The organism is Ferruginibacter profundus (genome assembly GCF_054783275.1).
Genome location: NZ_BAAGQW010000003.1, coordinates 618,083 through 848,768, shown reverse-complemented (window position 1 = coordinate 848,768; position 230,686 = coordinate 618,083). Strand labels below are relative to the sequence as shown.

202 protein-coding genes and 1 tRNA gene (2 of these 203 cut by a window edge) are annotated in these 230,686 nt (G+C 38.9%); 95 read left to right on the top strand and 108 right to left on the bottom strand.

The features are described from left to right. The 3 genes from rpmH to yidD form a co-directional block, all read left to right on the top strand. Positions 1-71 carry the 3' end of a 50S ribosomal protein L34 gene (rpmH, locus tag ACYVM0_RS23370; RefSeq protein ID WP_430987998.1) on the top strand. The gene continues 97 nt to the left of window position 1, outside the view, so only the last 71 of its 168 coding nucleotides appear in the window; its start codon lies beyond the left edge, outside the window; the stop codon is at positions 69-71. Positions 72-150: 79 nt separating this feature from the next. Then, a complete protein-coding gene (gene rnpA, locus ACYVM0_RS23365) occupies positions 151-600 on the top strand; it encodes a ribonuclease P protein component (RefSeq protein ID WP_460561214.1) in 450 nt (149 codons plus the stop codon). Further along, entirely contained in the window at positions 575-805 is a 231-nt protein-coding gene (gene yidD, locus ACYVM0_RS23360; RefSeq protein ID WP_430987996.1) for a membrane protein insertion efficiency factor YidD, read from the top strand. Before rnpA ends, yidD begins: the two co-directional genes overlap by 26 nt. 44 nt (positions 806-849) lie before the next feature. Here yidD and ACYVM0_RS23355 read toward each other — a convergent pair whose 3' ends face one another. Then, a complete protein-coding gene (locus tag ACYVM0_RS23355; protein WP_460561211.1) occupies positions 850-1,431 on the bottom strand; it encodes an LPXTG cell wall anchor domain-containing protein in 582 nt (193 codons plus the stop codon). Positions 1,432-1,580: 149 nt separating this feature from the next. Continuing rightward, positions 1,581-2,180 (bottom strand): superoxide dismutase, encoded by a 600-nt coding sequence (locus ACYVM0_RS23350; protein WP_460561209.1) that lies wholly within the window; start codon positions 2,178-2,180, stop codon positions 1,581-1,583. A 76-nt stretch (positions 2,181-2,256) separates the two neighbouring features. Here ACYVM0_RS23350 and ACYVM0_RS23345 point away from each other — a divergent pair, with 76 nt between their 5' ends. Further along, on the top strand, positions 2,257-2,646 hold the full coding sequence (locus ACYVM0_RS23345) for a T9SS type A sorting domain-containing protein (RefSeq protein WP_460561207.1): 390 nt from the start codon (positions 2,257-2,259) through the stop codon (positions 2,644-2,646). A gap of 1 nt (position 2,647) precedes the next feature. Here ACYVM0_RS23345 and ACYVM0_RS23340 read toward each other — a convergent pair whose 3' ends face one another. After that, on the bottom strand, positions 2,648-3,106 hold the full coding sequence (locus ACYVM0_RS23340) for a nucleoside deaminase (protein ID WP_460561205.1): 459 nt from the start codon (positions 3,104-3,106) through the stop codon (positions 2,648-2,650). 81 nt (positions 3,107-3,187) lie between these two features. On the opposite strand from ACYVM0_RS23340, the gene ACYVM0_RS23335 reads away from it, so the two are divergent. From ACYVM0_RS23335 to ACYVM0_RS23315, 5 genes are all read left to right on the top strand, one after another. Beyond that, the gene (locus tag ACYVM0_RS23335) at positions 3,188-4,561 is read left to right on the top strand and encodes an aldehyde dehydrogenase (RefSeq protein ID WP_460561203.1); all 1,374 of its coding nucleotides are present in this window, start codon (positions 3,188-3,190) and stop codon (positions 4,559-4,561) included. Positions 4,562-4,668: 107 nt separating this feature from the next. Next, positions 4,669-5,319, top strand: coding sequence for a hypothetical protein (locus tag ACYVM0_RS23330; RefSeq protein WP_460561200.1), 651 nt, complete (start codon positions 4,669-4,671; stop codon positions 5,317-5,319). Further along, entirely contained in the window at positions 5,316-5,990 is a 675-nt protein-coding gene (locus ACYVM0_RS23325) for a glutathione peroxidase (RefSeq protein WP_460561198.1), read from the top strand. Before ACYVM0_RS23330 ends, ACYVM0_RS23325 begins: the two co-directional genes overlap by 4 nt. Positions 5,991-6,050: 60 nt before the next feature. Further along, on the top strand, positions 6,051-6,566 hold the full coding sequence (locus tag ACYVM0_RS23320) for a hypothetical protein (protein WP_460561196.1): 516 nt from the start codon (positions 6,051-6,053) through the stop codon (positions 6,564-6,566). A gap of 2 nt (positions 6,567-6,568) precedes the next feature. Further along, entirely contained in the window at positions 6,569-6,802 is a 234-nt protein-coding gene (locus tag ACYVM0_RS23315) for a CBU_0592 family membrane protein (RefSeq protein ID WP_460561194.1), read from the top strand. Between the two features lie 3 nt (positions 6,803-6,805). Here ACYVM0_RS23315 and dusB read toward each other — a convergent pair whose 3' ends face one another. Further along, the gene (gene dusB / locus ACYVM0_RS23310) at positions 6,806-7,849 is read right to left on the bottom strand and encodes a tRNA dihydrouridine synthase (RefSeq protein ID WP_460561192.1); all 1,044 of its coding nucleotides are present in this window, start codon (positions 7,847-7,849) and stop codon (positions 6,806-6,808) included. An 87-nt stretch (positions 7,850-7,936) separates the two neighbouring features. Between dusB and ACYVM0_RS23305 the strand changes: the two genes are divergently transcribed. The 4 genes from ACYVM0_RS23305 (at position 7,937) to ACYVM0_RS23290 (ending at position 10,665) form a co-directional block, all read left to right on the top strand. Further along, entirely contained in the window at positions 7,937-8,944 is a 1,008-nt protein-coding gene (locus ACYVM0_RS23305) for a CPBP family intramembrane glutamic endopeptidase (RefSeq protein WP_460561190.1), read from the top strand. Positions 8,945-8,949: 5 nt separating this feature from the next. After that, on the top strand, positions 8,950-9,666 hold the full coding sequence (locus ACYVM0_RS23300) for a phosphatidate cytidylyltransferase (RefSeq protein ID WP_460561188.1): 717 nt from the start codon (positions 8,950-8,952) through the stop codon (positions 9,664-9,666). A 96-nt stretch (positions 9,667-9,762) separates the two neighbouring features. Next, positions 9,763-10,419: a phosphatidylserine decarboxylase gene (locus tag ACYVM0_RS23295; RefSeq protein WP_460561186.1), complete on the top strand. Its 657-nt coding sequence runs from the start codon at positions 9,763-9,765 to the stop codon at positions 10,417-10,419. Positions 10,420-10,491: 72 nt separating this feature from the next. After that, the gene (locus tag ACYVM0_RS23290) at positions 10,492-10,665 is read left to right on the top strand and encodes a hypothetical protein (protein WP_460561184.1); all 174 of its coding nucleotides are present in this window, start codon (positions 10,492-10,494) and stop codon (positions 10,663-10,665) included. Between the two features lie 75 nt (positions 10,666-10,740). On the opposite strand, the gene ACYVM0_RS23285 is transcribed toward ACYVM0_RS23290, so the two are convergent. Next, positions 10,741-11,436 (bottom strand): HAD family hydrolase, encoded by a 696-nt coding sequence (locus ACYVM0_RS23285; RefSeq protein ID WP_460561182.1) that lies wholly within the window; start codon positions 11,434-11,436, stop codon positions 10,741-10,743. 62 nt (positions 11,437-11,498) lie between these two features. On the opposite strand from ACYVM0_RS23285, the gene ACYVM0_RS23280 reads away from it, so the two are divergent. Together ACYVM0_RS23280 and ACYVM0_RS23275 are read left to right on the top strand one after the other, a co-directional pair. After that, entirely contained in the window at positions 11,499-12,194 is a 696-nt protein-coding gene (locus tag ACYVM0_RS23280) for an SDR family NAD(P)-dependent oxidoreductase (RefSeq protein ID WP_460561180.1), read from the top strand. A 175-nt stretch (positions 12,195-12,369) separates the two neighbouring features. Beyond that, positions 12,370-14,268 (top strand): BatD family protein, encoded by a 1,899-nt coding sequence (locus ACYVM0_RS23275; RefSeq protein ID WP_460561178.1) that lies wholly within the window; start codon positions 12,370-12,372, stop codon positions 14,266-14,268. Here the strand turns inward: ACYVM0_RS23275 and ACYVM0_RS23270 are convergent. The 21 genes from ACYVM0_RS23270 to ACYVM0_RS23170 form a co-directional block, all read right to left on the bottom strand. After that, complete coding sequence (locus ACYVM0_RS23270) at positions 14,265-14,969, bottom strand: response regulator transcription factor (protein WP_460561176.1); 705 nt, start codon at positions 14,967-14,969, stop codon at positions 14,265-14,267. The genes ACYVM0_RS23275 and ACYVM0_RS23270 overlap by 4 nt on opposite strands. A 3-nt stretch (positions 14,970-14,972) precedes the next feature. Next, positions 14,973-15,959 (bottom strand): sensor histidine kinase, encoded by a 987-nt coding sequence (locus ACYVM0_RS23265; RefSeq protein WP_460561174.1) that lies wholly within the window; start codon positions 15,957-15,959, stop codon positions 14,973-14,975. Between the two features lie 1,020 nt (positions 15,960-16,979). Further along, on the bottom strand, positions 16,980-17,858 hold the full coding sequence (locus ACYVM0_RS23260) for a diacylglycerol kinase catalytic domain-containing protein (protein ID WP_460561172.1): 879 nt from the start codon (positions 17,856-17,858) through the stop codon (positions 16,980-16,982). Between the two features lie 82 nt (positions 17,859-17,940). Next, positions 17,941-19,290, bottom strand: a complete 1,350-nt coding sequence (locus tag ACYVM0_RS23255; protein WP_460561170.1) for a BamA/TamA family outer membrane protein — start codon at positions 19,288-19,290, stop codon at positions 17,941-17,943. A 187-nt stretch (positions 19,291-19,477) separates the two neighbouring features. Beyond that, positions 19,478-20,140, bottom strand: a complete 663-nt coding sequence (locus ACYVM0_RS23250) for a CBS domain-containing protein (RefSeq protein ID WP_460561168.1) — start codon at positions 20,138-20,140, stop codon at positions 19,478-19,480. Between the two features lie 82 nt (positions 20,141-20,222). Next, positions 20,223-20,999: an alpha/beta fold hydrolase gene (locus ACYVM0_RS23245; RefSeq protein WP_460561166.1), complete on the bottom strand. Its 777-nt coding sequence runs from the start codon at positions 20,997-20,999 to the stop codon at positions 20,223-20,225. Between the two features lie 77 nt (positions 21,000-21,076). Beyond that, complete coding sequence (locus ACYVM0_RS23240) at positions 21,077-21,613, bottom strand: CvpA family protein (protein ID WP_460561164.1); 537 nt, start codon at positions 21,611-21,613, stop codon at positions 21,077-21,079. Between the two features lie 96 nt (positions 21,614-21,709). Then, positions 21,710-22,162: a GatB/YqeY domain-containing protein gene (locus ACYVM0_RS23235; RefSeq protein ID WP_460561162.1), complete on the bottom strand. Its 453-nt coding sequence runs from the start codon at positions 22,160-22,162 to the stop codon at positions 21,710-21,712. A 132-nt stretch (positions 22,163-22,294) separates the two neighbouring features. Next, positions 22,295-22,639 carry a gliding motility protein GldC gene (gldC, locus tag ACYVM0_RS23230; RefSeq protein ID WP_430987967.1) on the bottom strand — a complete coding sequence of 115 codons (345 nt, stop codon included), beginning with the start codon at positions 22,637-22,639 and terminating at the stop codon, positions 22,295-22,297. A gap of 106 nt (positions 22,640-22,745) precedes the next feature. Beyond that, the gene (locus ACYVM0_RS23225; RefSeq protein WP_460561160.1) at positions 22,746-23,864 is read right to left on the bottom strand and encodes a glycosyltransferase family 4 protein; all 1,119 of its coding nucleotides are present in this window, start codon (positions 23,862-23,864) and stop codon (positions 22,746-22,748) included. Positions 23,865-24,063: 199 nt separating this feature from the next. Continuing rightward, the gene (locus tag ACYVM0_RS23220; RefSeq protein WP_460561158.1) at positions 24,064-25,350 is read right to left on the bottom strand and encodes a hemolysin family protein; all 1,287 of its coding nucleotides are present in this window, start codon (positions 25,348-25,350) and stop codon (positions 24,064-24,066) included. 45 nt (positions 25,351-25,395) lie between these two features. Continuing rightward, entirely contained in the window at positions 25,396-25,974 is a 579-nt protein-coding gene (gene gmk / locus ACYVM0_RS23215) for a guanylate kinase (protein ID WP_460561156.1), read from the bottom strand. Between the two features lie 22 nt (positions 25,975-25,996). After that, on the bottom strand, positions 25,997-26,422 hold the full coding sequence (locus ACYVM0_RS23210) for a hypothetical protein (protein ID WP_460561154.1): 426 nt from the start codon (positions 26,420-26,422) through the stop codon (positions 25,997-25,999). Positions 26,423-26,454: 32 nt separating this feature from the next. Next, positions 26,455-27,021 (bottom strand): hypothetical protein, encoded by a 567-nt coding sequence (locus ACYVM0_RS23205; RefSeq protein WP_460561152.1) that lies wholly within the window; start codon positions 27,019-27,021, stop codon positions 26,455-26,457. Positions 27,022-27,038: 17 nt separating this feature from the next. Further along, a complete protein-coding gene (murA, locus tag ACYVM0_RS23200) occupies positions 27,039-28,343 on the bottom strand; it encodes a UDP-N-acetylglucosamine 1-carboxyvinyltransferase (protein WP_460561150.1) in 1,305 nt (434 codons plus the stop codon). A 303-nt stretch (positions 28,344-28,646) separates the two neighbouring features. Beyond that, the gene (locus ACYVM0_RS23195; protein ID WP_460561148.1) at positions 28,647-29,282 is read right to left on the bottom strand and encodes a hypothetical protein; all 636 of its coding nucleotides are present in this window, start codon (positions 29,280-29,282) and stop codon (positions 28,647-28,649) included. A gap of 188 nt (positions 29,283-29,470) precedes the next feature. Further along, positions 29,471-30,226, bottom strand: a complete 756-nt coding sequence (locus ACYVM0_RS23190; protein WP_430987961.1) for a DUF4290 domain-containing protein — start codon at positions 30,224-30,226, stop codon at positions 29,471-29,473. Positions 30,227-30,271: 45 nt separating this feature from the next. Then, positions 30,272-30,703 carry a VanZ family protein gene (locus tag ACYVM0_RS23185; protein WP_460561146.1) on the bottom strand — a complete coding sequence of 144 codons (432 nt, stop codon included), beginning with the start codon at positions 30,701-30,703 and terminating at the stop codon, positions 30,272-30,274. Positions 30,704-30,711: 8 nt separating this feature from the next. Further along, positions 30,712-31,089, bottom strand: a complete 378-nt coding sequence (gene gcvH / locus ACYVM0_RS23180; RefSeq protein WP_460561144.1) for a glycine cleavage system protein H — start codon at positions 31,087-31,089, stop codon at positions 30,712-30,714. Between the two features lie 178 nt (positions 31,090-31,267). Continuing rightward, positions 31,268-32,002, bottom strand: coding sequence for a peptidylprolyl isomerase (locus tag ACYVM0_RS23175; RefSeq protein ID WP_460561142.1), 735 nt, complete (start codon positions 32,000-32,002; stop codon positions 31,268-31,270). 7 nt (positions 32,003-32,009) lie between these two features. Next, a complete protein-coding gene (locus ACYVM0_RS23170) occupies positions 32,010-32,363 on the bottom strand; it encodes a hypothetical protein (protein ID WP_430987957.1) in 354 nt (117 codons plus the stop codon). A gap of 186 nt (positions 32,364-32,549) precedes the next feature. On the opposite strand from ACYVM0_RS23170, the gene serS reads away from it, so the two are divergent. Further along, positions 32,550-33,821 carry a serine--tRNA ligase gene (serS, locus tag ACYVM0_RS23165; protein WP_460561140.1) on the top strand — a complete coding sequence of 424 codons (1,272 nt, stop codon included), beginning with the start codon at positions 32,550-32,552 and terminating at the stop codon, positions 33,819-33,821. A gap of 82 nt (positions 33,822-33,903) precedes the next feature. Continuing rightward, positions 33,904-34,320 carry a hypothetical protein gene (locus tag ACYVM0_RS23160; RefSeq protein WP_460561138.1) on the top strand — a complete coding sequence of 139 codons (417 nt, stop codon included), beginning with the start codon at positions 33,904-33,906 and terminating at the stop codon, positions 34,318-34,320. Position 34,321: 1 nt separating this feature from the next. Here ACYVM0_RS23160 and ACYVM0_RS23155 read toward each other — a convergent pair whose 3' ends face one another. After that, positions 34,322-35,374 carry an alkane 1-monooxygenase gene (locus ACYVM0_RS23155; RefSeq protein WP_460561136.1) on the bottom strand — a complete coding sequence of 351 codons (1,053 nt, stop codon included), beginning with the start codon at positions 35,372-35,374 and terminating at the stop codon, positions 34,322-34,324. 155 nt (positions 35,375-35,529) lie between these two features. Between ACYVM0_RS23155 and ACYVM0_RS23150 the strand changes: the two genes are divergently transcribed. Together ACYVM0_RS23150 and ACYVM0_RS23145 are read left to right on the top strand one after the other, a co-directional pair. Further along, the gene (locus ACYVM0_RS23150; protein WP_460561134.1) at positions 35,530-36,978 is read left to right on the top strand and encodes a DUF1800 domain-containing protein; all 1,449 of its coding nucleotides are present in this window, start codon (positions 35,530-35,532) and stop codon (positions 36,976-36,978) included. A gap of 117 nt (positions 36,979-37,095) precedes the next feature. Beyond that, positions 37,096-38,289, top strand: a complete 1,194-nt coding sequence (locus tag ACYVM0_RS23145) for a DUF1501 domain-containing protein (protein WP_460561132.1) — start codon at positions 37,096-37,098, stop codon at positions 38,287-38,289. A 68-nt stretch (positions 38,290-38,357) separates the two neighbouring features. Here ACYVM0_RS23145 and ACYVM0_RS23140 read toward each other — a convergent pair whose 3' ends face one another. Next, complete coding sequence (locus tag ACYVM0_RS23140) at positions 38,358-40,382, bottom strand: OPT family oligopeptide transporter (protein WP_460561130.1); 2,025 nt, start codon at positions 40,380-40,382, stop codon at positions 38,358-38,360. A gap of 77 nt (positions 40,383-40,459) precedes the next feature. Continuing rightward, the gene (locus tag ACYVM0_RS23135; RefSeq protein ID WP_460561127.1) at positions 40,460-42,109 is read right to left on the bottom strand and encodes a peptide MFS transporter; all 1,650 of its coding nucleotides are present in this window, start codon (positions 42,107-42,109) and stop codon (positions 40,460-40,462) included. Between the two features lie 213 nt (positions 42,110-42,322). Here ACYVM0_RS23135 and purD point away from each other — a divergent pair, with 213 nt between their 5' ends. From purD to ACYVM0_RS23100, 7 genes are all read left to right on the top strand, one after another. Beyond that, positions 42,323-43,603 (top strand): phosphoribosylamine--glycine ligase, encoded by a 1,281-nt coding sequence (gene purD, locus ACYVM0_RS23130; RefSeq protein WP_460561125.1) that lies wholly within the window; start codon positions 42,323-42,325, stop codon positions 43,601-43,603. Positions 43,604-43,824: 221 nt separating this feature from the next. Next, on the top strand, positions 43,825-44,850 hold the full coding sequence (locus ACYVM0_RS23125) for a rod shape-determining protein (RefSeq protein ID WP_430987948.1): 1,026 nt from the start codon (positions 43,825-43,827) through the stop codon (positions 44,848-44,850). A gap of 133 nt (positions 44,851-44,983) precedes the next feature. Beyond that, positions 44,984-45,847: a rod shape-determining protein MreC gene (mreC, locus tag ACYVM0_RS23120; protein ID WP_460561123.1), complete on the top strand. Its 864-nt coding sequence runs from the start codon at positions 44,984-44,986 to the stop codon at positions 45,845-45,847. Positions 45,848-45,866: 19 nt separating this feature from the next. Then, positions 45,867-46,403 (top strand): rod shape-determining protein MreD, encoded by a 537-nt coding sequence (locus ACYVM0_RS23115; RefSeq protein WP_460561121.1) that lies wholly within the window; start codon positions 45,867-45,869, stop codon positions 46,401-46,403. A gap of 121 nt (positions 46,404-46,524) precedes the next feature. After that, positions 46,525-48,615: a peptidoglycan D,D-transpeptidase FtsI family protein gene (locus ACYVM0_RS23110; RefSeq protein WP_460561119.1), complete on the top strand. Its 2,091-nt coding sequence runs from the start codon at positions 46,525-46,527 to the stop codon at positions 48,613-48,615. A 63-nt stretch (positions 48,616-48,678) separates the two neighbouring features. Then, complete coding sequence (gene rodA, locus ACYVM0_RS23105) at positions 48,679-50,055, top strand: putative peptidoglycan glycosyltransferase FtsW/RodA (protein WP_460561117.1); 1,377 nt, start codon at positions 48,679-48,681, stop codon at positions 50,053-50,055. 9 nt (positions 50,056-50,064) lie between these two features. Then, positions 50,065-50,808, top strand: coding sequence for an MBL fold metallo-hydrolase (locus tag ACYVM0_RS23100; protein ID WP_460561115.1), 744 nt, complete (start codon positions 50,065-50,067; stop codon positions 50,806-50,808). A 117-nt stretch (positions 50,809-50,925) separates the two neighbouring features. On the opposite strand, the gene atpH is transcribed toward ACYVM0_RS23100, so the two are convergent. From atpH to ACYVM0_RS23070, 6 genes are all read right to left on the bottom strand, one after another. Then, on the bottom strand, positions 50,926-51,489 hold the full coding sequence (atpH, locus tag ACYVM0_RS23095) for a F0F1 ATP synthase subunit delta (protein ID WP_460561113.1): 564 nt from the start codon (positions 51,487-51,489) through the stop codon (positions 50,926-50,928). Positions 51,490-51,568: 79 nt separating this feature from the next. Further along, a complete protein-coding gene (gene atpF, locus ACYVM0_RS23090) occupies positions 51,569-52,063 on the bottom strand; it encodes an ATP synthase subunit B family protein (protein WP_460561111.1) in 495 nt (164 codons plus the stop codon). A gap of 198 nt (positions 52,064-52,261) precedes the next feature. After that, the gene (atpE, locus tag ACYVM0_RS23085; RefSeq protein ID WP_460561109.1) at positions 52,262-52,501 is read right to left on the bottom strand and encodes an ATP synthase F0 subunit C; all 240 of its coding nucleotides are present in this window, start codon (positions 52,499-52,501) and stop codon (positions 52,262-52,264) included. Positions 52,502-52,534: 33 nt separating this feature from the next. After that, on the bottom strand, positions 52,535-53,641 hold the full coding sequence (gene atpB, locus ACYVM0_RS23080; protein ID WP_460561107.1) for a FoF1 ATP synthase subunit a: 1,107 nt from the start codon (positions 53,639-53,641) through the stop codon (positions 52,535-52,537). Between the two features lie 74 nt (positions 53,642-53,715). Beyond that, the gene (locus ACYVM0_RS23075; RefSeq protein ID WP_460561105.1) at positions 53,716-55,530 is read right to left on the bottom strand and encodes an ABC transporter ATP-binding protein; all 1,815 of its coding nucleotides are present in this window, start codon (positions 55,528-55,530) and stop codon (positions 53,716-53,718) included. Positions 55,531-55,671: 141 nt separating this feature from the next. Beyond that, positions 55,672-57,885, bottom strand: a complete 2,214-nt coding sequence (locus ACYVM0_RS23070) for a hypothetical protein (protein ID WP_460561103.1) — start codon at positions 57,883-57,885, stop codon at positions 55,672-55,674. Between the two features lie 141 nt (positions 57,886-58,026). Here ACYVM0_RS23070 and ACYVM0_RS23065 point away from each other — a divergent pair, with 141 nt between their 5' ends. Both ACYVM0_RS23065 and ACYVM0_RS23060 read left to right on the top strand, forming a co-directional pair. Further along, the gene (locus tag ACYVM0_RS23065; RefSeq protein ID WP_430987934.1) at positions 58,027-58,701 is read left to right on the top strand and encodes a response regulator transcription factor; all 675 of its coding nucleotides are present in this window, start codon (positions 58,027-58,029) and stop codon (positions 58,699-58,701) included. Between the two features lie 78 nt (positions 58,702-58,779). Further along, positions 58,780-59,871: a sensor histidine kinase gene (locus tag ACYVM0_RS23060; protein WP_460561101.1), complete on the top strand. Its 1,092-nt coding sequence runs from the start codon at positions 58,780-58,782 to the stop codon at positions 59,869-59,871. On the opposite strand, the gene ACYVM0_RS23055 is transcribed toward ACYVM0_RS23060, so the two are convergent. The 7 genes from ACYVM0_RS23055 to ACYVM0_RS23025 form a co-directional block, all read right to left on the bottom strand. Next, a complete protein-coding gene (locus ACYVM0_RS23055; RefSeq protein WP_460561099.1) occupies positions 59,868-61,232 on the bottom strand; it encodes a histidine phosphatase family protein in 1,365 nt (454 codons plus the stop codon). The genes ACYVM0_RS23060 and ACYVM0_RS23055 overlap by 4 nt on opposite strands. A gap of 34 nt (positions 61,233-61,266) precedes the next feature. Further along, on the bottom strand, positions 61,267-62,706 hold the full coding sequence (locus tag ACYVM0_RS23050; RefSeq protein ID WP_460561097.1) for a hypothetical protein: 1,440 nt from the start codon (positions 62,704-62,706) through the stop codon (positions 61,267-61,269). A gap of 40 nt (positions 62,707-62,746) precedes the next feature. After that, the gene (locus tag ACYVM0_RS23045) at positions 62,747-65,578 is read right to left on the bottom strand and encodes a TonB-dependent receptor (RefSeq protein ID WP_460561095.1); all 2,832 of its coding nucleotides are present in this window, start codon (positions 65,576-65,578) and stop codon (positions 62,747-62,749) included. 266 nt (positions 65,579-65,844) lie between these two features. After that, positions 65,845-67,335 (bottom strand): calcineurin-like phosphoesterase C-terminal domain-containing protein, encoded by a 1,491-nt coding sequence (locus tag ACYVM0_RS23040; protein ID WP_460561093.1) that lies wholly within the window; start codon positions 67,333-67,335, stop codon positions 65,845-65,847. A gap of 43 nt (positions 67,336-67,378) precedes the next feature. Then, positions 67,379-68,905: a DUF5689 domain-containing protein gene (locus tag ACYVM0_RS23035; RefSeq protein WP_460561091.1), complete on the bottom strand. Its 1,527-nt coding sequence runs from the start codon at positions 68,903-68,905 to the stop codon at positions 67,379-67,381. A 41-nt stretch (positions 68,906-68,946) separates the two neighbouring features. Next, positions 68,947-70,494: a RagB/SusD family nutrient uptake outer membrane protein gene (locus tag ACYVM0_RS23030; RefSeq protein WP_460561089.1), complete on the bottom strand. Its 1,548-nt coding sequence runs from the start codon at positions 70,492-70,494 to the stop codon at positions 68,947-68,949. A gap of 12 nt (positions 70,495-70,506) precedes the next feature. Beyond that, entirely contained in the window at positions 70,507-73,713 is a 3,207-nt protein-coding gene (locus ACYVM0_RS23025; RefSeq protein WP_460561087.1) for a SusC/RagA family TonB-linked outer membrane protein, read from the bottom strand. Positions 73,714-74,103: 390 nt separating this feature from the next. On the opposite strand from ACYVM0_RS23025, the gene ACYVM0_RS23020 reads away from it, so the two are divergent. Genes ACYVM0_RS23020 through ACYVM0_RS23010 form a run of 3 tightly spaced genes read left to right on the top strand, consistent with a single transcriptional unit; the run spans position 74,104 to position 77,440 of the window. Beyond that, positions 74,104-74,955 carry a UDP-2,3-diacylglucosamine diphosphatase gene (locus ACYVM0_RS23020; RefSeq protein ID WP_460561085.1) on the top strand — a complete coding sequence of 284 codons (852 nt, stop codon included), beginning with the start codon at positions 74,104-74,106 and terminating at the stop codon, positions 74,953-74,955. Next, positions 74,955-76,043, top strand: coding sequence for a glycosyltransferase family protein (locus ACYVM0_RS23015; RefSeq protein WP_460561083.1), 1,089 nt, complete (start codon positions 74,955-74,957; stop codon positions 76,041-76,043). The genes ACYVM0_RS23020 and ACYVM0_RS23015 overlap by 1 nt, the downstream gene beginning before the upstream one ends. A 5-nt stretch (positions 76,044-76,048) precedes the next feature. Next, complete coding sequence (locus ACYVM0_RS23010) at positions 76,049-77,440, top strand: glycoside hydrolase family 1 protein (protein WP_460561081.1); 1,392 nt, start codon at positions 76,049-76,051, stop codon at positions 77,438-77,440. Between the two features lie 127 nt (positions 77,441-77,567). Here ACYVM0_RS23010 and ACYVM0_RS23005 read toward each other — a convergent pair whose 3' ends face one another. From ACYVM0_RS23005 to ACYVM0_RS22995, 3 genes are read right to left on the bottom strand one after another with little or no spacing between them, the layout of a single operon-like run. Next, complete coding sequence (locus ACYVM0_RS23005) at positions 77,568-79,109, bottom strand: ArnT family glycosyltransferase (protein WP_460561079.1); 1,542 nt, start codon at positions 79,107-79,109, stop codon at positions 77,568-77,570. Positions 79,110-79,114: 5 nt separating this feature from the next. Next, positions 79,115-79,498 (bottom strand): GtrA family protein, encoded by a 384-nt coding sequence (locus ACYVM0_RS23000; RefSeq protein ID WP_460561077.1) that lies wholly within the window; start codon positions 79,496-79,498, stop codon positions 79,115-79,117. After that, positions 79,495-80,187 carry a phosphatase PAP2 family protein gene (locus tag ACYVM0_RS22995; protein ID WP_460561075.1) on the bottom strand — a complete coding sequence of 231 codons (693 nt, stop codon included), beginning with the start codon at positions 80,185-80,187 and terminating at the stop codon, positions 79,495-79,497. Before ACYVM0_RS22995 ends, ACYVM0_RS23000 begins: the two co-directional genes overlap by 4 nt. Before the next feature lie 165 nt (positions 80,188-80,352). On the opposite strand from ACYVM0_RS22995, the gene ACYVM0_RS22990 reads away from it, so the two are divergent. Next, positions 80,353-80,523, top strand: a complete 171-nt coding sequence (locus ACYVM0_RS22990; RefSeq protein ID WP_460561073.1) for a FeoB-associated Cys-rich membrane protein — start codon at positions 80,353-80,355, stop codon at positions 80,521-80,523. Positions 80,524-80,653: 130 nt separating this feature from the next. Beyond that, positions 80,654-80,917 (top strand): hypothetical protein, encoded by a 264-nt coding sequence (locus ACYVM0_RS22985; protein ID WP_460561071.1) that lies wholly within the window; start codon positions 80,654-80,656, stop codon positions 80,915-80,917. 32 nt (positions 80,918-80,949) lie between these two features. Here the strand turns inward: ACYVM0_RS22985 and ACYVM0_RS22980 are convergent, their stop codons facing one another. The 6 genes from ACYVM0_RS22980 to ACYVM0_RS22955 all read right to left on the bottom strand — a co-directional run bounded on the left by ACYVM0_RS22980 (position 80,950) and on the right by ACYVM0_RS22955 (position 88,231). After that, entirely contained in the window at positions 80,950-81,285 is a 336-nt protein-coding gene (locus ACYVM0_RS22980) for a hypothetical protein (protein WP_460561069.1), read from the bottom strand. Positions 81,286-81,395: 110 nt separating this feature from the next. Beyond that, complete coding sequence (locus ACYVM0_RS22975; RefSeq protein WP_460561067.1) at positions 81,396-82,496, bottom strand: hypothetical protein; 1,101 nt, start codon at positions 82,494-82,496, stop codon at positions 81,396-81,398. A 76-nt stretch (positions 82,497-82,572) separates the two neighbouring features. Continuing rightward, on the bottom strand, positions 82,573-83,064 hold the full coding sequence (locus ACYVM0_RS22970) for a hypothetical protein (protein WP_460561065.1): 492 nt from the start codon (positions 83,062-83,064) through the stop codon (positions 82,573-82,575). A gap of 327 nt (positions 83,065-83,391) precedes the next feature. Further along, positions 83,392-83,895 (bottom strand): toxin-antitoxin system YwqK family antitoxin, encoded by a 504-nt coding sequence (locus tag ACYVM0_RS22965; protein ID WP_460561063.1) that lies wholly within the window; start codon positions 83,893-83,895, stop codon positions 83,392-83,394. 74 nt (positions 83,896-83,969) lie between these two features. Next, positions 83,970-85,427 (bottom strand): hypothetical protein, encoded by a 1,458-nt coding sequence (locus tag ACYVM0_RS22960; RefSeq protein ID WP_460561061.1) that lies wholly within the window; start codon positions 85,425-85,427, stop codon positions 83,970-83,972. Positions 85,428-85,453: 26 nt separating this feature from the next. Next, positions 85,454-88,231 carry a TonB-dependent receptor gene (locus tag ACYVM0_RS22955; RefSeq protein WP_460561060.1) on the bottom strand — a complete coding sequence of 926 codons (2,778 nt, stop codon included), beginning with the start codon at positions 88,229-88,231 and terminating at the stop codon, positions 85,454-85,456. Between the two features lie 136 nt (positions 88,232-88,367). On the opposite strand from ACYVM0_RS22955, the gene ACYVM0_RS22950 reads away from it, so the two are divergent. Continuing rightward, complete coding sequence (locus ACYVM0_RS22950; protein WP_460561058.1) at positions 88,368-88,688, top strand: cupin domain-containing protein; 321 nt, start codon at positions 88,368-88,370, stop codon at positions 88,686-88,688. A gap of 157 nt (positions 88,689-88,845) precedes the next feature. Here the strand turns inward: ACYVM0_RS22950 and cydB are convergent, their stop codons facing one another. The 10 genes from cydB to ACYVM0_RS22900 form a co-directional block, all read right to left on the bottom strand. Then, complete coding sequence (gene cydB / locus ACYVM0_RS22945; RefSeq protein WP_460561056.1) at positions 88,846-89,880, bottom strand: cytochrome d ubiquinol oxidase subunit II; 1,035 nt, start codon at positions 89,878-89,880, stop codon at positions 88,846-88,848. A 449-nt stretch (positions 89,881-90,329) separates the two neighbouring features. Continuing rightward, entirely contained in the window at positions 90,330-91,718 is a 1,389-nt protein-coding gene (locus tag ACYVM0_RS22940) for a cytochrome ubiquinol oxidase subunit I (RefSeq protein WP_460561054.1), read from the bottom strand. 163 nt (positions 91,719-91,881) lie between these two features. Further along, on the bottom strand, positions 91,882-93,024 hold the full coding sequence (locus tag ACYVM0_RS22935; RefSeq protein WP_460561052.1) for a TIGR03364 family FAD-dependent oxidoreductase: 1,143 nt from the start codon (positions 93,022-93,024) through the stop codon (positions 91,882-91,884). Next, positions 93,000-94,313, bottom strand: coding sequence for a DUF5690 family protein (locus tag ACYVM0_RS22930; protein WP_460561050.1), 1,314 nt, complete (start codon positions 94,311-94,313; stop codon positions 93,000-93,002). Before ACYVM0_RS22930 ends, ACYVM0_RS22935 begins: the two co-directional genes overlap by 25 nt. 8 nt (positions 94,314-94,321) lie before the next feature. Next, entirely contained in the window at positions 94,322-94,990 is a 669-nt protein-coding gene (locus ACYVM0_RS22925) for a phosphonatase-like hydrolase (protein WP_460561048.1), read from the bottom strand. A 12-nt stretch (positions 94,991-95,002) separates the two neighbouring features. Continuing rightward, entirely contained in the window at positions 95,003-95,590 is a 588-nt protein-coding gene (locus ACYVM0_RS22920) for an HD domain-containing protein (RefSeq protein ID WP_460561046.1), read from the bottom strand. 4 nt (positions 95,591-95,594) lie between these two features. Further along, entirely contained in the window at positions 95,595-96,680 is a 1,086-nt protein-coding gene (locus ACYVM0_RS22915; RefSeq protein ID WP_460561044.1) for an alkaline phosphatase family protein, read from the bottom strand. An 80-nt stretch (positions 96,681-96,760) separates the two neighbouring features. Further along, entirely contained in the window at positions 96,761-98,317 is a 1,557-nt protein-coding gene (locus tag ACYVM0_RS22910) for a RagB/SusD family nutrient uptake outer membrane protein (protein WP_460561042.1), read from the bottom strand. A 20-nt stretch (positions 98,318-98,337) separates the two neighbouring features. Beyond that, a complete protein-coding gene (locus ACYVM0_RS22905) occupies positions 98,338-101,571 on the bottom strand; it encodes a SusC/RagA family TonB-linked outer membrane protein (protein WP_460561040.1) in 3,234 nt (1,077 codons plus the stop codon). A gap of 422 nt (positions 101,572-101,993) precedes the next feature. After that, positions 101,994-103,301: a porin gene (locus tag ACYVM0_RS22900; protein ID WP_460561038.1), complete on the bottom strand. Its 1,308-nt coding sequence runs from the start codon at positions 103,299-103,301 to the stop codon at positions 101,994-101,996. Positions 103,302-103,425: 124 nt separating this feature from the next. Here ACYVM0_RS22900 and ACYVM0_RS22895 point away from each other — a divergent pair, with 124 nt between their 5' ends. The 9 genes from ACYVM0_RS22895 (at position 103,426) to ACYVM0_RS22855 (ending at position 115,617) form a co-directional block, all read left to right on the top strand. Beyond that, positions 103,426-104,076 (top strand): DUF47 domain-containing protein, encoded by a 651-nt coding sequence (locus tag ACYVM0_RS22895; RefSeq protein WP_460561036.1) that lies wholly within the window; start codon positions 103,426-103,428, stop codon positions 104,074-104,076. A 66-nt stretch (positions 104,077-104,142) separates the two neighbouring features. Continuing rightward, positions 104,143-105,855, top strand: coding sequence for an inorganic phosphate transporter (locus tag ACYVM0_RS22890; RefSeq protein ID WP_460561034.1), 1,713 nt, complete (start codon positions 104,143-104,145; stop codon positions 105,853-105,855). A 68-nt stretch (positions 105,856-105,923) separates the two neighbouring features. Then, positions 105,924-106,979 (top strand): NAD-dependent epimerase/dehydratase family protein, encoded by a 1,056-nt coding sequence (gene galE, locus ACYVM0_RS22885; RefSeq protein ID WP_460561032.1) that lies wholly within the window; start codon positions 105,924-105,926, stop codon positions 106,977-106,979. Positions 106,980-107,064: 85 nt separating this feature from the next. Further along, positions 107,065-107,823, top strand: a complete 759-nt coding sequence (locus ACYVM0_RS22880; protein ID WP_460561030.1) for a polysaccharide deacetylase family protein — start codon at positions 107,065-107,067, stop codon at positions 107,821-107,823. Between the two features lie 126 nt (positions 107,824-107,949). Continuing rightward, on the top strand, positions 107,950-108,903 hold the full coding sequence (locus tag ACYVM0_RS22875; RefSeq protein ID WP_460561028.1) for a transketolase family protein: 954 nt from the start codon (positions 107,950-107,952) through the stop codon (positions 108,901-108,903). 110 nt (positions 108,904-109,013) lie between these two features. Next, positions 109,014-109,565 (top strand): RNA polymerase sigma factor, encoded by a 552-nt coding sequence (locus tag ACYVM0_RS22870; protein WP_460561026.1) that lies wholly within the window; start codon positions 109,014-109,016, stop codon positions 109,563-109,565. Between the two features lie 33 nt (positions 109,566-109,598). Next, positions 109,599-110,504 carry a hypothetical protein gene (locus tag ACYVM0_RS22865; RefSeq protein WP_460561024.1) on the top strand — a complete coding sequence of 302 codons (906 nt, stop codon included), beginning with the start codon at positions 109,599-109,601 and terminating at the stop codon, positions 110,502-110,504. Between the two features lie 10 nt (positions 110,505-110,514). Beyond that, a complete protein-coding gene (locus ACYVM0_RS22860; protein ID WP_460561022.1) occupies positions 110,515-110,937 on the top strand; it encodes a hypothetical protein in 423 nt (140 codons plus the stop codon). Between the two features lie 318 nt (positions 110,938-111,255). Then, positions 111,256-115,617, top strand: a complete 4,362-nt coding sequence (locus ACYVM0_RS22855) for a beta propeller repeat protein (protein WP_460561020.1) — start codon at positions 111,256-111,258, stop codon at positions 115,615-115,617. A gap of 242 nt (positions 115,618-115,859) precedes the next feature. On the opposite strand, the gene atpA is transcribed toward ACYVM0_RS22855, so the two are convergent. Then, a complete protein-coding gene (atpA, locus tag ACYVM0_RS22850; RefSeq protein WP_460561018.1) occupies positions 115,860-117,437 on the bottom strand; it encodes a F0F1 ATP synthase subunit alpha in 1,578 nt (525 codons plus the stop codon). A 967-nt stretch (positions 117,438-118,404) separates the two neighbouring features. Between atpA and ACYVM0_RS22845 the strand changes: the two genes are divergently transcribed. The 10 genes from ACYVM0_RS22845 to ACYVM0_RS22800 all read left to right on the top strand — a co-directional run bounded on the left by ACYVM0_RS22845 (position 118,405) and on the right by ACYVM0_RS22800 (position 134,063). Next, complete coding sequence (locus ACYVM0_RS22845; protein ID WP_460561016.1) at positions 118,405-125,391, top strand: M36 family metallopeptidase; 6,987 nt, start codon at positions 118,405-118,407, stop codon at positions 125,389-125,391. 136 nt (positions 125,392-125,527) lie between these two features. Then, positions 125,528-126,223, top strand: a complete 696-nt coding sequence (locus tag ACYVM0_RS22840; protein ID WP_460561014.1) for a zinc metallopeptidase — start codon at positions 125,528-125,530, stop codon at positions 126,221-126,223. Positions 126,224-126,291: 68 nt separating this feature from the next. Further along, positions 126,292-126,987 (top strand): ClpP family protease, encoded by a 696-nt coding sequence (locus ACYVM0_RS22835; RefSeq protein ID WP_460561012.1) that lies wholly within the window; start codon positions 126,292-126,294, stop codon positions 126,985-126,987. 80 nt (positions 126,988-127,067) lie between these two features. Continuing rightward, positions 127,068-127,691, top strand: a complete 624-nt coding sequence (locus ACYVM0_RS22830; protein ID WP_460561010.1) for a ClpP family protease — start codon at positions 127,068-127,070, stop codon at positions 127,689-127,691. 117 nt (positions 127,692-127,808) lie between these two features. Then, positions 127,809-128,897, top strand: a complete 1,089-nt coding sequence (locus ACYVM0_RS22825) for a hypothetical protein (protein WP_460561007.1) — start codon at positions 127,809-127,811, stop codon at positions 128,895-128,897. 217 nt (positions 128,898-129,114) lie between these two features. Next, complete coding sequence (gene clpX, locus ACYVM0_RS22820; protein ID WP_460561005.1) at positions 129,115-130,356, top strand: ATP-dependent Clp protease ATP-binding subunit ClpX; 1,242 nt, start codon at positions 129,115-129,117, stop codon at positions 130,354-130,356. A 35-nt stretch (positions 130,357-130,391) separates the two neighbouring features. Beyond that, complete coding sequence (locus ACYVM0_RS22815) at positions 130,392-130,904, top strand: hypothetical protein (RefSeq protein ID WP_460561003.1); 513 nt, start codon at positions 130,392-130,394, stop codon at positions 130,902-130,904. Positions 130,905-130,990: 86 nt separating this feature from the next. Next, the gene (locus ACYVM0_RS22810; protein WP_460561001.1) at positions 130,991-132,253 is read left to right on the top strand and encodes an adenylosuccinate synthase; all 1,263 of its coding nucleotides are present in this window, start codon (positions 130,991-130,993) and stop codon (positions 132,251-132,253) included. Between the two features lie 82 nt (positions 132,254-132,335). Beyond that, complete coding sequence (locus ACYVM0_RS22805) at positions 132,336-132,761, top strand: hypothetical protein (protein WP_460560999.1); 426 nt, start codon at positions 132,336-132,338, stop codon at positions 132,759-132,761. Positions 132,762-132,779: 18 nt separating this feature from the next. Then, the gene (locus ACYVM0_RS22800) at positions 132,780-134,063 is read left to right on the top strand and encodes an anthranilate synthase component I family protein (protein ID WP_460560997.1); all 1,284 of its coding nucleotides are present in this window, start codon (positions 132,780-132,782) and stop codon (positions 134,061-134,063) included. Here ACYVM0_RS22800 and ACYVM0_RS22795 read toward each other — a convergent pair whose 3' ends face one another. From ACYVM0_RS22795 to ACYVM0_RS22770, 6 genes are all read right to left on the bottom strand, one after another. Beyond that, complete coding sequence (locus ACYVM0_RS22795; protein WP_460560995.1) at positions 134,064-135,263, bottom strand: lytic transglycosylase domain-containing protein; 1,200 nt, start codon at positions 135,261-135,263, stop codon at positions 134,064-134,066. Continuing rightward, on the bottom strand, positions 135,263-136,720 hold the full coding sequence (gene gatA, locus ACYVM0_RS22790; RefSeq protein ID WP_460560993.1) for an amidase: 1,458 nt from the start codon (positions 136,718-136,720) through the stop codon (positions 135,263-135,265). The genes ACYVM0_RS22795 and gatA overlap by 1 nt, the downstream gene beginning before the upstream one ends. Positions 136,721-136,837: 117 nt before the next feature. After that, entirely contained in the window at positions 136,838-137,104 is a 267-nt protein-coding gene (locus tag ACYVM0_RS22785; protein WP_430987871.1) for a Sec-independent protein translocase subunit TatA/TatB, read from the bottom strand. A 412-nt stretch (positions 137,105-137,516) separates the two neighbouring features. Then, a complete protein-coding gene (rplS, locus tag ACYVM0_RS22780) occupies positions 137,517-137,876 on the bottom strand; it encodes a 50S ribosomal protein L19 (protein WP_460560991.1) in 360 nt (119 codons plus the stop codon). Between the two features lie 187 nt (positions 137,877-138,063). After that, positions 138,064-139,629: a ribonuclease Y gene (gene rny, locus ACYVM0_RS22775; RefSeq protein WP_460560989.1), complete on the bottom strand. Its 1,566-nt coding sequence runs from the start codon at positions 139,627-139,629 to the stop codon at positions 138,064-138,066. Between the two features lie 164 nt (positions 139,630-139,793). Next, positions 139,794-140,075, bottom strand: coding sequence for a cell division protein ZapA (locus ACYVM0_RS22770; protein WP_460560987.1), 282 nt, complete (start codon positions 140,073-140,075; stop codon positions 139,794-139,796). 168 nt (positions 140,076-140,243) lie between these two features. On the opposite strand from ACYVM0_RS22770, the gene ACYVM0_RS22765 reads away from it, so the two are divergent. Further along, positions 140,244-140,498, top strand: a complete 255-nt coding sequence (locus tag ACYVM0_RS22765; protein ID WP_460560985.1) for a hypothetical protein — start codon at positions 140,244-140,246, stop codon at positions 140,496-140,498. 1 nt (position 140,499) lies between these two features. Here the strand turns inward: ACYVM0_RS22765 and ACYVM0_RS22760 are convergent, their stop codons facing one another. Then, positions 140,500-140,787 (bottom strand): hypothetical protein, encoded by a 288-nt coding sequence (locus ACYVM0_RS22760; protein ID WP_460560983.1) that lies wholly within the window; start codon positions 140,785-140,787, stop codon positions 140,500-140,502. Positions 140,788-140,877: 90 nt separating this feature from the next. Further along, a complete protein-coding gene (pheT, locus tag ACYVM0_RS22755) occupies positions 140,878-143,304 on the bottom strand; it encodes a phenylalanine--tRNA ligase subunit beta (protein WP_460560981.1) in 2,427 nt (808 codons plus the stop codon). Positions 143,305-143,675: 371 nt separating this feature from the next. Between pheT and dnaB the strand changes: the two genes are divergently transcribed. Continuing rightward, on the top strand, positions 143,676-145,259 hold the full coding sequence (gene dnaB, locus ACYVM0_RS22750; protein WP_460560979.1) for a replicative DNA helicase: 1,584 nt from the start codon (positions 143,676-143,678) through the stop codon (positions 145,257-145,259). Positions 145,260-145,423: 164 nt separating this feature from the next. Continuing rightward, positions 145,424-146,134 (top strand): RsmE family RNA methyltransferase, encoded by a 711-nt coding sequence (locus ACYVM0_RS22745; RefSeq protein ID WP_460560977.1) that lies wholly within the window; start codon positions 145,424-145,426, stop codon positions 146,132-146,134. On the opposite strand, the gene ACYVM0_RS22740 is transcribed toward ACYVM0_RS22745, so the two are convergent. Both ACYVM0_RS22740 and ACYVM0_RS22735 read right to left on the bottom strand, forming a co-directional pair. Then, positions 146,129-146,920 carry a TerC family protein gene (locus tag ACYVM0_RS22740; protein WP_460560975.1) on the bottom strand — a complete coding sequence of 264 codons (792 nt, stop codon included), beginning with the start codon at positions 146,918-146,920 and terminating at the stop codon, positions 146,129-146,131. The genes ACYVM0_RS22745 and ACYVM0_RS22740 overlap by 6 nt on opposite strands. Positions 146,921-146,930: 10 nt before the next feature. Then, on the bottom strand, positions 146,931-147,995 hold the full coding sequence (locus ACYVM0_RS22735; RefSeq protein WP_460560973.1) for a dihydroorotate dehydrogenase: 1,065 nt from the start codon (positions 147,993-147,995) through the stop codon (positions 146,931-146,933). Between the two features lie 144 nt (positions 147,996-148,139). Between ACYVM0_RS22735 and ACYVM0_RS22730 the strand changes: the two genes are divergently transcribed. Next, positions 148,140-149,354: an acetyl-CoA C-acetyltransferase gene (locus ACYVM0_RS22730; RefSeq protein WP_460560972.1), complete on the top strand. Its 1,215-nt coding sequence runs from the start codon at positions 148,140-148,142 to the stop codon at positions 149,352-149,354. Here the strand turns inward: ACYVM0_RS22730 and ACYVM0_RS22725 are convergent. The 3 genes from ACYVM0_RS22725 to ACYVM0_RS22715 form a co-directional block, all read right to left on the bottom strand. Beyond that, positions 149,335-149,940, bottom strand: a complete 606-nt coding sequence (locus tag ACYVM0_RS22725; protein WP_460560970.1) for a matrixin family metalloprotease — start codon at positions 149,938-149,940, stop codon at positions 149,335-149,337. The two genes, ACYVM0_RS22730 and ACYVM0_RS22725, sit on opposite strands and share 20 nt — an antisense overlap. Positions 149,941-149,992: 52 nt before the next feature. Next, positions 149,993-151,132 (bottom strand): acyl-CoA dehydrogenase family protein, encoded by a 1,140-nt coding sequence (locus tag ACYVM0_RS22720; protein ID WP_460560968.1) that lies wholly within the window; start codon positions 151,130-151,132, stop codon positions 149,993-149,995. Between the two features lie 61 nt (positions 151,133-151,193). Next, positions 151,194-152,144: a ComEA family DNA-binding protein gene (locus ACYVM0_RS22715; protein WP_460560966.1), complete on the bottom strand. Its 951-nt coding sequence runs from the start codon at positions 152,142-152,144 to the stop codon at positions 151,194-151,196. Between the two features lie 291 nt (positions 152,145-152,435). Between ACYVM0_RS22715 and ACYVM0_RS22710 the strand changes: the two genes are divergently transcribed. The 3 genes from ACYVM0_RS22710 to ACYVM0_RS22700 all read left to right on the top strand — a co-directional run bounded on the left by ACYVM0_RS22710 (position 152,436) and on the right by ACYVM0_RS22700 (position 154,382). Beyond that, positions 152,436-153,038: a bacteriocin fulvocin C-related protein gene (locus ACYVM0_RS22710; protein WP_460560964.1), complete on the top strand. Its 603-nt coding sequence runs from the start codon at positions 152,436-152,438 to the stop codon at positions 153,036-153,038. Between the two features lie 85 nt (positions 153,039-153,123). Next, positions 153,124-154,002, top strand: a complete 879-nt coding sequence (locus tag ACYVM0_RS22705) for a TlpA family protein disulfide reductase (RefSeq protein ID WP_460560962.1) — start codon at positions 153,124-153,126, stop codon at positions 154,000-154,002. Continuing rightward, the gene (locus ACYVM0_RS22700; protein WP_460560960.1) at positions 153,987-154,382 is read left to right on the top strand and encodes a DUF1573 domain-containing protein; all 396 of its coding nucleotides are present in this window, start codon (positions 153,987-153,989) and stop codon (positions 154,380-154,382) included. Before ACYVM0_RS22705 ends, ACYVM0_RS22700 begins: the two co-directional genes overlap by 16 nt. On the opposite strand, the gene ACYVM0_RS22695 is transcribed toward ACYVM0_RS22700, so the two are convergent. The 3 genes from ACYVM0_RS22695 to porX form a co-directional block, all read right to left on the bottom strand. Further along, entirely contained in the window at positions 154,379-155,155 is a 777-nt protein-coding gene (locus ACYVM0_RS22695; RefSeq protein WP_460560958.1) for an MBL fold metallo-hydrolase, read from the bottom strand. The genes ACYVM0_RS22700 and ACYVM0_RS22695 overlap by 4 nt on opposite strands. A 133-nt stretch (positions 155,156-155,288) precedes the next feature. Next, the gene (locus ACYVM0_RS22690) at positions 155,289-155,558 is read right to left on the bottom strand and encodes a hypothetical protein (RefSeq protein WP_460560956.1); all 270 of its coding nucleotides are present in this window, start codon (positions 155,556-155,558) and stop codon (positions 155,289-155,291) included. A 173-nt stretch (positions 155,559-155,731) separates the two neighbouring features. Then, positions 155,732-157,288: a T9SS response regulator signal transducer PorX gene (gene porX / locus ACYVM0_RS22685; RefSeq protein WP_460560954.1), complete on the bottom strand. Its 1,557-nt coding sequence runs from the start codon at positions 157,286-157,288 to the stop codon at positions 155,732-155,734. A 207-nt stretch (positions 157,289-157,495) separates the two neighbouring features. Between porX and ACYVM0_RS22680 the strand changes: the two genes are divergently transcribed. The 6 genes from ACYVM0_RS22680 to ACYVM0_RS22655 all read left to right on the top strand — a co-directional run bounded on the left by ACYVM0_RS22680 (position 157,496) and on the right by ACYVM0_RS22655 (position 165,630). Then, the gene (locus tag ACYVM0_RS22680) at positions 157,496-158,677 is read left to right on the top strand and encodes an HD domain-containing protein (RefSeq protein ID WP_460560952.1); all 1,182 of its coding nucleotides are present in this window, start codon (positions 157,496-157,498) and stop codon (positions 158,675-158,677) included. 76 nt (positions 158,678-158,753) lie between these two features. Beyond that, positions 158,754-159,803, top strand: a complete 1,050-nt coding sequence (gene lpxD / locus ACYVM0_RS22675) for a UDP-3-O-(3-hydroxymyristoyl)glucosamine N-acyltransferase (RefSeq protein ID WP_460560950.1) — start codon at positions 158,754-158,756, stop codon at positions 159,801-159,803. Positions 159,804-159,945: 142 nt separating this feature from the next. Continuing rightward, complete coding sequence (locus tag ACYVM0_RS22670) at positions 159,946-162,426, top strand: peptidase associated and DUF5686 domain-containing protein (RefSeq protein ID WP_460560948.1); 2,481 nt, start codon at positions 159,946-159,948, stop codon at positions 162,424-162,426. Positions 162,427-162,540: 114 nt separating this feature from the next. Next, positions 162,541-163,947, top strand: a complete 1,407-nt coding sequence (locus tag ACYVM0_RS22665) for a bifunctional UDP-3-O-[3-hydroxymyristoyl] N-acetylglucosamine deacetylase/3-hydroxyacyl-ACP dehydratase (RefSeq protein WP_460560946.1) — start codon at positions 162,541-162,543, stop codon at positions 163,945-163,947. 103 nt (positions 163,948-164,050) lie between these two features. Then, positions 164,051-164,848: an acyl-ACP--UDP-N-acetylglucosamine O-acyltransferase gene (gene lpxA / locus ACYVM0_RS22660; protein WP_430987845.1), complete on the top strand. Its 798-nt coding sequence runs from the start codon at positions 164,051-164,053 to the stop codon at positions 164,846-164,848. 161 nt (positions 164,849-165,009) lie between these two features. Continuing rightward, positions 165,010-165,630, top strand: coding sequence for an ABC transporter ATP-binding protein (locus ACYVM0_RS22655; protein WP_460560944.1), 621 nt, complete (start codon positions 165,010-165,012; stop codon positions 165,628-165,630). Between the two features lie 4 nt (positions 165,631-165,634). Here ACYVM0_RS22655 and ACYVM0_RS22650 read toward each other — a convergent pair whose 3' ends face one another. The 3 genes from ACYVM0_RS22650 to tsaE all read right to left on the bottom strand — a co-directional run bounded on the left by ACYVM0_RS22650 (position 165,635) and on the right by tsaE (position 167,784). After that, positions 165,635-166,027: a hypothetical protein gene (locus ACYVM0_RS22650; protein ID WP_460560942.1), complete on the bottom strand. Its 393-nt coding sequence runs from the start codon at positions 166,025-166,027 to the stop codon at positions 165,635-165,637. Between the two features lie 3 nt (positions 166,028-166,030). After that, positions 166,031-167,245 carry an alanine dehydrogenase gene (locus ACYVM0_RS22645; protein ID WP_430987842.1) on the bottom strand — a complete coding sequence of 405 codons (1,215 nt, stop codon included), beginning with the start codon at positions 167,243-167,245 and terminating at the stop codon, positions 166,031-166,033. Between the two features lie 122 nt (positions 167,246-167,367). Next, positions 167,368-167,784, bottom strand: a complete 417-nt coding sequence (gene tsaE / locus ACYVM0_RS22640; RefSeq protein ID WP_460560940.1) for a tRNA (adenosine(37)-N6)-threonylcarbamoyltransferase complex ATPase subunit type 1 TsaE — start codon at positions 167,782-167,784, stop codon at positions 167,368-167,370. A 62-nt stretch (positions 167,785-167,846) separates the two neighbouring features. On the opposite strand from tsaE, the gene ACYVM0_RS22635 reads away from it, so the two are divergent. After that, positions 167,847-169,964 (top strand): heavy metal translocating P-type ATPase, encoded by a 2,118-nt coding sequence (locus tag ACYVM0_RS22635; RefSeq protein ID WP_460560938.1) that lies wholly within the window; start codon positions 167,847-167,849, stop codon positions 169,962-169,964. Between the two features lie 22 nt (positions 169,965-169,986). Beyond that, on the top strand, positions 169,987-171,912 hold the full coding sequence (locus ACYVM0_RS22630) for a RecQ family ATP-dependent DNA helicase (RefSeq protein ID WP_460560936.1): 1,926 nt from the start codon (positions 169,987-169,989) through the stop codon (positions 171,910-171,912). Positions 171,913-172,190: 278 nt separating this feature from the next. Here ACYVM0_RS22630 and ACYVM0_RS22625 read toward each other — a convergent pair whose 3' ends face one another. Both ACYVM0_RS22625 and ACYVM0_RS22620 read right to left on the bottom strand, forming a co-directional pair. Further along, positions 172,191-174,113: an LTA synthase family protein gene (locus ACYVM0_RS22625; protein ID WP_460560934.1), complete on the bottom strand. Its 1,923-nt coding sequence runs from the start codon at positions 174,111-174,113 to the stop codon at positions 172,191-172,193. Positions 174,114-174,211: 98 nt separating this feature from the next. Next, positions 174,212-175,768: a P-loop NTPase family protein gene (locus ACYVM0_RS22620; RefSeq protein WP_460560932.1), complete on the bottom strand. Its 1,557-nt coding sequence runs from the start codon at positions 175,766-175,768 to the stop codon at positions 174,212-174,214. Positions 175,769-175,850: 82 nt separating this feature from the next. Between ACYVM0_RS22620 and ACYVM0_RS22615 the strand changes: the two genes are divergently transcribed. Next, the gene (locus ACYVM0_RS22615) at positions 175,851-176,798 is read left to right on the top strand and encodes a cytochrome-c peroxidase (protein ID WP_460560930.1); all 948 of its coding nucleotides are present in this window, start codon (positions 175,851-175,853) and stop codon (positions 176,796-176,798) included. 142 nt (positions 176,799-176,940) lie between these two features. Then, a complete protein-coding gene (locus ACYVM0_RS22610; RefSeq protein ID WP_460560928.1) occupies positions 176,941-177,639 on the top strand; it encodes a response regulator transcription factor in 699 nt (232 codons plus the stop codon). Between the two features lie 60 nt (positions 177,640-177,699). Here the strand turns inward: ACYVM0_RS22610 and ruvB are convergent, their stop codons facing one another. After that, positions 177,700-178,719, bottom strand: coding sequence for a Holliday junction branch migration DNA helicase RuvB (gene ruvB / locus ACYVM0_RS22605; RefSeq protein WP_460560926.1), 1,020 nt, complete (start codon positions 178,717-178,719; stop codon positions 177,700-177,702). A gap of 182 nt (positions 178,720-178,901) precedes the next feature. On the opposite strand from ruvB, the gene ACYVM0_RS22600 reads away from it, so the two are divergent. The 3 genes from ACYVM0_RS22600 to ACYVM0_RS22590 are packed head-to-tail and all read left to right on the top strand — an operon-like array spanning position 178,902 to position 180,954. After that, positions 178,902-179,327 carry a MarR family winged helix-turn-helix transcriptional regulator gene (locus ACYVM0_RS22600; RefSeq protein WP_460560924.1) on the top strand — a complete coding sequence of 142 codons (426 nt, stop codon included), beginning with the start codon at positions 178,902-178,904 and terminating at the stop codon, positions 179,325-179,327. Between the two features lie 58 nt (positions 179,328-179,385). After that, positions 179,386-180,276, top strand: a complete 891-nt coding sequence (locus tag ACYVM0_RS22595; protein WP_460560922.1) for a Rossmann-fold NAD(P)-binding domain-containing protein — start codon at positions 179,386-179,388, stop codon at positions 180,274-180,276. 30 nt (positions 180,277-180,306) lie between these two features. After that, on the top strand, positions 180,307-180,954 hold the full coding sequence (locus ACYVM0_RS22590) for an NADPH-dependent F420 reductase (protein ID WP_460560920.1): 648 nt from the start codon (positions 180,307-180,309) through the stop codon (positions 180,952-180,954). Between the two features lie 57 nt (positions 180,955-181,011). Here the strand turns inward: ACYVM0_RS22590 and ACYVM0_RS22585 are convergent, their stop codons facing one another. Beyond that, complete coding sequence (locus ACYVM0_RS22585) at positions 181,012-181,356, bottom strand: hypothetical protein (protein WP_460560918.1); 345 nt, start codon at positions 181,354-181,356, stop codon at positions 181,012-181,014. Positions 181,357-181,447: 91 nt separating this feature from the next. After that, positions 181,448-183,691: a RelA/SpoT family protein gene (locus ACYVM0_RS22580; protein WP_460560916.1), complete on the bottom strand. Its 2,244-nt coding sequence runs from the start codon at positions 183,689-183,691 to the stop codon at positions 181,448-181,450. Between the two features lie 1,036 nt (positions 183,692-184,727). Here ACYVM0_RS22580 and ACYVM0_RS22575 point away from each other — a divergent pair. From ACYVM0_RS22575 to ACYVM0_RS22560, 4 genes are all read left to right on the top strand, one after another. After that, a tRNA-Leu gene (locus ACYVM0_RS22575) sits at positions 184,728-184,809 on the top strand. A gap of 97 nt (positions 184,810-184,906) precedes the next feature. After that, a complete protein-coding gene (tig, locus tag ACYVM0_RS22570) occupies positions 184,907-186,274 on the top strand; it encodes a trigger factor (protein ID WP_460560914.1) in 1,368 nt (455 codons plus the stop codon). A 120-nt stretch (positions 186,275-186,394) separates the two neighbouring features. Next, positions 186,395-186,685: a hypothetical protein gene (locus ACYVM0_RS22565; RefSeq protein WP_460560912.1), complete on the top strand. Its 291-nt coding sequence runs from the start codon at positions 186,395-186,397 to the stop codon at positions 186,683-186,685. 113 nt (positions 186,686-186,798) lie between these two features. After that, a complete protein-coding gene (locus ACYVM0_RS22560) occupies positions 186,799-187,398 on the top strand; it encodes a Crp/Fnr family transcriptional regulator (RefSeq protein ID WP_460560910.1) in 600 nt (199 codons plus the stop codon). A gap of 4 nt (positions 187,399-187,402) precedes the next feature. On the opposite strand, the gene ACYVM0_RS22555 is transcribed toward ACYVM0_RS22560, so the two are convergent. After that, the gene (locus tag ACYVM0_RS22555; protein ID WP_460560908.1) at positions 187,403-187,762 is read right to left on the bottom strand and encodes a DUF4260 domain-containing protein; all 360 of its coding nucleotides are present in this window, start codon (positions 187,760-187,762) and stop codon (positions 187,403-187,405) included. A 192-nt stretch (positions 187,763-187,954) separates the two neighbouring features. Here ACYVM0_RS22555 and ACYVM0_RS22550 point away from each other — a divergent pair, with 192 nt between their 5' ends. Continuing rightward, positions 187,955-189,337, top strand: a complete 1,383-nt coding sequence (locus ACYVM0_RS22550; RefSeq protein ID WP_460560906.1) for a hypothetical protein — start codon at positions 187,955-187,957, stop codon at positions 189,335-189,337. A 53-nt stretch (positions 189,338-189,390) separates the two neighbouring features. Here ACYVM0_RS22550 and ACYVM0_RS22545 read toward each other — a convergent pair whose 3' ends face one another. The 8 genes from ACYVM0_RS22545 to ACYVM0_RS22510 all read right to left on the bottom strand — a co-directional run bounded on the left by ACYVM0_RS22545 (position 189,391) and on the right by ACYVM0_RS22510 (position 202,938). After that, the gene (locus tag ACYVM0_RS22545; RefSeq protein WP_460560904.1) at positions 189,391-191,790 is read right to left on the bottom strand and encodes a GAF domain-containing protein; all 2,400 of its coding nucleotides are present in this window, start codon (positions 191,788-191,790) and stop codon (positions 189,391-189,393) included. A gap of 4 nt (positions 191,791-191,794) precedes the next feature. Next, positions 191,795-195,418, bottom strand: coding sequence for a BamA/TamA family outer membrane protein (locus ACYVM0_RS22540; RefSeq protein ID WP_460560902.1), 3,624 nt, complete (start codon positions 195,416-195,418; stop codon positions 191,795-191,797). Continuing rightward, positions 195,415-196,248 carry an SdiA-regulated domain-containing protein gene (locus ACYVM0_RS22535; protein ID WP_460560900.1) on the bottom strand — a complete coding sequence of 278 codons (834 nt, stop codon included), beginning with the start codon at positions 196,246-196,248 and terminating at the stop codon, positions 195,415-195,417. The genes ACYVM0_RS22540 and ACYVM0_RS22535 overlap by 4 nt, the downstream gene beginning before the upstream one ends. Positions 196,249-196,251: 3 nt before the next feature. Continuing rightward, a complete protein-coding gene (gene ppk1 / locus ACYVM0_RS22530) occupies positions 196,252-198,267 on the bottom strand; it encodes a polyphosphate kinase (protein WP_460560898.1) in 2,016 nt (671 codons plus the stop codon). A 19-nt stretch (positions 198,268-198,286) separates the two neighbouring features. Beyond that, the gene (locus ACYVM0_RS22525) at positions 198,287-199,468 is read right to left on the bottom strand and encodes a Pycsar system effector family protein (RefSeq protein WP_460560896.1); all 1,182 of its coding nucleotides are present in this window, start codon (positions 199,466-199,468) and stop codon (positions 198,287-198,289) included. 422 nt (positions 199,469-199,890) lie between these two features. Continuing rightward, positions 199,891-201,441, bottom strand: coding sequence for an Rne/Rng family ribonuclease (locus ACYVM0_RS22520; RefSeq protein WP_430987821.1), 1,551 nt, complete (start codon positions 201,439-201,441; stop codon positions 199,891-199,893). Positions 201,442-201,729: 288 nt separating this feature from the next. Beyond that, complete coding sequence (locus ACYVM0_RS22515) at positions 201,730-202,584, bottom strand: tetratricopeptide repeat protein (RefSeq protein ID WP_460560893.1); 855 nt, start codon at positions 202,582-202,584, stop codon at positions 201,730-201,732. A 27-nt stretch (positions 202,585-202,611) separates the two neighbouring features. Continuing rightward, positions 202,612-202,938 carry an HU family DNA-binding protein gene (locus ACYVM0_RS22510; RefSeq protein ID WP_430987819.1) on the bottom strand — a complete coding sequence of 109 codons (327 nt, stop codon included), beginning with the start codon at positions 202,936-202,938 and terminating at the stop codon, positions 202,612-202,614. Positions 202,939-203,145: 207 nt separating this feature from the next. On the opposite strand from ACYVM0_RS22510, the gene mutY reads away from it, so the two are divergent. The 11 genes from mutY (at position 203,146) to ACYVM0_RS22455 (ending at position 215,891) form a co-directional block, all read left to right on the top strand. Next, positions 203,146-204,225 carry an A/G-specific adenine glycosylase gene (gene mutY, locus ACYVM0_RS22505; protein ID WP_460560891.1) on the top strand — a complete coding sequence of 360 codons (1,080 nt, stop codon included), beginning with the start codon at positions 203,146-203,148 and terminating at the stop codon, positions 204,223-204,225. A gap of 39 nt (positions 204,226-204,264) precedes the next feature. After that, positions 204,265-204,699 carry a single-stranded DNA-binding protein gene (locus tag ACYVM0_RS22500; RefSeq protein WP_460560889.1) on the top strand — a complete coding sequence of 145 codons (435 nt, stop codon included), beginning with the start codon at positions 204,265-204,267 and terminating at the stop codon, positions 204,697-204,699. A gap of 78 nt (positions 204,700-204,777) precedes the next feature. Continuing rightward, positions 204,778-206,121 (top strand): gliding motility-associated protein GldE, encoded by a 1,344-nt coding sequence (gene gldE, locus ACYVM0_RS22495; protein WP_460560887.1) that lies wholly within the window; start codon positions 204,778-204,780, stop codon positions 206,119-206,121. Further along, complete coding sequence (gene gldD / locus ACYVM0_RS22490) at positions 206,121-206,885, top strand: gliding motility lipoprotein GldD (RefSeq protein WP_460560885.1); 765 nt, start codon at positions 206,121-206,123, stop codon at positions 206,883-206,885. The genes gldE and gldD overlap by 1 nt, the downstream gene beginning before the upstream one ends. Positions 206,886-206,973: 88 nt before the next feature. Next, a complete protein-coding gene (locus tag ACYVM0_RS22485; RefSeq protein WP_460560883.1) occupies positions 206,974-207,564 on the top strand; it encodes a DUF3109 family protein in 591 nt (196 codons plus the stop codon). A gap of 24 nt (positions 207,565-207,588) precedes the next feature. After that, positions 207,589-208,431, top strand: coding sequence for a class D beta-lactamase (gene blaOXA / locus ACYVM0_RS22480; protein WP_460560881.1), 843 nt, complete (start codon positions 207,589-207,591; stop codon positions 208,429-208,431). An 82-nt stretch (positions 208,432-208,513) separates the two neighbouring features. Beyond that, a complete protein-coding gene (locus tag ACYVM0_RS22475) occupies positions 208,514-210,190 on the top strand; it encodes a vWA domain-containing protein (protein WP_460560879.1) in 1,677 nt (558 codons plus the stop codon). 109 nt (positions 210,191-210,299) lie between these two features. After that, positions 210,300-212,282: a (E)-4-hydroxy-3-methylbut-2-enyl-diphosphate synthase gene (gene ispG / locus ACYVM0_RS22470; protein ID WP_460560877.1), complete on the top strand. Its 1,983-nt coding sequence runs from the start codon at positions 210,300-210,302 to the stop codon at positions 212,280-212,282. 43 nt (positions 212,283-212,325) lie between these two features. After that, positions 212,326-213,924 carry an L-aspartate oxidase gene (gene nadB / locus ACYVM0_RS22465; RefSeq protein WP_460560875.1) on the top strand — a complete coding sequence of 533 codons (1,599 nt, stop codon included), beginning with the start codon at positions 212,326-212,328 and terminating at the stop codon, positions 213,922-213,924. Positions 213,925-213,974: 50 nt separating this feature from the next. Further along, positions 213,975-214,856: a lysophospholipid acyltransferase family protein gene (locus ACYVM0_RS22460; protein ID WP_460560873.1), complete on the top strand. Its 882-nt coding sequence runs from the start codon at positions 213,975-213,977 to the stop codon at positions 214,854-214,856. A gap of 99 nt (positions 214,857-214,955) precedes the next feature. Beyond that, a complete protein-coding gene (locus ACYVM0_RS22455; RefSeq protein ID WP_460560870.1) occupies positions 214,956-215,891 on the top strand; it encodes a lysophospholipid acyltransferase family protein in 936 nt (311 codons plus the stop codon). Here ACYVM0_RS22455 and ACYVM0_RS22450 read toward each other — a convergent pair. The 4 genes from ACYVM0_RS22450 to ACYVM0_RS22435 all read right to left on the bottom strand — a co-directional run bounded on the left by ACYVM0_RS22450 (position 215,857) and on the right by ACYVM0_RS22435 (position 219,097). Then, positions 215,857-217,260 (bottom strand): MBL fold metallo-hydrolase, encoded by a 1,404-nt coding sequence (locus ACYVM0_RS22450; RefSeq protein WP_460560868.1) that lies wholly within the window; start codon positions 217,258-217,260, stop codon positions 215,857-215,859. The two genes, ACYVM0_RS22455 and ACYVM0_RS22450, sit on opposite strands and share 35 nt — an antisense overlap. 74 nt (positions 217,261-217,334) lie before the next feature. Then, a complete protein-coding gene (locus ACYVM0_RS22445; protein ID WP_430987803.1) occupies positions 217,335-217,688 on the bottom strand; it encodes an ArsR/SmtB family transcription factor in 354 nt (117 codons plus the stop codon). 126 nt (positions 217,689-217,814) lie between these two features. Then, on the bottom strand, positions 217,815-218,486 hold the full coding sequence (gene tsaB / locus ACYVM0_RS22440; protein WP_460560866.1) for a tRNA threonylcarbamoyladenosine biosynthesis protein TsaB: 672 nt from the start codon (positions 218,484-218,486) through the stop codon (positions 217,815-217,817). After that, positions 218,486-219,097: a 3-hydroxyacyl-CoA dehydrogenase family protein gene (locus ACYVM0_RS22435; RefSeq protein WP_460560864.1), complete on the bottom strand. Its 612-nt coding sequence runs from the start codon at positions 219,095-219,097 to the stop codon at positions 218,486-218,488. Before ACYVM0_RS22435 ends, tsaB begins: the two co-directional genes overlap by 1 nt. A gap of 69 nt (positions 219,098-219,166) precedes the next feature. Here ACYVM0_RS22435 and ACYVM0_RS22430 point away from each other — a divergent pair, with 69 nt between their 5' ends. Beyond that, positions 219,167-219,547, top strand: a complete 381-nt coding sequence (locus tag ACYVM0_RS22430) for a RidA family protein (protein WP_430987800.1) — start codon at positions 219,167-219,169, stop codon at positions 219,545-219,547. 184 nt (positions 219,548-219,731) lie between these two features. On the opposite strand, the gene ACYVM0_RS22425 is transcribed toward ACYVM0_RS22430, so the two are convergent. Continuing rightward, positions 219,732-220,241 (bottom strand): hypothetical protein, encoded by a 510-nt coding sequence (locus ACYVM0_RS22425; RefSeq protein WP_460560861.1) that lies wholly within the window; start codon positions 220,239-220,241, stop codon positions 219,732-219,734. A 45-nt stretch (positions 220,242-220,286) separates the two neighbouring features. Here ACYVM0_RS22425 and ACYVM0_RS22420 point away from each other — a divergent pair, with 45 nt between their 5' ends. The 3 genes from ACYVM0_RS22420 to ACYVM0_RS22410 all read left to right on the top strand — a co-directional run bounded on the left by ACYVM0_RS22420 (position 220,287) and on the right by ACYVM0_RS22410 (position 222,386). Continuing rightward, positions 220,287-221,219, top strand: coding sequence for a Rossmann-fold NAD(P)-binding domain-containing protein (locus ACYVM0_RS22420; protein ID WP_460560859.1), 933 nt, complete (start codon positions 220,287-220,289; stop codon positions 221,217-221,219). Between the two features lie 84 nt (positions 221,220-221,303). Beyond that, on the top strand, positions 221,304-221,777 hold the full coding sequence (gene greA, locus ACYVM0_RS22415; RefSeq protein WP_460560857.1) for a transcription elongation factor GreA: 474 nt from the start codon (positions 221,304-221,306) through the stop codon (positions 221,775-221,777). 219 nt (positions 221,778-221,996) lie between these two features. Continuing rightward, positions 221,997-222,386, top strand: a complete 390-nt coding sequence (locus ACYVM0_RS22410; protein ID WP_460560855.1) for an HIT family protein — start codon at positions 221,997-221,999, stop codon at positions 222,384-222,386. A gap of 102 nt (positions 222,387-222,488) precedes the next feature. On the opposite strand, the gene ACYVM0_RS22405 is transcribed toward ACYVM0_RS22410, so the two are convergent. From ACYVM0_RS22405 to ruvC, 3 genes are all read right to left on the bottom strand, one after another. After that, the gene (locus ACYVM0_RS22405; RefSeq protein WP_460560853.1) at positions 222,489-223,175 is read right to left on the bottom strand and encodes a response regulator transcription factor; all 687 of its coding nucleotides are present in this window, start codon (positions 223,173-223,175) and stop codon (positions 222,489-222,491) included. A 9-nt stretch (positions 223,176-223,184) separates the two neighbouring features. Next, complete coding sequence (locus ACYVM0_RS22400) at positions 223,185-224,456, bottom strand: sensor histidine kinase (protein ID WP_460560851.1); 1,272 nt, start codon at positions 224,454-224,456, stop codon at positions 223,185-223,187. A gap of 170 nt (positions 224,457-224,626) precedes the next feature. Continuing rightward, complete coding sequence (ruvC, locus tag ACYVM0_RS22395) at positions 224,627-225,199, bottom strand: crossover junction endodeoxyribonuclease RuvC (RefSeq protein ID WP_460560849.1); 573 nt, start codon at positions 225,197-225,199, stop codon at positions 224,627-224,629. A 43-nt stretch (positions 225,200-225,242) separates the two neighbouring features. Between ruvC and ACYVM0_RS22390 the strand changes: the two genes are divergently transcribed. Together ACYVM0_RS22390 and ACYVM0_RS22385 are read left to right on the top strand one after the other, a co-directional pair. Next, positions 225,243-226,223: a lysylphosphatidylglycerol synthase domain-containing protein gene (locus ACYVM0_RS22390; RefSeq protein WP_460560847.1), complete on the top strand. Its 981-nt coding sequence runs from the start codon at positions 225,243-225,245 to the stop codon at positions 226,221-226,223. Continuing rightward, positions 226,220-227,017, top strand: a complete 798-nt coding sequence (locus tag ACYVM0_RS22385; RefSeq protein ID WP_460560845.1) for a DUF3108 domain-containing protein — start codon at positions 226,220-226,222, stop codon at positions 227,015-227,017. Before ACYVM0_RS22390 ends, ACYVM0_RS22385 begins: the two co-directional genes overlap by 4 nt. A gap of 87 nt (positions 227,018-227,104) precedes the next feature. On the opposite strand, the gene ACYVM0_RS22380 is transcribed toward ACYVM0_RS22385, so the two are convergent. From ACYVM0_RS22380 to ACYVM0_RS22360, 5 genes are all read right to left on the bottom strand, one after another. Further along, a complete protein-coding gene (locus tag ACYVM0_RS22380; RefSeq protein WP_460560843.1) occupies positions 227,105-227,995 on the bottom strand; it encodes an MBL fold metallo-hydrolase in 891 nt (296 codons plus the stop codon). A gap of 9 nt (positions 227,996-228,004) precedes the next feature. Continuing rightward, on the bottom strand, positions 228,005-229,291 hold the full coding sequence (locus ACYVM0_RS22375; protein WP_460560841.1) for an MFS transporter: 1,287 nt from the start codon (positions 229,289-229,291) through the stop codon (positions 228,005-228,007). Between the two features lie 59 nt (positions 229,292-229,350). Continuing rightward, on the bottom strand, positions 229,351-230,157 hold the full coding sequence (locus tag ACYVM0_RS22370; RefSeq protein WP_460560839.1) for an undecaprenyl-diphosphate phosphatase: 807 nt from the start codon (positions 230,155-230,157) through the stop codon (positions 229,351-229,353). 75 nt (positions 230,158-230,232) lie between these two features. Further along, on the bottom strand, positions 230,233-230,493 hold the full coding sequence (locus ACYVM0_RS22365) for a DUF3098 domain-containing protein (RefSeq protein ID WP_460560837.1): 261 nt from the start codon (positions 230,491-230,493) through the stop codon (positions 230,233-230,235). Positions 230,494-230,515: 22 nt separating this feature from the next. Next, positions 230,516-230,686: the final stretch of a cell division protein FtsX gene (locus tag ACYVM0_RS22360; RefSeq protein WP_460560835.1), read on the bottom strand. The gene runs 708 nt beyond the window's last position; 171 of the gene's 879 nt are visible here — the last part of the coding sequence; its start codon lies beyond the right edge, outside the window; the stop codon is at positions 230,516-230,518.

The window sequence follows — 230,686 nt, the reverse complement described above, 5'->3', positions numbered from 1 at the left end:
TTTTAGCAAGCCGCAGAAAGAAAGGACGCCATAAACTTACCGTTTCCAGCGAACGTGGTGATAAAAAATAAGATAACGGGTTCTGTATAAGAATCCGGCTAAAATAAATTAGTCCCCCGATTTATCGGGGGACTTTTTAATTTTGAATAATTGGAACAACAACAACGATACACTTTAGGTAAAAGGGATAAACTTAAAAGCGCTAAAGCTATTGAGCAATTATTCAAAGAAGGGAAGTCGTTTTCCCTATTTCCATTCAGGGTTTTGTACCTGGAGGCTCCTGCTTCCAGTCTTTTACAACCATCTAAAAATCACACGGAAGCCCGAGCATCCGTGCTACAAACCGCTTTCAGCGTCAGCAAAAAATATTTTAAAAAAGCTGTTGACAGAAACCGTATTAAAAGATTAATGAGAGAAGCCTGGCGCCTGCAGAAAAATGGTTTGGCCAATACAGTAAATAAAGGAAGTAAAGATTTAAAAGTATTTATAATTTACACCGGTAACGAACTACCGGAATATAATGTGGTTTCTGAAAAAACAGCAGCAGTAATAAAGCGGTTAATAAAAATTTGTAATGAAGCAATTGTTACTAATACTTAGCTTTCCATTTATCGTTCTGATAAAACTATACCAATGGATCATCTCGCCATGGCTGGGTAACAAGTGCCGGTACACGCCTACCTGTTCGCATTATGGTATTGAAGCATTAAAAAAATACGGGCCAGTAAAAGGTCTGTGGTTAACTATTAAAAGAATTTCGAAATGTCATCCATGGGGCGGACATGGCTACGATCCGGTACCCTGAGTTACCTGGAAGCCCTCCCGGGAACGACTTCCATGGACCGGGATCTATATAATCTGCCTTTTTGTTTGTTGTTCTGCCGCCTTCTTCTTTCTTCTCCTCACAAAAAACCATATAAGCCCACCCAGGCCTGCAATACCTGCAACATAAAACAAACTCACTTTTATATAATGATTGCGCTTGTATGCTTTGGCATCAGCCACTAATTGTTTATTTACAATACTATCGGTATTGCCTTCGTGTACAATATCGTTGGCATTAGATAATTCTTTCTGTGTATAGTAAATAGAATCATGCTTTACGCCATTAAGGATAATAACATAATCAGGCGCATAGTAATTATGAAAAAAAATAGTATCTGTAGATTTTTTACTGGCATTATTGATGCCCCAAAATGAATAGGAATAAGGCGCACCATGACTTGCAGCCATATAAAAAGAAGAATCTTCAGTTACCGCATCAGCCTTATCACTCCTTTCCATTGCCCAGTAAAAAGTATAACCCGCAATGCTCTTAACCCCCTGGAAGCTGACTTTACTTTCATACATTTCAGCCTTTCCGGGAGTGTCAGCAAATAAACTGACACAACAAAAAACAGCGGCAATAAACGTAATGATCCTTTTATACATCAGCATAGTTTGATACAAGATATCATAAAACTAAAAAAGCTGCAACATTAGTTACAGCTTTTATTATAAATCAGTAAATAAGGAAAAGAAAATTATTACTGCAATCTACTCCGCAATTAGTTCACGCTTTAGCGGGGCAGAGCGGGCTCTTATGCACCGAACCTTTCAGCTACTTTATTCCAGTTTACCACGTTCCAGAATGCGGCTAAATAATCAGCACGGCGGTTCTGGTATTTTAAGTAGTACGCATGTTCCCAAACATCACAACCTAAGATGGGCGTGCCTTTTACGTCAGCAATTTCCATTAACGGGTTATCCTGGTTAGGAGTAGAAGAAATTTCTAATTTACCATCTTTAACAGTCAGCCATGCCCAACCGCTTCCGAATCTCGTCATACCAGCTGCAGCAAATTTTTCTTTAAAGGCATCAAAGCTTCCAAAAGCAGCGGTGATAGCATCAGCTAATTTTCCTGAAGGTCTACCACCTGCGTTAGGAGCAAGGCTCTCCCAGAAAAAACTGTGGTTCCAATGGCCACCGCCATTGTTGCGAACGGCAGGAGAAATAGAACCGGCGTGCTTTACAAGGTCTTCTAAACTTTTATTTTCATGTTCTGTGCCGGCAATGGCTTTGTTTAAATTATCCACGTAAGCCTGGTGGTGCTTACCGTGATGTATCTGCATAGTGGTGGTGTCGATATGTGGCTCCAGTGCTTCGTGTGCGTAGGGCAGAGCCGGTAATGTAAATGCCATAGATTTAAATTTTTATGATAGTGTTATGAAATATAGACGACAAATTTACGTTATTGGTTTCCGATTCAATTATAAAATGAAAGAAATTGTAATACTACTGGTTACGTTTTTGGGAATTTGTAAAGGCTTTTCACAAAGCCCCGACGGTAGTATTGCGCCCGATAGTGTAAAAATAGCAGCTCAAAAATCAGTTCCGGATTCTCTGCCTGTAAAAGAAAAAGCATCCGTTAAATTATTCCCCAATCCTGCTAAAAACAAGGCAGAGCTTGAAGTACGTGGCTTTGAGGCGGGAGTAATTAAGCTACAAATTGCTGATGTAAATGGTAAATTAATAAGGGACGACCAGCGCTTGCTGGTTAATGGCAATGAAAATATAGTGATCATGTTTGCATTGCAGCCCGGTATTTATTTTATTGTGGTAAAACAAAAAGACCGCTTCGTTAAGAAAAAAATGATCGTTCAATAAGTTATCTTCTTGCCTTAAAAAAAGTCTTCATCAATCCTGCACATTCTACTTTTAAAATACCACCCGTCAATTCAGTCTTCGGATGAAAGGGATTATTCGCCCCGGTAGCTCTTCTGTAACTGTTCTTCTCATCATCAGCCCCGTAAACAATTTTGCCGATCTTACTCCAGTATAAAGCGCCGCTGCACATCAGGCAGGGCTCAAGCGTTACATATAAAGTTGCTTCCGGTAAATACTTGCTGCCTAAAAAATTAAAGGCCGTGGTAAGGGCAAGAATTTCTGCATGCGCCGTACTATCGTTTAATAATTCCACCTGGTTATGGGCCCGGGCAATAATTTTATCCTGCATCACCACAATGGCACCTACGGGTACTTCCCCGGCATCAAAAGCCTTTTGTGCTTCTTTAAGTGCCTGTTGCATGTATTGTTCGTCTGTCATATCCCTGCTGCCCTGGCCCATGAAGGTAACCTGGGCTTTTAAATTTTATAGTAATTACAATTATCCGTTTCTCTTTTCTACCTTGCTGCAAATTTAGTTGTAATGGCAAACATAAATCAACTTTCGGCAATGCGGAGCTATTTTGAAAGCGGTGCTACAAAATCATATGCTTTTCGTAAGGAACAATTACAAAAACTAAGAACCGCTTTATTAAAATATGAGGCCGCATTGCACACCGCATTATATACCGATCTTAAAAAAAGCCCTGAAGAATGCTGGGTTACCGAAACCGGTTTTTTACTGAGCGAAATAAATGCCACACTCAAAAATTTAAAAAAATGGATGACAGATGATTTGGTGAGTACCAATTTACTCAACGTACCATCCACAAGTTTTGTGATGAAAGAACCATTGGGTGTGGTGTTGATCATTGGCCCATGGAATTATCCTTTGCAATTATTATTTACACCACTGGTGGGCGCCATTGCCGCCGGCAATTGCTGTGTATTAAAAGCTTCTGAATTTGCGCCGGCAACCGGTGCGGTGATGCAACAACTGATTGCAGCAACTTTTTCTCCTGAATTTATTTTGTTTACTGAAGGTGATGGAGCAACTGTTATTCCGGAGATGATGAACAACTTTGGTTTTGACCATGTTTTTTATACCGGCAGCACAGCAGTAGGAAAAATAATTTATAAAATGGCAGCAGAAAGATTAGTGCCGGTGACATTGGAACTTGGAGGTAAAAGTCCCTGTGTTGTGGAAAGTGATGCCAATATAAAAGTTGCAGCCAAAAGAATTGCTATGACCAAATACAGCAATGCCGGCCAAATGTGTGTGGCTCCCGATTATGTGCTGGTACATGAAAGTAAAAAACAAGCATTGATTGCGGCATTAAAAACCACCATCGAAAAATTTTTTGGCGATAAAGCTGAAGAGAATTACAACTATGGTAAGATCATTAATGAAAGACAATTTAACAGGCTGGTAAATTATCTGCAACAAGGCAATATTTTGCATGGTGGCAGAACTGATAAAGACAAATTATTTATTGCACCTACAGTGATGGACAACGTAAGCCTGGATGCTGCAATTATGCAGGATGAAATTTTTGGCCCGGTATTGCCCATCATTTCATTCCGTACAAAAGAGGAAGCATTGCAAATAATAGCACAACATAAAAATCCATTGGCGTTTTATATTTTCACTTCCAGTAGTGCAAAAGAAAAAGACTGGCTGAACAGTGTGGCTTTTGGCGGTGGCTGCGTAAACAATGCCAGCTGGCATTTAACCAATCATCACCTGCCGTTTGGCGGCCGGGGATTCAGCGGCACCGGTAGTTACCATGGCAAAAATTCTTTTGACACATTCAGCCATAAAAAAGCGGTGATGAAAACACCCACCTGGTTTGATCCCTCCATAAAGTATCCGCCGTTTAAAGGAAAATTAAAATTGTTTAAATGGGTAGTTAAGTAAAGGATAATTGAAAATGGAGAGAATAGTTACAGCTTTATTTTTTAGGGTGCTTTTTTTTTGCCTGTAGTGAAAAAGGTAAGAAAGCCGGTGACAATATGCCTGCAGCAATGAACGATACATTTGCTTTTTATGGAGAGGAGGATAGTATTCCGCTTCTGCCTGGGTTTGGAGTTGATACGATAAAGTACTATGATAAATCAACTGATTATACAGAAACGCTTATCTGCCCCTATCTAAAAGAGAAAGAGTATAACCAGGTAAATGAAGTTGTAAAAAAGGAAATAAAAAGAAAGGCAGCTCTTTGTTATTTGGATACTACCTACAATGAAGCAACTGATACAAGCAAAGAAGTATTTGGGTTTACTATAGACAATATGCTGCTACAAATGTATAAAAATAGAAACCTGGTAAGTTATGGGTTCTTAAGTATATCTAATGAACCAAATCAAACGAGACCTTTTCGAAAATATTTCTCAGTTAACTATGATACAATTAAGAAGCAATTTATTTACTTCAGCGACTATTTTAAAATTAACAGCTCATCAGATTCCGCTTTTCTTAAATCGCTTATTTACGGAGATGTTGGAAATACTGATTTAAGTTTGTATAGTCTTAACAATGCCATCAACTTTTCATTTAATGATCAGTATGTTTACTTCTATTTTGATATGTTTGGCGAAACAGCAATTCCTATGGGGTTAGTTAAGCAAGTAAAAAGAAAGTATATAGTTCAGTTAATTAATGAAGCGTACAAATGAAAAAACTAAAACGTTTCTTTTTTGTTATACTGGTACTGATTGGCATATTTGCCATTTATGTAGCAATTATAAACCGCAACTCTAAAAATATGACTTACCGACAAAAAGTATTAAAAGCAGTTTACCCGGCATTAATGTGGTTTACTAAACTAACAGGAAAAAATGCCACAGCATTATCCAGCATTAAAGAACCTCCGGTTCCTTTTTATACGCAGCAAGCTATTTTGATTAATGGCGAAACCATTGATTTCGGCAGCTTTAAAGGAAAGAAGGTATTATTGGTAAATACTGCCAGCGATTGCGGTTATACTAATCAATATGATGACCTGCAAAAACTTTACGAAGCGTATAAAGACAAATTAGTGGTGTTGGGTTTTCCTGCCAATGATTTTAAAGAACAGGAAAAAGGAACCGATAAAGAGATCGCTGAATTTTGTAAAGTAAACTTTGGGGTCACATTTCCATTAATGCAAAAAAGTATTGTTGTTAAATCGCCGCAACAGAATCCTGTTTTTCAATGGTTGACCGAAGCATCTAAAAATGGTTGGAACGATAAAGCGCCTACCTGGAATTTTTCTAAATATTTAGTGAACGAAAAAGGCATACTGACGAATTATTTCGATCCTTCTGTATCGCCCTTAAGCGAAGCAGTTACAAAAGCTATTGAATAAATACAATAACTTTGACAACCGCTTTACAAAGCCTGGCGTCTTCTGGTAAAACAACCAACTATGTTTACAACATCGGATATTGAAAAATATTTTAATGGTGAAAAGCAGGAAAGTCTTTTGTTTGTTGCCATTGGCGTAGCAGGTATCATCACAGCCATCATTTTCTTTTTTGTTTGCAAAACTAATTTTTATAAAGGCGCAGCCATTCCTCTGTTACTGATTGGCCTGCTATTGGGCATTGTTGGCTTTTCAGTATATAAAAGAAGTGATAACGACCGCATCAAAAATGTTTATGCGTATGGTATGAACCCTTCCGGGTTGAAGCATAACGAAATACCAAGAATGACTACTGTGATGAAAAATTTTGTGGTATACCGGTATATTGAAATTGCATTGTGTTTGCTGGGCATTATTTTATTTTTCTATTTTAAGGATAATGCAGATAAATTATTCTGGAAAGGTTTTGGTTTAACCTTAGCCATCATGGCTTTACTTGCTTTAACAGCCGATTATTTTGCAGAAAAAAGAGGGGCACTTTATTTTACAGGGTTGCAGTCATTTGCTGAACAACACTAATTATGAGCTACAATGATATTATAGGTACAATAGGTGTGGGCATGATATTGCTGGCATATTTCTGCAATACTTTTAATTGGATCAATGGAAAAAGCAAAATATTTTTTCTATTGAATATTGCAGGTGCAGGATTAGCTTGTTATGCATCATGGCTTATTAATTACTGGCCTTTTGTAATTTTAGAAGGTACCTGGTTTATTGTTTCTGTATTTGGATTATTAAAGACTAATAAATAAGCTCTAAGTAACCGGGCATTTTTCATGATAATTAATTAATTCAATAGGTGTCTTTTCAAATTCATACCCCTGGTATTTTATAGCAATCTCATCCAGTACCGCATCAATTTCTTCAACGGTATCCAATGTCACCAGTTTAAAACGGTAGTCTTTAATACCCGGCATACCTTTTAAATAATTGGTGTAATGCCTGCGCATTTCAAAAATGCCTACTTTAGGGCCCTTCCATTCAAAAGATTTATGCAGGTGTTTTTTACAAACAGCCACCCTGTCTTCAATAGTTGGCGGTGCCTTATGTTCACCGGTTTGTACAAAATGTTTGATCTCATTAAATATCCATGGATAGCCGATAGCAGCACGGCCTATCATAATACCGTCCACACCAAACCGGTTTTTATAATCCAATGCTTTTTCAGGGCTGTCAATATCTCCATTGCCAAAAATGGGAATTTTAATTCTCGGGTTATTTTTTACTTTAGCTATCAATGTCCAGTCAGCTTCGCCCTTATACATCTGTGCCCTTGTACGTCCATGAATGGCTAATGCTTTTATGCCCACATCCTGTAAACGTTCTGCTACTTCTTCAATATTCCTGTTATTATCATCCCAGCCTAATCTTGTTTTTACAGTCACGGGCAGTGTGGTTGATTTTACTACCGCATCAGTTAAACGTACCATCAGGTCAACATCTTTTAATACACCGGCCCCTGCACCTTTCAGTGCCACTTTTTTTACCGGGCACCCAAAATTGATGTCCAATAAATCAGGATTGGTAACATCTACGATTTTTGCAGCCAATGATAAACTGTCTTCATCGCCACCAAAAATTTGTATGCCTACAGGTTTTTCGTAATCAAAAATGTCTAATTTTTTACGGCTTTTTATCGCATCACGTATCAGGCCCTCGCTGCTGATAAATTCGGTGTACATCAGATCGGCCCCATGATCTTTACAAACTGCACGAAAAGGCGGGTCACTCACATCTTCCATTGGCGCCAGCAATAATGGAAAGTCGGGTAAATTAATATGATCTCCTATTTTAATCATCGGTACTTTTCAATTAGGGTATTTCAGTGCCGCTGTGGCAAATCCCCCGTATTTTTGCTGCAAATTTACAACTTATAATTTCAAAGTATGGCGCATATAGCAACAAAGCGGTTTAATTACTGGGGGCAGCTGGGCATATTGCTGGCGTTAACGGGGGGGGGATTAATCATTGGGCAGGCAATCGGGACACTAATCTTCCTGTCAAAAGATCCGACATTTTTAACGAATACAAAAGCTGCGATGGACAAAATGATGGTGCCCGCCAATGCCAACATCCTGAGAATAACGCAGTTAATCGCCGTCATCTTCATGTTTATATTGCCCGCTTTCCTGTATGCAAAAATCTGTCATAAAAAAGCATTGCTGCACCTGGGCATACAAAACAATGTTTACCTGCCCCAGTTAGTGCTGGTTATTGCATTTATGTTTTCTGCACTGCCTTTAGTGGGTGCGTTCAGAGAATTGACCATGAGTCTTCCGCTGGGAGATTATATTCAGCATAAAATTGCGCAATCAAAAGATGAGTACATGAAAAATGTACTGGCCATTGGTGCCATGCATAATGTTGGCGAATACCTGGCCACTTTGTTTATAATGGCTATACTACCCGGCTTTGCCGAAGAGTTATTTTTCAGGGGTGCTTTGCAAAATTTATTCACCCGCTGGTTTAAAGCCCCCGTTGCAGCCATTTTATTAACGGGCTTTGTTTTCAGTGTTATTCATTTTGAATACTCCGATTTTATAGGAAGATTTTTTTTAGGTGTGGTATTAGGCTGGGTGTTTTATTTAACCGGCAACCTGTGGTTGAATATGACGATGCATGCCGCTTTTAATGCTCTTTCTGTAACAGGATTATATATCTCTACAAAGTTGGGAGGAAAAACGGATGCACAGAATATAGAAGATCATTTCAATATTTATCTTACTGCTGGAGCATTAGCAGCGTTTATTGCGTTTGGGTATTTTCTTTATAGCATGAATAAGAAAAGAAACGCAGCAGTACCTGGAAAAGAAATACTATTGCCCGGTTACATCAATCCCCGCAATCCATTTATTGATGAAGTAAACGAGATCGGTAAACAAAATCAAGCATAAATTTTATGGCATTAAATATAGCTACGCTTAAAACCCGTTCTTTAACAGCAGTTGTTTTTGTTGCAGTAATGCTTGCAGGATTGTTGTGGAACTTCTGGAGTTTTTTAATTTTATTTACAATTGTGCATTTTGGGTGCTGGTATGAATTTGTGAAATTAATGAAGAAGATTTATGGCGAAAAATACTTGCCTTATTGTTTAGGAGGGTTGTTCTATATTACCATTCCAATATTGGCATTGCTTAATTTAGGTATAGGAGTTCACAATAAATCAATCGATCAAAGTGGAGCACATTTCGCAATGCCTGCATGGACAAGTATTACATTTTCAACCTTGCTTCCCTGTGCCGTTATTTTCTCAATCTGGATAAATGATACCATGGCCTACATTGTTGGTTCTTTAATCGGCAAAACTCCTTTCTCCAAAATTTCTCCTAAAAAAACATGGGAAGGAACTATTGGCGGCGCTATACTTTGTATTGTTGTAATTGCTACAGCAGCTTACTTTAGTAAATTATTACCTGTTAAAGATGCGGCATTCATCGCCGCAATCTGTGCCATCTTTGGCACCATCGGCGATCTGTTTGAAAGCAAATTGAAACGCATGGCCAATGTAAAAGACAGCGGTGCCATTATGCCCGGTCACGGCGGTTTTTTAGATCGCTTTGACAGCCTGCTATTTGCAGCACCGGCAGTTTGGGTGTATGTAAAATTATTGATGTAATATTTTCTCAGCGCTGCATCGCTAAACTTCTAAACCCCTAAACTTCTAAACCCCTAAACGGCTAAACTCTTTATATTTGCAACTCAATTCAACAAAATGACCATTCACAGAGAAGGATATAAATCCATAGCAATAGGTACTTTAATTTTTGGCGCTATTAACTTTGCAGCACTGTATTTTTTCAGCGCTTCTTTACCGGTTTTATGCTGGATCATATTTTTCGCCACACTTTTTCTATTATTGTTTTTAATTTCTTTTTTCCGCATACCAGCCAGAAAACTTACTGTTGGCGAAAACCTGGTGGTGTCTCCTGCAGATGGCAAAGTAGTGGTGATTGAAGAAATTATTGATGTTGAATATTTTAACACCAAACGCCTGCAGGTATCCGTGTTTATGAGCCCGGCAAATGTACACGTTAACCGCAACCCCATCAGTGGCGAAGTGGTGTATAATCAATACCATAAAGGCAAATATTTAGTGGCCTGGAATCCTAAATCATCTACAGAAAATGAAAGGCATAGCGTGGTGATTAAAAAAGGCGGCACTGAAATACTGGTAAAACAAATTGCCGGCGCTTTGGCCAAACGCATTGTAAACTACCTTCAGGTGGGGCAAAAAGTGGCACAAACGGAAGAAATGGGCTTTATTAAATTCGGCAGCAGGGTAGATCTTCTGTTACCTGTAGGCACCAAAATCAACGTAGAACTGAACCAGGTGGTGCAAGGCGGTGTAACGGTAATTGCCACATTATAATTTTTAACAGTTTCACCTTGGCTGTTTGCCCGATCTGCCCTACATTTACTGTGATTAATCAAATACATAATTATGAAAAAAGTATTCTTATTAGCTACTGCTGCTTTGTTAGTAACAGGTGTTGCTTTGGCAGATAACGGTAAAAAGAAATCAAAAAAATGTGCTAAAGGAAAAACCTGCTGCACAAAATCTACAGCAACTGCTGGTAAATCTTGCTGCAAAGACAAGAAAACAGCCTCTATGTAATTGCTGCTAAAATTATTGCACACCTCTCCGCACCGGGGAGGTTTTTTTATGTGCCCAACTGCCTAAACATCTAAACTAAAATATAGACTCCAGTTCTTTCAAATGATAAATAGTGTAAGTGGGTTGTATATGTGCCGTGGCATTGATATGGTTTACAAAAACAGAATCCATACCGGCATTGATGGCGCCCTGTATATCGGCATCTAAATTATCACCGATCATAATGCTTTCTTGTAAAGCGGCACCCGCTTTATTCATCGCGTAATCAAAAATTTCTTTCTTTGGCTTAAGGCTGTTGCTGGCCTCGGACGTGATCATATGTGTAAAATATTTTGCCAGTCCGCTGTTATTAATTTTACTCCATTGGGTTTTTTCAAAACCATTGGTAATTAAATGCAGTACATATTTTTTATCCAGTAGATAATCCAGTAATTCAGTAGTATGCGGAAAGAGTATTTTTTTTGTAGGTAATAATTCTAAAAACTTACCACTTAATTGCCGGGATAATTCTTCGTTACCAATTTTAAAGTCCAGTAAAGTACGGTACATTCTTTTCCATTTTAAATCATCGGCAGTAATTAAACCATGGTGGTATTTATCCCAGAGAATTTCGTTGTGGTATAAATATTTCCTGTAAAAATCTTCAAAGGGTGCTGCTACGATATTATCCAGGTTAAACAAAGCATACAGGTCAGTAAGTGTGGCTTTTGCATTCGAGTCAAAATCCCAAAGGGTATGGTCCAGGTCGAAAAAAAGGTGTTTATACTTCATTACTGATTGTAGCTTTACGATTGTAGATTTGCAAAGAAAAGCGAAATATTTAATACTTAACCATGAATGTAATAATCACCGGTGCATCAAAAGGAATCGGCAAAGCTATTGCCACCATTTTTGCCGCTAACGGCCACGATCTTTTTTTATGCAGCCGTAACGATGTGGCTTTGTATAAAGCTATGGAAGAATTGCAGACCCGTTTTCCATCAATAACTGTAAAAGCCAAAGCTTTTGATTTAAGCAAACAGGCCAAAGCGTTTGGGCAGTGGATACTGGAACAGGGCATTGAAATAGATGTACTGGTTAATAATGCAGGTTTATTTGAACCGGGCAGCGTATACAATGAACCGGAAGGAACTTTGGAAAGCCAGGTGGAAACGAATGTATACAGTGCTTACCATCTTACCCGGATGGTATTACCGGCCATGATGAAAAGAAAAGCCGGCCATATTTTCAACATTTGTTCCATCGCATCTTTCCAGGCCTATAAAAATGGCGGGGCTTACAGCATCAGCAAATTTGCTATGGATGGCTTTAATAAAAATTTAAGGGAAGAAATGAAGGAGTATGGCATAAAAGTGACCGCAGTATATCCCGGTGCTGTTTTAACAGACAGCTGGGGCAACTATGATAACAGTAATCACCGCATTATGGAAGCTGCTGATGTGGCCAAAATGATCTTTGCTGCATCGCAACTGAGTGCCGGTGCCTGCGTGGAAGAAATTGTAATGCGGCCGCAATTAGGAGATTTGTAAGTACAACCCGGTTTATTACAAAGTATAAAATCAATTGTACTTAATCCGCGAAAATCTGAGTAATCTGTAGCAAAATATAGCAGCGCAGCAGTTATATTAACAGTTTTTTAAAACCATTCATCTTATTCTATAAGGAACAACCGTTTTATATCAGCTAAATTTGTATCCTTTACTTATGCAAGCGTTTTTACAAAAAATAACTTTACTGCTTTTATTCTGTACCGCCAGGTTTGCCGTGGCACAGGTAAAATTTTCTGCCAGCGTTTCTGCACCGCAAATAAGTAAGAATGAAATGGTGCAGGTGAAATTTACTGTTGAAAATGCAAGAGAGGTGGAACAGATCACACCACCTAATTTTAAAAATTTTACTGTAGTTAGTGGTCCCAACCAGGAAAGCGGTATGACGATGGTTAATGGTGACGTAAAGCAATTTATCGCCTTAAGCTATGTGCTGCAACCAAAATCACCCGGTAATTTTAGTATTGGCGCTGCCACTGCAAAGGCAGATGGTAAAGAACTGAGAAGTAATCCCGTTTCAATACAGGTAAGCAACACATTGGCAGCTAATAATTCCGGCGGCAGTAGTTTCAGCTCACCATTTGGTGGTATAGATCCTTTTGCGGATGCTGCACCCGAAGCGCCATTCAGGGACAATATTTTAAAAAAAGGAGAGAACGCCGCAGATAAGGTAAACAAAAACATGTTCATAAAACTGGACCTGGATAAAACCTCCTGCTATGTTGGCGAACCGGTGATTGCTACCTATAAATTATACACCCGCTTAAAAAGTGAAAGTAACCTGGTGAAAAATCCATCCTTTAATGGTTTTTCTGTTATTGATCTGCAGCGGCCTGATAATATGAGTTATAAAAGAGAAAAGGTGAATGGAAGGGAGTATAATGTGTATGTGATCCGCAAGGCACAATTGTATCCATTGCAATCGGGTAAGCTTGATCTTGAGCCTGCAGAAATTGAAAACAATGTGTCGTTTATAAAAGAAGAATATGCCAACAGGCAGAATAATTTAATGAGTGATGTGTTCAGGGAATTTGAAGAAGCTACCATACCTGCAGAGGGAATGGAAAATCATAAGGTAACACTGCAAAGCCAGCCTGCTTTTGTTATGGTAAAAGCATTACCTGAGGCAAATGTGCCGGCTTCATTTAAGGGAGCAGTAGGTAATTTTTCAATTGAAGCCATGCTGGAGAAAAATAACTTTACAACTGATGATGCAGGAAAGTTAAGGATCATTATCAGCGGGCAGGGTAACCTGCAATTGGTGAATAATCCCGAAATACAATGGCCGCAGGGGTTTGAAGCCTTTGAACCATCTGCAACTGATGATTTTTTAAAAACAAGCGTACCGGTAAGTGGCAGAAAAATTATTGATTATTCTTTTACTGTTGAAGCACCGGGCAACTATACGTTACCTGCTGTTAAGTTCAGTTATTTTGATGCAAAGGAAGGGAAATATAAAACTGATTCTACCAAACCAATTTCATTTACGGTTGCAAAAGGCACCGGGAAAAAAGCAGCAACTGTTATTACCGATACCAAATCCGGGGAAGATGGTTTTTTTAATAAATTCATCAGCAACAGGAGATGGGTGATAAGTACTGTGGCAGTATTGATCATCTGCGGATTATTATTCTGGGTAAAACGGGATACTAAAAAAGAAGCCGTAATGGCCGAAGAAAAAGCCAAGGCAGATGCTGTAAAAGCAGCAGAAGAAAAAATAGCGGCCAGCCTGGTTGTAGAAGAAAAAAACTGGCTGGAAAAAGCACATGAATTGTTAGTGGCAGACAGCACTGCATTTTACAATGAATTGAATTTTGCATTAAGGAGTTATCTCTCTAAAAAATTACAATTGCCGGTAGAAACCATTAATAAAAAGAATATTAATGAAGAGCTGGACAAAAAGAATATTGCCGTAGGTACTACTTTACAATTACAGCAACTGATGAATGATATTGAACTGCAGTTGTATACTCCATTTCCGGAAAAAGAAAAAATGCAGGAACTGTATGATAGTACGGCGGCTATTATACAACTGCTGGATACCTATAAAAATTAATCGTCAGTGAATTTATAGCCAATGCCTCTCACCGAATGAAAATACCGGGGATTGCGGCTATCTGCTTCAAAATACTTGCGAAAGTTGAGGATGAAATTATCAATGGTTCTGGTAGTGGGATAAACATTATAACCCCACACTGCCTGCAGAATTTTTTCTCTTGTTACTACTTCGTTTTTATTTTCGATAAGCAGTTTTAAAAGCATCGCTTCTTTTTTTGTAAGCGGGATTTTTTGCTGCGTTTTTGAAAAACCTTCCAGTGCTTTAAAATCAATTTTATTATCACCAAACTGGTATACTTCAGGTAATGGCTCTTTTGAATTCAGGCGTTCACTTTTTTTAATGAGTTTACTTACCCGTAATAAAAGTTCTTCCAGGTTAAAGGGTTTGGTTAAATAATCATCAGCACCTTTTTTAAGGCCCAGTATCCTGTCGGCACTGCTGCTTTTGGCGCTTAATATTAAAATGGGAATATCAGGGTTTTGTAAACGTACAGTTTCGCAAACCGTAAAGCCATCTATTTCGGGCAACATCACATCAAGAATGATAAGGTTAAAGTATTCCTGTTGCACCACTTTCAACGCTTCTGCACCATCGTAAGCACCGGTTACTTCGTACCCGTCTAATTCAAGGTTCAGCTTCAATGCTTCATGAAGATTCTCTTCATCTTCCACCAACAGTATAGAAAATTTTTTATCCAATGTTTAATTTTTTTGAACAGACGACTGTAAGTTAACTGTAAAAATACTTCCTGTGGGAAAATTATCTGTCACAGAAATGTTACCATTATGCTGATGCAAGATTCTTCGGGTGAGGTATAGCCCCAACCCGGTTCCTTTAGCGCCCTTGGTAGCCGCATTACCTATGCGGTAAAATTTATGAAATACTTTTTTCTTCTCCTCATCGGCAATGCCTTTTCCTTCATCTTTTACCTGCAAAATAATATTGTTTTTTTCTTCTGTTACAGTAACTTCTATAGCAGTTTCTTTAGGAGCATATTTAACAGCGTTTTCTACCAGGTTATTTACAGCCATTTGTAATAATAGCTGATCGCCATCAGTAAATATTTCTTTTGTAATGGAAGTAGTAATATTACGTTGCGGATAGCGGGTAATAAAATCCTGTACGCAGTTGGCCACTAAGTCGCTGAAATTAATTTCTTCGTTGCTGATGCGGAAACCACTGGCTTCAATCTGAGAAGATAGCAGCATATTGTTGCACAAAGAATTCATACGGTTGGCTTCCTGTAAAGTGGTTTGGATTAATCGTTGTTGTTGCGATTCTTCCAGTTTTCTTTTTTGTAAAGTTTCCAGGTTAAGTTTGGTTACAGCAATAGGTGTTTTTAATTCATGTGTCAATGCCATCATAAAATTCTGTTGCTCCATACTAAATTGCAATTGCCTTTGTACCGCACGGAATACAAATGCTGCTCCGGCTGCAATCAGTAAAAAAAATGTAACCCCTTCCCCGATGTATTGTGCGGTTTTTCTTTTTTGTATTTGTTGAATATTCTCAACCTGTTGTGTGTATTGTGGGTGAGTACTATTTAATTGCCGCAATTCAAAATTGGTCATTTGTTCATTCTGGCGGTTTAAAGAAATAAACCACCATATTAATGCTGCAATTATATAGGCCAGTAAAAACCAGTAAATAAAAAAGATGTAGCGAATTTTTTTTGTTTTGTTGGGCATAGTAGATTGTAAAGTTAATGCCTAAAAAGGCGAAGGTAAGTTTCAGGAAATAATAAAATTAGCATCTTAACGAACACTTCTTAAGCATTTATTTAAAACCCTGCGATAGCAATTGTCTATATAAAAATAAGGTAAATGTTTTGTATATGGTTGATAATAATTTTACTATGTAGTAATTGTTTTATTGTTATTTGCAACCATTTGGAGTGCATATAAGTCTTTGAGACGACACCAAATCTGGAAACATTTGCTATCAATTTATAATTAATCAAGGCGGGTAAGCTTCATTTTACTCTACACCAGAAATAAAAGCCAGGCCTGACTGGAATGAAGTTGATCAATTTTTAAAAGGGTTTCAAACCTGGGAACAATTAAAAATAAAATTAGGATGCTAAGCATTGACAAAAAATATTCCTTTATTTATGTTTTGTTTTTAATTATTCTTGTCATCTTAGTACATGGACTAACTACATACGCAATAAGTTATTTTGAATACTCTAAGGCTACAATTGAAGAACTTCGAAATAGCTATGTACGAAAACCAGATTTTAAGGAGGATATTTTTTTTTCTATAATAATTGTTATCATTACCCTTTTCTTATACCTGATTATATTTTATAAAATTTCGAAAAATAAAAATACCAGGCTTGTTTTTTTAGGCTTTTTTTGCCTTTGCATCTACTTATTAGTTGTAACGTTTTTTAGGAGTTTTGCTGCAAGGGTAATTGATTTAATAAAAATCAAGTTTGTATTACGTACACTTCTTTTAGGTTGGAGCACTTTTTTTATTCCATATATAATTAGGTCTATAAATGATAGCTCAGATTCAATTCAAGAAAAGAATTGAAAAAAGCCTTTGCTAGGATTTAGCAGCAGGTTGGAGGGTTAAACTTGGATAATGAATCACGAAAATTTTCAGCACTTGCACCACCAGAAGCGATAAGGAACAAGGTTAAAAATGAAGTTGAATAATTGTATAAAATAACCAGATACGGGTATTTTTTGTAAGTAAGCAGTTCATCAATTCCTCACATCCAACCCCCAGCTCAGTTTATTCCGCAACGTTTGTAAAAAATTGTTTTCATTCAGGCGGATAAGGTTGATACCGAATTCTTCTTTTCTTACTGCCAGTTGAATTTCTTTGGTAACAAATTCCCTGCGGCTGTCCAGCGTGCATAAGAAGCCATCTGTGCGGCCTTCCACTTCAAAAGAAATGATATTGTTATCCGGCACTACAATGGGCCTTATGTTCAGGTTATGTGGTGCTACCGGTGTAATTACAAAACTACCACTCTCCGGAAAAACCACAGGCCCGTTACAACTTAACGAATAACCGGTAGAACCTGTAGGTGTGGCCACTATCAAACCATCGGCCCAATAGGTATTTAAAAATTCTCCGTTCAGGTAAGTATGTATCTTGATCATGGATGAAGAATCCTTTTTCAATAAAGTAAATTCATTCAATGCATAAGGTACATCGCCGAATAAAGGCACGTTGGCATCTAAATGCAACATGGTTCTTTTATCAATCACGTAAGTATGATTTACCAATGCTTCTACTGCTACCTGTAATTCTCCTTTGCCAAGGTTGGCTAAAAAGCCTAACCGGCCGTAGTTGATCCCTAAAACCGGGGTGCCTTTATCACGTACCAGTGTTACGGTATCCAGCAAAGTGCCATCGCCGCCAAGACTGATAATACAATCAATAGTTTCATCCAGGTCAGCCGACGAATTGAAAGTGGAGTATTTGGTTTTTAGGTTAACTGCCGAGTAAAAGCTATTAAAAAAATCCTGGAAAAACACAGGCTCCACATCATGCTTTTCCAGCTCATGCAATAAAAGATTGATTTCTTTATGCTGGTTTTCTTCCAGGCCCCTGCTGTAGATTGCTATTTTCATGCCCCTGTTCCGCCGGCAGGCGGAGAATTTTGGTTTAGTTAAAAATAAGAAAGATTTAAGTCTGGTACATTCATAACCAGGATCAAAAGCCCGATTGCGTATGTAAAAATAGTCCCTTTTGGTTTAATTGGTTAAAACTGTATTCAAAGCGCAGGTTTACATCGTAAAAAGTGAGGATATCAATACCAAAACCGCCGGTATACAACAGCGTGTTATTTAAATTGGCGGCAAACTCTTGCTTATTATAAGCATAACCAAGGTCGGCATAGGTTTTTGCAAAAATGGTAAAGGGTATACTTGAAAGTGATTTTAATTTGAATGGAAGTGGTATTTTAAATTCTGCTATTTTCTTTTTTAAAGTAGATTTGATCAATGCTGTTGCAGTGCCATCAATCACAAGGTATTCCAAGCCACGTAAATAATTATCGCCATAGCCCAGCCCTCTCTGGTTAATATATGCCTGGTACAATGGCAATCGTATCTTGCCATTTAGCTGGATACTGCTGTACCATTTTTTACCCAGGTCGTAATATTTATTTAGCCCGGCTTCCACGGTTAAAGCGTTAATACCACCCGTAAAACCCAAGCCTCTTTTTGATATACCAATAAATGCAGTCTTACCTTTTGTGGCATACAACACATTATTTACATGCACATGCTGAAATGTATAAGCCATTTCAAAAACATTGGCCGACGCTTTGCCGGTATTAAAATAATAAGGATTGTTTTTGGGTAATAAAATACTGTCGCTTACAGTTAAGCGGGAGAAACCGGCATTAAAAATATGTTTGTTAAAAAAACCTCTGCGTATAGCATAGCCTGCGGAAACATAAAAAGTACTGCCTACAAATATACTTCGCAGCGAATCGGAAGTGTAAAATAAAAGGCTATCGGTATAAGTTGTTTTATAAGGAATTTCTTTTTTTTGTGAGTAGCCGGCACTCACTACAAAACCTTCTGTAAGTTTGGAATTACTGTAAGGTGCATTATAGCTGAAAGAAAAATCCCTGCTGAAGCCGGTGAGGAAATAGAGTCGCAGCTGGTCTCTTCTGCCGCTTAAATTATAATGCACAAACTTTAATCCGTAGTTCACTCTTTTTAAACTGGCATTATAAGTCTTTATCCATTCATTAAAATTTCTGTCTACAGGTTTAAACTGCGGCACAGGATAAATATACCAACGTTCCCTTACGGTTACGGTTACTGCAACATCGTACGCAGAGAGTACCGCCAGGTCAAATTTTACTTCGGTAAACAAAGTGGTATTGTATACCTGTTGCCGGGCCTGCTCCAGCTCTTTATTTAATGTGGCTATTACAACCGAATCGCCTTTTTGAAATTGTATCTCACGAAGTATGATGTATGCTTTTGTTCTTTTGTTGCCTTTTACAATGATATCTTTTATACAAAGCCTGGCAGAAGAATCCTGCATTGGTTTTACAGCACTGTTGAGAATTGCAGTGTTTTGATTTTGGGATTTTGCAATAAAGAAGGAGAAAAGCAATAGGACACAATTCAATATTTTTTTGTGGCTTAGCATTGCTTCGTTACATCATAATAAAAATGCGATGAGTAAAAATTAATGATTTCGGGGAAATTAAACCAGGCTTGATCAACAACTAAATATCAAGATAGTTCATCAGGTGGCGGTAATTGGTATGTATTTCGTTTTCAAAATTTTCATTGCCAAAATAATAGATCACATCATAATCATATCTTTCAAAAGTAGCTACAATAGAAGCGATCTCTTTTTTATTGGTATGAATAGAAACGGTTAACATACCTGTTTCGGGATGAACAGTAGTATTTAAATGCAGTATCGTAGCATCGTTACTTTCCACAATACGGCTGATCTCTGATATAGCAAACTGGCTGCGTTCCATTTCTAAAACAATGATACCGCCGATTTCATTGGTGCCTGCAAAATTGCCCAACGCTTTTAAAAGGTCGGTATTGGTAATTACTCCTGCTAATTCTCTTTCTTCATTAATAACCGGTACTACAGATGAATCATGCTGGTTACAAAAATTAACTGCAGTCAGAAAATGCTCATTGTCTCTTACTGCAGCATCAATAAATGTTTCCTGCATTAATTCAATAGGCATTTTTTCTTCTTCCGCATCCAGCAGGTCTTCTTCGCTGATCAAGCCCAGGTATTTATCATCTGAAACAACAGGTAAATGCGTAACACGAAAATCATTAATCAACTGTAAGGCTTTACTTACGGTATCCTGCAGTTTAAGGCGGGGAATATTATTATTAATGAGTTCTACGGTTAGCATTGCTGTATTTGTGGTTTGCGCAGGTTTACTAATAAAAGATAACGAACGGCGGTTATGAATATTATACAGACACTAAAATTTGTTAAACTGTTGCAGCAGGAGTTTTTAATTTATTGAGAAAACCATCCAGGATAGTATTGAACTCACCGGGTACTTCCATCATCGGCGCATGGCCGCATTTATCTACAAAGTGTAGTTCGCTGTTAGGGATTAAGCGGTTGAATTCTTTTCCTACAAATGGCGGAGTGATCGTATCATTATTACCCCATATGAGGCAGGTAGGTTGTTTTATTTCCCTTAATTCTTCGCCTAAATTATTACGGATGGCACTTTTTGCCAATGCAATAATCTTGATCACTTTTAATCGGTTATTGGTGATCTCAAAAACTTCATCCACCAGGTCTTCTGTAGCTAATTCAGGGTTATAAAAAGTAAGTTGCGTTTTTTTACGAATATATTCTTTATCGCCACGTTTGGGATAACTATCGCCCATTCCATTTTCAAATAAGCCCGAACTGCCGGTTAAGATCAATGATTTTACTCTTTCGGGATGTTTTAAAACATATACCAGGCCTACATGACCACCGAGCGAATTACCCAATAAATGAATATTATTGTAGTTGCGGTGTTCTATAAAACGGGCCACAAATTTTTGTAAACCACCCACGGAAGTATGCAGCAAATCAAGTTCCAGCAATGGCAGTAATGGTACCACTACTTTATTGGTTTTTCTAAAATGTTCTATCAGGTCGGCAAAGTTACTAAGTGCACCAAATAAACCGTGTAACAGCATCAGCGGCTCACCTTCCCCTTCCTCAATAAATTTAAACTTGCCGTCTTGTTTTATTTCGTAACTCATCGATTAGTTAAATGGTTTTCTGATTGTTAGGTTGTATCAGGAACTGCAAAATACGTTAAATAAGATAAGCTTTAAAATTAATGCTGCATTTTGTTACTGATAGAGCCGAAAAATGTTTCCAGGTCGGTAAACATATCTTTAAAAACAGGAATCACTTTTCCAAAATTATTGATCACTACCGGTCCCCATGGCTGCACAAAACTATAGGTTTGCGAGGCCTGTATGGTTTCGGGTTTTATCAAATGAATATTTTCTGCGTAAAATAAAAAAATACTGAAAATGATAATATATAAAGCCGCATAAAAAACAATGCCGCCAAGGCGATTTACCCAGCCCAGCAAAGCCATCTGAAAAGTTTTTTCAATAAGCTTGCCACCCCAGTTTACCAGCAATACTACTGCAAGAAATACAATGGCAAAAGATAAAAATGGCAGCCACTGGGCAGTAATTTTTGCATTTTTTCCCAGCCAACCTGCTACTATGCTTGAAAATTTTAATGCTGCCGCAAGGCCGATTATAAATGCAACGATAGAAAAAAGTGCAATGATCAACCCTTTTTGATAGCCTTTTATACAGGCCAGTACCATCAGTATAGCAAAAACAATATCAACCATAAAGAGATTTTAGATCGCGGATTTTAGATTGATGATTTTTTTCTGATTACACAGGTTGTAATACATCCGATATCATACATCACAAATCAAAAATCCTTATTTAGCCAGTAATTCTTTTACAATACTACTGATGGTTTTTCCATCAGCCAGGCCGGCTAATTGTTTGCTGGCAACACCCATTACTTTACCCATGTCGGCAGGAGAGGCGGCGCCTGTTTCTGCAATTATTTTTTCAATAGCCGTTTTTATTTCTGCTTCGCTTAATTGTTTGGGCAAAAATTTTTCGATGATCGCCATTTCTTCTTTTTCTTTAGCTGCTAAATCGGCACGGCCCTGCTTTTCAAAAATTTCCAGGCTATCCCTGCGTTGCTTCATCATTTTTTGCAAAAACTTTTGTTCTGTTGCTTCATCAATTTCGCCACCGGCACCGGGCTCAGTTTTGGCTTTTATAATTTCGGCTTTAATAGCCCTTAAGCCACGTAATGTTGCTTCGTCTTTTGCTTTCATGGCTTCTTTCATCTCAGCCATTATTTGTTGTTCTAATGCCATTGTTGGTATCTTTTAAAATTGTTAGTGAATGTATAAGCCTCAAGTTATAAGCTTCAAGGGGTAAGCATGCTGGTTAAACGCTCTTGCTCTCCCTTGCCGCTTTTCCCCTTGCGGCTTCCCCCTTGCATTTATTTACTTGTTCTCTTTTATCTGCGATGCCCTGAATTTTTCAAAGAATGACTTCGCAAACTTTTTCATGTCGTCACTCATTTCCTGTTGTTGCGTGGCTCTTTTAAAACTATCTGCCATACCCATCAGCATCTGGTAATAAAAGTCGGCCATTTCATCCACCATCATGTCTTTGGTCCAAAGATCAATACGTAAGGCCGTTTTATCAGCGCCATCCCAAAATGCCACCGACATTGCTTTTGCTTTTTGAGCCATATCTGCTGCACTGTCGCTGGCCACCCAGCTGATTTGTTCCGGAACTTTATTCGGGTCCAGTAAGATGTCAATTTTTATACTTGATTGATTCATAAATTGTAATAACTGATTTCGTGATTAACTGAGCTTTTTATCGGTTGCAAAGTTAACTGGTTTATGAAAAAGAACAGGCGGGAGTTTTATTGAGCTTGCGCATGGCTTATTTTACACATTTTAATATGGATTGCCAGATGGTGGATGCAGCCGTGGCCCAATTATAAATGTCAACCTGCTGCCTGCCTTTTTCTATTAATTCGTTGCGTTTATTTTCATCTTTAAAAAGCAGCATCATTTTATCAGCAACATCGTTAAAGTCTTTGGGGTTAACGTATACCGCAGCATCGCCGCAAATGTCTTTGATAGCAGCGGAATTACCTGCAATTACAGGTACATCAGTTTTCATGGCTTCTGTTACTGCGCCGGCAAAACTTTCATATATTGACGGATATACCAATGCATACGCTGCTGCGGTGATCTTTGCCATTGTTGCTGCCGGCAGCTGGTCAATAACTTTTGCTTCATTGCGGTATTTAAAACTACCCAGGCTTTTAATTAATTCTTTATCTGTAACTGCTGCTGTTGATGCAATGATCAATTGCATATTACTTTTCTGCCGTTTCTTAAAAAAAGAAAAGGCTTTTAAAAGTGTGATCAGATTTTGTTGCGGATGAATAGGACCGGAGTATAAAAAAAATTCCAGGCCCCCGGCATAGGTTGTTTTAATAACTTCTTTTTCCTGCCAGCTTACCGGTTTAAAATTTTCATTAACGCCCTGGTAGGCCACAGTAATTTTATCGTTTGCTGTTTTGTAGGTGCTTGTAATTTGTTGCTTTAAAAACTGTGATGTGGTAACAATGGTCTTTGCCTTTGCCAAAAATTTTAACGTGTTGTTTTTATAAAAGCGCCCCCGGCTTTTAGTATACAATTCGGGGTGGTGTAAAAAAGATAAGTCATGTACAATTATACATTGCGGCACTTTGGTGCGTAACGAACAATAGCCGCCGGCACTTACAAATACATCTGCTTTATGCCGGCGTAAAATAGAAGGTATTTTATAATTAAGCTGGTATTGAAGTACCAAAGGGCTTTTTGCAGGTGTTGTGGTAATAACGGTACTGATATTTTTTGATGTGATATGCTTTTCATCAAAGTTCTTATCAATAATGTAAATAAAACGATGTTGCGGATATTGTAGCGCTAATTTTGAAAAGCACTCAAAAATAAAATTGCCATCCGAAAAATCTGCTGTTGTAAAACTGGTGTTAACTGCAATAACCATGTAGAATAAAATAAGAGAAGCTTCAACAATAATGTAATTAACCAGGAGGCTGGCTAAAAATAAAATACATAAACTACGTTGTAGTTTATCTTGCCTCTAATGGAACGAATTTTAACTAACGGGCATTATCATTCGTGAAAATCAGAGTCATTAGTGGCAACATTTATTCACAAGGTGGTTTTAAAGAACTGACTAAAAATTATTTCAGCACTTTTACTTTTACCGTTTCAATCCTGGTGTCACTTACATTTAAAATATCAAATTCGTAGTGGCCGAAAATGATCCGGTCTTTTTGTTTGGGGATCGATTCGTTATTCTGAATGATATAACCCGACAATGTTTCCGCACCCTCTTCTTCAGGAAATTCAAGGTGGTATTTTTCGGTGATATAATCCAGTTCTAACCTGCCGCTGAAAATAAATTCATTGGCAGATAATTGTTTTTCTACAAACTCTTCCGTGTCATATTCATCTTTAATGTCACCAAAAATCTCTTCTAAAATATCTTCCATAGTTACAATGCCCGCCGTGCCGCCAAACTCATCAATTACCCAGGCAATACTTTTTCTTTCTTTACTGAATTTATTCATCAGGTCGGTAGCGCTCATACTTTCTGGTACGGTGGGTATAGGCAGTAAGACTTCTTTTACTGTAGCCGGATTTTTAAACAGGTCTAATTGATGAATATAACCGATAATACTATCAATATTATTTTCGTACACTACCAGTTTGCTCAATTGTGTATGAATAAATTTATCTTTTACAGCTTCAATAGAGGTAGTGCTGTCAACACCTTCAATTTCCCTCCTGGGAATAAGGCATTCTCTTAATTTTACTTCACTTAGTGATAAGGCATTTTCAAAAAGTTCTTTATTGATCTCTTTATTATCTTCTTCTTCGTGCCCCTTGCTTTGCTGTAAAAAATGTTCCAGGTCAATTTTACTAAATACTTCTTTTTTCTCGTTCAGTTTTACATCAAACAAATGCTTCAGGGTCCATTCGGCAATATTTACAAAAAAAGCTGCGGTAGAAGAAAGCAACCAGTAAAAAAAACTGGCGATATAACTGATGATACCATTACTTAAGATCTCATTATTTCTGGCTCTGAAAAAAGCCTTGAACATAAACTCTACAAAAAGCAATATCAATGTAGAGAGTACGGTTTCTACAAAGAGCTTTATGTACTTTACATATTCAGATAATGAAGGCGATAATTTTGAAGCGATCCAATCCCATACCGGTGCCAGCATGCCGCCGATCAACAAACCATAAATCACTAAAACCACGTTAAGGCCCACCAGTGTGGTGCCAATAAAACGGGTGGGTTTATCAGAATAAGCACCCCATATTTTGCCACTGGAGGTGCCCTGCTTCCTGTTTAATTCAATAGATAACTTATTAGCAGATACAAATGCTATTTCAATACCCGAGAAAAAGCCGATGAGTATTAAAGCGCCTATAATTGCTATGAGTGCCGTCCAGTCCATAGTATAAAAATAAGGAAGAAAAAACAAATGCCCATCAGGGGCGTTTTAACGCTTATTGATAAAACCGAATATGATCATTTCCGCTTCTATACAGGCTTTTTGCAGGTCGTCATTTACAACGATCTTATTAAAATGATCTTTAAAAGATAATTCGTACGAGGCCTTGTTTACCCTTGCTGCCAGCGATTCGGGAGTTTCGGTGCCCCGGCTTTCTAACCGTTTCTTTAGTTCTTCTACCGAAGGTGGTTCAATAAATAAACTTAAAGTGGTTTCGGGAAATTGCTGCTGCACATGAATAGCGCCTTTTACATCAATATCTAAAACAGGAATTTTATTGTCGTTCCATATCTTTTCCAGCTCCGATTTTAAAGTGCCGTAATATTTTCCTTCGTATACCATTTCCCATTCTACAAATTCGTTGTGCTGTATCTTTTGTTTAAAATCATCTGCACTTATAAAATGATAATCCACACCATTTTTTTCTGTGCCTCTTGCCTGCCTGGTGGCAGCAGAAACAGAAAAAGCCAGTTGTGGAAAATGTTGCATCAGGTGGCGGGTAATAGAAGTTTTACCGGCGCCCGATGGTGCAGTGATGATGATGATTTTGTTTTGATACAGGCCCATGAGCAAATAGAATGGTTTATTATCAATTAGGACTGAAATGCAGAATCAGCGGCACCGTTGTGGCAGTACTGGTTAATGTCATTTCAATATCAGAAATTGATGTGATAGTATAAGTATTAATGGTGTTTTTTGTAAGCGAAGTAAGCGTTAATGTTTTTTCGTCATCAGCAATGGCATAGGTACCCTGTACAGTTATTTTATTGCCAAGGGTAGAACAGAAATAAGTGTTATCATTATTAAAAGTCCAGCTGAGTGTTTTAAGCGCTGCTTCCATTTTTATCGCAACAGCAGAATCTTCTTTGGTAATAAAATGCTTATCCAATGGCGCCAGGTTTTCAACGTTTACACAATCCCATTTTTTTACCAGGTAATTTTTAGTTTTATTCTGGCAGGATAGTAATGCTGTGCAAAACAAACAACAAATAATAAGATAGAAAAGCTTTCTCATTTCAGTAGTCAATAACCTGTTATTCTACGATGTTAATTATTTATAACTTCATTACAAGTGTTATATTCTTCTATCAACTGCAATACTTTTTTTTCTAATAAGATTCCTTTTATTTTTTCTGCTACCTGTTTGCAATCTCCCAGTACTTCTTTTAAAATATCTTTTCTAAAACCCATATTGCCAAATGCTTCTTTTATAATATACAGTTTTTCATTTTCATCTTTTAAGTATATCTCAACATTTGTATTATATCCTGTCCCTGTCCCCATTGAGTATAGCATATAGGCTGATATTTTGCCTTTAACTACACGCTCTAAAAACTCAAAGTGTGATCTGAATATTATAAATTTTACAAAATCTTTTTGTGATCCATTTTTCACGTAGCCATAACCTGTCATGTCTGCATCGGCTATTTCTTGTTTGTTGCCTGTACTGTCTGTTATCTTATATATTTTTTTATCATTAAAAGCAGCTGGTATTTTGAGGATACCTTTTAATGTATCACCATTATTTGTAATAATGTATCCAGGGTTTGTCTTTTGAGCGTACACGATGATTATGTAACAGCTAAAAAGTAAAAAAATAAATAAATGTTTCATATGTACTATTTTAAAATTTAGTTTATTCTTTTAATATCGGCACCCAGTTTAATTAAACGATCATCAATATTCTGGTAGCCCCTGTCAATCTGCTCAATATTCTGAATGGTGCTTTTACCCTGTGCGCTCAATGCCGCAATCAGCAATGCCACACCGGCACGTATATCCGGGCTGCTCATGGTAATGCCACGTAATTTTTGTTCTCTTTCCAGGCCAATTACCACGGCACGGTGAGGGTCGCATAAAATGATCTGTGCCCCCATATCAATCAGTTTATCTACAAAGAACAAACGGCTTTCAAACATTTTCTGGTGAATGAGTACGCTGCCCTTTGCCTGTATGGCAGTTACTAAAACAATACTTAACAGGTCGGGCGTAAAACCAGGCCATGGATGATCGTAAATAGTAAGCACTCCGCCATCCATATACTTTTGTATCTCATACATTTCCTGCGAAGGAATATGAATATCATCACCCTTAAAATGCATTTGTATACCCAACTGCTGAAATTTTTCGGGTATTACTCCTAAATGTTCAATGCCGGCATTTTTAATTGTGATATCACTCTGCGTCATTGCAGCCAGGCCTATAAAACTACCCACTTCAATCATGTCGGGCAACATGCTGTGTGTAGTACCACCTAAGGCATCCACGCCATCTATCGTTAATAAATTACTTCCTACGCCTTTTATTTTTGCACCCATGGCATTCAGCATGCGGCAAAGCTGCTGCAGGTAAGGTTCGCAGGCAGCATTGTAAATGGTAGTAGTACCCTTAGCCAGTACGGCAGCCATTAAAATGTTGGCCGTACCGGTCACGCTGGGTTCATCCAGTTGTAATGAAGTGCCTTTTAACTCCTTTGCTTCCAGGTGAAAAAATCCATCTTCATGATAAGAGAATTGTGCACCTAGTTTTTCAAAACCAATGATATGGGTATCCAATCTTCGGCGGCCGATCTTATCGCCGCCCGGCTTGGGTATATAAGCTTTCTTAAACCTCGATAACATAGGCCCGGCCAGCATTACAGAGCCCCGCAGTTTACCACTTTTTTTATGAAAAGCTTCACTGTGTAAATAATCCACATCCACATTATCAGCCTGGAAGATGCAGGTATCCCTGCTTACCCTGTCTATTGTTACATTCATTTCCCCCAGCAGATCAATCAACAGGTTTACGTCTATTATGTCGGGGATATTTTTAATAGTAACTTTTTCAGCCGTAAGTAATACCGCCGAAATGATCTGCAGCGCTTCGTTCTTTGCACCCTGTGGAGTAATTTCTCCAAAAAGCTTTTTGCCGCCTCTTACTTCAAATGATTGCATAAAAAATTAAATGCCGCTGTAAGTACGGCAGGTTTTGTTTGATAAGCTGTAAAATTGATGATTTTATTTCAATTTATATTTTAAATTATCAAACAATCTTTCGATAAGCCGCCTGTTATCGGTAATTATTTCAGCAGTTCCTTTGGCTTCGAAATGAAAATTAAGGATTGTGACGAAATGAGGGAAAAAGTTATTGCATTGTTTCTGGATGGCTGCAAATGTCATTACTGAAATTTACGCCCTAAAGACATTATTATTTCAAGCTACCTAATTTGGTATTTTTTATAGTGCAATTAAAAGATTTCAATAACTTTCCTCATATCTCACTCTTTCGGCTTTTGCAAATATGGAAGTGAAAATTTCCATCAGGCGCTGACGAAAATCTAGCTTGTAGCTATTTGTTTTTTCATCAAAACTATTAGTAATAGCTATAACAGCAAAGGTTTTAAATTTATTCCTGATCTTAATCTCAAATCCTCCAATATTTTGTACAGAGTTTTTTTTAATAGAAAGGCGAATACTGTCCCCATTATCACATAACCTATTGCTGATAAGATTATTTAATAAACTATCCGGGACTATATTTATTTTCATCCCCAGCAATTGCCAATATGCGTAATTAACAAATTTAAAATATTGCCGGTCGCTTTTTTTTACGAGACTTGGTTGAGCTGTATTAAATAGTATAGAATCTCCAAAAGCTCTCATTGTATAGATGCATCCGATCTTTTCTAACTGAGAATAATATCTTATCTCTATGTCAGCTTTTGATTCTGTAATTGGATATAAAACACTATCGTATCCGGAATTCCAATATTTACCTATTGGCAAGCTATCTGATTTGATAGTCAAACTATCGTATTTACTCCAATCATATTTATGTTGAGCCTGAGCAAAAATTGCATAGAAAATAAGAGATGAAATGAATAGTATTTTCATTTTGCTTTTTATGATAATTGACCAATGCATTAATAATAGTTGTAAGTTTTACTTTGTGGGTTGCATAGGTAATAATGTAAAAGTGCTATCAGTTATTTAGCAAGCGTGATTAAACATAAAGTAATAAAAACCCCGAAACAATCGTTCCGGGGTTTATAAAAATAAATTCTTTTAATTTAGTTTGAGACTTAATACCTCTTCTTAAAATTACGGTTATTATTATTTCTGTTATCTCCGCCGCCGCCCCTGTTATTATTCCTGTTATCGCCACCACCCCTGTTGTTACGGTTATCCCTGCCACCACCATTATTATTGCGGCTGCCAAAGTTTTTGCGGTATTGCTGGCCGCCACGGTTGGTGCCATAATCATCTTCGCTGCGGTTATCGGTACGGTGTTTTACAAACGGGCGGGTGTTGAATTCCAATTCGCCATGTGTAATAGCCGTTAATTCGCTTTGAATATTATCATCATGCACCAGCTCTTTATGCCAGTTGCTGTAGGTTAATTTCATGTAATAGGCAATAGCATTGGCAAAGCCCTGTTTCTTTTCAGGATTCTCTTCCTTTAAAGCTTTATCAATGATCACTTCAATATTCTTACCCAGGTGATTGAACTTAGGGTATTTTTTCGGGTAGGCCAGTACGTCTGGTTTAGCCTTTAAGGTTTCTCTTGTTGGTATGGGGTAAGGGCTCTCCACATCCAGCGTAAAATCGCTGATCAAAAAAAGATGGTCCCATAATTTATGGCGAAAATCTTCCACATTCTTCAAATGCGGATTTAAAAAACCCATCAGTTCAATTACTGCATAGGCATTACGTTGACGCTCTTCCTTATCCTGTATGGTAAGCAAATATTCCACCATTTTTTGAATGTGGCGTCCATATTCTTTCATTATAAGATGGTTACGACCCGTGTTGTATTCCATTTCATCTACATTTAGCATAATACAAATATACTGAGTTAATACCGTTGAACCAAGCAGCAGTGCTTACAGCCCGGTTTTGGGAGTTTTTAAAAAATAACGTTTACAAACCAGCAGGGCCACCAATCCCCCGATACTGTCTGCTAACCAATCGGTAAGGTCGTAGCTTCTGCCCGGGATAAAGAATTTCTGAATCACCTCGGTGGTGTAACCCCAAACCACGGTAACCAGGGCAATTTTAATAAAATAGTGCCATTTGTCTTTTTTAGAAAAGGCGGCAGATTTTCCAATAGGATACATAAAAAGAAAAGCCAGTACTGCAAATATGCCCACATGGATCAGCTTGTCGTAGTCAATTGCTATCATCCAGTTATCAGCCTTGGGCAAATCTTCGCCGGGTATACAAACCAGCGTGAGTACAAGAAAAAACCAGGCAATGCCTGGAATGAATTTTTTTATCCCGATTGACTTAAACGGGGAATTATCAGAACTTGTCATTGTAATTTTTAAGATACCAATGCTGTGTAGGCCTCTGCATTCAACAATGCGTCTACAGCTGCTGCATTATCTACAGTCATTTTTATCATCCAGCCGGCACCATAAGGATCGGTATTTACCAATTCGGGTTGCGCTTCCAGTGCAGGGTTTACTTCTGTTATGGTACCGCTTACAGGCAAGAAAAGATCGCTTACTGTTTTTACAGCTTCTACTGTTCCAAAAACTTCTTCTGCAGCCAGCGCCTTGCCTTTTGAGCTGATATCTACATAAACAATATCTCCCAGCTCGCCCTGGGCAAATTCGGTAATACCAATAGTGGCAACATTACCTTCTAATGAAATCCATTCGTGGTCTTTGGTGTAGCGCAGGTTGGCAGGAAAAGTCATTTTTTATGGGTTGAAATTTTTAGTAATTAATTCGGGTGCAAAATACAGAAAGCTACGCACTAAAAAAAGTTGCAGCTGGCAAGGATGGCTGGTTAAAAGAGTTACGGGTTAATTTTGTTGGTGATTGGTAAAACCAGGTACAACAAAATTAACCCGTAACCCGTAACTTTTTTAACCCTTATTTTAAAAGTTCTATTTTCATCCTGATGTCGGTAATGGGCCTGTCGCCTGGTGCGGTAGGTACGCTGGCAATTTTATCAATCACTTCTATACCCTTCTCCACCTCTCCAAAAACAGTGTAATTCATATCCAGAAACGGAGTGCCGCCAATTGTTTTATAGGCCAAACGTTTTGCAGGTGAAAATTTACTTCCCATTTGGGCTTCCATCATATTCAGTTCGTCGTCACTGTATTTTCGTCCCTGTACCAGATAAAACTGGCAGGCACTGCTGGCTCTTTCAGGATTACCATCTCTTGCAGCAGCCAACACTCCTTTTTTATGAAATAAGGTGGTCCTGAATTCACCGGGAATCCTGGCCATATCGCCACCGCCGCTGCCGAGCATTTCGCCGGGTTGTGCATTTTTGCTTAAAGGATCACCTCCTTGTATCATAAAGTCTCTTATCACACGGTGAAACAGCAGGCTGTCAAAAAAATGTTCGGTCACCAGTTTCACAAAATTGTCCCTGTGTAAAGGGGTGGAGTCGTATAGCCTGATGATCATTTCACCGGAATCGGTCATGAGTTTAACCCTGATGCCCGGAATTTTTTTTAGTACCGGTGGTTTAAACGCAACAGTTTTTTTTACAACAACCGGTTTCTTTTTTACCGGTGCTTTTTTTACCTGGGCTCCGGCAAAGGATACGATAAATGATGCCGCTAAAACAGCAATTACAAGTTTTAATGTCTTCATAAAATGATCAGTCGATAAATTTTTGGTTTTGAAAATACAATAGTATGTGGTCTTTTAAAAAATTTTCCTGCTCTGTCATAATAAAGCCGGGCAGCTCTTTCAGCTGAATAAAATGCGGCCAGTTATCTTCATCGTGGCCCGATAAAGCATAATAACCACTTGCTGATAATACGGTACATACGGCAATATGCATCAGGTCTTGTTTTTGTTCTTTGGTAAACTCCTGTTTACCGGTCCCCAGTTCCTGTATGCCAATTAAAAACAATATGCCATCCATATCGGGCTTTATACCAAACCGCTCTTTTAGTTTGATCCGTAGCTTTAGCCACCTTACCTGTAAATCATCTTTCACATGCTCCATGCCGCAAAGATAATATAAATACAGCCCCTCTGCCGCCTGAAAGGGGAACTAAATGCGGAGCAGATTGATATGAAGATTAATAGCGTAATTGATAATTATTTTAACCAAAAAAATATAATCTTCTACTTCCAGCCCCTAAGGGGATAGGGGTCAAAACCTTACCTTTGCCCAAAATTTTTAAAGAAGATGTTACAGGTAAATTTTATCCGGCAGAATATTGAATTAGTAAAAGAAAGGTTAAGTGTAAAGAATTTCAGCGACCTTACACTTGTAGATAAGGTGGTGGAATTGGATGAACAGGTACGCAGGTTAAAAGTAGAAAGCGAAACCCTGCAGGCTTCGCTAAATGCAGCCAGTAAAGAAATAGGTATGCTGATGGGTAAGGGCGAAAAAGAGCAGGCCGAAACTAAAAGACAGGAAGTTACTTTGCACAAATCCGCTTTGCAAAATTTAGCGCAGCAATTAGCCGAGGCAGAAAAATTATTGCAGGACGAAATTATTAAACTGCCCAACCTGCCGCATATATCTGTACCTAAAGGCAAAACACCAGAGGAAAATGAAGTGGTAAAAGAAGCCGGTACTAAACCAGCGCTTGCAGCAACTGCAGTACCACATTGGGAATTAATAAAGCAATACGACCTGGTAGATTTTGAAACGGGGGCAAAGATTACCGGCAGTGGGTTTCCATTATACAAAGGCAAAGGTGCCAAATTGCAACGGGCATTAATTCAGTATTTTTTAGATTACAATACAGCGGCAGGGTACACAGAATATCTGCCACCATTGATGGTGAATGAAGCAACAGCTTACGGTACCGGCCAGTTGCCTGATAAGGAAGGGCAAATGTATCACGTAACGGCAGATGGATTTTATATGATACCCACCGCCGAAGTGCCGGTAACCAATATTTACAGGGATGAAATTGTAAAAGAAACTGAACTGCCCATAAAAATGACAGCTTACACACCTTGCTTTAGAAGAGAAGCCGGAAGTTTTGGAAGTGATGTAAGGGGATTGAACAGGGTACACCAGTTTGACAAGGTGGAAATAATTCAATTGGTACAACCCGATACCAGTTATGCTGTACACGAAGAAATGGTATTGCATATTGAAAAACTATTACTGTCTTTGCAATTGCCTTATCGTATTTTAAGATTATGCGGCGGCGATATGAGCTTTACCGGTTCTCTCACCTATGATTTTGAAGTGTACAGTGCGGCCCAGCAAAAATGGCTGGAAGTAAGTTCTGTTACCAATTTTGAAACCTTCCAGGCCAACAGGATGAAGATCAGGTATAAAGATGATAGCAATAAAACACAATTAGTACATACTTTAAACGGATCATCTTTGGCATTGCCACGTATAATGGCTGCACTTTTAGAAAATAATCAAACCGAAGCAGGAATTAATTTACCCGAAGTATTGCATAGTTATTTTGGTGCAGCAACAATCCGTTAACAAAATAGCGGGGCTGTTTTGGTATTCATTTATATGAAACTGCCTATATTTATAATTCCTTAAAACGTATAAAAACAGACAGATGAAAAGAACATTTACAGTAATTGCATTAACGGCTTTAGTTTGGGGTTGTGCAAAAAAATCAACGCCCACTGCTTCAACAGGCGGTACTTCTTCAAATTCAGGTAGTGTAGTTAATGCGCCTGCTGCTTCGGCAAAATCAGAAACAGGTGCAACCGGTACTACCCCTGTAGCTGTGGTACCAGCAACCCCGGCCGGCACAAGATCTCCTGCAGAAGGAGCTGCCAAATCACCGGAAATGCTTGGCCAGGCAACCTACAATGCTAAATGCGGCAAATGCCATGGCTTAAAAGTTACAACAGACTATACCGTTGAGCGCTGGATAAGTGTAATGCAGGTAATGGCTCCAAAAGCACGTTTGGATGATACAGAAAAAGAAAACGTACTGGCTTATGTAAAAGCTAATGCAAAAAAATAATCTACACAGTAGTATTTTTCAATTCTTTTATTTTCCGGTTCATAACATAAAACCATACAGGAGGTACCAGGGCAAGAATCATACTGCCCGGGTACCCTGTAGGTAACTGAGGCGCATCATCATGATGTTGCAGCACCTGGTATTTTTTACTGGCCAGGTAATGATGGTCGCTGTGGCGGCTCAATTCAAATAACATCAATCTTCCCATAACGTGGTTGCTGTTCCAGCTATGCCAGGCCATGGTACGTTCATATTTTCCTGTTGCGGTTTCTTTACGTTGCAGCCCGTAATGTTCAATATAATTTACTGTTTCTAAAAGTGCAATGCCAATAACTGCCGCGTTTAAAAAACAGAAAGCAGCCCAGCTTCCAAATACAAAAAAAATTGTAGCCACAAAAGCCAGCTGAATAAAATGTAACTGCAACATTTCATTTTTAAAATTGAAAACGGGCAGGCCTTTTTTTCTCATTTCCTTATTGGCAATTTTCCAGGCAGACAGGTAAGAATAAACAACTGTTCTGCAATAAAAAAAATAGATCGGCTCATTTAAACGGGCACTGGCAGGGTCTTGCGGCGTGGCTACGTTTTTATGATGGCCTTTATTATGTTCAATAAAAAAGTGCATATACAAAGATGTCATTAGTAATGCTTTTGCCAATGCCTGTTCAAATTTATTTACCCTGTGGCCCAGTTCGTGCCCCACATTAATACCAAATGTGCCGCATAGTAAACCCATCGTCCAAACCCTGCCGCCAATTTCCCACCAATGCAAACCGGGTTGATTAATAACAGATAAAAATTTATACAATGCCGCAAATTGCAACAGCACCACCAGGTAAAGCATATAATCGTAAAGGCGGTCTTTTTTTGCCAGCTCCTCTTCAGCGGCGCTCATATTCTTTTCGTCAGGGGTAATAAATAATTCTGTTATAGGTAATATTATCCAGGCATATAATAGAGGGCTCCAGGTAAGCCACCCGTTTTGTGTAAAAGCCAGCCAGGCAAGTGCGTAAATAATGGTAGGGGATAAATATTTAAAAGCCTTTACATTCATATAACAATTATCTGTTGCCAAGTTAATAAAAAGAGTCGGAACTTTAAATAACTGTAAAACGCCGCAGTAATTAATTGGTTAAAAATTAAACCTTCCGTAATTAACCCGGTCTTACTGGCGTTATTCTTGCAGTAGTTTAAACTTACAATCATTTTATGGCAGTTAGTAATCGTTTAAAAAATCAGCATTTACTATGGCGGGCAGGCTTTGGCCCCATGGCCGAAAATGCTGCCAACCTCGATAAGGTATCTCAAAAAGACTTATGGAGATTATTATTAAAAACCTCTGATAAAAAACCGGAGAAGATTGAAGTGGCGCAAAACCTTGTTGATGGTTTATTTAAAGGTATTCAGGATGTTGCCCAGATGCAAAAGCCCGAACTCACTAAAGATCAGCAAAAGCAAATACGGGAACAATCAAGGGAAGATCTTAAAAATTTAAACATCCGCTGGCTGGAGGAAATGATCAATAACGAGGCCCAGCTAAGGGAGAAAATGAGTTTGTTCTGGCATGGCCATTTTGCCTGCCGTGTTATCAACAGTTATTTTCAACAGGAATTACTGCAAACCATCCGGGAAAATGCTTTAGGCAATTTTAAAGATTTGCTGAGGGAAGTGAGCAAAAGCCCGTCGATGCTGCAGTTTTTAAATAACCAGCAAAACCGCAAAAAAAAACCCAACGAAAATTTTGCCCGTGAAGTAATGGAACTATTTACCATGGGCCGTGGCAATTATACCGAAAATGATATTAAAGAAGCTGCAAGGGCTTTTACCGGATGGGGCTTTAATTTAAAAGGCGAATTTGAGTTCAGGAAAAATCAGCATGATGAAGATAGTAAAACAGTGTTAGGTAAAACCGGCAATTTTGATGGCGATGCCGTGCTAGATATTTTATTGGAACAAAAGCAAACGGCAAAGTTCATCACCAAAAAAATATACCGCTACTTTGTAAACGACCAGGCAGATGATAGCAGGATAGAATGGCTGAGCAACAGGTTTTACCAGAATGGTTATGATATAAAAAAACTGATGGAAGATATTTTTACCAGCGAATGGTTTTACGACGAAAAGAATATCGGCACTAAAATAAAATCACCGGTAGAATTGATTGCAGGTATCAGGCGGTTATTGCCGATGGATATGGAGAACGACCAGGCACAACTATTATTTCAGCGGGCATTGGGGCAAATTTTATTTTATCCCCCCAATGTGGCAGGCTGGCCCGGCGGCAAAAACTGGATCGATAGCAGCAGCCTGATGTTGCGCTTACGTATTCCACAGATAATAACCGCTAACGACGTAATGGATATACAACCCAAAACCGATGATGATGTACAGATGGGTATGATGCAGGCGGGTGCCAGAAAATTAAAGGAAGCTGTAAAAGGGGGCACAGCAAAAACAGACTGGTCTTTGGTAAATAAAATTTTTGAAGCTGTACCAAGAGAAAAATTATTACCTAAAATAACCGAGACGGTTTTGCAAACAAAAGGGCATATTCCCGATACTTTACTGGATAAATATTTAAACAGCGAAAGCAGGGAAAATTTTATTAAAAGTGCCATTGTAAACCTGATGTGTACACCGGAATACCAACTGTGTTAAAAAAGCCGCCAGCTTTTAGCTACAAGCTTCAAGCAGCAGCTTTCCAAATAAAATTATTTTTTAATCGCCAAAGACTCTCTCCTGAAGCTTGAGTCTTGTAGCTTGAAACTTTTCACTATGCTGATAAAAAGAAAAGAGTTTCTCCAGGTTGGTTCCTTAGCCACCGCTTCTTTTATGTTGCCTAAATTTTTAAAGGCATTTGAAAAACCAATGATGGTGCCGCCAGGAAATAAAGTGGTAGTGGTTATTCAATTCAGTGGAGGTAATGATGGATTGAATACCGTTATCCCTGTTCGTAATGATCTTTATTATAAAGCAAGGCCAAAGCTGGGCATTGAAAAAGATAAATCATTAATTATTACTGATGAAGTAGGATTGAACCCGGCACTGGAATGTTTTAAGGGATTATATGACGATGGTAGTTTAGGTATATTGAATAGTGTGGGGTATCCTAACCCCGACAGAAGCCATTTCAGAAGTATGGATATATGGCATAGTGCCAGCGCCAGTAATGAATATGTAAATACGGGGTGGATCGGACGCTACCTGGATGCCCAATGCAAAGGCTGCGATAAACCCACACAGGCCATGGAACTGGATGATGTACTCAGCCTTGCACTAAAGGGAGAAAACAGTAAAGGCCTTGCCTTCCAGGATCCGCAGAAATTATACAATACCAGTAATGGTAAATACTTTAAAGATATAAGTGCCAATCACCAGGCTGGAGAAGAAACCATCGACTATTTATATAAGACGATGAGTGAAACCATCAGCAGTGCAGATTATATTTATCAGCAAAGCAAATCGCATCCGACAACTGAAGTTTACCCGGGTACAGAATTAGGCAAAGACCTGAAGACGATCGCATCACTTATTTTTTCTGACATCAACACCAAAGTATATTATGTAAGCCTGGGCAGTTTTGATACGCATGTAAACCAGGAGGGGCAACAAAAAAGATTATTTACAGAATTGAATGATGCTGTAAAAGCATTCACCAATGACCTGAAAAAGAACAATCGTTTTAATGATGTGCTGATGATGACCTTTAGTGAGTTTGGCCGCAGGGTAGGGCAAAATGCCAGCGGAGGCACCGACCATGGTACAGCAAATAATATGTTTTTTATCAGCGGCGGCTTAAAGCAGAAAGGTGTTTTAAATGCAATGCCGGACCTGGCTGATTTAAACGAAGGCGATTTAAAACACAAGATTGATTTTAAAAACGTGTACGCAACGGTATTGAATAAATGGTTAGGTGCAGATGATAAAATGATACTGGGCAAAAAATTTGATTACCTCGATTTTATCTGACATATTAAATCCCTATTAAAAAAGGCTGTTCCAATTGAACAGCCTTTTGTTTTATACCCGAAATATTTCTAAACATCTTCATTTTTCTTTAACGCTGTTTTATACAACATCCAGCCCATTACTGCAAAAAAAAGAACACCCAGCAGGTAATAACCATTTGTACTTAATCCGCCTTTAAGCCCCTCTTCCATACTTATAGTTTTCAAAAATCTGTCACCACCGTCACTACCCGATACAAAAGCAATAATAACCCCGGCAACAGCACCCCCGGCAACAAGCCCGGTGGCAAACAAACTTCCCTTGCCCAGTTCTTCTTCTTCTGGTGTAGAAGTAATATTTTCTTTTTTCTTTTTACGATCCACCAATCCTTTAATAGCACCACCAATAGAAATGGGTAAAGTAGTAGATAAAGGAAGATAAGCACCTACAGCAAAGCTCAATGATTTAATGCCGCATAGTTCCATCACCACTGCCAGGAACACGCCCACAAAAACATACTGCCAGTCTAAATTGTGAGAAAGGATGCCTTTTATTAAAGTAGCCATCAAAGTGGCTTGAGGTGCAGGATATTTTTCTGTACCGATAAGGTGATTAGGCCCGTCTAAATATTTAATGGTAATACCAATAACAATTGAAGAAACAATAGCACCAATGAATAAAGCAATTTGCTGGTTACGTGGTGTGGCACCTACAATATAACCACTCTTAAGATCCTGTGATGTGGCACCTGCATTTGCTGCTGCAATACAGATCATACCACCAACCACCAGCACTAATGGTTCGTATGCTTTACCCGTCCAGCCCACTGCCATAAAAATTAAGCTGGTACCCATTACAGTAGCAATGGTCATACCACTGATAGGATTATTGGAAGAGCCGATCAATCCAACTATTCTTGATGACACGGTAACAAACAATGCTCCGAAGATGATCACCAGCACACCAATTAATAATTTCTGCAAAAAGCTATCACCCGGTACTTGTGGTAAAATTGCAATCAATGCAACAAGTGCCAGGCTACCAATACCCACAACTTTAAGGCTAAGGTCTTTTTCTGTTCTTAAAACAGTACCGGTTTGTTCGCCCGAATTTTTTATAGACCCAAAACTTCCTTTCACTGATTTTACAATGGTAGGTATTGTTTTGATTAATGTAATGATACCGCCTGCTGTAACGGCACCGGCACCAATCTGGCGAATGAATGCATAATAAATAGCTGCAGAGTAATCATTAAAACTATGGGTAGCGGCGTTCCACCCGCCTTTACCACCATCCTTTGTTATATCGGCGAGGTAACCCAATTTGTTTAATTGTATGGCAATAGTATCGGCGGGTACAATTGATGCCAATAGCGGAATTAATACCAGCCAGCTTAAAACACCACCGGCAACAAGCACACCCGAAATACGTGGGCCGATAATATAACCCACACCCATATATTCAGGCGTAATTTCTCCGCTGATCTTTGCAGAGGGAAAAAATTTATTGGCCTGCTTTGTAATAAATACCGGCGTTTCTGCCACTATATGTAATATCTTTTGCAGTATGGCATAACCAAAAGCAACACCCAATCCCCAGAAAGCGGTCTTTGCAAAATCGCCGCCTTTTTCACCGGCTTTTAAAACATCGCCGCAGGCGGTACCTTCAGGGTAAGGTAAGGTATCGTGTTCATTAACGATCAATGCTTTTCTTAAAGGCACCATTAACAGAGTACCCAGCATACCACCCACGATGGCTAAAATTAAAATGGTGAGATAATTAAAATAAGAAGCACTGTCGGGTGAAGAAAGAAATAAAAAGCCCGGCAATGTAAATGCCACACCCGATGCTATACTTTCACCGGCACTGCCGGTGGTTTGTATGATATTATTTTCAAGAATGGTGGTCTTAAAAAATTTACGGCCCAATGTAATGGCAATTACTGCAATGGGTATAGAAGCAGAAACGGTAAGGCCTGCTTTTAAAGCCAGGTAAACGGTGGCAGCACCGAATATCACACCAAATAAGCAACCTAAAAGAATTGACTTTGCCGTCAGTTCTTTCATGATTGTTTGGGGTGATACAAAAGGTTGAAATAGTTTTTTCTCAGACATAATCAGTTATAGTTTGAAAAGTAAGTTAAATAAAAAAGGCGATACGGATTGTATCGCCTGGTATTGAAGAAAATATTTTATGCAGAACCGGTTTTATCTTTTACGATTTTATCCAGAGATTTTACCCTGCTGAAAATTAATAAACCACCAAGAATAGCTGCTACTGCAATAATACCAAAGAAAATTCTTTTATCAGTAATATTATCCCACGAGCTGGCCATGATACCGGCAACCTTACCACCCAACGAAGTGGAAATGAACCATCCCCCCATCATTAATGCAGTAAGTCGTGGGGGAGCCAGTTTAGATACAAATGATAAGCCTATCGGGCTCAAACATATCTCACTCACAGTAAATACGCCATAGGTAAGAAAGAGCCAGAAGGAACTTGTTTTATATTGATAGATACTTGGCACCGACATTACTGCAAATACCATTACTAAGGCGCTTACGCCTGATATAACCAATGCCCATGCAAATTTACTGGCTGTGCTTACCGGCTTACCACGCCGCGATCGCCATGCAAAGAATAGTATTAATAATGGTGTGAATGCAACAATAAAGAAAGGATTAATAGATTGGAACAACTCTGTATTACCCACTTTGGCAACACCGCTTGGCGGCCATTTATCTTTTGGCATGTTTGCAAAATAAGGATCAGGCCCCATGGTTTTTATCGCATGTCCGGAATCGTCCGTTACAATACGCATGTACTTATCCATACTGTCTACTTGTTGCGGCTTAGATTCCAGCGTTTGTAGAGTGTACACTGCATCTGCTGGTTTTTCCATGAATTGCGGAATAGAACGGTCTGTATGTGATTCTGCCCAGATAGTTAAGCCGGTTGAATTTTGGTTATAGATGGTCCAGAAGATCACCGAAACAGCAAATACAAATAATAACGCACCAATTCCCTTTTTATCATCCCCTTTTTCTTTTCTCCACAGGCTGATAAAGAATACAATTACCGGCATACAGGCAAAGATGAAAGCATCTGCGGAATCACTGCCAAAAATATTACCAGGCATAAACCATCCGATTATTGCAAAAATGATCATTGGTAGAAACACAGTTCCCAATATTTTGGAAGTGGGCATGTCGCCTTCCTGCATTGGCCTTTTAACATCATAAGTTTTGATGTGCTTTAAACTAAAAGCCAAAACAATTAACCCGATGATCAAACCTACTCCTGCTGCAGAAAATGCAGCCTGCCAGCCAATTTTATTGCGAAGAATAGCCGCAATAAAATTGCAGAAGAATGCCCCAATATTAATTCCCATGTAGAAAATGTTGTACGCATTATCTTTTAATGGACGCAGATCTTCTCTATTATACATATTACCAAGGAGGGTGGAAATATTAGGCTTAAAAAAGCCATTACCTATAATGATCAAACCCATTGATATGTAAGCAGTATAATCCCCCGGTAATGCAATGGTGAGGTAGCCGATAGCCATTAATGTACCGCCAATGAAAATAGATTTGATATAACCCAGGTAACGATCGGCCAACAGGCCACCAATAAAAGGAGTTAGATAAACTAATGCAATAAAAGTACCCACTACATCAGACCCCATTGCTTTAGGAAGTCCCTTTCCGGTGCTGTTTGTTAAAAATAAAAACAAGATACCTACCATCAGGTAATACCCAAAACGTTCCCACATTTCGGTGAAAAATAAAATATAAAGCCCTTTCGGATGCTTACCAGTTTTTACCTGTTCATTCATAATTGAGATTTTAAATGCTTGTTTAGTTAGTTTAGTGGCTCAAAATAGTGATTTTCTTTTTAGAACAACCAATTTAATACCCCAATTTTAAAATGATGTGTTAAGATAAATTGCTATACGCAGCCCCGTTTATAAAATTAATCTTGAAATGAGCAGGCATATTTTTAAATTCGCAAACTGAAACTTTAACCCCATACTAATCTAATTCAATTCATGAACATTCTTTTAATCGGCTCAGGAGGCAGAGAGCATGCATTTGCCTGGAAATTGACACAGAGTAAATTATGCGATAAATTATTTATTGCACCGGGTAATGCCGGCACCGCCTCGTGTGGGATTAATCTGCCGGTGGCGGTAACAGATTTTGAATTGTTATCAGCAGCCTGTATCTCCAACAAAGTAGATATGATATTAGTAGGCCCGGAAGAGCCATTGGTAAAAGGGGTGTTTGATTACTTTAAAAACAATCCGGCCACACAGCACATTACTGTAATCGGCCCTTCAAAAGAAGCCTCACAATTAGAAGGCAGTAAGGCTTTTGCCAAAGCTTTTATGCAAAGGCATAATATCCCTACGGCAGCATACGGAGAATTTACAATAGATAATTACACGGAGGGGGTTGAGTATATTAAAGGACACTCGTTACCGATAGTATTAAAGGCCGACGGCCTTGCTGCAGGCAAAGGCGTTTTGATCTGCCAGCACACTTTAGAAGCATTATCCGAGTTTGAGCTGATGCTGCACCGCTCCAAATTTGGCGATGCCGGTAAAAAAGTGGTGGTGGAAGAATTTTTAAAAGGAATTGAGTTAAGTGTTTTTGTACTCACCGATGGCGAAAACTACCTGCTGTTGCCCGAAGCCAAAGATTACAAAAGAGTAGGAGAAGGAGATACCGGCCTCAATACAGGCGGGATGGGAGCAGTAAGTCCGCTACCATTTGCGGATGCGCCCTTTTTGCAAAAGGTAAAAGAAAAGATCATTGAGCCTACCATTGCAGGCCTTAAAAAAGATAAACTGGAATACAAAGGCTTTATATTTTTTGGTTTAATGAACGATGCCGGAGAACCTAAAGTGATAGAATACAATTGCCGCATGGGCGACCCTGAAACTGAAGTGGTGATACCACGTATTAAAAACGACCTGGTGGAATTACTGCAGGCAACTGCCCAACAAAAATTGCACGAAATTACTATAGAAGCCGACCCCAGGTTTGCAGCCGCTGTAGTGGCTGTAAGTGGCGGCTATCCCGGCGATTATAAAACAGAAATTGCCATCCAGGGGCTGCAGGACGATGTATTGGAAAACAGCCTGGTATTTCAGTCGGGTACCAAACAGCAGAGCGGCGAAGTGGTAACCAATGGCGGCAGGGTACTGGTGGTTACTTCCTTTGGCGATACCATTTCTGAAGCTGCAGAACAATCCAATTACATGATGGAGCAGTTGTATTTTGAAGGCATGTATTACCGCAGTGATATCGGTTACGAATTTCCTTAAAGGCGGCAGTAACGGTATTGTGTAAACGAAGTAACAGGATTGCTGAAATCCCGGAAAGCTAAATAGTTTAGCAAACGCTTTTCTGGCTTGAATTTTGCCTTAAAGAAACGAAAGCAGGTTTTTGATAAATCTTTGAAAAATAAAATATTTGCCGTTGTTAATTCAAATAATTTACATCAACTTTGCTGGCATTAATTACATACGTTTTCACTTAATCAAATATGGGCCTCTTTAATTTTTTTACACAGGAAATTGCGATTGACCTGGGTACTGCCAATACCCTCATAATCCACAATGACGAAGTTGTGGTAAATGAGCCTTCTATTGTAGCACTGGACCGAAACAATCCTAAGAACATTTTAGCTGTGGGTAAAAAGGCATTGATGATGCATGAAAAAACCCATGAGAGCATCCGTACCGTTCGCCCGCTAAAGGATGGTGTGATAGCAGATTTTAATGCAGCAGAGTTAATGATACGGGAGATGATCAAAATGATCTATCCTAAAAAACCCCTGTTTGCCCCAAGCTGGCGTATGATGATCTGTATACCAAGCAGTATTACAGAAGTAGAGAAAAGAGCTGTACGTGATAGTGCGGAGCAGGCCGGCGCAAAGGAAGTTTACCTGATACATGAACCTATGGCGGCTGCCCTGGGTATTGGTATAGATGTGGAAGAACCGGTGGGTAATATGATCATTGATATTGGCGGTGGTACTACCGGTATTACGGTAATTGCTTTGGCAGGTATCGTTTGCGATCAGAGTATCCGTATTGCAGGTGATGAATTTACAGCAGATATTATGGAGGCTTTACGCCGTTACCATAGTTTATTAATCGGCGAACGTACTGCGGAGCAAATTAAGATACAGGTAGGCGCTGCCATGAAAGACCTGGACAATCCTCCTGATGATATTCCAGTAAACGGAAGGGATCTTGTAACCGGTATTCCTAAGCAGGTAATGGTAAGTTACCAGGAAGTGGCCGAGGCATTGGATAAAAGCATCTTTAAAATTGAAGAAGCTATTTTAAAAGCACTGGAAACAACACCGCCGGAGCTGGCATCTGATATTTACCGCCGTGGTTTATACATTACAGGTGGCGGAGCGTTGTTAAGAGGATTAGATAAAAGATTACAGGCTAAAATTAAACTACCGGTACATGTTGCCGATGATCCGCTGAAAAGTGTGGTACGTGGTACAGGTATAGCCTTAAAACATTATGACAGGTATCCTTTTGTGATGAGATAATTAAAAGCTTCAAGTTGCAAGCTTCAAGGGATAAACTTTAGCGGAAGTACTTTTTACAAAGTTTACAAACTAATATTCTCCCTTGAAGCTCTCCCCTTGCGGCTGACTTTTAAAATTTTGTAATTTCCCCCCGGTGCGTAATATTTTTCTTTTCGTTCGCCGCTATTCCACTTTGCTTTTTTTCCTGTTACTGCAGGGATTCTGTATTTATTTGATTGTACATTATAATACCTATCACAATGCAGTATTCTCCGGTACTGCCAACCAGCTTACAGGTAAAATAAACGAACAGTATAATAAGGTAGAAGATTATTTCCATCTTAAAAAAACGAATGACTCGCTGGTTAAAGCCAACGAAAGATTATACAATAAACTGAGGTCTGATTTTCAACTGCCAGATACCACAAGCAAAACAGTATTGGATACCATTAAAGTAGATTCTCTTACCCAATACAGAAGGTATACTTACCTGCAGGCCGCTGTAATTGAAAATGCAGTGAATACCCAGAGCAATTTTATTGTTGTTGCAAGAGGCAGGGTACAACAATTAAAAGAAGGTATGGGGCTGGTGGATATTAATAATGCTGCAGTTGGTGTTATTACAGCTGTAACCGATGATTACGCAGTAGCTATGAGCCTGCTGCACAAGGATAGCCATATTGATGGCAAGCTTTTAAAAAGCGGGGAAACTGGCACCATATCCTGGGATGGAGCGGTACCTAACATTGTTTCCATCAACCGTATTCCCAAAAGTGCAAAAGTTGCCAAAGGCGATACCATTATCACAAGCGGCAACAGTACATATTTTCCAAGAGGTATGATCATTGGCTATGTAACCGAAGTACTGCCCGAAAAAAGCAGCAACAACTATTCGATAAAATTAAAAACAGCAGCAGATTTTTACAGCCTGCAATATGTATTTGCTATTGATAATAAACAACAGGAAGCTATTGACCAGCTTTTGGAAAAAGCAAAGCATCCGCAGCCGGTAAAATAAAATGGTTTTAAAAAAGTAAATGAGCACATTTTTAAAAAATATTATCAGGTTTATACTCTTTATACTGGTGCAGCATTTTGTATTGGATAAAATACATCCCTTACACAGGATGGCAACACCTTATCTTTATTACCTGTTTATTTTATGGCTGCCTTTTAATATGAACCGCAGCTGGCAGTTGTTTGTTGCATTTTTATTTGGTTTTGCACTCGATAGTTTTCAGCACAACCCCGGCTTTCATGCGGCAGCCTGTGTGTTAATTGCTTATATCAGGCCTTTTTTAATCAACCTTTTAATTCCGCAGGAGGGTGCCGATGGCAACTACGAGGAACCATCAATTAAAAGCATGGGTGGTATACTGCCCTATTTTATTTATGTGGCCGTGCTTACAATAATTCATCATAGTTGGTTGTTTCTATTAGAGGCTTGGCAGTTTGGCGATATCTGGTATTTCTTAGGCAAAACATTATTGTCAACCGCTATCAGTTTATTGCTGGTCATTATTACAGAATTGTTATTTGTAAGAAAACAAAAATTCAGAACCAATACAGTATGATACGTAAGTGGTGAGTCGTGAATCGTTAATCAGGGTAAATTAAAAATCATCAACCTAAAATCACAAATCCAAATTGTCTGTCTTCAATCAGTCCCGGAAAAATGTAATCATACTCATGTGTGTGGGAGTATTTGCTATTATCATGTTGCAGTTGATGAACCTGCAGTTGTTCTCCTCCAAATATAAATATGCGGCAGACGACCAGGGTATCTTTAGAAAAGTAGTTTATCCTGACAGAGGAATTGTATACGACCGTAAGGGAAGGTCCATTTTACAGAATACCACCATTTTCGACCTGATGGTAACGCCCAGTAAATTAAGAGGTACAGATACCATGACACTCTGTAAGATATTAGGTATCGACACCACAGAGTTCAGAAAAAGAATAGAGAATATTGTATTTAAATACAAGAGCCAGCGGCCTTCAATATTTGAAGCATTGCTGAGTAATGAAAAAATGGCCAAGCTTACAGAAAACATGTACAAGTTTTCGCAGGCTTATTATTTACAGGAGAGATCGGTAAGGGATTACCCCTACGATGCTGCAGGTAATATTCTTGGCTATTTGAGTGAAGTAGATTCCAATGTGCTGAAGAATCCCAAATACACGGGTTATGTGATGGGGGATTATATTGGTAAAACCGGGCTGGAACGCACTTATGAAAATGTATTGCTGGGCCAGCGGGGTATTGAATTCTGGAAAAGAGATAAAGTTGGAAAACTTACCGAAAGGCTTGAAAACGGGAGTCTTGATACCGTAGCCATTGCCGGACAGAATATGCATAGTTCACTGGATATCGAACTGCAGATGCTGGGAGAAAAATTAATGGCCAACAAGCTGGGCTCCATTGTTGCCATCGACCCTAAAACCGGTGGTATTTTATGTATGGTGAGCAGCCCTACTTTTAAACCTAAGTTATTAACCGGTGCCGAAAGGAAAAAGCATATTGCAGAATTGTTATTAGATCCCGCTTTGCCTTTGCTGAACAGAACCGTAGGGGCTACCTATTCTCCCGGTTCTACCTTTAAAACCCTGCAGGCACTGGTAGGCTTACACGAAGGTGTGATTGATACTAGGTTCAGGGTTTCCTGTTCGGGAGCTTTTTATGGTTGCGGTTCGGGAAAACCCATGAAATGTTTAGACAGGGGTACATTTGATTTACGTAGTGCTATAACTATTTCCGATAACACCTATTTTGCTACTGTAATGCAAAAGGTAATTAATAATCCAAAGTATCCTGATATTGACAGCAGTTTAGGTGTATGGAACAGGTATATGCAGGCATTTGGTCTTGGCCACAGGTTGGGAGTTGATGTTCCATCCGAAAAAAGAGGATTGATTCCCAGTCCTAAGTTTTATAATGATGCTTACGGAAAAGGTAAATGGAATTATTGTACATTCCGTTCGGTAAGTATCGGGCAGGGTGAAGTAGATGTAACACCAATACAGGTTGCCAATGAAATGGCATATATCGCCAATAAAGGCTGGTACAAGATTCCACACCTGGTAGACTCTATTGAGGGTGGTGATAAGTTTGATATGCTTTCCTCATTTAAGAAACAACACAGTACAATTGATATACCGGATAGTATATTTGAAGCCGTACATGATGGTATGCAAGGCGTGGTAGACAGGGGTACAGGTGCTGCAGCTAAGATACCTGGTATTAGCGTTTGTGGTAAAACGGGTACAGTGGAAAACTATTTCAGGGGTGTTAAACAACCTAACCATGCTTTTTTTGCAGGGTTTGCGCCAAGGGAAGACCCTAAAATTGCTATCATGTGTGTGGTGGAAAACAGCGGCCGTTTTGGTGGTACCTATGCTGCGCCCATTGTAGGCTTAATGATTGAAAAATATTTAAAAGATTCTATTACCGATAAAGCCAGGTTGGCAAGAATTGATCAATTATCTGATTTAAATTTAATTCCTCCCAGAATTTATGTGGAAATGAAAAGGCAGGATTCATTAAGGCATTCTAAAGATTCGGCCTACCTGATTGCAAAAGGATACATCAAAGTAATTAGAGATACTATTGGTATGGATGAAAGTGATGAAGAAGATGCATTGGATAATATAAAGAAAGATAAAGAAGAATTAAAAAATGGTCAGCCTAAAAAAGACAGTAACGACAATAAATTAAGAATAAAGACAGAAGCAATTTTGCCCGACCAGAAAAAGAAACCGGAATTGAAAGATTCGACAAAGCCGTGAGTGGTGAGTCGTCAGTCGTGAGTGTGAACCAACTCACGTCTCATTTTTCACGCCTCACGATCAATGAACATGTATAAAAAAAATCCTTCCATATCAAAAGGAATAGATTGGGTAACAGTAATGTTATACCTGCTGCTGGTATTTATTGGCCTCACCTGTATTTTTTCTGTAGAGTATAAAAGCGGCGATAATGTGGTGCAGACTTTTCTGGGATTAAAAAAAGAGTACAGTAAGCAGCTGCTTTTTTTTGGTGTAAGTGTGGTAGTGGCTGTATTTATTTTACTTACCGATAGTAAATTTTTTACTGCTACGGCTAACCTGGCTTATGCCTTTGGCATCTTATTAATACTGGCCACATTTGCTGTAGGTAAAGAGGTGGGTGGTTCCAGAAGCTGGATCGCAATAGGCAGCTTTATGAATATTCAGCCGGTAGAATTGTGTAAAATATTTACTTCGCTGGCATTGGCAAAATACCTGTCTATGCCCGAAACCAATTTTCATAAAATAGAAACGCAGTTAATTGCTGCGGCCATCGCTTTTTCACCCGCTATATTATCGGTATTGCAAAAAGAGCCTGGTGCAGCTATTGTTTATTTTTCGTTTGCTATTGCTTTTTACAGGGAAGGTTTACCCACACTCTATCTCATAATACTTTTTTCTTTTGCCATTTTGGTTATTGCAAGTATAGTACTTGCTTCGGCTACTTTTTTTATAATCATAACAATAATTGCTTTGTTGTGTATTTTCTTTTATTGGCGGAAAATAAAACGTGATATTGCCAAGTTGTTTTTAATTATAGCAGTATGGGGATTGTGTATTGGTGTTAAATTATTTGTGGTACCGGCTTTGTTTAATAGTGTATTAAAACCTCACCAGGTAGTACGCATATTTTCTACATTTGGTATTGATGATTACCAGTTTAAAAATCCAGAAAGAACCGCAGAGATCCAAAAAGAGTTTGCCAAGCTGGGTACCACTAAAAAGAAACCTGGTGAAAAAGTAGAGAGCTATAATGTAAAGCAATCTAAAATTGCTATTGGTAGCGGTGGCTTCTGGGGCAAAGGTTTTTTACAGGGTACACAAACCCGTGGTGAATTTGTTCCGGCGCAAAATACCGATTTCATTTTTTCATCCGTGGGAGAAAATTTTGGCTTCTGGGGTTGTATGGTGTTAATGATACTGTACTTCGGTTTAATGATACGCCTGGTATTTTTAGCCGAGCGGCAGCGAAGTACTTTCAGCAGGGTATATATGTATTGCGTGGTGGGCATACTCTTTTTTCATGTGGCGTTAAATGTTTGTATGACCCTGGGGCTTGCGCCATCACCGGGTATTACCTTGCCATTATTAAGTTATGGCGGTTCCTCTTTAATCACTTTTACTATTTTATTATTCATCTCTGTAAAATTAGATGCCGACAGGCATATGATTTTGAGATAAAAGCACGGTATGCAAATAATTCCTCTCAGCGAAGGCGCTTTTACAATAGACAATACCAAACAATTTATTCCCTTTAATAAAGAGAGCGACGACCTGCAGCAAAGGCCTGTGGGTAGTTTATTGGTAGAGATTCAGCCTTTTGCAATAATCACTTCAAAAGATATTTTAGTGATTGATACGGGGCTTGGGTTTACCAATAAAGATGGCAGCCTGCAAATACACCAGAACCTGATGGATAATGGTATTAACCCGATGGATGTTACCAAAGTATTGATGAGTCATTTACATAAAGACCATAGCGGTGGTGTAAGTAAAGAAGATAAGATACTGCAACAGAAATTCATCAGCTTTCCCAATGCTATGTATTATGTAAACAGGGATGAGTTTGATTCTGCCATGGCAAAAGGTAAACCATCTTATACACCTGCTGAGTTTGAAATTTTAGGCGAAAGCGATAAAGTGATTTTTACAACCGGTGATGGTGTTATTGATGAGTATATCCGGTACGAAGTAACCGGTGCTCACTCACCTTTTCACCAGGTGTTCTGGATTGAAGAGGATGGACAAAAAATATTTTTTGGTGGCGATGTAGCACCACAACTGCAACAAATGAAAAGCCGTTTTATTGCCAAGTACGATTATGATGGCAAAAAATGTATGGAGCTGCGCCAGCAATGGTGGCAACAGGGACAGGAAGAAAAATGGACCTTCTTATTTTATCATGATATTAAAACTCCGGTGGTGGGCTTTTAATAGCGGAAGTACCGAGCGGACCTCAACCTTAAACGCAATGTGCAGGCCCGCTGTTTTAACCGGGCAAAAAAAAGCCGCTACATCAGTAACGGCTCTTAAATATTTTTTCAAAACATATTAACGGATCTTATGAATAAATTCATTGTCCATAAATTGTTTCTGAATATCTTTTAAGTCTCTTAAAATGCTGGCGTCAACCAATTGGCCGCCGGTTTCTACAATAAAACCTCCGATCAGTTCATCTTTAATGGCAGTTTCAATTTCAAATGTTTTGGTAGGCATTGCTGCTTTTACATTTGTCATGATCTCTTCCCTTAAAGCATCAGTAAGAGGCGAAGCAGTAGTGATCTTTACTTTTTGAATATTGTTCAGTGTATTGTACTGGTCAATAAAAGCATTTACAATTTCGTGCAGGTTGCTTTCCCTTGTTTTTCTTACCAGCAGGTCGATAAACGCACCGGTTAAAGTAGCTACCCGGCCATCGGTTACAGCTTTTAAAATCACCTGTTTTTTATCTGCTTTAATAATAGGACTGCTTAAAACAGCAACAAAGTCAGGATTGCTTTTGCAAACCCTGTCCAGCCATTTCATATCAGCATACACGGCTTCTATCTGGTTTTGCTCAGTAGCTAAATCCAATAAACTTTTTGCGTACCTGCCTGCTAAACGTGGATTGTTCATATTTATTAGTTACAAGCTCCAAGGGGAGAAGCTACAAGAAGTGAGTTATCCCTTGTGGCCGTGGCTTGAAGCTGGTTTATTAATTCAATTTTACTTCTGAAGCAAGCGTTTTAATATACACTTCCTGCTCAGCTTTATTGCTTAATTCTTTACGTAAAACTTTTTCGCTGGTTTCAATTACCAGGTTACCGATCTGATTTTTTAAGTCAGTTAAGGCAGCCATTTTTTGTTGTTGTATTGAAGCATGTGCATCAGCAATAATTTTTGCAGCAGCAACTTTAGCTTCGTCCTTAGCGTCGTTTACAATTTTGTCTTTGGTTTCTTTAGCTTCTTTTAAAAGCGCAGCTCTTTCTTCACGGGCTTTAGCCAGTAAAGCTTCGTTGTCATTTTTAAGTTGTGCCATTTCCAGCTTTACTTTTTCGGCAGTAGCCAAAGCTTCTGTAATAGAAGTTTCCCTGTCGTGCAAGCCTTTTACAATGGCAGGCCATGCATATTTTTTAAGAATGAAAAACACAATAAGGAAAGCTAAAAGCGTCCAAACAAGCAAGCCGAGTCCCGGTGTTAAAAGTTCCATACTATTTCAGTTCTGTGATTAAGAATTTATAATTAGTTACGGTCTAAAACAGTTTCAGGTCATTGATCGTTTGCGGATAATAAAGTAACGCTATCTATCAATAACAAAATAAACCTGTAAACCGTAACATTTGTAAGAGCATTAAAAATACTGCATCCTTTGCCCTGTGCATCAGATGCAGTAATGAGTTGGCAACGATTATAAAACCATTGCAAGGAAGCCCACGATGATAGCGAAAAGAGCAGCACCTTCTACAAGAGCCGCAGCTAAGATCATGTTGGAACGGATATCGTTGGTAGCTTCCGGCTGACGGGCAATACCCTCAACCGCACCTTTACCAATCTGACCGATACCGATACCAGCACCCATTGCAGCAAGTCCTGCGCCTACTGCGCCGCCTGCATTTGCAGTGCCATCCAGTAAAATTGTTAAGTCCATGTTACTTGGTTTATGTTAATTAATAATTCCAGATTAATGATGAGCAGCTGCATGTGCATCATCGTGGCTGTGATCGCCTTCGATAGCACTGCCAATTAAAACTGCTGTTAGTACAGTAAAGATGAACGCCTGTAAAAACGCTACCAGTACTTCAATAAAATAAATAAAAATTGTAAATGCAATAGATAATGGAGAAGCTCCCCAACCAGCACCTGCACCCATTTTTTCTCCGAAAATAAATATCAATGAAATTAAACAGATGATAATGATGTGGCCCGCCACCATATTGGCAAACAAACGAATGATCAATGAAAATGGTTTCAGGAACATACTTAAAAACTCCACCGGTACCAGGATGAATTTAACGCCTAATGGCACTCCCGGAGGATTGAAGATATGCATCCAGTAATGCTTATTGCTGCTGGCCAGGGTTACAATAAATGATATTACACCCAACACAACAGTAAAGGCAATATTACCGGTAACATTGGCGGTACCCGGTATAAGGCCGATAATATTATTGATCAAAATAAAAAAGAAAATAGTTAACAGGTAAGGCAGGTATTTATTGGCCTTGTAACCAAGATTGGGTACTGCTACCTCATCCCTTACAAAAGCAACAACCGGTTCAAGCAGGGCCTGCATACCTTTTGGTGCAGAAGTTACCCCCTGGCCGCTTTTATATTTTTTAGCAATACTAACCATGATCCAAACCAGTAATATAAGCGCCAACAGCATTTGCACCACGTTACGGGTTAAAGAAAAATCATACACTTTTACACCGTCTTCTACAGGAACAATTTTGTTGCCTGCTAATTTATAGCCATCCACCTCTTCTTTACCTTCTTCAAATTTAGAAGCCATAAAGAAAGAGAAACCTTTTTGAGGAGAGTACAACATCACCGGCAGGGGGATAGATACCGCAGTTTCTGTTCCATCGGTGTGATGTATGGAGAAAAAGTGAAATTCATGGGCATCCATGATATGACCGAAAATTACTTCTTTCATATTCAATTTGCCTTCTGCCTTTTCAGCATGTGGTTTTTCGCCTTCACCCTGCGCAAAAGCATGGTTTGCAAAAACAGTCAAAAAAAGGCTGAAAGCCAGTACCAGTAATGATTTTAAACACTTTTCAAGCATACAAATCCCTAATTTTGGCGCAAAGATAACGCCGGAAGATGGAAATAGGAAATTAGATAGAAGAAAAAGTATTTTTAAGCCATTTTTACCTTCTGCTCAAACTGCATTTTATGGAGCTGGTAATAGAAGCCCTGCCTTGCCAAAAGTTCTTCGTGGGTGCCGATTTCCTTGATTTCGCCCTTATCCAGCACCATAATTTTGCTGGCTTTACGGATGGTGCTGAGCCTGTGGGCAATTACAATGGAGGTACGGCCCGTAATTAAGGTATCGATGGCGTGCTGGATCAGGTTTTCGCTTTCTGTATCAACTGAAGAAGTGGCTTCATCCAGTATTAATATAGAAGGATTGTATAACAAAGCCCTTACAAAAGATAATAACTGGCGCTGGCCCAGCGAGAGAGTGGCGCCTCTTTCCATCACATTATAATCGTAATTGCCGGGTAACTGCATAATAAAATCATGAATGCCGATGAGTTTTGCCGCCTGGATAACATCTTCTTTTTTTATGGCCGGGTTGCGCAGGGTTACGTTATCGATAACAGAACCGCTGAATAAAAACACATCCTGTAATACTACACCGATGCGGCTTCGTAAGGTATCTAAAGCATAATCCTCAATATTTTTATCATCAATGGTAATGCTGCCTTTTTGAATATGGTACAACCGGTTTAATAAGCTGATGATGGAAGTTTTACCACTTCCCGTATGGCCTACAATGGCTAAAGTTTCGCCGGGATTGATATTAAAAGAAATATTTTTTAATACATATTGCTCATCAATATAGGCAAACCACACTTTGTCAAAAGCTACTTTACCTTGTATCGTTTCGGGGGTATAGTTGCCATCATTAACGGCACTGTCTTCATTATCCAGCACTTTAAAAACTCTTTCGCTGGCAATCATGCCCATTTGCAGCACATTAAATTTATCGGCAATTACACGTAACGGACGGAATAATAAGTTAAGGCAAATAATAAACGAAGTGATGATACCCGCAATTTCTTCTCTTTTAAGATCGCTGATATTTTTTACATCTGCGTCTTTGGCGGCCCACCAAACGAGTAAGCCAATTGACAAGGCCATTACCAATTCTACAATAGGAAAAAAAACGGAGTAGGCAAAAATGGCTTTTATGTTGGCATTGCGGTGTTCTTTGTTGATGGCATTAAATTTATCATACTCTTTTTTTTCGGCTGCAAATGCCTGCACTACACTCATGCCGGTAATGTGCTCCTGCACAAAAGCATTTAAGTTAGCCACGGCATTACGCACCCTGATGAAAGATTTATTTACACTTTCTTTAAAAAAATAAGTAGCGATCATCAGTATGGGAAAAGGCGCCAGGCAAACCAGGGTTAATACAGGGCTCACATAGAGCATATAGCTTAAAACAGAAATGATAGATAACAGATCGGCAATGATGGGAATTAATCCATCACTGAAAACATCATTGATAGATTCAATATCATTAATGGTTCGGGTAGTTAATGTACCAATGGGGGTTTTATCAAAGTGGCCCAGATTTAAGTGAAGGATCTTCTGGTAAGTGGTTACCCGCAGGTCTTTAACCACACTTTGCCCCAGGGATGCTGTACTGAAAGTAAAGTAGAAGCGGCATACCGTTTCTATTACCAGTAACACCAGTTGTATGATGGTGATCTCGAGAATAAAACCACCGGGGCCGTTGATAAAATGAGCTGTTTCTTTTCCTTTGATACCGTCATTGATAGTAAGCTGAATAAGAAAGGGCCTTAGAGGTGCCATAACAGCCAATACTACAGAAAGCAATAAAGAGCCATAAAATTTATTTTTATATGGCCTGGCAAAATAGAATATCCTGCGTAGTAATGAAAAATTGAATACCTTTTTTTTAGCACCCGTATCACTCATCAGGCAAAGTTAAACGGTTTTTGGTTTAGAGTTTTCCGGTAAAGGATAAAATTAGTACAAGCGGTAAGCCTTCTTTACACCCTGCAGACAGGGAATGCAACGATACAGCTTTTAATTACGTACTTACTGAACAGAAGGCAATTATTCTGTTTCTATCTTTTTATTGTAGGCTTTAATAAAGATAGCACCCAGGTTTTTATACGGCGGGATATAATCTTCCCAGGCTTCTTTTACGTCTTTAGGTTGTTTTGCAAAATATAAAGACAGCTCATCCCACATGGTTTTCCAGACGATTGGTTTTCCGGAAAGGAGCACCTGGTTTATTTTATTGGTGATTACCTGGTTGATATTTCCGGTACCAATTTCCTTGGTGGAAATGATGTGGGCATCGGGATTGATCTCAATTAACTGGCTTAAATTTTTGTAACCGCCACAACTGCCGAGTATCACAATTTTTGCATCACCTGCCATACGGCTCATGGTACGGGGCAGCCAGTAACTATGGCCACGGTGTGTAACAACAGAAGGCGTAAGATCGTTTTGACGGAGATAATTATTCAAATGTATCTGGGCTGTATCATCTAAATTTTTATCGTTGTTCAAAGGGCGGTTAACATACACCCGGTTCTTTGGTTCTTTAAGAGATTTAAATTCCACCCATTCTTTATTGGCATCATTCTTTTTCCAGTCTTTAGTACTAAAAGAGTTGATGTATCGCGGAAAGAAATTCCTTCCATCTTCATCACCATAAAAGAATACCTGCTGTACAATACGGCCACTATCATCCATCAGGGCTTTGTTATCTATAGTATAAATCGGGGGTATACCTATGGCTGCACTCAGGTCAATTTTATTGGTACTATCTGCCGATAGAAAAATAGTTTTTAATAAATTGTAAATGACTTTACCACGATTATTGTTACTGCCAATACAACGTTGCTCATTTTCATTTACATAACTCAGCATATTGACCAGCAGATTTTTATTGTTGATACTGCTGTAGCTATCTGCCACATCCACGGCGTCTTCCAATGTGGCGGTAGCTTCCAGCCTGCCCACAAAACCTTTCATTAATGCTTCGGAACTGGAGGCCGGCATCAGGTTTAAAAAAGTATCCAGTTTATTAAAATTGGCTGCCATTTTAATAAACTTTTTAAAATAATCGAAGTTGACGGCCAACAGCAAAGAATCGGCAGCAGGTTTTTTACCCATGCGTTGCAGCATTCGGTTAAAGCTATGTTTATAGCTGCTGGTATAAATGCTGGTATCACCCATTACAATCATGTAGTAAATATCAACCGGCGATAAAGAATCAATGGCTTTCATCCTGATATTCTCGGGCTTTTCGTGCAACTCATTGATGGAGTTAATAAAATGCTGGTTGGCTTTTCGCTTCAACATATCCCTTAAACCATTGGGGCCTAAAAATGCAATGGCAGTATCGCCATGATTCATTCTCTTACTGTATTCAATTTCGGTTTGCACCAGTAATTTGTAATAGGCTACACTATCATATCCTTTGTCGCCATCACCAATAATTTTTTTAAGGCTATCCGTTTGTTTTTTGCCGGAGATGATATCATCTAAAAAAGGAAAATATAAAAGCGGCGAAGGCAACAGGCTTAATGCAGCCAGTGTTTTAACCGCCGGACTGCTGCTTTTGTGAATTAATTTGCCTGCAAGAGAATTTACATCCTGTGCGTATTTGTATACCTGTGCAGGATCGTTTTTACAGGTAGCCGTAACCAGGCTATCGGCAAAACTTTCTTTTGTAAAAGGTGCAATGGTTTGTAATATTTTATCCGGGTTGAGGGCGCAAAATTTCAGGTACACAATATTTTTACTTTGCAGGTAACCCGGGTTGGTTACAAAAATATCTGCAGTGATATTGCACACTTCCCAGGGCACCGCATCAATATAGGGTACCATGCTTATGCTATCGATAGTGGCCCGCATTATCTTTTCAAAATTATCCACCAGCATGGGCGCAAAAACGGGCTTTATTTTATTCGATCGCCAGTTTGCACGAAAGGTCCTTAATAAAGTTTCAATATAAGTGAGGTACCTTACTTTTTCGTTATTGGCTTTTATTTTATCGTTTACTTCCACGCTATCCTGCAGGGCATTGATCCGTCTTAACAGGGCATCTGTTACGGCAATATTGATCTCTTCATTGGAAGAAACTTTAATGATGCCATCCAATTTACCATCGGATCTGTCCAAAAGTTTTTGCTCTTCATTTATTTTATCGTGAAAGCGCTGCCTTTGAATGGGCGGCTTGATGGTATCGAAAGTTGCAAAAGCATTTGCGGTGCAGGCAAACAATAAAAGGATCAAAATAGTGTACTTCATCATAACTTATACTGCAAAGATGCTGAAAATTTGTTTAGGGTTGTCTGTCAACGGATTTTGCCTTAACAATTTGATAATATTCCAAAGGTGCAGAACTGATTTATTGATACTTGTTAAAGAGTACTTTTGCACAGCATTTTACGTATGAGCACTGTTAAAAAAATATTAATTGCCGATGATGAACCGGATATTCTGGAGATCATCCAATATAACTTACAGGCCGAAGGCTTTGAAGTGATCACGGCAAAGAATGGCAATGAAGCTTTGGAAAAAGCTAAAAGAAACCTGCCCGACCTTATTATCCTGGATATTATGATGCCCGGAAAAACCGGGATGGAAGTATGTAATTTATTGCGCCAGCAACCGGCTTTTAAAAATACGCTCATCATTTTTTTAACGGCATTAAGCGATGAAGGTACCGAAGTAAAAGGCCTTGAAAGCGGCGCTGATGATTACCTGACCAAGCCTATCAGTCCTAAGGTATTGGTGAGTAAAGTAAATGCCTTGTTCAGAAGGTTTAGTAAAGATGAACCCAAAGTATTAAAAGTGGGCGATCTTGAAATTGACCGGGAAAAATACATGATCAATTTTAAAGGCAGTGATATTGTTTTGGCCCGTAAGGAATTTGAATTACTGGCCTTACTTGCCGGAAAACCGGGCAAAGTTTTTTTGCGCAACGAAATTTTAAATACCATCTGGGGTACCGAAGTAATTGTAGGCGACCGTACCATTGATGTACACATCCGTAAAATACGCCAGAAACTAAATCTGGATTGCATCAGCACTGTAAAGGGTGTGGGATATAAGTTTGAAATATAGTTCCTGGCTTATAGTTCATGGCTCATAGTTCATAGTTGGGCATAGTATTACTTATCGGTTATTGTTGTTAATTTCGCAATGGCTTTTACCATGAACCATAAGCCACCAACCATTAACCAGATGCTTTCTCAAAAAAATTTTTCACCGCAACAATTATCTGCATTAACTGCATTGGCATTATCGGTGCCTATTGCTGTGGGCATTTTTGTTTTTGAACCCGTATGGTGGGTAGCATTGATTGCTTTAGTGGTAATATTCCTGGGTAGTTTTGCCTTGATACATTATACACTAAAAACATTTATCTACAGAAAAATAAAACTCATTTATAAACTCATCTATCAAACCAAGGCCAGCAAAAGAGAAGAGTTTTATTATAAGAATATTTTGCCCCAGAAAGGTATTGATGAAGTAAGAGAAGATGTGGAAAAATGGGCCATACAACGAAAAGAAGAAATAGAAGTACTGCAGCAGAACGAAACCTACCGCAAGGAATTTTTACAAAACCTGAGTCATGAATTGAAGACACCGATTTTTGCAATACAAGGTTATGTAGATACTTTATTAAACGGAGCCCTGGAAAACCCCGAAGTAAATAAAAAATTTTTAACCAGCACATCCCGCAATGTAGACCGACTGGTAAATTTAGTAGACGACCTGGATGAGATTTCAAGATTAGAAAGCGGAGAGCAATTATTGTATCAACAGAATTTTGTGATACAGGACCTGTTGAAAGAAGTATACGAAACACTGGCTATAAAGGCAGAAGAGAAAGAGATTAGTTGTATTATTAAGAAAGGCTGCGAACAACCTTTAACCGTATACGCAGATAAAGAAAAAATACGACAGGTATTCATTAACCTGGTAGATAATGCTATTAAATACGGCAAACAAAATGGGACTATCGAAAGTAGTTTTTATAAGATCGATGGCAAGACGGTGCTGATAGAGATCAGCGATGATGGCTCCGGTATTGCAGAAGATCATTTGCACAGAATATTTGAACGCTTTTACAGAACCGACCTGGCAAGAAGCCGCAAGGTAGGCGGTAGTGGCTTGGGCCTTTCCATCTGCAAACATATTATTGAAGCACACGGGCAAACCATTCATGTACGCAGTAAAATTGATGTAGGTACAACATTTGGATTTACATTGCAAAAGAGAAAGGATTAATGATCGCCCAGGTTTTTTAAGTATTGTATCCAGTCGGTATCAGGATAGGCATTATTCTTTGCCATCTTAGCAAGGTAACATCGCCTTACATCCTTCCAGTAATAATAAGGAAAAATTGTTGTGGCCAGTCCTTCTACATCTGCGGCAACTTCTTTTTCGTTCAATAAAAATTTAACCAGGTAATCTTCACTTCCTTTTTTCTTATAAAATACCCACTGAATATTGGAACTTAAGGGAATTATTTTTTCGGATTTCCATGCGGCATGAATACCAGTTGGGTTATTTGCAACTTTATTGGCACCGGTAAGCCCCAGCAAAGAGGCATAAGGTGCAATGGTTTCGGCATGGCAGAAACGAAGTTGTGCATTTACTGTTTTGTTTTTAATGTAATCATCAGCGGTATTGATAAAATCGGCCAGTAAGGGCATCGCAATTTTTACCTGTATGCTATCAAGGCTGTAGCCGGGTCCTTTTTCAAAATATTCTTCTGCATTATCCAGTATGCCTAAGGTGGAAAGTTGCTGCTGCTGTAAAAATTTTTCCATAAAAACATCAACGGGCTTGTATCCTGCTTCGATAATTTCTGCCTGTATGGAATAAAAAATGGTTATAAAACCGAAAAGATCTGTGGTGAATTTATCTTTTTTCTTTGCTACCGAATCCTGCCAGAAAGAAGCTGTAAAAAAAAGTCTTGTTACACTATCGGCCAGGTCATTATACTTTACAGTATTTTTTAGCTGTGCTATACTTTTCAGCCATTTACCAGTTTGCTTATACGCTTCGTAGTACGGAGAAAGGTTATCATAAAAACGCAGCATAGTGTTATTCTCCTGGCTGTCGATAGTTACAGGCCGTTTCAATTTAGTCTTTAGTTCATTTAAATATGCGTCAGCAGTTTGCTGCGTTCTTATTTCGGAAGTGTAAGCAAAATGTATTGCCGGGCGGGCTGTAGTAAAAACATTTTTGTAATTGGCAAAAGCCCTGTCCGCCAATCCCCGCTGTTCTTCCTTACCTCTTATACTGATGTGTTTGAGATTGGGGTCTTCTACATTTTTTAACAGCAGTACTTTTTTCTTTAATAATTTTCCTGCTGCCGTTAATTGGTTAAGATGGTCTGCCTGTACCAGTAATTGATATACAGTGGTACTCTCCACCGGTTTTGTAAGATGCCGGGAACCATGGCGACCGGCATGATTGATAAATACAGGCATGTATCCCGCTGGTGGCGGAGTATATTTGAGCTGCTGGCTTTGGTACAATGTTTTGGAACCAAGAAAAGGTTGCGCTTTATACACCTGTGCTGCGGAAAATAACGGTATAGTACAGGCAATGCCTAAAAACAGGCTTATTCTTTTTATCATAAAAAATACCTTTTAACTATTGCAGCAGCTCCTTTTAATAATGCTGGTTTCCGCTTCCGTTAACCTGGTAACAACCAATATCTGTACCGGGTTGTGTGTAATCTGTAACACCATATTTTTCGTCTGTTGGAATTAACTGCAAAGGTTGAAAACCTTTGTAGCCTTTACCAATGCAGGGGGAGCCTGGCTGCAAAGTAAATTTAAAATTTCCAATTGCATTAATATCCTGCAAGCGATAACCACCTGTAACAGGTAAGGGGTAATTGAAGAATAAAGGATTGCCAACCTGCACTGCGTTGGTTGCTGTTGCCGCATAGCCGGTATTACTCAGGTAATTAAATGTAGCGGGTAAAAAACTGGTTGGGTTAGGGAAATCAGTAGACTGTGGTTTGGTAATATACGTAGTGGGATAAATTTCTGCGGCCACACTTAAGCTATCTGCCCAGTAGTAATTGTAGCCATAATGGCCATTGTATAAATAGGCAGTGTCTGCTGCAACATTAGATAATATGCGTAAACCAAACCTGCAGTTAACAATCAGGTTATTGAAAGCCATTCCTCTTGCACCTTCTTCAAAATTAATTGAACCCCCACGCCCGGTTTTGGTTTGCCTGTAACCGCCATTGATAATGGTATTGTTATACATTCTTACATTGCATTTTGTAATGCCAGGGCCGCTGCCTTTATCAGATGCTTTTAATCCGTTGGTGGCATCGCCAATAAAAAAATTGTAGGCCATATCACCTGTACCACCGCTTTTTATATTTAAAACATCACCACCATTTTTTCCACATCTTTCAAAAGTGCTTCTTAAAATAGCAAACTTACCACCGGCACCGGATACACGTATTGCATCATCTACCGTACCATAGATCCACGAATCTTCAAAAACCAAATTGCCTGTTGGGTTAGAAAAATAAATGGCATAGGAAGGATCGGTAGCCGTTAAACCTAAAACAGTGTAAGCAGTAGAGCCACCTGCGTTTAATGTAGCACCGCAATATTCCAGGTGCGTCCATTTAAAAACCATGTAAGGGCTGGTAGCATCTCCCAATACACCTTTCCATTTGCCATTAAAAGCAGAGTCATTACTTGCTTTAAAATTTATTTTAGGCTGATCAGTTTTAGTTTGTCCTGCTACAGTAAGCCAGATCGGTTCGTCTTTTGTACCCAATGAAAAGAAAGAGCCCTTAACAATAATACCTGCACCATTATTAAAATTCACTCTTACACCAGGTTGAATAATTAAAGTATCATTGGGTTGTATATAGATATCGCAATTTACGGTGTAAGTTTTTCCGCTTAACATTGTTCCGGTAACATTACCGCACAATGGTGTTGCATCACTGATGGGTTTTGCAGGTGTGGGTACATATACGTAAAGATCTCTTTTATCTTCTGATAGTTTTTTGCAACTGCTAAAGATAAAAGCGGCCATCAGAATAACTGAGGTACTGAATAATATTTTTTTCATGATGATGAGTTTGTTTTATCGAATGGGTAAACTGTATTATTTAGAATTTATACTTTAAGCCAAACAGGTAACTGATCTTATAAAAATCGCTTTGTACAAAAATGTGTTTAAAGTCATCCTGGCCCGCTAACTGGCTGGGTGTGCCATCATACAAATAAGTTTGTTTGATGATAGATTTTGTTTTTGAACTGGTAAGGTTATTGATCTTGCCATAAAAAGTAAAATGCTTAATGATCTTTTGTTCAAATGAAAAATCTAACTGGTTATAAGGTTGTTGCCAAACATCCAGGCCATAATAAGGAGACACCTGGGTAAGCCTTTCGCCAGTATATACAAAAGCCAGTTGTACATCTAATCCTATTTTACCATTTTTATACAACAAAGAAATATTGCCTACATTATCGGACTGCCCCTGCATAGGCCTGGTTTGAGAGAGTTTGGAAGTAGTATCCTGCCCGCTGTTATTGTTGTAGTAGCGATACAGCTTGTTGGTAGTGATTTTTGATTTGGTGTAAGTATAGTTGGCATTTATACCAAACCTGCCGATGAATTTAGTCAACACAAATTCAAAACCATAGTTGGTGGCATTGCCAAAATTGTAAGGCATTAAAGTTACTGCGGCATGTGGGTTTACCCTGTCTGGTAAACCTAATTCAATAGGGTCTTTGATTTTTTTATAGAACACACCTGCTAAAACCTGGTCGGCACCATCAGGAAAATATTCATAGCGTACATCAAAATTATCAGCCTGTGTATGGTTTAAATCTGGATTGCCTTTTTCGTCGTAATATTCGCCGTGTACCTGGTAAGGGGTGATTTCAAAAAAGCCAGGGCGGCTGATACTTTTAAAATATGAAGCTCTCAGGTTTTGCTTGTTATTGATAAGGTATTTAAAATGCAGGCTGGGTAAAACATCAGTGTACCAGATATGCCCGTAAATGTCATCTATAGAACCGGGAGGAATAGCTGTGGTATAATGCTGGTCCGTATTTTCTACTCTAACGCCACCTAATACCTGTAGTTTTTTTGTGGCCATTAATTTGGCCTGCACATAACCGGCTGCAATGTTTTCGGTGCTGTTGTAGCAGTTGGGATTAATGGGATTGCCCTTTGCTTTTTCTGCTTTTGAAAATTCATACGCAGCGCTGTAAATATCAGTAAAGGTTTGTACGCCGGAACCTTTAGAACTCAATTCATATTCGTTATAATAATTGTCTCTTTCTTTGTGGCGGTATAAACCACCAGCACTCAATTCCACTTTTGTTGTTGCAATGGTTGGGGTGTAAATAAAATTAGCATAACCAGACAGATCTTTATCGCTGTTGTTACGCCATATCCTCGTCATGCCTGCAACAGCATAGCCGGGAGGATTTTGTACCACGCCATTCTTTACTTCATTATCCACCTCATACTCGGCCTGGTCGGGTATATTTTGTTTTGCTAATGAGTAGACCGCACTCCAGTTGAATTTTAATTTACCGGATAAATTATGTTCACCCTGCAAAGTGCTGTTGTAAATACTTTGTATCTGCCACCTGCTTCTGTTGTATACAGCCACATTGCCCGAACCCGGGCCGGTGCGTTGTGTGGTTAAAGAAGAATCTACACTGTACCGGGATTGGAATTCATCCATGTGGATGTAAAGATTATAGAGAGAAATTTTATTGTTTTCATTGATCGTGTAATCCCATTTATTATTAAAACCTAAACGGCGTTGTTGTGTGGAATATTCACGGGTAAAGCCATCATTAAAAGTAGCTACGTTATCATAACGGGTACCGTTTTGTACAAAGGTTTGCGATTGCGGATTCTGACGGTTAAAAATATTATCTGAACCACGGTACATGTTTTGATAACTTCCACCTAATACCACACCCAATTTTTTATGCAGAAAACGATTGCCAATGGTAAAACCTAATTGTCCGTTGATTGGGTTATCTGATTTTTTCAAATCAAGATTAGCTCTTGCAAAATCATTGCTGGTAGCAAAATAATCAGGTCCATTTAAAGTAGCCGGGTCTTTTTTGTTAATTACCGAATGATCGAAGGTTTTAAAATCTCTTTGGTTGAATAATGTATTAAAACCACCGGCAGCATAAATATTCAGTTTAAATTTATCAGGTGCGTTCTTCATTACTAAATTCATGGTGCCGCCTACCGCATCAGCTTCCATGGAAGGGGTAAGGCTTTTGATCACTTCTAATCTTTCCAGCAGGTCGCTCGGAAAAAGATCCATCGGTACATAACGGAATTTATCATCGGGGCTGGGGATCTTAATGCCATTTACTAATGTGCTGTTGTAACGTTGGTCCATGCCGCGAATGATGGCATAGCGGCCTTCGCCACTGCTGCTGCGTTCGATGCTGATACCACTGATACGTTGTAATGAATTTGCCACCGTAACGTCAGGTGATAATTCAATTGCTTTTTGAGAAAGATTATTAACTACCACATCAGCATTTTTTTCTAAAGACCTTACGGCTTTATCACTCTCCGGATTTTTTGTTGACTTGACTACCACACCGCTTAGTTCTTTCAACTCTGTTTTTAATTGAAAATTGATGCCTTTGGTATCTTGCCCGGCTTTTACCTCAATATCTTTTTGTTTAGCCTTTTCGTAACCGGAATATTTTACTTTGATCTCGTATTTACCAGCCGGGATATTTTTTAAAACATAAGAGCCATCTAAGTTTACAATGGCGGAAAATTTAGTGTCTTCCAGGCTTACCGTGGCACCTACTAATGGTTCGCCGGTTACAGCATCAGTAACTTTACCCCTGATGGTTTGTGTTTGTGCAAATGCCAGGTTAAAAAGGGCGGCAAATAAAATAGACAGAAAACTCTTTACAATAAGTTTGTTGGTAGTGTGCATATAAGCAGTTTTTTAGTAACTGCGGCAAAATTTGCACATTAACTCCAGAACTGATTCCGAATACATAAACTTGACAGTTTTTTAAACTTGTCGTAACAATTACATAATGATAAAATAATTTTGGTCCTATACCATAAGCGTTACCTGTAAAAAGAACAAGGTATTTACCTGCGGGCATCATTTTTGAATATTGTACCAACAGAAAAGAGCGGGTAGATTGTCTCCTGCTCTTTTCTTTATGTTCACTGATGTGATGGTGTAGCTTTTTAAGCAACATTTATTTTTTCGCTAAAGACATTCCCAAAGCGATCGGTTACTTTTACTTCAACCTGTTTAGCATTAGCGGATGGCTTTGCAAAGAAAATATGGTCGGTGAGAGACGGTTCAACAAACTTATGCTTTTTGGGTAGTTCCGGTCCGGCATAAAGTTCAACAGCCAATGGATCCAATGCCACACGTTGCTCCATGATGCCTTTCGCCACACCATCTTCCAGCCATTCTACTTTCCATTTTAAATCCCAGTTCCATATGTTGGCAACAATTTCATCAGGATGTTCAGCCGATTTGCCTTTGGCATATAATCTTAACTGGTTTGTTTTAGGTAAGCCGGTTGATTTGTAATACCATTGTATTTCATTTCCATTTACTTCGTATACGCCATAGCCATTTGGTGTACCATCGCCACACACAGGGCCTGTCCACCAGGCGCCGCAAACAGTGCCGTGGTTATGCTCCATGATGTTGCCTTCTTCCCAGGTGTCGTTAAAATGTGTATGCCCCGACATGATGTGCACTTTATACGGAGAAAGAATTTTGTACAATTGTTTCCTGTTGGATACAACAGACCCTAATTCAGCTTCTTTATTGGCTCTTCTTGCAGCACCGGTGTTGGTAGGTATGTGTAAGCTTAATACTATTGTAGTACCGGGTTTTACATATAACAGATCCTGTTCCAGCCATTGCAACTGGTTTTCGGTAATGTAACCGATGTACTGTTTTGCAGTGCCAATAAAAAATACATCATCCAGTACCACATAATGTATGTCGCCACGGTTAAAGGAATAATAAGTGGGCCCAAACAATTTTTTAAATGTTTTGGCAGAGAGTTCATCTGTACGGGCATCAAGGTCCATATCGTGGTTGCCGATAACATTAAAGAAAGTAACTCCCGTAGTTTCAATGGCCTGCTTATAGCCTTCAAACAATTCAAATTTATCCCATACCAGGTCACCACAACCTATGCCATGAAAAAGTGTTTGCTTTGGATAAGCGGCTACCAGTTGCTGTAAGTCGGGCACCGACTGTGATTTTAATAACTCCACATCTTTTTGGGATATCATTTGTGTATCGGCCCAAACCACAAAACAATGTTGTTTGTCATCTGTGGTTAATTTATCTAATTCAAAATCGGCTTTAAAAATATTACTGCTGGTATTAACGGGTACATAAAATTTAGCAATGCCTTTGTCATTGGTAAAATGGTAACCAGACGGAATACTGATATACACAAATTCGGCAGTGTTATTGCTCAGTAATTCATAATTACCATTTTTATCGGTAAGCACAATATTATTGCCGTCGGTTACAGCAACACCTGAAATACCTGTTCCTTTGCTTTGTACTTTTCCTTTAAGCGTAATATTGCCAATATCTTTTTTCACCCGGGCAACTGTACCGGATGCTTCAATCAAAGCATGCGGTACGGTTAATGAAGCGCCGGCCATGCCGAAATTTTTAAGAAAACTTCTTCTTTCCATAAATCAATTTATAAACTGGTTTTAATTGTTGATTGTATCATTATCATTTTAAAATAGTAGCTCCTGCACCTTCTATTTCGGAAATAGCAGAAGTTTTAGTGAGCAGCACATTTGTTTGCGACCTGGCCTTCATCCACCTGCCTAATGCAACATTATATTCGCCGCCTAATTTATAAAAGTAGCCAAGATCGGCAGTGGTATACGACATGTTTAATGTGTTGGAACCGCTCCTGTAAAAAGGTTGATCTTCTAATGTTATCGGATTCTTAATATCATACCAGTCTGTATTGGCAATGCGATAACCTTGTAGTGTTGGTGTTGTTGTATATAAACTTCCTCCTGTGGCAACAAACATTACATCTATGGGAGTTGAGGCAGCTGTAACAGTAGTGCCTGCAAATACTGCCAGGCCTGATGCATTACCGCTGTTAGCAAACAAACCACCGGTTTTTGTTCCAAAGCCATCACCATCTGTGGTGGTATAATTGAAAGATCTTATCCAGTTGGCACTGCTGATACTGGTTGATGATGCTCCATTGATAGTTTTACCTGTACCACCAACATAAAAGAAAGTTCCTTTGGCAGCTGTGCCGCTTGTAAGGTTCATCTTGTAAGTACGCATGCTACCGGTGGCCCAGCCGTTTACCGGGAAACCTGTAGGTACAGATGCATTAGCATTGTTGGTTACTACCACTGAAAATGGTGTTACAGCAAAATCAATATCACGTGTTGCTATAAACTGCATGTATTCATAATTCCCATCTCCACCGGCAACGTCACTGATAAAGCCGCTGATAATTACCGGAGTAACGTTTATGGTGGAACTAAGTACTACTACATCTGTTGCAGTGCGCAGGCGTAACTGTGGTACCAGTTGTTTATCTGTTGCTATTTTATTAAATACTATTCCATAAAAATTAGCCAGGAACGGAGCAGGGGTATTGGCAAAGCTTGCAACAGTTTCAGTATGCAATGTAAGGTCGGCAAAACCATCGTTGATCAATTTATCACCTGCCAATATATCTCCTGAAGCAGGGTAAGGATTAAAACCTGCTTTTACTATTACTATTAAAGTGCTTTCATATTTATCAGGATTAGCTAATACCGCACTTGAAGGAACACGGTTTACTGCTATGGCGTTATTGGAAGATACTTTTGTAACTGCAGCGGCTGATGTACCGGTAATTTGTAAAATGCCGTCTACTCTTTTTAATACGGTACCTTCTACATTTACAATTACAGAATCGCCGGGTACATATTTTGCGGCGTCTTCGCCAATGGCGATTGCAATACCACGCAGTTCCGACAAGCGGCGTTTATCCTGGATTACTAAAAGCCCTGCAGGCAGGTTTTTTCCTGAATGGTCAGACACTACCACGCCGGTTATCTTTGCCGAGCCAAACATATTTTCTTTTGTAAGCGGAACATCGGTTCCTTTATACAGGTCCCTTACATCATAAATGGATATATAAGGGCTTATAGTTGCACCGGGATAATTACCTTCTTTTTTACAGCCCAGCATAAAAATTAATGACAGTAAAAAGAGAGGATAGACTATTATTTTTTTCATTTTAGTTTGATTGTGTTTCAAATTTTAAGTTAGTAAATCGATCAGGGCTTTTGCCACCATACTTTTGTTGAAATTACATCCGGCCCTTGTGCGGCTATGGCTAACTGGTAGTTAGTGGGGTTGGCGGATTGTACATACACGGGGTATGTCATCCTTGCCGGCATTTCGCCGTTATTTTTTAAGCCGTTTCCTTTTGGTAAACCAGGGTGGCCTGTGCGGCGGTACTCAAACCATTGCTGCATATCGGTTAAAAACAGCGCATAAAATTTAAGCAGGTGAAGCCTTTCCATTTTTTCATCCAGTGTAGCTGCGTTTTGCCATTGTATATCTGCTGCAATTAAAAAGGTATTGATATTATTAGGTAAACCTGTAGAAGGGTTGATAATGGTGGGCCAAAGGGGTAACCATAATGTAATACTATTTAAAACACCATCGGTATAATAAGTTTCAGCATTGCCGGCAATCCATCCCTTTGCGGCAGCTTCTGCAAGAATAAATTTCAACTCTGCATAATTCATTATCATACCGGTTAGCGGATCTGATTGTAGTGATACCGCGGACGTATTGGAGTAGAAGTAAGATTTTTTTACAGGATTTTCTCCTGCAGCATAGCCACCAGGCAGACCAAGATACGCACCGTTGTATGGGGCAATACCCCAACGGTTAAAACCACCGCTGCCATAAGTAGGTATATCAATTCTCGGGTCGTTCCAGTTCACTAAATTCTGAATAAAGAAAGTGGCTAAACCCGGTTGTCTCCAGTCTTGTTCTCTTACCGAAAAGTATGGGGTAACGTAGGGGCCGATACCTGTCCATTTTAAAATAGCAGATTCATCATTGCTGGCAATAATGGGATAGTTGGCAGAATTGTTATCTACAATATCCTTGATCTTTGCAATGGCCTGTGCAGCTACTTCCTGTTTACCTGAAACCCTTAGTAATAAACGCAGGTATAATGAATTGCCGAATTTGCGCCATCTTGATATATTGCCTGCATACACCGGGTCACTTGATGTAGCGATTGCAGTGTTTGCCGTAAGCAAGGTATTGGCCTGTTCCAGTTTATTAAAAATATCCAGGTAAATATCTTTCTGCCTGTCAAATGGCGCTTCATAAATCAGTGAATCTTTTCCAAGATTAGATTTTGAATAAGGGATATCGCCATAGGTATCTGTCAATATGGAATACATCCAGCTCTGGCAGATCAATGAAATGCCCATATAGGATTTATTGTAGTTTACACCACTGTCGCTGGCCAATTTATAAATGTCTTTGAAATTAGTAAGCTGGGTGTATAAACCATTGTATAAATAATCCGACCAGTTGGAACGATAATCGTAACGGAATACCTGGCCTTCAGCATCACTCTGGTTGATGGTGATCTGCATCAGCTCGTTATTAAAATTGCGGTTGCGCAACATGTTAAAGGTTAATGTATTTACCAGCGCCGGTGCCAGCAGTTGTTGCGGTAATGCATTGGGGATATTATTCCGGTCGGTATTTATTTCCTGGAAATCTTTTGTGCAGGAAGCGAAAGTAAGGCTGCAAAACAGCAGGGCGATAATGATTTTATTGATTGTCATTTTCATGTTTTAATAATTTTAGAATCCAACAGTAAGGTTAATACCCATGGTACGTGTAGAAGGAAACTGGCCGGTTTCAAAACCACGAACAATATCAGTACCACTGAGTGTACCAAATTCAGGATCGAACATGGGCCATGGCGACCATATAAAAAGATCACGGCCATAAATACCTAAAGTGGCACGTTGTAATTTTAATTTTTTTGTTAGCCTGGGATTTAATGTAAAATCAATTCTGGCTTCCCTGAATTTTATAAAGTCGGTACTGTATGTACTGCCTTCGGCATTATCTGCTCCATAGTGAGAGCGATAGTATTCATCAATATTTGTAGCGATCACATCGTTGGTTCTGTATTTGCCATCGGCACCCATTACCACGCCATTGCCAATAATGCCATTATATCTTCCAGGCAGGGTAATGGTGGTTTTTCCCTGCTCTGCCAGTTTATAATTCATTAATGAATGTGCTACAGCACCTACCTGCGCATCAAATAATAAATGCAGGCGAAACTGTTTGTAAGTAAAATCGTTAGTGAAACCAATTTTATACTTTGGTATAGTGTTACCTAAATAAACAACATCCTGCGATATTAATGCATTGCCTGTAGTGGCATCATACACTACCTGCCCGTCAGGCGCACGTACATAGCCTCTTCCGTAAAGGTCGCCCATACTACCACCAACTTTAGCCACAATCTGGCCTCCGCCAACGGGCCCGGTTTGTAATACTATCGAACTATCCAGCAATTCCTTAATGATATTTTTATTGGCTGAATATACAATACCTGTCGACCAGCTAAACCCTTTTTTTGATTTAATAATACTGGCATTGGCTGCTATCTCTATGCCCTTGTTATTTACTCTTCCGGCATTAATAAGTACTTGCGTGTAGCCGGCAGCCCTGTCGAGTATGCGGCGCAGGTGTTGGTCTTTAGTGTTGCCGGTGTATACTGTTACATCTATATCCAGTTTGTTTTTAAACAGTTTTACATTGGTACCTGCTTCGTAGCTGATCGTTCTTAAAGGACGCAGGTTGGGGTTGGCTAATAATGCCGGCGTTTGCAAACCGCCGCCGTATAAACTACCTGCAGTTTCATAATTATATGCAGTAAGATAAGGGCTGGTACCGCCACTGCCTACACTGGAAGCAGAAAACCTGAGTTTTGCAAAACTGATTGCAGCGGGCAACTTGGTAGCATCAGATAAAACAAAGCTTAAGTTTGCCGAAGGATAAAAGAATCCGGCATTGGTAGTACGCTGTGGAGTTGCCAGCACGCTGTTCCAGTCTTTTCTTGCAGTAAGATCAAGGAATAAATATTTATTGTATGCAGTGGTAATGATACCATAAAAACTATTGATAGCATATTTGCTGCTGTAAGGCATGGCTATTAACGGCCCTGCTGCATTGGCAAAAGAATACACGCCGGGATAGGTAAGAGAGTCTGCACGTGTTTCGTCTTTGTTATAATTATTCCGCAATATGCTGCCACCACCGGTTACAGAAAAATCAAACTGTTTTATCTTCCTCGTATATTTTAATAAGAAATCTGTGCTGGCTTCATCAGAAAAAATATCCTGTGTGCGGTAACTTCCTTTTACCAGTTTAGAGCCTGCATCATAAGGTCTTTTTTGGGCTCTCATTTCGTAAGAAAGATCAATAGACGTTCTTACCTGCAGGCTTAATGCATTACTGAAATTATAAGTAGCCTGTATATTGCCGGTAATATTATGCCGGTTAGAACTATTGATAAATTCGTTGGCAATAGCATAAGGATTTTCAGGAAAACTGCTGAAGGGATATTGTATTCTTTTGCCTTCCTGCCCAAGCGCCCAATAATTTTTTAACCATTGCGGATCAGCATTGGGTTGCCAGAAAATATACCAGTACATGATGGATTGGTTACCATATCCTGCGCCGGGTAAATTATCGCTCCATTTATTGGTATAATTAATTTTAGAACTGATCTGCAGTTTATCATTTACTTTGGAATTTACAGCTAATGAAACTGTATTACGATTGTAACCGGTGTTAGGCGTGATCCAGTCATTTTTAACATGAGTTACAGAAAAACGTGCCGTGGTTTTTTCAGTACCGCCATCCACACTTACCGAATTAGTAATGGTATGGCCCTGGTTAAAATAGTCTCTGGTTGAATTTTTATAAGGTACCCATGGTGTTCTTACTGTGCCTTGCTTTTGCGTTACAGGGTCGTATTGATAAAACAGCTGCCCGTTAAACCTTGGGCCGTATGCCGAACTGGTAGCGCTTGTGCTGGCACCATCTGGTCCTGCACCAAAAGAATAATAGGCAGCACCTGCAAGCCCTTGCCCGTATTCATACTGCAGGTCGGGCCAGCGGTTCACTTCTTCCATCGATACGTTGGAGTTTACGGTAACGCCAAGACCTTTTCTTTTAGCACTGCCCGATTTGGTGGTAATGATCACAGCGCCATTTGCACCACGCTGCCCGTACAATGCTGCTGCACCCGGCCCTTTTAAAACAGTTACCGATTCAATATCTTCGGGATTAATATCATTTAAACTGCTGCCATAATCTGCAGGCATATTATCACTGCTTACACCATATACCACTTCGCCGGCAACCGCACTGCGGCGGCCACTGCCCTGGTTTATTACCACTCCATCTACCACTATCAATGCCTCGTTATCACCGGTTAGATTATTTTCTCCACGAAGAATAATTTTATTGCTTGCAGTAGGGCCGCTGCCTGATCGTACCATTGTTAAACCAGCCACTTTCCCCGACAAGGCATCTGTCCAGTTTGCAGGCATTGCTGCTGTTATTTGATCTCCCTGAACTGTGGTGGCCGAATATCCCAATGACTTTTCACGTCGTGTAATGCCTAATGCAGTTACTACTACTGCATCCATTTCTTTGGTATCACGTACCAGTAAAATTTGTTTTCCTTTTTCGCTTGCATTGGCAATAAGGCTATAAGTAACATAAGATACCGCTGTAAATTTTACAGCAGTTCCCCGGGCAACTGTAATAGAAAAAACTCCATTTTCATTGCTGGTACCAAAAAATTCTTTTGCTGCATTGCTGATGGTTACACCTGCAACGGCTGCATTTGTTTCAGCATCTTTTATTGTTCCTGAAATGGTAATGCTGTTTTCTGTTTTGTTTTTTACTGTCTGGGCATTTGCCTGAAATGAATAGGTGATGAACAATAGCACGGTGAGTGCAGTAGTAAGCAGTTTCATTGAATGATTTTAGTTTTGTGTAAGAAGGAAACCAACATTGCTTTCTTGAATAAGCCTTCATGTTAATGAGGCTGCAAATTGCAGTCTTGATGTTTCGTAATCATTACCAAAACATCAACAAAATATTATTGGCAGTAGAACTTACCAACATGTGATTTTTTAATTTCGTGATAATACCCGGTGAAGAAACCTGCTGTGCTTACATAACATTTTCATAACATTAGCATAAACATTTGGTTAAAGTAATAGTGTCACTTTGCTATTATTGTTTAACCCAATTTCTTACGTTATGAAAAATATCACTTATTTTTTTCTGACACTTTCTGTAAGAATTTTTTTGTTCATGTTTGCAGCATTATACCCGGCGCTGAAATTTTATAAGATCCATTAATGGATAAAATAAAACGCCGCAAACTGGATATACTGGTACTTTCTGATGTACACCTTGGCACTTACGGTTGCCATGCTAAAGAGCTGCTGCATTATCTTAAAAGCATTAAGCCAAAAACTGTTATACTGAATGGAGATATTATTGATATCTGGCAGTTCAGTAAACGTTACTGGCCCAAGGCACACATGAAGGTGATCAAGCACTTAATGGGCTGGATGAGCAAGGGTGTTAAGATATACTACATCACCGGCAATCACGATGAAATGCTGCGGAAATTTGTGGGATTTAAAATGGGGTCGCTGCGGATTGTAAATAAAGTGATCCTTGATCTGGATAATGATAAAAAAGCCTGGTTCTTTCATGGCGATGTATTTGATGTAACCATGCAGCATAGTAAATGGCTGGCAAAACTGGGGGCCGTTGGTTATGATACTTTGATTTTAATTAACCGCTTTGCCAATTTTATTTCGGAAAAAATATTTAAGAAGGGCAAACTTTCCCTGTCAAAAAAGATAAAGAATAGTGTAAAGAGTGCGGTGAAATTTATTAATAGTTTTGAACAGACTGCTGCAGATATTGCCATCAGCAATCACTACGATTATGTAGTGTGCGGCCATATACACCAGCCCGAAATGCGGGAGATTGCCAATGAACACGGCAAAGTGATGTACCTGAACAGTGGCGACTGGATTGAAAATTTAACCGCATTGGAATATGTAAACAGTGAATGGAAAATTTACAGGTTTGATGAAGCTGAAATGAAAGATATGCATGAACACGACGAAGAAGAATTAAATAATGCGCAGTTATTTGATAATATGGTGGAAGAATTTAACCTGCTTAAACAATAATGAAAATACTTTACGCTATACAAGGCACAGGCAACGGGCACTTAAGCAGGGCCAGGGATATTATTCCTGTACTGCAGCAAAAGGGTGAACTGGATATTTTAGTAAGCGGCATACAGGCCGATGTGGAATTGCCATATCCTGTAAAATATAAATTTAAAGGGCTCAGTTTTATTTTTGGAAAAAATGGCGGAGTAGATTTAATTGCTACGTACAAGAAGAGTAATTTAAAACAACTGTATAAAGAAATTAAAAGCCTGCCGGTAGAAGAATACGATTTAGTGATCAACGATTTTGAACCCGTGAGTGCATGGGCCTGCAAAATGAAACATAAGGAGTGTATCGGCTTGAGCCACCAGGCGGCCGTGATCAATAGAAAATCTCCCAAACCTAAAAAGAAAGATATGGTAGGCAAAGCGGTACTGCATAACTATGCACCCGTTACAGCTGCTTACGGTTTTCATTTTGGTGCATATGATAAAAATATTTTTACACCGGTGATAAGAAGCCAGGTGCGTAATGCCAAACCGCAAAATAAAGATCATTACACTGTTTACCTGCCTGCGTACAGCGACGAAAAAATTATTAAAGTATTGGGTGAAATAAAAAATACCAACTGGCAGGTATTCAGCAAACATTCTAAAAAAGAATACCAGGAAAAAAATGTTCACATCAGGCCCATTAATAATGATGATTTTATTGAAAGCCTCATCAATTGTACCGGAATTTTATGTGGCGCCGGTTTTGAAACACCTGCAGAAGCATTGTATTTAAAAAAGAAACTGATGGCCATACCCATGAAAGGGCAATATGAACAGCAGTGTAATGCAGCAGCTTTAAAAACAATGGGTGTTCCGGTAATAAAAAGTTTAAAGAAAAAACACCTGGATAAAATAAGAGCCTGGGTGGAAGGCAAACAATTTATTGCAGTGAATTACAGCAACAGTACAGAAAGGGTCATCAGCATGATCATTAAAAAATATGGCGGTAATACGTCTAAAAAAAATGTGGCATTAGGTGATGCTATCCACTCTGTAAAAAAACTAAAAGATAAAAGCCTGGGAAAAATATTAAATCAAATTGCAGAATAAATGTTATGCTCTTTACAAAAAATGATTTTGGAGAAGGTTTTAAATGGGGCGTATCTACTGCAGCCCACCAGGTAGAAGGAGCACATAATATAGATGGTAAAGGTTTATCTATCTGGGATACATTTGCTGAAAAAAAGAAAAAGATATTTAACAACGATAATGCCCATACAGCCTGCGATTTTTACACGCATTATGCAGATGATATTGCGTTGATCTATAAATTAAATATTCCTAATTACCGCTTCTCTGTTTCCTGGAGCCGCATTTTACCACACGGTGTTGGCGCTGTAAATCACAAGGGCATTGACTTTTATAATCGTGTAATTGATTTTTGCCTGGAGTTAGGTATTGAGCCATGGGTCACTTTATATCATTGGGACCTGCCGCAAGACCTGCAGCAAAAAGGCGGCTGGACAAACCGTGAAGTGATACACTGGTTCAGTTATTTTGTGGATTGCTGTATTAAAAATTTTGGCGACAGGGTAAAACACTGGATGGTGTTGAATGAACCTATGGTGTTTACCGGTGCCGGCTATTTTTTGGGGGTGCATGCTCCCGGAAAAAAAGGGTTGAGTAGTTTTTTAGCCGCTGCACATCACGCTGCATTATGCCAGGCAGAAGGAGGAAGAATGATAAGATCGCTGCGGCACGATTGCAAAGTAGGCACCACCTTTTCTTATTCTCATATTGAACCCTACCGGGCAGGTAATGAAAAGGATATTAAGGCTTCGGTTAAGGCCGACGCATTACTCAATCGTTTATTTATTGAACCTTTACTGGGCCTGGGCTATCCCACTAATGATGTAAAGATCATTGAGCGTATCGAACGGTTTATGTATCCGCACGACGAACAAAAGCTGGCATTTGATATGGATTTTATCGGCCTGCAGAATTATACCCGGGAATTAATTGCTCATGCGCCATTGATTCCTTTTGTGCATGCAAAAATTATTAAAGCCAGTAAAAGAAACGTACCGCATACTTTAATGGATTGGGAAATTCATCCGCCAAGTATTTATCATGCCTTAAAACGGTATAATAATTACAAGGGCATAAAAGAAATTATTGTAACAGAAAACGGGGCAGCTTTTCCCGATGTGCATGAAGAGGGAAAGGTAAATGATTTTGAAAGAGTAAAATACCTGCAGGATCATATTGCCCAGGTGCTGAAGGCAAAGCAGGAAGGCGTGAAAGTGAACGGTTATTTCGTGTGGACACTGATGGATAATTTTGAATGGGCCGAGGGATATTTTCCCAGATTTGGTTTGGTGTATGTAGATTTTACAACACAGCAACGTATAGTAAAAAACTCCGGCAGGTGGTACAGCCAGTTTTTAAAAAATACAGTAGCCGCTTCAATGGAGGTATGGGAAAAGAACGGCAGCAAAATGATATAATAATTGCTTAACGCTAACTTAACTGCAAAATGAAACGGTACCATTACTTTTAATGTACATAAAGTATAGCATTCGTATAGCAGGTTTGGGTTAGTAAACGAGCCCCCTTTAGTAAAAGAAGGGGGCTTTATTTTGGAATGAAATTTTTTAAACGCCATACATAAATATAGCGGCACAGGGCACTATTTCTTTTTTGTTCAATTATTTGTGGCGGTAATATAGCGGTAAAAAATTTACCGTAAACCGCTTTTACATCAATATCATAATTGGAAGGCACAATGCAGTAAGCATCATCGCCCTGTTGCATCATTTTTCTTTTGGTATTTATCCATGCATATTGATGTATAGCATTGGTATCTCCAATGGCAACAACATCCTTTTTTAAAGGCATAGCAACATAAAAATCAATATGTGATAAAGGGAACCATTTATTACTGATGATAACGGCATCATTCTTCATCACGCCATTTTTTATATCTGTATCCGCTATCATTTTAAAATTTGTTTTTACGCTATTCCAGCCATACATATCCAGGGTAAAATCACCGTCGCCAAAAATAACAGCATCTCTTTTACCTAATGTGCCCGGGAAAAAATTGACTAATAAAATACCTCCTGTTATTACCACAGCCAGTAATGCATTGGCAAATAATAAAGGTCGTGGCATTATTGTTTTTTCAAAATTTCTTCTTTCTTTTTCCTTAGACAAATAGCAAGCGGTTAATAAAATAAGTCCGCTGTATGCAGGGCCGGTCCAGTGCGGCAGTACATCTTTAAACAATGAAATAACTGTGGCAATAATAATTAATGGCAAGCTGCAAAAAAGTAATAGTTTTTTTTGTGATGATAAAACAGGCAGCTCATCTTTAAAGGCAGCAATAGTAGCCACTATAATAAAAAAGAAAATAACGGGATTATAATAGAACAGTTGCCCCGCAGCAAAAGTTACAAAGGAATTGATATTAAAACCGCCTTCCGAAACATTCACCCGGTTACTGTGGTAGAGATAAGTAACAAAATGATTATCGATATTCCATTGTATCACCGGGTAAAAAATCAATATAGTGATTATGCCCGAGTAATAAAGTACAGGTTCTTTAAACCATTGCCGGTTGTAAAAAATGATATACAATAAAAATCCCAGCCATAAAAAGGAAGTATGGATTTTACAGAGCATACCCAATCCGCATACAATGCCGAACAATAAAAGCTTTCTTTTTTTTGTCCGGTTTACAGCAGTGTATTTTGCAATATCAATCAGTAAATACAAGCCTGCTGCCCAGCAAACCATTTGTGGGGAATCAGGTAAAATAAATGTACCGGCAATGATACTGCCGTAAATAGTAGCGGTATAAATGGCCGCCGCTAAAAAGCCTGCGTAAGCATTGGTTAGTTTTCTTGCACATAAAAAAAGGAGCCAGGTTGTAATTGCTGCAGATGCAATGGCACCAAAACGTATCAGCAATTCCGTGTCAAAAAAAAGATTGAGGGTTGTAAAACGTATCAGCCAGCCCACCATTGGCGGATGATCAAAATAATTCCATTGCAGGTATTGTGCGTACATGCGGTAATACACTTCATCATTGCCCAGTTCGATACAACTGGCGGTAATACAGCGTATCAACGTGGCAATGGCAATCAATAGCAAGGTCTTCTTTTTGTAATCCAAAAGGTTTAATTAAACGTAAAAAGAAAATTAATAAAATAGTTCCAGAAAAAAACAAGGCCGGTAACAACAAGTTTAATAAGGTAAAAATTATGCTTTATATATTTTGATAAAAGGTATAGCAGTCCGTTATTGATCAACAACCCGGTAAGTGATACTAAAACAAATACTACCAGTTGCGAAGTAAAATTATGCCCTGTACTTTCAAAAGTCCAGTACCGGTTTAATAAAAAATTATTGATAACAGCACAGCAAAATCCCAGTGAATTAGACAGGTATTTATTCAGTTTGATTTTTTCTTTGCATAGCCAGGTAACAGAAAAATCAATTATCATTCCACTGATGCCTACCATGCCAAATTTTAATAAACGGGCATCAATCATGGTTCTCATACCGGTTGAACTGCGGTAGGTGAAGAGGCTCCGGCAGGAGATAAGCGGTGCATTTTTTTAATTGATCTTTTAATACCCCTTATATTTTTTGCTAAATAAACAGCCAGTATTGCGGAAGTACTGCCAATTACAGCACCGATCATTACATCCAGTAAAAAATGCTGTGCCAGGTAGATCCGTGAATAGCCCACCAGTATTGAAGCAATTAAAATAAGTAACTGCCAGCTTTTATCTTTCATCATTAATATCATTACGGTGGCAATAGCAAATGCAGTAGCCGTATGGCCTGATGGGAAACTGGAATTATTGGCCAGGCTTACACCATCAATGAAATTTAAATACTGGCCGGCTTCAAAAAATAACCTGGGCCTGGGGGCATCAACAAGGTTCTTTATTACCTGTACAATTAACCCTGAAATTAAAAAGGAATACAGTAAGGCTAAACCCTGTTGCTTTCTTTTATAATAAAACAGTATGGCGGCTATTAAACACAAGGCAAATATGCCATCGCCAATAAATGTATAATTAATAAAAAATACATTCAGTACAAAAGGGTGGTAGGCATTCAGCGAAATAAAAGCGGCTGACTTGCCGGCGAATAATAAAAATAATGTGCCCGTGAATAACATCACTAATAACCCGGTAAAATAAGTTTTGTGTTGGCCAAGTACAGAAGAGGAGGTTTGCATCAGCAGAATTTTGAAAGGCAAATTAGCTGGCTCTTTTTACTTAAATATTAAGCTACCATTAAGCCAATGTTATTATACCTGCAGCGGCATTATCTTACTATTACTTTTGAGCGTAATTAGTAACCGCCGGTAATTCGGTATACCTTTATTGCAAATTATACAAGTATGAACTGGCCTGTAATTACTATTGTAGGTATTGCACTCATCGCTTTAATTATATTCCTGGTGAAGCGTAACATAAAAGACGAAAAAGAAGTGGAGCAACAACTTAAAAATGATTACACCAAACCTAAAGGCGATGAGGCAGATGTAGACAGTGAAGAAGTAGTGAAATAACAGATGATTCTTTTCACATAAAATGATACAAGCTTTCTTTCAAAAGATGCGTAATATAGTTTTGCGGTAAAACTTAACATTGGAAATCCAACCCTTATATTAAATTTGTGTTATCATTTAACGATATAAGATGTCAAAAGAAAAAAAAGTTACTGCAAAAAAAGTTGCAGCGGGTACAACAATACTACACACCGTTACTGAACAGCTGAATACTTCTCTGCAATCGCTGGTGGCGGTTTTAGGCGAAAAGAAGTATAAAAAAAGAATAAAGAAAGCCGCTAAATTACTGGTTGAAGGAATTAAAGAGGCTGCAGAGAAAAAAGCTCCGGTAAAAAAAGTAATACCGGTAAAGAAAAAAGCAGCGAAGAAGGCAGTATTAAAAAAGAAAAAATAAAATCACTTTTCTTTTTATTGAACAAGGGTAAATTAGTTGTTCTTTGTACCACTGTCTATCCAGCAAAGTATTGCTGCTTTATCAGCAGCTGAAAGTGTGGAATACATAGGCATTAACCCCCTGCTTACAGCCGATCTTATTTGTTGCGCTGCATCTCTTGCTGTAGTATACTCTGCTAATGAAGCAGAATTAACACCATCATGACAACCGGAAGCAGTACAGTTTGATACGAATACAGGCTTTACTTTAGCAGAATAACTTATGGCGGGATCGCAGGTAATATTACTACTACCGCCTTGCAGGTTATCGTTTTTTTTACAGCTGCAGAAAATGCTGATAACGAGTAAAACAAAACAACAATTTTTCATGTAGTAAAAGTACTGAGAAAGCGTTTGTGCTATATTACGTAATCGTTAATGAGGGTTAAGCTGTAGTTAACACTTGTTATTCTCATTTTTGTAAACAGTAACTGCCTGACTTATTTTTCTGCTATAGCCTTATTGGTTGTCTGGTATGATAATGCATCAGCAACCGGGTGGCTGGCAGTAAAATCGTAGCCCAGTAAATGAGCAATGGTTTGTGCAATCTGCTCTGAATAAATAGCATCAGCTGTTTTAACTTCTCCTTTATTTTCAAATTGATGGCCCAGTGTCATCAGCCAGGTGTTCCTGCTGCCTGCCGTAAACATATCATGCCTTACCCAGGTATTGTTTTTTTGCCCACGGCCATGGTCGGTAGTGATGATGAAACTGGTATTGTTTTTATAGAATGGATCTTTATTGACCAGGTACCAAAGCTGGGCCAGGTATTCATCAAACAAATGGGCACTTTGTAAGTACTCATCATATTTGCCGCTATGGGCATACTCATCCGTTTCACCAAAACTGATATACACCACTTTGGGATGTTTTGTTTGTATGTATTCTTTTGCGGCTACAAAAGTGAGCATATCATTTCTTGTTGGTGCGGTATTGTTAACCGCTTGTTCCTGTATGCCATTAACAAGTCTTTCTGTTTCTGTAAGCGAATCATGTTCAATATTCCGGTAACCGCTGTTCAGGTAAAAACTGCCGGCAGGTTTATTAAAAATATAGTCGAACAAATTCCAGCTGGCAAAAGCGGCTACTTTATTTTTATACGCTTCCTGGTCATTTAAAAACTGCAATACATTTTCATTGCGGTTCCATTTTTTGCGGTTGGCAATAACAGCAGGATCGGCGTAACCGGTAAAAATTTCGTTGTAGCCGGCATACGAAAAGCGGTAAGGGTTAGATACCTCTACTTTATTATCAAAATTTCGGTTGCCATAAATGGAACCCTGCCTGGCTAATGTTTTCCAGATAAAGGGCATCAGCATTCTTCGCCTTTCATCTACATTGCTATCCCAGAATAACTGTTTTAATAAAGCGGTATCTTTTACATACAAAGGATTGCTGAGAATGACAGAATCGGCACCATTAAAAATCTCCTGCCAGCGAAAGCCATCAGTGGTAATAATAAATACGTTGGGAAATTTGTCCTGCTGTGCAAAAACAGGCTTTGCAAAAAAGCAAATGGCAAAGAGGATAATAATTTTCATTTACAGATGTTTTACAAAGAAACACCTGTAGTATCAACAGAATATTAACGGGGTATTATTACAATATTAACTTTGGCTATGCAGCAATATCCGCAGCAGAATTGGCGCTATGTGGCTGAAAAGCATACCAGCAAAGCACCATCAGCAAACTGGGAAATTTAGAATCCAGTAAAGATTTGGTTTTATTAAATCCAGTAGTAAGTGTATTGAAACTGCAACGAAGCAAACTTTTTTGCATCGATTCATCATACAATTCCAGCTCGCCGGTATTATTCTGATTGTATACAAAGAAATATTTTCTGCCATCCACTTCTACAAAACCTTTTCCGGCGCCGGCTTTTAATTCTTCTACATTACCCATTTTTATGCCGTACTCGTTTTTTATAATGGCCTTACGGGAAAACCAGCCTCGTTTTTCAAAAAAGAAAAGCCTTTTAGTAAGCTTGCTCACAAATCTTGCAATACGGGTGCCTTTGCTAAAAGAAATATCTGCCAGTTTGGTAGCATCATCTTTCCATAGTTCAAAGTTTTCACCTGAAGTACCATTGTTTACGCTAACCCATTTCATGTGTTAAGTTTTAGTGGTTAATATAAGCTTGCAATAACCTTGCCTTTTTAATTTGTGTGTGAATATAATTTCTAAATCGCTGATTTAAAAGCTGTGCAAAAGAATGTGATTTAAATGTGCATAGTAACAATTTGGTAACATTGGCCCGGGCAATAAGCAGAAAAAAACCACCCAGATAAGACTAACGGGTGGTTACAAGCATGAGAATATTTGCTTATTGCTTAAGAAATTAAACTAAACTAGGTTGCTATACGTTTCCGGCTGCAAGATGGCGCAATAGTATTACCAAATGATTACTCAAAAATTACCTAAATGTTATCAATACAGTTAATCCCGGAGGGTTCTGATGAGGCCCCCGTTGGCATCATACTCATCTGTTGAAACCAGGTTTCCTTTGTCATCATAATTCTTCCACAGGCCGTTTTTTAAACCGTGTTTATATGATCCCTTACCGGATACAGTTCCATTGCTGTAATAATAAACGGCATCGCCATTATACTGTCCAAAGGTATCCAGCGGCAGCCAGGCCTGTAATTGCCCATTGCTGTAATACTGGCCAAAAAATGTACGGATGTTTTTGGTTACAATTATAACCTGGCGGATAATGCCTGCTGAATCTTTCATCAACTGGCAGGTAGAAGAATCTTTATTATTTACGTAATAGGTTGCCGTTACAAAATCGGTTCTGAAATAAGGTTTTGTATAACTGCTGTCGCTGTTTTTAATGATGGTATCCAGCCAGGCTTTTTCAAGTTTTGTAGCATGTTTTTTTTCAGTTGTGCAACTAAAAACAAACAGGCAAAGGGCAATAGAGAATAAATTTTTTTTCATGCTGAAATGGTAAAATATAAAATTAAAAAAAAGCATCCGGTTTATGGGATGCTTTTCAGTAGTATAATTTTTTTTTAGAACCTTGACCATCCTTTCCACCAGCTTGCAAGCACACCTGCAGGAGCTATACCACCACGGAAAGTAACTGTTTTATCAAAAAAGGTATCGCCTGTAAATTTAGCATCCAGGAAATCACCACCCGAATTGATTTTCAGGTTACCATTAGAACCTGCAAATGGAGTAGGATCTGGTGCAGAGTAATTGTATGGTTGAATCAGCTTGGCATCTGATACGTTTGTAAGCAGATCGTTATTGTAAAACGAATTGGTAAACCATGTAGTAAGTGCTGCATCAGAATTGATGGTCGCACCTGCAGTACCGGCAAATTTCACATTCACTGCATTACCAGCCAATGTTACATTTCTTAAACGGATAGTGCTGTCTTCAATATTTAATGCTGTTGAAGTACCGGTAGTAGCATCAATGTAAATACCTAAAGGCCATCCTACAATGATCGAATTAAAAATAGAGATACCGGAGTTTCTCCTGATCTGTGCGCCTGCAAGAAATAAAGAGTTGCCGGTATTGGCTAATGTAGCTTTTGGACCGATAGCTGTGATATTGCTGAAGATAGCTTTTGTCTTTGGTGTACCTGTAGTTCCGGTAGCATTATTATCACTTTCAAATGCTTCTGATTTTGAAATATCTGCAATCAATGAATCACGGATGATCAAACCAAACTGTACTTTACCACTAAAGCCGTTATCAGTATCAAAATCATCATCCTGTGTTTTGTAAGCAATAAGGTATTTGCAATTTACGCTGCCACCAAACCATTCAAAAGCATCATCTTTTGCATAAATGGTTTCTACGTGATCGATAGTAGTACCACTACCCACACATGCCAATGTAAGACTGTTGATCTCTTTATCGGGCTGATAAGCATAACCTGCATACTCAATACGAACATATTGTAAGGTACCGGAATTGTCGTTATCAACTACTGTTGGAGCTACTGCATCACCAGAGCCTGCAAGACCATCTCCGTTGGCATTATCAATACCACCTTCTACCTGGAACAAACCATTGATTCCGTTGTAACTTAAATTATATCCTGCTTTACCGCAAAGTACAATACCACCCCAGTCGCCCGATTGCGGATTAGGTGATGCTGATGTAAATACAACCGGTTCTGTTGGCGTACCTATAGCAACTAATTTTGAACCACGGGTAATAACCAATGCAGCCACATCCGAACCACTGAAAGAACCTTTTACTGTGGTACCGGCTTCTACAGTCATGGTGTGGTTACCTACCATATACACCAGTCCTTTTAAAATATAGGTATTTGCTTTACGCAAAACAGTATCTGCATTAATGCGGCCCTGTAATGTAATCGTCTGGCCTGTTGTGGTACCACCACCGCCGTTTACAACCACCACTTGTATTTCTCCGTCTGTCTCAATTTTACGACAGCTGGTAATTGCCAAAGCTGCAATAGCTGTTAATGATAATAAAATGTACTTTTTCATTGCGCTGTTTTTATTTTTTAAAAATTTTATAATGAGTAATTGAATGTTAAGCTGAAATTGGTACCGCTCTTCCTGGTAAACCTGTAAGCATCACTGCTTTTTTGAAAAGATAATTTGCTGCTGGTATTCTGGTAGAAATATTGTGTTTGATTAAGGATATCGGCAATATTTAATCTTAATTCACCTTTATTCTTAATCACTTTTTTAGCCAGTTGCAGGTCTAATACCGGCCTTGGTGCTTCATAAATATCCGGTGCGCCGCCTTGTATATCACCTACCAGGTAGATCCTTTCGCCAATCTGGTTAAAAAGAACGGTTGCATTAAAACCTGCTTTTTCAAGATCATACAATAATCCAAAATTCAACAGGTAAGGAGATTGCCCCTGTAAAGATCTGTCGAGGCTTAAGGTGGCATCTTTCACATTGCTTTTAATATAAGAAGCATTGGCCTGGAAGGTGAAATTCTTTAAAGCATGTGCAAAATCAAGTTTCTTGCGAAGCTCTGCTTCCACACCGTAAGAAGTTGCTTTTTTAGCATTCAGGTAAGTAAAACTGCTGGCACCACCGCCCGAACCATTAAAGTATTGTTCAATAGCGTTTTCAAAATTCTTATAAAACACACCTGCAGTAAATACTTCACCGGCTCTTGGATATAATTCGTAACGCAGATCGAAATTGGTAACCTTGGTTCTTTTTAATTGCGGATTACCTGATACAGATGCATTCAATTCAAAGTCATATAAGTTAAGTGATGATAATTCCCTCAACTCCGGGCGGATGATCGTTTGTGAACCGGATAACCTCAGGTTGCTTTTGGTATCCAGTTTTAATGTTGCATTTACACCAGGTAAAAAATCGGTTATCTTGGAATAAGAATGGCGTGGGTCCCATTTCTTAACACTGCCTACCAGCTGGTCATAATTTTCAACCCTTACGCCCCATACCACTCTTAATGCTTTGGTCAGTTGATTATCCAGTTGTATAAAACCTGCATTTAAAATGGTGTTGGCAAGATAACGGAAGGTATTGCCCTTGATAGCATCAAATGCAATTTTATTATCAGTGCCGTTGCCAAAATTTTCTGCAGCAAAAACCTGGTCGGCTGGTAATGCCCTTAAAGCAGGATTATCTGTTGGCAGATAATTGGCAAACAATTGTGCATCATAAAGGCGGTCTTTTATCTGCAACATGTAGCCACCTTTGATGGTTTGATTTTGTTTTAACCATTTAAAACTATAAGCTAAATCGCCACCCCCGGTATAAATATAATCACTCAGGCTCTGGTAAATTCTGCTGCCACTTTGCTGTGATAATGAGTTAGACAAAACCAGGCTGTAAGGATTTTGTGAATTCATTGTTTTTGAATATAAAATCCTGCGTTGATCAGGTATATAACCATCCAGGATATTAAATGCACCATACCATTTAAATTTAAGTGGTGTGCTGATGCTGTGCTCGCCGGCTAACTGGCCTGTAAAAAATGTATTTTCTTTAAACGTAAACTCTGTACCTCTTAACTGATCGCCTCTTGAATAATCTACACCATTACGCATGGAAACAGATTGTGGCGAGTTTACATTTACAATGGCCTTGGCAGAAATTTTATTTTTCTGGTTCAGCAATAAACTCACACTTCCCAATGCACCTACGCTAACATCCTGCTGGTATTTATCATCATTATAATCGGTAACCACACTTACCACATTGGTAATAGCATCAATAGCATTATAACGGTTCAGTAATTTAAGGTACTTGTTGTTTTTGCTGTAAGTAATACCGAATATCCCACCCAGTTTTTTACCCGCTACTTTAGTTGTAAAACCTCCATTAGCCTGGAAAGAAGCATTCAGCGGCGCATTGATTGATGTAGGGCTCCATGCATTGCGCATTTGTTTGCCGATGGCAGTTTTTTCTGCCGGCGATAAAATATCAAACTCCGCTTTTCTTGTATAAGCCGATGGCAGATTCCTGGTACCATCATCAAAACCTAACCAGTCAGTTTTTCCTCCCTGGTCTTTATAAAAAGTCTTTCCAACAGTCTGGGAATTAAAGCCTGTACCGATCTGTATATTAAAGAAGTTTTTTGCAGGAATATCTTTTGTGTTTACCTGTATTAATCCACCTGCCCATTCACCGGGATATTCCGGTACAAATGCTTTATTGATCACAATATTATCGATCATCGATGCAGGGATAAGATCGAATGAAAAAGTTTTCCTGTCAGGCTCCGTGCTGGTCAATAAAATACCATTCAGCATAGCCTGGTTATAGCGATCGGCCAATCCTCTTACCACAATAAATTTACCATCCTGCAAACTGGCACCTGGTGTACGTTTCAATACTTCACCGGTATTTTTATCCGGGCTTCTCCTGATGGCTTCTGCAGAAATAACTGAAGCAACGGTATTGGTGTTTTTTTGAAAACTGATCAGGGCATTAGTACTTTCCTTACGGGCAGAACTGGAACGTACCACCACTTCTTCGCCGGTTTTTGTTTTGGCAGTTAATGCAATATCAATATGGGCAATGCCATCACTGCCTGTTTGTACATCTGTAATTTCTTTGCCTTCGTAATTGGTAGAGCTGATGATGAGCGTATATTTTTTACCGGGTTCTGCATTAAATACAAATCTGCCGTCGATGTCTGTTGCAATACCTTTTCCTGTTTCTTTCACTACCACCGAAATGCCGGAAACGGGATTTCCTGATTTTGAATCGGTGATCTTACCTTCAATTTTTCCTTTTTGGGCAAATGCGGTAAAAGATAAACTGATAAAAGTAAGCAGGGCGATAAAGCGTCTCATAACTGTTATTTTCATGCGGCAAAGAGAGACCTTTAACATTACTGCAATGTTACCAGTGTATTAATGAATTGTTTCCTTAATGTTACGTAATTGTTACCAACGTAAATTATTATCTTGCTTTACTAAAACATAAATAATGAAAGCAGTTGCCATTAATGATATTACAACAAGGGAAATTGTACCGGGCTTTTCCGGAAAATATTATCATGCAGATAATTTAAGTATTGGCTGGTTAGATGCAAAGGCGGGCCACACGGTACCGCTGCACTCACATGTACACGAACAGGTAAGTTATGTGCAGGAAGGAAAAATGCTTTTTATAATTGAAGACAAGGAATTTATCTTAGAAGCCGGCATGGCCATTACTGTGGCACCCAATTTAAAGCATGGCGCCACTGCTATTACCGATTGTAAATTGATTGATGTGTTTAACCCGGTGAGGGAGGACTATAAATAAAATGTGATAAAAAATAATTTTCAATGATCAACACTCAATTTTCAATGTTCAAGTTCAAATGCCTGCAGAGACAAGGCAGTATTTAGTTGATTGCTACGTCTTTTACTTGAAAATTGAGTGTTGAACATCGGGCATTGAATATTTTCTTTCCCGGCATTTAATAACTTGTTTCATCCAGCTTCACTTTTCCTTTAAAGGTCCAGAAAACAAAAAAAGTATACACGCCAACTAATGGCGTGCCGATGGCTGCGATCAATAAAAGTGTTTTCATTGTTTTTAATGAAGAAGCGCCATTGGCGATAGTAATGCTGTTATGTACATCATTAGTGGCCAGTAATAAATAAGGAAAAATTTCCAGTGCCACCATCGCCAGTAATGAAGCAATGGTGACGGACGAACTGATGAATGCATAACGCCATTTTCCCTTGTTCAACTGGCGTGGAATATTGGCGATAGACAAAAACATAATCAGCGGTAAAATAAAATAAGCCGGGCTGCTTCTTATTGTATCGCTCAGATGGGGAATGTATAATAAAGTATACAGCGTAGTAATACCAAAGGCCACCAAAAAGAAAATGGTAAAACTCTTGGCTAATAAAGATAGTTTGGTGTACAGCCTGTTCTCTGTTTTCATAGCTAAGTAAATAGCGCCATGCAACATAAACAATGCAAGCGTAGTTACTGCCACCATTATACTAAAGGGATTAAAAAAAGATAACCAGTTACCAGCAAATTCATGCTCGGCATTAAGCGGTAATCCCAATGCTACATTGCCTAACATCAACCCCAGTGATAAAGCAATTACAATGCAGGCAAAAGAATAAATAAAATCCCAGGTCAATCGCCACCTTGCACCTGGTTCTTTACTTCTGAATTCTATGGCAACAGCCCGCCATATCAAGCCTATCATAAAGATCATAAAGGGTACATAAAAAGCAGAAAAGATAGCAGCGTACGCTACAGGAAAACCGGCAAACAATGCACCACCGCCAATTACAAGCCATACTTCATTGCCATCCCATACCGGGCCAATAGCATTTAAAGCAATCCTGCGGCTGGTTTCTTTTTTTAAAAATAAATGTAAGGCACCGGCGCCTAAATCAAATCCATCCAGTACCGCATAACCGGTAATTACGGCACCAAAAACCAGGAACCACCAAACGTTATAATCCAAACCTAAAAATGTTTCCATAAAAAATGATTAAACAAAATTAATGTGCAGGGATAACCACAAAGCTTTTATTCTGCATAGCACAATCGTCCGTGTTCATCAATTTCGGAGCAATTATTTAATTTCATAAACTCCCGCACTAAAAGAAATCATATAAAATCCGCCTGAATCTGTGTCATCCGTGTTCCTGTATATTGAACTTCCTCCCTGCCTGTAAAGCACAATCATCCGTGTTCATCCAATTCCAGGGCTATTATTTAATTTCATAAACTCCCGGACTAAAAAAATCTTATAAAATCCGCCTGAATCTGTGTCATCCGTGTTCCTGTATTTTAGACATCTTCTCTGCCTGCAAAGCACAATCATCCGTGTTCATCCAATTGCGGAGCAATTATTAATTTCATAAACTCCCGGACTAAAAAAAATCATATAAAATCCGCCTGAATCTGTGTCATCCGTGTTCCTGTATTTTAAACTTCTTCTCTGCTCAACAACGGGTTATCTCTTTTGCTGCCTTCTTCAATGGTTTCTTTACTGTCTTCGTAATAAGGCCCGTGTTGTATTTTTTTATTCAGCAGGTAAATAAATAAAACAAACAGTGTGGCATACACTACAGTAAAAAGGATCAATGAGAAAACAACCTGGTTAGCTGAAACTGATTTAGATAAAGCATCAGAAGTTCTTAATAATCCATATACCACCCAGGGCTGGCGGCCCATTTCTGCAGTAAACCAACCTACCTGGTTAGCTACCTGCGGCAATAGTACCGACCATACCAAAAGCGTCAGCAACCATTTTGTATCAAATAATTTCCCTCTCTTCCATTGCCAGCAGGAGTACAAAGTGAGCGCTATTAAACCAATGCCAATGGCAATCATAATATGGTATACCTGGAAAATAGCATTCACCTGTGCAGGCCTGTCCTCAGCTTTAAATGCGTTTAATCCTGTTACCGGCGTTTTAAAATTATTATGAATTAAAAAACTAAGGCCACCCGGAATTTTAACACCGGATGTGGTTTGCGTTTTATTATTTACCCAGCCAAATAAATACATATCGGCAACAGCACTGCTATCATAATGCCCCTCCATTGCCGCCAGTTTAGCCGGTTGGTTTTTTGCCACACCATCAGCACTTTTGCTGCCGGTAAATAATTGTGCTAAAGAAAAAATGGTAGCCACCACCAATGCAATTTTAAAAGCAGGTTTTGCAATCTCCAGGTGTTTCTTTTTAAGAATGTAATATGCATTAACGCTGATCACCAAAAAAGCACCGGCCAAAAAAGCACCGATCCATGCATGTGTCAACCTGTCCACGCTGGATGGATTAAATACCATGGCCCAGAAATCGGTGATCTCTGCCCTTGCATGCAAACCTTCGCCAACAATATGAAAACCTGCAGGTGTTTGTTGCCAGCTATTAGCCACAACGATCCACACTGCACTAAATAAAGAGCCTAAAAAAACCATGATGGTTGAAAAGAAATGTACCCTGGGGCCAACACGGTTCCACCCAAATAATAAAATACCAAGGAAACCACTTTCCAATGCAAATGCAAAAATGCCTTCTGCTGCCAATGCACTGCCAAAAATATCACCTACATATTTTGAATAGGTAGCCCAGTTGGTACCAAATTCAAATTCCATAATAATGCCGGTAGCAACACCAATACCAAAAATGAGCGCAAAGATCTTTATCCAGAACCTTGTCATCTGCTCATACAACTTATTGCCGGTTTTAAGGTACATGCCTTCCATGATAACTAAGATCAAACCCAGGCCTATACTTAATGGGGGATAGATATAATGAAAAGCGATAGTGAAAGCAAATTGTATCCTTGCTAATATTTCCGTGTCCATGGTATAACTATTTTCAATGTATAGTTTCCATGTGTAAAATTAGTTCATCTCTTCATTGCAGCACTATTTGTTTTGTAAAAAGCAGAAAATAATTCCAGGCTTTCTTCAAAACAATAATTTTTGTTTCACTGGTAGATTGGGGATAAAAACGGGCCGGATATTGTTAAGCATGTACGGTGAGTTGTGCTACAACTTCTTCCGCCAGGCCAAAAGACAAAGTCATACCTGCACCACCCACGCCATTGAGAATGTATACGCCGGGATCTGGCGAAAAAAATATCTCCGTATCGCCATTGGTTAATTTGGGATATACGCCATGCCAGGTTTCTGCAACAGCATTACCATTGATCTTTAAAAATGTTTTTAAATAATCCAGTATCATTTTATTGATGGCAGACCTGTCAAACGGATCTAACTGCAAACCATATTCGTGCGAATCGCCAATGGTGATTTCTCCTTTGCCATTTTGTGCCGCCATTACATGGATGCCCAGGTCGAGATACTCTTTCATTTCCGTGGCCATTTTCTTTTGCAGTAGTGGCAGGGAAGGTGCGGCTTTAAAACTATTGTAGTGCAGCAAAGACAAACCACCACAAATAGCCGTTTTAATGCGAAATTTTTCCGGCATAGGTATCGTACGTTGCATTTGCAGTTTGCATTTGGTCAACGGTAATTTAGAAAACTCTTCCGGGTACAGGGTTTCAAAATCAGCACCGCTGCAAACAAAAATGATATCGGCTTCATATTCTTCTTCATGGCCAATATACACCGTCTGGTCGGCAACATAACTTACACATTTATTCCAGTTGAATTGTACACTGTATTTTTCCTGCAGGTACTCGGGCAGGGCTGCCAATGCTTCACGGGGATCAACCAGCATTTCATCTGCACTATACAAACCGCCCAGCAAATTATCCGGGTTTACATGTTCGTATTTTTCAAGGATCTTATTTTTATCTAAAAGGGTAACATCTCTTTTTTCTTTTTTAAAAACAAATTCAAGTTCTCTTAAAACCTGCCACTCTTCTGCATGGTATGCCACATGAAGGCTGCCGGTCTCTTCATGCCAGATGCCGGCGGCGGATGCAACGGTTTTCCATATTTGCCTGCTGCGTATGGCACGATTGTATAAAGTACCCGATGGTTGCCCGATAGGCCATACCATACCAAAATTTCTTACCGAGGCACCAGACGCCTGTGCATTACGGTCAAATACTTTTACAGCAAAGCCTTTTTCACTAAGCGCTCTTGCAGTGGCCAGGCCCACAATGCCGGCACCAATTACGATGGCAGATTTTTGTTGCATATACTTTTATATAATTTACTGTGTGTACTTAAACTAACTATAATTAAAACAACACCTAAAGCACCTGCTGTATAAAAAAGAAAGGAAAAAAAATTTACCCAGCTGTATTTAATAGGTATGAATTCTTTTATGAGCAATACAGCTACCGTTCCCAGGTACCCGAAAGCATCAGCGATATACATTACAAAACCAATATTGCCTCTTACTTTGTAAGTAGCCAGCATTCTTTCAAAATATAAACAATTAAACGGGAGGTACGCTAAATACAAACCTGTAGTGGATAGTAGCATCCATGTAAAGGCTGTGATAAGATGTATATGAAAGCAAAATGTTGATATCGCTGATAATAATACACCCGCCATTACTAAAAAATGGCTCACCCTGAAGGCCTTGTAATTATTTTTAATGAGGAATGAACCACCAACAATTCCTAAAACGATCAATGAAATAATAGTACTGGTTTGTGCAAAAATGCCGGCATTGTTCTGATAACCGGTTTCTGTCCATAATTCATTGGCAAAATCTTCGCAAAAATCTCTTACAATAGTAAATATGGCGTAGGCAAATACTACAGGGAACAAGGCAACACCAAACTGTTGTATAAATTGTTTTCTTTCTGAAGCACTCATCGGTTTGCGCTCTGTGCGGTGTGCAATATCATCCGCTGTTGGCGGTGGTACCTGTTTAAGCAGCCACACACCGGTGCACAACGGGATGATAAAAATGGCACCGGCAATAAATGGCATCCACCAATCGCTGAAATTAAAATCGAGTAATAACCATTTGCCTGCAGTTTTGGCAACACCCGATGCAAAAATAAAACTGGTAGCTAATACGGCACCCATTATCTCTGTAGTTCTTCTGCCTTCTAAAAAACCAAATACCAAACCAAACACCATACCCAACGGAAGGCCGTTAATAAACATGCAGGTGATATTATAGGGAGCCGGAATAATGGCAAATAATAATAGCGACAGCCAGGCTATACCCACAAATAAAATGATGTAGTTAGCTCTCCTTTCCGGCTTCATGCCCGAAATAAATTTAATGCCATAAAACTTACTGCACATATAACCCAGTACCTGCGCAATAACCAAACAAACTTTATAGGAAATGCCAAGAAAAAAAATATTGCTATAGGTGGAAACCGTATAAGGCTTTCTGAAACCGTACATGCAACTATAAATTACAAATGCATATAACGAAGTACAGATCACCAGCATCACGGGTGATTTGTATAGCAGGTTGAGGCTGCTGTTGGTATTGGTTAAAGAAATGGTTGCTGGCATAAAAGTAATTAAATCAATGGCAGCAATTCCGATAAATGATTGATGATATGATCCGGGGCTGCAGATGCTAACTGCTCATAGTTGTGGGCACCTGTTGTAATACCGATACTTAAGTGGCAGCCTGCATTTTTTCCCTCTTCGATATCTATTATAGAATCTCCTACTTTTATTACTTCATGGCCGTCTGTAATGTCAAACTGTTGCATGGCCAGTAATATCATATCAGGTTGAGGGCGGTTATTGGTAACATCGCTTGCTGTAACTAATGCATCAATATGTACCCCAACTTTCCAGCCTAATTTATCCAGGATAGCAGCAGCAGTTATTTCATTATACCCGGTATTCAATACCACGAGAATATTTTTTTTCTTTAACTCGGCAAATAACTCTTCTGCACCAGGTTGTGGTTGCAGTTCAAACCTGTTATAAGCTTCCGCAAGTTCAGTGGTAAATGAAGTATATATTTTATTGGATAATTGATCAAGCGGTATGGCACCCGACAATGCAATAATATCTTTAATGGCCGTTAATTTTTCTTTGCCGGCACCCGTTGCTAAAACCTCTGCTAAAGTAAAATCATAACCGGCATCATTGATAGTTTTCAACAACGTCTTGTACACAATATTATCTTCATCAACAGTTGTGCCTGCCATATCAAATACCACCATCTTTATCATACGCTTGAATTTTTAATCGTTTTGAATAGCTAAATGTTCAATCATCATTTGCTTGTAATGAAATAATGCCGGTAATGGTTGTTCTGTTTTTTTTGCAAGATCATCCCAGCGGCGGATAGCAATGTACTGGTCAAATAAATCATCTTCTTCAAAAGCAATTGCTTCATCTGCAGTCATAACACCACCCTGGAATTCCAGTGTTTTTTTACTGGCTTCAGATAATTGATTGTAATACTCCGGGTAGTGATACGTGAGGTATCTTTTTGCAGCCACATGGCTTTTTACCAACCGTGCAATTTTTTCAGAAAAACCCAGGCTTAATAAATAAGCAGCACCAAGATTTTCATGATCTACCACACCCACATCATCCATGTGTGCTGATTTTTTTTCGGGAAAAGCAAACTCACATAAATGTCCTATATCATGAAAGAATGCGGCCAGTATAACTTCGTCATCCGCCCCGGCGGCTTCTGCTAATTGTGCACACTGGCACATATGTTCAATCTGCGATACAGGCTCACCAATATAATCTTCAGTGCCGTACCGCTCATACAAAAACATAATTTCATTTACTGATTGTAAAACGTCTTCTGTGATCATGGTATTAATTTTTATAAATACTCTCAATAGGGTCGGCTACCGGATGTGCTGCTGTAAAATTGAAACCTAATAATTTTGCAAATGTTGCTGCCAGTTGCTTCTGGTATAAAGTATTGGCTGTTTTTACTTCACCCAATGATCTCGTATCCGGGCCAATGGCAGCGATCCATATTTGCCCGGCATCTTCAATCTTGCTGCCATGATGACGCCAGTTATCTTTTAATTTATCGCCACGGCCATGATCGCAGGTAATAATTAAAGTGGTTTTATTTTTGTATTGCGGGGTAGATTGAATGTAGTTCCAGAGATCAGCGATCATCGCATCTTCTGCATGAGCGCTTTTTAAATACTGATCGTATTCGCCACCATGAGCAAAATCATCGGTCTCATCAAAGGCAATGTATAATGCCTTAGGTTGATAGGCTTTCATGTATTCTCTTGCAGCAAAATAAGTAAACACATCGGGCCTTACACCAATAGGCCTGGTGGTTAAAAACTGCATATCATTAATTAACTGCAGGGTGGGGGAAGAAAAATGTAATGAATCTACATCGGCATTTACATACAGGCCGCTTCTTTGTGTATTGAGAATATAAGGAAAAACATCCCAGGTAGCAAATGCTGCAACCTTACCACTGTATTTTTTTTGCTGGTTGATGAACTCCAGCACATTCGTGTTTTTATTCCAGATCTTATCATTGCTGTTTACAGCGGTGTCGGGATAGCCGGTAAATATTTCATTATAACCGGGATACGAAAACCAGTAAGGATTGGCATTGTTTACATTATTGCCGGCCCAACGGTTGCCATACAATTGTCCTTGCGTAGCCACAGTGCTCCATAAAAAAGGGAATAATTTTTTTCTTCTTTCAATTGCATCGTCTGTCCAGAAATCCTTACTGGTACCACTGCTGTCTTTAGTATACTTTTTATTTTTTAAAATAGCAGAATCTGCGCCACCGAAAACTTCCTGCCAGCGCATGCCATCTAAAGTTACCACTACAATATTTTCTGTTTTTAATTGTGCTGTAACACTGATTGCAATTGTAAGCAATAACACAAGTGTTGAAATATTTTTGCCAACTTTCATAATAATGGTTTTAAAATAGTGGCTGGAGTTTAAATAAACTCCAGCACTTTGTATTGATGAGTGATTGCAACGAATATGTATTATTTTATGACCCAGATCCTGGCATTGATATCATCCTGCCCCGCAAACTGGTTTTGAATAGCACTGTTTACATTAGTACTATTGATCGATTTTTCAGAAGTAGGGTATTGAAACCTTAAAGCTATACGGTTACTGTTGCCATTACCTGGCCCGGTATGAAATGTAGGTACACCGGTGCGGCGCCAGTTATAATAGGCTTCCCAGCCACTGTTTTGATAAAAGCCCAGGTATTTCTGTGTGATGATCTGGTTTAAACCTGTTGCAGTATTGCCTGCATATTTTACCGATGGTTGGGCATAATAAGTGGCCCAGTCGTAATTGATGGTGTAAGTATTATAATCACTTAAAGTGCCCCCCGGCTTTTGAAAGTATACGGTGTTATTGCCATTAGCAATGCCATAAAAACCAATACCCGCCTGTATACCTTTTGTATACCAGTCTTCTGCATTGCCGGTTATCCAGCCCCGGTTAATGGCTTCTGCAATATTGAAACACATTTCAGGGTAACCGATCTGTATGGTGTTTTCTGCAGTAAAACTGCTGTAATATCTTTTGCGGTTAATAAAAGAATATTTTCCTAAACCGGCATTGGAACTCATGGTAGCCAGGTCTTCGCCGCTGCCTGCACCGGTAAATGCTGCAAAGCTGTTTGGAGCTGCACCGCCGGCAACTAATGCCGCAGCCGGTTCTGCTACATAAAAAGTACGTGGGTCATTAAGGCTAACTAAGGTATTTAAAAATGTAGAGGTCATATTGTACCGGGCTGCATCAAAACCAAAACTTTCAGGATTGGTGGGATACTTATTGTACTGTGCATTGTAAACATACTGCAGGTTATCTTCCATATTGGTAAATAAAGGATACCTGGAAGGGTTTGCAATGGTTTCTGAAAACTTTTGTTTAATGTTCAGGTCAGCATCAGCTTCCTGTTTACTTAACTGAACTAATACACGAAGTTTAAAAGCATTCACAGCTTTACGCCATTTAGCCAGGTCGTTGTTATAATAAAAATCGCTGGACAATAAGTACCCTCCCTTGGAAATAACGGTACCCATATCATTATTAGATTCTTCCAGCCAGGCTAATATTTGTTTAAACACATCCTTTTGGGCATCGTATTTAGGAGAAACGTTAGCCAATGATTTTAATGCTTCTGATACAGGGATATCTCCTGTTTGCATGGTCAGGTTATAAAACAAATACGCCCTGAAAAATTTTCCTAAAGCACTGTAGGGATTAGGTACTGCAACACTTTTTGCAGCTTCCTCTTCCATCTTAATTACATTTTTAAGTGTATTGTAAGTGCCGTAAGAAACACCTGACCATGTGTAAGCCTGGTCGCCATAATAGGCGTAGTTACAGGCATAAAACTGGTTCCATCTTTGTGTAGGACTAAACGGGCTTTGGTAAATATCAGATAACACGCCATTTAAAATAAGATTGGCCGGAACACTGGTGGCCCTGTTGGGATCAGTTTGTAAAGAGTCAAAAGATTTTTTACAACTGGTAGTACAAAGTAGTACGCTCACAGAAAGTATTGAAAATAACTTTTTCATTTTTTAGTTTTTAATGATAATTAAAAAGTGACATTTAAATTAACACCATAACTTCTTGTGGTGGGTGTTTGTAAATTAGTGCCGGTCTGGCTGCCAGCATACTGGTCAATATCCACATCTTTAAACTTATTATCTTTCATAAAGTATAAAATGTTACGTGCTACAAATGAAACACTGGCATTTTTAATAAAAGATTTACCTAAAATATTTGAAGGCACATTGTACGATAGCACAATTTCCCTCAGCTTCAGGTAGCTTTTGCTCATCATATCTGCTTCGGGTATACTGTACACACGGCTCACATAATCCTGCACATAGGTTTTAGTGGTATTGGCACTAAATTGTAAGGCTGAGTAATTAGTAATAACACCGGTTACAGGATCGTAAGTAATGGGTGTGCCATTAGAAACCTGCACGCCTTCTCCCAAATAAGATTTAATACCTTTAGTATCATCATATCTTGACGCTCCCAATGCACCTTCCGTAGTTTCAATATGGCGGCCACCCTGGAAAGTTTTCTTTCTTACATAATCTTCCATCACGCCACCCACACGTCCGTCAAACTGGAAACTGAGTGATACATTTTTATAATTGAATTTATTATTGAAACCCCAAACCCATTTTGGATTGGCATAACCGGCAAATTGTGCAACAGGCAGTATAATAGGGCGTCCGCCGCCATCATTAATAATTTGCCCGTCCTGCGTACGTGCAAATTTTGAAATGTACACTTCATCTACACGGCTGCCTACTTTATAAAATGTATTTAATGCCGCTACACCTGCAGGCAATTCTTTATACACTTCTTTAAAAGTGCTCCAGTTTACCAATACATCCCAGCTAAAACCATTATTTAATTTTACCGGAGTACCACTCAATGAAATTTCAACACCGGTCTTTTTTGTCTTGGTGGCGTTGATAGTGTAGTTAGAATAGCCGGAGGCTGCAGAAATCTGTTTATTAAAAATCTGCGGGCCATCAACATAACTAAAATAGGCAACATCAAGGCCAAACCTGTTTTTTAAAAACTTCATATCCATACCAACTTCAGCACTCGTTCTGTTATCAGGTTTTACATTTTCATCCACAAGGTTATTGGTAAAACGGGCTTCGGTAGTATTGTTATAACCTGTACCGGTATTGTATACACTGTTAAAACCATAGGTTGGCCCGCCATAGGTAGAAGAATACTCTGCACCATATCCTAAGGGGTAACTGTTATTAGGTGTTGCCCCGATGGTATTGGATACAAATGAACCGCCGCCTCTAACCTGTGCATAAGAACCCCTGAACTTTAAAAAAGAAATGGCAGCAGGAATAGTTACATAATCTGAAACAACGGTACTCAGATTTACTGATGGATAAAAGAAAGTGTTGTTTTCTGAATTTAAAGCGGACAGTTTATCAACCCTTCCTGTAGTGTTAAGATTAGCATATTTACCCAATGCAAAATCTACAGAGTAAAATGCACTGGGTACTCTCATTTCAGAAGCAAAGCTGTATGCTTTTACCGAGTTGCGGCTATTGGAAAATGCGTACACATTCGGTACATTCAGATAATCAGTGGTAACAAAACTTGAATTATAATTGAATGAACGGATATTGGCACCGGCAAAACCATTAATGCCTAAGAAGCTTGCAATTTTGGGTGATTTAAAACGCAGCATTACTTCGGTATTATTTTCAAATAATGAACGTTTGTCTTCACGGTAATCTCCTAATCCGCCCTCACGTCCGTAAGGATGTGCAGAAAAAGGCATTTTTTCTGTCCTGGTCAAGTCATAGGTAGTGATAGAACTTCTGCCCATCAGCTCTATATAATTATTAAACTTGTAGTTTAAAGTAGCATAACCATAAATATCATTTTTATGATGGCCACGTAACCATTCATAACTCATGAAATAAGGATTGTGATAACGTTGGTATTCGGCATAAATACTTTGTACACCTTCTTTGCCGGGCTGCCAGTAATTATGCATATCATCAATATTCCAATCGGCCCCGCCCCAGATAGTGATATTATAGATAACACTGTTGGGGCCATAGTTTACATCAGGGATATTATCAGTGTATTGTTTATTAAAATTAATATTGGCATCCAATGTTAACTTTTTGCTGAACTTTAAAGTAGAAGCTAAATTAAAATTGGTGGTATTTAAATTGGTATTAGGTACCAATCCTCTCTGGTAGGTTTGTCCTACTGAAAAACGAAGGTCATATTTATCACCACTTGCTGATACCGATAAATTATTGGTAGATAAAATACCGGCTTGTATAAAGCGTTTTAAATTGTCTTTTCCCCTGGCTACCCATGGTGTTTTAGAACGTACGCCAGTAACAGGATCAACCGGGCTATCGTATTGCTCAATCAGCTGTCCGTCAAAACGGGGGCCCCAGATATCGTAATCGTTATCATTTATACCGGCACCTTTGCCATCAACAAATTTATATTGTCCGTGATCACCGGGGCCGTATAAGTCCTGTGTTTTAGGTAACGCAATAAATCCTTTGCTTATCATGGTGCTGCTGTTAAACTCAACGGCATATCCACGTTTATCTTTTGTACCTTTTTTGGTATTGATGATAATGGCACCATTTTGCCCGCGGTAACCATATAATGCAGAAGCAACAGGGCCTTTAAGCACCGTGTAGCTCTCAATATCATCGGGGCTGATGTTCCAGGTATCTGAATTGATTGGCACACCATCTACTACATATAAATTGATGGTGCCACCACGCAATAACACCTGGGGATTACCTAATAATTCTGCCGAAGAACCAACAGTTAAACCGGCTACTTTGCCCACCAAAGAGTTAATAGGATTGGGCTCCCTGGCTTTTATCAGGTCTGCACCTTTTACATCCTGCGATGAATAACCAATGGTTTTCTTTTCTTTCTTTACGCCTAATGCAGTTACTACCACATCATCTAGTTGTTTGGCAAGCGGTGCTAATTGGATCGTTAAAAAATTATCAGTGGCATTTACTACCTGTTCCTGGTAGCCGCTGAAACTGAAAGTTAGTTTTTCCCCTTTCAGTACACCAAGTTTAAAATCACCCTCCTTATCGGTAGAGGTACCGTAAGAGGAATTTTTTAAAGTGATGCTTACTCCTTCAAGAGGTTTATGGGTAATGGCATCTGTAACTCTTCCCTTCACCTGCACATTTTGTTGTGCCAGTAAACAAAAGGGAGCATACAGTAATGTAATAACCAGCAGCAGGGTTCTGGTTAGTTTGTACTTTGTTGGCTTCATAAACAATGATTTAAGTTTTGAGCGCCAAAAGTATCAGCACTGTGTTACCAAATAATTGCCCGTGCGTTAAGGAAAAACGAACAAAATGTTAAGAAATGAAAACTAAAAATTGATAACAATTTTCTAATGCAGAAGAAAGATTTGTTTTGTAAATAGAGCGCTGCAATTTCAAACGGTCATAAAACAAAAAAAGCAGGGCCAGAAAATGGCCCTGCTAAACGCAACATGAGAAAGACGCTATGTATGTATACCAAAACTAACTGCAGTTATAACCGGGTAAGGTTAAAAACATATAAAAATATGCTATTGGAGTGCAGTATCTTTATGCACTGCAAAGATGCAGCAGTTGCTGTTAACAGCAGGTAAATACAGTGTTACCTAATCAGCAATAAATTGTTAAGTAAATATTACAACGGCTTTTTTTAAAACCTGAATTGCAGCCTGCAGGTAAATACATTATCTTTTACATCGGTAGTATATCCTGCCAATGATGTTTTTTCATTGGTAATTTTATCGTACCATAATATCAGCTTGGCATTATCGGTAATATAATAAATGTAACCAAAGCCTAAAGTGGAAAATTTAATATTGGCGGCATTCATATTGCTGCCGGCTTTTCCTATCTCATCATTTTTAACACCGGTATTGGGGTCGTACCAATCGTATTTTATGCCCACCTGGTGATGGGTACTCCCTAAATGTTGCAGAAAATAAAAATAAGCACCATTGAATTTACGGATATAGTAACCATCTGTACCTGTAAATAATACCGCCGGTGTTTCATTGCTGGTAGCCGATGCCGTTTGTTTACCCATCATATACTCTGCTCTTAATTCTGTGTATCCGGCTTTGTTTTTAATTTTTAACTGGGCATCAGCACCATAATAATGCCTGGGGGCAATTTTATTAAAATTATCGGCGGCAGAATCAACAACGAAATTTTTTATACCGCCAACGGTTGTTGACTGGTATACATATTTTGTGTTCTGGTTAAAACCACCGTATAGTATAGAAGCCGCGGCGCCCAGCGTTATTTTTTTTGAAATATACTGTGGTTTAATGGTAACCCTTCCAATCAGGTCCTTATGATTATCAAAATCAGTGGTGGCATTTACACCCGGCCCGTTAAAAATACCAACATCAACTTTTAAAAATTTCATTTTATTGGTGGGCACTCTCGGTTCAAATGTTACCATCGCACCAAGATCCCTTTCCACTTTCAACAGTATCTGGCTCATACGGCCACGTTCAGGGCTTTCCCGGTCGGCACTGGATAAATTTAATTCGTAACTGAATGGTCGTGCAAACAAACCTGTGGTAAAGGCAAAAAGCTGGTACTTATTTTCAAAAAACCTGCCCCACACATCTCTTACATTGGAACCTCTTTCGGTAATATCGTATTGAAAAACGAATTGTAATGACAAACCTTTAGGATTTGCAGGAAAACTGATGTAATCAAACCTTACCCTTGCCCTTCTCAGCATAAACCGGTTGCTGCTGTTGGGGGCAAAATCACCCCCGGCAAAACCTTTGGCACCCTTGCTTTCTGCTACCTGGAATTGTGGTTGAATATATCCTGAAAGCCTTATTTTGTTTAAGCGGTTGTATAAGGCCAGCATACCTTTACCCATGTCCTTTGTGGTATCTACCATATCCATTAAATACTGGGCTTGCAATAGCTGGCATAACAGTAGTGTTACAGCCAGTAAAGGCAGTTTTTTCTTAAGCATAAACAAATTTTGCCGCAAAGGAATAACAATTTAATGTTACCCCTGTGTTAACAAATCATTACCATTTTAAAAGGCCTTTATTATTTTGGGCTAATAGCTAACCTTTGCCGCAAAATTTATAACTATGGCAGGCTTGAACTCAATTTTAAAGATCTTTTTACCTAAAGACAGGGTGTTTTTTCAACTGTTTGAAAGTGTGGTGGATGTACTGGTTAAAATGGGTGAAAAATTAAAAGAAGTGGTTAACGAACCCGACTTTGATGAAAGGGCAAAACTAATAAAAGAAGTGGAAGACATGGAGCATATAAACGATGATTATACGCACCAGATATTTACAGAATTAGGAAAAAACTTTATTACCCCATTTGACAGGGAAGATATTCACTACCTGGCTTCTGCCCTGGATGATATTGCAGATTATATCCAGGCATCTGCTAAAAAGATAAATTTTTACAGGGTAAACCCTAATGATATGGGTATACAAAAAATGGCCGATATTATTGCACAGGGTTGCGTGGCTGTTCATAATGCGGTAAAAGAATTACGCAATATGAAAAATATGCGCCAGATCACCGATGCCCTGGTACAGATCAACAGCATAGAAAACCAGGGAGATGACATTTTTGATATGAGCATCGAAAAATTATTTGCCGAAGAAAATGATGTGAAGGAAGTAATTAAAAAAAGAGAGATCTACCAGGTAATGGAAATAGTAACCGACAAATGTGAGGATGCGGCCAATGTAATTGAAAGTATAATTGTAAAATATGCATAGCCGGTAGTGTACAGTTTGTAGTAACTAACTGCAAACCATTAACTATCAACCTCAACTAATACTAACATGACTTTAGTAATAATAATTATAGCCCTTGCCTTAATATTTGATTATATCAACGGCTTTCACGATGCAGCTAACTCAATTGCAACAGTAGTATCCACAAAAGTATTAACTCCATTCCAGGCGGTGGTTTGGGCGGCTTTTTTTAACGTAGTGGCCTTCTTTATTTTTAAAGACCACGCAGTTGCCAACAGCATCAGCAAAACGGTAAATAAAGAATTCATTACATTGCCCGTTATCTTATCAGGTTTAATAGCAGCTATTTTCTGGAACCTCTTAACATGGTGGTATGGTATTCCTTCTTCATCTTCGCATACACTTATAGGTGGGTTTGCTGGTGCAGCAATTGCTCATGCCTTATCTCTAAAAGGAATAGGGTACAGCTGGGGTAAAATAATAGAATCAGATATCATCATAAAAACTATACTCTTCATCTTCCTGGCACCAATAATAGGAGGATGTATCTCCATCTTTATAACAATAGTCACCATAATGCGAAACGTGTGGCTGCGTATAGGGATTATAGCATTGGCAACATTTCTAACCACGATGTTATTTCATCATTTTCAGAATAATAAAATGGATGAAAACCTGCAGAAGTTTTTAAAAATTGATAAATACCAGAAAGAAAGCGCCGAAGCATTGGCAAAAAAAGAAGCCGCTCCTTCTGATACAGTTGCTTTAAAAAATTATACTGCTGCAAAGTCAAAGCTGGATAAAGCAATGCCTGATTATAAAAACATACTGGGGCTGATAGGAAACTTTAATGAACTTGGCGCAAAAGGCGTTGCTAAAAAAGCATATGACAACGGATGGCTCAAAAGCATTGAGGCCAGCAGGTTAAAAGATGATGTTAGAAATACTAACGATTTTTTAGTGCTGGAATCTAAAGCTGCCAGCGATGCGGCCAGTAAAGCTAAGTACGACATTGCTAAAGTAGAAACAGAAAAATATAAGGAGCCATTAAAGAAATTTTTAAACAAGGAAATTTCCCTGGATAGCACCATACTGGCATTAAACACTATTTACCCGATTGATGAGGTAAACAAAGAAAAAGTAAAAGCAAAAATCGCCACATTCAATATTGAAAAAGCTTTAGCTAAAGATGTAGACAAAGCCGACAATAGCAAAATTGTTTGGGGTATTATCATCACCTCAATTATTTTCTGCCTTATCTATTTATATGTAGAAAAAATAAGAACACCCACCGCTTACAAAGTTGCTATCATGTTTAAGCGTTTGCAGTTGTTTAGTTCTGCTGCATTCAGTATCGGGCATGGCGGTAACGACGCTCAAAAAGTAATGGGTATTATCGGTGCCGCTTTAATTGCTAATGGCAGTATTCAAAACTTCTCCGACTTGCCGGGCTGGGTTCCCGTGGCCTGTTACCTGGCCATTGGCCTTGGTACAATGAGTGGCGGCTGGAAGATCATTAAAACCATGGGTACAAAAATTACAAAAGTTACACCGCTTGAAGGTGTGGCCGCCGAAACTGCCGGTGCCTTTACACTATTCTTTACCGAACAAATGGGTATTCCCGTTTCTACTACGCATACTATTACAGGCTGTATCATTGGTGTAGGTGCCACCAAGCGGTTAAGTGCTGTACGCTGGGGGGTAACGCTGAATTTATTATGGGCCTGGATATTAACCATACCTGTAAGTGGTTTGCTGGCAGCACTGGTATACTATATCGTTTCTTTTTTTATTAAATAAGATCAAAATAACTACTGAATAAAAAAATCACTCACGCAACTGAGTGATTTTTTTATTTTCTTTGTAACATGGACAAAATACTGGTAACCGGTGGCTGCGGCTATATTGGCTCTCACACCATAGTGGATCTGGTTCAAAATGGGTTTGATGTTATTTGTGCGGATAATAACTCCCGCAGCAACGAAGGCATACTCAACGGGGTAGAAAAGATCATCAATAAAAAAATAAAAAATTACAAAGTAGACCTTTGTATATATGATGATACCTACGCTATCTTCCAGGAAAACCCCGATATAAAAGGTATCATTCACTTTGCAGCGTATAAAGCTGTGGGGGAATCAGTGGAAAAGCCACTGATGTATTTTGGCAATAACCTTAATTCTCTTATCAACATATTAAAATGCGCCGAAGAATTTAATGTGCCGCATTTTGTTTTCTCTTCGTCCTGCACCGTATACGGCAATCCTGATAGTATGATAGTAACCGAAGATACGCCGCAAAAACCTGCAGAATCACCTTACGGGGCTACCAAACAAATGGGTGAGCAAATAATAAGAGACACCATAAAAAGTAACTCGGTAAACGCAATTTTATTACGCTATTTTAATCCCGTGGGTGCCCACCCTTCTATCAATATCGGGGAATTGCCAATTGGCAAACCCGCCAACCTGGTTCCTGCAATAACACAAACTGCTATTGGCAAAATTCCGGTGATGAATGTATTTGGTACCGACTACGATACCAGGGATGGCAGTTGCGTAAGAGACTACATACATGTATGTGATATTGCCCATGCACATACATTGGCTTTAAACTACCTTATCAGCAATAAAAATACCTCCAATTGCGAAGTGTTCAACCTGGGCACCGGCAATGGCTATACCGTACTGGAAGTAATTGCAGCTTTTGAAAAAGTAAGCGGGGTGCAATTAAATTACAAACTCGGCCCACGCCGTCCCGGAGATGTGGTGGCCATTTATGCCAATAACAGCAAAGCTAAGACTGATTTGGGCTGGACCCCCGGTTTAGGCATCGATGTTATGATGGACACCGCCTGGAAATGGGAATTAAAGCTGAAAAATGATGAAAATCTTTTTGCTACCCAAATTGCTGGTTTAAATTAATTTTCTATTATCTTCGCCACCTCCCCAAAGTCCTCAACCCAAGAAACCAATATTCTAATTAAAGTCGCCCGGTAAAATTCTATTTATGGCAAAAAAACTTGTTGGGGCATTATGTGCCTTTGTAATCATTATTGCGTGCTTCTCGGGGTGTAAAAAATTTGAGAAAGAGGGGCATATGCAGGAACCCGGTGTTGTACTCACTTTTGATGATGACAGGGTAGATAATTGGTTTGAATATTTACCACTCATGGATAGCCTGGGAGTAAAAGCCACTTTCTACATCTGTAAATACAATCGCTTTACTGCAGATCAAAAAAGAAAACTGGGCATTATAAAAAGCCACGGACACGAAATTGCCTTCCATACCACCAATCATTATAATATGGAAGATTATGTATATAAAAGCAGGCATTCTATCGACGATCTCATGCGTTGCGAAGTGGAAGCCGGCCTTAAGCTGATGAACCAGGATGGCTTCTATCCCACTACATTTGCCTATCCCTACGGTGCCCACAATGCAGTATTTGATAAAATGCTGATGCGCTATTTCAAAAGTGTTAGAGCGCTTAACGGCACACAGGATTTCTCTAAAAGTGTGGTGCCCACGCAGCACAACGATCTTTTATATGGCCTGGGTATCGACAAAAGCAGCAAACGCAGCGATCCGGATATCATTAACCTCTTACAATCAGCAAAAAATAATAGCGCCTGTGTTGTATTTGTGGTACACGATATAAATACCCCCAGTAAATTCAGCACTACTTTACATCGCCTGATGAAAATATTTGCATTTGCAAAAGAAAATAAGCTCAGGTATTATACGGTGTCAGAAATTTCCGATTAAATAAATTTCTTGTACAGGAATTAGCTAAAACAATGTGGGCAACTTTTTAAGTTGCCCATATTTTCAATCAAATCTTTCTTTTACTTTGCACTTCATTCTTATACAATATTAAAAAGGTTTATTTATATGCTCAGTAAAATAGAGGTAACAGGTAATAAAGATACCCGTAGCGGTTTTGGAGATGGTATTCTGGAAGCTGCAAGAAAAAATCCCAACATCATTGCATTAACGGCCGATCTGCTGGGTTCCATGAAATTGAATGGTTTCATCAAAGAATTTCCGGAGCGTTTTGTGCAATGCGGTATTGCCGAGGCTAACATGATTGGTATTGCGGCCGGTTTAACCATCGGTGGCAAAATCCCCTATACCACTACTTTTGCCAACTTTTCTACCGGAAGAGTCTACGATCAGATACGCCAGAGTGTTGCCTATAGCGGAAAAAATGTAAAGATCTGTGCTTCCCATGCCGGCTTAACGCTGGGTGAAGATGGTGCTACTCACCAGATACTGGAAGATATCGGCCTGATGAAAATGTTGCCCGGCATGACGGTGATCGTTCCTGCTGACTATAATCAAACCAAAGCCGCTACAAAAGCTATTGCAGATTACGAAGGGCCGGTTTACCTGCGCTTCGGCCGCCCCGTATGGCCCATTTTTACTAAAGAAGAAGATTTTGTAATAGGTAAAGCACAACAACTATCCGAAGGTACAGATGTAACTATTTTTGCCTGTGGCCACCTGGTATGGAAAGCTATTGAAGCCGGGAAAATACTGGAAGAAAAAGGCATTAGCGTGGAAGTGATCAACATACATACTATTAAACCGTTGGATACCGAAGCAGTGTTGGCTTCAATTAAAAAAACCAAATGTGCAGTTACTGCCGAAGAGCATAATATCATTGGAGGATTAGGCGATAGTATTGCTCAGGTGGCTGCCAGACATTTTCCCATACCCATCGAATACGTTGGTACCAACGATACCTTTGGCGAAAGCGGTAAACCTACCGAGCTGCTAACAAAATATGGTTTGGATACCCCGGATATTGTAGCAGCTGCACAAAAAGTAATGGCACGTAAATAGACAGGTGGCAGTACGGTTCAGAATAGTCATACACAGCTTTGGATTAAACTTTTATACTAAAAACCAATCTTACCGATTGGTTTTTTTATTTTTACTGCCTCAAACCTTATATGGCTACACATTTAGATGATAAAGAACTGCTGATTCAGTTTGCTGAACCGGCTACAAAAGAAAAGGCGTTTACCGCTATCATTAAAAAGTACCAGGAAAAACTATACTGGCATATCCGCCGTATGGTGGTAGAACATGAAGACGCCAATGATGTACTGCAAAACATGTTCATCAAAGTATGGAAAGGCCTGGAAAATTTCAGGGAAGACAGCCAGCTATATACCTGGCTGTACCGGATAGCAACAAATGAATCGCTTACTTTTATTGAACAGCAGAAAAAAAGAACCTCGGTGTCTTTAGGCGATGTAGAAAATGGCCTGAGCAATAAGCTAAAAGCAAGTGAACACTTTGACGCCAATAAACTGGAGTGGAAACTACAGGTAGCCATTCAGCAATTGCCTGAAAAACAGAAAGTTGTGTTTAGTTTGCGGTATTACGACGAAATGCCTTACGAAGAAATGAGCAGGGTTTTGGAAACCAGTGAAGGGGCCCTTAAAGCAAGTTACCATCATGCAGTAAAAAAGATTGAGGAATTTATACTGAATAATTAAACTTTTAATAACAAACAGCGTCTCAAACAGGTAATGGAAAACAGCAAGGACATATGGAATGAATTGAAAGCACTTAGCCCGGTAATTGCTGGGATAGAGAAGGTAAATGTATTTACTGTTCCTGCCGGTTATTTTGAAAGCCTGGGGGCTACTGTTTTAATCAGTATAAAGGAAGAAGAAGGAGATATTTTAGGTTCAATTAAAGCGCCTGCTTCCATGCAGGTACCCGAAGGCTATTTTGAATCACTGGCCGGCAATATTCTCAATAAGATAAAAGTAAACGATAGTGCGGCAACAGAATTGAATGAGTTATCTCCCTTGTTGGCTGGCATAGAAAATAAAAATGTATTTACAGTACCACAAGGTTACTTTGAATCATTAGCCGGTAATGTTTTACATACAATAAATGCAGCAGATGATGCCGTTGCAGAATTGAACACATTATCACCAACATTGCAGGGCCTGCAAACTAAAAATGTATTTACAGTGCCGCAAGGTTATTTTGAATCATTATCAGCAACTATACTTGCTAAAGTACAGCCGCAGCAGGCCAAAGTAGTTACCATGCAAAGGCGCAGTACTAATACTATTTTAAAATACGCAATTGCTGCAGTGTTTACAGGAGTAATGGCATTAGGCGTGTATAAATTTACAAACAATAAAGGCGGATCTGGTGAAGTTGCGCCTTTAACTGCTGCTAATTTGAAAGGACTGGAAATTGCAAAGAAAAATACATTCGAACAGGAATTTGCAAAAGTAAGTAATGAAGATATTGCCAGTTTTTTGGCTAAAGATGGAGTGGATGTGGAAGCTGCTGTTGCAGTTAGCCAGATGCAGGATAAATTAGACAACGAAGAAACCCTGAATACTGATAAAACAGAAAGCAATGAAATTGACGATTTGTTTAACCAGTTAGATAATAATACCCAGACGAATTAAATTTACAAAGATGAAAAAGATATTGTTTTTTTTGATAGTAGCCTTGATAGGAGTTAATACCGTTAATGCACAAACGCCACAGGATCCGGATGCCACAAAAAAGCAGGAAAAACTTCAGGCGCTTTATGTAGCTTTTATAACAAACAAGTTACAGCTTTCAGAAGCTGAAGCCCAGGCTTTCTGGCCGGTACACAATGAGTTTGACAAAGAGATCAAAGCCGTTGGGACGGATTTATCAGAATTAAAAAAAGAAGAATTAATTCTTAACATCAAAAAGAAATACGAGCCCAGGTTTACTAAAATATTGAATGATCCAAAAAGAGTAGACAGGCTTTTTACACTTAATGGTGAATTTAGAAAAAAGCTGGTAGAGCGCATGCGCAATCAGCAAAACGGTATTCCCCAAAGGCCTAAATTAAGAAGAGGCGTTTAATTTTTTAATTATAATTGTAAAACTCCCGTATCGGGAGTTTTTTTATTATAGGCCGGGATTATTAATTGTAACTGCAAATACAAGCCTTTTCAGCAAAAATGCCGTTGCACCAAGGCCATTTATTGTTATCTCCAGGCTGGCACAGCCTCACTCGATTTCATGCACTTTATAGCTGAAAATCAATCTATTTAAATTATTTCGCCATCTTCAACAATATACTGGCCATGATATCAGTTTATGTTGATAACAATAATTTGGATCAGGGATATCGAAAAACTACTTTTACTGCCATACTAACCTTCAAAACAAAAACCTTCTATGAGATTTGCTGCTCAATTCAACAAAAGCTATTGCTATGCTATTAACGGAATTAAAATTATTTGCCTTAGTGTAATGCTGCTGCTTTTTACCGGAAGCTGTAATTATTTACATGATCAGGATGGAGAAGAGGAAAATGAAATGTACGACGGGCCCGAACTTGCGGCCAAACAGGAATTTGAAAGAATAAAAGATCCGGCTACCGGAAAAGTACCCCGTGAAAAATTATTGGCAGCAATACAAACCACAAGCGATCTTAAACAAATAAATAGTCAATCACTTATTGGTGGCTTATCCTGGATTGAAAGAGGGCCAAACAGTGATTTACCCGGCCCCTTTGGAAATTCAAGGCCAACAGGCGCCAGCACGTCCGGAAGAATCAGGGCAATGATGGTAGATTCTACTGATGCCACACATAAAACAGTTTGGGTGGGTGGTGTTGATGGGGGACTTTGGAGAACATCTGATATTACGGCATCGCCTGCCACATGGGTATTAATTAACGATAACCTGAGTAACCTGGCTATTTCCGACATTTGCCAGGATCCCCGGCCCGGCTTTCAGAATATCATGTATCTCTGTACCGGTGAATCTTACTATAATTTCGATGCAGTGAGAGGAAATGGCGTCTTTAAAAGTACTGATGGCGGTGCAACATGGACCTATTTAGCCAGCACCAGCACCTATACAAGTTGTACAAGAATATTATGCGATTACCTGGGCAATATTTACCTGGCTACAAGGGGCTCAGGATTGCTGCGTTCAACCGTGGCCAGTGGTGGTGCAGCATGGACAAATATCACACCTACCGGTCTTGTATCTGATATCTGTGATCTTGAGATCAGCTCAACCAGTGCTGCCGGCAGGCTTCATGTGGTGGCCGGTATTTTCAGCACCCAGGCCTATCGCTATACCGATATTCCGGTAACTGTTGCCGCTGGCACGTGGACGGCTCCCGCAGTTGCTTTTCCATCTTTTAGTAACAGGGCCGAAATTTGCGTTAACGGCAATACCCTTTATTCACTTGTTGCTGATGCCAGTAACCAGGTTCCTGCCATTTACAAATCTACCGACGGCGGTGCCAACTGGGCTGCCACAGGAGGGCAACCTACAGCAGGTTGGGCCAGCCAGCAAGGCTGGTATGCACTTAGTTGTGCCATTGATCCATCTTCGGGTGGCGCAACATGCATCGTAGGCGGATTGGATACATGGAAAACCACGAATGGCGGAACAAACTGGACTAAAATTTCCAGTTGGATTACCTCAACCGGGGGTTTTTATGTACATGCCGACCAGCACGATATCCAATGGTGGGATGGAGGTAATAAACTAATGTTTGGTTGCGACGGGGGAGCTTTTTTCTCAACCGATAAGGGCGCATCTATGAGCGACCGGAACAAAGGATTAAGGATTAAACAATTTTTTTCCTGTGCTATACATCCTTCAACAACTAATTATTTCCTGGCTGGTGCGCAAGATAATGGTGTACACCAGTTCGGCAACGCAGGGTTAAGCAGTACGGTTGAAGTAACGGGAGGAGACGGTGGCTACACAGCTATTGACCAGGATCAGCCACAATATCAATTTGGCTCTTATGTGTATAATCAATACCAGAGAAGTACTGATGGTGGTGCTACCTGGGCGTCTGTAAACCTCAGCGCATCAGCAGGGCAATTTATTAATCCATTCGATTATGATAATACCGCTAATATCATGTATTGCGGAGATGCAGCGTCAAGTTACAGGCGTTGGACAGATCCGCAAAGCGGCAGTACATCAGCAGTTGTAAATGTTTCCAATATGACAGGCAGCGTTACCGCAGTAAGTGTATCACCTTACACCGCCAACCGGGTGTACTTTGGTACCGGTAGTGGTAAAGTGATGCAGGTAGATGGTGCCAATACATTTGTTTCAGCTTCAGCAGGTACCGACAGATCAACCGGGCTTCCGGGTGGTACTGTTTCCTGTATCAATTTTGGAACTAGTGACTTAAACCTGATGTGTTGCCAATCCAATTATGGTATCAACAACATATGGATTTCTTCTGATGGTGGTGCAACATGGACGGCGATTGACGGCAACCTGCCGGATATGCCTGTACGCTGGTGTATGTTTTATCCCGGCAGCAATACAAAAGCATTTATTGCAACCGAAACCGGCGTATGGCAAACCGACCTGATTAACGGCGCAAGTACTGTCTGGAATGCTAATCCCACCTTCCCCACAGTTAGAACAGATATGATAAAATACAGAAGCGCTGACCGTACCATTGCCGCAGCAACCCATGGCCGCGGATTGTGGACAGCAACTATTCCAACCGTTGCCACACCGGATTTGTCATTTCAAACAGCTGCAGCATCTGCAGCAGAATACACAACATTTAAAACCGGTTGCAGGGGATACACAGATTATACTTACTACATGGTTATAGCCAATTCACCTTCCGCTGCAGGAACAGTAACCCTGGCCGTAGCAGGTGGTGCTACAGCCACCAATGGTGTTGACTATGCAGTTACTACCAACGGAAATTTTGCCGCCCCAAGTATGACGCTGAATTTTGCAGGCGGATCGGGAACAGCACAGCCCTTTACAATAAGGGTTTATGATGATGATGCCGTGGAAAGCGCAGAAACGTTTACATTGAACTACACAGTTACAGGGGGAAATGCCCAGGCCGGTGTTGCCAATCAAACACTAGCTTTTACCATTAATGATAACGACGCAGCACCCCTTTCCTCTTCAACAAACACACAAACAGTAGGTACATTAAGCAGCAATCTTGGTTCAGCACTGTTTAACAGCGCTTTGCAGAGTAAACGGGTGCAAATGCTGTATAAGGCATCAGAATTAACATCTTTAGGCCTGGTTGCCGGCAATATTACTGCAATCCAGTTTTATATTGGTGCCAAAAACAGTACCAGGGCATTTACCAATCTAACCATAAAAATGGGAGGAACCACTACGGCTAATTTGGTAAATGGATCGGCCTTTGTTCAAAGTACATCAATCGTAAAAAATCCATTTACATACTCTACCGTATTAGGCTATAACAATTTTAATTTCGACGTTCCTTTTACCTGGAACGGAACTGATAATATTGCAGTTGAACTTTGTTATGATAATGGCACTGCAGATGGCACCCAGACTTCTGATCAGACCTATGGCTATTCAGACTGCGGCTCATGTCCGGCATTGGGTAATATGTTTTGGCAGGATGGTATAAATTGTTCCGGATCTTTCGGCTCGGTAAGTCTTTATTTTAATGATTTAAAACCAACAATTAAATTAACGCAAACTGTTACAGGTACACCGGTTTCCACCACCATTACCTCTAAAGTAGCCTATCTTGGCCCTAATGATGATGTACCTTTCTATGATGCATCGGGCAATATCATGGCAAGGATAAAAAACAATACGGCATTCGATTACGGTTGTACCACTATCGATATCGACAGGGCAGGCACAGCCACCACAGCATTCTGGAACAATACGCCTGCAAATTACCTTACGAATAAATCTTTTAAGGTAACCCCAACAAATGCAAACCCCACCGGCAATTATGATATTACACTATATTATTCCGCTGCCGAAAAAGCAGGATACGAAGCGGCAACCGGTCAATCATGGACAGGCGTTTCTATGGTGAAGGCCACAGGCCCCATCAGTGGTATAACTCCTGCTAACCAACAGGTAAGTACAGTTACAGTAAACAGCGTGGTAACACAGGCTACATTTGGTACAGATTATACCGTTAAAGCTACCTTCACTAACGGATTTTCAGGATTTGCAGTGGGTAAACCCGGTACACCTTTACCAATAACCCTGTTGTCATTTACTGGTTATGTAAAAGACAAGTCTGGCGTACTGGATTGGACTACCGTTACTGAAAATAACAACAAAGGGTTTGACCTGGAAAAAAGTTATGACGGCATCAACTTTACAAAAATAGCTTTTGTTCCCGGCGCCGGTACTTCAACAACATTGCGCCAGTATCAATACCTGGATAAAACCAGGCTCAGCAACATTCAATATTACAGGTTAAAACAAATTGACTTCAATCAAAAGGAAGTGTATTCCAATATCGTTCTGTTGAAGTTAAGCGACAAGGATAACCTGGAATTGTTAAGTGTAACCAACCCTTTCAACAATTCAATTAATATCATGTTCAGCAAACCTTTGGCAGGCATGGTAGCTGTAAAATTGTTTGACCTGAGTGGCAGATTAATTTATTCAGATGCAAGGATGCCGGGCATTACGCCATTGATCGAACTGTCGGTGCCGCCTTTATTTAGTGCCGGTACCTATATTTTATCAGTTGAAAATAATAAACAACAATTTAATAGAGTTATTATAAAACAATAGAGCAACAGCGATTGTACAAGAGACCGGCCTGGCAGAAAATGTTTCCTGTTAAGCCGGTCTCTTTCATGTTGCGTTTAAGTAAAACTAATTAGGGCGTAGTCAATACATCACTTATTTTAAAACAATAGAGATTTTTAAGGAAGAAATTATACTTGGAAGTTCTAACAGGGAAATACGGCCACAAAAAAAACAGGTTCAGAATATTACTTCTGAACCTGTTTTTTATAAGGAATTGTCTTGTATTATTTGTACTGTGCTGATAAGCCATTTGCCAGCTCAGTCACTTTCTTCAATCCGTCTTCCGGTAAATTACCTTTCTTAAAGTCGGCTAAAATTTCAGGGTATTTGGTTTCCATTTCCATTAAGAAATGTTCTTCAAAAGCCTTTACATTTTTTACAGCAACATTTTTCAATAAACCCTGTGTACCTAAATAAATAATCGCTACTTGTTTTTCTACACTGTAAGGGCTGTACTGTGCCTGCTTTAATACTTCCACATTTCTTGCACCCTTGTCAATTACATTTTTTGTAGCAGCATCAAGGTCACCACCAAATTTAGAAAAGGCTTCCAGCTCACGGTAAAGTGCCTGATCTAACTTAAGTGTACCAGCCACTTTTTTCATCGATTTGATCTGCGCATTACCACCCACACGGCTAACCGAGATACCCACGTTGATAGCCGGGCGGATACCTGCGTTAAACAGGTTACCTTCCAGGAATATCTGTCCGTCGGTAATTGAAATTACATTGGTAGGAATATAGGCAGAAACGTCACCGGCCTGGGTTTCAATAATAGGCAATGCTGTTAAAGAACCTCCGCCTTTTACCAGGTGTTTGATTGACGCAGGAAGGTCATTCATTTGCTGTGCGATATCATCTTTAGCAATAACTTTTGCTGCTCTTTCTAATAAACGGCTATGCAGGTAGAATACATCACCAGGATAAGCTTCACGTCCCGGTGGTCTTCTTAACAATAAAGATACCTCACGGTATGCCACAGCCTGTTTGGAAAGATCATCATAAATGATCAATGCTGGTCTGCCGGTATCACGGAAAAACTCCCCGATGGCAGCACCCGCAAACGGCGCATAGAACTGTAACGGAGCAGGATCAGATGCAGAAGCTGCAACAATAGTGGTATATGCCATGGCTCCGTTTTCTTCCAGAGTCTTCATAATACCGGCAATGGTAGAAGCTTTTTGCCCGATAGCTACATATATACAATAAACAGGTTTGCCTGCTGCGTAAAATTCTTTTTGGTTGATGATGGTATCCACTGCAATAGCGGTTTTACCGGTCTGGCGGTCACCAATGATCAGCTCACGCTGTCCACGGCCGATAGGAATCATCGCATCAATAGCTTTGATACCGGTTTGTAAAGGTTCTTTTACCGGTTCACGGAAAATTACCCCCGGTGCTTTACGTTCCAAAGGCATTTCGTACAATTCGCCTTTAATAGGGCCCTTACCATCAATAGGTTCACCCAATGTATTAATAACACGTCCGCTCATACCTTCTCCTACTTTAATAGAAGCGATCTGGCCGGTACGTTTTACTTTATCACCTTCTTTAATTTCGCTGCTGTCACCCATCAATACCACACCCACATTATCTTCCTCAAGGTTAAGCGCAATAGCTTTTACGCCATTGTCAAATTCCACCAGCTCACCACTGCGTACATTATTAAGGCCGTAAACACGGGCAATACCATCACCCACCTGTAATACGGTTCCTACTTCTTCCAGGCTTGCAGAAGCATTAAAGTTGCTTAACTGCTGGCGAAGAATCGCCGAAATTTCATCCGGTTTAATTTCTACCATAAAATATCAATTAATGATTTATTATAAGAGCTTATTTTTTCAGGCTGCAAAGGTATGGTGTGGTAGCGGGAATGTCAAAAAAAATGCTGTAATTTAAAATTACCGGATCAAATACAGACTTTTGTAAAAAAAGCAGTGGAAACCGCAGCGCTAAACGGTAATCCGGCATAATCAGGGCATACATACTATCAGTCCCGGGTGGCTACACAAATTAAATGAAAAGCTAAACGTACATACAAAAGCTACACGTTTAAAATCAGGACGGCAATATCAGAGCAGCTAACTTACAAACCGCACCCTGGCAGCAGGTAAAAGGCAGGTAAAAGCCACCTGAAAGGCAGGTTACTCCGTATCAAACCGGGGGTTACTCCGTACCAAAGTCATGGTAAGGCTGGTATATATCCCGTAATAGTTCACTTTAAGCTGTACACTTGGCATAATAACCCTTGCTGTCAACAGGAACCTCTAAAAAAACATATGCAATCACAGCGTTAAACTAAAGAATCATTATCATCTGGCCTATGCCAGGAAGGATTAAAAAATTAAAGGGATAAACATATTTCTTCACCCGGATTTAGGTTGTAGGAAATGGCAAAAAGGAATAATTATTATAATAAGTCAGATAGCCTATGAATAAAAATTTCTATACAACCAATAACTAACCTTCAAATCAATAAAAATAAAGCCCAAAAAGAGACTTGAAATCCGGTTGTGTTTTTTAATATGCAGCCGCAGTAAGGTTTTGCTTCAACAGGCGTATGAATTTCTATTTAAACCATAAAAAATTATTGGTTCAATATGCAAAATGATGTAATTTTCCGTTTCTATTTCTGTTTGATAACATTTGTTTAACTCAAATTTTAAGTAGAATCCTGCCTTTATCCCGGCAAAAACTAAAACTGTTTCAACCTGAGATTTTAAACTATTAACTAAAACGATCACTAATTTCAAACTAACACAAACATTTATGAGAAAAATTTTCCTCTTTCTTATTCCGTTGTTGTTTAGTGTATTTTTTTCAAATGCACAATTAAACACTGCAGATGACAATGTTGCATTGCAATTGGTTAGCGCAAACAAAGCCACGCTTGGTTTGTCCGATGCCGATCTCAGCAATGTAAAAGTGTCAAACACCTACCAGGATAATGCTTCCGGCATCAGAATGGTATACCTGCAACAAACGTACAAAGGCATCCCGGTATACAACCAGATGCTGGTTTTGGCGTTTAAAAACAACAAGCTTATTTCCAATGCCGGTACTTTTAACCACAGCATGGAAAAATTTGCCAATGTTACAACAGGTATTCCTGCTGTTTCTGCCGAAGGTGCTGTTCAGTCTGCCTTGTCAGACAGGAAGTTAGTACCAACTCAAATGGCTGTTCCATTAGGCAGGAAAGATAATGGTAACAAAATAGAGTTTAGTAATATGGGAATATCCCGTGAAAATATTACTGCCCAGTTATTATGGGCACCGGTAGAAGAAACGAGAAATAATATCACTTCATTAAAAAAGATGAAGCTGGCCTGGCAGGTGTATATCATACCTAAAACCACTTCAGATTACTGGCTGGTAAAAGTTGACGCTACTGATAACAGTATCATTGGCATGGATAACCTTACAGTATATGATAACTGGGGTCGTCCGGAATTGCCACAGGAAACAGGAATCAATTATCCTGAATTCACTAAAGATGTAACAAAGAATGTATCTGGCAATAATGCCTTTGATTTTAAAAAGATCAATTCTTTAACTGAGGAATCTCCAAACAGCCCAACTATCGTAAACTCGGCTACTTACAGGGTAATTCCTTTCCCCGCAGAAAGTCCTATACACCCGGGCGGTACACCGGCAACAAGAACAGACCCATGGACTGCAGCTACCGGTAATGCTACAAGTTTAAAATGGCATACAGGTACTTCAGGTACTAACTATACTTATACCCGTGGTAACAATGTTTGGGCTTACCAGGATCAGGCTAATGCCAATTCCGGTTCTGTAGCAACTTCAGCAAGTTCTACCACTGTACCGGATCCTCTTACTTTTGATTTTGTTCCCAATTTTACCGTGGCTCCTACACAAACCACTCCGGTACAAAACCAACAGTTTAATATTACTAACCTTTTCTATTGGAATAATATCATTCATGATGTGATGTATATATATGGCTTTAACGAAGCCAGTGCTAACTTCCAGGATGATAACCAGGGAAGGGGCGGTGTTGGTAACGACCACGTAAATGCAGAAGCACAAGATGGTAGTGGTACCAATAACGCAAACTTCAGTACACCTGCCGATGGTGGTAGCGGAAGAATGCAGATGTATCTGTGGACACTTTCAAGTCCGCAAAGAGATGGTGACGTTGATAATGGTATCATCACTCACGAACATGGTCATGGTATCAGTAACCGTTTTACAGGTGGTGGTATTGCTACTTGCCTGGGTAATGCTGAGCAAATGGGTGAAGGATGGAGTGATTACTACTGTTTAATGTTTACACAGGACTGGTCAACGGCAACCCTTAACACCGGTTTCAACTCACCAAGAGGTATTGGTACTTATGCATTAAACCAGCCCATTACGGGTTTAGGTATACGTTCTCAAAAATACTGTACTGATTTTACAGTTAATAATAAAGTATATGCCGCCTCAATTCCTGCAGCTCCGCACGACAGGGGTGAAATATGGTGTGCTACACTTTGGGATATGACATGGAATATCATTAACCAGAATGGTAGTATTAATGCCAACTTATATGACCTTGCCGGCGGCGGTGGTAATAATATAGCATTGAAACTGGTAACTGAAGGTTTAAGGTTGCAGCAATGTAGCCCCGGATTTATCAGTGGCAGAAATGCAATATTACAAGCTGATCAAAACCTGTACGGTGGTCAGTATAACTGCGCCATCTGGGAAGCATTCAGAAGAAGGGGTATGGGAGCATTTGCATCAGAAGGATCAACCAACAGTGTAACTGACCAGATCCCTGACTTCACTCCTCCGATTACTTTAGCAGCCACTCAAAATGGTACTACTACAGTTTCTGAAGGTCAGAATATCATTTATGCAAACAAGATAACTACTTGCTCTCCTATAGCTAACTATACTGCTACCGACACATTGCCAACTAACGTTACTTATGTAAGTGGTGGTACTTATAATGCAGCAAACAGGGTGGTTAGCTTTAACGTTAGCCAGGCAGCGGGTACTACCAGTTATCCATTTACTGTTACAGCAAATGTGGGTAGTTACTTCCCTCCTGTAACTTTATTGAATGAAACAGTTGCAGGTGCAACAATTCCTTCTACATGGACAACAACTGCAACACCTGGTAATGTTTGGTCTGTGGTTTCTACACAAAGCAGCAGTGCTCCAAACTCATTCTTTGTTGAGAACCTGGTAACTGCAGCTGATCAGAAATTAGAAACTACGTCGGCTATTGCTTTACCGGCTAACTCTTATCCAAGATTAACTTTTAAACACAGGTATAACACAGAAGCCGGATGGGACGGAGGTGTAGTGGAAATAAGCACAAACGGCGGTGCTACATGGACTGACTTAGGTCCGAATATGACAAGTGGTGGTTATAATGGTGGCCTGGGTGCAGGAGTTGGTAACAACTTATCTGGCAGAGCTGCATTTACTGGTGCCAGTGTTGGTGCAGGTTTACCGGTTACAACTGTTATCGGCCTGGCTGCATATGCAGGTCAATCAGTAAAAATCAGGTTCAGGTTTGCATCTGATGATAATACTGCAGGTACAGGATCTCCTACAGGATGGTGGGTAGATGATATCGTTTTAGATGCTGTTGCCGCAGTAAACATGCGCACCAGCTTATTTAATGCATCTAACGTAAGGGTTTCATTTAAAGATACCGTTACATTGATCACTCCGCTTATTTTATGTTCTCCAAATATTAACTCACAACCTGTAAGCACTACAGTTTGTGATAATTCAACAGCAAGCTTCAGTTGCGTTGCAACAGCTACAGGCGGTGTTACCTACCAATGGCAGGTAAGCACTAACGGTGGTGGTAGCTGGACAGATGTTCCGGGCGCTACAGCAAGCACTTATTCATTTACAGCTTTGCTGGCACAAAATGGTAACCTTTTCCGTTGCGTAGTTACAGGATCTTGTAACCCTACGGCTACAAGTCTTTCAGCAACATTAAACGTTGCAGCTGCATCTGTTGGTGGTTCAGTTAGTCCGTCAAGCACTTCTGTTTGCGGAACTACAAACTCCGGTACATTAACTTTATCTGGTCACACAGGTGCTGTTATCCGTTGGGAATCTGCAACAGTATTGGCAGGGCCATATACTGCAATAGCAAATACCACAACTACATTAACATTTACCAACCTTACTCAAACTACTTACTTTAGAGCTGTAGTTCAGGTGCCAGGTTGTGTAGCGGTTAATTCATCTGTTGCTACGGTAACATTTAATGCTTCACTTCCATTATCAATTGCTGCTGACCCAGGCACAACAATTTGTGCAGGCGATCCGGTAAGATTAACAGCAAGTGAGCCAGGTGGTCCGGCAGTACCTTATACAATTACAACAACATTTACCAACAACAATGCTTTTGGTCTGGTTATTTTTAACTTTAAAAATAATAATCCGTTCCCTGTAACTATTACAGGAATTGAAAGTATTGCTTCGGCAAGTGGTGCAAGTACTGCTACTTTATACTATAAAACAACACCAATTTCGGGTGCACCAGGAGCTATTTCTGCTGCTAACGGATGGAATGTGGCTGCCACCGGAGCATACACTGCGGTTGCAAATACCACTACTACAACTCCACAGGTATTCTTAACAGGTGCAACATTGGTTATACCTGCAGGCGCAACCTATGGCCTTGGTGTAGAATCTAAAACTGCAGCTAATGTGGGTAATTTAAGGTACAGTACAGTAGCCGCAGGTATCTATACAATATCTGCCGGTGGTTGTGACTTAATTACAGGTACTGGTATTGGTTATGCAGGTGATATTTCTCCGGCTGTTTTAGGCAATACTCCAAGAGGATTTATCGGTAAGGTTAACTTCACCGGCGTATCGGTTGCTCCTATTACAACAGGTACATTCCTTTGGACTCCTGCAGCAGGCCTGAACTCTACAACAACTAACCCTGTTGCAGCTTCACCAGCCGCTACTACTACTTACACAGTATTTCATGATAATGGTGCTGGTTGTGTAAGACAGGCATCAATCACTATCAATGTTAACCAGCTTCCAAAAGTTACCGCACAACCGGTTAATACTACAATTTGTTCTGGTTTACCGGTAACATTTACTGTAGGTGCAACTGGTGCAGGTATTACTTATCAATGGCAGGAAAGCACCAATGGCGGTGTTACCTATACTAATTTAGCCAATGCAGCACCTTATTCCGGTGTTACAACAACTACATTAACTATCAGCCCTACAACGGGTGCAATGAACAATAACCGTTACCGTTGCGTAATTAGCGGCACATGTCCTCCTAATGCAAACTCTAATGGTGCTATTTTAACTGTTGTGGCATTGCCAGCAGTAACAGTTACACCAGCTTCAACTTGTGGCGGTGTGGCAGGTACTAGCGGTACAATGTTAACAGCAAGTGGCGCAACTACATACACCTGGGCTCCAATAGCCGGCTTGTATACAGACGCTACAGCAACAACCGCTTATACCGGTACATCAACACCAATAGTTTATGCGGCTCCAACTGCATTTACTACTTATACAGTATCTGGTACTAACGCAACAACAGGTTGTGTTGGAACTGCAGTGGCACTGGTTAATTATACACCACCAGCTCCTACAGTTACTCCTGCATCTGTATTGATGTGCTTAGGCGATCCGGCTGTAAAACTGAAAAGTTCTTCTTCTCAATCATTTACAGGTACATTTACTTCAGGAACAGTAAATATTGTTATTCCTGATGGTCCGGCAATTCCGCCAGTACCTACTTCGTACCCAGCAACTACCTCAACTATCACAGTTGCCGGTATTCCAGCGGGTGCCACCATCGCAAACATCAGGGCTAAATTCAACATTACGCATGCATATGTTGGTGATCTGGTGATGGTGTTAAAAGCTCCAAACGGAAGGGTGTTTAACCTGGATGCAATGCTTAATAAAACTAATAACCCGGGTGCTAATTTCACTAACACTGTTATTAGTTCTGCAGGTACTACTTTGTTAAGTGCAGGCGCGGCTCCATTTACAGCTACATTTAAACCTGATGCTGCAGCTGCTACATTTACAGCCTTTGGATTTACCTTCCCTGGTGGTCCTACCGGCTTTATACCAGATGTTGCTTCATTCAGTGGTTTATATTCTGTACCTAACGGTACGTGGACACTTGCTGTATACGATGCAGGTGCACCGGATGCAGGTGTATTGAATAACTGGTCTTTGGACATCGATTATATCGTGGGTGTACCTGCTACACCTGCTGTATGGACTCCGGCTGCTGGATTATTCTCTGATGCTTTAGCATCTACTCCTTATGTTGCTGGTACAGCTGTTGATTCAGTTTGGACTAAACCAACACCATCAGGCGTTTATACTTACCAGGCAACAGTGAAGAGTTTGCCACCGGTTCCAAGTGTGCCTACAATGACCAATACGGCCACTACATTCTTTACTACCCTTACGTTCAACGTAAGAAACAATAACAACTACGCTGTTACGCTAACTGATATTTCCAGCATGTGTAATGTTACAGGTGCAACCAACGTAGCTGCTTACTACAAAACAACGCCAGTAAATGGCTTGCCTGGCGCAATCACTACAGCTAATGGCTGGAATCAGTTCGGTACGGGTACTATTACTTCAATAGGCTTCCCTAACGTTCAGCCATTCTTATCAGGTCTTACTTTAGTAATACCAGCCAATACTACCTATGGTATATTGGTGAGTGCAGCACTTCCTTCAGGTACAGGTAACCTTGTATTCAGTAATACAGGAACCCAGCTTATCGGATCTGCGGGTGGTTGTGATATCATTACCGGGTCTAATATCGGTTATACCGGTCCGGCAGTTCCTGGTGCTCCAACATTTAACCCTTACTACTTTATTGGTAGTATAAGTGTGGTACCAAACGTTACTGCTTGTACATCTCCATCAAGAACAGTGGTAGTTACCGTTAACCAACCGGTAGCATTTACTACTCAACCTGTTGATGCAGCGGTTTGTACCGACAAAGTGGCCAGCTTTACAGCTGTTGCTACAGGCTCTTCAATTACGCATAACTGGAGAGTAAGTACCGATAATGGTAATACATGGACTGATGTTGCTAACGGTGGTGTTTATGCAGGTGCTAAAACCACTACATTAACTATCACGGCTCCACCGGTATCTATGAGCGGATACCTGTACAAAGATTCAGTTAGTACAACACCTTGTGCTCCTTTATCTTCTAACAGGGTAAGGCTTATAGTAAATCCATTACCAACCATTGTGTTATCAGCTTCTCCTTACAAGAAACTGTTCCCTGGTTTAACCACAACATTATTCTCTACAGTTACACCGGCAGCAGCTACGTATACCTGGTTGAGAAATGGTGTTCAGGTTCCGGGTGCAGCAGCCAGCTCTTATCTGGTTACAGTTGATGCATTAGGCGACTACACTTTAAGAGTTACCGATGTAAATGGTTGTACCAATACATCTAACCAGGTTTCCATTACAGATTCTGCAAGTGGAAGGGTATTCATCTATCCTACACCAAACGGAGGTTTGTTCCAGGTTAGATACTACAGCATCATCAATAATACCAACTTACCACGTGGCATCAATGTTTACGATGCAAGAGGTAAAAGGGTGCTTACTCAGTCTTACTCTATCTCTGCGCCTTATGCCAGAATGGATGTTGACCTGAGGAACCATGGTACAGGTGTTTATTGGATTGAAGTAGTGGATGTGGTAGGAAACCGTTTAGCAATGGGCAGAACGGAAGTTTTAAGATAATCAACACATCTTGGTTTATAATTTTAAGTCCCCTCCAACTTTGTTGGAGGGGACTTTTTTTATTCTTTTTTGCAATTTTGGCAGTTATTTAAATGGGAATGCTTTTTGACTAACTAAAAAAATAAAACCTATTACAATGACACTGGGAATAATATTTATTTCTGTTGTATTTATGATAATTGGTATGGCGGTTCAGTTTAAGCTTAAGAGTAAATTTGCTGAATATACAAAAGTGCCTACCAGCACAGGAATGAGCGGAAAGGAAATTGCAGAAAAAATGCTCAGGCAAAATGGTATTTATGACGTACAGGTGGTTTCTGTAGACGGCTTTTTATCAGATCACTATAACCCGGTTAATAAAACGGTTAACCTTAGTCCTGATGTATTTGAAGGCAGAAATGTAGCCGCTGCTTCGGTGGCTGCACATGAATGTGGCCATGCGCTGCAGCATGCAACAGCTTACTCTATGCTGATGCTGAGGAGTCGCCTGGTACCTGCAGTACAAATCAGCAGCACCTTATCGCAATGGGTAATAATTGCAGGCCTTGGTATGTTTGGTTTTGGCGGTGGAAATACTACTGTTTTACTAATCGGCATTATACTGTTTGCAGTAAGTACTTTGTTTTCAGTGATTACATTGCCGGTAGAATTTGATGCCTCTGCCAGGGCACTAAAATGGCTTGAAGCCTCTAATATTACCACAACAGGCGAACATGATAAAGCCAAAGACGCATTAAAATGGGCAGCACTTACATACGTGGTTGCAGCCTTAGCATCTATTGCCATGCTGGTGCAATATATATTAATTTACCAGTCTCGTAGCAGGGATTAAAAAAGCAGTTTGTACTTAATCACTAATAACTATCAACTATATTTGTAACAACAATTAATCTAAAGCATATGAATTTTGGAAAAGAGTTTGAAAAATTTGCTGTAAAGCATAAAGGGATAAGCAGTAATGCACTGGATGGCTATATAAAACATAATGTAACCAACCTTACGCCTAATATTATAGAAGAGCGTCCGATGAATGTTGCTGTGATGGATGTATACAGCAGGCTGATGATGGACAGGATAATTTTCCTCGGATACCCTATCAGTGACGAAGTGGCAAACATTGTAACAGCCCAATTACTTTTTTTAGAAAGTACTGACAGAACACGTGATATACAAATGTACATCAACAGCCCCGGCGGTAGTGTGTACGCCGGCCTGGGTATGTACGATACCATGCAGTTTATTACACCGGATATTGCTACTATTTGTACAGGCATGGCGGCAAGCATGGGGCAGGTTTTGCTGTGTGCAGGAGCTAAAGGAAAACGTACTGCATTAAAACATAGTCGTATTATGATGCATCAGCCCAGTGCAGGTGCAGGTGGCCAGGCAACAGATATTGAAATTACAGTTAACGAGGTAAAAAAAATAAAGCAGGAATTGTACGAAATAACTGCCTTCCATACCGGTCAGCCTGTTGAAAAAGTTGCACAGGACAGCAATAGGGATTACTGGATGACAAGTACAGAAGCCAAAGAATACGGTATGGTAGATGAGGTACTGGTTATGAATCCAAGAAAACTTAAAAAAGATAAGTAACAAAGAAGTCAGTAAAGGGTGCAAATGCTGCAGGCTCTTTACTAAACTTCTCAACTCCTAAACATCTAAACTTTTCAACAATGAATTTATACAACAGAACAATAAGAAACGAAGACGAAGAAGAAACACCGAAAGAATTGCCGGAAAACCCGATGGAAAAAATGATGAGTGGCTGGCAGTTTGATAAAAAATTTATTGAACAGCGTAAAATATTTTTGTGGGGCGTGGTAGATGATAAAAGCGCTAAAGATATTACGGCAAGATTGCTTTATCTTGAAGCTATCGATCCCGGAAAAGAGATCACTTTTTATATCAACAGCCCGGGTGGTATGGTAGTAAGCGGCATGGTAATTTATGATACCATGCAAATGATAAGCTCGCCGGTAAGTACTGTATGTATGGGCATGGCGGCAAGCATGGGAAGCATATTATTGAGTGGTGGTACAAAGGGGCGTCGCTTTATTTTCCCCCATGGAGAAGTAATGATACACCAGCCTAGTGGTGGTGGCCAGGGTACAAGTGCCGACCTGGAGATTATGGCAGAGCAGATCAGAAAAACCAAACTGATGGGTGCAGAATTATTAGCAAAGAATTGCGGCCAGACAGTTGAAAAAGTAATGAAAGATTTTGACAGGGATTACTGGATGGATGCTAAAGAATCTATTGCTTATGGCATAGTAGACGGCATTATGGACAAATTGTAATAACCCGATAATATTTTTTAACACAACTGCTCCGTTAATTAATGGAGCAGTTTGCTTTTAAGTAAATCAATACATGGTAAAGCATAAACAGTAAACTCTAAATTGTATTTTTACAATATGCAGTTCAATGAAATCATAAATGCAAAACTGAGCCAGGTAACTGATCGCCCCTTAATGAAGAAGGATATTTTTCCTGTAAGCGAAGGTTTACAAGGTTACTTACGCAATTATGGCAGGGATATTAAATTACCCATTGTTTACAAGGATCTCCTGAACTATCGGTATGCCACCTCATTAAAAGATAAACACGGCAAATTCACTCATTGGGAAAATGCAGTGTATGATCTGAAGGAAATGGAGTTTTTAAAAGAAGGGTTGATAAAAACTTATGCCATTCTTAAAACAGAAGGTAACCTTAGCTTTATTAAGCATCTTGACGTAGAACGGATCGACTTTTGTGAATTTGGCAACAGTGTACCTTTCCGGATAAGAATTGTCAATAAGATAAACGATAATTACGATCATTACTATGTAAAAGCGGCCGATGCATCCCGTATTTATGGTTTAGAACTGGAGCATTTGCTATCTCCCAACCGCATTACTTTTCTGCATCATAAAAACACATTGGTGGAAGAACATATACCGGGCATTCCCGGAGATATTTTTTTGCAGGATTATATGCACTTACCCGAAACCAATAAAATACGTATTGCAAAAGAATTTGTAAAGTTTAACGAACGCTGCTTTGCCAGGTTACTGGGCGATATGCGGAGCTATAACTTTGTAGTGGATATTACACCGGATATTGAAGATTACCAATACCGGCTCAGAGCCATAGATTTTGACCAGCAGTGCTATGAAGGTAAAAAAAACCTTTATCTGCCCCAGTTTTACAAAGAGAATTTTGAATATGTGGAACTGGTATTAAAAAGCCTTAGCCCTGATGTGATTGAGCAATACCAAACCGAAGAGAGAACCACCATGGCCTACCGGGTAATTGCCGGCCGCAAGCAGTTAATGGAATTGCTGAATATTATGATAAAGGACGAACTCTCAGAAAATTATAAAGTAAAAATTTTAAGAGATGAGTTGAATGAGCATTTTCAGAACACCTATTTCTCTAAATGCAAAACCATGGGATCTTTAGTAAAAAGGCAATTAAAGCAAATGCTGCAAAAGCACCTGAAACAAGTGCAGGGATTTTAAAGAGCAGTTTTTTTAACTTTCTCAGTTAATATTGAACTTAATTTGCTGATAGCTAACAAATAGCACGCTTACCATCCTTGTTAATCTGTGTAATTCCTGGTAAAACTCAAGCAACATTTTTCAGTATAATATTGTCCTCACATTAGCGTTCTAAATAATGCTTTTGTATCTTTGCATTTCAACACAGTTTAGCAATAGCTAATAACACACAGCAATAATGGCAAAACAACAAACACTACATTGTTCTTTCTGCGGCCGCAGCCGCGACGAGGTTAAAATATTAATTGCCGGCCAGGACGGCCATATTTGCGAAAATTGTGTGGAGCATGCAGAAGAAATTATTGAACAGGAATTAGGAAGCAGTACCGAAAGCAAATTATCGCATACACCTACCCATAAGCTGATTGTAAAAAAACCCATCGAAATAAAAAATTTCCTGGATGAATATGTAATAGGGCAGGATGATGCCAAAAAGATTTTGGCAGTTGCTGTTTACAATCATTATAAAAGACTGAATCAAAAAATAGATAATGATGTAGAGATTGAAAAGAGTAACATCATTATGGTGGGTGAAACCGGTACAGGAAAAACATTACTGGCAAAATCAATTGCCCGTATGCTGAATGTACCTTTTGCAATTGTAGATGCCACCGTTTTTACAGAAGCCGGCTATGTAGGTGAAGATGTGGAAAGTATGCTGAGCCGTTTATTACAGGCTTGTAATTACGATGTAACTGCTGCTGAAAAAGGAATTGTATTTATTGATGAGATTGATAAAATTGCCCGTAAAAGCGATAATCCTTCTATTACAAGGGATGTTAGCGGCGAAGGTGTACAACAAGGCTTATTAAAATTACTGGAAGGAACAGAAGTATTAGTACCACCACAAGGAGGGCGTAAACATCCGGAACAAAAACTGATCAAAGTAAACACACAGAATATTTTATTTATCTGCGGTGGTGCTTTTGATGGCGTAGATAAAATTATTGCCCGCCGTGTTAACACCAATGCTATCGGTTTTAATGTAAACAAAGAATTACAGGAATACCAGCATGATAACCTCTTACATTTTGTAAATGCTGTTGACCTGAAACATTTTGGGTTGATACCCGAATTATTGGGCCGTTTACCGGTAGTAACTTATTTAAACCCATTAGACGCGGCAACCTTACGCAGCATATTAACAGAGCCTAAAAACGCTTTGGTAAAACAATTTACCCGCCTGTTTGATATTGAAGGCATAGAATTGAAATTTGAACCAGCGGTATACGACTTTATGGTAGAAAAAGCCCTGGAATACAAATTAGGTGCCCGTGGCTTACGCAGCATTTGCGAAAGTATTTTAACCGATGCCATGTATGAGCTTCCTTCTCAAAAAGTAAAAACCTTTGAAGTTTCTTTGGAATATGCCCAGCGTAAATTCAGTACCAGCAAGCTGAGTATGTTGAAGGTGGCGTAGGTAATGGATAATTGAGTAACGAATAATTGAACTGTATGCGTAGTAAAATTATCCTTATTTTAATCCTTATTTTCTTAAGCGGCAGTGCGTTTGCTCAAGCAAAAAAAACTCCACAAACCTTTGAAAAAAATGTTGACTTGCCAGATATGGGCTGCTTTGGAGGGACATTCATGGTGCATACAAATTATAGCATAACCTTATTTCCTGATTCTATATTCCGTTTAAAATATACTTCTACCAGATATTCATGGAATAATATAAATATAAGGGGTAAATATTTTATTGTGGATAATGTAATTCATTTTCTTAAAGACTCAACAATTAGCTTTTCTTCCGTTTTTGAATTTGATACAATGAAATTAATCGGTAACAAGTTGATTGGCTCATATAAAACCGGAGGTTCTTTTGAATTAGAAGAATCAGATCCCTTTTATAAGTTTTTAGAAACAAAGAAATCTTCCATAACTGCAAAAGGTAAAAAAACACTTTACTTAACGGCTGCTTCTCCCATTTCTCCCCAACTTTCAAACAAACCCAATTCATTTTAGGTGGTTGTTAATTTTCAATTTATTTTTACGCTTTGTGACTAACCTCAGACAAATCTAAAATCAAAATCTAAAATAATAAATCGGAAATGGTTGACGTAATATTAGGCCTGCAATGGGGCGACGAAGGAAAGGGAAAAATAGTGGATTATTTTGCTAAAAATTATGATGTGGTGGCCAGGTTCCAGGGTGGGCCAAATGCAGGGCACACTTTATATGTGGATGGTAAAAAAATTGTGTTGCACCAGATACCCAGCGGTATCTTTCACGAAGAAAAGACCAACCTGATAGGCAACGGCGTTGTGCTGGATGCCGTTACACTTAAGAGAGAATGCGAAAATGTGGCTGCATTTGGAGTGGATTACAAAAAGAACATGTACATCAGCGAAAGGGCGCATTTAATTTTACCTACCCACCGGGCTATTGATAAAGCCAGTGAACTGAGTAAAGGCAATGAAAAGATAGGCAGTACGTTAAAGGGCATTGGGCCGGCTTACATGGACAAAACAGGCCGTAATGGATTAAGAGTAGGTAATTTGTTAGACAAAAGCTTTACAACCGAATATATTAAGCTACGTTTAAAGCACCAGAAAATACTGGAGAGCTTTAATTTTCAGGAAGATATCAGTGCGTGGGAAGAAGAATTTTTTGAAGCGATTGAATTTTTAAAGGAATTTAAAATTGTTAACGGAGAATATTTCATTAACGATAAAATTCAAAAAGGGCAGAGGGTTTTAGCAGAAGGTGCACAGGGAAGTATGCTGGATGTTGACTTTGGTACATTTCCTTTTGTAACAAGCAGCAGTACCATATCCGCTGGTGTCTGTACTGGATTGGGCGTTGCACCGCAAAAGATCAAAGAGGTATTCGGTGTGTCAAAAGCCTATTGCACAAGGGTGGGCAGCGGGCCGTTTCCGACCGAATTAAACGACGAAACAGGCGAGCTGATACGCAAGACAGGGAGTGAATTTGGTGCTACTACAGGAAGGCCAAGGCGTTGTGGCTGGATTGACCTGGTGGCATTGCAATTTGCCTGCATGATCAATGGCGTTACACAAATAATAATGACGAAGGCAGATATTTTAGATAACTTAGATGAATTGAAAGTTTGTAACAGTTATATGGTTAACGGCGAGGAGAAGAATTACATACCTTTTCAAATGAATAAAGTTAACATTGAACCGGTATATAAAAGTTTTGAAGGATGGAAAACTGATATCACTGCAATGCATGATTTCAGTGAACTTCCACAGCAAATGAAAAACTATATTGATTACCTTAATACGTTTTTAAAAGTACCGGTAAAATACATTAGTAATGGTCCGGGTAAAGAGCAGATCATAATAGCTTAAAAAAAATATTAAAAAAAGTAGCCAATATTTTTGGCTATTTAAAAAACTCGTACAAATTTTACAGTAACAACCTGTTTAATTTATGGCAATAAAATCCGAAAAAGACAAAAAGGCTCCTGCAAAGAAAACTGCAGTTCCCGAAATTACATCCGCAAAAAAATCTTCTCCAAAGAAAAAGGATGATGATGACGATGATGATGATTTTGATGATGAAGAAGATGTAAAACCTGCTAAAGGGAAAGGTGCATCAAAAAAGAAGTCAAGTGACGATGATGACGATGATGATGATGTGGAAGTAGAAGATGATTGGGAAAAACCGGAAGAAGATGATAACTGGGATCCTGACTTTGATGAGTTTGATGTTCCGAAATCAAAATCAAAGAAACCTGCAGCGGGTAAAAAAACCGGCAAGGGTGATGATGATGATTTTAAACTTGATGATGACTTTAAAGATCTGGGGCTTGATGACTTGGGTGGCGGAGGCTTTGATGATGATGATGATTTCTAGAGCTGTTTAAAAAAAGTAGTGAATAAAAATTCCCAAACTTTTTCGTTAAATAATTTTACCGAATTCAGAATACAAATGTTGAACTGGGCTAACCGGTTCAACATTTTTTGTTTACTGGATAACCAGCATTATAATTTTACCACACCGGCTTTTGAATGCCTGCTTGCCGCAGGAAGCAAAAAAAATATTACTGCCAATGCCGGCAATGCTTTTGAAAGTTTACAGCATTTTTATAATGAAAATAATGGCTGGTTGTTTGGCCATTTAGGATACGACCTTAAAAATGAAACAGAAAAACTGTATTCCGGAAATCCTGATGGTATTGGATTTGCCGACATGCATTTTTTTGTTCCTGAAATTATATTGCAGTTATCAGAAACACAGGTAACTATCTTTACCGATGGTAATGCAGAAAAAATAATTGAAGCTATTCAGCAAGAGTCATCAACTATTACTCATAATCCTCCCGGCGCAATTGCTGTTAAAAACAGGATTGCTAAAGATGATTATACCAGCATCATACAAAAACTGCGGCAACATATTTTACGTGGCGATTGTTACGAGATCAACTTTTGCCAGGAATTTTTTGCTGCCGATGTGGTTATTGATCCGTTGTATGTTTATCATAAACTGATACAACTTTCTCCTAATCCTTTTGCTGCGTTGTATAAAGTAAACGACAGGTTTTGCATTTGTGCAAGCCCTGAAAGATATTTAAAGAAAGAAGGCAGCAAAATTATTTCTCAACCTATTAAAGGAACCAGTAAAAGAGACTTGGTAAGTAAAGAAAATGATCTGCAAAACAAAAATTACCTTTCACAAAATGAAAAAGAAAAAAGTGAAAATGTAATGGTGGTTGACCTGGTGAGGAACGACCTGAGTAAAATATGTAAACAAGGCAGCGTAAAAGTAGATGAACTCTTTGGTGTATATAGTTTTCCGCAGGTGCACCAGATGATAAGTACTATAAGTGGCGAAGTAAAAGATAATATCAGCTGGATAGATATTATTAAAGCTACTTTTCCCATGGGCTCAATGACGGGTGCGCCAAAGAAAAGTGTGATGGAATTAATTGAGCAATACGAACAAACAAAGAGAGGCTTATTCTCCGGTGCTATCGGCTATATAAATCCCGAAGGAGATTTTGATTTTAATGTGGTGATAAGAAGTATGTTTTATAATGCGCCTGGCCGTTACCTTTCTTTTCAGGCAGGTGGCGGTATTACTTTTTACAGTGATGCAGAAAACGAATATGAAGAATGTTTATTGAAAGCTGCAGCAATGATGAAAGTACTGGAGTAGTTACTTTGCTTTTTTCTTTTTAGTTGGTTTTGTTGTTTTTACTTCCGGGTAAAAGGTCTGGTTGCTGGAAATATTGTCATCGGCTAATAAAACCTGTACACACTCATTTAAAATGGTGTACTTGTTTACAAGAAACACCTGCATCTTATCCTGCGGCAAGCGCAGATCGTAATTACCATTATTGGCCATCATATTATCAAAATCAGGATTAAAATGATTGAACTGAATAATGTCCATGGTTAAATTCTTGGCAATGATCAGTGAATTGTATTTACCAGATATGGTTTGTGTGGCAGTGGTCTTTAATTCTTCAGGTGTAAGCTGGGGCTTGGTATCAAAAGGGTTGGCACCACCACCGGCAGTAATATCCATTCCCGGATTTTGATTGGTCATGGTAGTAACACCACCTCCGCCTTCCATAATATAATGCGTGGCAATAAAACGCTTAACATAGGTCCTGGATTCTTCCGGCAAATAATATTGCAGCTGCCAGAAATTTCTGCTGCCACTTTTTTTGATAGCACTGTATACTCTCCCCGGTCCGCCATTATAAGCGGCCATTACCAGTAACCAGTCGTGCAATTGTTTGTACAGGCTTAATAAATATCTTGAAGCAGCATGCGTGCTTTTAAAATAATCCCTGCGCTCATCATAATAGCCATTTACCACCAACCCGTAATCCCTTGCGGTATAGGGCATAAACTGCCATGGGCCACCTGCCCCTTTATAACTGGTAGCACCGGTGCTTAGGTTAGATTCTATTACAGCAATATACTTTAGCTCCCTGGGTAAACCGTACTGCATTAAAATGCCTTCAATCAAATTAAAATAGGGCTGGCCCCAGCCCTTCATTTTAGTAAGGTAATTACCATGAGATTTCATGTAATCCTGTATAAAACCTGTAGCACTTGGATTTACCTGAGAAGAGTAAGATAATGAGGGATTATAACTGTACTTAGAAAATAAATTTTTAAAACCATACCTGGTAACCTGGCTAAAGTATTCCACTTTATCTTTTCCCGGGATTGCTTTTGTTTTTACAACTTCTTCAATTAATGCATCTTCCTTCTTCACATCTTCAATAGTGGTATCACTTACAGGCCCTTGTTCCTGTTGCAACATATTATAATCAGCACTACCTGCCTTTACTTTTGGTAAAAGCAAACAAACTGTAACAAGTAGTATAAGTATTCTTTTCATTAGTTATTAAGATGCGGATACTTTTTGTAGTGTTGCATCAGGTGATCCGATAATTGCAGCAAAGTTAGTTCATCTGTTTTTGCCGTCATAATCTGCAGGCCAAAAGGCATATTATTGCTATGCCTGAACAGCGGTATAGAGATACCCGGCAAGCCGGTTAAATTAGCAAATACGGTATAAATATCTGCCAGGTACATGGCAATCGGGTCTTCTGTTTTTTCTCCAAATGTAAAAGCCGTGGTGGGGCTTGTAGGCAGTATAACTGCATCATACTCAGCAAAAATGGCTTTGGTTTTATCTGCTAAAAGCCTGCGTACCTGTTGGGCTTTGCTGAAGTAAGCATCATAATAACCGGCGCTTAATACAAATGTGCCCAGCATTATGCGGCGCTGCACTTCTTTGCCAAATCCTTCACTCCTCGTGTGCTTATAAAAGTCTGTTAAATCTTTTATTGCACTATTGCTGCGGTAGCCATAGCGTACACCGTCAAAGCGGCTCAGGTTGCTGCTGGCCTCAGCGGTGGTTAAAACATAATAAGCAGGCACCACATAATCTAACAGGTCAAAATCAATTTCAGTTACCTGGTGTCCGTCTGCTTTCAATTTATCAATAAGCGCTACAATATTTTCTTTTATTTCTTTATCAAGTGAAGGGTGGTGTAGTGCTTCTTTAAAATAAGCGATCCTGTATTTTTTATCTGCCTGGGTATTGTTTACTGTCCATTGCCAATTGCCCGATGTTAACGCAGTACTATCATAGTCATCAGCACCACTCATTACTTCTAACAATAAAGCGGCATCATCAACCGTATTGCTGAATATACCAATCTGGTCAAATGAAGAGGCATAGGCTATTAAACCATACCTGGATATACGGCCATAGGTAGGCTTGATACCCACAATGCCACAGAAGTCGGCGGGTTGCCTTACAGAACCACCGGTATCACTTCCTAAGCTGGCCATACATAAACCAGCCTGCACGGCTACTGCACTGCCTCCTGATGAACCTCCGGGAACCTTGGTCTCGTCTGCAGCATTTAATACATTGCCATACACTGAATTTTCATTGGTGCTGCCCATTGCAAATTCGTCACAATTGCAACTGCCGATGATAATGGCGTCTTCATCTAACAAACGTTGTACTGCTGTGGCAGAATAAATGCTTGTAAATCCTTCTAAAATTCTGGAAGCGGCGGTAACCTTGTGGTCTTTATAACAAATAACATCTTTGATAGCAATTACAACTCCATGTAATTTTTTTAAGGGTGTACCGGCTTGTCTTTTATCATCCAGCTCTTTTGCTTTAACCAAAGCTTCTTCGGTAAATACTTCCACAAAAGCATTCAGCTGTTTACGGGATTCAATTTTTGCAATATAATGAGTAACCATATCAATGCAATTAACTTTACCCTTTAAAAGCGCAGCATGATAATCTTTTATGTTTTTGAAATCTTGCATTGAACTGGTGTTGTTCGATAAGTATTATGCAATCGGCTGAAGTGATTAATACATCTGGTTGCATTAAACACTTCAGCCGAAAATATTTTAAAAAATAAACAGCAATATGCTAAAGCATTATTGAGATGCTTTTTGCTGTTCTAATTGTTGCCTTAGCTGCCTGATCTCTTCGTCTTTATCTTTTTCTTTCATTCCTTCTTCTATTTCGCTTTTTACATTGGCTTTAGCATCGTTAAATTCACGCATGCCTTTACCAATACCCCTCATTAATTCGGGGATCTTTTTTCCGCCAAACATCAGCAATACAACAACAATTATCAATATCCATTCTCCTCCGCCTGGAAGGGAGAATAAAAAGATGGCATTCATAAGTGATACTATCATAATAAAAATTTAGACAGCAAAGATAAACCAAATATTTACTTATTGTAGTAAATACCTTAAGATTATTAACCGTAGGTTAACAGGATTTTAAAGCTGAAAAAAAATTAACGAAGGTAGTTTTTACCGCACCTGGCTTTGCCGTTGGCAGCTTGTTCTACAGTAATGCTTCTTGAGCAGGAAACGAATAAAGAAATTGCAATGATTGCGACTAGAGATAATACAATACTTCTCATGGTAAAAGGGATTTACGGTTTAAAAATAAAATCAGTAAAACTTCAGGGGTAAATAGTTAGATCAGAGGTATTGTAATTTGTATATTAATTAACAAGAATCATACCAAACTGTACCAATCCTCATAAAAAAAGCAAAAACCAACTAAGATTTTTGCTTTTTTTATATTTTTCAGGCTGCCTTATTTAGCAACAGCCCTTCTTTTTTCCTGGATACGTGCACTTTTACCGCTTCTGTCGCGTAAGTAGTACAATTTTGCACGGTTAACTTTACCTACTTTGTTCAATACAATGCTTTCGATATTTGGCGAAAAGATAGGGAACAAACGTTCAACACCCACACCATCACTCATTTTACGTACTGTAAAAGAAGCGGTTGCTCCGGTACCCTGACGTTTGATCACATCGCCTTTAAAGCTCTGGATACGCTCTTTGGTACCTTCCACAATTTTATAATTAACAGTGATATTATCACCTGCTTTAAACTTCGGGAGCGTTGGAATGGTTGTCAACTGCTCATGAACAAATGCTACTGCGTTCATAATTCTTATTTTTTACGGACGGCAAAGGTAGGGGATTTAATGGATAATGAATAATGAATAATGAATAATTTTTTAAAACAGTCAGGTTTCCTCTATAGTAAGCAAACAAAAAATCCAGCAAAAGTTGCCGGATTTAATAATATAGCTTGATTTTAAAGTATTTAACTAAGAACTTAAAACTAAAAAACTACCTCGCCACGTTCACACTTCTTTTTTCCCTGATAACTGTTACTTTGATCTGCCCCGGAAAGGTCATTTCAGTTTGTATTTTCTGGGCTATTTCAAAGCTTAGTTTATCGCTGTCGCCATCGGTTACTTTATCGGCTTCTACAATTACCCTCAATTCACGACCAGCCTGTATAGCGTAAGCTTTTTCAACACCGGTATAGCCCATCGCCATATTTTCCAGGTCTTTGATACGCTGAATGTACTGCTGCATGATCTCCCGCCTTGCACCCGGCCTTGCACCGCTTATTGCATCACAAGCCTGTATGATAGGAGAGATAACATATTGCATTTCCATTTCATCGTGGTGAGCGCCGATAGCATTAACCACAGCCGGGTTTTCACCATATTTTTCGGCCAGTTTAGCCCCTAACAATGCATGGCTTAATTCAGTCTCTTCATCCGGAACCTTACCAATATCATGTAATAAACCGGCACGTTTGGCCAGTTTAGGATTCATACCTAATTCAGATGCCATGATAGCACATAGGTTAGCTGTTTCCCTGCTATGCATTAATAAATTTTGCCCGTAAGAAGAACGGAAACGCATACGGCCCACCATCCTTATCAGTTCTTTGTGTAAACCATGTACGCCTAATTCCATTGCCGTACGTTCGCCGATTTCCATTACCTGGTCATCAATTTGTTTTTTGGTTTTTTCCACCACTTCCTCAATACGGGCAGGGTGAATACGGCCATCTGCAACCAGGCGTTGTAAAGATAAACGGGCAATTTCTCTGCGTAACGGATCAAATGAAGACAATACGATTGCTTCAGGGGTATCATCCACTATAAGGTCCACCCCGGTAGCGGCTTCAATAGCACGGATATTTCTACCCTCACGGCCAATGATTGAACCTTTGATCTCGTCGCTCTCCAGGTTGAAAACAGTGATAGAGTTTTCAATGGCAACTTCTGCAGCAGTACGTTGTATGGTTTGAATAACAATTTTACGGGCTTCTTTACCGGCTTTTAATTTAGCATCTTCAATAATTTCCTGCTGAATGGCAATTGCCTTGGTTTGCGCCTCTTGCTTAAGGCTTTCAATCAATTGCGCTTTGGCATCTTCTGCGGTAAGTCCGGCTACTTTCTCCAGTCGGCGTATATGTTCTTCCTGGTGTTTTTCCAGTTCGGTACGTTTCTGGTTCACCACTTCAATCTGGCGGTTAAGGGTTTCCTTAATGCCTTCGTTCTCTTTGATCTGTTTTTCCAGATTCTGATCTTTTTGATTCAGGGATTGCTCTTTTTGTTTGATACGGCTTTCCCCTTCAATGATCTTTTGATTACGTTGCAATACTTCCTTATCATGCTCGGCCTTAAGCTGCACAAATTTTTCCTTAGCTTCTAAAAGCTTTTCTTTTTTAAGATTTTCAGCCTGTAACTGGCCGTCAGCAACAATCTTTTGTGCTTGAATTTCAGCTTCTTCTATTTGTTTTTTGGTGTTTTTAGCAAAAACAACCTTACCCAGAACAAGTCCAATGATAAGGGCGGCTATACCAATTATGATGTAAATTATGGTCGGTTCCATTGAAAGTTTTTGTTTTAAAGCGGTTCACAATCTTATAATTCCTGTCTAAGCCCATAAAAATAAATGAGATAGTTAGTTGGCGAAGATACAAATTAGTTTGGAGTTAAAGACAGCATTTGCGGCTTGCTTGTTCTTTTTACTGTATATGTATCGGGAAGCTATTGTTATAAGGCTTTGTCCAGCTGGTCTTCCATTTTCAGCAGGGCTGCAGTTACTTCTTTTTCCAGGCCGGGGTTGCTACCTGCCGAAGATTCTGTAGCATACCAGATGAGTACCATGGCAATATAATCCTGCATATCTTTTCCTGAAAAATTCGTTTTAAATTCAATGATCTTATCATTGATGGTTTTTAGTGTACGGCGTACCGCTTCCTCATCAGCTGCCTTGGTTTTTATGCGGTAGGTTCTGTCGCCGATTACAATATTTATAGGTATTAACTCTTGCATAATTAAAATTAATGTATTATTTTGTTGCTCTTACCAAAGAAATCACCAATTTTCCTAAAGCAAAACACAAAAAACACCGCATTACTTTTTTAAATAAGGTATTGCATTGGTATCGTTACCCCTTTAAGACTGCAGCTTTTCAATCAGGAAAACAAACCAGTTTAAACCATGTTTGCCAAAATTAAAGAGGCCTTTTTCACCGACTCGCTAACTATTGAGTGGAACAGGGTAATCACCAATCCTTTAAAGTTTGTTTTAAAGAACGATAAAGGAGAAGTTTGCTCTACACTTGAAACCACCCAAACACAAAACCAGAAATATTTTAACTGGCGTGGGTTGAATGACCTGCCTTACGGAAGGTATTTCCTGGAATTGAGCAATATAGAGGGCGACCAGTTAGTGAAACTTGTTAAAAGAGTATAGTTTACTCACTCAGCAAGCCAATACATTTATCAATTTCCCTGATGTATTGATTTATGTGCTTTTCAAAAGCTTTTTTATCTGCAGCATTCATTTGCCCGGTTGAGGCTTTAAGTATGTCTGCCTGTTGCTGCAGCATAGCAATTGTTTGTGTGTTCTGCTCTTTTGTCTCCTGTAATTCTTTTATGAGTTTGCTTTGCCTGTCATTATCTTTTTGCAATTGCTGATATAACCTCAGTAATCTTTGAAGTTTGTCATTAATGCGTTTAATATTTGATTCGAGTTCTGACATAGTTGTTTTTTTAGGTTCAGGATGGTTTTACACCATCGGCCCCTTAAACATATAGGTGTAAGACGGTTTGGAACCGTAAAGACACCGGGATTATTTCCTTATTTCTGCGTTCAACTCCCTTTCATACGCCCCGATGATCTTATTCATCATGGCATCAATTTCACTATCAGTCATTGTTTTTTCTTCATCTAAAAATGTAAAACTTACCGCCATTGATTTTTTATTAGCGCCCAGTTTTTCGCTTTCAAAAACATCGAACAAACTTAGGTTTTTCAGTTTGTTTAACTTAGCAGCAAAAGTGGTTTTTTCTATTTGCTGGTAAGCAATGCTTTTATCCACCACAATGGCCAGGTCTCTTTGCACAGCAGGGAATTTAGAAATTTCTTTAAAGCTGATGCTGTTATTTTTATTCAGCTGCATTAATTTATCCCAATTAATATCAGCAATAAAAACAGGCTGCTTACAATCGAATTGTTCAGCAGTTTTTTTGTTTACCTCTCCAATGGTTGCTATTACTTCATTTTTAATTTTTACTTCAACCGCATTATTCAATTTTTCGCTGGTTGTAACGGCAAAATCATTGATCAATAATCCTGTTATTGCAGCAATTTTTTCCACCACAGCTTTTACAAAATAAAAATCCGCTTTTTGTACTTTGTTATTCCAGCCGGCTTCAGTTTTAGCGCCTGTAGCAAATAAACATAAATGATTATTTTCTGCATAGCTTCCCGTACCATCAGTGGAATAAGTTTTACCAAATTCAAAAAACCGGATATTATTATTCTTACGGTTTAAGTTATGGGCAATGGTTTCTAACCCGGTTTCCAGCATAGATGGCCGCATTACATTCAACTCCTCACTCAGGTTATTGATCATCTTTACAGTGCTTTGCAAAGTTGCTTCGCTAAAATACGCACTGTTGGTAATACTGTTGGTGAAGATCTCATTAAAGCCGAGGCCCACCAGGTAAGTAGCTATTTTTTCCTGGTAAGCGGTTTGATGCGCCAGTGTTTCCACAGCAGGTGCAATAGTGATCATCTGCGGAATTTCCACATTATCCAAACCGTCTATACGCATGATTTCTTCTACCAGGTCTGCCGCAATTGTAATATCAGGTTTACTGAAAGGCACTTTCACCCACATTTCATCCATGCCTTCTTTTATCATTTCAAAACCAAGGCTGGTTAAAATATTTTTTATTGTATCGCCATGATAATTTTTACCACTTAATTTTTTCAGGTAATGGTATTTAAGTGCTACTTCGGTTTTTTGTTTTGGAGCAGGGTATACATCAATGATATCGCTTGCAATTTGCCCGCCTGCAATTTCTTTTATCATTATGGCGGCCCTCTTCAATACATTTACGGTATTACTGATATCAACACCTTTTTCAAATCTTGTAGCGGCATCCGTACGCAGGCCGTGCCTGAAGGATGTTTTACGAATGGTGATGGGATTGAACCAGGCGCTCTCTAAAAATATATTTGTGGAGCCTGTAGTTACACCACTGTGTAAACCACCAAATACTCCACCAATACACATCGGGGCTTCTGCATTACAGATCATCAGATCTTCGGCAGATAATTTTCTTTCTTTATCATCTAAAGTAACAAAGGGCGTTCCTTCAGCTACATTTTTAACGATCACTTTTTTACCAGTTACCTGGCCGGCATCAAAGGCATGTAATGGCTGGCCGGTTTCATGTAAAATGAAATTAGTAATGTCTACAATATTATTAATGGGCCTTAAGCCAATACTTTTTAATTTTTGCTGTAGCCATTTCGGACTTTCGGCAATGGTAACACCTTGTATGCTTACACCGCTGTACCGCTGGCAGGCTGTGGTATTTTCAATAACCACTTCCATTTGTAAACCCTGGTGATCTACCTTAAAATTATTTTTAAAAGGCGATTTTACTGTAGTATCTTTTTTATTGTGGTGGCTCAGGTAGGCACATACATCTTTGGCCACACCTAAATGGCTCATGGCATCCATGCGGTTGGGTGTTAAGCCAATTTCAAAAATAATATCGCTGTAGGTATTAAAATATTCAGCGGCAGGAGTGCCCACTTTTGCATCGCCAGGTAAAATTAAAATGCCTGCATGGCTTTGCCCCAAACCAATCTCGTCTTCTGCACAGATCATTCCATGGCTTTCGCTGCCACGGATCTTTGCTTTTTTCATGGTTAATGGTTCACCGTTTGTGGGGTAGATGGTAGTACCGATTGTTGCTACAATTACTTTTTGGCCTGCAGCTACATTGGGGGCACCGCAAACAATTTGCAAAGGATCGCCGCTGCCAATATTTACTTTGGTAAGTGATAATTTATCAGCATCAGGATGTTTTTCGCATTCCAGCACTTCGCCAATCACCAGGCCTTTTAATCCGCCTTTTACTTCTTCAAACGGTTCCATGGTTTCTACTTCCAGGCCAATGGAAGTGAGAATTCTACTTAATTTCTCCGGTTCAATTTTCTCAGGCAAATATTCACTCAGCCAGTTGTAACTAATCGTCATTTATAGATATGTTTTCTTATGTGTTGGTTACAAAGATAATTGATTGAATAGAAGTAGACATAATCATAATCCAGCCAATGTGTTTGAAAATTATAAAATGCAAAAAAAATTAACGGTGCAGAAAAAGAAATTTGGAGATTACCAAATTGTTAATAAAATCGGGTGGGTTGGCAAGTTTATTGATTTTTAGATTGTTAATTTGATGGGGATAAGCCGTGGATAAGCTAAATTTGCTGTTAATGGAGTGTGGGAAAACTGTTTAAAAGGGTAAAAGTGGCGAATGTGTATAAAAATGAACACGTGTTTAATGTGTATTTGAATTTATCTTAGCCGCCCTGCAAAAAATAAATAACTCCAACAAGCAAGCGAATATGGAACTTACTAACTATAATAAAGATAAGAAGCTGCGCCGTAAAGCAATACCCGATGTAAGCTCTATGATGTATGGCAAAGTGCCGCCACAAGCCAAAGAACTGGAAGAAGCTGTACTGGGCGCCATTATGCTGGAAAAAAGTGCATTTGACACCGTTGTGGAGATACTAAAACCTGAATGTTTTTATGTGGATGCCCACCAGAAAATTTACAGGGCCATGCAGGGACTGGCCATAAAAAGTTTACCCATAGATCTGCTGACTGTAGTGGAAGAGCTAAAATTCAGAGAAGAGCTGGAAGCTGTGGGAGGGCCTTATTATGTAACAAAGCTTACCAATTCGGTAGTGTCGTCTGCCAATATTGATGCCCATAGCAGGATTGTATTGCAAAAATTTATCCAGCGGGAACTGATACGCATAAGTGGTGAAATTTTAGGCGATGCCTATGAAGACAGCACCGATGTTTTTGATATGCTGGATGAAGCGGAAGGTAAATTATTTGAAATTACCAATAATCACTTACGTAAGAATTTTGATACCATTGATGCTGTTTTGGTAAAAACCATTCAGCGTATTGAAGATATGCGTAACCGTGATGAAGATATTACCGGCGTACCTACAGGTTTTCCTTCTTTGGATAAATTAACTTATGGCTGGCAAAAAACGGATCTGATCATTCTGGCAGCAAGGCCATCTGTGGGTAAAACAGCCTTTGCCCTCAACCTTGCCCGAAGTGCAGCAGTTCCCTCTGATCCTAAAAAAGCAATTCCTATTGCATTTTTTAGCCTGGAGATGAGTAGCAGCCAGCTGGTACAACGTATATTAAGTGCAGAGAGTGAAATATGGCTGGAAAAAATATCGAGGGGAAAACTGGAAGAGCATGAGATGAAACAGTTGTATAAAAAGGGGATTGAGACTTTATCTAAAGCCCCGATTTTTATTGATGATACCGCAGCACTGAATATTTTTGAACTGAGGGCTAAATGCCGCCGTTTAAAAAACAAACACAATATTGGCCTGATCATTATAGATTACCTGCAATTGATGAGTGGTGCCGGCGATAATAAAAATGGTAACAGGGAGCAGGAGATCAGTAAAATATCGAGGGATTTAAAAGGGCTGGCAAAAGAATTGCAGGTGCCGATCATTGCCTTGTCTCAGTTAAGTCGTGAAGTGGAAAAACGAAAAGAAGGTAATAAAATTCCGCAGCTGAGTGATTTGAGGGAATCGGGTGCAATTGAGCAGGATGCGGATATGGTAATGTTCCTGTACCGTCCGGAATATTATGATATTACCAGTAACGAAATGGGCGAAAGCAATAAAGGCGAGACTTATGTGAAGATAGCCAAGCATCGTAATGGTAGTCTGGATACAGTTAAACTAAGGGCCATGCTGCACATTCAAAAATTTGTGGAAGATGAAACCGGTAGTGATGGTTTTGGAGGAGGCGGGTCTGCGCCTTCAGGTGGCGGTAGCTGGAAACCGGTATCAGGATTAGACAATGGAGGCGATGGCGCTAAACTGTACATACAAAAAGGCAGCAAGATGAATGACGGGGAGTTTGATGACGAAGCACCGTTTTAGTAATGGATAATTTATAAGGAATAATTAATAATGGGGAAATACAATTCTCCATTTTTAATTTCATTAAGTTTGGAATATGTCTCTAATAAAAGTAGTGACAAAAAGTAAGGTATTACAACGATAAAAAAATCTGAAATCACCAATCCAAAATTTAAAATCGTTTTATGGCGCTGCCGTTTTTTTATAAAGAAGATATAGACCTGGCAACAACAGAAGTTGTACTGGACGAAGATACCAGCAAACACGTGGTGCAGGTGCTGCGTATGAAAATTGGTGAACAACTACAGCTTACCAATGGTAAAGGCAATTTATTTACTGCAGAAATAACAGGGGATAACCGAAAAAAATGTGCCGTAACAGTTATAAAAAAATCCGGAATCGCTAATCATAAACCTGCAATCAGTATTGCCATTTCCCTGGTAAAAAACAACACTCGTTTTGAATGGTTTTTAGAAAAAGCAACTGAGATCGGTGTTACAGAAATTATTCCACTGATTTGTGAGCGAACAGAAAAGACAGCTTTTAAGTTTGACAGAATGAAAAGTATTTTAGTAAGTGCGATGTTGCAAAGCCAGCAAACCTGGTTACCTGTTTTGCATGAGCCGGTTAAATTTGCAACACTCATCAGTAAATCACAACAGGAACAAAAATTTATTGCGCATTGCGAAGATGAAAATAATAAAGTATCACTTGCTGCTCAACTTCTCAACTCCGCAACCTCTAAACTAATCCTCATTGGTCCCGAAGGCGATTTTACCAGGGAAGAAATTGAAACGGCACTGAAAAATAATTTTGTACCGGTAGCTTTGGGAGATACCAGGTTGAGAGCAGAAACTGCCGGTATTGTAGCAGCAACATTATTGGTTCAACTATAAATTATCATCCTTTTCGCTGTTAATATGTGGCGTTCGCAATTCAACAGGTTTTTTACTCCGCTTACGCAACTGAAGGTTTAATACTTCCACACCTAATGAAAAAGCCATCGCAAAATATACATAGCCGTGTGGTATTTCTAATTTCTCTACATGTACGCCATCTACAATTAATGTAAAAGCAATTAATATTAAGAACGAAAGCGCCAGCATTTTAAAAGTAGGGTGCTGATTGATGAATTTGCTTATTCTCCTGGCAAAAACAAACATTACCAGCATAGATATAATTACGGCAGCAAAACGTACCACCTGCAGTTTACTCATACCCACAGAAGTAATAATTCCATCCACGCTAAAAATAAAATCCACCAGTACAATCTGGCGAATGATTGCTGCTAAACTTACGCCTGTTTTTTTATGTTCAATTACTTCATTGGGATCTTCTCCTTCTAGTTTATTGTGAATTTCTAAAGTGGTATTTACCAATAAAAATAAGCCGCCACCCACCATAATAATGTCCTGCAAACTCACGCTATGCTCCCATAGCTTAAACAATTCTTTTTCGCCGTTCAGTAAATTGCCCAAAACATATAATAGAGCAATACGCATCACCATACCCACAATCATCCATGCAGTGCTGGCGGTTTTCTTTTCTTTTTCGGTTTTTAACTTGCCTAAGATAATCGACACAAAAATTACATTGTCAATACCCAGCATTATTTCCATCAGAGTTAATGCCAGTAAACCTGTTAATCCTGAAGTGGTAAATAATTGATTTAATTCTTCCATTACTGATTGTTTATAATCCTTTACAAATATTTTTTACAATTGCCGGGCCTTCATAAATAAAGCCTGTCCATACCTGTACAAGCGAAGCGCCGGCCTCTATTTTCTCCTTTGCGTCGGCAGCAGTAAATATACCGCCGCTTGCAATAACAGGAATTTGCCTGTTGGTTTTTTGATGAATGTATTGTACTACTTCGGTGCTTCTTTTTTGCACTGGCAATCCGCTTAATCCTCCGGCACCAATTTTTGTGAGTTGAGAATCGTCGGTGGTGAGATTGGAGCGACTGATAGTGGTGTTTGTTGCAACAAGGCCGTCTAATTTTATTTCGAGAGCAAGATCAGCCACATCATCTAATTGTTCGTTGGTTAAATCGGGAGCTATTTTTAAAAGAATGGGTTTAGGGTTCAGATGTTTGGAGTTTAGTGATTGAAGATTGGTAAGAATTTTTTTCAAAGCATCTTTTTCCTGTAGTTCTCTTAAGCCCGGTGTATTGGGACTGCTCACATTCACTACAAAATAATCTACATAATCATGCAAAGCAATAAAACAAATTTCATAATCCTTCCAGGCATCTTCGTTGGGAGTGATTTTGTTTTTACCGATGTTGCCTCCTATCGTCAGTGGTGAGTGGTGAGCCGTCAGTGTGCCCTCCGCTTTGTACTTTGTATTTTTTTCTCTCCATGCTTTTAATCTTTCTACCACAGCTTCAACACCGTCGTTGTTAAAACCCATTCGGTTGATCAATGCCTTATCTTTTGGTAAGCGAAACAAACGGGGCTTATCGTTTCCACCCTGAGGTTTGGGGGTTACGGTGCCAATTTCCACAAAACCAAAACCCAACGCTTCCAGCTCATTCAGGTATTTGGCATTTTTATCAAAACCAGCGCCCAGCCCAACAGGGTTTGAAAATTGAATTCCCAGCAACGAAGTTTGCTGCCCCCCTTGTGGCCTGAAGTTTGACGCCAACAGTTTTTTGATTCCAGGTATCCTGCAAAGCAGCCTTAAACCATTCATCGAAAAATAATGCACCCGTTCAGGGTCAAAAAGAAATAAAAACGAACGTAGTAATTTGTACATGTGGGCGCAAAAATAAGTAGGAGTTTTCAGTTTTTTGTTTTCAATCAGAAATTATACCTTTGGTATATAAAGTTGCATAAACAACTATTTTGGGTGATAGCTAATGGTTCATAGTTCGGGTTAACTAAATAGCTGCTATCATCCATGAACTATGAACTATCAATTATCAACTATTTTACCATGCAGGAAGCATACATTGTAGCAGGATACAGAACTGCTATCACCAAAAGTAAAAAAGGCGGATTCAGGTTTACACGCCCTGATGACCTGGCAATAGATGTGATTAAAGGATTGCTGGCCAGCGTGCCGCAACTGGACGTAAAACGTGTGGATGATGTGATTGTGGGTAATGCTGTACCTGAAGCCGAGCAAGGCTTGCAGGTGGCAAGAATGATCTCTGCAAAGGCAGTAGGGATTCATGCGCCGGGTATTACCATCAACCGCTATTGCGCCAGTGGCCTGGAGAGTATTGCCATGGCAACCGCTAAAATAAGAACCGGTATGGCAGAATGCATTATTGCCGGCGGTACCGAAAGTATGAGCATGGTACCAACTGCAGGCTGGAAGACGGTGCCATCTTATGCAATAGTGAAAGATGAACCTGATTTTTATTTAAGCATGGGGTTAACTGCTGAAGCAGTAGCTAAAGAATACAATGTTTCAAGAGCAGACCAGGATGTATTCAGTTATAACAGTCATTTAAAAGCAGGTAATGCTATTGCATCAGGATTTTTTAAGTCGGGTATTTTGCCTATTAATGTAGAAGAAATTTATTTAGATGAAAAGGGGAAAAAACAAAAAAGAAGTAAAGTAGTGGATACCGATGAAGGGGTGAGAGCAGATACTTCCATTGAGGGTTTGGCAAAATTAAAACCTGCCTTTGCTGCCGGTGGTTGTGTTACTGCCGGTAATAGTTCTCAAACCAGCGATGGTGCTGCTTTTGTAATTGTAATGAGCGAGAGAATGATCAATGAACTGGGATTGAAACCAATAGCACGTTTGGTGAATTGCGCCAGTGCCGGTGTGCATCCACGTATTATGGGTGTAGGGCCAATTGAAGCGGTGCCTAAAGTTTTAAAGCAAGCCGGTATGAGCCTGGCAGATATTGACCTGATTGAATTGAATGAAGCTTTTGCTTCGCAAGCGTTAGCGGTAATAAGAACTTTAGAATTAAATCCTGATAAAGTAAATATCAATGGTGGCGCAATTGCATTGGGGCATCCATTGGGTTGTACCGGTTGTAAACTTACCATTCAATTAGTGAATGATATGAAAAGGCTGAATAAAAAATATGGTATTGTAACAGCCTGTGTAGGCGGCGGTCAGGGTATTGCGGGGATTATTGAGAATATTGATTAATCATCTTCTTAAATACCCAGCCTTTTTGTTCTGAATATTTTTTGCAATCAACACAAAAATCTTTTTCTTCATTGGTAGGGTTACGTCCTTCTGCATCTCTCATAAAACAGGATTTTACCACACAATGTGGCAGCCCCTGTGTATGCCCTGATTCATGAATGGCTACTTTAAACAGTTGCATTAATTTCTCAGTTTTCGACAAACGAAAAGTGGATGCAATGCAAGCTTTACCCGGGCAAAATCCCAAACCCATCACACCCCAATCGGCAACGGAATCTTTTGTAGTGCTGATGTCTTTACTGGTTAAACCGATTGTTACATGTCCGGTACCGGTAAGGGCATTAAGAAACTGAATCAATGAATCGGCCCTGTACCTGTTTCGTATAGAATAAAATGCAGATTGAGGGAGCGGTATCGGGTTTTTTAAAGTAGCACCGGGATAAACTTTTTTTATTTCATCAAATACATATTGCGTCTCTGCTGCAGCCATATCTGTAAATGGCTGCACGTCAACTACAGGGGATTGCTGTTTTTCTTTTTTAAACGAAGCAGAATGCGGACACGAAATGTTCAGTATGAAAAGCAATGCACAAAAAGTTTTTAATACCTTAAACATTATAGAGCTACAATGAAATTAATTATCTCAATACTTCCCTGCTGATCACCAATTTCTGTATCTCACTCGTTCCTTCGCCAATGGTGCACAATTTACTATCCCTGTAAAATTTCTCTACCGGAAAATCCTTAGTGTAGCCGTAACCGCCAAATATCTGCACGGCATCAGTACTGACTTTTACTGCTACTTCACTGGCATAATATTTTGCCATAGCTGCTTCTTTGGTCATGGGCTGACCACTCATTTTTAAATAGCAGGCCTGGTTAATTAATAATTCGGCAGCGGCAATTTCTGTAGCCATATCAGCTAACTTAAAACTTATACCCTGGAAGTTTGCAATAGGTTGATCAAACTGGTGGCGCTCCTGCGCATATTGCAAAGAAGCTTCGTAAGCACCTTTTGCAATACCTAAGCTTAAGGCGGCAATAGAAATTCTTCCGCCATCCAATACTTTCATGCTTTGTTTAAACCCTGCACCAATATTTCCCAGGCGGTTTGCATCCGGTATGCGGCAATTATCAAATATCATTTCGGCAGTTTCGCTTGCCCGCATACCTAATTTATTTTCTTTTTTGCCGGCACTGAAACCCGGCGTACCCCGTTCCACTACAAATGCTGTGGAATTATCTTTTGCTCTTGGTTCTCCGGTACGGCAAACCACAACAGCTACATCACCACTTTTGCCATGAGTGATCCAGCATTTGGTGCCATTCAATATCCAGTCATCACCATCTTTTACAGCGGTGGTCTTCATATTGCCTGCATCGCTGCCGGTGTTGGCTTCTGTTAAGCCCCAGGCGCCTAAATATTCACAGGTTGCTAATTTGGGCAGGTATTTCTTCTTTTGTTCATCGTTACCAAATGCTAAAATATGTCCGGTACAAAGTGAATTGTGTGCAGCTAATGATAAACCGATGGAACCACATACTTTGGCAATTTCCTGTATAGCTACATTGTATTCAAAATACCCCATACCACTACCGCCATATTCTTCCGGTACAAATACACCCATGAGGCCCAGTTTGCCCATTTCTTTAAAAATGTGCAGGGGAAACTCCTGGCTTTCGTCCCATTCCATTAAATGTGGTTTAATGTATTGCAGGGCAAAATCTTTTGCCGTATGTGCCACCTGTTGTGTTAATTCACTTTGCTTAAAATTCATAGTGCTACAATCTTTGAAATACAAACTTAAGGAATTTAAAATACTAACGCATGTTAGCCTTTTATTGAATAGTTAAATACGGAGCCACTTTATTATAAATCTCTTCCGTAACCAGTAATATCTTTTTAATATCCGCTACGGAAGAAAAATTACCGTGTTGCACCCGGTATTGCACAATAGCATTGGCAATATTGTACCGGATGTAGGGATGTGTTTTCAATACGTCAATAGTAGCGGTATTGATATTGAGTTGCTTTATGCCTGAATTACTGACTGATAATCCGGATTTTATTTTTTGAAATGTACTATCGGGCAAACCAAAGGTTTCACCTACCTGGTCAGTTTTATAAAAGCCGCCCAGCTTATCCCTGAAGTTGATAATGCGCTGTGCCAGTTTGCTACCAATGCCCGGTAATGCAATAAATGCTGCCGTGTCAGCATTATTAATGTCAATAATTGAGGGAGGGCTTTTAGGTTTGTTGTAGATTTTAGTGTCGTAATTTTTTTGCGGAAAAGTATTTTCTTTTGGCGCAATCTTTATGTAGGGGATCATGCGTTGTATTTCATCAGGATGCAGGCCCCATATTTTACTGATATCTTCCGGCTTATAAAAATGCCCGCCTTTATTTAAATAATTCTGAATGGTGGCGATGGTTTTATCTCTTATGCCCAGCCTTTGCCAGTCGGTGGTTGTTGCGGTGTTGGGATCAAAATAAAAAAGTTCGCCTTTATTTTTTGAGTTGTATTTTTTTTCGGCGGGTTGATAATAATTGGGGTAGTTATCTTCATCAAAATTCTTTTTTGCATATTGATTGGCTGTATCCTGTTGCTTTATTTTTAGTGTAGCAATTTCTTTTTCAAATGTTGCGGAATCAACCGGTTTATTTTTTATAAACAGTGGATATAGGAAAGGTAAAAGTGTAAAAAATATAATTAAAAACAACAGTACAAAAATACCGGTGCGTTCTTTTTTAGTGAAGGAGAAGTAAGAAGAAAAGATTTTTTTCATCATTTTAAAATTGAGTAATTTATTGATAAAGACTCCAGGCTTTTCGACTATCAGATACAGGTAGGAAATAAAAATTTACTTTAGCTTATTTAATTTGCTAATAAAAGAGACTTAATTACATTCAAAGATTGAATTTTATGGAGAGAAAAAAAATTGGTTATTAGAAAAAAATGCCATTACTTTATGTGATAATAATTCTACGCAATTGCTATAGACGGTCGACTAACTGGCTCGGGTATCCATTACACCTTTCTTATTTAACACCAACTTTTTAATAATTAAAAATATTGCAAAATGAAAACAAACATTTTTGCAGCTTTTATTATGGTAGTATTAATAAGTAGCTGTACAAAAGATCTAGGCGGTAAAATCACAGAACAAGAATTTAGCGGTAATCAGGCTGTGATAAACGAAGTAGTCTCAATCTCTTCAACCCAGGCTCAAAGAGTAGCTTATGGTTTATTAGTACCGGAAAATAAAACGGCAATCTGGAAACAACATCTGGAAAATTATATTCAAAATAATGAAAATTCCGATTTGCAAAAAAACTTAATTAAAGAATTTATCTCAACAATTAACCCGGATATTTTTTTAAACAAAGAGAATGCCCGGACTTTTATGGCAAAAGCAGAAGTGGCCGAGTTGGTATATAAGTGCAAAAGAGCATTTTCCACTCAGGAGATATATAACATTTTTGGAAGTCTTAAATCAAAAACGGTAGCTAACACCAGCTCTGTTGAATCAGGCAATAGCTGCTCATGTAATACAAGTAGTGATTTCTGTTCCGGGGAATCTAAATGCTATGCTTATATGTGGGATTGTTCAACCAGTAATATGGGGTGCGGTTGGCTCTTGCTGGAAAGCTGCAATGGAAAATGTGGAGTTATGCCTTCCTGAATTAAAATAAGCAAACTTTTAAAATGTTAAATGTGTGTGCGTAGGGCAAATTTCTTGCACACACATTTATATTCTATCCCCAAAAATGAAAAATAATATACCACTTAATTTACTTTCTATAGTTATAGGAATTGCAATCGATATTCTTCTTTCATTTTCACGAATGTGGCAAAATAGTTTTGTTTCATTTTCGATTTATTTTTTTGTTAGTATAGCGACATTTTTAATTGTTAAAAACTGTTTTAAAAAACTTAATTTATTTGCCGTTTTTACAGGAATGCTGCCATTAGAATTGTTAGGGTTTTTTATTAATCCAAAAGCGTGGTTACTTTTATTTTGCGAAATAATCATAATTACAGCCGCTTTTTTCTTAATATCCAGGCATAGTAGTTTGAAAATAGCACAAAAAGTGTTTTATACTATTGTGATATTTTTTTTAATTCTCATTGTTTCGTTTGGTGTTGTACCGGGTTTGTTTTTGAGTAATCATACTACCAGTTATTCGGGAGATTCAACTTTTTTTTCAAAGTCTATATATTCAAAAATAAAATTTAAAACTAAGGCAATGAATAATGTACAACTTTCTGCTTTTGATAATAAAGTTGTTCTCTTCGAATTCTGGTTTAAAGATTGCATGCCTTGTAAAATAAAAGAAGATGCTTTAAGTAAGTTAGCAGAGTTTTTTAAAGGAGATTCATCATTTCAAATTGTTATGATAAACCCGGGCACTATTAATTCATTTAATGAATTCTCGGAATATAATTTTGAAACCTCAAAATTATATTCCCTTTATGATAGTGGCGGAGTACTAACGGATTTTTATAAGATTAGACATTTTCCGACAGAGTTTTTAATTACCCGGAACGGCAACATTGTTCACACGTTTGAGGGGTTTATTCCAAATAATGATATTATATATTTAGAAACGATGAAAAATAAAATATCAAAATGCTTACACAAGTAAAAAGAAAGAGTTTCTCGTTTTGTGTTGGCGTTTTATTGATTACTGTTTCCTGTCAAAGCAATATTAAAAACCTGGCCAATATTTCATTTGATAGTGATACACTAAAATTTGAACGGATTAATATTAATGATTCTTTAGAACTTGAATATAAATTCAAAAATAACGGCACAGCAAATTTAAAAATTCTGGATATTGGAGTAGAATGCGGCTGTACCAAGCCAACGTATGATACCTTTTCTTATCTTCCTGGCGTAAGGGGCAAAATAAAGCTTAAGTTTTTAAGTAGTGGCGATACGGGAAAAGTTATCAGGACTATAGTTGTAAAAACTAATTCAGAGCCATCACTCAAAGTATTATATTTAATTGGCAGAGTATATTAAATAGATACTTCTGACCCATCCCAGGCTAAAGCAATACCAGCCGGTAAATCAACACTCACTTCTTCGTGCCTGCCTAACTGGTGGCTGATATGCGTGAAATAAGCTGTAGGTATTTTTAACGCCTGCACTTCAGCAATGGCCTCATCCAAAGTATAATGAGAGATATGTTTTTCTTTGCGTAAGGCATTCAATACTATTATTTCGCTGCCTTTTATTTTTTCTTTCTCATCGTCCTCAATCCTGTTAGCATCAGTAATGTAAGTAAACTTGCCAAACCTGAAACCGAGTACGGGCATTTTGTGATGCCATACCGAAATTGGAATTACGGGAATATCTCCAATATAAAAAGGTTCGCCATTAATGGTATTTAAACTGATCTCCGGTACGCCGGGATATTTTTTATCTGAGAACGCATAGGCAAATTCTCTTTTAATAGCTTCTTCAGTAAGTGAATTGGCAAAAACCTGCATGGCTTTTTGCTGAAAAAAGTTAAAGGGCCTTACATCATCCAGTCCGGCTACATGATCTTTATGCGGATGCGTAAACAAAACCGCATCTAATTTTTTTACATCTGCCCTAAGCATCTGGTACCTGAAATCGGGAGTGGTATCTACTACAATTGTAGTGGTATCACTTTGCACTAAAATACTGCTACGTAAACGTTTGTCTTTTTTATCGGGAGAAGTACATACATGGCAATTACAAGCCACCATGGGCACACCGCTGCTGGTACCGGTACCAAGAAATGTTATTTGTAAAGGAGGACAATGCACTATGCAAAAATAGGGATTTGAAAGAGGGGCGAAGTAAATAAAGTACAAAAAGTAGATAAAGTGTCAGGCAGAAAGAATGAACAGCGTAAGTAAGCGTTTTATGCTTTGATACCGCATAAACCTTATAGACTTATTATTTATTCGCCTCAGCAGCCATCACTTCTTCATACATCTTCTGGCTTTCATGTGTGAGTGCATCAAAGTTGATCTCTAATTGAGGCATAAGGTCGATCAGCGTATTTATCCTGCCTTCAGTTTGAAAGAATTTATTGAGTACGATAACTTTTTTGGCTTGCAGAATGCAATAGCCACTCTGGAAGTTTCCTCTTTCGTAACGGATTACATAACCGGCTTCCTCTGCAATTCTCTCTATTTTATCTAATATGTTTGATGTGTATTTCATTCCCGTGAATCGTCAGTTGTGAATCGTGAATTTTAAACAATACAAAAATAAAGCAGTAATGAGCTTACCAACGCTTTACTTATCAACAAACGTTGATAAATTTAAAACGGCAGGTCTTCATAAAAGCACTTTAAGTCGTTGAGCACCAGTTCTCCTTCAGGGGCGCAGGGGCTTTACTTATTCGTCATCCTTATCACCGGCACAATCATTTCCTCCAAACTTACGCCTCCATGCTGAAACGTATTCTTATAATAATTTACAAAGTGATTGTAATTATTAGGATAGCATAGAAACAGATCGCCTTTGGCAAAAATAAAACTGGAGTTTACATTCGGTACCGGTAAACCTGCTTCTCTCGGGTCCCTGTACGCCAATACATCCTTTGTTTCATAGTTGAGATTACGGCCATGTTTATAACGCAGGTTGGCTGTTGTTTGCTTATCGCCAATTACTTTAGCCGGTGTTTTTACCCGTACGCTGCCATGATCAGTGGCCACAATCATGGTTAATTTTTTATCGGCAATTTTTTTAAGTGCTGCATGCAAAGGCGAATGAGTGAACCAGCTTTCGGTGATACTCCTGTAGCTTGTTTCGTCGCCTGCCAATTCTTTCAGTACTTCCATTTCGGTACGGGCATGGCTCAGCATATCTACAAAATTGTATACAATGATATTGATATCATTTTGCAGCATATTGTGAATATTATCTACTAATTTCTGCCCGTCGTGGTTATTGGTGATCTTGGTGTAGGAATATTTCAGGTCACTTTTACCTGATCTTTTCAGTTGTGCTTTAAAGAAATCTTCTTCAAACATATTTTTTCCACCTTCTTCGTCATCGTTTTTCCATTGCACCGGAAATTGTTTTTCAATATCTACCGGAAGCAAACCTGCAAAGATGGCATTACGGGCATATTGCGTAGCCGTAGGCAAAATCGAATAAAAAGTCTCTTCTTCATGAATGCGGAAACTTTCTGCAAAAATGGGCTGAATGGTTTTCCATTGGTCAAAACGCAAATTATCTATCAGCACAAAAAATAAAGGTGTGCCTTTTTCCAGGTGAGGAAACACTTTAAATTTCATTAAAGTATTACTCATGATAGGGGCAGCAGTGCTTTTGGGGCCAACCCACGAAGCATAATTTTTTGAAATGAATTTAAAAAAATCATTGTTGGCCTCCGCCTTTTGCGATTGAAATATTTCCTGCATTTCGGGGCTGTCGCTTTTCTTCATTTCCAGCTCCCAGAAAACTAATTTTTTATAAATATCCATCCAGGCATTGTAATCAGGGTTATCACTTAATGCCATAAATAAACTACGGAATTCCTGCTGGTAAGCAGAAGTGGTTTTTTCTGCCACCAGTCTTTTATTGTCAATCAGCTTCTTCAAACTCAGCCATACCTGGTTGGGATTAACCGGCTTGATTAAATAATCGCTTATTTGTGAGCCAATGGCTTCGTCCATTAAATTCTCGGCTTCATTTTTTGTGATCAGTACAACGGGTAGATTGCTGTTCACTTCCTTTATCTGCTGCAACGTTTGCAGGCCGGTTAAACCCGGCATACTTTCATCCATCAGCACCACATCTACAATATTGTCTTTTACAAATTCAATAGCATCAAAGCCATTGGTCTTGGTTTGTACTTCGTAACCTTTATTTTCTAAAAACATGATCTGAGAAGTCAGGCTGTCGATCTCGTCATCTACCCAAAGTATTTTTGCTATGCTCATAGTTTGTATTTGATGGTTCATAATTGATAGTGGATGATACAGCATTAACCTTTTATCCTCAACTATATGCCATGAACCGTTTAGGCAAATTTAATTTTTTATATCAATGATGGAGTGCTTTATTTAGCTTTGTACATCTTTTAACAAATAGCTATGTTCAATAAAAACAATACGCATTACTTTCATCTAACACCTGTCAACTAAAAAATGTCTTTTCGCAAAATAATTAACGATCCCGTATACGGTTTTATTACCATTGATGATGAACTGATCTACCAAATCATTGCCCATCCTTATTACCAGCGCCTGCGCCGTATCAATCAAATGGCAATGGCCTACCTGGTATACCCGGGGGCTGTGCATACAAGATTACACCATTCCTTAGGAGCTTATCATTTAATGTGCAATGCTTTAAATGAATTAAAGAGCAAAGGCGTTGAAATTAATGTTGCAGAAGAACAAGCCGCTAAAATTGCTATTTTGTTGCATGATGTGGGGCATGGGCCTTTCAGTCATGCATTGGAACATGTGCTGGTTGAAGGCATGCACCACGAAGAAATTTCGTTGCTGATCATGAAAGAACTGAATCAGCAATTTGACGGTAAACTGCAACTCACCATAGATATATTTACCGGGGTACATCCCAAAAAATTCCTCCACCAACTCATCAGTGGCCAGCTGGATGTTGATCGTATGGATTATTTAACCAGGGACAGTTTTTTCAGTGGTGTAAATGAAGGCGTAATTGCCTACGACCGTATCTTAAAAATGCTTACGGTGCATAATGGTGAATTAATGGTAGAAGAGAAGGGCATTTATTCTATTGAAAAATTTTTAGTGGCACGCCGCCTGATGTACTGGCAGGTATACCTGCATAAAACAGTGAATTGTGCCGAACAAATGTTGCAGCGTATTGTTAAAAGAGCCAAGCAAATAAAAGCTGCTACACCAGGCCCATTGCATAAACTGATCAATGAACCTGATGCAAAAATTACCATTGAGGAATTTTGCGGGTTAGATGATTATGACCTGCATGCAGCAATAAAAGCCTGGAGTACACACGAAGACAAAGTGCTATCGATATTATGCAAGGGCATTATTAACCGCCGGCTTTTAAAAACAAAATATTTTGGAGACCCGGTAGATAAAAATTTACTGAACGAACAATCTGTAGCGGCACAATCCAAATATAACTTAACCGAAGAAGAGGCGGGCTGGCTGGTTTTTACCGGCGAAGCCGTAAGCAGTACCTATAATTTCGACAACGAACATATTTATATTTTGTTTAAGGACGGAGCAGTAAAAGACATATCAGAAGTGGATAATGCCCTCATCAATCAAAATATGAGAGGTAAGGTTAAAAAATATTACATTTGTTACTTAAGATAGCTGCAAGTTATCAGCCTCAAGCTGCAAGAATAATACCGCTACTTGAAGCTTTTGGCTTGTTGTTCAAAACTCATTTATGCAATTCTCTGCAACGCAAATAGCCATGATAATTGGCGGAAAAGTAGAAGGCAATGGCGACATTGCTGTAGCCTCTTTTGGTAAAATTGAAGAAGCTAAAGAAGGCCAACTGGCTTTTTTAGCCAATCCCAAATACGAAGAATTTTTATATAGCACCAAAGCATCTATCATCATCGTTAATGAAACGCAGGAATTAAAACAGCCTGTTACGGCAACTTTAATTAAAGTGCCGGATGCCTATACTTCTTTTGCAGTTTTATTAGACAAATACCAGCAAATACAAAGGCAGCAGTTAAGCGGTATTCAGCAACCTGTTTACATTGATGCCACAGCAAAAACGGGCGACAATGTGTTTATAGGCGCCTTTGCTTATCTGGGGCAAAATGTTATTGTAGCTGATGGTGCAAAAATATATCCTCATGTTTTTTTGGGTAATAATGTTATTGTGGGAGAAAACACTATTATTCACCCCGGGGTAAAAATTTACCACGATTGCGTGATAGGAAAAAACGTAGTGATACATGCAGGCACGGTTATTGGAAGTGATGGTTTTGGATTTGCACCCCAGGCAGACGGTACGTTTAAAAAAGTACCGCAGATTGGTAACGTAATTATAGAAGATGGTGTGGAAATTGGAGCTAATGCCACTATCGACAGGGCTACTATCGGCAGCACTTTAATTAAATCCGGTGCCAAACTGGATAACCTGCTGCAGATTGCTCATAATGTGGAAGTGGGTAATAACACTGTAATTGCAGCGCAGAGCGGTGTAAGTGGCAGTACAAAAATTGGTAATAATGTAATGATAGGCGGGCAGGCAGGAATAGTGGGGCATATTAATATTGGCGATGGTGCAAAAATTAATGCACAAAGTGGTGTAAGTAAATCGCTGGAAGCAGGCAAGGCTGTAACCGGCTCACCGGCACATGATTATACCGCTGCATTGCGTAGCCAGGCGGCCAGCCGTAAACTGCCCGACATGGAAAAACGTATACAGGAACTTGAAAAACAAATAGCTGCTTTAAGAGAGAAAAAAGAAATTCTGTAAAGCTTTTTATTTTTTTGCCAACGATTTTGCTGCTTTTGTAATCTATTAATTTGTAAAACATCGGTATTACAAATTAAGACCCGGCGGTTATTCAGGAAAATGCCCGGGTTATTTTATTAATCAGTATCAACTAAATATAACATTGAATTTTTTACGTTATTTTTTTTTAGCAATATTGGTTTTTTTTACAGCACAACTTAATGCCCAAAGCATCAGCTTTAAAGGCGTTATACAGGATGCCCATACCAAAGAGCCGGTAAGTTATGCATCAATATATTTTGTAAGGTCGGGAGTGGGCAAAACCTCTGACAGTGCCGGCAATTTTTCATTTTACATTGGCAGATTTTCAAAGGATACATTAGTGGTAACCTATGTTGGTTATGAAACTTATAAAGTACCCATCAACGATTCTGTAAATAATAAAAGTATTGTGATACAGTTGCAACGTGGCGCAGCAACCAATGGGGTAACTGTAAAATCAAAGATCAACAAGGGCCTGTATTTGTGGAAAAAGATCATGAGCAAGAAGAAACAATACAACCGGTATAATCTGCCCAATTTTGGTTATGAGGCGTATAATAAATTAGAGATCGATATTAAAAACTTTAAGGCTGATAAGGCAAAGAAAAATTTTCTGCTGAAACCTTTCTCTTTCATTTTTGATAATATTGATAGTACTTCGGAGAAAGAACCTTTTCTGCCAGCTTACCTTTTAGAAAGTGTGAGCGATTATGCCTTTCAAAAAAACACCAAAAAATATTTTGAGAATATTAAAGCCAGTAATACCAAAGGTTTTACCAATGAAAGCATCAGCAAACTGATGGGGGTAATGAACCAGAATGTAAATGTGTATGGTAATTATGTGAATGTGATGGATAAGGACTTTATTGGCCCGTTTAATGAAAATGCTGATGTGTACTATAATTTTTCGGTGCCAGATACCCAGGTTATCGGAGGTAAAAAAGTATTTCATTTTGTTTTTTCGCCTAAGCACGCCGGGCAAAATACTTTTGAAGGCGATGCCTGGGTAATATCGCAAACCTACCAGATACAAAAAATAAGTTTGTACCTGGGCAAAGATGCCAATATCAACTACATTGATCGCATCAGTGTATTCCAGGAATTTATTCCTATCAACGACAGTGTGTATTTTTTAAACCGGGATAAATTTTTTGCCGATTTTAAAATACTGGGCAAACAATCACTCACTTTTATTGGCAGAAAAACAACATCGTACCGGAATATTATTATCAACAGCGATTCTATCACCAGTTTATTTAAACAGCAACCAATAGAAGAAGTGGTGAAAACATCACCGGGTAGTAATTTAAAAACCGATTCAGCATGGAATCTGTTACGTCATGATACTTTATCCACTAATGAAAAAGCCATCTATGCAACAGTAGATAAATTGTTGCAAATGCCTAAATTTCAGCGTTTGCAAAACACGTTGAAATTTATTGGCACCGGGTATAAACAATTAACCAATTACGAGATCGGGCCATGGTTCAACTGGATAAGCAGTAATAGTTGGGAGGGCCTTCGCACCCGTTTTGATTTAGGTACTACTACGGGTTTTAATAAACATATCTACCTGCACACTTATTTGGCATATGGCTTTAAAGATAAAAAATTTAAAGGGCAGGCAGAAGCTTTCTGGATAGTAAAAAGAGATCCTAAACGTTTTCGTCTACACCTATCTTATTACAACGATATTGATAATGGTATTAACCAGGTTGGTGATGTGGGGCAGGATAATATTTTTTCCCTGGCTATCCGTAAGCCGAATACTACAAGAAAATTTATTCAGTTGCAGGATGTGCGGTTTGAAATATTTAACGAATTAGGAAAAGGATTTTCTACCGAATGGTTTATTTCTCACCGGCAATATACACCGCTGAAGAATTTACCCTTTAAAGAAAGTTTTGCGGTAAATGAAGGCCTGCCACTATCCAGTTTTGAAGTGGCCTTAAAACTTCGTTTTGCTTACCTGGAGCAATTTGTAGAAGGTGATTATTTCCGTTACTCATTAGGTACAAAATATCCCATTGCTGAGCTGATGCTGACCAAAGGTTTTTCGGGAGTTTTGAACAGCGCTTATAATTATACCAGGATCGGGCTAACGATAAAGGATTATATGAAAATATCTCCCTACGGTTCCTTTTCGTATAAAGTGTATGCCGGAAAAGTAAATGGCACGTTGCCTTTTACACTTTTAGAAAATCATCCGGGCAATGATATTTACTATTACAATCCCGGAAGTTTTAACCTGATGAACCGCTTTGAATATTTAAGCGATCAATATGCCGGTGCTAATATAGAACACAATGTAGGTTCGGGCTTATTCCGCTTTATACCGCTTACGCGTAAATTAAAATTGCGGCAGTTCTGGAATGCGAAAGCCGTTTGGGGGTCACTGAATAATGAAAATGCAGTTGTCAATAATAAAGCAGGTACTTTTAAAACATTAAATGGTACTTCTTACCTGGAAGTAGGCACCGGTATCGATAACATACTCAAAGTACTTCGCCTGGATTTTGTGTGGCGTGTGTTACCAAGGCCATTGCCTGTTAATAAAACCTCCCGTTTTGGTATTTTTGGCAGTTTCCAGTTCCAGTTTTAAATATTCCCGCAGATTTCGCAAATATCGCAGATAATTAGTTTTATCAGCCTTATCAGCGTAATCTGCGGGCTAACTAAAAATCAAATATCTTTGCACCCAAAATTTTCAATACTGATGGATAACAATTTCAATCCTGATAAACAACATACGCTTGCTGCATCGGTAAGTATTTCCGGTACGGGCCTGCACACAGGTGTGAATGTGGATATGACGCTAAAGCCCGCCAATCCCGGCTTTGGCTTCCAGTTTCAGCGTATCGATTTACCCGGAATGCCGGTAATTAAAGCCGATTGCGACCTGGTTACTGATACGTCAAGAGGAACTACACTGGAACAGGGCGATACCAAGGTGAGTACGGTAGAACATATCCTGGCTGCACTGGTAGGCATGGGGGTTGATAATTGCCTGATCGAGATCAACGGCCCCGAAATTCCGATTATTGATGGCAGCAGCGAACCTTTTGTGGAAATTATTGAAGAAACCGGTGTTCTGGAACAGGACGCCGCCAAAGCCTGGTACACTATCGATACCAATATTACACATTACGATGATGTGAAGAGAGTGGATATGACGGCGCTTCCGGCAACCAATTACCAGATCACAACACTGATTGATTTTAACAGTCCTGTGCTGGGAACACAGCATGCCAGCTTAAAATCGATCAAAGAATTTAAAGCTGAAATTGCACCTTGCCGCACTTTTTGTTTTTTACATGAGTTGGAAATGTTGCTGGATAACAACCTGGTAAAAGGTGGCGACATCAATAATGCCATTGTAGTGGTAGATAAGCCTGTTACTGATGAAGAAATGAGCCGCCTTGCAAAAGCATTTGGCCGTACTAAGGTAGAAGTGAAAAGCGAGGGGTATTTAAATAATTTAGAACTGCGTTTCCCTAACGAACCGGCACGTCATAAGCTCTTAGATGTAATTGGCGACCTGGCATTGATCGGTTATCCTATTAAGGCACATATTATTGCCAACAGGCCGGGCCATAGCAGTAACGTGGAATTTGCAAGAAAAATAAAACAATACATCAAGAAGAACAAGCACACCAAGGATATTCCGATCTATAACCCCAATCAGCAGCCGGTATACACACAGCAGCAGATTGAAAAAACATTGCCGCACCGTTTTCCGTTTTTGTTTGTAGATAAGATCATTGAATTGAGCGATAAACAAATTGTAGGTATCAAAAATGTAACCTTCAATGAATTTTTCTTCCAGGGCCATTTTCCGGGAAATCCTGTAATGCCAGGGGTATTGCAAATTGAAGCACTGGCACAAACCGGCGGTTTGCTTTGTATCAATGCCATGCCCGAAGGACAATATGATACTTACTTCTTAAAAATTGAGAATTGTAAGTTCAAACAAAAAGTGGTACCGGGAGATACGATGATACTGAAAATGGAATTGATTGAACCTATACGTCGTGGTATTTGTATTATGAGAGGTAGCGTATACGTAGGCAATAAATTGTGTACCGAAGCAGATCTGACCGCACAGTTAGTGAAACGCAGTTAAAAAGTTTATTGGTTAAATGCGGAACGTCCCGATCATTTCGGGAGTTAATTAGTAAATCAGTAAATTCGTTTGCCAATCACAAATCATAAATCATAAATCAAGAATGATTCATCCACATACATACATACACCCCAGCGCAAAGCTTGCTACTAATGTAAAGATCGATCCCTTTAGTGTGATACACCCTAATGTGGAAATAGGAGAAGGTACCTGGATAGGCAGTAATGTGACCATTATGGAGGGGGCAAGAATTGGCAAGAACTGCCGCATCTTCCCCGGCGCAGTAATTGCAGCTATTCCGCAGGATTTAAAATATGAAGGCGAACAAACGACCGTTGAAATTGGCGACAATACCACCATACGTGAATTTGTAACGGTTAATCGTGGCAGTAAAGACCGCTGGACAACCAAGGTGGGCAATAACTGCCTGATTATGGCATACAGCCATATTGCACACGATTGTATTGTGGGTAATAACTGTATCATGAGCAACAATACACAAATGGCCGGTCACGTGGTAATGGGTGATAACGCTATTTTGGCTGGTATGTGTGCGGTACACCAGTTTGTACAAATTGGCCAGCATGCATTTATTGCAGGAGGTAGCCTGGTAAGTAAAGATGTGCCGCCTTATATCAAAGCAGGACGTACGCCTTTAAGTTATGCCGGCGTAAATTCAGTGGGCTTAAAACGCCGTGGATTTTCGTTAGACCGTATTAACCAGATACTCGATATCTATCGCATTATTTATAACAAAGGGATGAATACTTCACAGGCATTAAATTATATTGAAGAAGAATTTCCTGCCACTGATGAAAGAGATGAGATAGTAACATTCATTCGTGAAAGCGGAAGAGGAATTATTAAAAGATTTACAAAAGGAAGTTCGGACGACGAATAAGAACCCTTGCTCCCTTATAGGGGAACTTGCGAAGATTTAAGCATAGGGTGAGTCACTCCTTAAAGAGTGGCTCACCCGGCAAACAAAATAAAAGCTGCTAAAATAATTTGAACTTCCCCTTCGAGTTCTCCCGGTTTATCCGGGATGTTGGGATGAGAACTATGCAAATAACCCTTAACAACGTTGGTAAAAGATTTAACCGGGAGTGGATTTTCCGCCACTGCAGTTACCGGTTTCAATCAGGAAGAGCTTATGCAATCACCGGTTCCAACGGTTCGGGTAAATCAACTTTATTGCAGGTAATATCCGGTTCACTTACTCATAACGAAGGCAGTGTTGCCATTAAAAATGATCAGCAACAGCCAGTACCTGCTGAACAATTGTATACTAACCTCTCAATAGCTGCGCCTTATTTGGAATTGATAGAAGAAATGACGGCGAAGGAAATGCTGGAATTTCATATTCAATTCAAGCCACTTATAGATTCCGTTGCTATCAACGACATATTACAAACCGTAGGGTTATTAAATGCGGCCAACAAGCAAATACGCTATTACAGCAGCGGCATGAAACAACGCTTAAAACTGGCGCAGGCCTTCTTCAGTAATACACCCATTTTATTATTGGATGAACCCACTACCAATTTAGATGCCGATGGCACCGCCTTATATCACCATTTGATCAGCAATTATACCAAAGGAAAATTAGTAATTGTAAGCAGTAATGATAAACAGGAGTACGAGTTTTGTGATGAGGTGATTAGGATTGGGGATTATAAGTAAGCAATTATTTAACCACTTCATACGTTATCCCTTCATAATAAATTTTCTTTTTAGATTCACTGTCTATAAACTCTATCGGAAAAATTGTAATCTTTGTCCCAACTTTAATTCGGTTTAATATTTTCCCATCATAAAAAAATGGTAAAGGTTTATTAAACATACATCTTGAGTATGTATATCCATTGGGAAATCCCTGAGACCATAAGAATATGCCATCTTCAAGAATCTTTGAGCCTTTATCACTAGTTAAAAGAACAGTGCCACTATTCTTAATTTGTTTGAGCGTAATAGTATTGCCATTTCCTCCTTTAAGAAAAATTTTTTCTTTTTTTTGTCCAATCACATTTAATGTGTTTAAAACAAAAAGAATGTGCAAAATAAATAATCTTAGTGCCATGGATTACCTCCTGCTCGCAATTAGCAAATTCAAATCAGTATACTTCAGATCAAAACGTTCACTCAGATAAAAATTAGTAAGACTGCCCTTAAATAAATAAATACCACTGCGGATATTTATTTTATACCATATCACATTATCAATACCACCATCTTCGCCGGTTTCCAATAACAAAGGCATTAATACATTGCTGATGGCCTGCGAAGCGGTACGTGCAAAACCACTGGGGATATTAGGCACGCAATAATGGATCACATCATATTGCTTAAATACCGGGTGTTCATGCGTTGTTACCCTGCTGGTTTCAAAGCAGCCACCACGGTCGATACTCACATCTACAATCACACTGCCGGGGCGCATGTTGCTTACGGTTTCTTCCATTACAACAATCGGTGTTCTGCCACCGGTGCTGCTCAGGGCACCAACTGCCACATCGCAGGTCTTTAATTGTTTAGCTAAAATTTTAGGTTCAATAACGGAGGTCCATAAACGACCGCCGATATTATTTTGTAAACGTTTTAAACGGTAAATGCTGTTATCAAATATTTTTACACTGGCACCCATGGCCAAAGCAGTTCTTGCAGCATACTCTCCAACAATACCGGCACCAATGATAATTACTTTTGTGGGAGGAATGCCACTGATACCTCCAACCAAAACACCTTTACCATTATTGGCATTGCTTAAATATTGCCCCGCAATCAGCATTACAGCACTGCCCGCAATTTCACTCATGCTGCGTACTATAGGGTTGTGGCCGCTGTCATCCTTTAAATTCTCAAAACTTAAAGCGGTAATTTTTTTATCCATCATCTTTTGTAATATTTCCCTCTGCATTACTGCAAGGTGAATAGGGGAGATGATATATTGGCCGTATTTCAACAGTTCGCATTCACTTTCACTTACGGGAGCACTCTTCACTAAAATATCACATTCATACACTTCTTTTTTATCGTAGGCAATTTTTGCCCCGGCCTCACTGTAATCTTTATCGGTATAGCTGGCTCCATGGCCGGCCTTTGTCTCCACCACCACACGATGGCCATTGGCTACCATTACGCCAACCGCTTCGGGTGTAAGTGCAATACGGTTTTCGCTAAAGGAAGTTTCCTTAGGTATCCCTATAAATAATTCTGCGCCTTTAGGTTTAATGTCCAGGGTCTCTTCTAATGTTTCGTAGGTGAAAGAAGGTGATACAAAGGGTTTTGACGTAGCCACGGTATTTTAATTGATGATTGTTTAATTAATAATTGATAATGCCAGCGCATCTCAAATTACATTTTTTTTGGCAACCACTTGCTAAAGAAGGAGTGTTAATTTCTAAAAGTACTGATCTCCTTTTACAGATCTGCGGCATTTAGTTTTCGGGTGTTAGTGTCCAGCATTGTAATGGTCACATGTAAAGTGTTGTCAGGAAAAACACCAGGCGCTTTTTCAGGCCATTCTACCAGGCAGGTATTGCCCGAGTACAGGCAATCTTCCACCCCTGCATTAACGGCTTCCTGCTCGTCCCTCAGCCTGTACAGGTCCATATGGTAGATGGTATTGCCGGTTGCATCGGTATATTGATTAATAATTGAAAAAGTAGGACTGGAAATGGTGCCCTTTACCCCCATAGTTTCGCATAAAGCATGTATAAAAGTGGTTTTGCCGGCACCCATCCCGCCATGAAAAGCAATTACTTTGTTTGCACTGATGCCGGCTAAAAAAGTTGCCGCGGCATCTTGTATGTCTTCCAGTTTAAAAATTACCTCCATGTTGCAAAGATATTTTCCTTCATTAGTAATCGGGTAACAATTGCAATAAATAATTTTGCAGTATGGAAAAAGTTGAATGGAAAGTAGATGGAATGGATTGCACCAATTGTGCCTTAACTATAACGAAGTACCTTCAAAAAGAAGGTATGAAAGATGTGAAAGTGAATTTTATTGGCGGCGATGTAAATTTTGAATTGAGTGGCAATACATCCAAAGAAGAACTTTCTAAAGGAATTGCAGATCTGGGATATACCGTTAAAACTGAAGGACTAACAACGAACAAGCAACAACGAACAACTTTTTTTACCAATCACCTGCAGCGTTTTCTTTTCTGTCTGCCATTTACATTGGTACTGATGCTGCATATGTTACCCTGGCATATTCATTTTTTAATGAACCCATGGATACAAATGGCCATTTGCGTACCGGTTTTTATTGTGGGCATGAGTTATTTTGGTGTAAGTGCGGTTAAGAGTTTATTAAGAGGAATTCCCAATATGAATGTGTTGATTGCAATTGGTGCTTTAGCCGCATTTGTGTATAGCTTAATTGGCACCATTGGCAATTACGGAATGGATTATGTTTTTTATGAAACCACCGCTACAATCATTACCCTTGTTTTTTTAGGCGAATGGGTAGAGCATAAAGCAGTTGCCACTACACAAAAAGAATTGAACAAATTGGCCGGCAATCAAAAAGTAATGGCTAATATGATTGCATTTGATGAAGAACACAAAGAATTAATTTTTCCTGTTGAAAACACACAACTGCATACTGGTGATTTGATCCTGATAAAATCCGGCGAGCAGGTGCCAACCGATTGTAAAATTTTATGGGGAGAAGCTTATGTAAGTGAAGCATTATTAACAGGAGAAAGCAAGCCCATTCACAAGCAAAAAAAAGACACTTTAATTGGCGGCAGTTTATTTACAGACGGCACGGTAAAAGCCCAGGTAACGGCAGTGGGAAAAGATACTGTACTCAGCAATATTTTAAATTTAGTAAAGCAGGCACAGGGAGAAAAGCCACCGATACAGCAACTGGCAGATAAGATAAGTGCCATATTTGTGCCCGTGGTATTGGGCATTGCTGCACTCACTTTTCTCTTGAATTATTTTGCTTTTGATATTTCCGGTACACAATCCTTAATGCGTTGTATTGCCGTGTTGGTGATCAGTTGCCCTTGCGCAATGGGCCTGGCAACGCCTGCTGCTATTGCCGTTGGATTAGGCAGGGCTACCAAAAAAGGTATCCTGTTCCGCAATGCAAAAAGCCTGGAACTATTTAAAAATATTACTACTGTTGTTTTTGATAAAACAGGTACACTTACTAAAGGGCAATTGACCATTTCAAAATTTGAAAGTAGCAATATAAGCGAAGAAGAATTTAAAAGACTGGTTTTCTCAATGGAAAAATTTTCCAATCATCCCATTGCAAAAGCAATAACCAATGAATGGAAAATTAATGATCCCATCCACTGGAAAAAGATTGAAGAAGTAAAAGGTATGGGAATAAAAGCAGAAGATAAAGAGGGGAATGTATTTCAGTTAGGTTCCTATAAACTTGCTGCTGCTTATACAAATCAGTCTATGCATACTGCCTACCTCATTAAAAATGATAGTTTGGCAGGCTGGTTCAATATGGACGATTCTATAAGAGAAGAAGCTGTGGAAGTGATCCGGTACCTGCATTCAAAAAACATAAAAACTATTTTGTTGAGTGGCGACAGCCTGGAGAGGTGTAACCAACTGGCCAAAACTGTTGGCATTGATGACGTGTATGCAGAAAAAACACCTGCAGATAAATTGGCCATCATTGAAAAACTAAATGCAGCATCGCCTGTAGCTATGATCGGCGATGGTATCAACGATGCGCCGGCTTTGGCCAAAGCCACCATTGGTATCTCAATTTCTGATGCATCGCAATTAGCTATGCAAACGGCGCAGGTAGTATTAACCAATAACGGTATAAAACATTTGCCATTGGCATTGGGCCTGGGTAAACATACTTTTTCCACCATTAAAGGCAATCTGTTCTGGGCATTTATTTATAACATAGTGGCTATTCCTGTTGCTGCCATGGGGTTTTTGCATCCGGGTGTTGCCGCACTGGCAATGGGTTTCAGCGATGTGGTGCTGGCTATAAATTCAATACGCCTCAATTACAGGAAAGTAATTTAATTTCAGGTTAAATTAATTTGGTTTGACTGCTAAGGAAATTCTCAAACAATATTGGGGTTATGATGCTTTTCGTCCGCTGCAGGAAGATATTATCAATGCAGTACTGGACGGAAAAGATGTATTGGCATTGCTGCCAACAGGCGGTGGTAAATCCATCTGTTTCCAGGTACCTGCATTGGCTAAGGACGGGATATGCCTGGTGGTAAGTCCGCTTATTGCTTTGATGAAAGACCAGGTGGAAAATTTAAAACGTAAAGGCATCAATGCATTGGCAGTATACAGTGGCATGAATTTTTTGGAAGTAAAAAAAACATTGCAGAATGCCGCCTATGGCAATTATAAATTTTTATACGTTTCTCCTGAAAGATTAGAAACCAATTTGTTTTTAGAATTCCTGCCTGCAATGAATATCAGTTTGCTGGCAGTAGATGAAGCGCATTGCGTATCGCAATGGGGCTACGATTTTCGCCCGCCTTACCTGCGCATTGCCAACCTGCGGGAGTTGTTGCCAAAAGTGCCTGTACTGGCATTAACAGCATCTGCTACAAAGCTGGTGCAGGATGATATCTGCGAAAAATTAACGCCCCTGCCTCCTGGAAGGGGCGTATTGCACGCTGACTGGATAAAATTTCAACAATCTTTTGAGCGACCTAACCTTTCTTATTCAGTTTTTAATGTTCCTTCCAAGCAAAATAAATTACTGGAGATATTGAAGAATGTACCCGGCACTGCCATTGTGTATTGTAAAAGCAGGAAGCATACCAAAGAAATTGCGGACCTGTTGAGGATGAACAGTATTAATGCAGATTTTTATCATGCCGGGTTGAACAATGAAGAAAGAAATAAAAAACAGGAAAGCTGGATAAAAAACAGAACAAGGGTAATAGTTTGTACCAATGCATTTGGAATGGGCATTGATAAGCCCGACGTAAGAGTGGTGGTACATTACGATGTGCCCGATTGCCTGGAAAACTACTACCAGGAAGCCGGAAGGGCAGGAAGGGATGGCAGAAGGGCTTACGCTGTGTTATTGTACAGCAATAAAGAACTGGAAAACCTGGAGCAACAAAGCGATATCCGTTTTCCGGATGCAGAGGAAATAAAGAAAACTTACACCGCTTTAATGAATCACTTGCAGGTGGCTGCAGGCAGTGGCGAAGGGATGAATTACGACCTGGATATCGGCATTTTTACTGCGGCTTTTAAATTAAATATACTCAATACTACCTATGCTATTAAAGCACTGGAGCAGGATGATGTACTCAGTTTTAATGAAATTATTTTTAAGCCTTCAACAGTATTGGTCATTGCTAACAGGAACGACCTTACAGAGTTTGAAAAAATACATCCGGAGCTGGAACCGATGATCAAAGGCCTCTTACGTTCTTATGAAGGTATTTTTGATTTTCCTGCAATAGTTCATGAGATGCAGCTGGCAAAGTTTTTAAGGAAAGATGTTGATACCACAAAAAAGGAATTAAGGCAATTGAACGATTATGGTATCATCACGTATTCGCCACAAAACGAAAAGCCACAAATTACGTTACTAAAAAACAGGATGTATGCCGACAGTTATGCTGTAAATATTGCAGCACACCTGCAACGAAAGAAAAATTTTGAACAGCGGGTTACTGCGATGCTCTATTATGTACAAAGCACTACCAGTTGCAGAAGCAGATTAATTGCAGCCTATTTTAACGCTGCTACCGAAAAATCATGTGGCATATGTGATAACTGTATCAATGAAAAAGACCTCATCATATCAAAAGAAGAATTTGAACAGATATCCTCCGGAGTATTGCAATTGGTAAAGGAAAAGCCACTGCCGGTAAAAGACATTCAGCAACATTTAAAAAATGTTAAAAAGGAGAAGTTGTGGAAAGTGATTAACTATTTACTTGCCGAAAATAAAATCGCTTCCAATAAAGAAGGTAATGTTTTTATCTAAGATTCTGTCTTAGTGCTAATTACTGATGTTTCGACATTAAAGCAATAAACGGGAAGGTATAAAATAAAAAAAGGGACCAAGATAGAAATCTAGTCCCGCTTTAAAATCCAATATCCTATGAAAAACCGAAACGAAGATAATGCGGAATTTACCATTTGACAACATTTTCATGAAATATTTTTGAAATATTTTATTGTGCAAGGCCTTGTACAATAATGTTTGAAGTACACAGTTGTGCCTGTTTTTATACTGATAACCAATGTTTTATAAAACAAATATCACTGCTTTATCATTTTGTAACCCCCGTTTTTATATAAATAATTAGCTCCCTGGTACCAGGCAATGGCCTCACTAATAAGGGCCTGGTCGGGTGTAATTTTCACCGAAGCACCCGAAGTAAAGTCGGGGGTGAAGGTTTCAATTTTCTTTTGCGGCGATAGTATCACCAGCTTGCCATTCCTGATATAGCCCATATCCTGGTAAGTGCTTATAAAAGCTCTTTCTCTGCCTGCGGGTGTTTTAAAAATATCATACCCTAAAAAACGACTGGTATAGTTCAGGTTCAGCATACCCAGTACGGTTGGTGCCAGGTCGATCTGGCTGGTAATGCGTTGTTCCTGGTTAGGTTTGATCAGGTCCGGGGCATAAATAAAGCAGGGGATATGGTAACGGTTTACCGGCAGGTCGGTTTTGCCGGCACTCTTGCTGCAATGGTCTGCTACAATTACAAAGAGGGTATTTTTAAACCAGGGCTTTTGCCTGGCATCTTTCAAAAACTTATTTATCGCATAATCGGTGTACTTAACACCGCCGGCAATAGATTGTGAAGCCGAAGGGATATCAATTCTTCCATCAGGAAAAGTATAAGGCCGGTGATTGCTTACGGTCATTACATGATTAAAAAAAAGCTTGTTCTCAGAAAAACTTTTATCACACTGCGTTAAGGTGTAATCAAATGCGCCTTCATCATCAATACCCCATGCTGTGGTATGGTGTACCATCTTTTCCGGAATATCTCTTTTATCTAAAACGGTATAGCCATTACCGCCAAAATATTTGCCCATATTATCAAAGAAAGCATTGCCACCATAGATATAATTAACATCGTAACCTTTTGTTTTTAAAACATTGCCCATAGTAAACATATCGCCATTATCCGGTCTTCTTACAATCGACTGGCCGGGTGTGGGTGGAATGGCGAGCGATAATGCTTCCAAACCTCTTACCGTTCTGGTTCCGCTGGCATAAAAATTTTCAAAGAATAAACTGTGCGGAATAAGAGAATCTAAAAACGGGGTGATATTTTCTTTGTTGCCAAAATGCTTTAAATAGTCGCCACTTAAACTTTCTACACTGATCAAAACCACATTCCATTTGTTTTCGGCACTATCATTTTTAATTACTCTTTCAATACTTAAAGGGTTATTGGTAAATGTTGCATTGGGCGCCTGCAACATGTCTTTTAAAATTTTAAAATTGGCCGTATCATTTTTTGTGGCGTAAAAACGATTGTAATCAATTTCATTATTCCAATAGGCAGTACCAAATTCGTAAATACCGTTGCCACCTAATTCATTTACATAATTATTGTTGGTGATATTTTTAAAACGATTGTTCACTAAAAAATATGCGGCTGCGGTAACTAATAAAAATATGCCGAAGAAAGCACTGCGTTTTGCAAAACGCATACTCACCTGTTGCGACGCAGCTATTTTTTTTCTTATTAAAAAAACAACAGCTGCAGTTGCCAGCACCACACCCATGCCAATTAAAGGGATATTGTACGATTCCCAGATATTGCCTAATACTTCGGTGGTGTAAATAAGATAATCAACAGCAATAAAATTATACCGCACACTAAACTCATCCCAGAAAGTAATTTCTGCGCCTGCATTCAGCAGTAAAATAAAACTGATAAGAAAAAACAAAATGAAAAGGAAAATACGTTGCCAGCTTTTTCGGTAAATCGAATCTTTCATCAGCCAGCAATACAATGCCACCGGGATGGCAAAGAAACAACTCACTACCAGGTCGTAAAAAAAACCGATCAAAAAAATACCAATAAAACTAAAGGGATTTAACTCCAGCGAAGGCCAGCTTTTTATTAAGAGTATGATCCTGGTGATAAAACTGATAGCACAAACTAAAACTGCTACAATTGCAACAGGGCCAAAACGATAACGAAAGATTTTTGTAAACATGCGCAAAGATAATAAACAAAAATGCCATCCTGGTCTCACGGTCAGACGAGGTCGTCAGACTGTGAGACCACATGATCTGACGTCCGTCTGATCATGGTTTAAAACCAGCTCTTACTTTTAGAAGATTTGCTTCTGCCCCCCAAACCTAATGCCCCCAGCAATGAACGCACTATTGTATTACCGGCAGTACGTACCATACTTTTTACAATGGTGTTATTAGCCACTTTTTCAAATGTAGATTCTTCTCCTTTTTTAGATTTGGTATCGCCATCATTAGCCTGGTCCTGGTTTTTATCGGCCGCTTCCTGCAATTTGGCAGTTAATATTTCGTAAGCACTCTGGCTATCGATAGTTTGATTGTATTTGGCTACCAGTTTTGATTTGCCTGTCAGCGTATCAATCTCTGCATCGGTAAGAATGTCCATACGGCTGCGTGGCGCACAAAGCATCACATGTGCCAATGGCGTGGGAATTCCTTTTTCATTCAGCATGGTTACCAATGCTTCGCCAATGCCCAGTTGAGTAATGAGGTCTTCTGTTTTATAAAATTCGGTTTCAGGATAATTTTCTGCCGTTTGTTTAATCACCTTTCTGTCGGCAGCAGTAAATGCCCTTAATGCATGTTGTACTTTTAAACCTAATTGTGCCAATACACTTGCCGGTACATCCATCGGGTTTTGTGTACAAAAGAAAATACCAATGCCTTTGGAGCGGATCAGTTTTACGATCGTTTCAATTTGTTGTAATAATGCTTCGCTGGCTTCATTAAAAATTAAATGCGCTTCATCAATAAACATTACCAGCTTGGGTTTATCCAGGTCACCTTCTTCAGGGCAACTGGCATATAACTCTGCCAGCATCTGCAACATAAAAGTGGAAAATAATTTAGGTTTATCCTGCAGGTCGGTCACACGTAATACGTTGATCATGCCCCTGCCATCATCACTCATACGCATCAGGTCATCTACTTCAAAACTTCTTTCTCCAAAGAAAATATCAGCACCCTGTTGTTGCAATTCAATCACTTTACGTAAAATAGTGCCGGTACTGGTGGTAGAGATTTTACCGTAAGTTTTTTCAATCTCTGCCTTTCCTTCATCACCGATGTATTGTAGTACTTTGATAAAATCCTTTAAGTCCAGCAATGGTAATTTGGTATCATCGCAATATTTAAATATCATCGCCACCACGCCACCTTGTGTATCATTCAGCCCCAGAATCTTTGTCAGCAGCACCGGCCCGAATTCGCTTACGGTCGCCCTTAAGTGAACACCTTTTTGCCCGGTTAAAGTCATTAACTCCGTTGCAAACAAAGCCGGTTTATACTCCATATTCAGTTTAGCATAACGGTCTTTTACTTTATCGTTAGTGGTGCCCTCAGCAGCAATGCCACTCAGGTCGCCTTTTATATCCATCAATAAAACCGGTACACTGTTATCGCTTAAAAACTCACTGATCATTTGCAGGGTCTTTGTTTTACCGGTGCCGGTAGCGCCTGCAATTAAACCATGCCGGTTCATTGTTTTTAGGGGAAGATTAATGGCTGCTTCTGCAACCACTTCGCCATCTAAAACGGCGGCACCTATTTTTACGGATTCTCCTTTAAAAGTGTAGCCATCTTTAATGGCTTGTATAAAAGCTTCTTTACTGGGCATTGGTTATAATTTCCGGAAAGTTACAACCTGTTATTGAAATCTTGGAAATGATTTTGTGACCCGTTCGGGTTAAATTTGTACTATGAAAAAATCAATTTTTCTAATTGCATCAGGTGTAATGGGCTTACTTATTGTTTCCAGTTCTTTTGAAGAAAAGAATACGGAAATAAAAACCAAAGCTGCACTGGGCAAAAAATTATTTTCCGAAAAATTATTATCTAAAGATTCTTCTGTAAGCTGTGCCAGTTGCCACAAACCAGCTTATGCATTTGCAGATACTGTTGCATTTAGTGTTGGTATCAATGGCACACTAACCAAACGCAATACGCCTTCTGTTTTAAATATGAAAAACCGGCCTTACTTTTTTTGGGATGGCAGGGCAGTATCCCTGGAAGAACAATCACTGATGCCGATACAAAACCCTGATGAAATGGGGTTGCCAATTGACGAAGCCGTAAAGCGATTAAACCAATCTTTGGAATACAAAAATCTATTCCTGAAAATATTTAAACAGAAACCTACCGCAAAAAATTTATCCGTTGCTTTTGCCGCATATGAACAAACCTTAGAAACCGTAGACAGCAAATTTGATGACTGGAGTAATAACCTTAAAAAGTTATCTGCACAGGAAGAACGTGGCAGGGAATTATTTGTTGGCGACAAAGCAAAATGTTTTGATTGCCACAGCATGGAAGATTTTACAACGGATGATTTTAAAAACATTGGCCTGTATAATGAAAAGGAATGGAATGACGCCGGTTTATACAACATCACTAAAAAGGAAACCGACAAAGGGAAATTTAAAACTCCCGGGCTGCGTAATATTGGTGTAACTGCACCTTATATGCATAACGGTATGTTTAAAACCCTGGAAGAAGTGGTGGAGTATTACAATGATCCCCGAAAAGTAGTGGCTGATCCGATCAATATCGACGAATCATTAAAAAAGCCATTAGGACTTACCGATAAAGAGAAAAAGGATTTAGTGGCTTTTCTAAAAACTCTGACAGACAAAAAATTCTCCCGCTGATTTAGCTGATTGTGCCGAAGAGAGATTTAATCAGCGACATCAGTGTAATCAGCGGGAAACATCTACCTTTAACAAAAAATTAGGCACTATATTCGCTATACTAAATTTGAATTAATTTTATTTGCTAATAAACTAATAAAACATGGAAGCAGTAAAACCCAAAATATTACTTTGTGAAGATGATACCAATCTTGGCATGGTTTTGAAGAACTATTTAGAATTGAATGATTATGACGTAACACTGGAAAGAGATGGTCGCCTGGGATTAGCTGCCTTTCAGCGTGAAAAATACGATATCTGTCTTTTGGATGTAATGATGCCTAATATGGACGGCTTTACATTGGGAGAAGAGATAAGAGATGTAAATCCTGATGTGCCTTTGTTCTTTTTAAGTGCAAAGACCATGAAGGACGATATCATCCAGGGATATAAATTAGGAGCGGATGATTATATCACCAAACCTTTCGATAGTGAAGTGTTGCTGCATAAAATAAAAGCTATTTTAAAACGCAATGAAGAAATGCATAAAGAAGAAGTAAATGCCGAATTTGATCTGGGTAGTTACCACTTTAACCCACGCCTGCGTGAACTGACCATTAATGGAAAGGTTCAGGTGCTTTCTCCCAAGGAAAATGAATTATTGAAAATGCTGAGTGAATATAAAAATGACTTACTGAGCCGTGAAGTAGCATTAAAGAAAATATGGGGCAGCGATACTTATTTCAACGGCCGTAGCATGGATGTGTACATTGCAAAACTGCGTAAATATTTAAAAGAAGATTCCACCATTGAAATTGTAAACATTCATGGTAATGGTTTCAGGTTAGTGGTTTCTGAATAAAAAACTACCAATCAACGGATGAAATAATTAAAGAGCTGTTCGCATACCGAACAGCTCTTTTTATGAAAATAAGGTGTTGGGCGAATTGGGCTGTATTTTCCCTAAATGCTTATAAGCTTTTTCTGTAGCTTCTCTTCCTCTTGCAGTACGTTGTAAAAACCCTTCCTGTATCAAAAAAGGTTCGTACACTTCTTCAATAGTGCCGGGCTCTTCGCCAACAGCAGTGGCGATGGTGGTAATGCCTACAGGCCCGCCTTTAAATTTTTCTATTATGGTTGATAAAATGCGGTTGTCCATTTCATCCAAACCATACGCATCTACGTTCAATGCTTTTAATGAATGTTGCGTAATGCCTAAATCAATCACACCGTTACCAATTACCTGCGCAAAATCTCTCACCCTTCTTAATAAGCCGTTGGCAATACGTGGGGTACCGCGGCTTCTGCCAGAAATCTCGGCAGCAGCATCGCTGGTAATTTTAGTGCCTAATATTTTTGATGAGCGAAGAATGATATTTTTTAAAGTAGTGGCATCATAATACTCCAATCTTGATTTAATACCAAAACGGGACAATAGTGGGGCAGTTAATAATCCACTTCTTGTAGTAGCACCAATTAAGGTGAATGGATTTAAATTCAGTTGCACACTTCTTGCATTAGGCCCGCTGTCAATCATAATATCAATGCGGTAATCTTCCATGGCGGCGTACAAATATTCTTCTACAACCGTACTCAGGCGATGGATCTCATCTATAAATAAAACATCGTTGGGTTCTAAATTGGTCAGCAGGCCTGCAAGGTCGCCTGGCTTTTCAATTACCGGGCCGCTGGTTTCTTTAATGCTTACCCCCAATTCGTTAGCTACAATCCTTGATAAGGTGGTTTTACCCAGCCCCGGCGGGCCATGAAATAAAATATGATCCAAAGCTTCGCCACGTAGTTTGGCTGCTTTAATAAAAATGCTGATGTTTTCTATGATCTGCCCCTGGCCACTAAAGTCATTTATAGCGGAAGGCCTTATCGTGTTCTCGAACTCTTTATCTGCAAATGCTGCCTCGTTATTTAAATTGGGATTCGCCATGTGGTAAAATTAACAAATTAATGGATGGGCATAAAAATAAATAGTTTCCGTAAAGAGCCACCAGCTTTTATTGACAGGGGTGTCAATTTTTCAAAAGTTACCAAACCCGTATCGTCTACTAAAAAAATAAACCTCATTTTATTTGTATGTACAAATGAAAAAGCTTTATCTTTGTGCTGAAAATGAAATCTTCTAATAGCCGTTTTAATAAATGCCTTTATTTTTCTACCAATGCACTGGCACGTAAAGTAGAAAAACTTGCAGTGGAAAACTGGAAGAAGGTTGGCCTGGCGCCAAGCCATGGTTATTTATTAACGATGGTGCTGGAAAATCCGGGCATGCAGCCGGGTTGTATTGCAGATGAAATGCAGCTAACGCCAAGTACTATAACCAGGCTGATAGAAAAACTGGAAGAAAAGAAACTGGTGATACGCACTACCGAAGGGAAGACCACCAACGTGTATCCTACACCTAAGGGGAAAGAATTATTACCGAAGATGAAAATGTGCATGGGGGAATTTACAAAAACCTATACTGAAATACTGGGCGTGGAAGAAAGTATGCGTATGGTGCAAAACATTAATAAACTAACTGATAAACTGGGATAAATTTTTTTCATTCAATACTTGTATATACAAATATAATCTATAACCAAAAACAATTTTTATGAAGTATGTAATTACAGGAGGAGCAGGGCATATCTCTACTCCCCTAACAGAACAATTATTAAATGCAGGCCATGATGTAACTGTTATTGGCCGCAGTGCAGAAAAATTGCAATCATTAGTCAATAAAGGTGCTAAAGCTGCTGTGGGCTCGGTAGAAGATGCCGCCTTTGTAAAAACAGCATTTGCAGGTGCAGATGCTGTGTATGCTATGATACCTCCTAATTTTGTAACTGAAAACTTCAGGCATTACCAAAATACAGTTGCAAGAAATTATACTGATGCTATTGTAAGTAATGGCATTAAAAATGTGGTAGTGCTCAGCAGCATTGGTGCCCATATGCGTAATGGTGCAGGGCCGGTTGACGGATTGGCGGATTTTGAAGACCTGCTGCAAAAACATAACGGTATTAACGCTAAATTTTTAAGGCCTTCTTATTTTATGTACAACCTTTTTGCAATGATTCCGTTGATAAAAGGAATGAATATTGTGGGTAGTAATTTTGGCGGCGGCGACGAAAAGATAATATTGGTGCATACCAGTGATATTGCAGCAGCGGCGGCAGAAGAATTACTGGCATTAAATTTTTCAGGTTTTTCAGTACGCTACATTTCCGGCGATGAAAAAACGGGAGCTGAAATTGCTGCTGCCCTTGGCAATGCGGTTGGTAAACCAGGTATTCCATGGATAGTTTTTTCTGACGAACAATCATTGGAAGGCATGAAGCAGGCGGGCCTTACAGAAACCATGGCAGAAGGGTACACTACAATGGGCCGTGCAATGAGAGAAGGTAAAATGCAGGAAGATTACTGGAAGAATCGTCCGGTATTGGGTAAAGTTAAACTGGAAGATTTTGTAAAGGAATTTGCAGGAGCGTTTAATGCGCAATAAAAAATAATTTCTTAACCTAAAATCATACACATGAAAATCGGAATCATTGGCAGCGGTATTGTTGGCCTTGTGTTAGGCAGTGCATTTTTAAAGGAAGGGCATGAAGTATTGCTGGGCACCAGGGATGTAACAAAAGCCGAAGTAATACAATGGAAAACTGAAAACGCAAAAGCACAAACAGGCAGTTTTGCAAATGCTGCCGCATTTGCAGACATCATTGTGCTGGCAACAAGCGGATCAGTAACAGCCAATGCCATTGAACTGGCTGGTAAAGAAAATTTTGCAGGAAAAATAGTTATTGATGCCACAAACCCTATTGCAGCAGCACCGCCCGTAAATGGCGTATTACAGTTTTATACTGATCAAAATGATTCGTTGCTGCAACAAACCCAAAGGCTATTGCCCGAAGCCAGGCTGGTAAAGGCATTTAACAGCGTGGGTAACGCAGTAATGTACAAACCTGATTACGGCAGCATTAAACCTTCCATGTTTATTTGTGGCAATGATGACAGTGCTAAAAAAACAGTTACAGAAATCTTAACCAGCTTTGGTTGGGAAACTGAAGACATGGGTAAAGCAGAAGCTGCCGGAGCCATAGAATCACTTTGTGTACTGTGGTGTATTCCCGGATTTAAAAATAATGAATGGACACATGCATTTAAATTACTGAGAAAATAATTGACACAAAAAAACCTCCGGATTATTTCCGGAGGTTTTTAATTTCCAACTGTCAGGTTATTTTTTATCGCCACCAAACATGCCGCTGAGTTTGTCTTTTACATTATCAAAAACTTCTTCAGCTTTGTGTGCAGCATTTTTTGCAAACTCCTCTACTTTTTCTCCTGCCTGACCCGGAATTACATCACTGATCTTATCCATTACACTTTCTGCCGGCTTTTCTTCCGCTTTTGGCGTTGCTGCAGCAACAGTTTCAGGCGTTGCGGCGAACATATTATCTACTGCTCCACCCAGCATAGGAAATTTTTCTTTTACAAAATCTTTTATAGTTTCAAGACTTTTGGTAGCCTGCTCCGCACTTATGCCTGCTTTTTCAGTCAGGCGGTTAATTAGCTCTTGCATAATTTTTTATTTTAAATTTTGATGTACAAATATGATGTGTTTTTAAATGCAAAGGTTGTATTGGTAAGTAAAGCTAATGTTAAATAGAAGGCTATTCTGTATCATACCTGTCTACCCTTTCAATTCCTGGTAAAGCAGTCAGCCTTTCCACCAGCTCATCCAATTCGTCTTTATCGTGTACAAATATTTTGATATTACCACGAAAGATACCGTCAGCAGCTTCAATGGTCATTGCCGAAATATTGAATTTTAATTCGCCGCTGATAAGATTGGTGATCTTATGTATTACACCTACATCATCCAGCCCGATAATTTTTAAACCGGTGAGGAATGAAATTTCTTTATTCTTCGCCCATTTTGTTTTTACCACACGATGGCCGTAATTGGAAAGTAACCTTGTTGCATTGGGGCAGTTGGTACGATGAATTTTAAGGCCTTCTCCCGTTGTTACAAAACCAAATACATCATCACCGGGAATAGGTTTACAGCAATTGGCTAAAGTGTATTGTATCTTATCACTGCTTTCACCAAAAATGATCAGCTCTGCATCTTTATCTTTTTTAGCCGGGTGTTTGGTATGAGGATCAGCATCGTGTTTTTCTTCATGTTCCGGTTTTACGGGCTTGGGCAAGAATAACCTGTCTCCGGAAGCTGTAAAATCTTTTAACTCTTTAAGGTCAATTTTTTTTATCGCAATTTCATATAACAGGTCCAGCGAAGAATTGAGTTTGTAAAACGAAGCCAGTTCTTCCATATTATGCTGCGTCATCATGCCGCCGATAGCTTCCAGCTTTTTTTGCAGAATATGTTTTCCATCTTCTGCTACTTTTCTTTTCTCCTCTTTTAAAGTGTCTTTTATTTTTGTTTTTGCCTTGGTGGTAACAACAAGGCTTAACCATTCCTGGCTGGGCTTTTGTTTGGCACTGGTAATAATTTCAATCTGGTCGCCACTACGCAACTTGGTACCAATAGGCACTAACTTGTGATTTACCTTGGCGCCAATACAGCGGCTGCCAACGGCAGTGTGTACACTAAAAGCAAAATCCAGCGCCGTTGCCCCAATGGGCAGCATTCTTATTTCTCCTTTAGGGGTATACACGTAAATTTCCTCGGCGAGAAAAGACGTTTTAAAATCCTGTAAAAAATCCAATGAATTGGTATCCTGGTTGCCCAATGCTTCCCTTATCTGGTGAAACCATTTATCAAAGCGGCTTTCATCATCTTTGCCTTCTTTATATTTCCAATGTGCTGCCAGCCCTTTCTCTGCAATTTCATTCATACGCTTGGTACGTATCTGCACTTCCACCCATTTACCTTGCGGTCCCATCACAGTAGTATGCAGGGCTTCGTAGCCATTACTTTTAGGATTACTCAGCCAGTCTCTTAATCTTTCAGGAGAAGGGTTGTAAGAATCGGTGATAATGCTATACACTTTCCAGCATTCTTCTTTTTCCTTTTCCAAAGGGGCATTTACCAAAATACGGATAGCAAACAGGTCATACACTTCTTCAAAACTCACGCCCTTCTTTTTCATTTTTGTCCAGATAGAATGTATACTCTTCGGACGGCCATATATCTCAAATTCAAAACCTGCTTTTTCGAGTTTCTCTTTCAATGGCCTTATAAAATCATTGATGTATTTAGTGCGCTCTCTTTTAGTATCACTTAATTTCTGTGCAATGTATTTGTAGGTATCCGGTTCCATGTATTTCATGGCCAGGTCTTCCATTTCTGTCTTGATATTGTACAAGCCCATACGGTGCGCCAACGGGGCGTATACATAAACTGTTTCACTGCTGATCTTTAATTGCTTCTCCCGCTTCATACTGTCCATGGTACGCATGTTGTGCAGGCGGTCACTCAGTTTTATCAATATCACCCTGGGGTCGTCAGTAAGTGTAAGCAGGATCTTTTTAAAATTTTCGGCCTGCTGGCTGGTATTGGTATCCATCACCGTGCTGATCTTGGTGAGGCCATCTACAATTTTGGCAATTTCTATACCGAATTCTCTTTTTATATCTTCCAGTGTTACATCGGTATCTTCCACCGTATCGTGTAATAAAGCACAAATGGTACTGCGTACACCCAGGCCTATTTCTTCCACACAAATTTTGGCAACTGCCAGCGGGTGCAGGATATAAGGTTCGCCGCTTTTGCGCCGCATGGTTTTATGGGCTTCGGCAGCCATTTCAAAAGCTATCCTCACCAACTCTTTATCGCCGGGCTTTAATTTGGGTTTTAAAACACGTAGCAGGCCGCGGTACTGCCGCAGTATCTCTTTCTTTTCTTCCTCCTCGCTGAGGTTGTATTTGGGTATGGTTTCCTTGACTTCCATTATTACGAATTTAGTTGAAAATGATTACATTTTAACAGGCTGTTTGAAAGGAAGTATATTATCTCTTAACTACAATTGTTTTCTGACAGCAAAAGTTTAAATTTAATAAAGTTAGGGATGATGAAAAACGTAACTGTTTTACGTAAACAGGTTAAAAAATTTATTGACACAGCTTCGGAATAAGTGCTGGAAATGGTGAATTATCTTTTTGATGCTTCAAAAGAAGATGATTGGTGGAATGAGGCAAGTGAGGTGCAAAAAAGAGTATTGATAAAGGAATTGAACAATAAGACAGCGTTGTATACCACATGAATAAGTATAGTAAATGGTTAAAGAGCTAATTTGGCCGCTATTGACAGTAGAAACATTTGAACCAATTATAAGCTGCCTTGATGCTTAATTTGGAGAAACAACAGCTAAAAAATTTGTACAGCAAGTTCACGATAGGCTTTAGCTTATAGCAACAAGTCCACAAATGTTCAGATCTACAGTACAAGGAGAAATACTTACTTGCAGGTCGTATAAAAAAGGGTTACCCCGGTTTATCGTTATAAACCCAATAAACAACAGCTTGAATTGGTTGTTTTTTGGGGAAAGCAGGACCCCGGGAAAAAGCCGGAATAGGGTTAATTAAACTTACTGTATTTTCCCTTCCTTATTTTACAGAAAACCCTTACTTTTGCACCCCCTAACCGGATGTGGTCCCAAACTGGTTGGGGAGCAGACATACCAGAAAGGGAATATGTAAATCGTATGTGATCCCCAATTGGTTGAAAGCAAACGCAGGAGGCTTAGGAATTATTAAACCGTATGTGGTCCCCAACTGGTTGGGGAGCAAACGCACCAGGCTTAGAAGCTATTAAATCGTATGTGGTCCCCAACTGGTTGGGGAGCAGACACAACAGGCAAGGAATAAATAAACCGTATGTGGTTCCCAATTGATTGGGGAGCAGACACAAAGGCTTAGGAACTATTAAATCGTATGTGGTCCCCAACTGGTTGGGGAGCAAACGCATCAGGCTTAGAAGCTATTAAACCGGATGTGGCGAAATTGGCAGACGCACCAGACTTAGGATCTGGCGGAGCAATCCATGTAGGTTCGACCCCTATCATCCGGACTTTTTCAGGTTAATTGGTTAATTAGCTAGTTGGTATTCAGCAATGAATGCTACAACTAATTAACCAGTAAACAAATTAACTAATCAACATTAAGAAATGGCAACAGTAGTAAGAGAAAACATTGGTTTGTTACACGACAAATTAACTGTTAAAGTAAGTAAGGATGATTATTTTCCCGCCTTTGATAAAAAGCTGAAAGAATACAGCAAAACTGCCAATATCCCCGGTTTTAGAAAAGGGATGGTACCGGCAGGCATGATCAAAAAAATGTACGGTAGTTCTATTTTTACTGATGAGGTAATTAAAACTGTGGAGAAAGAATTGTACAATTACCTGAGCACTGAAAAGCCCGAAATTTTTGCCCAGCCTTTACCATTAACCAATGATGTGGCTAAAATGGATATCAATAATCCATCTGATTACGAATTTGGTTTTGAAATGGGATTGAAACCCGACTATACTTTAGCTGATGTAAGCAAAGCAAAAGTTACCCTGCATAAAGTAGTAGCTACTGATGCAATGGTGGACGAAGAGATCACCCGTATGCAGATAAAAGGTGGTAAAATGACCGAACCTGAAACGGTAGATAATGAAGAAAATGTACTGAATATTTTATTTACCGAAAGCGATAAAGAAGGTGTTGCAGTTGAAGGTGGTGCTTCAAAAGAAAACTCTGTTATTCTGAAATATTTAACTGCAGCTACCCAGAAAAAATTCATGGGTAAAAAGGTTGGCGATGTGGTTACTGTTCAATTGAGTAAAGCTTTTGATGAAGATAAATTAGCCATGATATTGCAGGACCTGGGTTTTGAAAAAGATGATAAGGATGCTGCCAAAAAATATTTCAATTTAGCTATTGTAAAAATTGGCCTTGTTGAAAAAAGAGCATTAGACGAAGCTTTCTTTAAAGAAATTTATCCTGCAAAAGATATTACTTCTGTAGATGAATTAAAAGCATCTATCAAAGAAGAAATTCAGCAATACTGGGAATCTCAAAGCCGCAATCAATTACAGGACCAATTGTATCATTACCTGATTGATGAAACAAAAATGGAATTTCCGGAAGAGTTTTTAAAACGCTGGTTGCAAACCGGTGGCGAAAAACCTAAAACTGCGGAAGAAGCTGAAGCGGAATTTCCGGGTTTCAGCAATCAATTAAAATGGACATTGATCAGTGATAAACTGATACAGGATAATAAATTACAGGTTACCAATGAAGAATTAAGAGATAGCATGAAAAACGAGATCATGCGTTACTTTGGTACTATGAATTTAGGCGAAGATACCAGCTGGATAGAAAGCTATATCGACCGTATGATGAAAGATGAAAAACAAGTGGACAGCAGCTACCGCCGTTTGATCACTGATAAATTATTCAACTTTATCGAAACACAGGTGAAGCCAAAAGAAAAAGAAGTAACAGGAGAGGAGCTGAATGGCATGATGCATAATCATCAGCATTAAGAATAGAAATCAAAATAGTTAAAGCGATAGTTGTAAAAAGCTATCGCTTTTTTATTTATAAAAGAATTAATTTAAATTTGAAATAGGCAGAATCTTCACAATCATAAAAGTGTTTTAGTTATGAAAGAGAAGCATACTATTTTCAATTCTCCGCATGAATGGGAATCAGGGAATTTTAACCATGGTAAAGCTAAAGATTTGAATGAATTAACGGAAATCTTAAACGAAAGTATTCCCCATTTTTTGGAATACGATGTCGTCGTTGATTCCGATTTAAATCAAATTACAATTGACTTTCGGGAAATAAAAAATACAATCGACTATAAATTTATAGAAGATTCTATAGTCAAAAAATTAAGTAACTCTACTTATTCTTCAATGGAATTAAACTTTGCTTTTCGAAAAAAATAAATTTCAAAAAAATATTTTATTTATCAGTTCGTTTGTAGAGTTAATTTAAGAGACACATTATGTAAAAAATAGGCTAAAAAAATAAAAATTATACTAGTATAGTAAACTACTACATGAATAATAACAATACCTCCTTTTCAACATTCAGAAACCACATTGAAGCATTCTGCAAAATAACAGATGCCGATTGGGAATTATTACTGCCTCACCTTGAAATAAAAACCATTCGCAGGAATGAATTGTTTATTGCAGAAGGAAAGTTGGGCCGTGATGTAGCTTTTGTAATTGAGGGCATGTTTCGTCAGTACTATACAAAAGACGGCGAAGAAAAAACCACCTACTTCTTTTTTGAAAATCATTTGATGAGTGCTTACCTGAGTTGCATTACCGGTAAGCCATCACTGGTAAGCATTGAGGCATTGAGTAATGCCAGCTATATTTCTTTTTCCTACAAAACATTACAGGATCTATTTGAGCAAAGCATGGCGTGGCAAAAATTTGGCCGGCTGCTGGCCGAATACCTGGCCATTGGCCTGGAAGAAAGAATGGTAAGCCTGCTGCTGCAAAGCCCCGAAGAACGCTACGTGGATCTGCTAAACAGTAACAAAAAGAAAATTATTGAGAGAATACCGCAACATTATATTGCCAACTATTTAGGTATTACACCGGTAAGTATGAGCCGTATCCGCAGCAGGCTTTTGAAAAACAAATAGTTTATTACTTCTTTTCTAAACTACCCAGGTGCGTATTTTTAAAACTATCCTCATACTTCAAACCATAACCCATTATCCTGTCGAATGAAGCATGGGCAAATAATAAAATCCCAATTGCCGTCAGTACATCATGATGAAAATAATAACCCGAGGCTGCAATTGCAATAGCAATGCCTTTGTGGTGAAAGAGATTATAAACTGCAGCTCCAACCTTTGTATTTACCAGGTAGCCCAGCATACCAATATCGGGGCTAAAGAAAAGTATGGCCCATATCCAGAAAGATAAATGCAGGTTGTAGATAGTAAGTAAATAAATGCCAACAGCCGTCATTGCTGCTTCTTCTAATTGTAATATTGTTTTCATTGTTTTTAATTTTACACAAAGCTATATTGGGCAAAATGTGCACACGTTAACAAAAGATAATAAATCAGGCAATGGTTATCTCCACTATTTTTCGTTTAACAAATTCTTAGCACTCCTTACATAAGATAAGTTTTACTGCGGTCGTTGTGTACAGGTTCCCTCCCCATCCTTGATAATTTAAACTACTTAACCATGCCAACTCAACGGGCTTATGCCATGTTTGTGCTATGCACATTTATTCTATTTTCCTGCAACAGTAAAAAAGAAACAAGTAAGGGTAGCGAAGTGGCTGCAACTATTGCTGATACCTCATCGGTGCAATTGGAAAATGCAATTGATATTGCTGATTATAGCAATAGTTTTATTGCGAATGCAACACAAAAATTTACAGTAGTACCCCGGCAAACTACAGTATTAAAAGCAAACAAGGGATTGAAAGTAACAGTAAACCCGGCTGCATTGGAAAAAGCAGATGGCAGTGCTGTGAAAGGAAAAATAGAAGTAAGTATAATTGAACTAACCACCAGTGAAGACCTGTTTAAAAGCAATGCCGCCACTGTAAGCAATGGCCGTTTATTAGCTTCGGGCGGCAGTTATTTTATTGGTATGGAAAGTGAAGGGCAAAAATTGCAACTTAAAAAAGGCAATAGCCTGCAGGTAAATTTTCCCAAATTGAAAGATGCCGAAATGGAATTGTTTTATGGCAACAGGGACAGCCAGGGAAATATGAACTGGATAAAAGCAGCTCAACCTTTGATCTTTAATACGGAGGAGATGGATTATAGCAGCTATAAACCTCCTTATCCTGACACAGCAAAGTATCGTCCCTATAAAAGTAAATACACTTTGTATGAATCTACAGATAGTAAAGTGATTTTTGGTAACCGGGAAATGCCGATCAAAGAAATGGTGAGCATTCTTCAAAAAAGAGGGGTAGATAAAAATATCGATTCAATTTATCTCAGTTTTGATGAAGGATACTATAATGGTTGCTTTAGAAATTCTTATCCCAACAGCCACAGGCCCTACAAGTACAAAGTATACAGGGTAATTTCCTGCAAAGAACTTGAAGCAGAAAAAGACTCTTTGGCTAAGGAACAAAAGATTGCAGACATGCAACATGCGGCCAATAAAAAATATGAAGAAGAGTGGGAAAGGCAAAACAAAGAAAATTCACTTGCCGGCAGGCTGGAAAAATATTATGCGCCATCATCGGTAACAAAATTAGGCTGGATAAACTGCGATCGTTTTAACGACGACCAGGAAAAAACAGAAGTGCAACTTGATTTGCCTATAACATTTACCCATCCGCAAATAGAATATTTTATTATTTACAAATCGTTTAATGGATTAATGAATGGAAAGTTGAACAGCACAGGCAATCAAAAATATGTGTTATCAAATTTACCCGTGGGGCAAGCCGTAACGGTGCTTGCATTTACAAAAAATAATGGTCAGTTATATCAATGCAAAGAAGATTTTGTAATTGCTAAAAATCAATCTTTAAAACTTGGTTTTAAAAATATTTCAGCGGCAGAAATGAATACCATTTTTGGAAAGAATGTAAGGATATAGATTTCTGCCTGATGTACCCTATAGTCAGGATACATCAGGCAGAAGATATAATATTATTTCTCTAACATTGCAGAGATGATCTGTTTTTCAGTATCCTCAGTATGATCGATAACAATGCTTACTCTTATGGCTTTTAAACCAGTTACTCCCTGCAGTTCTTCCAGTTCTAGAAATTCAATATCTTTTTTCAGCATATTTTTGCTTTGCAGGTATTTGATGTATTCCAGGTATTCGTCAGCTTCTTTTTTATTAAAATATACCAACGCAATTTTATCAGGTTGCGTAAGTCTTTCGCCGGTAAGTTTTACATGTACCTTGTCAATGCGTTTTTTTATTACCTGGTAGCGGATGTTATAAGAACCTTCTACATCAAAACGGCGCTCATCATTTCTGAAACCAATATCAATGGCTGTAGACCGGATAAAAATAAGCTGGGTGGTTTCCAGTTTTTTTTCCAGTTGCGGTTGCAGGCCATGTGTAATTTTTGCTATGGCCACCATTGATTTTAATTGCCAGAGGCGGATATTTTTAAGGTATAAACTATTGAAGGGTTTATGGGGCGATATAGATTGCCCGATGTAAATATCATACTCAATACCATCTGTACGGAATTTTTCAAAATAACATGGATAGGCTACCTGCACCTCGTCTCTAAAAAACTCCAGGTATTGATTAATAGCACCGTTGATGGTTTGCATTGATTTTTCCAATACCCTGCGGTTGTAGTAAACAATTCCTGTTTCTTCATTTATTGCATCCCGGTATTTTTTGATAATGGGTTCCAGAACAGGGTTATTGTCTTTAAAATAATCTAAAAAAGGGTGGATCTCATCATCAAAAAATTCTGTTATTTTAAGATTGTCTTCGTTTATATTTTTTGTCTCTATGGCTTTCAGCCAGCTATTACATTTAAATATCAGCTCATCAGCCAACGTAATATTTACCTGTTTTTTTATTTCGGTTAATGTTATTACAATGAGTTTGAATTGAGCAATAAGGTCTGCCGACTGTGCATTATTTCTTTCTATGGTTGAATTGCGAATGTCAATAGCACCATAAAGCGGGAATACATCCCTGAACACAATTTTTTCTTCCAGCTTTTTTTTACCTGTTCCTTCATTGTTGTTATAGTAATGCCACGCAATGTCGCGGAATTTCCATTCTACAGCCGGCTGTAAAGAAGTGAATTTATCCTTAATGATATTTTCAATATTCCTGCCGAATTCATCAATATGGTGCTGAAATAACTGCGATAATAGTGGTAAGGCAGGTTCTAGTTTAGCCAGTGTTGCCGGAGTAAGGATGTGCTCTTTTTTTGAATAGATTTCCAGCACACCCACTACACGATTACCTGAGTATACCGGAAACAATGCATAAGAAGTAATGCCATTTTTATGAAGATAAAGGAGGTATTTGTTTGCGTCCTTATCATCTGTAATGTCGCTATAAAGAATAACTCCCGGATTATCAAGGTAGGCCTCTGTACGTTTATAAAATTCGTCCTGGTGTTCTTTAGTGGTAAATGCATTAACCATCAGGTTATGCATTTTATTTTCTTTAGTAACTACTAATTTGTTGTTCACCATAAAAACAGGCAGTAATCCAAATTCAATAGCATTACTTTCAACAATGGTTTTTAAAGAATTTACCACACCTTTATAATAATCGCCGTCATCGCCGGGGTGGCGGTTTATAATGGCGCTTTTAATATTTTCAATAGCCTGCGGGCCGGTAATATCTTTGGCTGTGATAATAGAAAAGCCGGAAAAATGCAATGATGTAAGGGGCAGCCTGGAGCATAAGGTTTCCCATTCAAAATCACTGGTCTCCATTTCCGCTGCAATTTTAAGTAAATCTAAATCCGGTAAAGGTTCCTTGCTTTCTACTTTTACAAAGCGGGTATCAATATGTATTTTAAAATAATTGCTTAGCCCTGTTTGTTCATTTACTACCACATAAGAAAATTCATTTTTATGTAACGGAGGAAAGTTATAGAGTTTTTCCAATATCAATGAACATAAAAGCTGCACTTTCATTTTATTGTTCATGTCGTTGTTGGTATTGTTGAGTATCTCGCATTTTACAGCTCCGGTATCAAAATTCTGTATCAGGTTATAAAAGCTATTGGTGCCAAAAAAAATATGCGGCTTTAAGGGTACACCTAATGCCCATAATTGTTGTGTCTCTTCCGCAATGGCAGGCACCAGCAGGTTATAAATTAAATACAACGCTTCTTTATGTTTTTGAATGTCATTTAAATCAATACGGCCCGAAACTGCTTTGTCGGTATTTAATTTTGAAAATGCATATTCAAAAAATTCTTTTTTCATCCCATCTTCTTCCTGTATGCGCTGTTGCAGGTAAGTAAGAAAACTACCAAAAGAAATGGAAACATCCAGGTTGTCTGTTGCCGATTTTTGGTTATTCGTTAAATCAAGTAAAGTTGTTTGCATAAAATTAAAATCTAAAACCAAGTGAAAAATAAGGATACCAACCTTCAGTTGAATGCCCCAGAATTAATTGCAGCACTGCTATTTGTGCAGGAGCAAAATAAATTCCACCACCAACCCCCTGGTGTATCTTTTTGCTGTTGCTGCCATTTGCCCAAACTTTTCCTGCATCATAAAAACCAATAAGGCCCAACTGGCCGGGCAAAATATAACTGCCGGCTTGTGCTATTTTTATACGCAGTTCTGCATTATTGTACAACATATAGTTGCCGGCAAAACGGTATTGCCTGTAACCATATAAATTTTCGTGGCCGCCTAAAAATTGCGACTGGTAAAAAGCTGTTTTGCCCAATGTGATACCACCACCCAGCCTGTTGGCAAATACAATATTTTCTTTGTTGCTTAATTTTTTATAAAAAGCAAATTCGGGAATTACCTGGGCAAAGTTTTTTGAATAATTATTGATACCTGCGTAAGCTTGAGTATTTACAGAGAGGTAACTGCCGCGGACAGGTATAATCTTATTACTCCTGTTATCTTTTACAAATTTAATAACTACTCCTGCAAAGGCTTTGTCATTGCTGATTGTAGTACTGTCGTACGAGCCTATTAACGAGGTATTGCTTATAAACCTGCCTTTATTATCATCCAGATCAAAATGATAATATTGAAATGAGGGGCCAATAGATAAAGTGTTGTTTTTGTTGTAACGTTTCCTCAATACTATATCGGCCTGGTAAATGGAAAATCTTGCCCGGAAATATTTTATTGATTGTGCATCTTTATTATATATAGTATTGTTTCCAAAGCCAAAAAAGTTTTGCGTATTATCCGGCGCCAGTATTTTCGTGTCTAAAAGAATATCATTTTTACTAATTGCATTAAGCCACTCGCTGTGGAAATTGATTTTGTAAGCTGCTGTTGAGAAGGAATGAGTAAACGATAATTGCTGCATACTGGCATACGGTTTTTTTCTAAAACCCTGGTTAATGAATTTTACTGCAGCGCCCAGCATGGGGCCGTCATCCAGATTATATCCCACATTCAGCATAGGTATAATTTTATTGTAGGAGTTGGTAGGTATATATGCTGTATTTGAATTATCGTTGGACAAATGTTCTTTTATTTTTGCTGTGGTATTGGCTATACTAACATTATCTTCATTACCATAAATATGCAATTTTCTTTTGGCGTTAACAATAGTATACTTTTTTTCTCCACCGGCACCCACTAACCTGAGTCTGATATTGGAATGATTGTTCACTATTACACTATCATTGCCATCCTGTACATACAATCTTATTTCTTTTGTGATAGAAGGATAAAATACCCTTTTATAAAGTTGTTCTTTAATTTTTCCTTCTTTATTTATTTTATTGATCACAATTTCCAGGCCATTACCAGGCGCATCTGTTATAGATACCAATTCATTTTTATCGCTGGTTTGTATATCCACAATTTTATTAATAAAGTGATAATATTTGCTCATTGCAGCCGGAATATTATTTCTTCTTTCTTTTAACTGACTTACAATTTTTGCAGTACTGTTAGGAGCGTTTTGCTGCGGTAGTTTTGTTATTGCTTTTTCTATTACATCGTTAGTTATGCTGGCGGTAAATGCATTGGTTATGGCCATCCATTGTTCGTAACTGAACTGGTTAAGCAGTCGCCTGCTCATGGTATCACTTTCAGCAAAAAAGGCATTCACCTGCTTTATTTTTCCGTCAAAATCATGCAGTAATGGTAATACCCATGGTCGGTTGATAAATGAGGGCAGTACACCATCCATGATATGAAAAACCTGGTCCCTGTCCCGTGGTACCGGAATATATTTTTTCCCTTTGCCCTCTTTCTCATAGGCCCAGCGCCACTGGTCTTCGTGCCTGTCCCAATCACCTAATAAAAGATCCAGTAATTTTGCTTTCAGTAACAATGTACTATCAAGACTATTATCGTTATCCTTTAATAACTCTTTATACATTTTTGGTGAGTTATCTGATTTACCCAACGGTTCTCTTTCTTCGAGTAAACAAACCGTATTCATAAAATCATTTTGGTAAATGCCGAGTTTTTTATCTGCCGCCACTAACCCAATAATGGGATTACTATGCGGTACTCCCACCGCATCTGCAAAAACAGGAACCACCAAAGCAGAATAAGGATGTTGCGCACTCATGGCGTCTGTAATAATATCTTTTGCAAAAGTTTCACGCAATGCTTCTGGTAATAATACTTCCGGATATTTATTTACACTTCTCAATACCCATTCTTTGCCGGTGCTGTCCTGTAAGCGTAAGGATAAGGACTGATGACCACCTCCACGTTGTACAGGGGTTAATCCCCCTTTTATTTCGGAAAGTTTAATAACAGGCAGCTTTGTTTTGGCCGACCATTCTTTACGATAATTTTCACCAAAAATTTTACGGTGCAACTTGCTTACTTTATCATATGCAGCATTTGCCTGAACAAGGATGCTATCTTCATTATTTGTTGCAACAGCTTTATATAAAGAATCTTCCATTCTTTTTATATTGGTGTAAGGTTGCAGATAAGTGAAGCCGGCAACAATATTACCCGGGGTTTCCATTAGATAATAGGTAAACCTTAACTGGTTATCTATAAGCAAATCGGCTACAACATAACCACTGTTTTTTTTAGCAAACAAAGCATGTTTCCCTGCTTTTACAAAAGTATTTTTAGCGCCTGCGCCGCTTACTATTTGTATTTGATCAGATTTTATAAATTGTAAACCATGTTCATGACCGGCAACATGTACCAGGTTGGGAAAATGCTCAAATACATCATCTACCTGTTTTATCATATCCTTGTACAACGGATGTTTTTTATCTTCAGGACTAACCAATGTGCTTCTTAACAGCGGATATAATGATCCAATAACCGGTAGAGGAACGTATAAATTTTTATTGATGGCAGTGAGCGGAAACAGGTGATCGATAAAAGAAAAATAGCCACCGTGATGACCATAGGTTTGAAACGGATGATGATCTGCAAGTAATATTACCTTATACCTGTTCTTGTATAGCAGCTCGAATAATTTATCTGTAAATTCTTTTTTAGTATCGCAATCGCAATCAGCAGCGGCATTTTTTTTATTGTGCTGAAATAGCCACCACTCACTATCGAAAGCAATGATAGCTATGCTGTCACCAATATTTATTTCAGTAGGGCCGGGGCAGCCATTAGCAGGAGCCATCTGCAGCAGCGGATCGTGCCGGGATTTTATAAAATTATTTTGCGCAATTATTTTTTCAAGGCCACGAACACCCATCCGGTCCCAATCGTGATTGCCCGGAGTAAAATAAACGGCAGCCCCTTTGCTACGCATGGGTGCAAACTGCGATTGTAATATTTGTTGGGTTGATGCTTCGTCTTTGCTTCCGGGCAATCCCATTCCCCGGGGATAAATATTATCGCCCAGATACATTACGGTTGTTTTGCCGGCTATAATTCTTTCGGCAGCATCCTGTATCAGTTTTTCCTGGTGGGGATTTTTTTCGCCTGCATCGCCAATAAAAATAATGCGGCTCCGGATGGAATCATTTTGAGCTGTAACGCCTAGTACAACTGATAAAATAAATAATAACAAGTATAATTTTTTCAGCGGCATCATTGCTTTTTGTAGTTAAATTTTAAGATGGTGCCTTCGCCGGTATCACCAGCTTCATTGCTTATAAAAAGATTACCCTCTTTATCAAATGCAATACCTTCCGGCTGATTAAATAAAGTGGGATTTAAGCGATAAGCATTTTTAATATTCCAGTTGTTATCTGCAGTTACCAGTAATTTATTCACGGATGAAAGTATATACCATTCATTTGTAAATAAATTTTTTGCTAATGCAGAAGGATGAAATTTTATTTTCTTTTCACCGGTGAGTTCTTCAATTGCTTTTGTATCAACAATAAAATTGCCGGCAGTAGCAATATTGCTGCCAGTTAATTTTAAAATATAACCATTGGTTTGTTTGCCGCCACAATTTTTGCATAACACATAAATATTGCTGCTGTCGTCTGCGTACATTCCTTCATATTCGCCTTCGGGTATAATGCCTTTCCATTCCTGCACGCTATCAGTTTCTTCATCAGCTGCTGTATTTAAGGGAAAGGAAAATAATGTGCCATCACTTCTCAGCATGATAACGGTATTATCACAAATAGCCAGATCTTCATAATCCCCCTTCTTAGCAAATTTTGTACTGGTGATATTTTTATCCCCTGGTTTAAAATGAAATAGTTTGCCTTCTTCATCCTGCTCTGCATAAATGGTATCATTGCCAACCTTGCTGAAGGCGATGCCTGATATTTCACTTAACACTGCAGGCATAGCAAATTTTTCCACCTGGCTAAAATCATAACCCTGCGGGCTTTTATATTGCCTGCCAGTGTTATTACATGAAATACAATAAATAACACTCACTAATAATAAGGAACTAATTCTCATATTTCATTTTTTCTGCAACAGCTCATATATTTCCAGTTGCGAACGCACACTTATTCCGGTTTTTTCAGGTCTCCTTTGTTGAAGATGTTCGTTAATTATTACAGCTGCGGTATTATCATTCAACTGAAGGTTAATGATTTCCTTTATTTCCTGTTGCAGACCTTTATTGTATAAAGGAAAACAAACCTCAATGCGCCTGTAAATATTCCGGTTCATCCAGTCAGATGAACCAAGAAAAAACAACTCGTCATTATTATTATTAAAAATGAATACCCTGCCGTGTTCCAAATACCTGTCCACAATTCTTCTAACTGCAATATTGGCACTCATATTTTTTATACCAGGAACGATCCTGCAAATACTCCTTACAATTAAATTTATTTTCACTCCGGCGCTACTGGCCTCGTATAATTTGTTGATGAGTACCTCTTCCTCCAGGTTATTGAGTTTTATAGTAATCCCCGCCGGCAAACCCTTTTGTGCATTACTGATCTCATTGTCAATAAGAGAAAGAAATTTTTTCTGCAGGTTAAATTGTGCCACCAGCAAATGCTGAAACTTAATTTTATCAACGTCATCTGTTTTTTTACGCTGACTTAAAAAAATGAACAACAATTCCAGTTCACGAAGCATATTGCCATTTGCTGTTAATAAAATATGGTCCGTATAAAAACGGGCAGTGGTTTCATTAAGATTACCTGTTGCCAGTAAGCCAATATAAGCAAGCCGGCCGTTATCTTTCTTTTTAACTAACGCAACTTTTGCATGTACTTTTAATTTGGGAATACTGTAAATGATTTTTACGCCGGCACCCTTCATTACTTTTGCCCATTTAATATTATTGGCTTCATCAAACCTGGCTTTTAACTCCACAAAAGCAGTAACTTTTTTCCCATTCTTTGCAGCGCTGATCAATGCATGTACAATACGGGAATCATTAGCTACCCGGTACATCGTTGTATATATTTCTTCCACGTTTTCATCCAATGCGGCTTCATTAAAAAAACGAAGAATGGTATCGTACGATTGATAGGGTGGGTGTACCAGCATATCTTTTTGCTGTATTGCAGCTAGTAAAGAGCGACCTTCAATCGTGATTTCTGTTACAGGTTGCTTTTGGTACAACAGGGAAGGAATATTTAACGGAAAAGAAGAAAGATCTTTCAGATTATGATAATAGCCTCCCGGAATAATACCTGCACCCGAAAGTTTAAATTGCTGTATGATCTGTTGTAAAATAGTTTCAGGCATATCCGGCTGGTATAAAAACCGGGTGGCTAAACCAAAATCTCGTTTGTTGATCTGCGTTTCTATTTTTTCAGCAATATCACCCTCAAACTCATCCTGCAGGTCAAGCTCTGCATCCCTTGTGATCTTTATGCTGTAAGCTCCGCTGATGGCAGCGTCAGGAAAAATAAAAGAAAGATTATTCTTAATAATATCGTCTATAAAAACAATATAATTTTTTTCTGCAACGGTAATAGTATAAAACCTTGATACATTGCCCGAAGGAATACTTACAATGGCAATTTTATGCGCTTCGTTTTTCTCCAATGCCACTGCGATGTATAATTTATTATTCTCCGGAAAAAATGAACTGTCTTTTTCAAGATGAACAATTTGGATATATGCAGCCAGTACATTTAAGAAATATTGATCACTTACATCTTTAATGGCTGCAGGAACAGCTTCGTTGTAGATAAGGCAGATGTTATTTTGCCTTAAACCCGGAATAATGCCGGTGGATAGCGTATTGCCAAAAAAATCAAGTTGTTTAGTAATGAGCTGGCCGGCTTGCTTATAATAATCCGGTTGTTCGCTTCCCGGCGATCTTATTTCACGCAATGCCATTAAAACGGGCATGCGTACCCTGTAAAATTCATCCAGGTTAGAGGAATAGATGCCGAGAAATTTTATACGCTCAATCAAGGGTACACTGTTATCGGCAGCTTCTTCCAAAACCCTTTCATTAAAATAGAGCCAGCTTATGTCCCTGTCAAAATATGTGTATAGCGCCATATAGTTCTGTTCAAAAAAATTAACGTGACATCATTACCGCAGCAATGTAACTTAATATAGATAGGGTAAGGCCAAACATAAAAATATTGTAGGCTTTTCTTAATAACTGGTACTTCTTCCCTAATACCACACCTTGCGAATACACATCTTTTATGAGGGTACCATATAAAAAATCTTTATCCTTCATTACTTTTTGCATACCATCACTATAATCTTCAAGGCTCATCTTAAAAAAATTGCCAAAGAAAAGCAGGTTGGTTTTCTTTTGGTTAATGTCATCTGCTGTAAATATACCATTGGGAATAGATGGCCTTGTTGCTAAAATGCACACAATTATCGTTAACACACTTACTATCAGCAATAAAAAAGTGGGATAGGTAAAATAGTTGGTCTCGTCCAGTTTACGTAATACCAAACTGATAATGGCAGATAGTATTATCGAGTTCACTGTAATTAAAATATGCGCTTTATTATCGGCCATATCACTTAACCTTTGATTATTGGACGAGGTTATTCTGAACATCGTTTCAATGCCCCGGCCTGGTTCCTTACTCTTTTCTTTAGCAGACGTTTCAGGAACAATTATATTTTCGGTATTCATTTTTGGTGCTTGTTTTTTTAAGAGTTTATCAAGGTTCTCTTGTTTTTTATCATTAAGCAACAACTGACAGTAGTCAGTAAAATAATGATGTTGCTGCATTAGCTGTATAGCTCCGTTCCGCCATTCTTTTTTATCAATGTCTTTATGTAATACAGCTTCCATTTCCTTTCTCATCAACCTGTTGCGCTCTGTAAAATCATCTGTGCCTAAATGAAACATGTCGGCATCACAAATGATCATTTCTAATAAGTTTGTTGCCTTTTGCGGAATTTTTGTAGCCAATATGCAATTAACAACGGAATGGATCATATCATCGTCAACTTTATTTTCGGCTAAAAAAGATGTAGCTAATTCGGCACCCTTATTTTCATGTTTTTCGCGGGCACCTTTGCAATAGCCTATATCATGAAACCATGCCGCAGTAACCACAACACAAAAATCTTTATCACTTAATTGGTAATGGTTCCCAATTTGTTTTGCAGCAGCCACCACCATTTCTGTATGTTGCAGATTATGATAGTAAAGCAAATTATTGTCACTTTCCCCTGCCACTTGTTTTACATAGGACTCGGCTTTAGCGATTAGGTCTTTAAAATTCATGATAGTTTAAGTTGATTAAAATGGGTTTACGAAACAGCCTGTAAAATAGAAACTTAAATCGAATAGTTAAAACCCGGCACTTTAAATGTATAAAGCCACCCGGTTTAATTATATGATCGTATGAAAGCCGGAATAAAGTGAATTTGATAACTTTCTGTAAACTTAAATTTTTACTTTCGGTATGCTGCCAGGTTATACTTTGCAGTCCGTCACTTACGCTTAACGTTGCAAAACCGTGTGATTAAGTTATCAATCAACGTAAAATTGAGGAAATTTTTCTATTGTTTGTATTATTGAACACAAGAAAGATAAAGAAGAAGTATAATATTTACTCATTTCGTAAAATGAGCAGATACAAATGTTCCTGGTAAGAGAAAATAAAGAAAGATAGAAAATTACATTGCTAAAACAAGGGGTGCGTTTTACAGTTTGATCTCCTCATCGCTATCATCAAAAAAGTGGAACTCAGTAAGGTGGTAATTGGTATTTTCCTTGAGTTTTATTTTTTGTTTGAATTTGCGTTTCCATTTACCAAGTTTGGAACTAAAAATTCCCTTGGTAAGATAAGCATATAGGATAGGATGCACTTCTACCGTTAAACCTTTATGCTTTTGCATAATAAGGTAGTTCAGGTTCTTTTCAATCTCATCTTCCAATATCAATGTAGAAGAAATTTTTCCGGTGCCATCGCAGCTCGGGCAGATTTCTGTAGTATTAATGGTCATCTCCGGCTTCATGCGCTGGCGGGTGATCTGCATCAAACCAAATTTACTGATCGGTAAAACAGCATGCTTGGCCCTGTCGGTACGCATTAGCTGCTCCATGGCATCGGCCAGCTTTTTCTTGTTTTCCATCAGCTTCATATCAATGAAGTCAACAACAATGATACCGCCCAGATCTCTCAGGCGCAATTGCCTTGCAATCTCTTCAGCAGCTTCAAGGTTGGTTTCCAAAGCATTTTGCTCCTGGTTGTTACTTACACTTTTATAACCACTGTTCACATCAATTACATGCAATGCTTCGGTGTGCTCAACAATTAAATATGCGCCGCTTGGCAGGTTTACAGTTTTACCAAAGGCAGCTTTTACCTGTTTGGTAATACCAAAACTGTCGAATATAGGAGAGCCGTTATTATAGTAAGAAACGATATCCGCTTTGTCAGGTGCAATACGTTGAATGTACGTCTTGGTATCGCTGAAAATATTTTTATCGTTTACAACGATCTTATTAAAATCTTCATTCAGCAGATCCCTTAAGATACTGGTGGTTTTGCCCAGTTCATTTAAGATTCTTGTAGGAGGTGCGGCAGCTTTTAAATTGGTTTGTATCGTTTTCCAGGTAGCTATCAGGCTCAACAGGTCCTCATGTAATTCAGCAGTATGTTTGCCTTCGGCAGCAGTACGCACAATCACACCTAAATTCTTAGGCTTAATGGCTTCAATAATTTTCTGTAAACGTTTTCTTTCGTCTGAAGAATGAATTTTACGGGAAACGGCAACAATATCATTAAAAGGAGTAACTACTACAAAGCGGCCGGGCAACGACAATTCGCAGCTAAGGCGGGGGCCTTTAGCCGCAATAGGTTCTTTTAATATCTGTACTAAAATATTAGGGCGGCCGCTGAGTATTTCGGTGATCTTTCCGGTCTTTACAATTTCAGGTTCTACTTTAAACTTTGCAAAATCAAAACCACCTTCAGTTTTATCATTGATGGCTTCGGTAGTAAATTTTAAGATAGAGCGAACGTAAGGGCTAAGATCGGTATAATGTAAAAAGGCGTCTTTTTCAAAACCTACATCTACAAAGGCAGCATTTAAGCCGGGGATCAGTTTTTTAACTTTTCCAAGGTATAGGTCTCCCACGCCAAAGGTTGCATCAGTTTTTTCACTGTGCAGCTCCACCAGCTTTTTATCTTCCAGCAAGGCAATCTCAACCCCCTGCGGTGCAGCATTAATAATCAGTTCCTTGGTCAAGCGTAAATTTTTTTAAGACCATTACATCATGGAAAGGAAACATAGCTGCATGCACTGATGCCGCTATAAAACTAACGGCTATCCTGTAGTGCATACAGATAAATATGCCGGGAAGAAGATTCCCGGCACCAGTAAGAAAAAAAATTATTTTTTCTTATGGCGGTTCTTTCTTAAACGTTTTTTACGCTTGTGTGTTGCAATTTTATGACGTTTTCTCTTTTTACCACAAGGCATAACTAGTCTTTTTTGTGTTTAAAATAATATGTTTAATTCGTTGTGTTCTTTGGTTTATTGTAACAACTTTATCCGTTGGTCAATCTCTTTGTCATACTCAGGGTTGTTAGCCACTTTCTTCATTGCCAGGTACCATTTAATGGCTTCCGGTTTATCACCTTTGCTTGCATAAGCATCGGCTAAAAATGCAATAGCTTCCAGGTTGGCCGGCTGTGCTTTTACTACTTTAAGTAAACGGTCAATGGCTTTATCATATTGCCCCGATACAAAACCACCTACGCCTAAAACCAATTGAGCTTTCATATTGGAAGAATCTTTTTTAACCACAGCTAATAATTGCTGTATGCCTTTCATTGTTTCTTCCGGCCTTCCTCCAACCCTGCCTTTGCCATAAATATAGCAACTGCCTAATCCAATTTTTAAATCGTCGCTTTCGGGATTTAATTTAATAGCCTGCTCAAATAACTCAATGGCCTGTTCGGCCTGCCAGCTTAATTTAGCCGGATCCTGCTCTCCTCTCAGGTTATCCAAAATTAATTGGGCAGCAAAGGTGAGGTTTTTTTCTGAATTCTCCAACTTAACAGACTGGGAGAGATAATAAATATAGGGTTCAAAGGCGTGAGCGCTGTCTTTCCAAAACTCAGATAGCTGTTTATTAGCCTCAATCTGTTGGTTTAGAACATCTCCACGGGTAACACTATTTTCCAGTTTACCCAATGTAAGTATTTGTGAAGCAGTAAGTTTTTGTTTTTCCTGGCTGATATATTGGGTGATATTAAATGCCGGGGCAGCATTTTGGGGCATGGCAGCAACAGGCTTATTGGTTTTTTTTTCAACTGTTCGCCCAAAATAAAAAAGAGAAGCTACCAGTATAAGGCCTGCGGCAGCAAGTAATAATTGTTTCTTCACCGTAAAAATTTAGAACGCAAAGGTACATTAGTCTTCGCTTTCGTCATCATGAGTTTCGTTAGTCTCTTTAATGTTTTTAGAAGATTTTATTTCCTGCATAAATTCTTTGGCAGGCTTAAAAGCAGGTATAAAGTGCTCTGGTATTTCCACAGCTATATTCTTTTTAATATTACGGCCAATTTTAGCCGCCCTTTTTTTAGTGATGAAACTACCGAAGCCCCTGATATAAATATTCTCACCTTCAGATAAAGACTTCTTCACTTCTTTAAACATAGTTTCAAGTGTTACCAGAACATCCACTTTAGGAATGCCGGTTTTTTCGGAAATTTGATTGATTAAATCTGCTTTTCTCATAATAGGTGTTTTATGTTTCTATCAGTAAAATACAAAATAAGGTTTAAAAATCCAAATAAGTTGGTGATTATCAGGTACTTTGTCCTAAACAAATATAAGTATCTTTTGTTAAAAAAGGAAATAAACCATTGATTATTAATAGTATGTGCTTTATTTGATATGTATAAATTAGTTGTGACAAAACCTTTATAAAAAGAACCTGGCGCTATGGATAATACCAACAAATTCTTTACCAAACAACTTTTAGTATGGAATAACAAAACTAATGACCGCCCTATGCCCTGGAAAGGCGAAAAAGATCCCTATAAAATATGGTTAAGCGAAATTATTTTACAGCAAACAAGGGTAGAGCAGGGATGGGATTATTATAACCGTTTTGTTGCCGCTTTTCCTACCATTGATAAACTGGCAAAAGCACCGGAAACAAAAGTATTTAAACTCTGGGAAGGCCTGGGCTATTACACCCGTTGTAAAAATTTAATTGCTACTGCAAAACTGATCACCAATAAATATGGCGGAAAATTTCCAGCCAGTTATGAAGCTATTTTAAATCTGAAAGGGGTGGGGCCTTACACTGCTGCAGCCATTGCTTCCTTTGCCTATAATTTACCTTATGCCGTGGTAGATGGGAATGTGTTCAGGGTATTATCCCGTTTTTTTGCCAATGATATCCCCATTGATAGCACGGAAGGAAAGAAAATATTTACCACGCTTGCCAATGAATTACTGGATAAAAAACAACCCGGCATTTACAACCAGGCATTGATGGATTTTGGAGCAGTGGTTTGTAAACCTAAGCAACCTTTATGCAAACAATGCCCGCTGCAAAGCAGCTGTGGTGCGTATTTGAAACAACTGGTAGCCATACTTCCGGTAAAAGAAAAAAAGATAGTACAAAAAACAAGATGGCTGTTTTATTTTATTATTGCACATAATGAGACGGTGTACGTTCGCAAACGTGGTGTAAAAGACATCTGGGAAAACCTATACGAATTTGTACTGGTAGAATCTGCAGCGGCAACAGAAGTGGCAGAATTACAAAAACTTCCGGCATTTAAAAAACTGTTGGGGAAGAACGGTTTTACTGTAGAAACTATTTCCCGGTTATACAGCCAGAAGCTTACCCACCAAACTATTTACGGGCAATTTATTACACTGCAGCTAAAAAAGCCGGCACAAATAGAAGGCTACGAAGCTGTTACCCAAAAAGAACTGTTAAGCCTGCCTTTTCCTAAATTCATAACATCCTATTTGAAAGATAAAAATGTATCTTTAAATTTGTTATAGACAGGCAACTACAATACATATTCTTTAAAATGAAATTTTATGAGAGGCGTAAACAGGGTGATGTTAATCGGAAATTTAGGAAAGGATCCCGACATACAATTTTTAGAAGGTAATATCGGTGTGGCAAAATTTTCATTGGCAACAACAGAAACCTTTAAAGACAGAAGTGGCAAATTAATTTCGCAAACAGAATGGCATACGGTAGTGTTATGGCGTGGCCTTGCCGATCTTGCACAAAAATATTTACATAAAGGCAGTTTGGTATACATTGAGGGCCGTTTAAAAACAAGGAGCTGGGAAGATAAAGACGGCAACAAAAAATTTGCAACAGAAATTGTTGGTGATAACCTGATCATGCTGGAAAAAAGAAGCGATGGTAGTCACCCTGCTGCAGGCATAGAAGGAATGGAAGGTTTGGGCGGTCCTGATATTCCGCCGATTGATGACGGTGGTTCAGAAAGATTACCCTTTTAATTATTGACTTTTACCTTTTAAAAAATACGTAACGTTTAAGTGTAACTGCTTTACAATTGTTTACCTAAAAATTTTATTTTGGATTATCATTCGGTCATCGGTTTCATGCCACAGTTTTCTTTGATCTTGCTGTCAATTACACTTGCAGCAAATGCTGTGCTTATCTTCCTGGTGTTTATATTACTGATCATTTCTTTTTTACTGGCCGGTTCGGAAGTGGCTTTTTTTTCGCTTACCTTCAAAGACATTAACATTCTTAAAACAAAGCAGCAACCGGCGTATCGCCGTATTGTTAATTTGCTGGAGCAACCTAAAACATTGCTGGCATCAATGCTTATCACCAACAGCTTTGTTAACATCGGTATCATTTTAATCTTCAATATTTTAATTGATGGCTGGATCGGCGGATTGCATTTTAGTTTTCTTTCTGCATTTTTAATTAAAGTGGTGGCCGTAACAATTTTACTGGTATTGGTGGCAGAAGTACTGCCAAAAGTATGGGCTACACATCATAAAATATGGTTTGCTGCAACAGCTTCATTAATAGTTGAAATTTTCAACAGTGTTTTTTATCGATTTGCCAAACGTATGGTAAGATGGAGTGATGGTATTGAGAAGAAATTTTCTTCGGATAATACTGCCGCCATGGACAGCAGCCACCTGGACTATGCGATTGACCTGTTGCCCGAACACGAAGCCACGGTAGAGGAAAAACAGATCTTAAAGGGAATCAGGAAATTTGGTGATACCACGGTTAAGCAAATAATGCGTACAAGGCTTGATGTTAGTGGTATTGATGTAAACAGTAATTTTGAAGCTGCAATAAAAAAAGTAGAAGAACTGCACTACTCCCGCTTACCGGTTTATAAAAATAATTTGGATGAAGTGGTAGGTATGTTGCATACCAAAGACCTGTTGCCGCATTTAAGCGAACCTGGCAATTACGACTGGCATCAATTAATGCGTCAACCTTTTTTTGTACACGAACAAAAATTAATTGAAGACCTGTTGCAGGAATTCCGTAACAGGCGCAATCATTTTGCTGTGGTGGTGGATGAATTTGGTGGTACTTCCGGTATTGTAACACTGGAAGATATTATGGAAGAAATTATAGGCGATATTAAAGATGAATTTGATGATGAAGAAAGCGGGAATAAAAAAATTGATGATTTCACTTATATTTTTGAAGGTAAAACAATGATCAACGATGTTTGTAAAGCATTGAGCATTCCTGTTGATACTTTTGAAAATGTAAGAGGCGATAGTGATTCTCTGGCAGGATTGGTTTTAGAAATTGCAGGTGAATTCCCGCAAATAAATGAAGAAGTGGTAAGCGGTGATTTTACGTTCATACCGCTGGAGATCAATAAAAACAGGATAGATAAAGTGAAATTGCTTATCAGACAACCAGAAAAAAACTAATGCGGAAATATTCAATGTTCAATATTCAATATTCAATACTCAAGTTAAAAAGTGCCTTTTACCTGCTGGTTGTTGCTTGTTACCTGCTACTTGCATCTTGTAACTCTACCTATACCTCAAAGAAAAAAGGCTATTTTAAAGTAGATTTCCCCGAAAGAAAATATATCACTTTTCAACAGGAAGGATTTCCCTACACATTTGAATATCCTGCTTATGCTGCTATCATTAAAGACAGTACTTATTTCGATAGCAATCCCGAAAATCCTTACTGGATCAATATTGATTTTCCCCAATTTGGCGGAAGGATCTTTTTAAGTTATAAAATAGTGGGTGGAAAAGCCATTTACAAATTAAAGCAGGCCAACGGATCGTACAGGGATTCGATTGGTATCAACAAGTTCGACAATATGGTAAATGATGCCTTCAATCTTACCAATAAAAACCAGGCCATTACCAATTCTATCAAAGACAGCATGATGCATACACCCAATGGTGTAACAGGCGTTTTTTTTAAAGTGGGAGGTAATGCAGCAACGGCCAAACAGTTTTTTTTAAGTGATACTACCCGGCATTTTTTACGTGGTGCGTTATATTTTGACGTAACGCCCAATGCCGATTCATTAAGGCCTGTGCAGGACTTTCTGCAAAAAGATATTGAACATATGATCAATTCTTTCCGGTGGGTCGATAAAAATGCCAATTCAGAAAAATTACCCTCTCCTGTTTTTAACAACAGCAAACCGGAAATGAAAAAGAGCAGTTAAAAGCAGTTTGTTTTAGCTTATTTAACTTTAACGGATACGGCCTCCTTTATCTACATTTTATTACCCTCTTTGTTTTACCTTTGCCACCATGATTGCAATAGATAATATATTAGTAAGTGACCAGGTTGTAAAAGAGCAATTTGTATGCGACCTCAGTAAATGTAAAGGTGCCTGCTGCGTAGACGGAGACGCCGGCGCACCACTGGAAAAAGCCGAACTGGAAAATATCAATGAAGTATTTGATGCGGTACTGCCGTATTTAAATGAAGAAAGCAAAAAGGAAATTGAACGCCAGGGACGCTATGTGTACGACAGGGAATACGGATGGGTTACGCCAACTATTAACAGTAAAGTATGTGTATATGGCATTAAGGATAAGCAAGGTGTTGTAAAATGCGGTATTGAACAGGCTTATCTTGATGGAAAAGTGCAATGGAAAAAACCTATCAGCTGCCATTTATTCCCGGTAATTACAAAAGAAAGTAAACGCAGCGAAAATATTTACGTTAACTACGAACCCAGGGAAGATAATTGTAAAGCCGCCTGCAGCCTCGGTAAAAAATTAAAAGTGCCGGTATATGTTTTTTTAAAAGAATCATTGGTACGCAAATTTGGCCAGGAATTTTATGATGCCCTTGATGCTACCGCAAAACATTTAAATACAACCCCAAAACCCTAAAGGGCTTAAAATGCATATCTTTTTATGAAGAACTTATTCCGGTTAACCAACCTTTTCTCTGCCGCCATTCTTATAACTTTATTTACATCCTGCTCTGTTAACAAAGCAAAAGTTGATAACAGCCTGAAAAAATATTTTGATGATAATAAAGTAGATGGTTGTTTTACTTTATTGAATAATGTGGATGGAAAAATAACAGTGTATAATATGGCATTGGATACACAGCGTTTTACACCGGCCTCAACATTTAAAATCGTAAACTCCTTAATTGGTTTGCAAACAGGTGTAATTACCAATGATACCATGATGATAAAATGGGATGGAAAAGTGAGGGTATTTCCCGGTGGCGATACAGCAAAGGACTGGAATAAAGATATGGGTATGGCAGAGGCTTTTAAGGTAAGCTGTGTGCCTTATTACCAGGAAGTGGCAAGAAGAATCGGAAAGGATACCATGCAGGCCTGGATTGATAGTGTGGGCTATGGCAATAAAAATATAAGTGGCCCTGTAGATTCTTTCTGGCTGAATAATACATTGAAAATTTCACCCGACGAACAATTAGGTTTAATGAAGCGTTTGTACTTTGAATTATTGCCTTTTAGAAAAAGTGTGCATGAACAGGTAAAGGAAGTAATGCTGCAGGAAGATAATACGGCATACAAATTGAGTTATAAAACCGGCTGGGGATTTGATGAACAAAAAAATAATATCGGCTGGCAGGTGGGTTGGATTGAAGAGAACAGGCATGTATACTTTTTTGTAACCTTTGTAAAAGCAGGCCCGGGTAATGTTGATATGCGTACTATACGAAAAAATATTACCACAGGGATATTGAAACAACTAGGTTTTTTTGAGGGAAAGAAATAAGGATATGATGCCGGTGTGCGCCGACTATGAATTTACTATTTAACAATTTGTATAAACACACATTTGCTAATTTGCACACCTCATGTTAAAATTTCAGCATAACGAATATTTACTGGCTTTAGCAGCAATACCCATTCTGGCTTTGCTCTATTTTCTTGTGCTGCAATGGAAAAAGAAAACCATCAAAAAAATTGGCGATGAAAGATTAGTGAAAGAGATGATCAGGAATTATTCTCCGCAACGCTTTGCTATAAAATTTATTTTGATTGTTACCGCTTTTGCATCGGGTGCTTTTGCATTGGCTAACCTGCGCTCTCCCAAAGGATCAGAAAAAGTAAGCCGCAATGGTATTGATGTAATGATAGCACTGGATGTAAGTAAAAGCATGCTGGCACAGGATGTAAAACCAACCAGGTTAGACAGGGCCAAACAGGCATTGGGTAAACTGATTGATAAACTGAGTAACGACAGGATCGGTATTGTTGTTTTTGCAGGAAAAGCCTATTTGCAAATGCCGCTTACAGGAGATCACGGCGCTGCTAAAATGTATCTCTCTTCAGCTACTCCAGATGTTGTGCCTACCCAGGGCACTGTAATTGCCGATGCATTAAAAATGTGTTACAGTTCTTTTAATACCAAAGAAAAAAAATACAAATCAGTTATTCTGATCAGTGATGGGGAAGACCATGATGAAGAGGCAGCGAAAGTGGCAACACAAATTGCCAGCGAAGGGGTGATCATTAATACGATTGGTATCGGCTCGCCGGAAGGTGCAACTATTATTGATGCAGCCACCAATGAAGCTAAAAAAGATAATGAAGGGAATACTGTAATCACAAAACTGAATGAAGCGGAATTAAAGACGATTGCAGAAAAGGGCAATGGAATTTACCAGTTGTACAGTAATACAGATGAAGTGGTGGCAAAACTGGATGCACAATTAAGTAATATGGATCAGAGAACGGTTACTGAAGATTCACTCATTAATTACAAAAGTTTTTTTCAATATTTTTTATTGTTGTCTCTTGTGCTATTAGTTATCGAAATGTTCATCTCTGAAAGAGTGCATGACAAAATAAAGAAAAAGTTGCCGGTAAAACTGGCTGCTTTATTGCCTGTTGCTTTTTTTCTATTGCCTGCAGCAGCATCTGCACAAAATGAAAAGGCGATTATAAAAAAAGGTAACGAATCGTACAAAAAAAATGAGTTTGATAAGGCCGCTGAGCAATACCAGAAAGTAACCACCAAAACTCCGGCTAACGCCACAGCGCAATATAATTTAGGCAATGCATTATATAAAAATAGTAAAACGGATGAAGCAGTAAGTGCTTATGATAATGCTGCCACCAATTTGTCTGATAAAGCAGAAAAGTCAAAAGCGCTTTACAATAAAGGGGTAGTGTTGCAGAATAATAAAAAATTACCGGAATGTGTTACAGCTTATAAAGAGGCGTTGAAATTAAATCCCCAGGATGATGATGCCCGGCAGAATTTACAAAAAGCCTTACAACAGATAAAGCAGCAGCAACAGCAGAAAGATAATAAAGACCAGAAGAAGCCAAAAGATGATCAAAAGAAAAAGGAAGACCAGAAGAAGAAAGAGGATGAAAAAAAACAGCCACAACCCCAGCAACCTAAAATAACCAAAAAGGACGCCGAGGAAAAATTAAAAGCGCTATTGCAGCAGGAAAAAAACCTGCAGGATAAATTACAGAAAGTAAATGCCGCTTCTCCCAATAAGCCGGAGAAAGACTGGTAGTAGCAAGGTCTGACGCCCCGTCTGACCTTGTATTACCCAAACGCATGATCAGGCGAGAACCTCAGATCATGCATAAACAAACCCACCATTTTATTGTTATTTTTGTACCATGCAATTCTACACCGAATCACTCACATCCTACAAACGACTTAAAACAAGGGAAGTTAAAGTGGGTAATCTTTTGTTGGGTAATAATCACCCTATACGCATTCAAACCATGACCACTACTGATACCATGGACACCATGGCTACGGTGGAGCAATCAATACGTTGTATTGAAGCCGGGGCGGAATTGGTGCGTATAACAGCGCCCTCTAAAAAAGAAGCAGAGAACTTACAACAGATAAAAGACGAATTAAGAAAGCGGGGATACAATACGCCATTGGTAGCAGATATTCACTTTACACCCAATGCCGCAGAAATTGCCGCTACGATTGTAGAAAAAGTAAGGGTAAACCCAGGTAATTATGTAGACAAGAAAAAATTTGAACAAATCGAATATACCGATGCAGAATACGCAGAAGAAATTGAAAGGATAAGGGAGCGTTTTACACCTCTCGTCTTAATTTGTAAAGCACATGGTACTGCTATGCGTATTGGTACCAATCATGGCAGTTTAAGCGACAGGATCATGAGCCGCTATGGTGATACAGCTGTTGGCATGGTGGAAAGTGCTATGGAATTTTTGCGTATTGCAAGAAGCGAAGATTACCACCAGATCATTTTAAGTATGAAGAGCAGTAATCCTCAGGTGATGGTACAGGCATACCGCTTATTGATCACTCACATGATGGAAGAGTTTGGCGAATGCTATCCCCTGCATTTGGGTGTTACTGAAGCCGGTGATGGAGAAGATGGAAGAATTAAATCTGCTATTGGTATTGGTACATTACTGGAAGATGGTATTGGAGATACAATACGAGTATCGTTAACAGAAGATCCTGAATTAGAGATACCGGTTTGTAAAGATATAGTGAGTCGTTACCAGGGTAATGTACAAACCAATACCAACGAACCAGCCATCAATAAATTACAATACTCTCCGTTTGAATATAAAAGAAGAGAAACGACTGAAGTATCTAATATTGGCAAAAAGCATGTGCCGGTTGTAATTGCCGATTATATGCTTACTGAAACAATTGCTCATCATGACTTGCAGGCGATTGGGTATACTTACAATGAAGCAACGGATAAATGGAGCATCGGGGATGCAGCAGCTGATTTTATTTATACGTCCAATAAACTTATCAATTTTGCTTTACCGGGAACTTTAAAAGTGTTGTGCGATTACAAAACCTGGTTAACAGCAGCGGATAAACAAAAATATTTTCCGGTGTTCGGGGAAGAAGAATTTACAGGCACTGCAGAAAAATCAGCGATAATAAATTGTATTGCAGTAGATACAGCCAGGGGAAATGAAGGATTAATTGAAAAAATTAAATCTGATAACACTGTTGTACTGTGTTTATATTCTTCTGCAAAAAACAGTATGCAATCAGTAAGAGCATTTGTAAACTCTTTGATGGAACAACAAATTAAAACACCGGTAATTTTATCTGTCGAAAGTCATCATACATCTATAGATGAACAGCTGATACATTTTGCAACAGAAAGCGGCGCATTATTTTTAGATGGGATGGGCGATGGTATCTGGCTGATGAATGACCCTGCAAAACTGGTGAATCAAAAAGTAACCGGCCGAACTTATTTAGAAACAAAAAGTAACCACCAGTTCATTAACAATACTTCGTTCTCTATTCTGCAGGCTGTACGTACAAGAATTTCTAAAACGGAATACATCAGTTGCCCGAGTTGCGGCAGAACATTATTTGATCTGCAAGAGACCACAGCAAAGATCCGTGCTGTTACCAATCATTTAAAAGGGGTGAAGATTGCCATTATGGGATGCATAGTAAATGGTCCCGGCGAAATGGCCGATGCAGATTTTGGATATGTAGGCAGCGGCGTTGGAAAAATAACTTTGTACAAAGGCAAAGAAGTAGTAAAAAGAAATATTGATAGTGCAATTGCAGTAGATGAACTGATCAATTTATTAAAAGAGAACGAAGCATGGGTAACCCCGGTTTCTTAAAAATAAGAAGGAGGTATACCATAAACCCTCACAACAAAATATTATGCAAACAGATTTTTTGGTAATTGGCAGCGGCATTGCAGGATTGACCTATGCTTTAAAGGTTGCGCAGGAATGCCCGGATAAGAAAGTAACCATTCTTACCAAAACACAGAGTGATGAAACTAACACCAAGTATGCGCAAGGTGGTATTGCCGGTGTAATGGATTTTAATAAAGATAGTTTTGATAAACATATTGAAGATACACTGATTGCAGGCGATGGTTTATGTAACCGGCATGTTGTAGAGATTGTGGTTAAAGAAGGCGTTGAAAGAATCCAGGAATTGATAGGATGGGGAGCACAATTTGATAAAGAACCTGATGGCGATTTTAAGCTGGGCAAAGAAGGGGGGCATAGTGAATTCAGGATTTTACATCATAAAGATGTAACAGGTAAAGAGATGGAAAGGGCTTTGCTGGAAGCAATAAAAAGAAAACCGAACATCGAACTCATCAGTCATTGCTTTGTGCTGGATATTATTACACAACATCACCTTGGTTACCTCATTACAAAATCTACTCCGGATATTGAATGTTATGGTGTATATGTGCTGAACCTGGCTACTAATAAAATTCAGAAAATTCTTTCTAAAATTACCTTGCTTGCTACCGGCGGTAACGGACAGGTATACAGAACGACTACCAATCCTTCAATTGCAACAGGTGATGGTGTGGCAATGGTGTACAGGGCAAAAGGAAGAATTGAAAATATGGAGTTCATTCAATTTCACCCGACAGCATTGTATGAGCCGGGTGTTCGTGGACAAAGTTTTTTAATTACAGAGGCTGTAAGGGGTGATGGCGGCATTTTGCGCAACCATAACGGCGAGGCTTTTATGGAACGCTATGATGAAAGGAAAGACCTGGCACCACGTGATATTGTTGCCCGTGCGATAGATAACGAAATGAAAGTGGCTGGTACCGAAAATGTTTTTTTAGATTGCCGCCATTTCTCTAAAGAAAAATTTGTAGAGCACTTCCCCAATATTTACGAAAAATGTTTGAGTATAGGAATAGATATCACTAAACATTTAATTCCTGTTGCACCTGCAGCACATTACAGTTGCGGCGGTATTAAAACGGATGAGTGGGGTAGAACATCGATCAATAATTTATATGCTGCCGGAGAATGTGCCAGCACCGGATTACATGGTGCTAATCGTTTAGCAAGCAATTCTCTTTTAGAAGCCATGGTATTTGCCCACCGTGCCTATCTTGATGCTGTAAAAAATATTAATGCTGTAAAGTACAATCAAAGCTTACCCGATTGGAAAGTTGATGGCACTTCATCACCTAAAGAAATGATCCTGATTACGCAGAGCGTAAAAGAATTAAAATTACTGATGAGTGACTATGTAGGTATTGTTAGAAATAATGAACGTTTGCAAAGAGCCATGAAACGTCTGGACCTTTTATTTGCTGAAACTGAAGACCTTTATAAAAAAACTATTGTATCGCCACAGCTATGTGAATTAAGAAATATGATCACTGTAGCTTTTTTAATTGTAAAAAGTGCAGAGTTCAGGCACGAGAGCAGGGGCTTGCATTTTAATACTGACTATCCCGGTAAAACTGAAATGATTCAGAACATTGTTTTATAACTGCTGTAATTTTCGGATGCTTGCTTTGTACTTAAAACTTTGCACTTAAAATGTACTATTTAGTTTACCCGTTCATGTACCTGATCTCATTGCTGCCTTTTTCCATTCTGTATGGCATAAGTGATTTCTTTGCATACCTGTTAAACCATGTTATTAAATACAGGAAGGACATTGTGCTCAATAATCTTAAAATTGCTTTTCCGGAAAAAACGGAAGCAGAAAGAATACTAATCGCTGCACAGTTTTATCAGTACTTCGCCGATTCATTTATTGAAACTGTAAAATTTTTATCGATCTCTAAAAAGCAAATGCTGAAAAGAACGAGCGGTACGTATGATGTTATCAATACATTATTGAGTGAAGGAAAAAATATCAACCTGCTTTGCGGCCACCAGTTTAACTGGGAGTATGCCAATCTTTTATATTCGTCCGAATTAAAAGTGCCCTTTGTAACAGTATACCTGCCGGTAAAAAATAAAGTGTTCAATAAAATAATGTTTAAAATCCGGACCCGGTTCAATGCTATACTCGTTAGTCCGGCTGAATTTGGCAGCAGGATGCATCATGTGTTTAACAGTCAGCATGCATTGGTGTTGGCGGCAGATCAATCCCCGGCAACACCTAAATCGGGCTATTGGATAAACTTCTTCAACAGGCCTACTTCATTTTTAATCGGGCCCGAAAAAAGCGCTATCAGAAAAAAAGCTGCTGTGGTTTTTGTGGGTTTTAAAAGAGTGAAAAGAGGATATTATCATTTTGAATCGGTATTGCTTACCGCAGATGCTTCGCAAACAGATAAACGTGGCCAGCTTACCTGCCTGTACAGGGATGCCTTGCAAAAGGCTATTACCGATGATCCTGCTAATTACCTGTGGAGCCATCGCCGCTTTAAATTTGAATGGCAGCAGGAATATGGCAATGTGCTGGGGTGATTTATACCCGGGTTGTTATAGCGGTCAATACTTTTGTTTACTTAAAACTAAACCCTATCTTCACCATTTTACAAACCGCTTGCATCCTAAACGCCGCACATGTATTACATTGTTTATCCCTTATTGTATATAGTTTCTTTACTGCCTTTTTTTATTTTGTATTTGCTCAGTGATGGCATTAGTTTTTTATTGGCCCATGTATTTAAGTACCGCCGGGCTGTAGTATTGAATAATTTAAAAATTGCCTTTCCTGATAAGACAGAAGCAGAACGCAAAGCGATCGCCAAACAATTTTATACCTACTTCACCGATACCTTTATCGAAAGCCTGAAATTTATTTCTATCTCCAAAAAACAGTTATTAAAAAGAAGTACAGGTTCTTTTGACCTGATCAATGAACTGATAGATAAAGGCTACAACATAAACATTATGGCAGGCCACCAGTTTAACTGGGAGTATGCCAATTTGTTATATGCTATCAATTTAAAAATTCCTTTTGTAGGAGTTTACATGCCTATAAAAAATAAAATTTTCGGAAAAATATTTTACGATATCCGTAGCCGTTATGGAACCGTTTTAATAAGTGCCAGCGATTTTAAGAACGAAAGGCATGATGTTTTTAAAAAGCAATACATGCTGGCACTGGCAGCCGATCAAAACCCCGGTAACCCAATGGGGGCTTACTGGCTTAACTTTTTTGGAAGGCCTGTACCCTTTGTAACCGGTCCCGAAAAGGGTGCTGTATTAAATAATGCTGCCGTTGTATACGTTGGTTTTAAAAAAGTAAAAAGAGGCTGCTATAATTTTACCACTACATTACTAACCGAGCAAAGTGCCGGCACAACAACCGGCGAACTTACCTGTTTATACCGCGACGTGTTAGAAAAAACGATACAGGAAGACCCAGCGAATTATTTATGGAGCCACCGCAGATTTAAATTTGAATGGAAAGAAGAGTATAAAAATTTATGGGTAGACGGGAAAGCACCTGCCCCGTTTCTTAATTCAACACACTGGCATCCTTCTCCACAGTAATACCTTTCTCTTCTTTTATTTTGCCCCAGCCGCCCATTACATTTCTAAGGTTGTGCACACCCTGGCGTTTGATTAAAGAAGAAGCGATAACACTTCTGTAACCACCGGCGCAATGAATGTATAAATTCTGGTTGTCTTCAAAATTGGCTATTGTTGCTATATCCGTCATTTCATTTAAAGGAATATTCTGTGCACCTTTTACATGGCCGTCAGCAAATTCAGTTTCTCTTCTTACATCCACCACTACTAAATGCTCATCATGCGGAATATCCATTGCCAGTTCATCTGCTTCTATGTTGATGATCATGTCTACCTTTTCACCCGCTGCCTGCCAGGCGCTAAAGCTGCCTTTTAAGTAGCCCTGCATTTTATCAAACCCAACTCTTGCCAAACGAATTACAGTATCTTCTTCCATGCCCGGTTCAGTAACCAGTATCATGGGTTTATCAAAAGGTAATAAGCTGCCGGCCCATTCTGCAAAGCGGCCTTCCAGGCCAATAAAAATACTGCCGGGTATAAAACCTTCTGTAAAAATATCCGCATGGCGGGTATCTAATACCAACGCATCTTCACTCATTAATTTTTTAAAAGCTGCAATGCTTAATGGGGTAAGGCCTTTTTCTTTTACTGTATCTAAACTATCGTAACCTTTCATATTTATTGCTGCATTTACTGCAAAGTATTTGGGTGCTTCTGTTAATCCTTCTGTTACCGCTTTAATAAATGCCTCTTTGGTTTGTGGTTGTAAAGCGTAATTGTTTTGTTTTTCATCGGCAATGGTACTAAAGGTATTGGGGCCTAAATTTTTTCCGCAGCTGCTGCCAGCGCCATGTGCAGGATAAACAATGATATCATCAGCCAATGGCAAAATTTTATTTTGAATAGTATCGTACATGATACCCGCCAGCTCTTCACTGCTCATATCACCACTGCTTAAATCGGGCCGGCCTACATCGCCTACAAATAAGGTATCGCCGGTAAAGATGGCATGTGGTTTATCATTCTCGTCTCTTAATAAATAGCAGGTGCTTTCAATGGTATGGCCTGGGGTATGTAAAATTTCAAAACTTACTTTGCCCAGTTTAAATATTTCACCGTCTTTACTATTGTAGATTTTAAAATTGGTTTTTGCACCGGGGCCGTAAATAATTGGTGCACCGGTTTGTTTGCTCAGGTCTAAATGCCCGCTTACAAAATCGGCATGAAAATGTGTTTCAAAAATATATTTAATGCCGGCATTTCTTTCTTTAGCTAAAAGGATATACTCTTCTGTATCTCTCAATGGATCTATTATAGCCACTTCTCCCTCGCTTTCAATATAATATGCAGCTTCGCTAAGACAGCCCGTATATAATTGCTTAATAAACATAAAATGTAATTTACACAAAGGTAAAAATAAAAAGCGTCCCGTCATTGACGGGACGCTTTATGATACTTAAAAAATTAACCAACAAGTTGCTTAACGAAAGTATCTATTTCTTCAATCCGTTTAAAATTTACTGCATAGTAAATAAATTTACCATCACGCTGTGTAGAAACAATACCGGCCTTCCTTAGTATAGCCAGGTGTTGTGATGCTACGGATTGCTCCAGGCGCAAACGAACATAAATTTCGGTAACAGTAATCTTTTTTTCTTCTTCAATCAACTTCAGCAATTGCTGGCGAAGTTTGTGGTTTAATGCTCTTAAAACAAGGGCGGCTTTTTTCAGCGCATGATAATCCACATGAATAGAAGACTCGGACGAGGGTTTGGAAGTCGAAATAGCCGACTCCGCTGATTGGGTTGCAACCATCATAAGACTTAAATTTTAATTATGCTTGAACAATATTTGAACGACCAAATATACAAATAATTGTTTATGCAACTATATTTAAAACATATTTTATCTAAAAAAATGCCTTTTACAGTTAATTATAAACTTTTATATTTTATCCTGGAACTCTTTAAGGTAAAAAGGTTCGGCGTAGGCAAGGTTGGCAAATACCTGCTTTTGAAAGCGATTTTCTGACAGCTGCGCTATGGCATTAGTGACGTTTGAAATAACTGCAAATGAAGCGTTTGAGTGCTTGCAGATGGCCTGCCATTTAGCTGCACCCGAGCCAAAAAATACGATTGCATTTTGCTGCAATTGATCACTAAAAGAATCCTCATTCAGCACCATGGCGCAAGGATGTAAAGCAGATGTTAATGTTTGATTATAGAGTGCTGTAAACACCTCCATTCGCCTTGCATCTATCATAGGGCAATACAAAATGCTTGTTGCAACATTGATTTGCTGTATAGCAGCAACAGTTAAAACCTCTAAAGTATTAAGGGCAATTAATGGTTTGTTCAAGGCATAGCATAAACCTTTTGCGGTAGACATGCCTACTCTTAATCCTGTGTACGAACCGGGGCCTGCAGTTACAGCAATTGCATCAACATCATTTAATGTTATGGACGCAGATTGCAGTAATTGCTGTATAGCAACATGTACAAATGAGGCATGGTCTTTTTGCGATGCATTATGCAGTGATTGCAAAACAATACCATCCCTGGCAAAATTTACCTGTGCTGTTTCTGTTGCGGTATCAATATTTAGTATAAGGCCCATCAGTTATTTTGTGTTGCTGCCAGTAATGCAGGCGCTGGTTTATAGCGACTGTCTGACAAACTTAATTTTTGTAAAAGTGTAAAAATATTTTTGACACCAATTTTTTCGGTCCATTCAAATGGCCCGTAGGGATAATTGGTACCCAGCTTCATAGCAATATCAATTTCGGCTTTGGTACTCACATCATCACCCAATGCAAAATACGCTTCGTTAATTATCATGGCAATAATTTTTGCTGCCACAAGCCCGGGTTCGTCTTTAACGGGTATTATTTTTTTATTGATCTTTTCGGCAATGGTTTTAATGTTGTCGTCAACTGTTCCTGCAATTTCCCAAACCGGCCGTTGCAGAAAACCTTGCCAGCCATTTATACGCAGTACATTCGCCGGTGCATTCAATTCCAGTAAAGTAGTAATAACATTGTTGAGGAAAACCGGTGCTGCGATTGCAGTAAAGTCACAGACCATATTTTCCTGCAACATAAAAAAAGCATCGGCATCGGTATATTGATCAAAAGAAAAATTTGCTCCTGCTCTTATCCATTCAACAGCAGTGTTGTTCGCAACCAGGGCGTTCCATTGTTCATCATCTGCTAAGGCTACAAGCTTCATCAATTATTTTTTGCAAAAATAGGTGGTTACAAAAAGATATATTTGCATTTCGACTAAATAAAATCAGCAATGGCAAAAGAAATCATTAATACCGACAATGCACCTGCCCCAATTGGCCCTTACAACCAGGCCGTACTAACAGGTAATTTACTTTTTATATCCGGCCAGGTGGCATTAAAACCCGGTACCGGTGAACTGGCAATGGCCGATATCATCGAGGAGACTCACCAGGTAATGCAAAACCTGAAAGCGATTTTAACTGAGGCCTCAATGGATTTTGGCAATGTGGTAAAAACCACCATCTTTTTAAGCGACATGAATTTGTTTGGACAGGTAAATGAAATTTACGGCAAATATTTCAGTGGCGATTTTCCTGCAAGGGAAACGGTGGCGGTAAAAACACTGCCTAAAAATGTGAATGTAGAGATCAGTATGATTGCGGCGAGGTAGTTGATTTATAAAGGGCAAAGTCATTAGGCTAGGAAAATGTTCAACCTTCAACACTCAATGTGCAATGAAAACGTATTTTTTTAGGATCAACTACTCAACTGAAAAGTCATGGTATTGCTGTATGCATTTCTATTGAACATTGAGTGTTGAACATTTCTTTTAAGCTCCTTAATTTAAATGCCCTTTACAACTCAGGCAAATTATTTATGGTGCATTGTACTACCGGCCTTTCTCCCTTTGGTACCAACACAATAATATTTGTTTTAAGGGTTTCGCCATTGCGGAAAATGTAACCGGCTTTTACTGTTTTGGTAATTTCTTTTCCATTTTCCTGCACTTTTGCGTTGAGGTAAAAATCCCTGGCTTTTACAGAACCGCTCTTGGCTGTTAATCTTTTACCATTGGCATTAGTACAATTAAATGCTGCAATAAGATTGGAGGCTTCAGAAGAAAGCAGGGAAGTTTTTTCGGCATATAATTTTGTGCAACCCGTTTTATTGGTGGCATACAAGGTTATTTCAAAACGGCCGTACTCTTCATCTTTAACACTTTTTGTCTGTTCGTTTTTTATGTAGTAACCATATTCGATGCCATCAACCGTTTCCGGTTTTTTTTCTTCCAGGTCGGCCATTTGAGCAAAGGATTGTATACTGCAAAACAACATGCCGGTTAAAAAAGAAATTTTAGTAAACATAAATGAGGTTTATTTTTACAGGTAAGATAAAAACTATTTAGCAGAATGGATACTGAAAAACTGGTTATTATAACCGCCAGGGTACATCAATTTCTTATTGATACTTTAGAAAAGAAAGCATTTAAAGTGCTTTATCTTCCTGAGATAACCTACGAAGAATTGAGTTCTCTTATCAGCAATGCAGAAGGATTAATTGTAACCACAAGATTAGCTATTGATAAAAATATTTTAGATAAAGCCGGTAAATTAAAATGGATTGGCAGGCTGGGCAGTGGCATGGAATTAATTGATGTGGCTTATGCCCGATCAAAAGGGATACAATGCGAAAGCAGCCCCGAAGGTAACCGCAATGCAGTTGCTGAACATGCATTGGGTATGTTGCTGGGTTTATTAAATAAGATCAACAGTAGTTTTGAGCAGGTTAAAAAAGGCGAGTGGATACGTGATGCCAACCGTGGCACTGAATTAACCGGTAAAACGGTGGGCATTATAGGCTACGGCAATACCGGCAGCAGTTTTGCAAAATTGCTGGCACCATTTGATGTAACGGTGCTGGCTTACGATAAATACAAATTTGGTTTTGCCGGGGGATATATCAAAGAAGCTAACCTTGAGCAGATTGCCCGTTATGCGGATGTGGTGAGTTTTCACCTGCCTTTAACTGAGGAAACCCTTCATATGGCCAACGCTGCTTTTTTTAATTCCCTGCAACAAAAGCCGGTGGTAATCAATACTTCAAGAGGTAAAGTGGTAGATACTAGCGCTTTAATAACAGCATTGCAGGAAAATACAATTGCTGCAGCGGCGTTAGATGTGCTGGAGAATGAGAAAATAAAAACACTCAACGCAACACAGCAGGAACAATTGGATTTCCTTGTACACCAACCCAATGTAATTATAACCCCACATATTGCCGGTTACAGCCACGAGGCGTTTTACAAAATGAGCGCCGTTATACTGGAAAAATTAGGTATTTAAAAATTTCACTACTTTTGCAGTATATGCAACGCCTTAGGCAATCTGGGGCGTTGTATTTTTTTTCTCTTTACTAAAAGAATTTTTATGAGCGCAACGAATTATGTTAAGAAAGACACGTTTGAAAAAATGAAGGAAGAACTTCATTTGATGAAAAGTGTAGACAGGCCTGCTGCCAGCAAAGCTATTGCCGAAGCACGTGAAAAAGGTGACTTAAAAGAAAACGCCGAATACGATGCTGCAAAAGAAGCACAGGGGATGCTGGAAGCAAAAATAAAATACCTGGAAGGGGTGATTGCCACTGCACGAATACTGGATGAGACCAATATCGATACCAGCAAAGTGAGCATTCTTACTAAAGTATCATTAACCAACCTGGGTACAAAAAAACAGGTTACTTACCAGATCGTTTCAGAAAAAGAAGCCGATTTAAAACTGGGTAAAATTTCTGTTACTTCACCTATTGGTAAAGGTTTGTTAGGAAAAGTAATTGGTGATGTAGTGGATGTGGTGGTACCTGCCGGTACTTTAAAATTTAAAATTGAAGGCATATCGGTTTAATTTTCTGATATACATTTTTATAACCCATTCACTGAAGAGTGAATGGGTTTTTTCTTTCCGGTTTTTACTGGTGGGTCACTTCAATAAGGTGGCTCATCTTGTAAAAACCGGGTGAGCCTCTTCCATAAATTGTCTCACTTTGCAAAAGCCGGGTGAGCCACCTTGAAGAGGTGACCCACCCTATTATTTTTCTATTGTATCTTTAATAAAATAAATTGTATGACCATCTTTTCTAAAATAATAGCCGGACACATTCCCTGTTATAAAATTGCAGAAAACGAAAAGTTCTTTGCTTTTTTAGATATTGAACCATTAGTAAAAGGCCATGTATTGGTAGTGCCGAAAATAGAAGCAGATAAGCTGTTTGATGTGCCGGATGATTATCTTGCAGGCATACTGGTATTTGCCAAACCCATTGCACATGCCATTGAAAAATCATTCGATTGTAACCGTTGTGGTATAAGCGTAGTAGGGCTGGAAGTACCTCATGCACATATACACCTGGTACCAATAAATTCGGCCAACGACCTGAATTTTACAAAAGGGAAAACAAAAACTACTGCAGAAGAGCTGAAGGCAGTACAGGAAAAAATATGGAGTAACCTTTAAGGTAAAGCCTTAAAGGTTAATTTGTAACGGCTTACATACATTTTTTTAGAGTTGTATTTAATCCGTGTAATCCGTAGTAGAAAAAAAGCGGTGTAACAGCTTCTAATTTATTTGCAATCTGAATCCCACACCATGTATTGTTTCTAAGGCAATGTTGGGGTCGGGTTTTAAATATTTGCGCAGTTTGGTAATGAACACATCCATACTTCTGCCTAAAAAATAATCATCTTTACCCCATACATTCAACAATAACTCTTCTCTCTTTAAAATTTTATTAAGATGTGTTACAAAAAATTTTAGCAGGTCGGCCTCACGTTGGGTAAGAGATGTGGTTGTAGAATCGCTGTAAATTTTTAGTTCGTTATACGCAAATCTCAGCGTGCCCAATTTATATTCTTCCACCGCATCAGATTTTAATTTTTTAGTGCGGCGTAAAAAAACATCCATACGCATAACGAGCTCCTGCATGCTGAAGGGCTTGGTAATATAATCATCAGCACCGGTTTGAAAACCTTTGATCTTATCTTCTTCCAGACTTTTGGCAGTGAGGAATATCACCGGTATCACATCACTTTGCTGCCGTATTTTTCTGGCTAAAGAAAAACCATCTCTTACCGGCATATTAATATCCAGCAGACAAATATCAAATGAAGTCTTCTGAAATTTTTGCCACGCAGCTTCCCCGTCTGCACAATGGATCACTTCAAATCCTGCATCCTGCAGGCCATCTTTAATAACAAAGCTTAAAGAAAGGTCATCTTCAGCCAGTAAAACTTTTGCTTTGCTCATGTTACAAATTTAAGAAGTTGCAATTTTTATAGTGAAAATACTGCCATTGCCCGGCATACTTTTTACATCTATTTTTCCCCCGTGTGCATCAATTACTTTCTTCACAAAATTAAGGCCTAACCCAAAACCTTTTGCGGTATGCAGTTCACCGTCGGTAACCCTGAAGAAACGATCGAATATTTTTTTCTGGTTTTCTTCGCTGATGCCAATGCCATTGTCTTTTATGGCAATGCAGCAATCTTTTCCTTCTGTATAGGTGGAAATTACAATTTGCGGATCAGTAGAATATTTAATCGCATTTTCAATAAGGTTGATAAAAGTCAGCAGCATATAATATTTATCTGCAGTAACCATATTGCCGGTTGGTGAAAATGAAGTTTCAATTGTGGCATGCTTTTGCTCTATCAGCGGATGCAGGTCTGTAATGGCCTGTTGAATTAAAGTAGTAATATCAAATTTCTCTTTTTCCAACGGTACTTTATTGCTGTCGGTATAAGCAATTTCTAAAAGTCGTTGTGTTTGCGCCTGCAGGTGAGTAGTTTGCTCATCAATGATGGCCGCATAATTTTTTAATTTCTCCGGCTTATCAGCAATATTGGGTTGTTGCAAAACTTCGGCCGCTATTTTAATAACGGCTAAAGGAGTTTTAAATTCATGCGTAAAATTATTGACAAAATCTTTTTGTGTTTCATTTAAAAATTTTTGCCTGTACAGGTAAAATATACTGGCACCAAATGCAATTAATACCAATAATAATAAACCTCCGGACCCCATCCAGAAATACATCTGCTTTAAAATATATTCTCCGCGATGAGGAAAAAATAACGCCACATAAGAATAGTCTCTTTTTAAAACGGGTATGGCAGCACTTTCTTTGGGCGCATGGTAGGCATCGGGTAAATCGATGTACTGTTCATTGGTAAAAGCATTTTTTTCGTGGCTGTAGATCGCAGCTTCGCAATCGGTGTACACATCAAAATCGGTAAGTTCAGCTTTAAGGTTCAGCCAAAGACTGTCTAAGTATGGGCTGCAATCAATTCTTAATAAATACAGGTCAGGCTTGGGGTTCTCTACTACTTTCTGCACATTATCGGATACATCATTTACAAGTTCCATATCATCATACAAGCCGCGGATACTTTTAGAAACATTGATGTTGAATTGTTTTTCCTCCAGCTTATATACTTTTTGTAGCCAGATCAGTTGTACGGCAATAATAATCGTAACCAAAACGGTGCTGATTAAAATTACAAACCTTAATGTTTTTGAACGAATGACCATGCTTACGAAGTTACGGCTTAAAAAAAGTTACCCGTTAAATAAGTTGGAGCTTAACAGATCGTTTGCGAATTTAGAATTAGGGGTTACTAGTTACGGGTTAATTGATTGTTTGCGAATTGTTATGACCTAATCCTTCGCTAACCATCAAAAACTAAAATAACCCGTAAAATCTACACCTTCTTAACCCTCCCCGGATTCTGCGCTATAAACGCATCCCATCCCTTTGTTTTTTTGCCTGTTGTTGCAGCTACCGGTAGCCTGTTTTGAAAGTGATGGCAAACGGCTACGGCCAAAGCATCGGTGGCATCAAAATGTTTTGGGTCATCTTTAAATTGTAAGATCTGCTGCAGCATTTTCATCACCTGTTCTTTACCTGCATTGCCATTTCCTGTAACGGATTGTTTTACTTTTTTAGGAGAGTATTCTGTTACTTCCAGGCCATGGCGCATGGCAGCAGCAATAGCCACACCTTGCGCCCTGCCCAGCTTTAACATGCTCTGTACATTCTTGCCAAAGAAAGGTGCTTCAATAGCAAAAGTATCGGGCTGGTATTTGGTGATCAATCCACTCACCGTATTAAATATCAGCTGCAGTTTTTTATAGGTGTCTTTTATTTTACCGGGTTGTAATACACCCATGTCCAGTAAGGTCATGGTATTGCCTTCAACCTTAATTAATCCATAGCCCATAATTATTGTGCCGGGGTCAATTCCTAAAATGATGGAGGGCTTTGTCTTTGGCACACTAAAAGTTTTTTGGGTTTGATAATTGAACTAACATTGCGTATTGAACAAAAGTATCAAAATATTAGTCAACTATTTTTTAGGGCCGGTGTTATTAATTGTTCTCTGTATCAGCTTGTACAAACAGCTGATGCAACAACACGACCTGGAGCAGCGCTGGCAGCAGGTGCAACAAAGCTGGCAAAGCCGGAAGTTTGTTGCGGTTATTATATTAATGCTGGTGAACTGGGGTATTGAAGCCAGGAAATGGCAATTGCTGGTAATGCATGTACAGCAGTTCCCGTTTATCAGGGCATTTAAATCAGTGTTGTCGGGCTGCAGTATCACTATGCTTACACCCAACCGCATTGGTGAATATGGTGGCAGGATCTTATTTATAAAAGAAGAGCATCGCATTAAAGCTATTTCGCTGAATATTGTAAGCAGCATCAGCCAGTTACTGGTTACAATGATAATGGGATGTGCAGGATTGATTTTTTTAAGGTTTTTTTCACATACCGATCGCAACGCTTTAAGCGTTTTACCTGACTTTTGGGGCAACGTACTGATCTATTTTAGTATCACAGGTACGGTATTGCTCTTTTTATTTTATATCAGGTTAGGCTGGCTGGTAAGCTTAATGGAAAAATTAACAGCATTTAATAAAATTGTAAGGCATATTAAAGTGCTGGATGAATTTTCGGCAAGCCAATTGCTTAGGATACTGTCATTATCATTATTGCGGTACCTTACTTTTGTGTTGCAGTACGTTTTGTTGTTGCAGGTAATGCAGGTGAATATAGATGCCGGGTTGAGTTTTTGGCTGATAACAGTTTTTTACCTGGTGATGGCAGTAGCGCCTACCATAGGATTTCTGGAATTACCGGTAAGGGCAAAAGCAAGTATGGAACTGATGAAATTATACAGCACCAATACTTTGGGAATAGAAACGGCAGCATTGTCGATATGGTTAATTAATTTAGTGATACCTGCAATAATCGGCAGTTTGTTAATTTTAGGCATTAAAATAGTAAAAGAAAAATGATACGTTACACCAGGTATAGTTTACTGATTATAGGTTTGATTTGTTTGAGTTTTAAACCTTACGATGAATTTTGCGGTATCAGGAACACTGCTTTTAAAGCAGATGAAGTGGTAACGATGAAAGTTTTTTATAGTGCCATGGGCGCTTATATTGGTGCAGGAGAAGCTACTTTTAGTACTACATTGGAAAGATTTAATGGCAAACCGGTATACCATTGTGTGGGTGAAGGAAAGACCTATTCCTTCTTCGATAATTTTTTTAAAGTAAGAGACCGCTATGAAAGTTATATTGATACTACAAATTTAACGCCGTACAAATTCATCCGCAATGTAGATGAAGGCGGGTATAAAAAATATAATAACGTAACGTTTAACCAGGGAGCAGGCACAGCAGTGAGTACCAATGGTGTATTTAAAGTTACCAATTGCATACAGGATGTGGTGAGTGCAGTGTATTATGCCCGTAACATCGACTTTAGTAAATACAAAGTGGATGATAAAATTCCTTTTGATATGTTTCTGGATGATGAGGTATATCATTTATACATCCGCTATTTAGGAAAAGAAAAAATTAAAACCCGTTACGGAAAATTTAATGCTATAAAATTTAAACCGCTGCTGATCAAAGGAACCATTTTTGAAGGTGGTGAAAAAATGAATGCCTGGGTAAGCGATGATCCCAATCATTTATTGTTAAGGGTAGAAAGCCCGATTGCAGTAGGCAGCGTTAAAGTAGATATGATGGGCTACAGAAATTTACGATATCCTTTAACTTCTCTTATCAGTGTGAAGTAAGCGAGTACAACGGAATTATTATTTCGTTTTTTAGTACCACGGAATAGCATTCTGTTTTTAGCTGAGCGAAATAATAATTTTACTGTACTAAACCAGATCCTCCAGTTTAAAAATATCTTTTTGCCGGATGCCTTTTTCTGTCATTTGCAGGTTGCAGCATTCATTAACAGGATCGTGTTCAAAAAACAAGATATAATTGTTTTCCAAAGCTTCAGTAAGAAAAGCTTTCTTCTCATTTAAAGTGGTCAGCGGAAACATATCATATCCCATTACGTAAGGCAAAGGAATATGGCCAACAGATGGTAACAGATCGGCCATATACACTATCGTTTTCCCATTGTAATTTATTTTAGGCAACATCATAGCATCGGTGTGACCGTTTACGGTAAAGAAAGAGAAGTGGGAGGTGAGTGATGAGTCGTGAGTGGCAAGACGTGAGGCGTGAGAAGCACTCACCATTGACGATTCACTGTGCACGCTCAAAAACTTTAATTGCCCGCTTTCCTGAATGGGTAAAATATTTTCTTTTAAAAAACTTGCTTTCTCCCTGTCGTTGGGATGCGTAGCCCAGTCCCAGTGTTTTTTATTACTCCAGTAAGTAGCATTTTTAAATGCAGGTACCAGTTTGTCTCCCTGTTTTACAATACTTCCTCCGCAATGATCAAAATGCAGATGCGTTAAAAAAACATCAGTGATATCATCTTTTGTAAAACCATGTTTGGCTAAAGATTTATCTAACGTATCATCGCCATGCAGGTAATAATGCCCGAAGAATTTAGCATCCTGTTTATCTCCCATGCCATTATCAACCAGAATTAATCTGTCTTCATCTTCAATCAATAAACAACGCAATGCCCAGCTGCACATATTATTGTCATCAGCAGGGTTTAATTTGTTCCAGATACTTTTAGGTACCACACCAAACATAGCGCCGCCATCTAATTTAAAATAACCGGAGTTGATGGAATATAATTTCATAGTGCTAAATTAATAAGTAACGGTCTTGTTTTTTTGTGTTGCCGCGGTGGCGAGTAACAGTAATAAACCTAACACAAAAAAAGCTATCAATGCTAAAAGAGAATTACGCATACTATTGGTAATGCCTTCAATTAAGCCAAAACTGAATAAGCCAATTACGATGGCAAATTTTTCTGTTACATCGTAAAAACTAAAAAAAGATGCTGTGTCTTTTGTTTCAGGCATTAATTTAGAATAGGTAGAACGGCTGAGCGATTGTATGCCACCCATTACCAGCCCTACCAGGGACGCCAAAATATAAAAATGTAATTCAGTAGTGATAAAATAACCGGCAATACAAACACCGATCCATAATAACACAGTAAAAATTAAAACTTTTATATTACCATAGGTAGCTGAAAGTTTCGACATTGCTATAGCACCTGCAATGGCCACCAACTGGATAATTACAGCGGTGATGATCAGTTTATCATCTGCAAGTTTTAATTCCTTAATACCAAAATCTATTGCTATCAGCATTACAGTTTGCACGCCCATACTATAAAAGAAAAATGCAGACAAAAATCTTTTTAATACCGGCATTTTAATTACCTGCTGCCATACAATTTTCAATTCGTGAAATCCATTTACCAAAACATGTTTTTTAGCCTGTCTTTCGCTTTTGGGGCTTATCGGAAGCCGGGCAAATGTTATCTGGGCAAATCCTACCCACCAAATGCCTACCAGTAAAAATGTAATGGTTAACGCAAGGCCTTTATCTTCCATTGTCATTACCAATGCAAAACCCACCAACTGCATTAAAACGCTGCCAATATAGCCCATGGTATAACCCTTAGCACTTATTCTATCCATATCTTTTTCTGCAGCTATTTCGGGCAGGTAAGAATTATAAAAAACCTGGCTGCCATAAAAGCCAATACCGGCAAACATAAAGCACATCAAACCGAGGGTAACATGGTCTTTATTAAAAAAATAGAGTAGCGAACAACTTGCAGCGCCTAAATAACAAAAGAAGCGCATGAAATTTTTCTTATTGCCTTTATAATCTGCTATAGAAGAAAGAATGGGCGATAATAGAGCGATTACTAAAAATCCAAATGCCAATACATAATCCTTTAATTCGGTATTCACAAAATGGCGACCTAAAAAAGTAATGCCATCAGGAAAATTTTTTAGCGATGTTACTGCGGCATAATAAGCAGGAAAGAAAGTAGTGGTAATTACTAAATTATAAACACTGTTGGCCCAATCGTACATGGCCCATCCATTAATAACTTTTTTAGGAGCAGTTTGCATTTTAATTAATTAAGAATGAAAAATTAACAATTAAAAAGTAAAGGGCAACAATATTTTTATCAGGCAGCCTGTACAATAATACCTTTCCATATCAGCACCAGCATTATTATTCCCACAATAATCCTGTACAATCCCCAAACCCTGAAACCATATTTTTTTAAAAAGCCAATAAAAAATTTAATAGCTAGTAATGCAACTACAAAAGCCACCACACTGCCAATTAGCAAAGTGGTTAAATTATCTTTTGCAATTACTTCCGGGTTGGTTTTATAAGTGTCTAAAAAACTTTTTGCAGAGGCTGCCAGCATGGTAGGTACGGCTAAGAAAAAAGAAAATTCTGCAGCGGCACTCCTGGTAAGCTTTTGGCTCATACCCGTAATAATAGTTGCCGCACTGCGGCTGAGTCCGGGGAAAATAATCGAAAGTACCTGGCCACAACCAATAACAAAGGCGGTTTTATTACTTACCTTTTCTTCTGAATCAACAGTTGGATTTTTAAATACTTTGTCGATAAACAACAATACCACACCACCGGCCACCATTACACAGGCAATAAAAGTGAGATTGCCCAAAGCAGCATCAATATGCTTTTTTAAAAAGAAGCCGGCAATTAAGGCAGGTACCACCGCAATGATCAGCTTGATATAAAAACTGATCCTTTTAAAATCAAAGAATTTTTTCCAGTATAAAACCACTACAGCTAATATGGCAGCTAATTGAATCACCACTTCAAACATATCTGTAAAAGGCGAAGATGAAACACCCAGTAAAGGGTTTACAAATTTCATGTGAGCCGTAGAAGATATGGGTAAAAACTCTGTAAGCCCTTCTACAATGGCGATAATAATTGATTGTACAGTATCCATGTAATTGTTTTAAGCAGTTAAAATAAAAAATGCGAAGCAAGACTTCGCAAAATGGTATTCATCATAAATGATACATTATTCATTGGTCTTCGGCTTCTTCATAATAGCAAAGATCTCTATCAGTAAGCCGGCAATAATTAATATCGGGGCTACGGTAATACGTCTTGGACTGTACACTTCACTATCATTAAAAACCTTTGGGTCGGGGCTTTTGCCACCCGACATTAAAACAAAACCTATAGCCATTACCACAATGCCAACAAGCATCCAGATATAATTTTCTTTAGTAAACAGGGTTTGATTGGTTACCTGCGGTTGTTTCTTTTCGTTGCTCATGAGTTATTATTAAAGTGCAATATTAATATAAATCATCCAATTTCATCCGCAGGTATTTAATTACCGAGCGGTGCGTACTGAAAAGCGTAATGCTAATGCCTAAAACTATAATTAGTAAAAATAATAAAATCAGGCTTTTATTGTCATGTAAAACTTTAAAATCAGGAGCAAAATTTTCAACAAGTATTACAGT

What these genes read in the sequence shown, in the direction of transcription:
- ACYVM0_RS22860 (WP_460561022.1), top strand. Translation starts at nt 110,515, where the DNA reads ATGAAAAAGATATTGTTTTTTTTGATAGTAGCCTTGATAGGAGTTAAT.
- ppk1 (WP_460560898.1), bottom strand. Translation starts at nt 198,267, where the DNA reads ATGGCGCTATACACATATTTTGACAGGGACATAAGCTGGCTCTATTTT.
- ACYVM0_RS23190 (WP_430987961.1), bottom strand. Translation starts at nt 30,226, where the DNA reads ATGCTAAATGTAGATGAAATGGAATACAACACGGGTCGTAACCATCTT.
- yidD (WP_430987996.1), top strand. Translation starts at nt 575, where the DNA reads ATGAAGCAATTGTTACTAATACTTAGCTTTCCATTTATCGTTCTGATA.
- ACYVM0_RS22550 (WP_460560906.1), top strand. Translation starts at nt 187,955, where the DNA reads ATGCCAACTCAACGGGCTTATGCCATGTTTGTGCTATGCACATTTATT.
- ACYVM0_RS22840 (WP_460561014.1), top strand. Translation starts at nt 125,528, where the DNA reads ATGACACTGGGAATAATATTTATTTCTGTTGTATTTATGATAATTGGT.
- ACYVM0_RS23135 (WP_460561127.1), bottom strand. Translation starts at nt 42,109, where the DNA reads ATGAATGAACAGGTAAAAACTGGTAAGCATCCGAAAGGGCTTTATATT.
- blaOXA (WP_460560881.1), top strand. Translation starts at nt 207,589, where the DNA reads ATGAAGAACTTATTCCGGTTAACCAACCTTTTCTCTGCCGCCATTCTT.
- ACYVM0_RS22475 (WP_460560879.1), top strand. Translation starts at nt 208,514, where the DNA reads ATGTTAAAATTTCAGCATAACGAATATTTACTGGCTTTAGCAGCAATA.
- ACYVM0_RS22560 (WP_460560910.1), top strand. Translation starts at nt 186,799, where the DNA reads ATGAATAATAACAATACCTCCTTTTCAACATTCAGAAACCACATTGAA.
- ACYVM0_RS22455 (WP_460560870.1), top strand. Translation starts at nt 214,956, where the DNA reads ATGTATTACATTGTTTATCCCTTATTGTATATAGTTTCTTTACTGCCT.
- ACYVM0_RS23160 (WP_460561138.1), top strand. Translation starts at nt 33,904, where the DNA reads ATGAAAAGAACATTTACAGTAATTGCATTAACGGCTTTAGTTTGGGGT.
- ACYVM0_RS22770 (WP_460560987.1), bottom strand. Translation starts at nt 140,075, where the DNA reads ATGCAAGAGTTAATACCTATAAATATTGTAATCGGCGACAGAACCTAC.
- ACYVM0_RS22585 (WP_460560918.1), bottom strand. Translation starts at nt 181,356, where the DNA reads ATGCAAGAGCTAATTAACCGCCTGACTGAAAAAGCAGGCATAAGTGCG.
- ACYVM0_RS22365 (WP_460560837.1), bottom strand. Translation starts at nt 230,493, where the DNA reads ATGAGCAACGAAAAGAAACAACCGCAGGTAACCAATCAAACCCTGTTT.
- ACYVM0_RS23300 (WP_460561188.1), top strand. Translation starts at nt 8,950, where the DNA reads ATGGCATTAAATATAGCTACGCTTAAAACCCGTTCTTTAACAGCAGTT.
- ACYVM0_RS23240 (WP_460561164.1), bottom strand. Translation starts at nt 21,613, where the DNA reads ATGGTTGATATTGTTTTTGCTATACTGATGGTACTGGCCTGTATAAAA.
- ACYVM0_RS23050 (WP_460561097.1), bottom strand. Translation starts at nt 62,706, where the DNA reads ATGAAAAAAATATTATTCAGTACCTCAGTTATTCTGATGGCCGCTTTT.
- ACYVM0_RS22540 (WP_460560902.1), bottom strand. Translation starts at nt 195,418, where the DNA reads ATGATGCCGCTGAAAAAATTATACTTGTTATTATTTATTTTATCAGTT.
- ACYVM0_RS23010 (WP_460561081.1), top strand. Translation starts at nt 76,049, where the DNA reads ATGCTCTTTACAAAAAATGATTTTGGAGAAGGTTTTAAATGGGGCGTA.
- tsaE (WP_460560940.1), bottom strand. Translation starts at nt 167,784, where the DNA reads ATGGAGGTAATTTTTAAACTGGAAGACATACAAGATGCCGCGGCAACT.
- ACYVM0_RS22830 (WP_460561010.1), top strand. Translation starts at nt 127,068, where the DNA reads ATGAATTTATACAACAGAACAATAAGAAACGAAGACGAAGAAGAAACA.
- ACYVM0_RS23170 (WP_430987957.1), bottom strand. Translation starts at nt 32,363, where the DNA reads ATGGAGCATGTGAAAGATGATTTACAGGTAAGGTGGCTAAAGCTACGG.
- ACYVM0_RS22610 (WP_460560928.1), top strand. Translation starts at nt 176,941, where the DNA reads ATGGAAGCAGTAAAACCCAAAATATTACTTTGTGAAGATGATACCAAT.
- ACYVM0_RS22985 (WP_460561071.1), top strand. Translation starts at nt 80,654, where the DNA reads ATGTCAAAAGAAAAAAAAGTTACTGCAAAAAAAGTTGCAGCGGGTACA.
- ACYVM0_RS23250 (WP_460561168.1), bottom strand. Translation starts at nt 20,140, where the DNA reads ATGCTAACCGTAGAACTCATTAATAATAATATTCCCCGCCTTAAACTG.
- ACYVM0_RS23070 (WP_460561103.1), bottom strand. Translation starts at nt 57,885, where the DNA reads ATGATGAAGTACACTATTTTGATCCTTTTATTGTTTGCCTGCACCGCA.
- atpE (WP_460561109.1), bottom strand. Translation starts at nt 52,501, where the DNA reads ATGGACTTAACAATTTTACTGGATGGCACTGCAAATGCAGGCGGCGCA.
- ACYVM0_RS22900 (WP_460561038.1), bottom strand. Translation starts at nt 103,301, where the DNA reads ATGCTTAAGAAAAAACTGCCTTTACTGGCTGTAACACTACTGTTATGC.
- ACYVM0_RS22655 (WP_460560944.1), top strand. Translation starts at nt 165,010, where the DNA reads ATGCAAATAACCCTTAACAACGTTGGTAAAAGATTTAACCGGGAGTGG.
- ACYVM0_RS22370 (WP_460560839.1), bottom strand. Translation starts at nt 230,157, where the DNA reads ATGGATACTGTACAATCAATTATTATCGCCATTGTAGAAGGGCTTACA.
- ACYVM0_RS22960 (WP_460561061.1), bottom strand. Translation starts at nt 85,427, where the DNA reads ATGAAAAAGTACATTTTATTATCATTAACAGCTATTGCAGCTTTGGCA.
- ACYVM0_RS23280 (WP_460561180.1), top strand. Translation starts at nt 11,499, where the DNA reads ATGAATGTAATAATCACCGGTGCATCAAAAGGAATCGGCAAAGCTATT.
- ACYVM0_RS23325 (WP_460561198.1), top strand. Translation starts at nt 5,316, where the DNA reads ATGAAAAAACTAAAACGTTTCTTTTTTGTTATACTGGTACTGATTGGC.
- atpB (WP_460561107.1), bottom strand. Translation starts at nt 53,641, where the DNA reads ATGCTTGAAAAGTGTTTAAAATCATTACTGGTACTGGCTTTCAGCCTT.
- ACYVM0_RS22500 (WP_460560889.1), top strand. Translation starts at nt 204,265, where the DNA reads ATGAGAGGCGTAAACAGGGTGATGTTAATCGGAAATTTAGGAAAGGAT.
- ACYVM0_RS22600 (WP_460560924.1), top strand. Translation starts at nt 178,902, where the DNA reads ATGAAATCTTCTAATAGCCGTTTTAATAAATGCCTTTATTTTTCTACC.
- ACYVM0_RS23185 (WP_460561146.1), bottom strand. Translation starts at nt 30,703, where the DNA reads ATGACAAGTTCTGATAATTCCCCGTTTAAGTCAATCGGGATAAAAAAA.
- ACYVM0_RS22735 (WP_460560973.1), bottom strand. Translation starts at nt 147,995, where the DNA reads ATGTACAAATTACTACGTTCGTTTTTATTTCTTTTTGACCCTGAACGG.
- ACYVM0_RS22955 (WP_460561060.1), bottom strand. Translation starts at nt 88,231, where the DNA reads ATGAGACGCTTTATCGCCCTGCTTACTTTTATCAGTTTATCTTTTACC.
- ACYVM0_RS22680 (WP_460560952.1), top strand. Translation starts at nt 157,496, where the DNA reads ATGTCTTTTCGCAAAATAATTAACGATCCCGTATACGGTTTTATTACC.
- ACYVM0_RS22915 (WP_460561044.1), bottom strand. Translation starts at nt 96,680, where the DNA reads ATGAAAGTTGGCAAAAATATTTCAACACTTGTGTTATTGCTTACAATT.
- galE (WP_460561032.1), top strand. Translation starts at nt 105,924, where the DNA reads ATGGACAAAATACTGGTAACCGGTGGCTGCGGCTATATTGGCTCTCAC.
- ACYVM0_RS22720 (WP_460560968.1), bottom strand. Translation starts at nt 151,132, where the DNA reads ATGAATTTTAAGCAAAGTGAATTAACACAACAGGTGGCACATACGGCA.
- ACYVM0_RS23020 (WP_460561085.1), top strand. Translation starts at nt 74,104, where the DNA reads ATGGATAAAATAAAACGCCGCAAACTGGATATACTGGTACTTTCTGAT.
- ACYVM0_RS23205 (WP_460561152.1), bottom strand. Translation starts at nt 27,021, where the DNA reads ATGAAACATTTATTTATTTTTTTACTTTTTAGCTGTTACATAATCATC.
- ACYVM0_RS23045 (WP_460561095.1), bottom strand. Translation starts at nt 65,578, where the DNA reads ATGCACACTACCAACAAACTTATTGTAAAGAGTTTTCTGTCTATTTTA.
- tsaB (WP_460560866.1), bottom strand. Translation starts at nt 218,486, where the DNA reads ATGGGCCTTATACTAAATATTGATACCGCAACAGAAACAGCACAGGTA.
- ACYVM0_RS23175 (WP_460561142.1), bottom strand. Translation starts at nt 32,002, where the DNA reads ATGAAGACATTAAAACTTGTAATTGCTGTTTTAGCGGCATCATTTATC.
- ACYVM0_RS22855 (WP_460561020.1), top strand. Translation starts at nt 111,256, where the DNA reads ATGAGATTTGCTGCTCAATTCAACAAAAGCTATTGCTATGCTATTAAC.
- cydB (WP_460561056.1), bottom strand. Translation starts at nt 89,880, where the DNA reads ATGGAAACATTTTTAGGTTTGGATTATAACGTTTGGTGGTTCCTGGTT.
- ACYVM0_RS22920 (WP_460561046.1), bottom strand. Translation starts at nt 95,590, where the DNA reads ATGATCACAGAAGACGTTTTACAATCAGTAAATGAAATTATGTTTTTG.
- ACYVM0_RS22435 (WP_460560864.1), bottom strand. Translation starts at nt 219,097, where the DNA reads ATGAAGCTTGTAGCCTTAGCAGATGATGAACAATGGAACGCCCTGGTT.
- ACYVM0_RS23145 (WP_460561132.1), top strand. Translation starts at nt 37,096, where the DNA reads ATGCTGATAAAAAGAAAAGAGTTTCTCCAGGTTGGTTCCTTAGCCACC.
- dusB (WP_460561192.1), bottom strand. Translation starts at nt 7,849, where the DNA reads ATGATTAAAATAGGAGATCATATTAATTTACCCGACTTTCCATTATTG.
- ACYVM0_RS23320 (WP_460561196.1), top strand. Translation starts at nt 6,051, where the DNA reads ATGTTTACAACATCGGATATTGAAAAATATTTTAATGGTGAAAAGCAG.
- ACYVM0_RS23290 (WP_460561184.1), top strand. Translation starts at nt 10,492, where the DNA reads ATGAAAAAAGTATTCTTATTAGCTACTGCTGCTTTGTTAGTAACAGGT.
- ACYVM0_RS23350 (WP_460561209.1), bottom strand. Translation starts at nt 2,180, where the DNA reads ATGGCATTTACATTACCGGCTCTGCCCTACGCACACGAAGCACTGGAG.
- ACYVM0_RS22995 (WP_460561075.1), bottom strand. Translation starts at nt 80,187, where the DNA reads ATGCAAACCTCCTCTTCTGTACTTGGCCAACACAAAACTTATTTTACC.
- ACYVM0_RS23000 (WP_460561077.1), bottom strand. Translation starts at nt 79,498, where the DNA reads ATGAGAACCATGATTGATGCCCGTTTATTAAAATTTGGCATGGTAGGC.
- ACYVM0_RS22910 (WP_460561042.1), bottom strand. Translation starts at nt 98,317, where the DNA reads ATGAAAAAGTTATTTTCAATACTTTCTGTGAGCGTACTACTTTGTACT.
- ACYVM0_RS22930 (WP_460561050.1), bottom strand. Translation starts at nt 94,313, where the DNA reads ATGCCAGCAACCATTTCTTTAACCAATACCAACAGCAGCCTCAACCTG.
- ACYVM0_RS22895 (WP_460561036.1), top strand. Translation starts at nt 103,426, where the DNA reads ATGGCAGGCTTGAACTCAATTTTAAAGATCTTTTTACCTAAAGACAGG.
- ACYVM0_RS22740 (WP_460560975.1), bottom strand. Translation starts at nt 146,920, where the DNA reads ATGGAAGAATTAAATCAATTATTTACCACTTCAGGATTAACAGGTTTA.
- ACYVM0_RS23195 (WP_460561148.1), bottom strand. Translation starts at nt 29,282, where the DNA reads ATGAAAATACTATTCATTTCATCTCTTATTTTCTATGCAATTTTTGCT.
- ACYVM0_RS23265 (WP_460561174.1), bottom strand. Translation starts at nt 15,959, where the DNA reads ATGCCCAACAAAACAAAAAAAATTCGCTACATCTTTTTTATTTACTGG.
- mutY (WP_460560891.1), top strand. Translation starts at nt 203,146, where the DNA reads ATGGATAATACCAACAAATTCTTTACCAAACAACTTTTAGTATGGAAT.
- ACYVM0_RS22795 (WP_460560995.1), bottom strand. Translation starts at nt 135,263, where the DNA reads ATGAAAAGAATACTTATACTACTTGTTACAGTTTGTTTGCTTTTACCA.
- ACYVM0_RS23075 (WP_460561105.1), bottom strand. Translation starts at nt 55,530, where the DNA reads ATGAGTGATACGGGTGCTAAAAAAAAGGTATTCAATTTTTCATTACTA.
- rplS (WP_460560991.1), bottom strand. Translation starts at nt 137,876, where the DNA reads ATGAACGCAGTAGCATTTGTTCATGAGCAGTTGACAACCATTCCAACG.
- ACYVM0_RS22865 (WP_460561024.1), top strand. Translation starts at nt 109,599, where the DNA reads ATGGAAAACAGCAAGGACATATGGAATGAATTGAAAGCACTTAGCCCG.
- ACYVM0_RS22975 (WP_460561067.1), bottom strand. Translation starts at nt 82,496, where the DNA reads ATGAAAATTATTATCCTCTTTGCCATTTGCTTTTTTGCAAAGCCTGTT.
- ACYVM0_RS22825 (WP_460561007.1), top strand. Translation starts at nt 127,809, where the DNA reads ATGCAGTTCAATGAAATCATAAATGCAAAACTGAGCCAGGTAACTGAT.
- ACYVM0_RS23260 (WP_460561172.1), bottom strand. Translation starts at nt 17,858, where the DNA reads ATGAAAATAGCAATCTACAGCAGGGGCCTGGAAGAAAACCAGCATAAA.
- rny (WP_460560989.1), bottom strand. Translation starts at nt 139,629, where the DNA reads ATGGAACCGACCATAATTTACATCATAATTGGTATAGCCGCCCTTATC.
- ACYVM0_RS22835 (WP_460561012.1), top strand. Translation starts at nt 126,292, where the DNA reads ATGAATTTTGGAAAAGAGTTTGAAAAATTTGCTGTAAAGCATAAAGGG.
- ACYVM0_RS23125 (WP_430987948.1), top strand. Translation starts at nt 43,825, where the DNA reads ATGGGCCTCTTTAATTTTTTTACACAGGAAATTGCGATTGACCTGGGT.
- ACYVM0_RS23285 (WP_460561182.1), bottom strand. Translation starts at nt 11,436, where the DNA reads ATGAAGTATAAACACCTTTTTTTCGACCTGGACCATACCCTTTGGGAT.
- gldC (WP_430987967.1), bottom strand. Translation starts at nt 22,639, where the DNA reads ATGAATCAATCAAGTATAAAAATTGACATCTTACTGGACCCGAATAAA.
- ACYVM0_RS22700 (WP_460560960.1), top strand. Translation starts at nt 153,987, where the DNA reads ATGCTTACACAAGTAAAAAGAAAGAGTTTCTCGTTTTGTGTTGGCGTT.
- ACYVM0_RS23255 (WP_460561170.1), bottom strand. Translation starts at nt 19,290, where the DNA reads ATGCAGGATTCTTCTGCCAGGCTTTGTATAAAAGATATCATTGTAAAA.
- dnaB (WP_460560979.1), top strand. Translation starts at nt 143,676, where the DNA reads ATGGAACTTACTAACTATAATAAAGATAAGAAGCTGCGCCGTAAAGCA.
- ACYVM0_RS23025 (WP_460561087.1), bottom strand. Translation starts at nt 73,713, where the DNA reads ATGAAACTGCTTACTACTGCACTCACCGTGCTATTGTTCATCACCTAT.
- pheT (WP_460560981.1), bottom strand. Translation starts at nt 143,304, where the DNA reads ATGACGATTAGTTACAACTGGCTGAGTGAATATTTGCCTGAGAAAATT.
- ispG (WP_460560877.1), top strand. Translation starts at nt 210,300, where the DNA reads ATGCAATTCTACACCGAATCACTCACATCCTACAAACGACTTAAAACA.
- ACYVM0_RS22665 (WP_460560946.1), top strand. Translation starts at nt 162,541, where the DNA reads ATGGATAACAATTTCAATCCTGATAAACAACATACGCTTGCTGCATCG.
- ACYVM0_RS22715 (WP_460560966.1), bottom strand. Translation starts at nt 152,144, where the DNA reads ATGATGAAAAAAATCTTTTCTTCTTACTTCTCCTTCACTAAAAAAGAA.
- ruvB (WP_460560926.1), bottom strand. Translation starts at nt 178,719, where the DNA reads ATGGCGAATCCCAATTTAAATAACGAGGCAGCATTTGCAGATAAAGAG.
- ACYVM0_RS22385 (WP_460560845.1), top strand. Translation starts at nt 226,220, where the DNA reads ATGATACGTTACACCAGGTATAGTTTACTGATTATAGGTTTGATTTGT.
- porX (WP_460560954.1), bottom strand. Translation starts at nt 157,288, where the DNA reads ATGAGCATAGCAAAAATACTTTGGGTAGATGACGAGATCGACAGCCTG.
- ACYVM0_RS22765 (WP_460560985.1), top strand. Translation starts at nt 140,244, where the DNA reads ATGTTTGCCAAAATTAAAGAGGCCTTTTTCACCGACTCGCTAACTATT.
- ACYVM0_RS23340 (WP_460561205.1), bottom strand. Translation starts at nt 3,106, where the DNA reads ATGGGCCAGGGCAGCAGGGATATGACAGACGAACAATACATGCAACAG.
- murA (WP_460561150.1), bottom strand. Translation starts at nt 28,343, where the DNA reads ATGCAATCATTTGAAGTAAGAGGCGGCAAAAAGCTTTTTGGAGAAATT.
- ACYVM0_RS22595 (WP_460560922.1), top strand. Translation starts at nt 179,386, where the DNA reads ATGAAGTATGTAATTACAGGAGGAGCAGGGCATATCTCTACTCCCCTA.
- gcvH (WP_460561144.1), bottom strand. Translation starts at nt 31,089, where the DNA reads ATGACTTTTCCTGCCAACCTGCGCTACACCAAAGACCACGAATGGATT.
- ACYVM0_RS23225 (WP_460561160.1), bottom strand. Translation starts at nt 23,864, where the DNA reads ATGGTTATTGCAGTTAACACCAGTTTTACAACAGCAGATTTTTCGGAT.
- ACYVM0_RS22375 (WP_460560841.1), bottom strand. Translation starts at nt 229,291, where the DNA reads ATGCAAACTGCTCCTAAAAAAGTTATTAATGGATGGGCCATGTACGAT.
- ACYVM0_RS22445 (WP_430987803.1), bottom strand. Translation starts at nt 217,688, where the DNA reads ATGATGGTTGCAACCCAATCAGCGGAGTCGGCTATTTCGACTTCCAAA.
- ACYVM0_RS23040 (WP_460561093.1), bottom strand. Translation starts at nt 67,335, where the DNA reads ATGGAAAGAAGAAGTTTTCTTAAAAATTTCGGCATGGCCGGCGCTTCA.
- ACYVM0_RS23355 (WP_460561211.1), bottom strand. Translation starts at nt 1,431, where the DNA reads ATGTATAAAAGGATCATTACGTTTATTGCCGCTGTTTTTTGTTGTGTC.
- ACYVM0_RS22705 (WP_460560962.1), top strand. Translation starts at nt 153,124, where the DNA reads ATGAAAAATAATATACCACTTAATTTACTTTCTATAGTTATAGGAATT.
- ACYVM0_RS23060 (WP_460561101.1), top strand. Translation starts at nt 58,780, where the DNA reads ATGGCTTTTACCATGAACCATAAGCCACCAACCATTAACCAGATGCTT.
- ACYVM0_RS22405 (WP_460560853.1), bottom strand. Translation starts at nt 223,175, where the DNA reads ATGAGCAAAGCAAAAGTTTTACTGGCTGAAGATGACCTTTCTTTAAGC.
- ACYVM0_RS23275 (WP_460561178.1), top strand. Translation starts at nt 12,370, where the DNA reads ATGCAAGCGTTTTTACAAAAAATAACTTTACTGCTTTTATTCTGTACC.
- clpX (WP_460561005.1), top strand. Translation starts at nt 129,115, where the DNA reads ATGGCAAAACAACAAACACTACATTGTTCTTTCTGCGGCCGCAGCCGC.
- ACYVM0_RS22965 (WP_460561063.1), bottom strand. Translation starts at nt 83,895, where the DNA reads ATGAAAAAAAATTTATTCTCTATTGCCCTTTGCCTGTTTGTTTTTAGT.
- ACYVM0_RS23330 (WP_460561200.1), top strand. Translation starts at nt 4,669, where the DNA reads ATGAACGATACATTTGCTTTTTATGGAGAGGAGGATAGTATTCCGCTT.
- ACYVM0_RS23150 (WP_460561134.1), top strand. Translation starts at nt 35,530, where the DNA reads ATGGCAGTTAGTAATCGTTTAAAAAATCAGCATTTACTATGGCGGGCA.
- ACYVM0_RS22615 (WP_460560930.1), top strand. Translation starts at nt 175,851, where the DNA reads ATGAAAAAATCAATTTTTCTAATTGCATCAGGTGTAATGGGCTTACTT.
- ACYVM0_RS22890 (WP_460561034.1), top strand. Translation starts at nt 104,143, where the DNA reads ATGACTTTAGTAATAATAATTATAGCCCTTGCCTTAATATTTGATTAT.
- ACYVM0_RS23100 (WP_460561115.1), top strand. Translation starts at nt 50,065, where the DNA reads ATGCAAATAATTCCTCTCAGCGAAGGCGCTTTTACAATAGACAATACC.
- nadB (WP_460560875.1), top strand. Translation starts at nt 212,326, where the DNA reads ATGCAAACAGATTTTTTGGTAATTGGCAGCGGCATTGCAGGATTGACC.
- ACYVM0_RS22400 (WP_460560851.1), bottom strand. Translation starts at nt 224,456, where the DNA reads ATGGTCATTCGTTCAAAAACATTAAGGTTTGTAATTTTAATCAGCACC.
- ACYVM0_RS22580 (WP_460560916.1), bottom strand. Translation starts at nt 183,691, where the DNA reads ATGGAAGTCAAGGAAACCATACCCAAATACAACCTCAGCGAGGAGGAA.
- ACYVM0_RS22650 (WP_460560942.1), bottom strand. Translation starts at nt 166,027, where the DNA reads ATGGCACTAAGATTATTTATTTTGCACATTCTTTTTGTTTTAAACACA.
- gatA (WP_460560993.1), bottom strand. Translation starts at nt 136,720, where the DNA reads ATGCAAGATTTCAAAAACATAAAAGATTATCATGCTGCGCTTTTAAAG.
- atpH (WP_460561113.1), bottom strand. Translation starts at nt 51,489, where the DNA reads ATGAACAATCCACGTTTAGCAGGCAGGTACGCAAAAAGTTTATTGGAT.
- ACYVM0_RS23315 (WP_460561194.1), top strand. Translation starts at nt 6,569, where the DNA reads ATGAGCTACAATGATATTATAGGTACAATAGGTGTGGGCATGATATTG.
- ACYVM0_RS23030 (WP_460561089.1), bottom strand. Translation starts at nt 70,494, where the DNA reads ATGAAAATGACAATCAATAAAATCATTATCGCCCTGCTGTTTTGCAGC.
- serS (WP_460561140.1), top strand. Translation starts at nt 32,550, where the DNA reads ATGTTACAGGTAAATTTTATCCGGCAGAATATTGAATTAGTAAAAGAA.
- ACYVM0_RS22625 (WP_460560934.1), bottom strand. Translation starts at nt 174,113, where the DNA reads ATGTTTACAAAAATCTTTCGTTATCGTTTTGGCCCTGTTGCAATTGTA.
- atpF (WP_460561111.1), bottom strand. Translation starts at nt 52,063, where the DNA reads ATGGAACTTTTAACACCGGGACTCGGCTTGCTTGTTTGGACGCTTTTA.
- ACYVM0_RS22870 (WP_460561026.1), top strand. Translation starts at nt 109,014, where the DNA reads ATGGCTACACATTTAGATGATAAAGAACTGCTGATTCAGTTTGCTGAA.
- ACYVM0_RS22620 (WP_460560932.1), bottom strand. Translation starts at nt 175,768, where the DNA reads ATGCCCAGTAAAGAAGCTTTTATACAAGCCATTAAAGATGGCTACACT.
- ACYVM0_RS22525 (WP_460560896.1), bottom strand. Translation starts at nt 199,468, where the DNA reads ATGAATTTTAAAGACCTAATCGCTAAAGCCGAGTCCTATGTAAAACAA.
- ACYVM0_RS22590 (WP_460560920.1), top strand. Translation starts at nt 180,307, where the DNA reads ATGAAAATCGGAATCATTGGCAGCGGTATTGTTGGCCTTGTGTTAGGC.
- ACYVM0_RS22815 (WP_460561003.1), top strand. Translation starts at nt 130,392, where the DNA reads ATGCGTAGTAAAATTATCCTTATTTTAATCCTTATTTTCTTAAGCGGC.
- ACYVM0_RS22805 (WP_460560999.1), top strand. Translation starts at nt 132,336, where the DNA reads ATGGCAATAAAATCCGAAAAAGACAAAAAGGCTCCTGCAAAGAAAACT.
- ACYVM0_RS22925 (WP_460561048.1), bottom strand. Translation starts at nt 94,990, where the DNA reads ATGATAAAGATGGTGGTATTTGATATGGCAGGCACAACTGTTGATGAA.
- ACYVM0_RS22450 (WP_460560868.1), bottom strand. Translation starts at nt 217,260, where the DNA reads ATGTTTATTAAGCAATTATATACGGGCTGTCTTAGCGAAGCTGCATAT.
- greA (WP_460560857.1), top strand. Translation starts at nt 221,304, where the DNA reads ATGAGCGCAACGAATTATGTTAAGAAAGACACGTTTGAAAAAATGAAG.
- ACYVM0_RS22785 (WP_430987871.1), bottom strand. Translation starts at nt 137,104, where the DNA reads ATGATAGTATCACTTATGAATGCCATCTTTTTATTCTCCCTTCCAGGC.
- lpxD (WP_460560950.1), top strand. Translation starts at nt 158,754, where the DNA reads ATGCAATTCTCTGCAACGCAAATAGCCATGATAATTGGCGGAAAAGTA.
- ACYVM0_RS23295 (WP_460561186.1), top strand. Translation starts at nt 9,763, where the DNA reads ATGACCATTCACAGAGAAGGATATAAATCCATAGCAATAGGTACTTTA.
- ACYVM0_RS22420 (WP_460560859.1), top strand. Translation starts at nt 220,287, where the DNA reads ATGGATACTGAAAAACTGGTTATTATAACCGCCAGGGTACATCAATTT.
- ACYVM0_RS22410 (WP_460560855.1), top strand. Translation starts at nt 221,997, where the DNA reads ATGACCATCTTTTCTAAAATAATAGCCGGACACATTCCCTGTTATAAA.
- ACYVM0_RS23065 (WP_430987934.1), top strand. Translation starts at nt 58,027, where the DNA reads ATGAGCACTGTTAAAAAAATATTAATTGCCGATGATGAACCGGATATT.
- ACYVM0_RS22730 (WP_460560972.1), top strand. Translation starts at nt 148,140, where the DNA reads ATGAACTATGAACTATCAATTATCAACTATTTTACCATGCAGGAAGCA.
- ACYVM0_RS22690 (WP_460560956.1), bottom strand. Translation starts at nt 155,558, where the DNA reads ATGAAATACACATCAAACATATTAGATAAAATAGAGAGAATTGCAGAG.
- tig (WP_460560914.1), top strand. Translation starts at nt 184,907, where the DNA reads ATGGCAACAGTAGTAAGAGAAAACATTGGTTTGTTACACGACAAATTA.
- rodA (WP_460561117.1), top strand. Translation starts at nt 48,679, where the DNA reads ATGAACATGTATAAAAAAAATCCTTCCATATCAAAAGGAATAGATTGG.
- ACYVM0_RS23035 (WP_460561091.1), bottom strand. Translation starts at nt 68,905, where the DNA reads ATGAAAAAAATAATAGTCTATCCTCTCTTTTTACTGTCATTAATTTTT.
- ACYVM0_RS22875 (WP_460561028.1), top strand. Translation starts at nt 107,950, where the DNA reads ATGCTCAGTAAAATAGAGGTAACAGGTAATAAAGATACCCGTAGCGGT.
- ACYVM0_RS22905 (WP_460561040.1), bottom strand. Translation starts at nt 101,571, where the DNA reads ATGAAGCCAACAAAGTACAAACTAACCAGAACCCTGCTGCTGGTTATT.
- lpxA (WP_430987845.1), top strand. Translation starts at nt 164,051, where the DNA reads ATGATTCATCCACATACATACATACACCCCAGCGCAAAGCTTGCTACT.
- ACYVM0_RS23245 (WP_460561166.1), bottom strand. Translation starts at nt 20,999, where the DNA reads ATGAGTTACGAAATAAAACAAGACGGCAAGTTTAAATTTATTGAGGAA.
- ACYVM0_RS22555 (WP_460560908.1), bottom strand. Translation starts at nt 187,762, where the DNA reads ATGAAAACAATATTACAATTAGAAGAAGCAGCAATGACGGCTGTTGGC.
- ACYVM0_RS23345 (WP_460561207.1), top strand. Translation starts at nt 2,257, where the DNA reads ATGAAAGAAATTGTAATACTACTGGTTACGTTTTTGGGAATTTGTAAA.
- ACYVM0_RS22940 (WP_460561054.1), bottom strand. Translation starts at nt 91,718, where the DNA reads ATGGACACGGAAATATTAGCAAGGATACAATTTGCTTTCACTATCGCT.
- ACYVM0_RS22425 (WP_460560861.1), bottom strand. Translation starts at nt 220,241, where the DNA reads ATGTTTACTAAAATTTCTTTTTTAACCGGCATGTTGTTTTGCAGTATA.
- gldD (WP_460560885.1), top strand. Translation starts at nt 206,121, where the DNA reads ATGCGGAAATATTCAATGTTCAATATTCAATATTCAATACTCAAGTTA.
- ACYVM0_RS22950 (WP_460561058.1), top strand. Translation starts at nt 88,368, where the DNA reads ATGAAAGCAGTTGCCATTAATGATATTACAACAAGGGAAATTGTACCG.
- purD (WP_460561125.1), top strand. Translation starts at nt 42,323, where the DNA reads ATGAACATTCTTTTAATCGGCTCAGGAGGCAGAGAGCATGCATTTGCC.
- ACYVM0_RS23210 (WP_460561154.1), bottom strand. Translation starts at nt 26,422, where the DNA reads ATGAGAAAGCTTTTCTATCTTATTATTTGTTGTTTGTTTTGCACAGCA.
- ACYVM0_RS23115 (WP_460561121.1), top strand. Translation starts at nt 45,867, where the DNA reads ATGAGCACATTTTTAAAAAATATTATCAGGTTTATACTCTTTATACTG.
- ACYVM0_RS22880 (WP_460561030.1), top strand. Translation starts at nt 107,065, where the DNA reads ATGGCAAAAAAACTTGTTGGGGCATTATGTGCCTTTGTAATCATTATT.
- ACYVM0_RS22810 (WP_460561001.1), top strand. Translation starts at nt 130,991, where the DNA reads ATGGTTGACGTAATATTAGGCCTGCAATGGGGCGACGAAGGAAAGGGA.
- ACYVM0_RS22380 (WP_460560843.1), bottom strand. Translation starts at nt 227,995, where the DNA reads ATGAAATTATATTCCATCAACTCCGGTTATTTTAAATTAGATGGCGGC.
- ACYVM0_RS22745 (WP_460560977.1), top strand. Translation starts at nt 145,424, where the DNA reads ATGGCGCTGCCGTTTTTTTATAAAGAAGATATAGACCTGGCAACAACA.
- atpA (WP_460561018.1), bottom strand. Translation starts at nt 117,437, where the DNA reads ATGGTAGAAATTAAACCGGATGAAATTTCGGCGATTCTTCGCCAGCAG.
- ACYVM0_RS22710 (WP_460560964.1), top strand. Translation starts at nt 152,436, where the DNA reads ATGAAAACAAACATTTTTGCAGCTTTTATTATGGTAGTATTAATAAGT.
- ACYVM0_RS23155 (WP_460561136.1), bottom strand. Translation starts at nt 35,374, where the DNA reads ATGAATGTAAAGGCTTTTAAATATTTATCCCCTACCATTATTTACGCA.
- ACYVM0_RS22485 (WP_460560883.1), top strand. Translation starts at nt 206,974, where the DNA reads ATGATTGCAATAGATAATATATTAGTAAGTGACCAGGTTGTAAAAGAG.
- ACYVM0_RS22635 (WP_460560938.1), top strand. Translation starts at nt 167,847, where the DNA reads ATGGAAAAAGTTGAATGGAAAGTAGATGGAATGGATTGCACCAATTGT.
- gmk (WP_460561156.1), bottom strand. Translation starts at nt 25,974, where the DNA reads ATGGGCCTGTATCAAAACAAAATCATCATCATCACTGCACCATCGGGC.
- ACYVM0_RS23220 (WP_460561158.1), bottom strand. Translation starts at nt 25,350, where the DNA reads ATGGACTGGACGGCACTCATAGCAATTATAGGCGCTTTAATACTCATC.
- ACYVM0_RS23235 (WP_460561162.1), bottom strand. Translation starts at nt 22,162, where the DNA reads ATGGCATTAGAACAACAAATAATGGCTGAGATGAAAGAAGCCATGAAA.
- ACYVM0_RS23015 (WP_460561083.1), top strand. Translation starts at nt 74,955, where the DNA reads ATGAAAATACTTTACGCTATACAAGGCACAGGCAACGGGCACTTAAGC.
- ACYVM0_RS22990 (WP_460561073.1), top strand. Translation starts at nt 80,353, where the DNA reads ATGAACTGGCCTGTAATTACTATTGTAGGTATTGCACTCATCGCTTTA.
- ACYVM0_RS22535 (WP_460560900.1), bottom strand. Translation starts at nt 196,248, where the DNA reads ATGAGAATTAGTTCCTTATTATTAGTGAGTGTTATTTATTGTATTTCA.
- ACYVM0_RS22565 (WP_460560912.1), top strand. Translation starts at nt 186,395, where the DNA reads ATGAAAGAGAAGCATACTATTTTCAATTCTCCGCATGAATGGGAATCA.
- ACYVM0_RS22935 (WP_460561052.1), bottom strand. Translation starts at nt 93,024, where the DNA reads ATGCAACAAAAATCTGCCATCGTAATTGGTGCCGGCATTGTGGGCCTG.
- ACYVM0_RS22760 (WP_460560983.1), bottom strand. Translation starts at nt 140,787, where the DNA reads ATGTCAGAACTCGAATCAAATATTAAACGCATTAATGACAAACTTCAA.
- ACYVM0_RS22545 (WP_460560904.1), bottom strand. Translation starts at nt 191,790, where the DNA reads ATGCAAACAACTTTACTTGATTTAACGAATAACCAAAAATCGGCAACA.
- ACYVM0_RS23140 (WP_460561130.1), bottom strand. Translation starts at nt 40,382, where the DNA reads ATGTCTGAGAAAAAACTATTTCAACCTTTTGTATCACCCCAAACAATC.
- ACYVM0_RS22460 (WP_460560873.1), top strand. Translation starts at nt 213,975, where the DNA reads ATGTACTATTTAGTTTACCCGTTCATGTACCTGATCTCATTGCTGCCT.
- ACYVM0_RS22510 (WP_430987819.1), bottom strand. Translation starts at nt 202,938, where the DNA reads ATGAGAAAAGCAGATTTAATCAATCAAATTTCCGAAAAAACCGGCATT.
- ACYVM0_RS22845 (WP_460561016.1), top strand. Translation starts at nt 118,405, where the DNA reads ATGAGAAAAATTTTCCTCTTTCTTATTCCGTTGTTGTTTAGTGTATTT.
- ACYVM0_RS22970 (WP_460561065.1), bottom strand. Translation starts at nt 83,064, where the DNA reads ATGAAATGGGTTAGCGTAAACAATGGTACTTCAGGTGAAAACTTTGAA.
- ACYVM0_RS22980 (WP_460561069.1), bottom strand. Translation starts at nt 81,285, where the DNA reads ATGAAAAATTGTTGTTTTGTTTTACTCGTTATCAGCATTTTCTGCAGC.
- ACYVM0_RS22430 (WP_430987800.1), top strand. Translation starts at nt 219,167, where the DNA reads ATGGCAAAAGAAATCATTAATACCGACAATGCACCTGCCCCAATTGGC.
- ACYVM0_RS23335 (WP_460561203.1), top strand. Translation starts at nt 3,188, where the DNA reads ATGGCAAACATAAATCAACTTTCGGCAATGCGGAGCTATTTTGAAAGC.
- ACYVM0_RS23305 (WP_460561190.1), top strand. Translation starts at nt 7,937, where the DNA reads ATGGCGCATATAGCAACAAAGCGGTTTAATTACTGGGGGCAGCTGGGC.
- ACYVM0_RS23055 (WP_460561099.1), bottom strand. Translation starts at nt 61,232, where the DNA reads ATGATAAAAAGAATAAGCCTGTTTTTAGGCATTGCCTGTACTATACCG.